The sequence below is a fragment of the Beduini massiliensis genome (genome assembly GCF_000829905.1).
Lineage (GTDB): Bacteria > Bacillota_I > Bacilli_A > Erysipelotrichales > Coprobacillaceae > Beduini > Beduini massiliensis.
In genome coordinates, this window is sequence record NZ_CDPP01000006.1 from 634,385 (window position 1) to 829,176 (window position 194,792).

A 194,792-nucleotide genomic window follows, 5' to 3' on the forward strand; every position below is an offset into this window, starting at 1 on the left:
TGTTCCGCTTGCTTCTTTTCCTGCTGTGGAAATCTGCAAAGAAACATCGGCGGCGGGAATAATCAGTTCTGCTAAAGTGACACCATAATTCTCAATAAAGATCACTTTCATATACTTCGATACGTCTTCGTCTTCATTGACCACTTTTGCGACACTGTTAATTAATTTGATGACTGTTTTCGCAAAGTAGTAGCCCGGTGCTGCCTTTCCGCCAAAGATAAAGGTTTGCGGATACATCTGATAATCAGGATTGTTTTTAATTTCATAGTACTGATAAATAATCCCTAAAACGCTTAATAACTGTCGCTTATAAGCATGGAAACGTTTTACTTGAATATTAAAGATAGAGTCAATATCGACCTGAATATGATTATTCTTTAAGATATAATCGGCAAGCCGCTGCTTTCTTTCTTTTTTTACCGCAATAAACTGCTCCTGCAATTTAGGATCTAACGAATAATCCAATAAACGACTTAACAGTAATGGCTGTTCAATCCAGCTGTCTCCTATCTGTTGTTTGATAAGATCAGATAATTGTGGATTGGCATACAGTAACCAGCGGCGGTGAGTAATCCCATTTGTTTTGTTGTTGAACTTTCCCGGGAAATAATCACTTAGTTCACGCATGACATCGTTCTTTAAGATTTGGGTATGCAGATAAGCAACTCCGTTGACACTAAAGCTTCCGACTACGGCTAAATGTGCCATGTCACAGTATCCGTCTTTTAAAATTCCTAAGCGATCTGCCTTTTCTTTATCCCCAGTTCTTTTAATGACTTCATCATGGAAACGATGGTGAATCTCATCAATAATCATATAGACTCTTGGAAGCAGGGCCTGCATGAGTGTAATCGGCCATCTCTCAAGGGCTTCTACTAATACTGTATGATTAGTATAAGCAAAGGTATGACTGACGATAAACCATGCTTGATCCCATTCATAATCATGTTCATCGATTAAGAGGCGCATCAATTCAGGAATACACAATACCGGATGCGTATCGTTTAATTGAATGACCGTCTTTTCATGAAAGTTATCTAAACTTGGATATAGGCTCAGATGATACTTGATAATCGCTTGTAATCCTGCCGCCACTAAAAAATATTGTTGTTTTAAGCGCAGTGTTTTTCCGGAGATTGTACTGTCATCGGGATAAAGGGTCTGACAAATATCTCTGACCTCTTGATTATACTGTCTGAAATCCTTGTTGCTTGGAATATTGTCACTTGGCTGTGCATGCCATAGACGCAGTGTGTTCGTTACTGTTGTATCCATCCCGACAATCGGGACATCATAAGGCACTGCACTGACACATTCGGCTCCTTTATGCTCATATTTCTGTGTTTCACTATTATATTGAACTGTTCCCCAAAATTTCACATCTACTGTATGTTTAGGTTTTCTGACTTCCCAGCCATTTCCCAGTTTTAGCCATTGATCCGGTACTTCAATCTGATAGCCATCTTCTATTTTCTGCTTAAACAATCCATATTCATAACGGATGGTATTCCCATTGCCCGGATAAGATAGGGAAGCCAAAGAATCCATGAAACAGGCCGCCAGTCTGCCTAATCCGCCATTGCCTAATCCGGCATCTGTTTCCAATTCTTCCAGTTCATGAATGTTAATGCCTAACTCGGACAATCCAATTTTAGCGACATCATAGATACCAAGATTCATCAAGTTATTTACCAGCATTCTGCCCATTAAAAATTCTAATGAAAAATAATACATCTGCTTTTTATTATATTTGATAATATCTGCTTTTGTCGTCGCCCAATTAACGGACGCATAGTCACGTACCATACTTTCCAATACCATAAACTGCTCCGTTACATGTGACTGACTTACACAGCGTCCATAAGTCGAGATAATTCTTTTAGAAAATTCCATAATGAATTCTTCTTTACTTGTAAACACGAAAAATCTCCCTTCCGTATCAGTTCGATACACTACATTTAAAGATCATGGAAGCAAAAGGGGCGATATTCACTTGCAGTGAATAATTTTCACTTATCTTTGCTCCATTAATAAAGTTTCCTCCTGAATAAATATCCTGATCCGTATTAATGAGTTCTATATATTTTCCATTAACCGGAACCGGCACCATATACCCATAATGCTTGTTTTCAGTAAAGTTTAAAACAAAAACTAAAATATCTTTTTCATAACGACGTGTAAAGGCAAAGACACTTTGTTTGTTGTCGTCCACAACCATCCATTGAAACCCTAACAGATCATAATCGAATTTAGACATTGCAATCTCATTCAAATACAGACGATGAAGATCCTGCATGAAGTGATGGAAAGCATCATGGATTGGATAAGTTAAGATATTCCAACCTAATGACTTCTTTTCATCCCACTCTTTAAATTCAGCCAGTTCATTGCCCATAAAATTCAATTTTTTGCCCGGATGTCCGAACATATAGATATAGAGTGTTTTTAATTGTGCCATCTTTTGGTGCATATTGCCCCAAATTTTATCAATGATGGTCTTTTTGGAATGAACCACTTCATCATGCGAGAATGGCAAAATAAAGCGTTCATTAAAGCTATACGCCATAGAAAATGTAATTAAGGCATGTTCATACTGGCGATAAACAGGATCTTTGGCCATATATTTTAATGTATCGTTCATCCAGCCTAAATCCCACTTATAATCAAAGTCTAACCCATTTTCAGTTGTTTTTTTCGTTACATTGGTAAAATCAGTGGAATCTTCTGCGATCAGTATAATTCCCGGATAGCGTGAATGCAGATGATAATTACAGCGTTTGACAAATTCCAATGCACCATCATTGATACCGTGATGTTTATTCCCTTGCCAGTAAATAAGATGACTGACGGCATCGTAGCGAATACCATCAACATGGAAATAGTCCAGCCAAAAAGAGGCTGAAGACATCATGAAACTTCGTACTTCCTCTTTTCCTAAGTCAAAATAGCTGGTTCCCCATTCACTGTAGCGGCGCTCCTCTTGAGGATACTCATAGACATAGCCCCCATCAAATTCACTTAATCCGTGCTGATCGTGAACAAAATGAACGGGTACAAAGTCAAAAATGACCCCAATATCATTTTGGTGACATTGATCGATCAATGCCATTAATTGCTTTGGATTGCCATAACGACTCGTCGCACTGAAATAACCGGTTGGCTGATAGCCCCAAGAACCGTCATAAGGATGCTCCATTAAAGGCATCAGTTCAATATGGGTATACCCCATTTTCTTAACATAAGGAATTAGCTGATCGGCTATCTCTTCATAAGTATAATAACTGCCATCTTCTTCCTCTGTAAAATCTTTCTTTAGCTTCCAAGATCCTAAATGCACTTCATAAATATTGACCGGACGGTCATATCCGTTAGTACGGTATTTCAGCCAGTAATTATCGTGCCAGTCATACCCGTTTAAATCAAATACTTTTGATGATGTTCCCGGTCTTAGTTCACTGTAAAAGGCATAAGGATCTGCTTTATCTATTATTTTTCCCTCTTTAGTTTCAATACGATATTTATAATTTTCTAATTCTTTAACCCCTTCAATATATTGATTAAAAATCCCCCCATCGCTGATCCTCTCCATTTTTGTCCCCTGCCAATGGTTAAAATCCCCTATGACTTCTACCGTTTTGGCATTTGGCGCATAAACACTAAAGACTGCGCCGTTATTAAGTATATGTGCGCCAAAGATTTTGTATGCTTCTATGCACTGTCCCTCATGAAATAACTGAACTAACCATTGATCTTTCATTATTCATTCCCCCTTATTAATTGAATAAAAGCTGTTTTCATCGTTTTGCTTGTTATATGAAATAAGATGTTCACTCGTTCTTTATGTAAGAAAACATTAATCTTGGAACCATCCTGTAAATAGAAAATCAGTGCATTTCTTTTGGTTCCCTCCAAATTTACTATAGCGGTCTTAGAATAACGCTGCTGATATAAGCAGTCATCATAATAAACGACTTCATATAAAGAAATATAAATGGGCGGATTATGACGGATTCTCTCCATCATTTCTACACTTCCGCATCTTGGCTTCAAGCTGTAATAACTTTCGTGCATAGTGTCACCTCTACCCTATTATACTTTCTGGCTAATTGATAACCTATATTTTTAAAGACCGAAATATTGACATAACCCGTCATTAGTATAGAAAAAAAGTATTGATTATTTTTAAATCAATACTCTTAATTCATATCCCCAATCTGTCCTTTAACGGTATGGATGAGGTCTTGGGGCGAAAGGATAACCTGTAATCCCCGTTTTCCGGCACTTACATACACTTCTTTTAAATCAAGGATATTTTCTTGAATATAAGTCGGAAATAGTTTTTTCATGCCAATGGGACTGCATCCTCCGCGAATATAGCCGGTAATACTTAGTAAATCTTTTTGATGAATCATCTCCACTTTTTTATGATGGGACAGTTTTGCCAGCTTTTTTAGATCAATTTCCTTATCCACCGGAATGCATGCTACTAAATACTCTTTTTTATCTCCTATCAAGACAAGTGTTTTATAGACTTCATTAGCTTTTAATCCCAGTTGCTCAATTAGATGTACCCCGGATAAATCCTCTTCATCTACTTTATATTCCTTGATCCTATAAGATATTTTTTGTTTATCCAGCATTCTTAATGCATTGGTTTTATTTGCCACACTTCTCCCTACTTTCTTTCCAATTAAGTATAGCCAATAATTTCAACGAAATCTATATAAAAAGAAGAGAAAATCTCTTCTTAAGCCTCTTTATCGATTAACCCAAAATGAACAAAAGCATTATATAATCCATCTTGATCGACATCATCTGTGACATAATCAGCCATTGCTTTAATCTCATCGCCGCCGCTTCCCATTGCTACACCGATCTTGCAGTATTCCAACATTGGGATATCAATTTTAGCATCACCAAAAGCGATTGTATCTTCAATACTCGCTCCTAAATACTGCAGTAAATGATCGATTGCGTTAGCTTTTGTGATATCTTTAACACCTAGATCTCCAAATAAAGCAACTTCTCCTTTTCCACCCCATGTTCCCGGTTTTAAATCCGGGAACTCTTTAATAGAGTCAAGATGATCCTGATAGCTTTCTAGGATAAAGCTGACTTTATTCAAATCATCACGATATAATTCTCCGCCATAAATCATCTCCGGGAAAACATCTTTAACCGTCAGCTTATCACTATTGTCTTTCCCTTTTCTGCGGCTGTATTCCTGAATCACCGGTTCTCCTCTTGTTTCAAAGTTTTCACTGGCGAATAAACCGTTATTGCTTTCTAAATAGAATTCTAAATTCCTGCTTTTTAACCAATCTACAATATGCTTCCCTTGTTCTTTGGTCATTACCTGATGCATCACAACATGATCATGATCTTCCACATAACTTCCGTTTCCGCCGATCATCCCATCCAGTCCAATATCCCATAAATAAGAATACACTTCTGCTTTGCTTCTTCCTGTACAAATATACACTTTATGTCCGTTTTGTCTCGCTAATTTAATGGCTTTATCTGCTGATGCAGGCAGGTTGTTTTCATAATCCAATAATGTTCCGTCAACATCAATAAAGATAATTTTACTCATGGTTCATGTTCCTCCTTTAACGTATATATTTATATTAACATAATTTCATTTTAAAAGTATGCCCTTACATTAAAGTGAGTCATTTATTTCATATATCACTTTATTTTTAATCAATAAAATGAATGATTTTTATCAAAAGAAAAGATACTGCGATTATTCAGTATCTTCGTCATATTTTATTTTCTTTGCATAAAAGAATCCTATTCCGCTTACCAATAAGAAGAAAGCATAGCTCATAATAGTGTTTTGGTCACCTGTATCTATTCCTTTAATAAGGATATCCACTTCGCCATCATTATTGCTATCAATATTTATTTCAGGCAGTTCATCCTCATTCACATCAATATTGAGATCCGCTATATTGTCCCCATTGGTATCAATATTAAGATCAGGAATACCATCTCCGTCTATATCGATATTAATGTCAGGTTTTCCATCTCCGTTCGTATCAATATTGATATTTGGATTCCATGTATCATAGATGATAGAGCCATTATTGACATCTATGCTCGGGTTCCAATTATCATCTACCCCATCTTTATCTAAATCAATAGCCGGACGATAATAGCTGCTGTCTCCAATACCGTCCCCATTGGTATCAATATTAGTATCCGGTTTCCATATTTTATCTTTGTTTCCACCTTCACTGCTTGGTTTCCAAATTCCTGTATTATCGGTATCAATATTTATATCAGGCAATCCATCTCCATCAGTATCGATGTTAATGTCCGGTTTGCCATCCCCATCTGTATCAATATTAAGATCCGGTACACCGTCGCCATCTACATCAATATTAGTATCTGGTTTTTTATCTCCATTCGTATCGATGTTGATATCGGGGTTTCCATCTCCGTTTGTATCAATGTTGATATCAGGTTTTCCATCTCCGTTCGCATCAATGTTGATATCAGGTTTTCCATCGCCATTCGTATCAATATTGATGTCTGGAATATTGTCACCATTGGTATCGATATTAGTATCCGGTTTACCGTCTTTGTTTGTATCTATATTAATATCCGGTATGCCATCCCCATCAATATCAATATTTATATTCGGATTCCCTGTTTCATAATCAATCGTATCTGTCGTAACATCTTTATTTGGTTTCCAATTATCATCTACTCCATCTTTATCTACATCAATAACCGGACGATAGTAATCACTATCTCCTTTACCGTCACCATTCGTATCGATGCTAGTGTCAGGTTTCCATACATGATCTTTATTTCCGCCCTCACTGCTTGGCTTCCAAATTCCTGTATTATCGGTATCTATATTAATATCCGGTTTTTTATCTCCGTTCGTATCAATATTAATATCGGGTTTCCCATCTCCATCTGTATCAATGTTAATATCCGGTATACCATCGCCATCTACATCAATGTTGATATCCGGAATATTATCTCCATCCGTATCAATGTTAGTATCGGGTTTGCCGTTGCCATTCGTATCAATGTTGACGTCTGGTTTGCCATCCCCATTCGTATCTATATTAATATTCGGATTACTTGTTTCATAATCGATCGTATCTGTTGCAACTTCTGTATTTGGTTTCCAATTATCATCTACTCCATCTTTATCTAAATCAATCGCCGGGCGATAGTAGTCACTGTTTCCCTTGCCATCGCCATTGGTATCGATACTGGTATCAGGTTTCCAAATCCCGTCTGCATTCCCACCTTCACTGCTTGGCTTCCAATTACCGGTATTATCCGTATCTAAATTAATTTCGGGTTTCCAATCATTGTTCAAGTCAATGTTAATGTCGGGTTTTCCATCGTGGTCAGTATCAATATTGATATCGGGAATACCATCACCATCCACATCAATATTTAATTTATCCAACTTCAAGTTGATTTCATCCTGTGTGCCATATGTATAATTTGGATCTTCTCCGATATATTCAAATGAGATATTTTGAATTTCTTTTTCCGTACAATAACTATCTGTCAATGGATTCCATTCAATAGAAGCTGTACTATAATTATAACTGCTGTCATTTTCTTTTGCCTGTGCAGTTAATTCTACAGGTTCTCCGTATTTTTTACCATTGATATAAAATTGAACTGATCCTTTAGGTGAAGCACACGCCAACCCTTCGCCATCTGCCGGTTTTACTTTAGCCTTTAAGGTGAGTACTTTATCCGGTCTAAATGTATCGGGTTCACTGCTTAATCCTTCAATAGATAAAATCGATTCTGTATCTGCAGGTGTAATTTCTGCATATTTAAAATAGGTACGATGTCCCCAATAAGAGTCTTTAAAGTTTTGCAACGCTGAATTAGCATACTGAGTAGACGTAATAATCAGCTGATATTTTCCGCCATCGGCATTGCTTCCATCGGTGATTTCAGCATTATCTTCAGGTGTTATGCCATCACTTTTTAATAGTTGAGAGCTAATCGTCATTTGTGAGGCATCATTAAGTACTCCGCCTGTTGGAATAGTAGTCGCTAAATTCAACCCAGCAACAATATTTTTTATTTCTTCATCATTTAATCCTAAGCCATTGTATCTTTTTGTAATTAATCCATTAGGCATATTTTCATTCCCAATGTCAAAGTTAATATATTGCTTCAAAAAGGTATTGCTTCCATTTCCTACATCTTTAGCGAAGAAAGTATCTGTATTTACGATTGTATTCGTTGTTTTATCAATAATATCAAGATCAATGCTTACTTCGGCTCCTTTATTTGTATCGGGAAGCCAAAAATATAAAACTCCATTGGCATCAGTATAAGATGGAACGCCGTAATTGTAATTGATTCCATTTATTTTCATTTCCATATCATCAACCAACGTTGTCCCGACTTTATCTGTTCCCCAGCTATTCAATGTGATTTTTGTCATAAAGACCTGGGTAGTTTTATCCATATCGCCATATGCGACTGTACCGCCCATACTTGAAAAACGGCTGGCACTTAATGATCCGCCTAAAACGAATACATCTGCCTGTGAACCACCTAAATCATATCGTCCGCTGACTGCCGTTGGTATAATTGTTCCGCCTGTCACGATAATTTTATATTGATCCGTTGTCGTAAAACCGACACAGCCATCGCCAAAAGCATCTCCATGAGCACCACCATTAGAATAGGTCAAGCCTCCATTAATCGTAATATTTCCACTCTTGGCTTTCCCCGTTCCGGCATCTACTACAGCCGGAGTTAGTGGTTGAGGAGCAGAAGCATAACCGGTTGCATATCCGCCACCGATTCCAGCCGCATGATAAGCCCCTTGTGCCGTAATTGTACCTCCGTTAATCACAATATTTCCACCGGCAGCATAATTTCCGCCACCGATTCCGGCACCGCCATTTTCAACTCCACCACCAGTTCCTATCCCGGTCGCCTTAATCACTCCACCATTAATCGTGATGTTTCCGCCATCTTCACCATCACCGCCGCCAATTCCGGCTGCATAATTACTCCCAGTAACATTAAGTGTCCCGGCATTTTTACTATCTAATAAAGTCAGACGATCTCCTTTATTTAATTTTGTACCATTAGATAGTGTCACATCATTTGGTATTCTCCCTAACTCAGGAATAATTGCATTGCCATTGATATCTTCATTTACAATGGCATCATCGATTATCAAAGATGTTGTTTTTCCACTTCTTAACCCCGGATAATAAGTAGAATTAGAAACTAATGTATTTATCGTATTATCCGCTAAGATGATTTGTGCAGATGCCCCTTTTCCATCACCATCGCTATCCGGTGTCAACGTAAATGGACTATTTGAATTGGTTTTTATATTTACACCTGCAAATACAAGATTTGCCTTTACTTTTTCCGGTACAAGGATTCGATCCGCTGCCGGTGTATTAATATCTTTATTTTTGATCGTTAAAGTTTCACTGCTAAGAATCGTTAAAATACCGCCTGCATAACTGTAATCTGTATCTTTGATTCCTCCACTTATAATAAAACTGCCCACATTTATGCCTTCTTCTGCTCTAATTGTAATTGAGTTGCCAAACAGCATTCCCCCACAAATCAATGGCAGAAGAAAGAGCCATCTCTTTTTCTTCATTTCATTTCCTCCATTTTTATTTTTTACTTTTAATACGGTATCGTCTTGATACCCCTCCCTTTCTTATTAAATTTAATGTTATCCTCAATAACACATCCGCACTTTTACAACATAATGACTATTATGTTGTATTCATAAAAAAAGCACCTTTAAAGGCACCTAAATGAAGGTTGTAATTCATAAAAAAAGATAATTTCAATAAAATCCTACTAATTAAGACCAGTTTATTCCTGCTCAAACCATTAGATAATCCCTTGAAAACAAGGGTATTTTGACCTATAATGTAAGAGTAAATGGATATATAGATTTATATGCTACTACATAATAGTCATTATGTGGTAGCATTTTTTAGTCTCTAAAACACAAAAAAGGAAGATATATTCTCCCTTTTTATTGTTCAAAATGCTTGGCAACTTCTGCTAAGCCTTCAATAATATTCAAGTGCTGAGGACATACTGCCTCACATTGACCACAACCAATGCATTCGCTTGCTTTACCAAATGTTTTGGTTAAATTTGAATAGTATTCTCCCTGCGGTGTCCAACCTTTTTCTTCTACTTCTTGCAGATCAGCATTATATAAAGAGAAATACTTAGGAATATTTATTTTCATTGGACAGCCCTCTGTACAATAAGAGCATCCTGTACAAGGGATAGCAATTGTGGAATTAATTTCAGCAACAGCACGTTCAATCAATTGCATTTCTTCTTCATTTAAAGGTTTAAAATCATTCATATACCCTGTATTATCTAAAACTTGTTCCATATTACTCATACCACTTAATACTAACCATACATTTTGATGACCGGCCGCAAAACGAATTGCCCAAGATGGAATAGAAGCCGCTGGAGCATAATTCTTAAACATCTTTTCTACTGATTCAGGTACTTTCGCAAGTGTTCCACCTTTTACGGGTTCCATGACAATAACGGGTTTATGGTGTTTTGTAGCTACTTCATAGCATTTTCTTGATTGAACCCCTGCGGAATCCCAATCTAAATAATTAATTTGCAGTTGTACAAATTCAAATTCAGGATGTTCAGTTAAAACTTTATCCAATAACTCAGGACCATCATGATAAGAAAAACCAATATGTTTCACTAGCCCTTTTTCTTTTTTATCTTGAATCCAATTAAAGCAATCTAGTGCATTATATGTTTCAATACTATGTGTATTAATATCATGCAGTAAATAATAATCAAAGAAAGTCACTCCGGTTTTTTCTAACTGTTCATTAAAAATACGGTCACGATCTTCTTTGTTTTGAAGAAATCCTGCATGCAGTTTTGTTGCTAGTGTATAACTGTCTCTTGGGTGACGATCGACTAACGCTTCTTTGGCTGCATTTTCACTTTTAAAACCACAGTACATCCAAGCCGTATCAAAATAAGTAAATCCTCTTTCTAAGAAAGTATCGACCATCTTCTTTGTTTGTTCCATATCAATAACCGATGGATCATTGGGATCTAATGAAGGCAATCTCATTAATCCAAATCCTAATTTTTTAATTTCCATTATTATTCCTCCTATCAGCCTTTATTATATCTCTTAAAGTTAACTTTAAGGCAAGAGGTTTTTTCGCAGGAAAAATATAAATATTCAGCGGTCGACTCAACCTATTGTAATGAGCTGGTCATACTGATTTAACGACTGATTCATTTTATCTAAATGATATTGACTTACATAGTCATCTTCTTTAGTATTCATTGAGATTAGTAATTGTTCACTTGCCTGCTTAAGCAAATGATATTTCGCACATAAGTCAAGCACTTCCTGTTTCTTTTTAGCACTCATTATTTCCTGTAAATACATATCTATATTAAATTCAATATCTTTTTGCAGTTGTTTCATTTGGTCTTCATCGATGACATTATTAAGTGCTATGTTTTGCTGTTGACGTAAAAATAAATTGAAATGCTCGATTTTAGCTTCTAATTTAGAGATATTATAATATGGCAATATCAAGAGATTTACAAATAATGTAATGCTTGCCCCTACAAAAGAGTCCAATGTACGATGCATCCCATAAAGAAAAGGTGATTTATCTCCCAGATGAACCATTATCGCACTAAAAACAATACCGCTGATCCCTATTGCCCCGGACATATTTAAGCGATTTAAAATAACGATCAGGCACATAATGCCAATACCACATAAAAGAGGATTCCCGGGTGAAACAGCGTGAAAAACATAACCTAAAGAAGCTCCCAAAAGTGTTCCAAAGACACGATTTTTTCCCATTTTAATCGATAATGACAATGTTTTATCCATTGAAATGATTGCCGTCATACAAACAAAAAAAGGATACTCCAATCCAAGTGTATTTGAAACAATGACCGATAGACACACTGCAATCCCCGTTTTTAGTGTTCTTAACCCAATATAACGTTTCATAGTTTTCCCCCTCAAAAATTACTTTTATAGCGTACCTCATTTTTGAGTTTGACGCAATAAAAAAAAGAAGCGCTGAGCGCTCCGTTTTATTATGCTTTACCGATACTTCCGAATAATTCCATTTTTTCTTTCACGCAAGTTTGGATAGCAGCAGCACCAGGTGCTAATAATTTACGAGGGTCAAATCCTTTACCTTCTAAATCTTTTCCTGCTTCGATATATTTACGTGTAGCTTCTTGGAAATATAATTGACATTCAGTATTTACATTGATTTTTGATACTCCTAAGGTAATTGCTTTAGCGATCATATCTGCTGGAATACCAGTTCCGCCATGTAATACTAATGGTAATGCTCCTGTTTCTTTTTGAATAGCATCTAGTGCTTCAAAGTCTAACCCTTCCCAGTTAGCTGGATATTTACCATGGATGTTTCCGATTCCGGCTGCTAAGAAATCAACACCTAAATCTGCAATCATTTTACATTCTTTAGGATCTGCTACTTCACCTTTACCTACAACACCATCTTCTTCTCCACCGATAGAACCAACTTCTGCTTCGATAGATACACCTTTTGAATGGCATAATTCTACTAATTCTTTTGTTTTTTCAATGTTTTCTTCGATTGGATAATGAGAACCGTCAAACATGATTGATGAGAATCCTGCATCTAAAGCTTTTTTAGCCCCTTCATAGCTACCATGATCTAAGTGTAAAGCTACTGGTACAGTGATATTTAATTCTTCGATCATTGCTTTCACCATAGCTGTTACAGTTTTGTAACCTGTCATATATTTTGCTGCACCTTCAGATACACCTAAAATAACAGGTGATTTTAATTCTTCTGCTGTCAATAAGATAGATTTTGTCCATTCTAAGTTATTGATATTGAATTGTCCAACTGCATATTTCCCTGCTTTTGCTTTAACAAGCATGTCTGTTGCTGAAACTAATCCCATATTCTAAACACTCCTTTTCTCTTTTTTAATTTCATACCCATTTTACTATGTTTTTTGTTTTTAATCCACTATTTATAAAAGAAATGTTAAATTTGTTCACAATTTTAAACATGTTTGAAAAATGATAGCGCTATGATTTCAGAAAACAAAAATCTGCCTATTTGGCAGATATTGTTTCAATCGCAGTTGATAATTGTTTTAAAGCTGCTTCTAAGACCGAACGAGGACATGCAACATTAAATCTTTCAAAACCTGCTCCTCCGGTTCCGAAGATATACCCTTCATCCAGCCATAACTTCGCTGTTTCCAACATAAATTTTTCCAGTGTTTCATGATCCAACCCTAAAGCAGTAAAGTCAACCCATACCAAATATAAGCCCTGTGGACGAATGACTTTGCACATCGGCATATGCTTTTCAAAATAATCGACCATGAAATCGATATTTGCTTCCAGATAAGCAACAAGTTCGTCGACCCATTGTGCACCTTTTCGATAAGCGGTTTCACAGGCAATCAACCCAAAAATATTTGGATTCGTAACTCCTGTATTCTCTTTTGTCGCTATGAATTTTTCTCTTAGTTGTGCATTTGCGATAATGATATTTGAAGTCTGTAAGCCAGCCAGGTTAAACGTTTTGCTTGGTGCTGTACAGATGATAGAAAAATCCTTATAACTTTCATCAACATTATAGAACGGAATATGTTCGTACCCTTTATAAATAAAATCTTGATGAATTTCATCTGCTACCACTAATACATGATGTTTTTTGCAGATGTCTCCGATTTTCTTTAACTCCTCTTTTGTCCAAACTTTACCGATTGGATTGTATGGATTACATAAAATAAACATCTTTACATTATGGTCGATAATCTTCTTTTCAAAGTCTTCGTAATCCACTGTATATTGTCCGTTTTCGTAAATCATCGGATTTTCAATAATCTTACGATCATTGTTTTTAATAGAAAAATCAAATGGATAATACACCGGCTTATTGATAATGATGGCATCCTCTTTTTGTGTATACGCCAATACGGCAATCTTTAATGCTGTTACAACACCGGGTGTCGTGACAATCCAGTCTTTTTCCACATTAAAATGATGTCTGTTTTTCATCCAGCCGCATACTGCCTCCAAATATGTAGTTCCTACAAAGGTATACCCAAAAATACCATGTTCAGCACGCTCTTTAATGGCTTCATTAATGTCCGGTAAGGTTTTAAAATCCATATCGGCTACCCACATTGGGATAATGTCCTCAGGATATCCCTTGGCTTTTGTCTGATCCCATTTTACGGAATCCGTTCCTTTTCTTTCAACAACTTCATCAAAGTTATACATGTTCTTTCCCCCTATATATGTTTATTTTTTATTGCTGACTCAAATTCCAGGACAGACATTGTTTCAAATTGCGGCTTAGAAAAATGGGATAATGTAATCCCCAATGCCATAGACAGATTAAGCGAATCAATCAGTCCTGTATGAGGAATAAAAACACTCTGTCCATAGTTTAAATAATATTCCGGCAGTCCGCTGCTTTCATTTCCGAAAACCAAGCTGTGATACTGATTGGTTATTTCTACCTGATGAATGTTTTTTGCCCCTTTCAGCATCAATGGATAGATGTCATGAGCAGAAAACAAATCTCGATATTCTTCAAAACTGTCAAAATACTGGATATTCATATTAAAGATTGCTCCCATTGAAGCACGGATGACTTTAGGATCAAACACATCCACACCCGGTCGAATAATAGCTAAATGACGATAGTTAAAACCAAGCATGGTTCGAATAATGGTTCCCATGTTCCCCATATCTCCAGGGTTCACCAATACGACATGATGTGCTTCTTCTAAAACCGTCTGGTATTTAGCAAAAACACCGATCGCATAGCAGTTTCCTTTTTTGCTTAGCTTATTAATCGTTTTATCACTTATTTCGATAGGAATATCTGCTTTATCACAAAGTTCCCTGATTACCGGAATACCACTGTTTTTATCGGCTTGGGAATGCAGAATAATTCGCTTGACTTGTTCAGGTTTGTTTTTTAATAGTTCGATGGTAGGAAAAACACCTAAAGTATACGAATAATCACTTTCTTTTTGATATGCTTTCATTAACAAACCTCCATCATGTTTTATGCTTTCATTATAACACACTCTTTATTTATTAATAAATAATTTTAAAAGGTTTACTGAAATAACAGGCTTTAAAATTATTCCTTTTATTTATGACAAATTATGACAAATAATGATATATTTAACTAGACAAAATGATGGTTTTATAATACCTTTAATGTATTGAAAGGAAGAATGATAATGTCTAGAAAAATATTAACACTTTTAATTGTCGGATGGATGCTTCTAACACAAATCCAACCGCTTTATGCCACAGATACACAACCGGAGCCTAATGTTACAGCTCCTGCTTATATTATTATGGATGCGAAAACCGGAACGGTTCTTTATGGGAAAAATGTAGACCAAAAAGTCTATCCGGCAAGTACCACTAAAATCATGACGATTTTATTAGCCTTAAAATACGGGGATATCCATCAGTCTTTTACTGTTTCGGATTTTGATGTCTTTTCTTTGGAAGATGGTGCAAGCAATATCGCTTTGGAACCCGGTGAAGTTATTCAAATGGAAGACGCGTTATATGCAGCTGCCATTCCTTCTGCAAACGATGCTTGCAACGGGATTGCCGAAGCAGTTGGCGGTACATATGAACAATTCATTGAAATGATGAATAAAGAAGCACAAGAGGCCGGAGCGAAGAATACCCATTTTGCTAACCCTCATGGCTTGCATGATGATAATCACTATACAACCCCCTATGATTTAGCCATGGTTATGCGTCAAGGGATTCAGGTTGAAGGATTTACGACATATCTATCTGCGGATGAATATGTAATCCCTGCAACAAATATTCGTGAGGAAAGAGAACTTTATACACATAATTCCTTGATCTACAATGAATCTCCTTATTATGTAGAAGGCATTCAGGCTTCTAAAACCGGATATACGGAAGAAGCGAATCTGACCTTGATCTCTTATGCGAAAAGAGGAGAGGTGGAACTGATTGTTGCCGCTTTTGGATTACCTGACAGCAAAACTAACTTTCAAGAATCACAAGCCTTATTTAATTATGGTTTTGAACATTATACCGCTCAATCCACATTGAATATCAATATTCCTGCTCCTGAAGCAATTTTACCAAGCAGTTATCATTTCTCTGCTAAGCATTTTTATGCCTGTGATATTCCCGAAAATGTAACCGCCTATAAAGATACGGTGCAGTATCCGATTACCGCAGAAATTATTCTTGATCCTATTAATAAGGATACACAAAAAGGAGAGGTAATCGGAAAACTCGAATATAAACAAGATGGAAAAGTATTATCCTCAAACAATGTTTATCTGAATACTAAAATATTTAAGTTTGATATCTTTGATTTTATATTAATTGTTTTAGGCATTATCTTGATTCTTCTTATTTTAGTGACAGCAGGATTATTTGCTTTACGATATTTTATACGAAGAAGAAGGAGAAAACAACGCACTAAAAAACGATACCACTACTAATAATTTCCTCCAAAATGGTGTATAATCACTTTAAGGAGGATTATCATGAAAAAATCAGTTATATTATCTTTAGTTCTGACCTTATTTCTGACATTGACTGGCTGTCAGAAAAAAAACGGAGAAGATCCGGAGGCTCAGAAAAAATTTGATGAGTTTGTCAATGCGGAGTTTGTAGACTATATCTCATCGAGCTATTTTAATCTGCATTACAGTGTCATTGACGCTGAAAAATACGGAGTTAATCGTGATGATGTTGAAGTGACATTAGGGGATGATTTCAGTGATGCAGCTATTCAAAAAGCATTGGATGAATTTGAAGAAACAAAAAAAGAATTCAAAGCATTTAACCGTTCTGCTTTAAATGCAGATCAGCAATTAACTTATGATATTATCAATTATCAGATGAATCTTTCAGAAGAAGGCATTAATGATAAATTTGATTATATTTCCAATGCATTCTCACCTATGCAAGGATTGCAGGCACAGTTTCCTACGATCTTCAGTGATTTTGTCTTCTATACAGAACGTGATATTCAAGATATGATTACTTTGATGAAGGATGTGTCTCGCTATGTAGATGATGCGTTAAGTTATACTAAAAAGCAAAAAGAACAAGGCTATATGATGTCGAACGCAAGTGCTGACAGTATCATCGAATACTGCAATAAGATTGTTGAAAACGGTGAAAACAGCTCTATACTTACAGCACTTAGTAAAAATATCAATGACTTTGAAGGAATTGACGAAAACACTAAAAACAATTATATCGCTCAAACAAAAGAGGCGTTTACTCAGTCATTCCTGCCTGCCTATCAAAATATTGTGGATACGATCACGGCATTGAAATCAGATGACAGCAATGCGTTGGGCTTAGCAAATGTTGAAAACGGGAAAGAATATTATGAATATTTGTTTAAAGCAAAAACAGCTTCAAATAAATCTGTTGCCGACGCTGAAAAAGCATTGAAATCTTTAGCTCAAAAAAGCATCGCCAGCGCTCAGAAAATTGCGCAAAAAAATCCGAGTGCCTATGATGATTATTATGAGGGGACAACAAAGACAAATTATACTGACTTTGATACGATGCTTAAAGATCTGAATACTTGGAGCAAAGAAAACTTCCCTACTATTAACGATGTTCCTTACAATATTCAGGCATTACCGGAAGAAACTGCCAATAACGGTATTGCCGCTTACTATATGACCTCTCCTATCGACAACACTCATCCCGATGTCATTCGTGTCAACATGACAAGCGGAAATGTGAATGATATCTCTACATTTAAAACGATTGCCCATGAAGGGTTCCCCGGTCATATGTATCAGATGAATTATGTTAAACAGCATTTAGATAATAACTACTTAAATACATGTGTGAATATGTTGGGCTATTCTGAAGGTTATGCTACTTATGTAGAGTTTGAAGCCTTGGAAAGTATCGGTATCAATGCTAATTTAAGAGAATTATACCGTGATTTAGAAGTATATCAGAATAGCTTGGTTGCCTTGATGGATATTGGGATTCACTATCATGGCTGGGATAAAGCTGAAACCGAGAAATTCTTGAGTGATAATGGATTAAGTGTGGGTTCTGTTGATGCCATCTATGATCAAATTCAAGGAGACCCCGGTGCATTCCTTTCTTACTATGTAGGGTACATGGAAATCAGAGAACTAAAAGATAAGGCAGAAAAAGACCTTGGAAGTAAATTTACCGAATTAGGTTTTAATACTGCATTATTGGAAAGCGGAACTGCTCCATTTAGCATTGTTCAGCAAAATATCGAAAAATATATTAAAGAAAACAAATAAGGATGCTCAGGCATCCTTTTATTGACGAAAAAATTTATTGTGAGTACGAATGTGTTCCTTCCATTTTGAACATGCATTAAAATGCATAATAAGATGACGACTGGCAGGCATTAATAGTAATCCGGCTACATCTTTATTTCCCCAGTAATCCAATAGCCACATTGAATCGTCTTGAGATGTTACCCCTCCCTCTTCTTTGATTTGTTGGATTCCTTCCAAAGAGACAGGGCGATGCATATCTTCCGCTTTTAGCTGACAAACAATTTGCTGTGTTTTTCTTCCAACCACATTGCGGTACTCAAGAAGTGCCGGGATATCCACTTGATGACTTAATTCCATTATTTCATCATCATTTAATGCATTGCCGGTATCTTTAATTTTAACCTTCATTTTTCGCTGCCACTCCTCATTGAAGATTTGCTTATCCTGTCCGACTAATACCCCCATTGTCAAATCTTCTATTCGAGCCGTATGCCACAGCACCCACGCTATTGTTTCATCTTGCTTTGTTGGCATGATTGCATATTCTTCGTTTTTAAGATCAGATAAGAGGTCATCCAATTCATTTTTTGGTGTCTGAGTCATCATTGCCAAATGCAATAATGTGTGCATATCCAGAAATAATTGTTTTGCCTCGTCAATATTTTTTGGATTATAAATCATCTTTGATAATTGTTTATGCATATTTCCCTGCTGTTGACCAAAGTATTTCATTATGTTCCCCTTTCTTTAACCGGCAGCCAGATCTCGCTTTTATAATTGGATGCGGTAATTTCCCCAATTGAATAATATTCTAAATTAACACCTAAATCTAATTCATAATGGGGATTTCCCGGAAGCCATTCTTTGTAAATCTTTGTATTTACAGCTTGTAACGCCCCCGGAAGCGAGCCGCTGCATCTAAATTTTGCCCAAACCGCAGAAGGAATCTCGAATACGTTTAACCCTTGGGGTACAGGCTTGCCATCGTAAATTCCACCAATCATATAGTAAAAGTTATCTTTATTCGCTCCTGTATTCATACAAATTCCAAATTCACCAATATGAAATTGATTGATTATTTCCTGTGGTATTTGTTTCGTATAATCTCCTCTCTTAAATTCTTCCCAAAAAGCCGGAATCTCCTGATACGAGGTTTCATAAGAGATGATTTTTTCTATCCCAATGACTTTAAAACAATTCATTTTTTCTATCACATAATCCATCTCATTCCCTCCACTAATTGATATGGAGATTTTGAGAGGTAAAAATGGTTTTATTTTTTTAGTATCTCCTTTTAACTGACTTGGAGCAACCCCATGAAAACGGCTGAATGCCTTCGTAAAGCTCTCAGGGGTATCGTAACCATATTTATAAGCTAAATCGATCACCTTTATATCACTGCTGACAAACTCTAAAGCGGCTAAATAAAGTCTGCGCCCTTTTATGTATTCATTAAGGGTATACCCGGTCATTAATTTAAACCCACGCTGAAAATGAAAAGAAGAAACATAAACATTTTCCGCTATATCATTGACATTAATATTATCTAAAAGATGTTCTTCAATATAATTGACTGCTCTTTTTAAAGTTTCTGTCCAATCCATCTTCTTTCCCTCCTAACAATACATTAATCATTTAAGATTATTCTGTCCTGTCAATACATGCTTCAATGTGTCCGTATTTTCTATCCCCATTATAGCATGTCCTTATTATTTTTTGCTTAAAGAAAAAGAAGTGACGTTCAGCACTTCCTTGCTAGCGTAAATTCATTGACATGTATGTAATGCGTTTGATTTCCTTGGTTAATTTCAATACGTCCATCCTCTAAAAGATTTCCGATCTCAACATTGCCATATCCCTCTAAATAAACAGTTTTATTTCTTAGATAAGCATGTTCATTGGCAATGTTTAGTAATTGCTCATATTTTCCTGTTTTAAACAGCTGGTAATTCTCATTGAAATAATGTAAATAGCTTTCTAAAGTCTCTTGAATGTCTAATGAACTCCCTAAAGATTGCAGACAGGTGGCCGTTGATGGCAGCCCCTCCTCTTTTACGTTGATTCCGGTTCCGATCACAATGCCTTGAAGCTCTTTTTCAAAGACAGCTTCAATCAAAATGCCAACTAGCTTTTTATCCCCTACATAGATGTCATTAGGCCATTTGATCTTTGCTTTTATCCCTTGAGACTGGCATAACTGCCATATACTTACCGCACATACTTGAGTCAGTTGTTGGATACAGTTAGCTTCAATGGCTTCTTTTATGATAATGCTCGCCATTACATGTGCCTGTTTAGGGGCCATCCACTGATGATCTCTTCGCCCTCGACCATGAGTTTGATAATCTGCCCAAATGACATCATAATGGTTAAAATCTGAAATATTCTTTTTCGCATAAGTATTAGTAGAATCAATGGATTCAAAATGGTGAATATGAAACATACTTATTGTTGAACGGCAAACGTTAATTCCGCTTTAACGGCTATTTTACCGTTTACTTTGGCGATGGCTTCACCGATTCCGATCGGCCCTTTTTTCTTAATCAGCGTACATTCTAATTCAAGAACATCTCCCGGGATGACCTGTTGTTTAAATTTACAGTTGTTGATGCCGGCAAATAAGGCAATCTTTCCTTTATTTTCTTCAACAGATAAGATAGCAACCGCTCCTACCTGTGCTAAAGCTTCAACAATTAATACTCCCGGCATTACATGTTGTTGTGGGAAGTGACCGCAAAACTGCATTTCGTTGACACTGACACATTTAATGCCTTTTGCATATTCTCCCGGCTGATAATCAGTGATTCTATCCACTAAAGCAAAGGGATAGCGATGCGGTAAAATTTCCTGAATTTGATTACTGTTTAATTCCATTTTTATTCTCCTTTATACTTCTTGAATACTAAAGTGGCATTATGTCCGCCAAATCCCAATGAGTTACTGATAGCATATTCGATATCTTCAGTTCTCCCTGTATTCGGTACGATATCCAAATCACATTCTTCATCAGGAACTTGATAGTTGATCGTGGCTGGTATAAATCCATCCTGCAAGGCTTTTGTCGTGATAATCGCTTCAATCGCTCCGGTTGCACCTAATAAGTGCCCTGTCATTGATTTGGTTGAAGAGACGGCCAGCTTATAAGCATGATCTTTAAATGTTGCTTTAATAGCGGCTGTTTCACCTTTATCATTCATAGCAGTAGATGTTCCATGGGCATTGATGTATTGAATCATGTCTGTTTGAATATTTGCATCGGCAATGGCTTCTTTCATGGCTCTGGCTCCGCCTTCTCCATCCGGTGAAGGAGCAGTGATATGATAAGCATCACAAGTTGAACCATAACCAATTACTTCACCATAGATTTTTGCTCCACGTTTTTTGGCGTGTTCTAATTCTTCTAAAATAACGATGCCGGCTCCTTCCCCCATAACAAAACCGTTACGTTCTTTATCAAAAGGAATTGAGGCACGCGTTAGATCTGTTGATTCGCTTAAAGCTTTCATTGAAGTAAATCCACCGATTCCTAATGGAGTCACTGCGGCTTCACTTCCTCCGGCTAACATGATTTCCTGATAGCCATCGCGAATATTTCTAAATGCATCCCCGATACAATTTGTACCACCGGCACAGGCAGTCACGACACAAGAACACATTCCTTTTGCCCCTACCTCAATCGCTACATTACCGGCAGCTAAATTGGTGATAACCATTGGAATATAGAAAGGTGAGACACGATCATATCCTTTTGCCAAGGCTTTGCTGTGTTCTCTTTCGATCGTCTGCAATCCACCGATTCCGCTGGAAATGATACAGCCAAAACGGGTAGCATCAATTTCATCAATATTAATTTGTGAATCGGCAAAAGCTTCTTTTGAAGCAATCATCGCTAATTGTGTAAAACGATCCATTTTCTTAGCTGACTTCTTATCGATGAAATCTTCTACTACTAAATTTTTTACTTCTCCGGCTAATTTCACACGTTGGTTCGTTGTGTCATAGCCTTTGATGAAATCAATTCCACATTTTCCTTCTTTTACTGCTTCCCACATATCAGGAGCAGTATTCCCGATTGGACTCACTGCCCCTATTCCAGTAATTACTACACGTCTTTTCATTCGTCTGCTCCTCCTACATTGCCATTCCGCCATCAACATGAATGACTTGGCCTGTAATATATTTTGATTCATCACTCGCTAAAAAGGCGACTGTATTGGCAACATCTTCCACAGTACCTAATGTTCCCAATGGAATATTCTTTGCTAAATCTGCTTTTACTTCATCACTTAATACAGCTGTCATATCGGTTTGAATAAATCCCGGTGCTACTGCATTGACATTGATGCCACGACTCGCTAATTCTCTTGCTAGTGACATGGTCATGCCAATCACTCCGGCTTTACTTGCCGAATAGTTGACTTGTCCGGCATTTCCCATAACGCCTACAACAGAAGCCATTGAAATAATTTTACCGTATTTTTGTTTCATCATGATACGTGTCACATGTTTCATGCAGTTCCATGTTCCTTTTAAATTAACATTAATAACGGCATCAAAATCTGCTTCTTTCATACGCATCATTAAATTATCTTTGGTAATTCCGGCATTGTTAACTAAAATATCGATTCTGCCAAATTTTTCCATCACTTCGGCAAACATCTTTTCAGTGTCTTCAAAAGAAGAAACATCGGCACTGACGATCATTGCTTTTACCCCTAATGCTTCAAGTTCTTTTTGCGTTTCTTCGGCAATGGCTTTATTGTTTCCAAAGTCAATGTAGTTCACAGCAATATTTGCTCCCAGCTGTGCCAATTTAAGGCATACTGCTTTACCGATTCCCTGGCTTCCTCCCGTGACTAAAGCAATTTTATTTGTTAAATCCATTATTCTTCTCCTTTTAATTCTTTTAAAGTTTTCTCTAATGATTCATGGTCTTCCACTTGATAGCATTTTATTGTTTTATCAATCTTTCTGATGAATCCGCTCAACACTTTTCCCGGTCCGATCTCAATAAAAGTATCTACGCCCTGTGACAACATGTAACGTATACTGTCTTCAAAATAAACAGAAGACTTGACTTGCTTCGTCAGCATTTGTGCAATAGTGCTGTTTTCTTCCAGTGGTCTTGCCGTTGAATTAAAGATAACCGGTAAACACATTTCTTGGAATGTCACTTCTTTAAATTTATTCGCTAAGGCAACACTGGCTTTTTCTAATAATGAGGTATGGAAGGGTCCGCTTGTATTTAACGGTAAAGCTCTTCTGGCTTTGTTTTCTAATGCAAGCTCGGATGCTTTATCGACCGCTTTTGCTTCTCCGCCAATAACTAATTGTCCCGGACAGTTATAGTTGGCAATTTGAACAACTCCGTAGGCACTTGCTTCTTCTACACATTTTTGTAAAGTGTCTCGGTCTAGTCCTAAGACTGCCACCATCTTGCTTTCGATTCCTTTTGCCGCTTCTTCCATTGCCTGTCCTCTAAAACGAACTAAATCAATGGCTGTTTTGGCATCCATCACACCGGCGCTGTATAAAGCTGAATATTCCCCTAAGCTTAGTCCGGCGGACATAGCTGGTTCTATCCCATTTTCCTTTAATAATTCTGTTGCCATAATAGCACAGGCCACCATACAGGGCTGTGTATATTGTGTCTGTGACAACACATCGATAGGTCCGTTAAAACATAAATCTTTCAGGTCAAAATCTATTTGGATCGCATCCATAATGTTTCTAGCTGTTTCGTAATGATCATAGAAAGATTTTCCCATTCCTACGACCTGACTTCCCTGTCCGGCATATATAAAACCAATTTTCATGATTATTCCTCACATTCCTTTAATAATTCACTGATTAATGTATCAACTGATTGAATAGTGTTTATGCGATAAGCATTACTTCCACAGAAAACCAAGCCATCATCCACATCCCCTTTAACGGCATGGATTAATGCCATAGAAATACAATAAGGCGTTGTCTTGGGATCACATGGTTTTAAACAGTTGAAACAATGGGTCAATGGAATTGTTTCTCCATCTGCCAAGCGATCGATCAATTTTGTACGCATCGCTCTTCCCGGCATACCCACAGGTGATTTTACGATGACAATATCTTCTTTTTTGCAATTGACAAACATTTGCTTATAGGCATCACTGGCATCACATTCTTTAGTGGCAATGAAACGAGTAGCCATTTGTACTCCGCTTGCTTTTAAATCTAGGAAATGACGAATGTCTTTTCCATCATAGACACCCCCGGCAACAAAGACCGGAATTTTTTTATTATATTTTTCTTCATAAGGCTTAACAGCGGATAAAACATCCCTTAGAATATCATCTAAGTTTTGTGTCTTTCCTTCTATCAATGCTTCTTTATCAAAACCAAGATGTCCCCCGGCTTCGCTTCCTTCAATCACAATAAAATCAGGAATCACATTAAATTTCTTATCCCATGTACGACAGATTAAGGTAGCGACACGACCACTCGATACGATAGGAGCTAAAGCAATGTCTGTTCCTTTTGTGTGCTTAGGTAAAGTAAGAGGTAATCCTGCTCCGGATATGATGGCATCCACGCCTGATTCTACCGACTGTTTGACCATTTCATCATAATCCGTAATAGCGACCATCACATTTACAGCGACCATGCCTTTACCATTGGCAATGGCTTTCGCTTTTTTTATTTCTTTATCTAAAGCGACTAAGTTTGCATGTGTTGTATCTTTCAAGAAGTTTTCTTCACGATAACCGGGATGCGCTGTTGATATAACACCCATTCCGCCATTTTTTGCCACATTTCCGGCAAGATTTCCTAATGATACACCTACACCCATTCCCCCTTGAATAATAGGGATTGTCAATTCTTTACTGCCAATTTTGATATAAGTCATAGTTACTCTCCTAGAAAATTGATTAACTTTTCTTTTTCCATGTCACATTCATGGAATAGATCTTCAATAATTGTTTTTACAGGTTTAATTTCTTTGACCATTCCGGCAACTTGTCCTGCCATTAATGATCCGCTCTGCGTGTCACCTTCCAACACTGCTTTTCTTAAAGAACCCAGTGTATAGGTTTCCAGTTCTTCCATAGAAGCCCCTTCTTTTTCACGCTTGATGTATTCTTTCGCCATTCTGTTTTTAATAATTCTGACAGGTGTACCACTGATTCTTCCGGTTACTGTCGTGTCAGTATCTTTTGCTTTTACAATTGCGTTTTTATAATTTTCGTGAACCGGACATTCTTCACTTGCCAGTAAACAAGTCCCTACCTGTACACCGGATGCTCCCAATGCATAAGCCGCTAACAGTTGTTTTCCTGAAGCGATTCCTCCGGCGGCAATAACCGGAATAGACACTGCTTCTACGACTTGCGGTACTAATGCCATGGTTGTCAGTTCTCCGATATGTCCTCCGGCTTCTGTTCCTTCTACGATGACAGCATCGGCTCCGCTTCTTTCCAAACGTTTCGCTAAGGCTACGGATGGAACTACCGGCATTACAAGGATTCCTGCTTCTTTCCATGCTTTCATATATTTCGATGGATTTCCGGCTCCTGTTGTCACCACTTTAATCCCTTCATCAATGACTAATTGTGCCATTTCATCGACATAAGGATTCATCATCATTAAATTAACCCCAAAAGGCTGATCTGTCAGTTGTTTACATTTTTCGATGTTTTCTTTTAGAATTTCTGTTGTCATTCCTCCGGCACCAATTAATCCTAACGCACCTGCATTAGAAACACTGGCTGCAAATTCACCGGTCGCAATATTTGCCATTCCTCCTTGGATAAGGGGATACTTAACCTTTAATAATTCATTGATTTTCATTGTTTTCTCCTTTTACCATTCAAATAGTGTTGCGCCCCAAGTGAGTCCTGAACCAAATCCAACACAAATAATTTTTTGATTTTCTTTTAATAATCCCTGTTCATTCATTTCTGACAATGCCATGGGGATACTGGCCGCTGAAGTGTTTCCGTATTCCTGTAAATTCATAAAGAACTTACCGGGATCTGCTTTTAATTTTTTATAGACATGTGAAATTATGCGATAATTTGCTTGATGACACACCACATAATCGATTTCATCAAGCGTCAACCCACTTTGACTAAGTAAGTTCTGGATAGATTTATTAATCGCATCAACGGCAAATTTAAAGACTTCACGCCCATCCATATAAAGATAACCTTCTGATATATTGTTGAAAGTTCTTCCTTTGCAGTAAAGGGCTTCTTCATTTCCGGTTGAATTATTATAGCTGTAGAATAGGTGTTCATCACTTCCTTCTACAACAGCTGCCCCGGCACCATCACCAAATAAGATACAGGTTCCGCGATCCTGCCAATCAATCAGCTTGGAAATAACTTCACTGCCGATAATAATGGCATATTCATCTTTTTGAAGCATTCCTTTTATAATGTTTAAGCTATAAACAAAACCACTGCACGCTGCATTAATGTCAAATGCCATGATTTCCTGATCATTTAAACCCAACTTCTTTTGAACTATACACGCTGTTGAGGGGGTATAATCATCAGGAGTAAAGGTTGCGACGAGAATATATTTGATCTTTGCGGTATCGATCTTTCCTTTTTCAATCGCATCTTTAGCGGCTAAATAGGCAAGTTCCGATGTATTTTGATCAACAGAAATATGACGATTAGCAATCCCGGTTCTGCTTTTGATCCATTCATCACTGGTGTCTACCACTTTTGCTAGGTCATCATTTGAGACTACTTTGCTGGGTGCATAATGTCCAGTCGATAAGATTTTGATTCCTTTCATACTATTTCTCCACTTCATATTTATATTTGATATCATTCACAAATCCACTTAATTTAGAAAGCAGATCAATCAAATGATCCTCTTTCATCAATTCCGGAGAATCACATACTTGAGATACCATTTCTTCTTGAAACGCATTATGCAAAGCAAAAATATCTTTTCCTTTGGTGGTTAAATACACATGTTTATAACGTCGGTCATAATGATCTTCTTTACGAATCACATAAAGTTTCTTTTCTAATTTCTTTACTGAAGTCGTAATTGTTCCATTCGTTAAACACAAGCGTTCTGCAATTGAACTCATCGTTGGATTTTCATCCTTTGCAATAGCGTTAATAATATTAATTTCGGACATTGATAAGTCTTTGACTCCGGCTCCTTTGAAGTACTGATGTTCAACGGAGATAGCGTCACTTAATAGATTTGACAATAATTCACTGATGATCTCTTTTTGTACGATCTTGCGATTATTCTTCAAATCCATTGCCGATCTCCCTAAACTTATGATAGCGTTCATCTAATATTTGTGTTTTTCTTTTCTTTGTCAATTCTTTTAGTTCTGATTCAAGATATTGCTTAATCTGTAAGAATACTAATTCTTTATTATTTTGAATTCCACCCACAGGTTCCTTGATAATGGCATCCACAATATGAAGATCATAGAGATCTTTGGCGGTAATTTTCATTAGTTCACTTGCTTCTTTCGCTTTTGAACTATCCTTATAAAGAATAGAAGCAAAGCCTTCCGGTGACAATACAGAATAGACTGCGTTTTCCAACATAACAATGCGATTCGCTACACTTAAAGCTAAAGCTCCGCCGCTGCCTCCTTCACCGATAACAATTGAAATGATGGGAACAGAAAGCATCGACATTTCCATAATTGATCTGGCAATCGCTTCACCTTGTCCATGCTTTTCCGCTTTAATTCCCGGATAAGCACCCGGTGTATCAATAAAGGTAATAATCGGACGATTAAATTTTTCAGCCTGTTTCATTAAACGCAAGGCTTTACGATAGCCTTCCGGACTAGCCATTCCAAAGTTGCACTGTACATTTTCTTCCACGCTTTTTCCTTTTACCGTTCCGATGACTGTCACAGGCATATCATTAAACATGGCAATTCCTCCATAAACAGAAGCATCATCACGATATAAGCGATCTCCATGTATCTCAATGAAGTCATCAAAGATATCTTGAATATATTCTTTGACATTAGGACGTCCGATATGACGTGCCAAATAAACACGATCATAGGCACTCATTGCCCCATAAGCTTCATCTAATATCTTTTGTTTGGATTTGAGCAATTCGCTCCTTGTTCCATCAATATCAATTCCCTGTTTTTTAAGATCTTCCAGCTTTAGAAGTTCTAATTCAATTTCTTTAATCTTTATCTCTGCTTGTTGTAATGACATTTATCTTCCTCCCAAGGTATGCATCTTTAACAGCTTCGCCAAAGTCTGACGCATCTCTTTTCTTTCTACGACCATATCGATAAATCCCTGTTTAAGCATAAATTCAGATCTTTGGAATCCTTCCGGAAGCTTTTGGTTAATCGTTTGTTCAATGACACGAGGACCGGCAAAGCCAATCAGTGCATTAGGTTCCGCAATAATAATATCCCCTAAAGAAGCAAAAGAAGCAGTTACCCCTCCTGTCGTTGGATGCGTAATATAAGAAATATACAGTAATCCTTCTTTTTGATGTTTTGCGATTGCTTGAGAAGTTTTAGCCATCTGCATTAAAGAAATAATACCTTCTTGCATTCTGGCACCTCCCGATGCACAAAAGATCACCAGCGGTAATTTCTTTTTCGTCGCATATTCTGTGGCACGGGTAATCTTTTCTCCCACTACATTTCCCATGCTTGCCATTAAAAAGCGACTGTCCATAACCGCAATGACAGCCGGCATCTTGTCAATTTTGCCTACTCCGGTAATGACCGCTTCATTTAATCCTGTTTTTACTTGCAAATCCTTGATCTTTTTTTCATAGTTTGGGAACCCAATCGGGTTTGTAAATTTCATTTTCCCATTTAACTCTCTGAAACTTCCTTTATCTACTAAAAATTTTAATCTTCTTTGAGCAGATATCTTTAAATGTTCGTGACAGTGCGGGCATACATAAAATTGTTCCTTTAACTCTTGTCTAAGCAATGTTTCTTGGCAATTTGTACACTTCACATAAATGCCTTCGGGAACATCTTTTTTTTCTGATTTAAAGTTTTTATTTCTAAAAGCTTTAAATATATTTAATTTCTCTTTTCGTTCTTTAAATAGTTCTTCCATTATCTCACCATTTCATCTAAGTTATTTTCAATAAAACTTGTGGTAAAGTTACCTTTTATATATTCAGGGTGATGTAAGATTAAATATTGTAATTCCTGTGTTGTTTCCACACCGTTAATTACAAGTTCTTCCAAGACTCTTCGCATTCTGCGGATTGCTTCTAAACGATTGTTTCCATGAACAATGACTTTTGCGACCATCGAATCATAGTGCGATGTCACACGATAGCCTTGATACAGAGCGGTATCGATACGTACACCTAACCCACCCGGAATATGCACACTATCTACAATTCCCGGACATGGTCTGAAATCATGCTTAAAATCTTCCGCATTGATACGGCATTCAATCGCATGTCCATTTAATTTAATTTCATTTTGTTTAAACGACAAAGGTTGGTTTGAAGCAATACGGATCTGTTCTCTGATTAAATCGATGCCGGTAATCATTTCCGTTACCGGATGTTCTACTTGAATACGTGTATTCATTTCAATAAAGTAGTAGTTTCCTTTATTGTCTAAAACAAATTCAATTGTTCCGGCATTGGCATAATTCGCTGCTTTTGCTGCTTTTACAGCATCTGCTCCCATCTTTTCTCTTAACAAAGGTGTCAGTGCTTTTGATGGTGCTTCCTCAATCATTTTCTGGTTTCTTCTTTGGATAGAGCAGTCTCTTTCTCCTAAGTGAACAACATTTCCGAAATTATCTGCTAATATTTGAAATTCGATATGCTTTGGATCAACGATCAGTTTTTCAATATACATTTCATCATCATTGAAACATGCTTTGGCTTCTGCTTTGGCAGTTTCAAAGGCTTGGATAATTTCTTCTTTTGTGAATGCCTTACGCATTCCGCGTCCTCCGCCTCCGGCAGCAGCTTTAATCAGAACCGGATAACCGATTTCATCTGCACAAGCGACTGCTTCATCCGCATTTTTAATGCTTCCTTTACTTCCAGGAACAACCGGAACACCAGCACTGATCATTAACTTTCTGGCTGCGGACTTATTCCCCATCATGTCAATAACATCACCGCTTGGACCGATAAATGTCATCCCGCACTCTTCTACTAATCGTGCAAAAGTCGCATTTTCAGATAAGAAACCAAAGCCCGGATGAACTGCATCACACCCTAATGCAGTAGCTGCCATTAAGATATTCTTCATATTTAGATAACTGTCCATTGCTTTAGGACCACCCACACATACTGCTTCATCTGATAATTGAACATGCAGAGAGGTTTCATCTGCTGTTGAATACACAGCGACTGTCTCAATTCCCAATTCATGGCAGGTACGTATGATACGAACTGCGATTTCTCCTCTATTTGCGATTAAAATTTTCTTAAACATATTTTCACCTATCCTTGGATGCTCATTAATACTTGATCAAATTCTACTAAGTCCTCATCTTTAACTAAAATACTTGTCACTGTCCCACTGATGGGGGCTTTAATTTCATTCATCACTTTCATTGCTTCAATAATGCAAAGTGTATCTCCGGCATTAACTTGACTGCCTACTTCTACAAATGCTTTTGCTTCCGGTGAGTTTTTAGAATAGAAGACACCAACTAACGGTGCTTTAACCAATTCTCCGCCAACACTTTCTTCTTGAACAGCAACTGCAGGTGTAGGTGCTGCTGCGGGTGTTGAAACCGGCATTGAAGGCATCGCCATGACAGGAGCCTGTGCTGCCACTCTATTTACCTCTTCTTTTTCCAATTTAATCTTTATATCATCAAATTCAACATCCATTTTATGAATATCAGAATCAGAAAACTTATCCATTAATTCCTTAATAATATCTAATTTCATCATAATCTCCTTTGTGTTTTGAACTTCAAACTATTATTTTAAAAAAAAGTTTACTCGAAAGAGTAAACATTATTTATTTGTTTCAATGTAATCTACGATATTTTTAACTGTTTGCATTTGTGTAGATACATCATCAGGGATCTCAATATCAAATTCTTCTTCGATCGCCATGATTAATTCTACAGCGTCTAATGAATCTGCTTCTAAATCATCCTTTAAATTTGCTTCTAATGTAACTGCATCTGCATCGCAGCTTAGTGAATCCACAATAATTTCTTTTACTTTATCAAATACCATAAGTTTATTCCTCCTCGTTAGTAACAAAAGCATTATAGATGATTTGAAGTTAAAAGTAAATAGTTTGAAGTTCAAAAAGTTATTTTTTTTAATTTTATTTTTCGTCAATTTATTTCATTTATCAAATTAATATTAAATTATACTGATTATCAGAGGATAATTTATTTTTATAAAAACACTTGAAAACAAATAAAAGCTTACAAAAAGAAAGGGGTATCACTTTATTTTCTTCTTATTTAACTTAAATTTACTCTATTTTCTTTTAAAAATATCAAAGAATCCATGTCTAATAAGCAATGAATTTGTTTGATGTTTAGAGATGGTTTATTTTTACATTTCTCTCTTTTTCGATTATAATAGAGACTATGGAAAGCAGGGTGGTTATGAAAAAAGTATTTCAAAAACAGTTAGAAGAACTTGGATTTATTCGCTGCAATCATTGCGGTCATTTTGCCCCTGGGTACATAGATACTTACAATACCCAAAAAATATTCCTGGGATTTCCACTCTCAAAAGTAACGAAAGGGTTTGTTTTGCGATGTGATAATTGTCATCATGAAGAATTGATAAATCGTGATCAGGTACAGGATTATATTAAGCAGACAAAAGATATCGTGCCTTATAAGCAGCAATTAAAAATCTGGAAGCAAATATATACAGCACATAAGTATTTATCTACTGATGATGATCTTTCTAAAGATCTGGGGCCGTTCTTTGAAGCCGTAAAAAAAGAAGCATGGGCAAATATTCCTTTTGAAATCAGTGAAAAGGATTTTAATTATATTTTTAATGCATATCTTACAAACCTAACAAAATCAAGCAAAAAAGAAAAGTAACTCGCAAGTTACTTTTTTCTTTTATCTTATTCTATTAGTTTAACTGTTTCTTTTCTTTATTATAGAGATATTCATCTACTTCTTCATCTGTAACGGATTCAATAAAATCCAAGAAACTATTGAAATCATCTTCCGGTGAGAGTCCTGTCTTATAATGGTACGCTCTTTCCAACTTTTTCATAGTATCAATCTGAAGTCCGCTCAGCACATCCGTCATACGGCTTACCGGATAGCCACGTGCTGCCCAAGTATTTAATGTTTCACCCATCTCATCACAAAGATCCATCAATTCAAAGAACTTGTCTGCATTCCTTTCATAATGAGGATAGTGATCATATATAAACTTTTTGATTAAATTTTTATCTAATAAAAGGTTTGTTACCGTTTGAATGATATTTAAAAACTGATCTTCATAGAAATACGTATTAATCTCTCTCATTCGTTTTAATAATCGCTGCAAAGAATCATTCTTATAGTTCAATTCATAGGCCGCATAGTCCATGATTTCATCATAATTAAACTCATACTTAGGTAATGTCAATACATCAATATAGACATCAAGAAAATCAGCTACTTCTTCTACATCATGATATGTAAAAAGTGTGATAGGGATATTATCATAGGTAATTTCCAAAATTGCAATGCGATGTCTGAAATAATCTGAAGTCTTTATAATATTCTCAATTTGTTCATTAGTATAACTGCTTAAATAACGGTGAATGCAGTCATAAAATTCTTCTTTCTCTAAAATGCCATAAGCATTGCATAACCCGATACAGACTTGCTGAAGCTCTAATATTTTCTTTCCTTCTGCCGTATTCATTTTCTCTACAGCCTTTTTTATGGCATCATAAAATTCATCATAAATATAAATTTCATCTGTAAAATAAGAAAAACTAATTAAAAGTTTGCTCGATAATTCGATGATGAGGGTCTTATTTTCATCGGTTAATACTTTTTCCTTATTCTCTACAATCTTTTTTAACAGACTGATTTCTTGTGCAGATAAGGCATAGAACAAATGATCATTGATATTATAATAGGCAACGATTGTTTCCAACATTCTTTTTCTCGTAATTTTTTCATAGGGAAGTGGTTTATCAATGGTTGTTAAATAATAATCATATAAGTTCTCTTTATCAAAACGATTTGCCCAGGTATATAAAGATTTCATTGGTCTCACCTCTTTCTTTTATTTTATCATAGCTCGTACTATAGGTGTAGTATTTTATATGTAATCATGTCTTGGGTTAAATTATATTAACCCAACTTATAGCTAAAAACACCAAAGCTAAGTTCTTTGGTGTTTCATTATTTATTAAATCTGTTTTTCTTTATTTTTAGAGAAACCAAAATACATTGCCCCAGCCATTGATAAGAGTGCCAAATAAGTCCAAACAGCTGACATTCTGTCTGAAGTATCTACCGCATCATTCTCTGTTACTGTAGGCGTAATGATGATATCTGCTGCACCATCACTGTCAATGTTAACATCGGGTTTGTCGTCTCCATCAGTATCGATGTTGATATCGGGTTTGCCATCTCCATCGGTATCAATGTTGATATTTGGTTTTCCATCCCCATTCGTATCGATGTTGATATCGGGTTTGCCATCTCCATCGGTATCGATGTTGATATCAGGTTTTCCATCTCCATCGGTATCGATGTTGATATTTGGTTTGCCATCTCCATCGGTATCAATGTTGATATTTGGTTTTCCATCTCCATTCGTATCGATGTTGATATCTGGTTTTCCATCCCCATCGGTATCGACGTTAATATCCGGTTTCCCATCTCCATCAGTATCGATGTTGATATCTGGTTTGCCATCTCCATTCGTATCGATGTTGATATCGGGTTTTCCGTCCCCATCAGTATCGATATTAATATCTGGTTTTCCATCTCCATCGGTATCGATGTTGATATTTGGTTTGCCATCCCCATTCGTATCAATGTTGATATCAGCCTTATTATCACCATCTATATCAATATTAACATCCGGTTTGCCATCTCCATTGGTATCGATATTGATATCTGGCTTTCCATCACCGTTCGTATCAATATTGATGTTTGGATTAGCCGTATCATAGCCCGGATGAATAATGCCATTTGGATAAACATCTTGATTTGGTTTCCAGTTATCATCAACACCATCTTTATCTAAATCGATAGCTGGTCGATAATAATCGGTATCTCCTATGCCATCTCCATTGGTATCAATATTTGTGTCAGGTTTCCAAATACCATCTTTATTTCCACCTTGTCCACTTGGTTTCCATACGCCCGTATTATCTGTATCAATGTTGATATCGGGTTTGCCATCTCCATTTATATCGATATTGATATCGGGTTTGCCATCTCCATCAGTATCAATGTTAATGTCCGGTATTCCATCACCATCTACATCAATATTTACATCCGGTTTTTTACCTAAAACAACTTTTACATCATGATTTGAAGAAATCTGATTAAAATCAATATTTCCTGTTCCTGTGCTGCTGATAAGATCCGGTCTGCTTACTCCATCCACTATAATATCTCGGATTTCATAGCCATTTTCCGTCACTTCCCAATTAACATTATGGTTTGCACCATTTGTAACCGTTGTACTGTTTGAAATAGTTCCCGGCCCGCCAATAATTTCTGTCGTAATATCGAAATTGTGGGTATTGTCAGGCGGCGTTAAATCTTTTATTTCATCATTATTAGGTAACTCAGTTCGTTTAACAATTACTTCAACGTCTTTATTTTCATTGAGATTTTCTAATGTAATGGAGTTTCCGTTATATGGAACAGATGCACCATTAACTTTAACATCCGTTACTTCATATTTATTTGTATCAATATCCCAAGTCACTGTTGCAGATCCTGCATGACCCAAATCTGGATTTACATGGAATTTCCCTGTTCCTTCGATAGATCCAATCCCGCCGGTAATACTTCCGGTAACGTTAATCATTTGGTCTTCTTGAGGAAGATCATTGATATCATTAGCAAAATAAACTTCAATAATATGATCCTGCTTGATCGATTCAACGCTAACACGTGCTTTTGAATCAGTGGCTTCATTTACTTTAATATCGGATTCGTCTGCGTACAGTGCTCTTGCTGATCGATAGAATGTAGTTGGATATTCTAACTTACCATCAACAACGACCTTGGCAATCTTTGTCCCGTCTCCCGGCTGTCCGATGATTTGTTCATAATTTTGTTCACGGTAAAGTGTCTTTGATTCAGAAATTGTACCATTTCCATATTTAATCGTTTTAACGTGATACACATCCGGTTTTAAATAAACTTCTACTTTTTGATCTTGATCAATGTTTTCTAATTTGACTTTTTGATCATCTTGACTGATTTGCTGCCCATTAACCACAACTTTATCGATCACATAAGCCGCATATTCATCAGAAGTTTTATCTGTTGTTGTTTGGTATACTGGATTCCATTCAACATCATAACTGCTTCCTTTTTCTACGACACTGCCACCGGTGATACTTCCCGGTCCGCCAATCAATTCTGTTACAACTTTTATTGAATCTTTATCATATATTGATGGGAGACTTTCTCCGTCTTTTGTAAAGTAAACATCTACAACATGGTTAGCGGATATATTTTTGAAATCTATATTTCCCTGTTTTACCTGTTCATCATCTAGTTTTACCCCATCAACAAATACTTGATAAATACGATATCCATTTTGTGCTTTCCATGTTACGATTTCATCACTGCTCATTTCCACTACTTTACTTGGACTTGTCACCGTATTTTCCGGATGAACTGTATCTCCGCCATATTGATTAACCGTCAGTGTGTAATATCCTACTGTGCTGTTTCCACCAAGGCTTGGCAAACGATCAACCGTAATAATTACTTCATGATTTGCCGAAATACCTTTGAAATCAATGTTTTTAGTATCTAAGGAATATTCTTTTCCATCTACCTGAATAGAAGTAATATAATATTCACTGTCAATCTGCCATTCAACTTTGTGATCTTTGCCTTTTAAAACAGTCATTGTCGGAGTAATCGTAGTATTTCCTGTGCCTCCTACTACCTTTGTTTTAACAGTATAATAATCACCTGTATCCGGCTTATTTCCACTTTCTGAACTAAAGATGACATTAACTTCATGATGTGAAGCAATATCATTAAACGTAATGCTGTTTACTGATAATAAATCATCTCTCACAATACCATCGACAATAATTCTTGAAGCAATCTGTCCGGCATTTGGTGTCCATGTTACAGTATGACTGCTGTATTCTTTTACACTGCTTGATGGTGTGATGACACCGTTAACTGCTTCGGTATTGATGTTGAAATAACGATCATAATAAAGTTTCAATACAAGCTTTCCATCGCCGGTAATTGTACCGGAAGTGACATTCATAGAAATTTCAGAATTATACCAATATCCACTGATACCTAAAATATCACTATCAGCTATTGAAACTTCCGAATCTGTTGTTCCGGTTTTGTTTTGGGTTAACTCATCTAATCTTTGATATCCGTTTTCCCCTTTAACAAAATATTGAATCTTATATTGTGTATCCGTATTGGCAACCCAATGGGCAGTCAAAGTATGATCTGTCTTGCTATATACAGCATCACCTTCTGCTTTTTTATTGTCTGCTTCATCATACCAACCATCAAATGTATACCCTGATCTGCTTGGTGTATTTAAAGCTCCATACACAGTTTGGCTTGAAGCATAAGATTTATCATTGATCTGACTTCCGCCAGCGGAATCAAAATGTACAATGTATTTACTTGTGTCTTTCTGCCATACAGCATAAACGGTATAGTCTTCTGCCGGCATTATGGCAGAACCTAAATCTGTACCTTCCGCATCCTTTGCCCATCCTTTAAAGATATAACCTTCTCTTGTAGGCAAAGAAGTTCCTTGATAATTATTTCCTGCTTCATCTTTTAACGTTTCATTTTTTATGTTGTTTCCATAATTTACTGTTTTTTCTTTTAACTTTCCTAATGCCCCGCCATTAGCATCAAATTTTAATTTATAGCTGTTGATACTCCAATTTGCCTGCAATGTCAAATTACTGTTTGCTTTTTGATCAGTAACTAAAGCATTAGATAATGTCCAGTGACTAAAACTATATCCTGTTTTTGTTGGAAGATTATCTCCTGATAACAAGTGGTCAATGACTAAGCTTCCTTTAGGCACTTCAATTTGAACTTGATCTCCATCTGTGAAACTTCCGCCATTAGCAGTAAACGTCAAGGTCACTTTTTCTGTAGTATAGACAGGATGTAGTATTAGATCCTTTGAGACTACGGTTTCCGGTCCAACTAAATTTCCAGATTCATCTGCCCATCCGGCAAAATGTTCATTTGGATCAGCAGACGGCACTTCTTCTGGAAGCACCCCTAGCTTATCACCACTCAATACGTAATAATCCTCTTTGATATTACTATCAAAAGATACTTTGTAAGTGGTAAAAGTCTTTGTTGTGCTGTTTCCACATTCATCCCATGAAGTAATGATTAAATCATCTGCACTTAATGGAACTTGTATTGTTGTGCTGTGTACTTCTTTATCTAATGTCACAATATTTCCATCATTAATTTGATACTTGAGTACACCGCTACCTTGGTTTTCAATCAACGTAACACCATCACTGTCAATTCCCCAACCTTGATCGGTTAATGAAATTTCCGCTTTTGATTCCTGTCCCAATGCATTCGCTGTGATAATGGGTCCGGCTGTATCTTTATATGCCGTAACAAAGGTCTGATATGTACTTGATTCTGCTCCTGTATTATCTTTCACGATCAATTCAAAAATGTATTTACCTTGTTTTGAATCTTTATTGAAAGTATAGGATTTCAAGGCATCCGGACTGCTTATAAAATCAGGTGTATCTAAAACGACATTGTTGTCAGGATCATAAACTTTAAGTTTCCATCCTGTTACTGTTTTCCCATCTGCCGCTTTTGATTTATCACGTATTTTTAATTTGACGACATTCCCATTTTCTTTTAAATGCTGTAGATGTACAGTCAGAACTTGATTTGCCTTTTCCGCATCTTCTACAATAATAAAATCTGAAATAGGCTTGTCTTTTTCCTGTAAGATTTCGACAGGTGTATATTTTTCTTTATCGTTATATTTTTTTGCGATAAACTCAGCAATTTGATTAACGTAATCTGCATCCGTCGCATATAAACCATTATCTGGTCCAATCCCTGAACTTGACTCAGTTGGCTTACTCAATACATTACCGTCATCGGTATTACTGATATAAAAAATTTCATTTTGGTTTAAACGTTTGATTCCTTCCAAGTATGCTTCTTCTTCCTTTGGTACACTTGGATCATTGTTTGTTCCGGTTAAGTTAATGAAATATTTGTACTCTGCTTTTTCGGAATACTGAGTATTCTTCAAAGCATCAAAAGCATTGGCTTCATAAGTCATTTCCAAGTCTGAATATACAAATGAAGTAAGTTCACTACATCCGTGAGACTTATAGGCAATCATCGGTCCAAATCCATTATATCCAGAATTTGGTATAGACACACTTCCTCCAAATAATGTCTGTAATTCGGCAAATGTTCCGTCACTCTTATAATTACGCTGTTGGACTGTTAATTTATTAGATTGCAGATCGACATCAATTCTTGATTTTTTAGTTGTCGCATCCAAACTAAATGTCGTTTTACTGACAGCACTTCCATAAAGCGATGTAATAGATCCTGTATTAATCGTGGAAGCATCAATGTTATTTATTTTTAAAATATAAATTTCACCCGCAGTTTGTGAGGTAAAACGATAGAAAAGTAAATAGCCATTTAGTTTACCATTTGAAATGCCACTATTAATAAAGAAACCGGTACCTTCAAGCGTATGATTTCCAACTCCTTTTGCGTCAATATCAAAACTAAAAGTTCTTCGAGCATCACTTGGTGCTGGATAAATCATATAATCAATTAATGCTTGGGTTCCATAGCCTGCAAAGATCATCTTTGCTTTACCAGCTGCATCTTTTGAAGAGGCAATATGCTGTATAAAATATCGACACGTTGTTGGTGTTGCAGTTGCAAATTCTTTTTCGATTGTCGTCGGATTAGTTCCACTCGCATAAGTATTGTCTGCTGCACGATATGGCTGTTTACTACTATCTAACCCTAGCTTATTGTATTCACTTTGATTTAGATAATGATCATAAACATACCATCCTGCGGTATCAGTCGTATCAATTTTCATTGCCGATGAAATGATACGGAATGTCCCCGGCTCTAACCCTTGTTCAATTAATTTCTCTTCTAAATCTGATTTAAAATCCTGAAAAGTCCCGGGATAATCGGCCGGTACGTTAACCATAATATCAATAATCGGATCAGGATTATTAATAGCTTCATTAGCTTTTATAGGATTGCTGATAATTAAACTGCAGACCATAGAAAAAGCTAATATAGTACCGACTACCATCTTTTTCAGTCGGTTAGATTTAAACATATTTTCTCACACCTTTCTATTTATTATTAATATAAATTTCCCACACTTTTTTTCTCTAATAAACCTCACCTCTATGCATTAAATTTAAGATTATGTTTATTATTGATTGACAGTCAAAAAGTACACTATTTGATATTCCTAATTTTTTAACTGTTCTGTGTTTGTTTAATACAAAAACATACTAATTTAGTGTGATTTTTACCAATAAATTAATAATTGACTTTACTTATGTGGTGTGATTAAATATAGTTGGTTATTGGATAGTTAATAAGTTCACAAAGTGTACTATGTGAACGAGACTTATTTATTTCCTAAATTATGTTGTATAATATTATTTATTAAAAGCCAATTATTTATGTGCTTCTTCTAAAGTGTTAGATGATCATCTGACAAGAGAGCTGCTCCATTTATAATTGGCTTTTTATTTGCTGTAAATGAAGGTAATAAAAAAATCCAGCGGAGTTCGCTAGATTAATATTTTGATAGTCTTTCAATCGCTGTTTCTTTTCCAATCAGCATGATAGAACTTGCAAGATCCGGTCCATGCATAATTCCGGTTGTGGCGATACGGATTGGCATATAAAGCATTTTTCCTTTAGCTTTTGCTTCTTTTTGAGTTGCTTTAATGCAGGCTTGAATGTTATCTTTTGTAAATTCGGTTAATTCTTCTAGTTTTTCTTTAAATACTTTTAATGTATTCGGAATCGTTTCATCTTTCATAAATTCTACTGCTTCTTCGTCAAGATGAAGTTCATCTTCAAAGAATAAGTCAACTAAATCACAGATTTCCTTACCGTATGATAACTGATCATGATAGACAGCGATCAAATTGGTAATCCATTCATCTGATTTATTTGAAAGATCATATTTTTCGGCTAAGAAAGGTTTACATAATTTCACGATTTCTTCTAATGGTCTTTCTTTAATATAACGGTTGTTGACCCAAATTAATTTTGACTTATCAAACATTGAAGGAGATTTAGATAAACGATGTTCGTCAAATACTTTGATCAATTCATCATGAGTAAAGATTTCCTGTTCTCCTTCAGGTGACCATCCTAATAATGCCATAAAGTTAAACATGGCATCTGGCAAGTACCCTTCTTCTTTGTACTGAGAAACAAACTGCATGATTGTTTCATCACGTTTAGATAATTTCTTTCTATTTTCATTTACAATCAATGTCATATGTCCAAAGATTGGAGCATCCCAGCCAAACATTTTATAAATCATCAGCTGTTTAGGTGTATTGGATAAATGTTCCTCACCTCTAAATACATGCGTAATATCCATTGAGTGATCATCAATAACGACAGCATAGTTATAAGTAGGGATGCCATTCGCTTTAACTAATACCCAATCCCCAATATCTTTAGATTCAAAAGAAACGTGTCCGCGAATCATATCTTCAAATTCATATACTTCATTATCCGGTACTTTCACACGAATCGTATAAGGCATTCCTGCCGCTTCTTTGCTGGCTACTTCTTCTGGTGTTAAGTCACAGCATTTACGATTATATTTAGGTGCTAATCCGGCCGCTGTTTGTAATTCATGTTCTGCTTCCAATTCTTCTGGTGTACAGAAACATTTATACGCATAGCCATGATCAAGCAGCCATTGTGTACGTTCTTTATAGATATCTAATCTTTCCATTTGGCGATAAGGTGCATATTTAGGGTTGGGATTTACCGGTGATTCGTCCGGGATAATGCCTAACCATTCTAAGTTTTCTAACTGACTTGCTTCTCCGCCCTCGATATTTCTTTCAATATCTGTATCTTCAATTCTGAATACAAAATCTCCGTTATGATGTTTAGCAAATAAATAATTAAACAATGCCGTTCTAGCACCGCCAATGTGTAAATGTCCGGTTGGACTAGGTGCATATCTTACTCTTACTTTTTCCATTTTACTGATCCTTTCCTAATAGAAGGCATACTGCCTGAGACATAATGCCCTCTTTTCTGCCTACAAATCCCATTTTCTCTCCACGGGTTGCTTTGACATTAATATTGCTGATATCTGTATGCAGAACACGTGCAATATTTTCCCGCATTGCATTGATGTGCGGTGCCATTTTAGGTGCTTCTGCTAATATGATGGAATCGATATTACCGATCTTATATCCTTCATGATCCATAAGCCGGAAAACATGTTCCAAGAGAATCATCGATGAAATGCCTTTATACTGAGGATCTGTATCCGGGAAATGCTTTCCGATATCGCCTAACCCCAATGCCCCGATTATGCTTTCGGCAATGGCATGCAGTAAAACATCGGCATCGCTATGTCCTTTCAGCCCTTTTTCATGGTCTATTTCCACTCCGCCTAGTATTAATTTGCGTCCTTCAACGAGTTGGTGGATATCAATGGATTGTCCTATTCTTATCATATTATCACCTGCCTGTTCCATTCTAACACAAAAGAATGTGCATTTAAACTAAAGAAACTGCTAAAAACAGCGATTATATGCATTATTTATCTTTTTTAAAGCGTGCACTGATCAGCTCTAAAACATCATAATGCAAGACGATTACATAAAAAAGTAAAATAACAGATATAATGCAGTTTCCCAATACAACACTTCTTAACTGAGGATGTACATCAAAGATCATGACTAATCCGGCACACAGTACAGTATGCCATAGATGCCAATAGATATAGCTTGTTCCAAATTCAAGGATATATTTGTAGATCAAATAATAAAACAAATATAAGATTCCCAATAATAGAATAGCATAATTCATGATCATCACCTCTGCCTAATATTTTAACATATTTTAAATGGTTTATGCTATAATGTTGTGGAGGTGAAAAAAATGCATAAACTCGCATGTCCAAAATGTAAAAAAACATTATTCCTAGAAGGAAATTCTTATAAATGCGAAGATCGTCATACCTATGATCTGGCAAAAACAAAATATATCAATTTACTGTTAAATCCGGATAAGGCTACCAATCATCCCGGTGACAGCAAAGAAAGCCTGATTGCCAGAAAAGCATTTCTAAATCAGGGGTATTATCATTGTATCTCGGATACGATCAATACATATATCGCAAAGCACAGCGTAGGTCCAACACAAATCCTTGATCTAGGCTGTGGCGAAGGGTATTATACTTGGCGTATGAAAGAAACGCTCAATAATCCTGAGTATACCTATTATGGCTTAGATATATCTAAAGAAGCAATAAATATGGCAACGAAGTATACTCGTGATATTTACTGGATCGTGGGCAATTCCAAAAATATTCCCGTTCAGGATCACAGTATGGATGTCATTTGTGCCTTATTCACGGTAGTAAACAAAGAAGAATTGGAACGTTGCCTGTCAAAAGACGGCTATATCCTCCATGTAACTGCCAACCCCAAGCATTTAGTAGAAATAAAAGAATTGATCTATGATGAAATCAAAATTAAATCAGATGAATACATCCGTCTGCCTTTTACAGTCAGAGAATCATGGGATCTTGTTGAAAAGGTACATATCAATAATCATGAAGATGCCTTGAATCTATTGAAAATGACCCCTCACTATTATCATATTAAAAAAGAAAGACGACACGTAGTAGATACTTTAGAATCGATGGATATTACCATTGATATCAAAATTACTGTCTATGAAGTATAAATTACAAAATGAATGGTTAACCTTTACAATAGATGATCAATTTAATAATAAAACGATTGATGATCTATTCAAGTATTTCCATCTGTCTAAAAAAAGTATTCACTTATTAAAACAAAATAAGGAATACTTTTTAAATCATCAATTTGTTTCTTCTGATACGTGTCTCCATAAAAAAGATCAGTTTAAAATACGTGCTTTTCATTACAGTGGGATTGACTTTATTCCTCAGCCAAAAGATATTCACATTATTTATGAAGATGAATTTCTTTTGATTATTGATAAAGAACCCGGCATGAATGTTCACCCAGATCAAAAAGAGGGGATCGATACATTATGCAACTATGTTGCTTATTACTATCAGCAGCAGCACCTAAATCTGCCGGTTCGCTACCTGCATCGCTTAGACTTCGATACAAGTGGTCTGATCATGTTTTGCAAGTGTGCTTTGCTTCAGCCTTTATTAGATGATGCTTTAGCACACAAATTGATCAAACGCTCTTATCTAGCATTAGTCAAAGGCAATATTTCAACTTCTAAACCTCAGACAATACAAACCTATATGGGGAAAGATCGTCATCATTCAAATAAAATGAGAGTCTCTGATCATGGACAAAAAGCAATTACACACTACCGGTTAATCAAAAACTATAAAAACAAAGCGTTAGTCGAATGTACGCTGGATACAGGAAGAACACATCAGATCCGTGTACATTTAGCTTCGATTGGTCATGCCATTATTGGAGATCCACTGTATGGAACCCCCTCCGATAAAATCAAACGGCAATTTTTGCACGCCTATCGACTTGAATTTACACATCCTGTCACAAATGAATGGATACAATTAGAATGTCCTTTACCTAAAGATATCTCTTTATAAAGGAGATTCTTTTTATTTGACAGTTTAAGGATGAAGGTGTACATTATAATTAGGAATGATTACTAATAAAGGAGGTATTTCATGAATAATTTAGCGATGTTTAAAATGAGTTATGGTCTTTATGTTCTTTCTGCCCGTGCTAATGATAAGGATAATGGGTGCATTATCAATACTGCTATGCAGATTACCGATACACCAAAACAAATTATTATTGCGGTAAATAAGCAGAATTTAACCCATGATATGATTATGCAGACTAAAATGTTTAATCTATCATTGTTAGATCAGCGTACTCCATTCAGTGTATTTCAAAACTTTGGCTTTCAAAGCGGCAGAACCGCGGAGAAATTTAAAAATACTGTGATGAAACGCAGTGAAAACGGTATTGCTTATTTAACCGATACTACAAATGCTTATCTTTCAGCAAAGGTAATTGCCACATTAGATGTCGGAACGCACACACTCTTTATTGCCGAAGTGACAGAAGCAGAAGTGTTATCAGATCAAGAATCAGTGACGTATACTTATTATCAAAGTCATATCAAACCGGCTCCTAAAAAGGAAACAAAAAAGGGATGGCGCTGCAAGATTTGCGGCTATGTCTATGAAGGAGAAGAATTGCCGGAAGATTATATTTGTCCGATCTGCAAGCATGGTGCTTCTGACTTTGAAAGAATTGAATAAAAGGTTTAAACAAATATAAATCCCACTAAAGCAGACAGATAAAATAATTAAATTTTATTAAGTCTGTGAAGGGGGTTTTTATTTTAATAATATTTCTTTCTTTTTTATTTATCTAAAGTATACTAATAATAAGTGAGGTGATCTAAGTGAAACGAATTATGATCATTGAAGATGATAAATTAATGCGTGAAGAATTAGCTAAATTGCTGCAAAGTCATGAATATGAAACGTATATCTGTGAAGATTTTGATACTGCTCATTTACAGGCTGCAGAAGTGAATCCCCATCTGATTCTATTAGATATCAATCTAATCGGCATAAATGGGTTTACGATCTGTAAACGTATTCGCCGTTTACTTAAAACCCCTATTATTTTTGTAACCAGCCGTAATACGGATGAGGATGAACTCACCAGCATTATCAGTGGGGGAGATGATTTTATTGTCAAACCCTATAATAAACTGATTTTATTAGAAAAAATTAAGCGTTTGATCACAACCTTTGATCCAACCCATTTTAAAGAAATCAAGATTGACCAAGTCACTTTGGATCTGCATCTATCCTTAATTAAGTATCAAGATCAGGAAGTGGAATTAAGCCGCAATGAATTTAAGATCATGTATTATCTTTTCTTAAATCCTCATAAAGACATCAGTAAAGATGAATTGATTGAATATTTATGGAATGATAAATTCTATGTAGATGAAAATATATTAAATGTTAATATGACCCGTATTCGTAAAAAACTAGAAAGCATTGGTTTATTTGATTTTATTAAAACCATTCATAAGAAGGGCTATCGCATATGACATTCAGATATTATTTAGAACAGCGTATACGGGTAATCTTTCTGAACATTGTATTGTTTATCTTTTTTGGCAGTTTTCTGTTCACCTTGTATGATAATTTTTCTCTTTTACTATTAATGGGAGGGGGATGGTTTATCATCTTATTTATCTACTTTATGATTGATTTTATCCAATTAAAGCAGCAATATAATAAAATCGAACGTTTGGTCGATGATCTTGATCAAAAATATCTTGTACATGAGATTATTGAGGAACCCCGTAAGTTGGAAGCAAAAGCCTATTATTACGCCCTGAAAAAAGGCTCAAAAGCAATGACGGATCAGGTCAGTGAAGCACGCCGTAACTCCAAAGAGTATCAGGAGTATATTGAAAGTTGGGTGCATGAAATCAAAACTCCCATTGCGGCTATTTCTCTGCTTTGCGACAATACTCAAAATAAAGAATTAAAACAGCAGGTCGATAAGATAGATCAGCTTGTCGAGCAGGTTTTATTCTACGCCCGCAGTGATAATACACAAAATGATTATCTGATCAGAGAAACTACTTTAGAAGAGATTGTTCACCAATCGTTAATTGACTTTAAAAATCTTATTTTAGGTCATCACATTTATCTTGAAATTCATGATTTGGATCAAATTGTGTATACTGATGAAAAATGGATTCACTTTATTTTAAATCAAATACTTTCTAATGCCATTAAATATATGAAAGAAGAACCACGTAAGTTAATCATCTATAGTGAAAAACATGAATATAATATCGATTTGATCATTAAAGATAGTGGAATAGGAATTGCTCCTCAGGAACTCCCACGTGTCTTTAATGCCGGCTATACCGGAGATGACCGTAAGAAAGAACACGCAACGGGAATGGGTTTATATATCAGTAAAAAACTTTGTGATCGTTTAAACCTCGCATTAACCATTGATTCCAAATTAGGAGAATTTACATGTGTTAAAATTACCTTTCCGATTGGAAAAGTTCATCAATTTAACCAAGAATCTTAAGAAGTTCTTACAAAAGTGTAAGGATTTTTTTTGTTTTTACTTGCTATAATAAGGATGTAAAAGAAAGAAGATGAAAATTATGAAAAAACATTATGTCCGTTCTATATTCTATATCCTATTTGGCATGCTGTTGTCTCTTATAATATTTATAATCGCATCACCGTTTATTCTGATGGATCGCTTATCTGCTTATTTCAAACATAATAAACTATCAATGATGCCAATAAGGAGTAAAATAAATGAATAATTTACTACAAGTTAAAAATGTAGAGAAGTACTATGGCAGTAAAAAGAATATTACTAAAGCCTTAGATGATGTCAGTTTTGATATTAATGAAAATGAATTTACCGGAATCATGGGTTCCAGCGGCAGCGGCAAAACAACCCTATTGAATTGTATTGCGACTATTGATACGGTCAGCAGCGGCTTTATCTATATGGATAATATCGATTTATCGGAGATAAAGGATAAAGACATTGCCCGTTTCAGACGTGAAAATATCGGTTTTATATTCCAAGACTTTAATTTGCTGGATACATTGACGATCAGTGAAAACATTGCCCTATCTTTGATTATTAATAATGTTGATACCAATAAAGCAGATACATTGGTTCAGGAATATGCCAAGAAATTGGGAATTGAAGAAATCTTAGATAAATTTCCCTATGAAGTATCCGGTGGGCAAAAACAACGTTGTGCCTGTGCACGGGCTTTGATTAATCATCCCAAATTAGTATTAGCGGATGAACCAACAGGAGCTTTAGATTCTCATTCGGCAGGACTTCTTTTAGAAGCTATGAAAACGATGAATGAAAAATTAGGGGCAACGATCCTAATGGTAACACATGATGCTTTCAGTGCCAGTTATTGCAAACGAATACTGTTTTTAAAAGATGGGAAGATTTTTAACGAACTTGTCAAAGGCGATAAAACCCGCCGGCAATTTTTTGAAGACATACTCGATGTTTTAGCTGCTCTAGGTGGAGAACATACGAATGTTAAGTAAACTTGCATTACGCAATGCAAAGCGATGTTTTAAAGATTATCTCATCTATCTTATTACCCTTATTATTGCTTTTGCTTTAATCTTTTCCTTTAATCTAATTGTTTTTACTCAAGATATTATAGAGCTAAGTTCAAATATGGATAATTTCTTAATGATGATTATCTTTATTAGTATTTTGATCGTCTTTATCATAGGGATTCTCATCAATTATATGAATAAGTTTATCTTTGAAAAGCGCAGCCGAGAATTAGGCACTTACCTTTTATTAGGAATAGAAAAGAAAAGTATTTCACGGATGTTTTTGATTGAACAGCTTATTTTAGGAATTATATCTTTATTGATTGCTTTAGTCATCGGTTTATTTCTAAGTCAAGTATTTGTAGCCATTATTATGAATATCTTTGAACTGCCTTATATTGTCAAATTTAATTTAACGTATGAAGCAATAGGATTAACCGTTATCTATTTTCTATCTATTTATATCGTCGTTTTATTTCGATCAAGCCGACGTATCAAGAAAATGAATATTCATGATTTAATCTATTTTGACAAAGTAAATGAAACTTCTTTATTTAAAAAGAAGATCTATCGAAATATCATCTTCATTATCGCTGTTATTCTGGGAATTTGGGGATTATGCTTATTCCATGGATTCTTCAAAACAAATGATGATACTTTCTACTTTCCGGATTTTCTGTTGTCTATTCTTTTATTGATTATCAGTATCTATGGTGTTTCAATGACATTGCCTCATTTTTTAATGTCTGTTATTCTAAAAAACAAACGATTAAAATATAAACATGATTATTTATTTATACTTCGTAATATTACGTCTAAGATCAATACGATTGGAGTAACGATTGGCACGATTACGTTATTAATTGCCTTAACTTTAGTCAGTGTCAACGTCAGTAATTTATTTACCCAAGCGATGTCTTTTCAAAACAATCTGCAATTACCGTACGACATTTTAGTTCATAATGCTTATGATAATACTGATTTTACCAAAGCACTGGAACTTATTCAGGATGAATATACCATCGAAGACCAAGCTGTCTATAAGATCTATACCGATCACTCGACTTCTTTTTATGATTTTACCGCGAAGGAACTGCAAAGCTATGATTCAGTAAATAACTATATGACTTTGAGTGATTACAATCATATCACTGAATTGTTAGGAATGGCACCGATTACTTTAAATGAAGATGAATATCTGATTAACTGTAATCGCTTAGCCCTGTCTACCCTTATTAAAAATAAGGATCAGTTTGCTCTTACTCATCCAAATGGAACCCCTATGCATATGAAAGATGTGATAAGTGACCATTTTACTACAGCATGGGGTGATTATACTCAAATTATCATTGTACCCGATTCATTTGTCACTGGAATGGAAGTGTTGAATACCAATTTAGCGGTCAATACCGAAGAAGAAACAACAGAAGATTTTTATTATGAAAGTGCCAGTGTAATCAATCAAAAGGTATATACAACGCAAAACGAAAATGGCGAATATTTATATTATGTGCAGAATACAATTCAAGTACGAGGCTATTATCTGACACAAAATCGATCTGCCATAACGATTATGGGATTCTCACTTCTGTATATTTCCTTTATTTTTACTGCTGTTACAGGCACGATCCTAGCTATCCAATGTCTAAGTGACTCCACTAAATATAAATTCCGCTACAACTTGCTAAGTCATTTGGGATTAAGCAAGGAATCCATTCATCACACTATTTTCAAGCAGTTGGCACTTACATTCTTATATCCGCTGATCTATCCGATTATTATATGTATATCTACAGGATTATCCCTCAATCAATTATTCTTTCAAGTCTTACCTAATGACTATGTTATTTGGGAGACAATGGGACTAGCGATACTTATGTTTGGTACGATCTATATTGTTTATTTCATCACTACCTACATTGAGTTTAAAAATAACCTCGGAATCAAATAATGTAACCGCTTTAATTAATAGTAGCAATTTTAGAAGAAACTTGTTATAATCTAATCGAGTTAGATACAATCATTTGACTTTGGAGGGCTGTATAGTGAAACGTCTAATAAAGGAAAATAAAGGTGAGTTCTTAATCTTTATAACCCTTATCGGTTTCTTATTGGTGAATAGTATCATTGATAAAATTACCGTCGTACAAGTTAGCGGCTTCTTATTAATCCTTATTGCCGGATTATTGAGAATTGTTGTATTTAATAATCTGTACAAACAGAATCAAAAAACCGTTAATGACTACATCCACATTGAAAAAAGCTAGCCGTTTGGCTAGCTTTATTACTAAAATAAAAAAGAACCTATAAAGGCGCTTTTTTTGTGTATTTGTTACGGGAAAACAAATACTATTATAGATATTTGGGACAAGCATAGTATAGCATATTCCCTAGCAAGTTTTTTTCATATTTTGTAAATTCAGTTTATTTATTTTTCATTACCATTTTTATTTCAAAACAGTTGATCTCATTGACGGTTCCTTTAAAATAATAATGGCATTCGTCATGATACATAAATAAGCTGACTTTTTCATTTGGTGCTATCTCATGCTTAAAAAAGATATCTACAGTATGTATAAACTGATCCTTAAAAACTGTATAATCCATTAAATCACATGCCCACTCTAAATAACGGGCATTATTCATATGTTGATTGGTATCAATATCACTATAACGTACCGTTCTTTCTTCTTTTAATTGATAAGGAATCACTTCTGTCATTTCTTGTGGAACAGCAATTTCTTCCTTTACTGAGGTAATCTTGGGAAAGTCAATACCTGCACGTTTAGGCATTGTGATTCTTCTCTTCTTTAAATCTAAGAGAGTCCAGATAGAAGAAGCTTTCATGATTGGCTGCTCTTCTTTAAGAAGCTGATAATAGCGTGGAAATATAACCTTAGAAGCAAATCCGGGATAAGTCAGTAACTGATAATCTCCCGCAGTAATGGGTTCCTCTATTTCTAAATGCATCTTTGAAAGTACCCATCCATATTGTTCGATTAAGCTTCCATTCCATACATTCAGCATGACGGCATGAGTCGTGGCAACATTGGATAAAACATCTAATAAATGGGATAATTTTAATTTTCCGGTATAATCTACATTCTGGTAATTAATTTCAAAATCTTTTTTATATTCTAACATTTTTTTAATCCTTTCCATAAAAGTTTGTATTTTAAATCACATTGGCATAAAATAACGAATAATTTACATAAAAGCACCTAATAATGGTAAAATTATATCATTTTTTTATAAAAAATATAGGATTTATTCAAAATATTTTGTATAATGAGTGATAGGTATTGAAAGGAAGGTTTTTATGGATAATTTAGGAAATATTGGAAATATACTTAACCAAGTCATTCCTTTTGTGATTATGGCCTTTTTGGTTTATTTCTCATTAGTTGTTTGGTCATGTATCATTGGAACTATAAAACAAAGACGCCAAGACAGCAGTTTAGAACCTTGTATGTCTAAAGCCGGGAATATCATTTACGGTATTGCATCTGTTCTTTATGTTGTACTGTGGGGATTCTCAATTTATTATTTTGTTATCCTACTGAATATTAATTCAGGGATTGTGACTGCCCTGGGAGCATTTAATGGGATTACCATTTATACTTTGGTATATGCTATGTTTATTCAGGATTTCATTCACGTTGGACGTAAAAAATTAATTATGGGAAATCGTTTATTTGAATATCGTCGAATGAAAAAAATTGCCTATCCAAAAAAACATAAAGCAAGTTTCATCTACGGACAAAAAGAATATATCTTCTCTACACGTTTCGTTGATGTTACAAAATTAAAAAAACATCTGACAAAAGTAAAATAGGTTATAACGATATCGTTATAACCTTTTTATTTAATCGCCTACTCCAAAATCCGTCGGATCATATAGAAAATCATAGCGTGGATCTTCTTTAAGATCACCATACTGCTTCATAAACCACTCCACCAATTGATCATCTCTTTTAATCGGTGTTGTATTATTGCGATAGACACTAATCGTGCCATGATTGAAATTAGCTTGAAGGATAGCCATATCCTTTTTGATCATCTCCTGTGTCTGACCTTCAATCCCCACCATTAGACAGGGAGAATCGAAATACTGCTTTAATTCCTCAATAGACGTAAAGGTCGCATTTTTATTTAAAACATGATTGCGGAAATATACATCAAAGGTTTCCACCCCAATTTTACAAATCACATGAATTCCAAAATAATCTTTCATATCCTTCACTTTTTGGTGATACAGCCAATGGCTCTCAAAAAATAAGGTATGTATTTTTTTATCTTCAATAATGGTTTTAATTCTTTCAAGCGTTTGTTTGGGCAGTTCAAAGATACTGGCAGAATCGATCACTTCTAAAACACCATATTTTCCAGTAACCTGATCCAATGCTTCGTTATTTATTTTGACCATTTCTTCAATGCAAGTAGAATTATCTTCAATATAATCACAAAAGCTGCATTTTGACCAAATACAGGGTCTTGCTTTAAGTAAGACAATCTCTCTTTTTATTTTATCGGTGATTTCACTGTAGCGTTCCATTTTATCCCCCACTTTTCTTTTAATTTTCCCTTTTCAATAACGAGTTTCGCTATAAAATATGCGATAGCTTTATCTGTGCAATCGGTCATCATTTGAACGATCAGGACACTGATGACTAAGTTTAATCCTGCTTTATTGAGTAATAACGCAAATATCCCACTGCTTGAAGAAGTAATCCCGCCAAATAATCCGGCAGTAATCAAGGCACTTGCTAATGAGGTTGGCAATCCAATCATGATGATTCCTAAGGGCATTCTTTTCCCTCTCAGCCAGTCAGCATGATACAAAATACCGGCAAAAAAACCGGTTAAAAGCTGTGTAGGTGCATAATAAAAGGAATACATATCAAATAAGACTCCGCTTGAAAGACTCCCTAAAACTCCTGTCAGCATAGCATATTTGGGACCTAATAAAAGGGCGACTAAAACTGTCCCAATAGAATCCATATAAAAGGGAATGGATAAACTCATAGCTGTATAAGCTCCAATTACATTCAGCATGATTCCTACAGTAATAACGATTTGTACTTTAAATGTTTTCATTCTTGTTCCTTTCTTTAAGGAAACAAAAAACATGCCTAAAGAAAGCATGTTTATGCATTAATCCTTAGTATTTTTATACTGGGTGGCTATCGAACCAGTGTTATTTAATTCTTTAAAAGAATAGCATATTTTCAACGATTTATCAACCTTTGTTGATAACCCCATCTAAAATACCGAAAATCGGAAAGACCATCCAGCCCGGATGCCATAACCCAAATCCAAATCCTAAGATGAAAAAGACAATAACTGAACTTTCGGCAATCGGATAACGCTTATGGTGCTTATGAGATACAGGCTGATCGCTATAATTGTCTGACTGAATGCTCTCACTGCGAGTAACCAAGCGATATGTGTCTAATTCCATTCCCGCAGTAATAAAAAGATAGACCGAAAAGCCAATTAGAATCATCATGATTCCAGCGCCTAGATTTTCATTGCTTAATAGTTCTTCACCGATAATAGTGAACGCTACACCGGCTAAAATAGAGAATACACCGAAAGCGATCTTTTTAGCGAAACGTGCTTTAATCTCTGAAAATTCTGCCATAAAATAACTATGATCACTGGCATTCATCACAAAGTCAGGCTTTGGTATCTGGGAAAAATTAATTCCAGCCAAAATAATCAAGCCAACTCCAATACCAATAAAAACCATCATCAGTGCCGCTGCCAGATTTTCCATAAATTGTAATGTAATCGGCAATACGACACTAGCGATAATAATCATTACCCCTATTCCGATTTTACTGGCAAAACGCTGCCGCAATTCTATATAGTCTTCAACTTCTGTAATATCCGTAAATTCCATTTCATCTCTTGGCGTCGGACGTATTTTTTCATCTTCAAAAATATCTTCGGCAGTGACGACAGGTTCCACTTCAATCACTTCCGGTACAGTATCATTAATATCCTCTTGTGTTTTTACTAGATAATCCAATGTGACATCAAATAAATTACTGATTTGAATCAATTTATCTAATTCCGGGTATCCATCTCCGGTTTCCCACTTACTTACTGCCTGTCGGGATACTCCTAACTGATCAGCCAGCTGTTCCTGAGAGAATCCCTTGCTTTTTCTTAAATTTTGTAGTTTAGTCCCAAAATTCATTCTACTCACCTCTCTTTTATTATACAGTCCTGCTGATAAATTACTATCAAGTTCCGTTTGCGTTTGCGCAACTTAAAGTTGCATCTATAAATTTCCTATTTATTGTATTCAAACTGATTCAATAAAAGTTGATAGTCTTCCTGTGTTTTTATATTTAATAAGGTTAAATCTGTATTGTAATAAGTATGAGTTAATGCTTCGCATAACTCTGTCATGGAATAGTGTCCGTCATTAATACGCTGTTTGATTGTTTCTATAGCGGATCTTTTAAATACCGCAACTAAAGGTTCAACTCTGCCACTGTTTCTTAATACAATACATTCTTTGTCTTTGATATTTTCCAACATCGCTTTATAGATGGATATAGGAAGCATTGGCTTATCGCATGGCATTACACAATAATAATCGCAGTCTGATAACTGCATGCATTGACAGATGCCTTCAATTGGGCCGATATTATCTCTTTGATCATGAGTAATATGATAGCCATTGATCGATTCATTTGCGGATATATAGATCTTGTCTGTAATTTCTTTTGCTTTATTCACTATAAAATCAATCATTCTTTGATTGTTGAGCATCAATTCATGTTTGGGATAATTCATACGGGTCGATTTCCCACCGGCTAATATAATAAATCCTGTTGTCATGTTATATTCCTCCTATGATAATATATTATCATGGTAATGAAAATAAACAAACGAAAAGTTGTTTTTATTTCTGCTTCATAGTAAAATAAAAGCACTTAGGGGGTTTTTTATGATCAAATTAATAGCAACAGATATGGATGGGACATTCTTGGATTCCAACAAAAACTTTGATATGGAATTTATCAGAACTTATCAGCATTTGTGTCAAAAAGGGATAAAATTTGTCATTGCGAGTGGAAACCAATATCAGCGTTTGTTTCAAAAATTCTTGCCTATGAGTTTAGATATGGTGTTTATCGCTGAAAACGGGAGCTATATTGCTGAAGGATCGAACGAATTGTATACAAACACAGTAAGTCCGATGGACACTGAAAAAATATGTCAGCTCTTTCAACAACATCCGGAAGTGTTTATTGTGCTTTGTGGGAAAAAGAAGGCATATATTAAAAACGCTAATAAAGATTATGAAGAAATGATTAAGCTTCATTACTGTTCTTTTCAGTTTGTAGATTCTTTTGATGCACTTTATGACGAAGATATTTTAAAGATAGCGGTTTATGATCCCAATGCCGATATTAAACTGTTTTTAGAGAAAATTAAAGATCAGCTGCCAGAGAGTGTAAAAGTTGTTACTTCCGGAAATATGTGGATGGATATTCAAAACAAAAGTATTAATAAAGGAATTGCAATGAAATATTTACAGGATCTCTATCAGATCACACCGGAAGAATGCATGGCTTTTGGTGACCAGATGAATGATTACGAGCTTCTTTTAAGTGTTAAATATGGCTTTGCAATGGAAAACGCTGTTGATTCTATTAAGGAAATTGCTTATGATATCTGCTTGGATAATGAGAATCAAGGGGTAATCAAAAAAATCAACGAATATTTAGGTATTTGATATGGAACTGCGATTATTAGAACCGAATACAATTAAAACTATTTTTCATCAGCATATCGTTAATGACTTTCCTGTCGCGGAAACTCGGCCTTTAAAAAATATGATGCAGCTTTATCATACACAGCATTATAAAGGCTATGGTTTATATGAGCAGGATCAACTATTAGGCTATGCGTTCTTTGCCGGTGATCAGAGTCAAGATGTTTTATTATTGGATTACTTTGCTGTTATTCAAAATAAACGTAGTTTTGGCTATGGCAGTCAGTTCCTTCAATTATTAAAAAAAGAAATGCATGGAAATTTGATCATTGCCGAAGTGGAAAGTATAGAAAGTACACCAAACATTGAAGAGAAACAACTTCGCCATAGACGTATTCAATTTTATTTAAGAAATCATTTTAAACAAAGTTCATTGAATTGTCGGTTATTTGGTGTGCATTATTCGCTTCTTTATTTATCTGATCAGCAAATCGATGATGATACTCTCTATGATTATATTAAAGTTTTGTATCATTCTATTTTTAATCCCTTGATTTATAAAATGTTTGTGAAATTAAAAAGAGGCGTTAAATAACGTCTCTTTTAACTTATCGTTTTGCTTTATCATAAGGTTCCCCTGCCGCTCTTGGACCAGTTGAATTCTTAGATGTAAATGTCAGCAGCAACAGTGTTGCGACATAAGGCAGTAATTTAAAGACAATATTCGGTACACCTAAACTCAGTAAGAAAGGTATCCCGGAATAAGCATTGGCGATGGTTTTTGTAAATCCAAAGAAGAATGCTGCCACTCCGATTTTCCATGGTGTCCATTGTCCAAAGATCAATACCGCTAACGCCAAGAACCCATAACCGCTGACGTTACTTGCATATTCGGTACTGATAGGAATAATATAAATCAATCCGCCTAACCCGGCTAATAATCCGGAAATAAAGACCCCAGCATATCTTATTTTATAAACATTAATCCCAGCCGCATCGACTGCCTGAGGATTTTCACCGCTGGCTCTTAATCTTAATCCGAATCTTGTTTTATATAAAATGAAAGATGCTAAGAATAAGATACCAATCCCTAAATAAGTGGTAATATAGGCTTGTTTAAACAAGAGATCCCCAATCACCGGAATTTTTGATAAGATAGGTACTTCTGTAATTCTGAATTGATTTTCAAAACGAATGTTTTGTGTAGTTTGCACCATCTTTGCGATAAAGATTCCTAAAGCCGGAGCAAACAAGTTTAATGCTGTCCCACTGATGGTCTGATCCGCCTTCATATTGATGGAGGCAAAGGCATGTAACAGGGAGAATAATCCACCGCTCAATGCTGCAATGATCAAGGCAATAATCAATAGGCTTTGTCCTGAAAGAACACCGTTTTGCTGCATAATATTAATAAAGAAAATACTGGTGAACGCACCAAAAATCATGATCCCTTCCAAAGCGATATTGACAACTCCGCTTCGTTCAGAGAACATTCCTCCAACAGCAACAACTAATAGAGGAATTGAAAATAATAAGGTTTGTCTAAATAAGAAATAGATAATATCCATTATTCTTTACCTCCTACTAGTTTTCTGCTTCTTCGCTTATTCATAATTTGTTTGATAACCAAAGCAAATGAACTGAAGTAAATGATGGAAGCAATAATAATATCAATAATTTCTACGGCAATATTGCATGACTGCATATAGTTTCCGCCGACATTAATATAGGAAATAAATAAGGATGAAGCAACAACACCTAACGGATTACTGAATCCTAATAAGGCGACTGGAATCCCATTGAATCCTTCCGGTGCCAATGTCTCGACGATTGCCAATGTTTTACCGGTTCCGGCTAAATACGTTAATGCTCCCCCAACACCGGCAAAGAAACCGGAAATTGCCATCGATAAGATGATACATTTCTTCTCGCTCATACCGGCATAACGGCTTGCATCTGGATTATATCCACAGGCTTTCAATTCAAATCCAAATGTTGTTTTATTTAAAATAATATAAGCTAAAATACATAACCCTACGGCAATAAAGAATCCAATATTGACACTTGCACCATTGAATAATTTATCTAAACCTAATCTTGGCAATGCTTTTTCTAAAGGAACAGAGTAAGATTCTGCTCCTGCCGCATTATATATAGTAGATTTTACTAATTCAATAACAGCCAACATCCCAATATAGTTCATCATAATACATGAAATAACGACATTGACATTTTTAAAAGCTTTTAAGATTCCGGGAATTACTGCCCAAATTGCTCCGGCAATCCCTGCACCTAATACTGCCACGATCCATAACATTGAATTAGGAATAAATGTACATTTCAATGAAATAAAGACGGCTGTAAATGCTCCGACAATAAATTGTCCCGGGGTCCCGATGTTAAAGAGTCCGCATTTGAATGCAAAAGCAACAGACAGCCCGGTCATCATGATCGGTGTGGAATTATAAAGAACAAGTCCTAAACTTTTAATTCCACGATAGAATCCACCTTGCAGTAAAATAGAAAATGCACGAACAGCTTGATTTGGATTTGCGATGAAGATAATTATCAAACCAAACAATAACCCTAAGCAGATGGCAAAAATGGAAGAAATAAATGAATTTAGAGCTTCTTTATTTTTCATATCCTGCACCTCGCTTTGATCCGGCCATATACAGCCCTAATTCTTGTTCCGTTGTCACTGCTGGATCAAGATCTGCAACGATCTCTCCTTCATACATAACCAAGATACGGTCGCTGACATTCATCACTTCATCCAGTTCCAGTGATACAAGCAGTACGGCTTTTCCCGCATTTCGCTGTTCCACTAATTGCTTATGTATATATTCGATTGCACCAACATCTAAACCACGTGTTGGCTGTACAGCAATCAATAAATCTGAATTACTGTCAATTTCTCTGGCAATAATTGCTTTTTGTTGATTTCCTCCGGACATTCCGCGGACGATGGATTTTTCCTGTTGTCCTGAACGAATATCGAATTTTTCAATTAAACGTTTGGCATCGTCATTCATTACATCAAATTTAATAAACCCTAAATGCTGATGTTTTTGATCAAAATAATTTTTAAGAATTAAGTTTTGTGCCAAAGTATAATCAAGAATCAGTCCATGTTTATGACGATCTTCAGGAATATGTGCCATTCCCGCTAAACTGCGTTCACGAATGCCCATATGAGTTACTTCTTTATTATTTAAAGTTATTTTACCCTGATGGATCGGCATCATTCCAGAAAGTGCATAGACTAACTCAGATTGCCCATTACCGTCAATTCCGGCAATACAGACAATTTCTCCGCCCTTCACATTGAAACTAACATCATGCACTAACTCTTTATGTGCATGTTTTGGTTTTACGGTTAAACCTTCTACATTTAAAATGACATCTTTTAAATGCTGTTCCCCTTTTTCAACAACAAAGTTAACTTTACGTCCTACCATCATTTCTGACATTTGTTCAGTGGTTACATCTTTTACATTAACCGTATCAATATATTTTCCTTTTCTTAATACCGTACAGCGATCTGCTACAGCTTTAATCTCATTTAATTTATGAGTAATAAAAATAATTGATTTTCCTTCTTTGATCAGATTTTTCATGATATGCATCAATTCTTCGATTTCCTGTGGTGTTAATACTGCCGTCGGTTCATCAAAGATCAATACTTCATTTTCACGATAAAGCATTTTTAAAATTTCAACACGCTGCTGCATCCCTACCGTAATATCACTGATCAATGCATCAGGATCAACATTCAAATGATATTGCTTTGATAATTCCAACAATTTATTTCTAGCTTTATCTTTCTTTAATAATCCCTTGCTTGTTTCTTCTACACCTAAGATAATATTTTCCAAAACGGTAAAATTATGTACTAATTTAAAATGCTGGTGAACCATTCCAATTGCATAACGATTTGCATCATTTGGATCACTTATTTTAACTGCTTTTCCATTAATTTTGATTTCACCCTGATCAGGTTGATATAAGCCGAAAAGAATACTCATTAAAGTAGATTTACCGGCTCCGTTTTCTCCCAGTAAAGCATGAATCTCTCCTTTTTTTAACTGTAAGGTGATATTGTCATTCGCTCGAATACCGGGGAAATCTTTGGTAATATTCAACATCTCAATCGCATATTCCATGTCATCACTTCCTTTACATTATTATTATACACGAAAAAACGAGCGATTTTATCTCAACTCGTTTTTTTCTTCATTATTTGCTTACATCTGTCACTGTTACAAATTCATTATTTAAAGTTGTTGGGTCTGTTCCAACTTCTTCATCATTAAGAATTTTCACTTCACCAGATTTTACTTTAGCAAAGATTGCTTCATAATCTTCTTTTGTAAATTGTTTAAATCTTGAGAAGTCATCTGGTAATCCAACATATCCACCTTCAGCAGTTAAAGTATCTACTTTACCACCTTCAAAAGTAGGAGTGTCAGCAAAGATTTTACCTAATTGGTCATATACAGTGTTGTAAACACCTTTCATAGCTGAAGTAATTACTGTTTCTGATGCATCTTTTTGGTCTGAGTCAACCCCGATAGATTTAGCATTTGCTTCTTGAGCAGCTGAGAATACTGAAAGACAGATAGATCCACCACAAGCAAAGATAACTTCTGTTCCATCTTGATACCAAGCTGAAGATAATGTTTTGATTTCAGGTGATTCATTAAATGATCCTGTGTAGTTATATTTAATTTCAACTTTTACATTCATTTCTTTAGCAGCATCACTAGCCCCTTGGATAAATCCATAACCGAAACGAATTACTGCTGGTAATTTCATACCACCCATAAATCCTAATTTTGTATATCCATCTTTAACCGCTGCATAACCAGCTAAGTAACCCGGTTCTTGTTCAGCATATAAAGCAGCATATACATTGCTTTCGATTTTATCACCTGTTGGTGTTGCATCGATCATAATAAATTTAACATCTGGATACTGTGATTGTTTTTCCTGCATTGCATCTGAGAATTTAAACCCAGGTGTAACGATAACTTTTGCTCCGTTATCCACTGCTTCATCAATAGAATCACTGTACCCTGCTGTATCGAAGTTTGCTGGTTTGTAATATTTTTTAGTGATCTTATTCTCATCAGCAAATTTTTCTACGGCTTCCCAAGCACTTTGGTTAAATGATTTGTCGTTGATATTTCCGGCATCTGTAATCAAGGCGATTTCATATCCGCTTTTTGAATCACCACCACTAGATCCACATCCCGTCAATACTAGCGATAAAGCAAGTAAAGACGCTAATAATTTTTTCATCAACTATTTCCTCCTTTTTATTTTATCCATCTAAATGTTAGCATTAATCTGTCGAAAATTAAAGTAATTTTAACGATAATTTAACACAAATTTTAAAAGTCATGATATTTTATAGACAATCTAAATTATTTCGGATTAAACGTAATTTTTTAATCATTATAAATTTCTTTTGGATATCGTAAAAACAAAAAAACGGATAATTTTCTTATCCATTTTAGTATTTATCCATTTAACCTATTTATTCAAAAAGAACATCTTAATATAGTCCCCTGCATTAATATTGACAATTTCATTAAAATAATCCTGCTGAGATTTATTTTTTCTTTCCAATATTGTTTGAATCTTGCCGTCATGGACATAAACTAAACGTTTTGAATAACTGGCAATCATCGGATCATGGGTCACAATCAGCAACGTTTTTCCCTCTTCATTTAATTGTTTAAAAATAGACATTAGTTCATGTGAATTTTTACTATCCAGATTGCCTGTCGGTTCATCGGCAACAATCAGTTTCGGTGAAGTAATCAAAGCTCGGCAAATGGAAAGACGTTGTCTCTCACCACCCGAACAATGTTCTGTACTGTGGGACAATAAATGAGAGATATTTAATTTTTCAGCCATTTCTTTTACTTTTTGATCAATAATTTTTTGATCCACTTTCGCTAAAATCAAAGGGGCTGCGATATTATCATAAACATTCATGCTGTCAATCAAATTATTTGACTGAAATACATATCCGAGGTTTTCATAACGATATTTTGAAATAACACGGCTGGTCATTGCCAAAACATTTTCTCCATTGATAAAAACTTTACCTGAAGTAGGCTTATCTAAGGTCGATAAACAGTTAATCAATGTTGTTTTTCCGGAACCGCTGGGACCCATAATACATACAAAATCTTCTTCATCAATCGCTAAATTAATGTGATCCAACGCAACGGTTTCATCTGACATTCCCTGATTATAAATCTTGGTTAAGTTTTCTGCTTCTAAAATATAATCTTTTGTAAATTCCATTATGATTCCCTCCCAATATACTCTTTTCTGAATGCTGTTAACGTTAATATAAAAGCAATGATGAAAACGATAATATAACTAAAGATCATAATCGCCATAATGATTATCGATAACCCACCAAACAGATAACTCTTGTAGATCTGTACTGTAATAGAAATCAAAGGTAAAACAGAGGCAATCAGAAAGTGATAGATGACTTCTCTGTTGATGATCTTTTTGATAAGGTCTTGATTATATCCCATCACAGACAGTGATTTAAATTCACTTTCCCTTGAATGGATATAAACGATATTTTTAAAATACAAGCACCCCGCTAAAATGATTTCCAAAACTATATAGCCGATCAAAGCGACCATTCGATAGAGGTTTTCCCCTAAAGAAAAACTGATGATAGAGACAACACTTGGCAACACCGCAACAATCATAATAAGCGGCACTAATGTATCTTTAAGCATTAATTGAAGATCATTCAATACTACGAATCGCACAGGGCTCTTATTCATATAGCCACCATGTGCTTTCCCAATAAAATAAGGAATGCCATAAGATACGATAATAGCTAAAGCAAAGCTGTTGATATAAGAATACATTGAAAAATTACCACTTGTAAAATCATTAATCAACATGAAAACTAAAGTCACTAAATAAGCTGTCACTCCAATTAAAGTAATAAATAATGGTTTCTTTCCTGTTGTATTTTTTTGTTTTGATTTTTGTTCCTTCACTGTATCATTGATGGATCTGGCAAGAATTTCCTGTCTTTTTTTAGGGTCCATTCCAATCATACCAAAAGAAGCAAAAGACATTTTAATAGTCGCTCCTCCGCCATATTGTATAATATCCATCATTTGTTTATTTTTCTTCTTATCCGTACTGTTGATTATTTCAATAATTTCATTACGATAAGTAAATCCAATATTAATAAGTATGATATATCCTATTTTTGTCAGGACGAAAATCATGGTTTCAATGATGCCTGTCAGATTATATTGAAAAATATTCAGGCCGATGTCAAATTGATGAGAAATAAAAGAATAAAGAATCGGTAAGATCACTGCCCCTAAAATAAAACCAAGCGGTATTACAATTAAGAATATAATCAAGTATTGAAATAATAAGTATTTACTTATATCTAATAAGTTTCTGCCACATAAATACAATAATCCTAATTCTTTTCGCTTATAATCTATATACTGTGAATTAACATAAAACGTGATAAAGAAACTAAAGGTAATAATCATTAAGGATAAGATGCTCATACTTATTCTTTGAGTTGCAGGCATTCCGGTAATCAGCTGATGATTTACTAATTCAAAGAAAATAAATTCAACAGTGGTTAAAATAAGCATGGTTGCCGCAAAAGAAAAATATTTCTTTTTTTCCTTTGACATGACCTTTAATGAAAAATTAAACATAGAACCGCCTCCCCGTGGTACCCCTTACTTAAATTGTATCACACTATTAATATTATTCAATGTAATTATTTTTATTATTTCTATTTCCATCTTTTATACTAATAGTACGATGAATGTGTTGGACGGCTATCTGTTCGTATATTTAAAATTAAATTCTATTAATAGTTCTCTGGATCATAATTTTAAGCTTCTAAAAAATTTCATATTATATCCAATATACTCTTATTCTTTTCATTGCTTAATATATGTTTCAATGAAAGCAATATGGCAATCGTATTAGTCCAGCCCCTTAAGAGATTGTACTCTTATTAAATAGAGAAATGTACACCAATGAAAGAACTATATTTTAATATTCTCTTTTTTTCTAAGACTATTTGTGAAAAACACTTATAAATTTAAAATAAAGTTAAAAATACGCAAATTTGGTGTACTTTACTCCCTCCATAATACAATATACTTAATATAAGCTATTTTTTCTCATAATCATGTTCAATTTTTTTAATCAATTTATTAATACATTCAAGATATATTATTGATTTTTCAATATTTCTTTGCGAATATAATGAATCGTTTCATCCAATCCTTTTTCCTTTAGACAAACAAAAAGAGATTCAATTAATTGCATTGTATTGGGATGCATCAAGTAATAACTATCTTTATTTTTCATAAAATAATCCAACGGATAACCATCATCGTAGTTTTCTTTTGCGTATACTTGACTTGCTACCACACGATCACAGAACATTTCAATGACATAAGGGATTTCCATTTCCACACCTTGAAACTTTCCATGAATGGAATCAATCCAATACTCAAAATGATGTTTATTTCTGCCTTTATGATGAAGCCAGCCTTTTGAGTAACCTATTACCTCTTTTTCTCGACTAATCGGCGAACGATATCCTTGGTAATAACGAACCCCGGGAATAAATTCAGTAAAAGAGTATTTGGATAAGTCATGCAGTAATCCCTGTTTATATAAGCCACAACGAAAACATAATGCCATGACTTTGCATTTATGTGTTGTAATTGTTTTAAAATGACCATAGAAATTTTTCCACATTGATATCTTCTCCTTTATGAAAAAGTGCTTACAGCAATCTGTAAACACTTATCGATTATTTGATTCTTGTTCCGTTTGGCAAGTCTTTGACTAATGTCACTAAATCCAATTCCTCAGATGTTGTGCCGGCTAAGATCATTCCCTGAGATTCTACTCCTCTTAACTTAGCTGGTTTCAAATTGCTGACAACAATTACTTTTTTTCCAACCATTTGTTCCGGAGTAAAGTATTGTGCTATCCCACTGACAATCTGACGAGTCTCTTTACCGATATTGATTTGTGAGACTAACAGGCGGTCTGCGCTCGGATGTTTTTCACAGGCTTCTACAGTTCCTACTGTTAACTCGATCTTATTGAAATCATCGATTGTGATTTGAGGAGCGTCCTCTTTCTTTTCTTCTTTTACTTCAACACTCTTTGGTGTTAAAGCTTCAATTTTCTTTTCAATTTCTTTAGGATCAATACGAGCAAACAACATTTCCGGATGATCCGTTACTTTTGTTCCACTTGCATACTGTCCAAATTGATTTAGAGAATCTAAAGAGGCTGTTTCTGTATTCAGCTGTGCTAAAATTTTGCCAGCAGTTGAAGGCAAGAAAGCCTTTAAGCATACAGCACTGAAACGAATACTTTCACATAAATTATATAATACTGTCGCTAAACGATCTTTCTGAGTTTCATCTTTAGCTAATGCCCAAGGCATTGTTTCATCAATATATTTATTCGTTCTTCTTAGTAATTTAAAGATTTCATCGATAGCATCTGCTACTCTTAATTCATCCATTTTAGCTACAACTTTTTCTTTTGTTTCTAAAGCAACTTGAATTAATTCCTGATCAACAGGTTCACTGATTCCTTTATTTTCAACGATGCCGTCAAAATATTTATTTGACATTGCGATCGTACGATTAACTAGATTTCCTAAGACATTGGCTAAATCAGAATTTACTCTTTCGATTAATAAATCCCAAGTAATGTTACCATCATTGTCAAATGGAATTTCATGAAGTACAAAATAACGTACGGCATCAACACCAAATAAATCGACGAGATCATCTGCATAGATGACATTTCCTTTTGATTTTGACATCTTTCCGCCACCTTGTAATAACCAAGGATGACCGAAAACTTGTTTAGGTAATGGTAAGTCCAGTGCCATTAACATAATTGGCCAATAGATGGTATGGAAACGAATGATATCTTTTCCAATGAGATGCAAATCTGCCGGCCAGAATTTTTTAAACAATTCACCATGATTTCCATCTGCATCATAACCTAAGCCTGTAATATAATTAGTTAAAGCATCAATCCATACATATACGACATGCTTTGGATTAAACGGTACCTGAATAGACCATTTAAAAGTTGTACGACTGACACAAAGATCCTGTAATCCCGGTAATAAGAAATTGTTCATCATTTCATTTTTTCTTGAGACAGGCTGAATAAATTCAGGATGTGTATTGATATGTTCGATTAAACGATCTGCATATTTTGATAATTTAAAGAAATATGCTTCTTCTTTTGCCGGTTTTACCGGTCTTCCACAGTCCGGACACATACCATCGATTAACTGACTTTCAGTAAAAAAGGCTTCGCAGTCTGTGCAATATAATCCTTCATATTCACTTAGATAAATATCCCCTTGTTCATATAACTTAGTAAAAATCTTTTGTACTTGTTTTTCATGGTATTCATCTGTTGTTCTCATAAAGCGATCATAAGACGTATCCATCAAATCCCAAATGCGTTTTATTTCCCCGGCAATACCATCAACAAATTGTTTAGGATCAATTCCTGCCGCTTCTGCTTTCAGTTCAATTTTTTGTCCATGTTCATCTGTTCCTGTTTGAAAACGAACGTTATAGCCTTCTTCTCTTTTAAATCGTGCAATCGCATCCGCTAAAATAATTTCATATGTATTACCAATATGCGGTTTTCCGGAAGTATAAGCAATCGCCGTTGTAATATAATAATCTTTATCTGTTTTTTGACACATCATCCATTCCTCCTTTAATAAATAAAAAAACGTCCTTAACAAAGGACGAAATCATCGCGGTACCACCTTTTTTTCGTATATCTCTATACGCTCTCAAATCCTTAACGCGGAAGACGTGATTTCTAATTATTCAAAATCAATGCTCCTGGGCCATCTTCATTCACACATCATTGCCGGGTTCCACCATTGCCGGCTCTCTATTAACTAGTGATCATTACTCTTCCATTCTCTGCATGTACTATTACAATAACAATTCATTTTAATTTTGTCAATAAATTCTTACTTTATTGATAATATACCCTATATTTCTAAATTTATGCTTGTATTTATTTACTTGCTTTTGATTGAATTAAGTTTAAAATAAAACCAAGGGGGAAATGAAAATGATTGACGGACACGTTCATATAGAAAAAAGTCCATATACGATAGACTATATTATGGAATATGTAAAGCAGGCACAGGCTAGAGGAGTCAATGAGATCAACCTTTTAGAGCATACCCATCGTTTTACTGAATGGAAACCTTTGTATGAGCCTGCAAGAGCAGCCCATCCTAAAATGAGAGAATGGCTGGATAATAAAAATACGATCTCTATTCAAGACTATTTCAAATTGATTGAGGAAGTTAAAGCGATGGAATTACCAGTTAAAATAAATTTTGGTTTAGAAGTCTGCTACTTCAAGGATAAAGAAGATTTTATAAAAGAACAGCTTTCTTTATTCCCATATGATTTTGTCATAGGAAGTATTCATTATGTCTATGATGTTGCCTATGATCTCGACAATATTTCCCAAGAAATATTATGGGACATAAAAGATATTAATGACATTTACCATACTTATTATAAAGATACCGAAAATTTGATTCATTCAGGCTTATTTACACAGTTAGCACATATGGACACTATAAAAAAATATAATCTCTATTCAAGTTATGATTTAACCGATACATATCATCATATTGCAAAGTTATTAAAACAACTCAATATGAAAACAGAATGTAATGTTGGGTGCTACTATCGTTATCATCATCATGATTTAGGATTGGGTGATGATTTATTAAAGATCTTAAAAGAACACCATGTAGAGATTGTTCCATGCAGTGATGCACATCAGCCAAGTGATGTCGGTATTTACTTTAATGAAGTACAAAAGCGTTTAAATAATGAAAGACCATGATCGCCATGGTCTTTTTTTCCTCCCCTCTAGAATAGTTATGAGTTTAGGATTTGCTTACATCATTATCATAATCAAATTGTTTCTATCTTTGTTCCAAATTGCTTAAAGAGCCTGTTTTTTTGTCTAAATAAAGTTGTTTAGATATTTTGAAACTTCGATGTATTTGCTGGAAAGTGAGTTCTGCGATATGCTCATACGTTATTTTGTTTATGTAATCTAAATTCAAGATAACTGACCGATTGATACGTATAAAACGATGATCTGTTATTTCTAAAATATCTGCTAACCGATAGTTAATCAGATGAACTTGACCATAGATTGTCTGCATCGTTAAGTATCGGTTTTTCATTTCAAAAAATAATATTTCGTTGTACCGATAAGATTCTATGCCATCCTCTGTTTTAAAATAGCAATCAAAGGTCTGCATGAGCATTGTTAAAGAGGATTTAAACATAGAGTTGAATGAATCTAACTGATCATAAGTTAAATAACATAATACATTATAGCCGATTGCCCTATAACAGCTTTGAAGATTCTGTGATATATAAATATAATAAGTATTTCGCCATTTTTCCTGAGTTTTAAATTGATCAGGAATAATTCCATATTCATCAATATCTACGATTAAATATAAATATTTCATCCGTTGATTTTTTATTTTATCTTTCTTCCATTCATGATGGATATAGAGATTACGATGTGTACATTTTCGTATTTCTTTTTTTATCGTTTCAACAAAATTGATTTTGCTGCATAAAATCATGATATTAATCATTCAATCTCTCCCAATATTTAATTTGGAGAAAAATGTGAAAATTCTTTATTACTCTAACATAGTTTGATCTTTAAATAAAGAAAAAAAGGCATCTGCCTTTTAATCGATATGATATGATTTATAAACTTCATTTTTAGAAAGGTTTCTTTCTTTAGCTACTTTCTTGATAGCTTCCTTCGAAGTCAGACCTTCATTCATATAAACTTCAATCTGCTCATTAATATCTAAATCAAATGTTTGTTCAATTATTTCTTTGCTTCCCTCTACGACAATCACCATTTCGCCTTTAAGACTGTCACATACTTCTAATATTTCAGTGATCTTTCCACGAATGATTTCCTCATGCCTTTTTGTTAATTCCCGGCATAGAGCGATTGGACGATCTCCAAAATATTCCAACATAAGGCTTAGCGTTTTATTAATACGATGAGGAGATTCATAAAAGACGATTGTTTCACGATAATCCTTTAATGCACTCAATTCTTTCTTTTTAGTTTTATCACTATGATTTAAAAAACCGTAAAATAAGAATGGCTGCGGACAAATACCGGAAACGACTAAGGCATTCAAACACGCATTAGCTCCGCTGATTGAAACAACATTGTACCCTTTTTCGATTACTTTCATGACTAATTCATAGCCGGGATCAGAGATTGCCGGATAGCCAGCATCACTTACAAGGGCAATATTGGCATCTTCCAGCAGTTCCAAAATCTTATAGGAAGAAGCTTCAATATTATGCTCATGATGTGAGATCAGCTTTTTTTTAATGTTGAAGTGATTCAGCAGTTTAATCGTATTACGTGTATCTTCAGCTGCAATATAGTCTACCTCATTTAAAATATGAACGGCACGATAAGTCATTTCATCTAAATTTCCAATCGGCGTCGCTACTAAATATAAAGTTGATTTTTCATTTTCAAAACTTTTTTGTCTAATCATCCAACTTTTCTCCAAATATTTTTCTTATTTCTTTAGTATACTCTCCATTTTCTTCATGGGCATAAATAGGCGGTAAGATTTTTAATCCTGTATTGCCTTTATAAATTGCTTCCACTAATACAGTATTACATTCTTTTCCAGCTTTCGGATAAACCAGCTGCATTCTTTTAGGTTCCAGATCATACTTTTTCATTAAACTGATTATTTCGATCAGTCGATCCGGGCGATGAACAATCGCAAATCGTCCTTTTTGATTCAAGATACGACTGGCATTTTGAATAATTTCTTCTAAAGTGATCATGATTTCATGACGAGCTATTTTTAAATATTCACTTTCATTTAGATTGCTTTTTTCTCCTAATTTAAAAAACGGAGGATTACAAACTACCAGATCTGCATTGACGTCTCCTCTGCAATAATCTTTGATATCTGAATGAATGATTGTCACCTGTTTTTTTAAGTCATTGAGTTCGATATTTTTTTCAGCAATCAAACAGGCTTCTTTTTGAATTTCCACAGCCGTAATCGGACAAGTTGTCCTTAAAGATAAAAACATGGGTATAGCGGCATTATTTGTCCCAAAATCAATGATATGGCGACAATTCTTATTGATCGTACAAAAATTGGCTAATAAAACAGTATCCAAAGAAAAATTAAACATATCTTTTCTTTGGATAATTTTAAACTGCTCATGAGCCAATAAATAATTTAATACTTCATTTTCTTCCATCATCTTATTGTTTTGGCTTTACCTGTTTAATTTCACTTAGATCAACAAACAGGATATTTCCGTTATCTTCAATTTTTATTTGCTTATTCAAAATATTAGTTCCCAATACTTTATATGTATGATCGTTATAAATAACGCGGCTGCCAATTTTAGGAAAATGCTTTTTCGCTTCACTATATGCCTCATCTTCATATTTTAAACAACACATCAAACGTCCGCAGGCTCCTGATATTTTTTCAATATTGATTGCCAGCATCTGATTTTTAGCCATATTGATGGATACTCCGTCAAATTCACCAAGGAAAGATGAGCAGCATAATGGTAATCCACATGTTCCTAATCCTCCTACAAGTTTAGCTTTATCGCGTGGACCAATCTGTCTTAGTTCAATACGACATCTAAAAATACTCGCTAATTCCTTTAATAATTCCCTAAAGTCTACACGTTCTTCAGAAGTATACATAAAAATAACCTTTGAAGCATCATGTGTATATTCACAATGAATCAGATTCATATCTAATTTATGCTTTTTTACTACTTTCTTGCAGACAGCCAAAGCATCTAAAGCATTGGCTTCATTTACTTTCTCTTTTTCAAGATCTTCCTTCGTTGCGATACGAATAATAGGTTTTAATTCCATATCCAAATTGAATTCAGATAATTCTTTCATATCCGTTACCACTTCTCCAAGTTCTAAGCCACGTGCTGTTTCAACAATGACAGCATCTAATTTTTTTAGTGGGACATTTGTAGAAAAATAATACACCTTTCCTACACTTTTAAATCGGACTCCAACTATTTTCTTTTCTTCCATAGGACCCTCCTTTAAATACTATAGACTAAACGATCAATGATCAAAGCAATATTGGCATTATAACCTAAATCATTTTTAATCGTTAATATATTCTCAATTTTTTCTATCAAGGCTTCATCTTCATCCTGACAGTTTAAGATAAAATCATGATCACAAAAGATTTGATCGATGTGATTATTTTTATTTAAGACGTCTTTAAATCCCAATACAATTAAATCTAAAAACAAGGCTATACTATCACGATCTTTAAACTTTTTCAAAAGATTTGTCTGAACATTCAACGCTAAATTCTCTTTTTTAAAGTAATAGTCTTCAATAAAGTTTAATGCTTCGATGATCAAATCATTAAAAGACTCACTTTTAGACAGTTCTAACATTTGTACAGATGAAGAACTAATATGGGTGAGTATATTGGCTTTTTCTTCTGATGTCCCTTGTTCCATAAGACTAGCTTTCATTAATCCCATGTTCAACGGTTTTAGTCTAAAGATTTGACAACGTGAAACAATAGTTGGCAATACACGATTAATATTTTCACAAGTAAAAACAGCATAAATACCTTCAACCGGTTCTTCTAATATCTTTAATAGACTGTTGATGGCTTCCGGAGTCGAATTTTCAATAGATTCAATCACATAAATCTTTCCGTGTCCTTCTACAGAAGTTTTCAATAGCTGACTTTGAATAGCTTCAATTGCTCCTTTTTTAATCGGTTCTTCCTTACCGTTATAATGAATCATATCAATATAGCTGTTGTCACTTACCTGCTGACAAATACGACATTGATCACAACATAATAATTCATCTTGACATAAGAGCGATTTCACTAGAAATTCAGCATACTGATAAGCATCATGCCCCTCAATCAAATAAGCATGATTGCGTTTATTTTGTTTAAATTCATTATAAATAGTTTGATAGAAGATGGGTTGTTCTAATTGTATTTGTTCAATAGTTTTCATTGTATATGATCCTCGATTAAATTCATAACATCCCTTTTCACTTCTTCAATGGATTGTGAAGCATCAATACAAATAATTCGCTCTTTAAAGCGTTCCACCACTTCCATATATCCATCATAAACTTTTTGATGAAAGGAAATATCTTCCAAGTCTAAGCGATCCAATGTTCTATTATCATCTTTTTTTGTTCTTTCTAATCCTAACTTTGGATCAATATCAAAAAAGACAGTAAAATCAGGCATGATTCCTTCAATAGCAAACAGATTCATTTCATAAACTTTATCAATACCAATGCCTCTTCCTACGCCTTGATAAACTAAAGAACTGTCAACAAAACGATCACAAATAACAATTTTATTTTCCTTTAAAGCCGGCAATACTTTTTCAATAAGATGTTGACGTCTTGCGGCGGCATATAATAAAGCTTCTGTTCGTTCATCCATGGCAGTATTTTTAGGATCTAATATAATTTTACGGATTTGTTCAGCAATTTCAATGCCTCCCGGTTCTCTCGTTAAAACAACATCAATTCCTTTATTCTTTAATGCTTCTGCGACTAAGGCGGCAATGGTTGTCTTTCCACTTCCATCCGGTCCTTCAAACGTTATAAATAATCCTGCCACAAATACACACCCTTTCCATTTTACTATATTATAGCGAATTTCTCATTCTTTTTAAAGGAAAGTTTTAATAATTATAGCGACAATAAACCCCGGTATTCCCAAAACGGTAATCATTGCAACATTAAAAATATTTAACGGTAAGCTAAAATTATATTTCATGGCAATAGAATTAAATAACATAATCAAAACGGTTGACAGAATAAAACGGATAATATATTTATTTACATTTTTTAGCATAAAAAACACCCCATATTCATTCATATGAGGCGTTTATTTTATTAAGACTAAATTTTTCGTCTTCCTTCAAATGATTTTAGTAAAGTCAGTTCATCTGCATAATCCAAATTGCTGCCAATCGGCAAACCATTGGCAATACGTGTTACATTAATATTCTTACTGCTTAGTAATTTTGATAAGTATAATGCTGTGGTTTCCCCATTACGGGTAGGATTTGTCGCAATGATGACTTCTTGTACATCTTCCAAGCGATTCAATAAACTTATGATATTAAGATCTTCGATCATGACCCCATCCATTATAGAAACAACACCATGCAATACATGATAAAGACCTTTATATTCTTTCATCTTTTCCATTGCATAGATATCCTTTGGAGTTTCTACAACACAAATCATGGAAGGATCACGCGTTTGATCTTTGCATATTTCACATAAATCATCTTCACAGATATTGCCGCACTGCTTACAATAATGTATGTTTTCTTTTACTGCCATAAGCGCTTTAGCAAAATGCTCTGTATCATTTTCTTTCATGGATAAAACATGGTAAGCTAATCTTTCAGCATTTTTATTTCCAATTCCCGGAAGCTGTTTAAAGCAGTCAATCAATTGCTGAAAACTTTCTGGATATTGAAGCATTAAAATAATCCTGACATATTGGCTCCGCCAGTCGCAGCGTCAATTGCTTTTTCTCTTTCATCACGTACTCTTTTAACAGTATCATTAATTGTAATCATCAAGAGATCTTCTAATACTTCCTTACCATCTTTATCTAACAGTTCTTCATCGATAGTTAAAGATGTAATTTTCAGATTCCCATCGATCACACCTTTGATTGCTCCATCCGCACTTTGAAATTCTACTTGTTTTTCATCATACTCTTTTTTTATTTTATCTAATTTTTTCTGCATCACTTGTGCTTGTTTCATTAATTGATTAAAATTCATTTTTTATTCTCCTTTTATTTCGACTAAATCACCAAACAGCTTAACGCCAAATGCTTCAGCTTCGGTTAATGTTTTCTCTTTTTCTTTTTTTTCAACAATATGAATATGACTCAACTGAATAGGTCTGGGTTGTGGCAATTGCTGATTTCGTTTTAATTCTATGAAACGATTTCGCATTCCCGGCCATTCTTCTTTTAACACAGCAATAAATTCAAGTTCCATACCTAAAATTTCTAATAAGAATTGTTTCAATTCTACATAATAATCACCGTTATTGATTTGATTAACCATAGGCTGGAATTCAAAGGCAATGACTAATCCATTACTGCTGGCAGCTACAGGCTGTCCGTCACATAGCATAGAAGCGAGTTTCGCTGTATTCAAATTAAACTTATAACGTTGAATTACACTCCACTTTTCTTGTATATCCATCAGCACTTTTTTATTCGCCTGTACTAATATATTTAAAATATCATTAAAATCAACTTCTATATTATTGTTATTACTGTCATTTGTAAATAAAAAGTCTTGTTCGGCTGGCTTTACAGGTTTTGCTTCTTCTTTTAGTAAAATAGGTTCTTCACTCATTAAAGAATCAATATCTTCTATTTTTTCAAATTTTGTTGGGGATTCATTATATAAAGGTTCTTCATAAATAGGTTCATCATTTTCTATTGATGATGCTTCATCTTCAATATTCAATTCTATCGATTCTATTACTTCTTCTGTTTTTTTGATAGTTGATTTTGTTATTAAATCTTCTTGATTTGCTTCAATAGCGATTTTCTTTTCTTCAGTTACTTTATTGGCAATCTTCAGCATCGCCAATTCAAAATATAATTTAGCATTAGAAGCAAATTTATACTGCTGATCGGCTTGAATTAATATATCAATATATGTAAAAGTTTCTTCTGCTGTGATGTAAGGGACAATTCCTTCAATTTCTTCCTGTTTTAAAACAAAAAGACAGTTTTTATCCTGAGTATTTTTATAAATAATAATATCTTTTAAAATATCAATTAAATCCGTCGTTAATCGCTTTACATCAATGCCTGTTTGAAACATCTCTTCAATACGATTTAATATAACCGGAATATCTTTATTCATCAATGATTTAAGAAAAGATAATTTTTGTGTAGCAGATACAATCCCATAAATTTCATTTATATCTTTTACTGTTAAGTGACTTGAATAAGCCAGACATTGCTCCAAAATACTCAATGCATCACGCATACCACCATCTGCTAAAGAAGCGATTAATTCTAATGCTTCTCTTTCACATTGAATATTTTCGCCTTCCAAGACAGTTTCCAATCGTTCTACGATTGAATGATCATTAATCTTACTGAAATCAAAACGTTGACAACGTGAAATAATTGTCGGTAAGATTTTATGCGGTTCGGTCGTTGCCAAGACAAACACAACATGTGCCGGCGGTTCTTCCAAAGTTTTTAATAAGGCATTGAATGCCCCGGTAGACATCATGTGAACTTCATCGATGATATATACTTTATACTTTCCTTCAATAGGTGCATATTTTACTTTTTCAATAAGATCACGAACTTCATCTACACCATTATTGCTGGCTGCATCGATTTCTACAATATCCGGATGCGTTCCGTTCATAATAGAAATACAGTTTTCACATTCATCACAAGGGATGTTTTCTTTATTGTCACAAGTACAATTAATTGCTTTTGCTAATATTTTTGCAACGGTTGTTTTCCCCGTTCCACGTGGTCCACAGAAAAGATAAGCATGAGCAATTTTATTTTGTTTCACTGCATTTTTCAATGTTTTAACAATATGCTGCTGCCCTGCTAGTTCTTCAAAATTTTGTGGTCTATAAGAACGATATAAAGCTTTATATGCCATAGACGCACCCCCTTGTTTGTATTATACAATATCTTTTAATTTTTATATATTATTTTCTTTTTTTCTTAAAATAATCAGTCATGATCATGGAGCATTCATTTTCTAATATACCACCATAAAATATGGGAGAATGATTAATTTCGGTTTTTCTATATTGTAATAAAATAGATTCAAGACTAATAAAACGATGATCTGCTGCTCCATAGACTACTTTTCGTAATCGTGCATTGATAATTGCCCCCGTGCACATCATGCAAGGTTCAAAAGTGACATACATATCACAATCTGATAAATAGGGTGAATTCAATACCTGACAGGCTTTCTGAATAGCTAAGATTTCCGCATGTGCTGTAGCATCATGATGACTTTCTTTTAAGTTATATGCCGATGCAATTACTTTTCCATTTTTAACGATAATTGCCCCTACCGGTACTTCATCTTTTTCGTATGCAATTTTAGCTTTTTCTAGAGCTTCGCTCATATAGACTTGATCTATATTCATAATTCTTTCCTCTTTATAATTTAAAAGCCACTACACATAGATAGGGATTCTTAATGCTGCTACCTTCCGGTCCTGACATGGTTCGAATATTTCTATTGTAATGGCATAAATTATTATATCATTCAATTTATCTTCCGTCAATATATATTACTGCATTTAATTATGTCCTTAAAATGTTTCACGTGAAACAAAAAGAAGCAGGAAACCCTACTTCTTAGTAATTTTTTCTTTACCACCCATATATGGCTGTAATGCTTTTGGTATATTAATACTTCCATCTTCATTTAAGTTATTTTCTAAGAATGCAATCAACATTCGAGGTGGTGCTACCACTGTATTATTTAATGTATGAGCAAAATACTTACCCTCTTTACCATTCACACGAATACCTAATCTTCTTGCTTGAGCATCTGTTAAATTTGAACAGCTGCCCACTTCAAAATATTTCTGTTGTCTTGGTGACCATGCTTCAACATCAATGCTTTTGCATTTTAAATCCGCTAAATCCCCTGAACAACATTCCAATGTTCTTACAGGGACATCAAGTGATCTGAAAAAATCGACTGTATTCTGATATAATTTTTCGAACCACATTTTACTTTCATCAGGATGACAAACAACAATCATTTCTTGTTTTTCAAATTGATGAATACGATAGATTCCTCTTTCTTCAATTCCATGTGCGCCTTTTTCTTTTCTAAAACAAGGAGAATATGAAGTATAAGTGTAAGGAAGTTTCTTTTCATCAAGTATGGTATCAATAAATTTACCAATCATAGAATGCTCACTGGTACCAATTAAATACAAATCTTCTCCTTCAATCTTATACATCATTTCATCCATTTCATTGAAACTCATAACACCGGTTACTACATTGCTTCTGATCATATAAGGTGGGATAACATAAGTAAATCCTCTATCAATCATAAAATCTCTTGCATAAGACAATATGGCAGAATGTAATCTTGCAACGTCTCCCATTAAATAGTAGAAACCGTTACCTGCTACTTTTCCTGCACTATCCATATCAATACCATTCAATGCTTCCATAATTTCTGTATGATATGGAACATCAAATGGTTTTAATGCCGGTTCACCAAATTTTTCTATTTCAACATTTTCACTGTCATCTTTACCAATTGGAACAGTATCATCAATAAAGTTCGGAATCTGCATCATCAATTCTTTTAATTTTTTGCTTAATTCATCTTCTTTGATTTCTAACTGTGAAAGTTCATCAGCCATTTCATTTACTTTTCTTTTATTTTCTTCGGCTTTGTATTTTTCACCATTTCTCATGAATTGCCCAATTTCTTTGCTTAAAGCATTTCTTTGGCTTCTGATTTCACTTGCCCTTGTTAAAGCGGCACGATAATCTACATCTAATTGCAATGCTTCATCTACGATATGCAGTTTGTGATCTTGAAATTTCTTTTTCATGTTTTCTTTCACACGTTCAGGTTCAGTTCTTAAAATAGCTATATCTATCATAAATTAAATCCTCCTATATAAAATAAAAAACACCTCATCAAGGGACGATTATATCGTGGTGCCACCCTATTTCGTAAGCAATGCTTACCTTTCATTAGATAACGGCTAATGCCGGAAATGATTACTTTATTCATCATCTCACTCCTAGGTTGATTTCTATAAAGTTCATTGCTGTTTCGCACCAACCAACAGCTCTCTTTAAACGATTGCTTTATATACTTATCCTAATCTTCGATTTATTTGTATTATACTATAATATTTTTTACAAAACAACCCCTCTTTATACTTTCATTTTCAATTTTATTTAAAGATATATTCTTTTGTTTGCCGATCGAATAGAGACCAAAGAACGGGTATAAACTGATTGTAATGATACATATCTTCCAATTCATTCAGATTAACTTGTGATGCCGCACCTGTTTCACCGTCCTGCAAGGCAATATCGTCTAAAGAAAAATTGTAATGTAAGATATAAGAATAATAAATTTTCTTGCCGATAAACTTTTTATTAAATAACTGTAATTGTGATAACTCTGTTTCTATTCCAGTTTCTTCTTGTAATTCTCTTTTTGCTGCTTCCAAATAACTTTCACCGGCGATGACAGCGCCTCCAGTACATTCCCAATATGACCCATAAAAATCCTTATTAGAATCTCTCTTAGTAATCAAAAGTTCTTTTCTATCATTTACTGTCCATACAGTAACCATTAATTGATATTCACCGTCAAGCATTTTAATATCACGTTCGCATATTTTTCCTGTTTTATTTTCATATTGATCATAAACATCTATATATTCCATTCTTTTCTCCTATTGTTTCACGTGAAACATTTTTATCATTCTCATAAATAATAATGAACTATAAAAATTCGATTTAAAGTTTATTATTTGAAAATATAATAGTAAAAGCTATCCCCTCTGTACAATCGGACTTTCTAAAATCTGGTGAAATTATTATTTTTTCTTTATCATTTCCGATTTTAATCCATAAAGTTATTTCTTCATCTACTACAATATTTGCTGTATCTAATATTTGAGTAGTAATAAACTGTTGAGCAATATTATCAAAACCGAGTGCTAACTCTGGTGAAGCATACTTTGTAAAACCATCATTATTTAATAGAGACACAATATACCCTTTTTCAGTCATTTGCATAGAAATTCGATTATCTGTTTTATAAATATTTTCCGATAATACTTCTTGATCCAACCATTCCTCATTTTGGTATATGGATACATTAATTGCAAAAGATTTTATTGTATCATCAACGAAGAAATCATAAAATTTTATATCTTCATCAATTAATTCTAAAATTTGTTTTGTTTCTTCTGAAAACTTACTTGATTTAATATTCATCATATCAGGATTTTTCTTTGATATTGAACATGCACTTAATACAAATATTAGCATTAAAACAATTAAACAACTACGTATATTTCGCATTCATTATGCTCTCCTTTATTCTATAAACTTGATTATTTATATAATATGTTTCACGTGAAACATTATTGTTGAAATAATTTAGTGTTTTTTACACGTTCCCACGATCTTAGTACAAATTGTTCATTGTTTATTAATTCCAATAATTCTTCTTTGGTCACCTTTTTGGCAGCTATAGTCTCTCCTTCTTGCAGACAAATTTCAGTGAGTTCAAAATTATATCGATGTAAATAAATATCATAAATTGATTGATCCATAATCACTCGACCAATTCTTTCCATATTTTCTTTTTGTGCTTTTAATCCGGTTTCTTCATATAACTCTCGAATTGCACCCTCCATGCTGGATTCACCTGCAATAACAGATCCGCCTGTACATTCCCAAAATAAACCAAATGGCTTATTTTGATCCCGTTGAGTAATTAAAATTTCATCTTTATCATTAACTGTCCATATTTCTACTACAAGATGATATCTGCCTACCGGTAAAATATCTCCTCTTATTCCAATCTCATTTAATTTTATTCCATTTTGATCATATAAATCCCATTTTTCCATTGTCTATCTCCCTATGTTTCACGTGAAACAATAATATGAATAAATTATATCATTAAATATAGTAATTAAAAATACCTTGTAGAAAATTTCTACAAGGTACTTCATCTTATTCTTCAATTTCTTCTGTTTCTTCAGGTTCAGCCTTTTCAACAACTTCTACAGTTGAAACTTTAGATCCATCAGCCACTTTAATTAAACGCACTCCCTGAGTATTACGTCCCGCTGTTTTAACTTGATCCATTGGTAAACGAATGATAATTCCTGCATCCGTAATAATCAAAAGGTCTTCGTCACCATTAACTGCTCTTAATGAAACAATATTACCGTTCTTTTCCGTAGCATTTAAAGTTTTAACACCCTTACCACCACGATTAGATTTACGATAGTCATCGATTGGAGACATTTTACCATAGCCCTTTTCTGTTACTACCATGATATATTGTCCTTCTTTATCTGTTGTCATACCGACAACATATCCACCATCTGTATTAATACCTTTTACTCCTGAAGCAGTACGTCCCATTGGTCGTACTCCCCCTTCATCAAAACGTACTAATTTACCATTAGAAGAAGCAATTAAGATTTCATCTTGTCCGCTTGTCATTTTAACAGCTACTAATTCATCCTCTTCTTTTAATGTAATGGCAATTTTACCAGATTGACGAATATTTTCAAATTCCTCTACACTGACACGTTTTACTAATCCTTTTTTAGTAGCAAAGAATAAATAACTTTCAGTGAAGTTCTCATCTTTGAAATGTTCTCTTGAAATACTGATCATCGATTTGATAGATTCATCTTTATCAAGATTTAATAAGTTTATAACCGGCAATCCTTTAGCTGTACGTCCGAATTCAGGAATCTGATAGCCTCTTAAACGATATACTTTACCGAAATTCGTAAAGAATAACAAGTCATCATGCGTTCCCATATTAATCATCTGATCCACTACATCATCATTATTGGTTGCCATTCCCTTGATACCACGTCCTCCTCTATTTTGAGTTTTATAGGTATCTACCGGCTGACGTTTAACGTAACCGTTTGTTGTTAATGAAATAATGATATCTTCTACCGGAATCAAATCTTCATCTTCTAAATCAAATGTTCCTTGAATAATTTCTGTTCTTCGAGGATCACTGTATTTATCTTTAATTTCTAATAATTCTGTTTCGATAATAGCAATAATTCTTTCAATATTGTTTAGGATATCTTGTAAATCTGCAATCACTTCTAATAAATGCTGATATTCATTCAAGATTTTTTCTCTTTCCAAACCAGCTAAACGTTGTAATTGCATTTCACGAATGGCTTTTGCCTGTTTATCCGATAAACCAAATTCACTCATTAAACGTCCTTGAATATCTTCAGTCGTTCTTGAACTACGAATTAAATTAATAATAGCGTCGATATTATCCAAAGCAATCTTTAATCCTTCTAAGATATGAGCTCTTTCCTGTGCTTTTCTCAATTCAAATTCTGTTCTGCGACGAATGACTTCTTCTTGATGTTCCAAATAATTTGTGATAATATCTTTGATTCCTAAAGTTTTAGGTTCATTGTTAACCAAAGCAATCATATTCACACCGAAAGTTGTCTGTAGTGCTGTCAATTTATATAACTGATTCAATAAAACTTCCGGCTGAACATCTTTTCTTAATTCGATAACGACACGGATTCCTTCACGATTGGATTCATCACGCAAATCGGTAATCCCTTCGATTCTTTTTTCTCTTACATGTTCGGCAATCTTTTCAATTAAACGGGCTTTATTTACTTGATATGGCAATTCATTTACAATAATGGATTTTTTACCATTACTGCTTTCTACAATATCAGTTTTAGCACGCATAATCACAAGACCGTTTCCGGTTTCATATGCTTTTTTAATAGCTGATTTTCCTAAAATATATGCTCCGGTTGGAAAATCCGGTCCATGTAAATAATCTTCCATCAATTCTGTAACCGTAATATCCGGATTTTTAGCTACCGCCAAAACAGCATCAATCGCTTCCCCTAAATTATGTGGGGGAATATTGGTTGCCATTCCAACCGCAATCCCAGTTGATCCATTGACAATTAGATTGGGAAATCTCGCCGGCAATACTTCCGGTTCTTGTTCTTCCCCATCATAGTTGGCGATAAAATTGATCGTATCTTTATTGATATCGCGAACCATTTCCATTGATAATTTTGACATTCTTGCTTCGGTATAACGTTGAGCGGCTGCACCATCTCCATCGATTGATCCGAAGTTTCCATGTCCATCGACTAGCATATAACGATATGAGAAATCCTGTGCCATTCTGACTAATGCATCATAAATAGAAGAGTCTCCATGCGGATGGTATTTCCCCATAACTTCCCCTACGATACGGGCAGATTTCTTATATGGTTTATCACAATAAGCACCTAATTCATTCATTCCGTATACAATACGTCTTTGTACTGGTTTTAACCCATCGCGAACATCGGGTAAAGCTCTAGCGACAATAACGGACATTGAGTATTCCAAGAATGAACGTTTCATTTCTTGTGTTAATTTAGTTTGCTTTATTCCTCTTTCTTCCATAATTGTTCCTTTCCTTATACATCAAGATTTGTTGCATACTTCGCATTTTCTTGAATGAATTCACGTCTAGGTTCCACTTTTTCACCCATAAGCATATCAAATATCAAATCTGCTTCCATTGCATCATCGACAGTGATCTGAAGCAATACACGGCGTTCAGGATCCATGGTTGTCTCCCAAAGCTGTTCGGCATCCATCTCTCCAAGACCTTTGTAACGCTGAATCGTATAACGAGCATTCGGTCCTAATTCTTCTTTCAAACGTTCAAGTTCATCATCACTATAACAGTAATGTTCCTCTTTTCCTTGTTTTAATAAATATAAAGGCGGCTGAGCTGCATATACAAATCCCTGTTCAACCAATGGACGCAAATAACGATAAAGGAATGTCAGCATCAAAATACGGATATGTCCTCCATCGACATCGGCATCGGTCATGATGACAATTTTATGATAGCGTAATTTTGAAACGTCGAATTCGTCTCCGATTCCGGTACCAAAAGCAGTGATCATTGAGCGAATTTCCGCATTAGTTAAAATTCTTTCCAATCTTGCTTTTTCTACGTTTAATATCTTTCCTCTTAATGGCAGGATTGCCTGCGTATTACGATCACGTCCTAATTTTGCAGATCCTCCCGCTGAATCCCCTTCGACAATAAATACTTCCGAAATGGTCGGATCTTTTGACGTACAGTCGGCTAACTTTCCAGGAAGCGAACTGACTTCCAATGCACTTTTACGACGGGTCATTTCACGGGCACGTTTGGCTGCCATTCTCGCTCTGGAAGCAAGCAACGCTTTTTCTACCACAATCTTAGCTGTATCAGGATTTTCCAGTAAAAATTTATCAAGTTCAGAAGAAATAATATTGCTGGCAATACGACGTACTTCTGCGTTTCCTAATTTTGTTTTTGTCTGTCCTTCATACTGAGGATCGGGATGCTTAACGGAAATGATAGAAGTTAATCCTTCACGCACATCATCCCCTGTTAAATTATCATCATCTTTTTTCATTAATCCTTTTGCTTTTGCATAGTTATTAATGCCACGTGTTAAGGCTAAACGGAATCCTTCTTCATGCGTTCCACCTTCAATAGTGTTAATATTGTTGCAGAAAGAATAAATATTTGGCTGATAGCCGTCATTATACTGCATTGCAACTTCTATCTGAATGCCATCTTGTTCATCTTCCATGTAAATAATATCATCATGAATCGGTGTTTTGTTTTTATTAATGAAAGCAACATATTCTTTAATCCCGCCTTCATAACAATAGACAGTTTTCTTTTCTTCATCTTGACGACGATCAATTAAAACAATTTTTAATCCTTTATTCAAGAAGGCTAATTGACGAATACGATCTCTCAAAGTTTCATAATCATAAGTCGTCGATTCCGTAAAAATAGTAGGATCTGCTTTAAAAATAACTTCTGATCCGGTCTTATCCGTATCACCGATCATTTTTAAATCTTCTACTGCTTTTCCTCCGTTGGCAAACTTCTGATAATAAAGTTTACCATCACGAGAATTATGAACGTATACTTCCAGCCATTCAGATAAGGCATTAACAACGCTTGCCCCTACCCCATGCAATCCACCGGATACCTTATATCCGCCGCCACCGAATTTACCTCCGGCATGTAAGACAGTAAAAATGGTTTCCACCGTTGATTTTCCGGTTTTCGCATGAACTCCGGTTGGCATTCCACGACCATTGTCCGTAATTTTAACAATATCATCTTTTTCCAAAATAACATTGATTTCCGTACAATACCCGGCTAATGCTTCATCGATGGCATTATCGACGATTTCCCAAACTAAATGGTGAAGCCCTCTTATAGAGGTGGATCCGATATACATTCCCGGACGTTTACGTACAGCTTCTAATCCTTCTAAGACTTGAATGTCCGATTCATCATAGCTATGTTCTACTTTTTCTTCGCTCATCTATTACTCCTCCTTCAATTTTCCTTCTTCTATTACAAACACACTGGCATTTTTTAATATTTTTTGATCAATATCCTCCAGTGAGGTAGTGGTGATGAAAGTCTGAATTTTCTGATCCAAAAGGTTCAACAGCATTCCTTTTCGAGAATCATCCAGTTCTGATAACACATCATCTAACAGTAAAACCGGATATTCTCCGATTTCATTGCGTATTAATTCCAGCAGAGCAATTTTAATCGCCAATACGATTGTTCGCTGCTGTCCCTGCGAGGCATAATCAAAAGCATCATGATCGTTTATAAATATTTTCATGTCATCTTTATGAATGCCATCCTGCGTCATTGTATAACGAATATCCCTTTCAATATTACGTTCATATCGTTTGAGTATCGATTCATACAATGTGTCAAAATCAAGAGACATAAACGATTTATATTTAAAACGAATATGCTCATGATTGTTTGCTATTTTTTGATAAACGACTTCTGAAAGAGCCGTTAATTGATTAATGAAATTCAATCTTTTCTTAATAATATCTACCTGCAAAGCAGCTAACTGTTCATTTAGAACTTCTAAATAAGGATCACTTTTACTATTTCTTTCCTTCATTAACTTCAGAAACTTATTTCTTTCTTTAAGCAAACGATTATATTTTGATAAATTAAATAAATAGATCGGTGATACCTTGCTTAATTCTAAATCAATAAAACGTCGTCGCTGACCGGGACCTCCTTTGACTAAAGACAGATCATCCGGTGTAAACACGACCACATTCAAATAGCCGACAAATTCGCTGGTTTTCATAATATCATTGCCATTGATTTTTGCTCGCTTATTTTGATCATTCAAAATGACTTCCAATTCCAACTGGCGATGATTGGATACAATGGTTCCCTGTATCTTCGCAAACGGCTGATCAAATTGAATCATCTGTTTTGTAATATGCGTACGAAATGAACGGCAAAGAGATAAAACATAAAAACTTTCTATAAGATTTGTTTTACCTTGAGCATTTTTTCCGATAAAAATATTGATATCATGATCAAAATTCAAATGGAAAGAGTCAAAATTACGAAAATGTGTTAATGAAATAGCATTAATTTTCATTATTCAACCATAAAAGACTGGTGGTTAAATTCAACTTTATCTCCAGAGCGCAATTTTCTGCCACGGCGACAGTCGGTTTCTCCATTGACTTTTACTAATCCATCTTGCACAACGACTTTTGCTTCCACGCCGCTGCTTACAAGAGAAGCTAATTTCAAAGCTTGACCTAAAGTAATGTATTCATCTCTTATTTTAATGGTTTTCATATTATCCCTCTTTTAATTTCATAATAAGCCAAAGGTATTATATCACATATGTAATAAAAAATCATCATTTTTTGCCGATATAAGGATTTTAAACAAAATTGATACTTAAGTATAAAAATGATGAAAAAGCACGTATAAATGAAAAAAAGTGCTTAATAAGCACTTGTTAACATAAAATAGGTATAAAAGTGAATCCAGATTAATATGTTCTTACTGGAAGCACTAATTGAATGATCGATAAATCAGATTTATTCTTTACTACAAATGGTTTCATTTGCCCGGTAAAGAAGATTGTAATCTTGTTTGAACCAATCGCTCTGATGGCATCTGTCAAATATTTGGCACTAAAAGAGATACTTAAAGGTTCTCCTTCATAGATTGCACTTGTTAAATGTTCCTCTACAGATCCGATTTCCTGTGATGATGATGAAATAGTAACATTTTCTTTATCCATAGTTAATTTAACGATATTGGCACTTTCACTTGTTAATAGTGAAGCTCTGTCAATAGCGGATAAAAGTTCACGGCTATCTGCATTTAATTCATAATCGTATGAAGTTGGAATTAAACGAGATGTATCTGGGAAAGTTCCGTCAATTAAACGTGTTTGAATAAAAACATTATCTAAGACGAATAAAATCTTACGATCGGTAATATAAATATCAATGACTTCATCTTTTTCAATAATTTTAGATATTTCATTTAAGCTTTTACCAGGAATAGTAATATTAAAAACTAAGTTATCTTCTACATCGATGTATTTTTTAGCTAAACGGTAACTATCTGTAGCAGTACATTCAATGGTATCTACAGATGATTTGAAGTTAACGCCGGTTAATGTCGGACGTGCTTCTTTATCACTGGTAGCAAAAATAGTTTGATCGATAACGTTTTTTAATAAAACAGAATTAATCTTGAAGTTTTCCCCAGTCTTGTTTAGATCGATTTTTGGGTAATCAATCGATTTAATTCCATTTAAGTTAAATTCACTGTTATCGCCGGTAATCTTTGTAAGAGAACCATCAATGATATCAAATGTAACAAATTCAGAATCAATCTTTCTGATAATTTCAGAGATGAAACGTGATGATAAGACAACAGCTCCTTCTTTAACGATTTCCAAGATATTTTCTTTTTCTTCAATAATGGTTTGAATGGTAATATCTGAATCACTACCGGTTAAGATTAATTTACCGTCAATGATTTCAAATTTAATACCGGTTAATACAGGTAACGGACTTTTACTCGAAACAGCTTTTGATACTTTAGATAAAGCATTAAGTAATTCGATTCTTTGTATTCTAAATTGCATCTTTTTTCTCCTCTTTTATATATTTATTTTATATATAAGTCTTTAAATAATAATAATAAGGACTGTGAATAATGTGAATAACTCAAATTATTATCATTTTATCGACCTAAATGATAAATTTTTAGTGTGAATAAAATGTTTATAAAGGTGTGTAAACTAAATTAATATTTTTTTAAGTTCTGAGATCGCAATTTGATAATTTTGATCTGTTTTTTTATTTTCTTCTACTTTATCGCAGGCTTTCATGACTGTTGAATGATCACGTCCGCCAAAAGCTTCTCCGATTGATACAAATGAGGCATCTAATAGATCACGGATCAAAAACATTGCCATATGTCTTGCTAAAGCGATATTGGCGGTTCTGGATTTAGAGATTAATTGTGTCGGTGTTAAGTTATAAAAGTTAGCGACGGTTTTAATAATGGTTTCAGTGGTTAACTGATCTTTTACTTGATGAACCTGAATATCATCTTTAAATGATTTCAAGGCAAATTTCATGTCAATATGATCTACTTTTTCTAAGATTGATTCAAAGATTAAGCGGTTGAGTGTCCCTTCTAATTCACGAACATCTTTCGCAAAATTGCTGGCCATATAGCTTAATACTTCTTCATCGATCATATTTGAATTAAAGCTTTGCAGCTCAATTTTCTTTTTTAAGATTGCCAGTGCGGTTTCAAATTCTGGTGTATCAATTCCAACACGCATTCCATAAGAGAAACGGCTGATCAAACGATTTTCCAAACCATCTAATTCTTGTGGCAAACGGTCGCTGGTAATCACGATCTGTTTATTATTGTTCGTCATATTATTAAAGATATGGAAAAATATTTCGTTTGATTTTTCTTTCCCAACTAGAAATTGAATATCATCAATCAATAAAAGATCCATTAGCCGATATTTCTCTTGAAAATAATCAATATTGCCAGTTTTAATGCTGTCTACATATTCATTAACAAAATCAACGGCAGATAAATATAAGATTTTATATTCCGGATGATATTTTTTGACCTGATTTCCAACAGAATTAATTAAATGTGTTTTTCCTAATCCGGAATTCCCGTATATAAATAAAGGATTATAAACACTTTTTCCGGGAGATTCACTGACTGCGACACAGGCAGAGTGGGCAATTTTATTTGAGCTTCCGACAACAAAAGAATCAAATGTGAAGTTTTCAATCAAACGATCTTCAAAAACAATTTCAGGTTTTTTCTCTTCTTCTTGTTCATTATTTATTAATTCGCGTTCATTAATAAATTGAATCGTGTAATTCCCTTCTACAATTCGATTTAATATCTCTTCAATCTCAGTTTTATAGTTTTTTGCCATCATAATATAAAGATCAGAACTGGTTGTAATCAATGCAATATTGTTTTGTAAAGAAATAAGCGATAGATCACGGAAAATGATAAAAGCTTTATCATCATTGAGGGTAATTTTAAAGCTTTCTAGGACTTGTTCCCAAATTTTATCTAAAGAATCCATTTTTTCACCTTCCTTTCTATATTTCTACATTTATAAGTATAATAAAATGTGAATAAAAAATAAAGCAGGAAATCTGTTCACATTACTTTTCCACATAGTTATTCACATTAAAAAGTATTGATTATATAGGTAAAATATAAGTTTTCCACAAATTTGCATTATTTTAACTGTGAATAACTTTTAATTCACATGTGAACAAATGTGAATAATGTGGAAAACTATCCCTGAATTTTAGTTATTCATAGAGTTATTCACAATGAAAAGTATTGAATTAACAATATTTTTTTGAGTTTTCCACAGTTGTGAATAACTATGTTATGAAAAATTGTGCCTTTGTGAATAAGTAAAAAGTAGCGAAAAATAGAAGATAATTTTTATTATTTAATTGACTTATGAAGCAATATCGTATAAAATGAATGGGCATATGTTATTGTGTATAAAAAGAATATTTTAAAAATCGGAGGTGTAATATATGAAAAGAACATATCAACCAAATAAAAGAAAACATCAAAAAACTCACGGTTTCAGAGCTAGAATGGCTACTGTTGGTGGTAAAAGAGTGCTTGCTCGTCGCCGTCAAAGAGGAAGAAAAGTATTATCAGCTTAATTAAAAAATCCACATTTATGTGGTTTTTTTTCTAAAAAATGAAAAAATTATATCGAGTTAAGCGCAACGAAGATTTCCAAGCAATTATTAAAAAAAAGAATAGTGTTGTTTCCAAACAATTTGTAGTATACTTTAAGAGTAACGAATTTGATCATAGTCGGATTGGTATTTCAGTGAGTAAAAAATTGGGAAATGCCGTGACTCGAAACAAGATCAAACGTCAAGTCAGAAGTATGGTAGATACTATTTTTGATATGAATGATGCAATGGATTACGTGATAATTGTTCGAAATCAATATTTATACAAGACATTTGACGAAAATAAGCAAGATTTGATGAAATTAAAAAAGAAAACATTATCGAATCGATAGGAGGAAACATGAACTCAAGAAACAAAAAAATACTTAAAGTTTTATCTTTAGTATTTATATTAGTAGTTCTGACCGGATGTACGCAAAACTTAGATGCTAATAATCAATTACTTCCTGGTCGTGCTATCACAACAGAGACGCCATGGACTATACAGGCAGGAATCTTCGATTTCTTATTTGTATTTCCAATCGCTAAATTTATCTTGTTTGTAGAACCTTTTATGGGGGTTGCATTAGGGGTTATCTTAGCGACAGTGATTATTAACTTAATTACTTTGCCGTTAATGATTAAATCTCAAATATCTGCTCAAAAAATGCAGTTGATCCAACCTAAACAAGAAGCAATTCAGAAAAAATATAAAGGACGAAGCGATAAGGCAAGTCAAATGAGAATGTCGGCAGAACTTCAGGCTTTATATAAAAAGAACAATATTAGTATGGGAGCTTCATTCCTGCCATTCTTATCGTTCCCTATCATGATTGCAATGTGGCAGGCAGTACAGCGTATTGAAATTTTATACAGTTACAACTTCTTAGGATTTAACCTTGGTGAAACACCGATGTCGCATATTTCTGAATGGCCATACATCGTGCTTGTTGTTATATTAGGGATTACTCAATATTTCTCAGTTGAAATCAATCAGATTTTAATGAGAAAACAAAAAGGATATCGTCCTAATGCAGCAATGAAATCAATGAAGTATATGAACATCTTCATGATTGTCATGATCGTGTACATGTCATTAGTGATGGCTTCAGCAATGTCAATCTATTGGATTACAACATCAGTAATCGCTATTTTAAGAGCATTATATATTCATTATAATCACACAACTAAAATAGAAGATGATACACCAAGAACTTATTTAGACAAAAAAAATAAAAAGTAGGTGTTCGTCATGATTAAAACATATACCGGAAAAACTTTAGAAGAAGCAATGAACAGTGCATGCAGTGATTTAAACTGCGTGCAGTCTGATCTTGTTTATGAAGTCACTTTTGAAAAAAAAGGTTTATTTTCAAAGAAAGTAGAAATTAAAGCTTACTGTTTAAATACAGTGAAAGAATTTGTTAGAAACTATTTGAATACGATCTTTACTGATATGGAATTATCATTAATCGAGATCGAAATGAGTTTTGAAAATGATCGTATTAAAGCAAATCTAAATACAGATCACAATCCTTTATTTATTGGTAAAGCGGGGGCTATTTTAAGAGCAATCAATGTGATTGTTAAAAATGCCGTTCAAAATACTTTCAAGAAACGTTATGAAGTAGATGTTGATATCAATCATTATAAAGCAGATCGATATGAGAAAGTTGAAAAAATGGCAAAACGTTTTGCCAGAAGTGTTCAAAAATCACATGTTGATATGAAATTAGATCCCCTGCCGGCAGATGAAAGAAAAGTGATGCATCAAGTCATTTCTCAAATGAACTATGTCAGAACTCAAAGTGTGGGCGAAGGAAGAGATCGTTGCTTAACGATCATCTATGATGAAAACAAGAAAGTAAAATAAGCTTAGCTGGAAATTCCAACTAAGCTTTTTTTTTACATTATTATCGTTTAATAGATTGGGCCATTTTGAAATACGTATGACGTTTACCTCTGATTGCAATCGATAATGTCATAATATTTTCCGGAATAGCAACACCTGACCAACCGGCATCTCCGATATGTTGGATATCCGCTCCGGCACGTTTATTGATAAGAGCGATTTCTCTGATTGTATCTACATCAGCACCTTCTTGGCTGGTACCGATTGCAGTTAAAGAAAGAGCTCCTTTTTCTTTGATTAAACGGCATGCATCTGCTACTTCTTTTTCACTTAATCCTTGAACTGTATCAATTGCAGGCATTAAGATAACATCGGCTCCGGCTTCAATAAATTCTTCAATGCTCTTTAAATCAACAACCGGTTCATTAACACCAGCCGCATGCATTTTTCCGGCAATGATCAATCCCGTAAAGTTTTCTTTAGCTACTTTAATAGCTTCAGCAATCGCTTTATTAGTAACACCAGTGCCTGGATTTCCAGTTAAACAGATAAAGTTACATCCTAATTTTTCAGCCGCAATAAATGTTTCTTTGACAGCTTGACGCCCCTTTGAGATTTCAATTCTTGATTCCATCATGTCTGCATTCACATCAACAGGTTCCAAGTTACATCCCACAACACGTCCCGTTAACTCTTTTAATAATTTTACCGGTTCATCTGTTTCAGGCAGTCCCCCAATTTTGGGATTTAATGCATCAAATCCATTTAATAAGATCATATCTGATCCAAAAGCAGCAGCTACTTCGGCATTTGTAATACCGCCTAATAATGGAGATGTTGCTACGACTGTTTCAGTGATAACCGTTCTTCCTTCACTTGCCATGATAGCTTGTTTTAATTCTTTCCCGTTCATGTTCAGCATTTCACTTGCTTGACAGCTAAGTAATCTTTTCATTTACTTCGTCCTCCTATAATAGTATCTTTGATTACAACTATTATTGTAGTTTCTAAACGAAGAATTTTCAACCTGTAATCTTACTAATTTAATTGAGAATAATATTTTTGCTTATTTTCTTCAGATTCCCCTATTAGAACGTCAGGATTCTTTTCCTTGATAATATCTAATACAGTATTGAATGAACGCAGAATTTTCTTACCGGTTCCTGATGAATTCATGATCTTGTAATTCTTACCATCTGTCGTATAAACAAGCATGGTTAATCCAAAAGTACGTGAAGTCAATAATTGCTGTTTAAAAATATAGACCCATAAAATATCATCATAGGCAATAATGCGTTTGATCCCTGCTTTGGTATAAATATAATGATCTGTACAACGGCAATCCGGACAATCATAAATTTCTTTATCAGAAGAAGTGTTGACAAAGCGATACTTAGCATCATGAGCTAACTTATTTTTTTGATAATGACGAACATACAAATATTTAATAAATACCATCAATAAAATAATTCCAAAAAATGCAAATAAATAGATCATAGTAATCTCTTCTTTCTCATTTATGATATTTTACTTTTTGCTTATATTGTCTGATATCTTCTTCGCTGTTGCCTATAATACAGTCAGGATTTTTTTCTTTGATAATCTCAAGGAAAATTTCAAAATCCCGATAATCTTCATTTGCCCCATACATCACTTTATATTCTGTTCCGTTTTTACTGAAAGCTTTTATCATTCGTCCGGCTTCTTTAGAAGCGATGAAATTATGGTGATAAGGACATACCCATAATAAATCTTCATAGCAAAGTACTGCTTTTTTTCCGGTTTTGATTATTAAATAATGCTTAGTGCAGCGACAATCCTTACAATCCAATAATAGAGTATCTTCCGGTGTATTGTAATATTGATAACGACTATCTGTTTTTATTAGATGTTTTTGTTTGTAGAATCGCCATAAATAATAAAGAACATACGCAGCCATCATACTTCCAAAAAAGATCAGTAGTCTATCCATTGAGATCATCCTTTCTGTTAATTAAGGATACTCTATCTTATGAATGTATTTTAATTTTGCTAGGGTAAAGGGGAAATATCCAACAATTGTGCCGCTTTGGCAAAATCTTCCTCTGTTGGACGATCGTGTTCGGCAATTTCACCTGCTTTTAATAATAAAGCCATTACTTCATTACTCCCCGTTTCTAAAGTTTTAAAGCAAGCTGCTGCCCAATAGAAAGAATCTTCATAAAATTTACTGTCAATAATCCTTTGCTGCTCCAATGTATAGTCATACGCAATGTATTTTTGAATAGGAATCCATTCATGATCATTCCACTCTAAAAGCAGATATTGAGCACGATTATCGCCAATCACACTCATTCCGACAGATCCGGGATTAATAATCATTCGGTCATCCTGTTTTAAAATAAATGGAGCATGTGTATGACCAACGACTAAAAGCTTTTCTTCAAATCTTTCAAACCATTTAGAAAGTTGAGGATCATCTTTAAATAACCCCTGATAACAATCTTCCGGTGAACCATGAGCAACTAAAATGGAATCAGCTCCCTCTAATTCGATTCTTTGACACAAAGGCATGGCTTTCATAAATTCAATGTCAATAGGTCTTAAATGTATACATGAATGATAGAGTGAACCATTCTTTGTTGAGGGTTTCCAATGGGCTTTTGGATTCAATAAATAGTCTTCACGATTTCCCTTTACAAAAACAGCAGAATAGTTCTTCTTTAATTCATAAATATAATCCAATGTAACTTCCGGTAAAGGATAATCGGTGACGTTGTCTCCTAAAAAAACCAATAAATCAATAGATTGGGATTGGATATCTTCTATACAGGCTTTAAGTGCTGTAATATTGGCATGGATATCACTTAATATTGCGATTTTATAATGTTTCATTCTCATTCCTCCTATTCATATTATACAATAGTTGAGAATTAAAAACTTTATAATCTCTTTCTATCTTTAGTATAACATCATATTAATAATATTCAATAAATTATTAATATTATTTATATGTAGAATTATATAAAAGGTTAAAATACTTTGTAAAAAAGGATGTTTCGGTTATAATCTAAAGCAAGGAGTGATACAAACATGTTAGAAGATACAATTGCCGCCATTGCGACGGGTAGAAATGAAGCCGCTATTTCGATTATTCGATTAAGTGGTCCCCATGTCTTTGATGTAATGAAAAGAATATTTAAAAAAGATCTGACTAAAGTTAAAAGCCATACAATTCATTATGGATATATCCGTGACAATGAAGAAATTATCGATGAGGTGCTGGTAAATGTATATCATGGTGAAAGAACGTTTACCGGAGAAAATATGGTGGAAATTAACTGTCATGGCGGGATTTTTATCACAAATCGTGTCTTGGAAACATGTGTTAAATATGGTGCTCGTTTGGCGAATCCGGGAGAATTTAGTGAACGTGCTTATTTGAATGGACGGATTGATCTTGCTCAGGCGGAATCGATTGCCGATTTGATTAGTGCAAAAACAAAGAATGCCAGTCAATTAGCGTTGAATGGCATTCAGGGAAAAATTTCTTTATTAATCAAGGATCTAAAAGAAGATTTGATTCAGATTATTACTCAGATTGAAGTCAATATTGATTATCCGGAATATGATTCAATAGAAGAATTGACTGCTGAATCCCTTTTGCCATTAAGTGCGGAGTTCATGAATAAAATTAATAAAATATTAGAGAATGCCCGCAGCGGTAAATTGATTCGTGAAGGGATTGCTACGGTGATCATCGGTAAACCAAATGTTGGAAAGTCCAGTTTATTAAATGCCTTGTTAGAGGAAGAAAAAGCAATTGTTACCGATATTGCCGGAACGACACGCGACATTGTAGAAGGAAGTATCAATCTTGGGGGTATTGTTTTGAATATGATCGATACTGCCGGAATTCGTGATACAGAAGATATCGTTGAGAAAATAGGTGTAGAAAAATCTAAGGCAATGCTTTCAAAAGCAGATCTTGTCTTACTCGTATTGGACGGATCACGGCCATTGGAAAAAGAAGATCAACAATTACTTAACCTGACACAATCGATGAATCGAATTCTTGTTGTGAATAAGAAAGATCAAGGGGTCCATATTGATATAGAGGGCATCCAAATCAGCGCTAAAAATTTAGAAATCGAAGCTTTGGAAGAAGAAATAAAAAAAGTCTTCCAACTGGGAAAACTCTCTTCACAAGAAGATATTTATATCTCAAATATCCGTCATATCACTTTATTGGAAAGTGCTAAACAAAGTGTTGAAAAAGCAATTGAAGCTATGAAGATGGGAATCCCTACAGATCTTATTGTGTTGGATCTTTATGATGCTTGGAAGGATTTAAAAGATATTTTAGGAGAAGAAGCAAAAGAAGATATGTTAGATGAACTGTTTAGTCGTTTCTGTATTGGGAAATAAGGAAGAAGGAATAGAATGAATAATAAAGAAATCAACAAAACCATTGCTGAACGTTATCAAAAATGGTCAAAAATAAATTTAAAAATCGGTTTAGTTGCTTTTGTTGTAAGTTTCATCATCATCGCATTAAATACAGGAGATTCAACATTAAGTTTTATTTCCTCTATTGGATTAGTGGTTTGTCTGTCTTGTTTAGTCGAGTATTTTGTATTAAAGGGAATGTGTGCTTATATGCTTAATCGCAAGGATAAGAAATAATATGAAGTTGTGATGTTTTATCACAACTTTTTTCTTTCAATATAACTAGGGTTTCAAGGAAATTCTGTTATTTCTGTATAAAAAAACAGCTTATAAAATAAACTGTTCATTTATAAATCATCGACTAAAGCACTTGATTTTGCATAAGCACTTGATTTTGCTTCAAAGAAATCTGTTTTTATAAGATTGGCATTGCTATACTGATTTACCCATTTTGCAGATTCCGGTTCTTCTTTGTTTTCTTCATATAAAATTCCAAAACCCAAAGCATTGCTTCTTAAATTACCTAGATATTGGATATAATCGGCAATCATGTGGTGAGTAAGACCGGGAATACGATCGCCGATCACATAATTACCCCAAGCAATTTCCTCTTCTACCCCTTGTTGAATCATTGCTCTGTATTCTTGAATATGTGCTTTCGTGAATAGTTCCGGTTCTTCGTTTTTCATTTCTAAAATCAATTGATGGAATAACCATAAATGTGTATTTTCATCACGATTAATATAACGTATTTCTTGAACCGAACCGGGCATTTTTCCATTACGGGCTAAGTTATAAAAAAACATAAAACCGGAATAAAAATAAATACCTTCTAAAATATAATTGGCAATCATTGTTTTAACTAGCTGATAAGTATCTTTTTTCTCTTGAAATTCATTATATAAATCTCCGATAAAGCGATTACGATTTAATAAATGTTCATCATTTTTCCATTGATATAAAATCTCCTGTCGTTCTTCCGGAAGACAAATACTATCCAGCATATAACTGTAGCTTTGGGAATGGACGGCTTCTTGAAAAGCATGAATGGTTAAACATAAATTTATTTCATTAGCGGTGATATACTCTCCGATAGAAGGTAAGTTTGCTGTTTGAATACTATCCAGAAAAATCAAGAAAGAAAGAATTTTATTATAAGCTGTTCTTTCTTCTTTACTTAATAGACGATAATCTTTGATATCCTGATTTAAGTTGATTTCTTCGGGAATCCAAAAGTTATTCATTGCCTGACGATACCAAGAGGAAACAAACGGATATTTAAGATGATTAAAGTCATTTAAATTGGTTGTATTCCCATTAACTAAACGTCTTTTTTCAACTTCGATGTCTCCCCACTCATTAAATAATTTTTTCTTTTTCAATAACATATTCTTCCTCCTATGCACTGCATGAATCGCATTCTTCCACTTCAAGGGATTGACTGCGAACATAATAAATTGTTTTCACTCCGTTTTCAAAAGCGGAAATATAAAGATTTAATAATTTTCTAAGAGTAAACTCGTTAGTGATATATAAGTTAACGGATTGTGACTGATCGATATGACGCTGACGAATCCCGGCTGAACGAATGACCCATTCTTGATCAATTAAATGGGCAGCCTTATAATACCAGAAGTTTTCCATCGTTAGATCAGGTGCAACACGAGCAATCATACTGCCTTTTTTTTCTTCTAAGAAAAAACGTTTCATCACCGGATCGACTGCTGCGGTGGTTCCGGAAATGATGGAAGTGGAACTGGTTGGTGCAATTGCCAACAAGTAGCCATTTCTTAAACCGTATTGATGTATTTGCTTTTGTAGCAGTTTCCATTTTTCTGTTGTATAATGACGTTTTAAAAAGTAGTTGCCATTATCCCAGTCTGACCCTTTAAATAAAGAATAAGCACCCTTCTCTTTCGCTAAGAGGAAACTGGCTTCGATTGTATAATAATTGATTTTTTCAAATAACTGATCACTGAAAGTTAAATGTGCTTCGGATTCAAACGCAATCTTTTGTTTCGCTAAAAGATGATGATAGCCACTAACTCCTAAACCAATTGCACGATATTTTTGATTAGTAATCGAAGCATTGGGAATTGGATAGAAATTCAAATCAATCACATTATCTAAAGCACGAATTGTAGTATGAATGGTCTTTTGCAGTTCATGATCATCTTGAATATTCAAATGACCTAAAGATAGTGAAGCAAGGTTACATACGACAAAATCTCCCGGTTTACTCTTTTCAACAATAATCTCTTCTCCATTAACAATCAGCGTTTCTTTTTCATAATATTGTGTTTCAGACATATTCTGTGCAATTTCGGTACAAAGATTTGAGCAGTAAATTATGCCTTGATGTCCGTTGGGATTAAAATGATTTACAATGTCCCGATTAAAAGTAAAGGGGGTTCCTGTTTCTACTGCTGATTTTAAAATGAGACGAACAAGATCTTTCAATAAAATTTCTCGTTTTGAAAGCTTGGGATCATGGATACAATCAAAATAGCGCTTTTCCCATTCTGAACCATAGTAGTCTTCTAAAGCATATCCTTTCTCCATTAGTATTTCATGTGGGCACATGAGATACCATGTTTGATTTAAGTCTTCTTTTGCCATTTTCCAAAATAAATCAGGGTAACATACCGCAGGAAAAATATCATGTGCTTTTAAACGGTCATCTCCATTATTCGTACGTATTTGTAAAAACTCGGGCAGATCTTTATGCCAAGCATCTAAATAGACCGCTGCCGCCCCTTGTCTGACTCCTAATTGATCAACGGCTACTGCTGTATCATTGACGAGTTTCAGCCAACGGATCACACCTCCGGCACAACCGGAAAAACCGCGAATGTCAGACCCAATCGCTCTGACTTTACCAAAATACATGCCCATACCGCCGCCATATTTCGATATTTGAGCAAAGTTATCGATGCTTTTATAAATCCCGGTCAAGGAATCCGGTACTGTATCTATAAAGCATGAAGACAACTGATGCAATGGTTTTCTGGCATTGGCTAAGGTAGGTGTCGCCATCGTTATTTTTAATTGACTTAACAAATCATAAAAATCCTTTATAAAAGGCAAGCGATCTTTTTCGTTCATTCCGATATGCATGGCAATGATCATAAACATCTCTTGAACATTCTCCAATACTCGATGCTGATGGTCGGCTATGAGATAACGTTTGATCAGGAGTTCTAAACCGCTGTAGGTCAATAAATGCGTTCTTTCCGGTTTTAAATACCCTTCTAAGAGCTTTATCTCTTCTTGAGTATAATGTGCTAATAAATATTCTCCATATAAGCCAAGCTGCGTAAGTTTTTGAATCTTGCTGTAGAGATCTTGAATCTGATACTGTCTTGTGTTCTCTTTGATTTGCTGATCCAATTTTAAAGCCAAGAGATTTGAAGCAATAAATTCCCATTTAGGGGCTTCTTGACCGATTAATTCCACAGCGGATTTTATCAGCATATCTAAGATTTGGTTTGGATCGGCTGTCTTGCTGACAAAACTTTCAAATTTATCATATAAATATTGAATAGAATAAATATCTTCATTATAGCGTAAGGTTATTTCTTTAATGACAGATAAACATGATTCAGATAAAGAATAGCTTTCAAACTGATGCATAATTTCTTGCTGCTGTGTCAAATAAACGTCCAATTGATCTAAACTGAATGTATTCTGACAATGTTTAAATAAGCTAGGCTCGATTGTTTTTTGTAAGTAATTTTCTAATAATGTAATCATATTCATAATGTCAAAGTCTCCCTTATTGTTGTTAGTTTATTTTAACTTTACCATGTTTGAAATATATAGACAAATGATATGAACTAATAATCGGTTCATATTTTATTCAAAGTGAAATTGTATTATAATGAATGAAATTGAAAAGAGGAATCTTCATGAAAAATATAAAATCAGCATTTATATTTATAACTATCATTACATTATTCACTTTTGTTTTTCTTCAATACAAATGGCAAACATTTAAAGTTATTCAAAAAACGGATGTTGAAGTAAAAACTTCGGATGATCGATTAGAAAATATTGCCGGGCTTTGGTTTGATCAGTATACAGAACAGTTTAAAGATTGGTTTACCCCTTTTTCTTATAAGATAAAAGAGGCACGTATTGAAAATATCGAACTTTTAGATTCAAAAAACGGTTATGTTCAAGTCGATTATGCGTATTTACCATTCTCTGCTAATGAACAGTTGATATTTCATCATGATGGCTTGATGCAAAGTGAGGATGGTTGGTATAAACAGCAGGTGGTATTAAAATTTGAAAAAACGACAAAGGGCTATCAAGCTGTGGAATCAATGCGTCCAGTTAATTATCAGATTCAAACAGATCCTAATATTATGACAGAAGGGAAAAAACCAACACAATATGCCATCGATCAAGATAATGATTATACGATTTTCGATCATAAATTATGGGTCACTTATGATCATGGGGAAAGTTTTTCTGAAGTACCGATAGAATATGAAAAAGTTACTTATGATCCGAATTATTCCTATGCTGAAACAATTCCTATTGGAAGTTATATTATCGAAGAAGATTATACAGCTTTCTTATATGTAGATCATGGAAGTTTAGAGCTTATTTATTCTTATGATCAAGGAAAAAATTGGGAAACGACAACGATTGCTTCAAATGAACATTATTATTTAAGAGCACGTTTCCTATCTAGGACAGATAATCAATTTTATGTTCTGTTCTCTACCGATAAAGCAATGTCAGCAGAAAGTCATAGTTTAATGAAAAGTACGGATGGCATTCATTTTGAATCCGTAGATTATCAAGACCCACAGCAGCGAGCAATGACCTATGCTTTCTTTAGTGAAGATAATATAGGTTATGTTGCTTATCGCAATAACAGCAGTCAAGGCAATCTATCGTTTTATCGAACAGAAGACGGTGGTCATACTTTTACTCCTTTAACATTTGAATTAAAAGAAGTAATGATTATGGGAGAGAGCTTTACCCCATACATTCAGGTAGATCGAATTTATAAAGAAGACGGGCTTATTCATCTTATTGTCGGGCAAGGTGAAAATGGCGATTATGGTTATAACAGTGCCCATTATACAAGCAGTGACGGAGTTCATTTTACATTCGCAGAAGAAGTGGATGACCGCCCTGCTTTAGCCGGTTAGGAGGTATAAAATGGAAACGATAAAAAGAATCATACTTACACTTTTAGCAGTCGTTTTTGGATTGTTATTTACTAGCTCGTTTACATTGGCATTTGTCTATCATGATAAACATTTAGGTATTCGTTTTGCCTGTATTGGCTTTATCATTCTTTGTTTATATTTTATTGTATGGTTTGGAAGTGATCTCTATCATTATTTTAAAAACAGAAAACAAATCTAAGATTTTATAGAAAATCGAAAGATATATAGGGAAACATATTGTTATTTTAAGGAATGTGTGCTATATTGAAAAAAATTGATAGAGGTGCATTGTGTTATTAAACTTATTAGTGGATGCAAACAGAATAAGTGTAGGAGCCATTGCCGAAGAAGCAGATGATTGCATGAATCTGATTTCTGGGATTATAGAGAATATCTGTAAGACTGTCATTATCCTATATTTGATAATGTTGTGCTATCATTGGTCAATATGGTCTATCATCTTGTCGCAATGAAACACATGCGACATTTTTAATTGGGAACAAAAAAGGAGGATTCCATGATGGAAAAAGCAATAAGTAAAATTACAGTATTAGAAGACATCATTCAAGTAAAATTAGGAAAAGTACATAAAAATTCTACGTTTATCGCCGATATCTTTAATATTATTGCTTCAAAAAACGTAGATATTGATATGATCAGCCAAATTATGCTGGAAGATGAAGTAAACTTACAAATCACCTGTGATCAGGATTCTCAAAAAGCATTAAACGAAGCATTAGAATTAATCAGAGATAAATATAAACAAATCGTAATTACTCAAGATCGCATGGTTTCTAAAGTTCTGGTTGAAGGTGAAGGAATGCGTAATACACCGGGGGTCGCGGCAGGGGTTTTTAATATCTTTGCACGTGAGAATGTTTATATCCAGCAAGTTTCCACATCACTGACAAGCATTGATTTTTTAGTGAATAAAAAGGACTTGAGTGTTATTGTAGAGGCTATTAAGAAAGAATACGAATTATAAGGAGAAATAGAGATGAAAGAATTATTTGCAGGCAGTGCCGTTGCCTTAGTAACACCATTTCATGAAGATGGATCGGTAGATTATGAAGCATTTCGTACTTTAGTAAACAAGATGATTGATAATAATGTACAGGCATTACTAGTTAACGGAACAACCGCAGAAGCTTCTACATTAACTGTAGATGAAGAACATGAATTACTGCGAATTACGGTAGAACTAGCAAACAAAAAAATACCGGTTATTGCCGGAACCGGAAGCAATGATACGATGCATGCATTAAGAGAATCTAAAATAGCTAAAGAAATGGGTGCAGATGCCTGTCTGATCGTGACACCTTATTATAATAAAACCAGTCAAAAAGGATTAATCCAGCATTTTACTTATTTAGCGGACAATATCGGACTGCCAATCATTTTATACAATATCCCCGGAAGAACAGGGCTCATGATCAACGTGGATACAGCATTGCAGTTAGCCAGACATCCTATGATTATTGGAATGAAAGATGCTACCGGAAATATGGCGTATACAATGGAACTTCTTTCAAAAACAAGAGATCTTGATTTTGATGTATGGTCAGGTGAAGACGGACTGATCTTACCTATGATTGCGGCTGGAGGAAAAGGGGTTATTTCAGTACTGAGCAATGTGTATCCAAAAGAATGTCAGCAGTTATGTGAATTGGCTTTAGCGGGTCATAATGCAGAAGCACAAAAACTAAGCTACGATCTCCATGATGTATGTTTAGGCTTATTCTCAGATGTCAATCCTATTTGTGTAAAGTCAGCATTGGCACATCAGGGAATTTGCAGTGATCATTTAAGAATGCCATTGATTCCAACTACAAAAGAAAATCAAGAAAAACTATTTAAAGCAATGGAAATTTTTGAAAGTAAGGGGTATTAAGATGAAAACGATCATTTATGGATTTGGCTTAATGGGGAAAAAGATTTACCACGCCGTAAAAAATAATGAAGCATTTGATCTGATAGGGGTTGTATCCTATGAATTTGACCAGCAGATTGATGAGCCGATGTATACTAAATTAGCAGAATGCACACAAAAAGCAGATATCATTATTGATTTTTCACATCCCAATAATTTAGATGATATCTTAACCTATGCATTAAAGAATAATACCAAGCTGGTTTTAGCGACAACCGGATTCACTAATGAGCAGTTAAATAAAATTGAAGAAGCATCTCATCAGATTCCTATTTTCCAATCTTATAACACATCATTTGGAATGCAGATGGTCACTAAAATATTGAGAGATGTTGCGAAAGAATTTTATGAAAACGGCTTTGATATCGAAATTGTGGAAAAACATCATAATAAAAAAATTGATGCTCCCAGTGGGACAGCAAAATTGCTTTATGAGGTAATGGATGAAGAAATCGAACATTTGCATCCGGTTTATGATCGAAGCAGTATTTCTAAACGCAGAGAAAAAAATGAAATAGGCATACAGGCATTAAGAGGGGGAACAATTTTTGGAGAACATGAGATTATGTTTGCCGGAAATGATGAAGTGGTTGAAATTAAGCATACCGCTTTATCAAAAGAAGTATTTGTACTTGGAGCCATTCATGCCGCTAAGTTATTAGAAACAAAAGAGAAAGGATTATATACGTTAAAAACGTTATATTAATAGGATAAATTATGGTAATGGATACGAAGACTCAAGAAATTATTCAAACAAAATATGCAACGATTCACGATAATACATTATATATTGATGGTGTTTCAAGCTTAGATCTAGTGAATAAATATGGGACACCGTTATATGTCATGTCAGAAGGACATATTCGTGAACAAATGAATCTTTTAAAAACTAAAATGATCGATAAATTTGATAATACATTGCCATTGTTTGCATCTAAATCATTTAGCTGTGTGGCAATCTATAAACTCGCCAAAGAATACGGAATCGGGATTGATTGTGTCTCTGCCGGAGAAATATCTATTGCTTTAAAAGCAGGATTTGATCCTAAAAAAATATATTTCCACGGAAATAATAAGTTGAAAAGTGAGATTGAATATGCAATTTCTAATGGAGTAGAAAATTTTGTCATTGATAATTTTCATGAAATTAGCTTGGTTGAAGAAATTGCCGGTCAGTTAGGAAAAACAATCAATGCTACAATTCGTGTTGTACCGGGAGTGGCAGCGGGCGGACATAAATATATTCAAACAGCTGCAGATGATACAAAATTTGGTTTTTCTTCTCATGATGGTACTTATTTAGAAGCTATCCAACAGATTATTTCTGCCAAACATATTCAATTTGAAGGAATTCATTGTCACATTGGTTCACAAGTATTTGATATTACAAAATATGAAGAAGCAATGCATAAGTTTGTGGATTTTGCTTATGAAATCTATGATCGTTTTGGCATTGTCATTAATAAATTGAATGCCGGCGGCGGTTATGGAATTGCTTATACAAAAGAAGATACACCTTTAGATTTTGAAGTTATTACTGAAAAAATCATGGGAATTATTACTAAAGGTTTTGAAGATAAAGGTTGGCAAAGACCAATGGTTTTGATTGAACCGGGACGTTTTGTAGTCGGAAATGCCGGAATTACATTATATGAAGTAGGATCTTCTAAAGAAATTCCGGGAATAAAAAAATATATCAGTGTCGATGGCGGTATGACAGATAACATTCGTTCAGCTTTATATCAAGCAAAGTATGAGGCTTTGCTTGCCAATAAAGCCGGTGAAGAGCCTACGGAGACGGTCTGTGTAGCAGGAAAAAACTGTGAATCAGGTGATATTCTTATTCAAAGCATTGACTTACCTTCTCCATCAGCTGGTGATATTTTAGCGGTTTTCTCTACCGGAGCTTATCATTATTCAATGAGCAATAATTATAATCAGCTGCCAAAACCGGCTGTTGTCTTTACTTATGAAGGGCAGGATCGTTTAGTTATCCGAAGACAGACCTTTGATGATCTGACTGCCTATGATGTAGACTAACTCCCAATCGGGAGTTTTATTTTAAGAGGAATCATGATTACATTTATAAAAGCAGCAACCCATGATGTTTATAAAGTTATTTCAATACAAACTCAATGCTTTATTGAGTTCTTAGATCGCTATCATGATGATACCATTAATCCTACGAATGAAAGTGCGGCTTCTGTCAAAAGATATATAGAAGATCCTAATTCAGTAATTTATTTTATTCAAAATGATGATGTGGATATTGGTATTATCAAACTGATAAAAATAAAAGAAGATGTCTATAAAATTGATGACTTCGGTATTCTTGTAGAATTTAGAAATCAGCATTTAGGAACACGTGCTATGCTTGAATTACAAAAGCAGTATGATTTTGTACAGACTTGGCTGCTTTCAACGATTTTAGAAGAAGAACGCAATATACATTTTTATGAGAAATTAGGATTTAAACGAGTTTCAGAAGCGAATCCTGTTCAAATAAATGAGCAAATGACAATCGTTGATTATCAATTAATTAAATAAAACAAGAGAAGACTATTCTTTTTAGAAATATATAGATAAAAGCTTAAGCAGAACAAATAAGGTCCTAAACACCTAGCGTTCTGCTTTTTTTGGTATCAAACTTTTATTGTTTAACTATTGAATGCGATTGTAATATTTAAGTGTTTATGCTACTTTTGAATTAGATAAAAAACTACTAGTGAACAATTTAATTGTAAACGCTCATAAGAAAATAGATATACAGCGGTATGAAGGTTAGATTTGGTTAATAAATAATATCGAATTTATAAGAGGTGAATGATGAAAAATAAGTTAATGGTCATTATATGGATAATAATAAGTATCTGTATGGGTTGTTTTGTGATAATGTTCAAGTATAATGACACCAATAAGTGGGATGAACTGTTTTTGGATAATACTATCACTCTGACTATAAGTGATAAAATTAAAATAGATGATGAGATGTTGTATGAAGTGATTAAACCGTTAGCACAAAAGTATTTGGCTAATCTTTATAAGAGCACAACGGTAACAGAAGGAGTAACTAAAAAATATGTAGGTGTTTATTTAACATATGATGAATACCACCCATACCAAGTTAAAGGAAATGATATCACTTTTATCTCAATGGGAAAAGAGGCTTATATATCCACATCTGTCAATAAAGATAATAGGCAAATCGGACAAATAAAAGATGTTTTTGATGATAATCCTGTTGTTGTGGGAACTATGGACTACTATTTGAGTATGTTTAATTTGAATAATAATTTCCAAGTTCGCTTTAAAGACATTAATAATGGAAAACTATTTTTTAATGAATTAGCGAATCAATTAGGAGTAAATGGGGAAGATATTACTTCAATATCTGTACATATTAATAGTACTAATACTTTAAATATAATGATGACAGGCATCATCATTATAAGTCTTTTTTGTTTTACAATTATTTTATTTTATAATACCTGTTCAAATTCAAAAAGAATAGGCGTGTTAAAGTTAATGGGATATGATAAATCTTATATTTTTCAGAAATTGTTAGAACCCATCTATAAGACAGTTCTAATTACGACATGGCTCGAATTAGGCCTAATGTTTTTAATAATTAAAAACACAAATATTATTTTTTGGATAGAAATGCTAAAGAATGTTTTTTTACTATATGTTGTATTCCTTGCTCTTTCTTTTATCAGTTATTTTATTGTATCCAGATTTACATTGTCAGAAGTGTTAAAAGGAAATTATGGAAAAACCTTAATCGAGAAGTTAAACAATTTTTTAAGGATTATCATTTTAATATGTTGTTTTGTATTTAGTGGAATTCTTTTCAGTAATATTAGCCGAGCACAAAATTTTAGAGAAGTAATTGCTTCTTGGATTGATTATCAAGATTTTGCTGTTCCTGTAAATTTAAATGTAATTAATCCGTTAGCTTTAACGAATTCGGATAATGTAGAAGTTTTAAAGAAAGCCCAAGAAACACTTTTTGATCAAGGTTGTTTCTATGTTTATAATACGCATTATCAGACACAAAATTTAAGGTTGAATGGGAAAAATATTTTAGATATCAGTGAAAGTGAAGACATCGAAGTTGAAGCATTGAATCCAAATATAGATTTTAATTTATCAACGATTAACATTAATTATCTTAATACGTTAGGATTAAAGGATATGCATGGCAATGATATTACCGTAGATAAGGTAAGGAATCAACGTGTAATTTTGCTGCCTAATTCAAAAATGGACGAAAATAATTATGAATATATTTTGAAGATTTATATGCTAGGTTATAATCAGATACCTGAAAATTATGAATTGAAATTTATTGTATATGATGATACACAAAACAATAAGTTCTTTTCGTTTAATATGGATATGAATGAAGATGGTAAATATAATATTTACTCTCCAATATTTAATATTATTACGGTAGAAAATATGCAGAACGTCGAAGTTGGAGATATTTTAGCAACAGATATAAACTCTCGATTGAAAATTCCTCTTAATAATCGCACCATAGAAGAAGTAAATAACGAATTAAAACGAATATTCAATCAATCTATAAGCATGACAGTGGGGAATTTATCACAGCCATTTATGGATCAAATTGAAAGAATTAATGCAACGTTGAAATTTAATACGCCTATTTTAATATTGGTACTTATTATTTATGTGATGATTACTGTACAATCAGTAAAGCTATATATTAAAAATAACTTAAAAACGATTGGTATAAAGAAATTAAATGGGTTCAGTTTGGTTCAGTCTATGAAATCTTATATTATAAAATATATTATTATTGATATTATGCTTTCATTTGCTTATTTAATAACGGTCTATAATTATTTAACCCCAACCATGATGGATCAATTCCATAATATAATGGGAAATCCGCTTGTTTATTTATTTTTTATTCCGATGATTGCCGCAGATATAGGATTTTTAGTCTTCAATATTAAAATTGTTGAAAAGCGTTCGTTAAATTCATTGATTAAGGGAGATTATTATGGAAATAATTAATATTAAAAATTTATCAAAAAAGTATAAGGAGCATATCATTTTCGATGCATTTAACTTAAAGATTAATGAGGGAGAAATGATTGCTATTACTGGAAAAAGTGGAAGTGGTAAAACAACTTTACTGAATATTATCGGGTTAATAGAAGAGTATGATGAAGGCAATTATTATTTTTATGATTACCTTAATATTAAGCCTAATTCAAAATTTGCAACCGAAATGATCCGCAATCATATTAATTATCTATTCCAGAATTTTGCGTTGATTGATGATGACACTATTTTAAATAATCTATTGATTGGTTTAGAATTTAAAAATTTAAGTAAAAGTGAAAAGTTATCTGAGATTCAAAATGCCTTGGAAAAAGTAGGTCTTGATAAAGACGTGAAAACTAAAATCAGTGCATTAAGTGGCGGGGAACAACAAAGAGTAGCCATTGCCAGAATAATACTTAAAGATGGGAATCTCATTTTAGCTGATGAACCAACGGGTTCTTTAGACGAAGAAAATAAAGAGGTCGTTATGTCACTGCTTAAAGAATTGAATAATGAAGGAAAAACAATTATCATTGTCACACATGATTCTTATGTAGCTGGAAAATGCGATCGGGTTATTCTTTTATAAAAAAGAAAACATTGCTTAAAATCAAAGCAATGTTTTTAAATTTCAGTACTATTTATCTTTATTAAAAAGACATTCTCCATTAGTTTCGATAATCTCTTTATAACGATAGTAAGAATTTTTAATTTTTCTTTCCATTGTTCCGCTTCCATCGTTGTGACGGTCAACATAGACAAAACCATAACGTTTTCTCATTTCTCCGGTTCCTGCTGAAACGATATCAATAGGTCCCCAATAGAGGTATCCCATGACTTCTACGCCATCTAAGATAGCTTCATGAATATAGTGTAAATGATCTTCCACATATTTCATTCTTTCAGGATCATCAATTTCACCATTTTGATCTGGGGCTTCATCTAAACCAATTCCATTTTCAACAATGAATAATGGAAGATGATAGCGATCATAAAGAACATTTAAGATGTAACGAATCCCTTTTGGATCAATTGGCCAACGCCAAGGTTCAGGGGAACACCCGGTTAAATATGGATTTTCTTTCCCAATCAAACCACCGGTATCTCCTAAAGAAACAGTTCCCTCAAAAGTAGATGAACGATAATAACTTAATGAGAAAAACTCAACTGTATTTTCTTTGATCAATTTCAATTCTTCATCACACATTTTTGGTTCACAGTTCTGTTCACGCCAAACACGTTTCACATATCCCGGAATAATCCCTAAGCAGAATGCATCTCCAAAGTAAAAGTTGGACATTCTTTGTGCATCGTAAGCTCCGAAAACATTATCCGGATCACAATTATATGGGTAAGTGGCTACACATGAACTTGTCAGCATGCACCCTACTTTTGCTTTTGGATCAATTTCTTTGCAGATTTTTACTGTCCAAGCATTTGCTACACAGATATTGTAGTAAGCCTGCCATTTTTCTTGTTCTGTAATGGACCCAATCGGATCATTCTTGTCTTTTGGATTTGTATTTAAGATAGCACTTGCTACAAAAGGCATATGTTTCATATTATTTACTTCATTAAATGTCAGCCAATATTTCACTTTTCCTTTATAGCGTTCAAAAACTGTTGTAACATAACGTTTCCAGAAATCAACTAATTGATGATTGCTCCATCCGCCATACTCAGTTAATAAATGCAAAGGCGTTTCATAATGACTTAATGTAATAACCGGTTCCATGCCTAATTCAATCATCGTATCAATCATGTCTTCATAAAATTTAAGACCTGCTTCATTTGGCTGTGTTTCATCACCATTAGGGAAAATACGTCCCCATGCAATAGAAGTACGGAATGCTTTAAATCCCATTCCTGCCATTAACTTTAAATCCTCTTTGTAACGATGATAAAAATCAATAGCTTCATGACTTAAATAAACCTTATCAGGATCTAATGCCATTTCCCACTTATTTGTTTCTTCATTCCATTTAATACTTGGATTTTTATTGGCAATCCCCACCATTACATCGGTAACATTGGGTTGTTTTCCGTCTTCTTTCCATGCCCCTTCACATTGGTTAGCGGCAACAGCGCCACCCCATAAAAAATCTTTCGGATAACTCATAATTTCTCCACCTTTCTATTTAGTGCTATTATACTATCGTTAAAATGAGGACTTTATTATTTTAAGCAAATGAAAATAGTTTCAGAATTTGAATAAAAAAGGGAGTCTCTATTGCTCCCTTTAGCTTTTCATATAAACAGAACCGTCATCCCGGCGTTTTAAGAAACCATATTCAATCATGTAACGGCGTATCGTTACATAATCATCAAAGATTTCTTTCAGAATATCATTTACCTCTGTCTCTGAATACTCTTTTCCACTTATGAATTGATCATAGATTGTTTTAAATACAATGATCTTATACTTTTCTTTTCTTGGCAGATTTTTAAGTTTTAATGGATCAAGGGAAATAAAGAAATCCTGATGCACTTTTTGTTCATCTTCTTTTGTAGCTACATAGCGTTCATCCATCATCGTTGCCTCCTCATGAATATCTAAAAATGTATCAATCGTGTTTTCACTTTCTAATAAATGGTACATCGCTAAAAATACTTTCGCTTGATTTGCCTTTTCTTTTAAAGAAAAGCGCTGATAGCGGACAGTAGCTTCACTGATTCCCATAAGCTTAGCAATATCTCGATCACTTTTATGCTGATAAAGATGCGTTATAATCTGTTTTTGATTGTCCGTTAAAGTATTTACTTTTTTAGGCGCATCCAGTAATGGAAACAGGCATCCATGATGTTCATGCTGCAGATGAATCGCCATTCTTTTTTTAGCGTCGTAAAAATGATGCTCATAGGGATAAATCTCCCCTTTTATTGTTTTAAAATCACAATGTATGCATTGATAGCTGTGCTGATTTTCAATATAGCCATTTTCTAATTGTTCTAAAGTTAGATCTTTTATATTCATACTGTCCTCCTTTATAAACAATATAACATAATGTTTAATAAATATCAAACAAATATAATATATGTTTATAAAATATTTTGTTAATTAGAATAATGTTTGATTTTCATGAGATATAAAACTTTTTTCCGTTAAATTATTTTATTCAAGTGAATCCTTATAAAACGATTCTATTGTAATACTATTTTTCTCATGGGCGTTTCGATATCTCTAGTTCATACGTCGTTAATTTAACAATAAAGTTTTTTGTTGATGCACACAAGTAGGATATGAATTTATGTTGAAGAAAAAGTCATTTTATTCATGTTTATAAATATAGAAAAAGGAACAATGATCTTGCACTTTCAAGACATATTATCATTAAAATAATTTGTCTATTTGAAACTGCAAGGACAATAGGTTCCCTTTTATAATGCTGAAACAGTAAATACTTTATTTTGTGAGAAAATTATACTGCATCCCTTCTCTTAGCGGTGCGCTGTCTCCACCTAGTTTTTCCAGTAATGTATAGGCGAATTCCAATGATGCCGCAGGTCCACGTCCGGTTACGATATGTCCGTCTACCTCTACTAATGTATCTTGATGACATCCATCAGGCAGTTGATCTTCAAATCCGGGTGCACAAGTAAATTTTTTATCTTGGATTATTCCGGATTTTTGTAAAGAGATAGGTCCGGCACAGATCGCACCGATCCATTTTCCTTCATCATTAAACTTTTTTAATATATCCATAACACGTTGATCATCTCTTAAATTTGTTGCACCGGGAAGACCACCTGGCAAAACAACTAAATCTGCATTCCCGCATTCTTCATTAAATAATGCATCCATTTTTACGGTAATCTGATGACTGCTGGTGACTTCGGTACTATCCATGCCAATCATTAGGCAAGGCATATTTGCTCTGCGAAATACATCAACGACAGTGAGTGCTTCTACTTCTTCGAATCCTTCTTTAAATAAAACAATTGCTTTTTTCATATCAAATACCTCCACTAAAATTATAATATGGTTTAAAATAATTTTAAAGAGATGTTATGATGAAAAAGGTGATAAATATGAATCAGTTAGAAAAAGTAGAACATACGCTCTCCCCTATTTATGATACTTCTTCCAAAATCTTAATTCTGGGAACAATGCCTTCACCTAAATCCAGGGAAGCAGGATTTTATTATTCCCATCCGCAGAATCGTTTCTGGAAGATTATGGCAGCGTTGTTTAACGAAGAACTGCCAATAACGAATCAACAAAAAGAAGAGATGATGAAAAAGCATCATATTGCATTGTGGGATGTATTGAAAAGCTGTGAAATCAAAGGGGCAGATGATAATTCAATTACTTCTGTTGAAGTGAACGCTATTGATTTGTTGTTGAAAGAAACCTCTATTCAAAAAATTTACACAACAGGGCTAAAGGCTACAACTTTATATAAAAAGCATTGTTTTAAAGATACAGGAATTGCATCGATTTATTTACCCTCGACGAGTCCGGCTAACTGCCGAAATTATAATTTAGAAAAATTAATTGAAGAATATCGTTGTATTTTAAAAGACTTATGATTGGCCATAAGTCTTTTTAAGTTCTTTCTTTTATTGTCACATGTACAATATCTCCGGGTTGTTTACCAATCGCTTTACGTATGTCTTTTCTTAATCCGATGATATGTCTGGGGGTTTTCATTCTTACTAAACTGCCCAAATAAAGATAACCGTCAAAGGTAGCTTCAACTTTAACCCGTCCTTTATTAAATTCTTTTTTTACGTCGTAAGGAAATTCTATATAAGCACCATCCATATCCGGAACTTTTAAGATCATGGCATCAAATAAATATAATGTATTGTTCATAGAGTCCTCCTTGCATACTATAAGATAAAAATAAAAAAATTTCAAAAGAAAGGACCTATTTAGAAAATTTTGTTTGATAAACTAGCCCGTAGTATATGTTGATAGATAATATATGCGATCGTGGAAATTATCGCAAGGATAATAAATGCTGTCTTTAATTGATTTTATAACTTTTTATAAGTTAACCTGTTTTCTTTAGATTTTTAAAGGTTAACTTAAATTTTCTATAACAGTCTAACCATTTTACAGGGGCTTCTCTTGTTTTTCTTTATTATATGCTGCTTGCAAAGGCGATTTCAAATTTAATACAGATGTCATGTTAAGAAGGTGTTAAAATAAAAAGATATCTTATGAGAAAGATTTTAAAATCCTACCAGATATGTTAAGATATTCACAACAAGGGGGAAATATCATGTTAGAAATAATCGATTTAACCAAAAGCTATAAAAAAACACTTGCGGTAGATCATGTCAGTTTTACAATCCCAACAGGGAGAGTGGGAATCTTGTTAGGACCCAATGGGGCTGGTAAATCTACTATTATTAAGAGTATAGCGGGCTTATTATTCTTTTCCGGTAAGATTAATATAGATAATATCAATTCAAGAGATATTGAAGCAAAAAAACGCTTTGCCTATATTCCGGAACTTCCATCAATGTATGATGCCTTAACGATTAAAGAACATTTTGAATTCATCAATAAAGCCTATAACGTGGATCATATGGATTATGCAATGGAATTGGCGACACGCTTTGAACTTGATGATAAGTTAGATAAATTAGGGGATGAGCTGTCTAAAGGGATGATGCAGAAAGTCAGTATCGTTTGTGCCTTGATGATTAAGCCAAAAGTCGTGTTATTTGATGAACCTATGATTGGATTAGATCCTAAAGCAATCAAAGAGTTGAAGGATTTGATATTGGAATTAAAAAATCAGGGAGCTACGATTATCATCAGTACCCATATGTTGGAAATGGTAAAAGACTTATGGGATGATATGGTCATTATTGATAAAGGAAAAATTATCGGGCAATATCGCAAAGAAGATATTGAAGATCAGGAAATTGAAGACATCTTCTTTAAAATGACAGGTGATCAGCAATGAATGCTTTAATCTATCTTACCAAAACAACATTTGTCAATAAATTAAAAAAGGCTTTACACAAGCCTTCTGCCCTACTATTGATATTGTTTTGGATTGCTTATGCTGCTTATATGATTTTTATCTTTAGCGGTATGGCAGTTAATTTTAAATTAGATTCAAAAGAAGGAATAGTCATTATTTTGACATATGTCGTTTTAATGTCTGTGCCAACCAATATATTAATGTATGTAAGAAAAAAAGGAATTATCTTTTTGATGAGTGATCTGCATTTTTTGTTTAATACCCCGATCAGTCCCAAGCTGATTTTGCTGTATCGCTTTATGAAATTGCTGATACCTTCGATCATTATGAATCTCGTTTTATCTATTGGGGCGTTCTTTATATTTAAAGCAACGACATTGCAAGCGATCCTGTTTTTTATTGTTGTCGTGTTGATAGAACCGTTATTTGAAACTGGCTTGATGATGAATGTCTATGCAAATGAACGCTTGACACAAAAACATGTGGACTGGATCAGAAAAGGAACTTGGGGATGTTTGGCAATCTTCGCAGCTTATGCGCTTTATGTGTTTATCTTTATTGATAATACATTTAATGCGTTGGCCATCTTCCCATTACAGGAACTTTTCTTGTTCATTCCGATATTTGGTTGGATTTTAGCCCCTTATCATCTTATTTTCTTAGGTGCTACACCGATAAATGTCATCTGTTCGATTTTGTTTGCAGTTGGAACCATACTGATGCTGATTAGTGCCATAAAGATGCCTTGTACCGGGAAATATTATGAAGAAGCTTCAAATTATGCTAAAGATTATAGTGAAAAGAGAAAGAAAGCTAAAAAAGGGGAAGTCAGCTTTGGTAAAAGAAAATACAAGAAGGCTTCTGTTGCCTATAAAGGGGCGTATGCAAAAGCAATCTTTTATCGTCAAATATTAGAATATAAAAAGAATCGCTTCTTTATCTTTGGCGGAACCACACTTCTTTCATTGGGAGCAGGACTTGTTTTATGCTATTTTAGTATTCAAGAGCGACCTCCTATAGAATTTGCTTTATTCATCTTACCTGGATTAAGTGCCTATTTCTCATTCTTAATGAGCGGGTATGCAACAAAATGGAGCAAGGAAATTGATAATGCTTATACATTCCTTATTCCCGATACAGCCTTTAGAAAAATGTGGTATGCAACATTAATTGAACATCTTCGAGCTTTGATTGACGGATTATTGATGGTCATTCCAGCTGGAATCGGAATGGGATTGTCTATTCCACAAATGATTCTATGTATTGTTGCCCATGTCAGCATTATGGCAATCAAACTTTATATTCAAGTCATCTGCCAAAATATCTTGGGAAAATCTCTGGGAAATACAGGATTAACTTTATTAAAGATGTTGATTCAAGGGTTAGTCTTAGTAATAGGTATTATGATTGCGGTGATGGCGGCTATTATGATTTCTAACGAAATGGCATTATTAGCGATTATTGTTTATAGTGTTGTGATTTGCTTATTATTGATGCTATGTTCAACTCGATTATTTGAGAGATATGAAAGTATAGACTAAAAGGAGCCGAGGCTCCTTTTTTAAATGAAAGTAAATGTAAATGGCTGACTTGATTTAATATAGTCGATTAAGAATATTTCTTCTTCTCGAATATGCCCGATAACATTTGTTTTCCCACTGTTTTTCATGTCTTTTAAAGCAATCTGCACTTCACCGCAATATTGACCATATAATTCATTATCGATAATAACGTCTCCACGTTTGATATCCACTGTATTAAATGGTTCTACTTTTCCTTTAGCTAAACGACTTTCTAATGTACGCAAAATATAATCGTTGCGGTCTCCACGGCGAGATAAATTCATTTTTAAGCGCTCTACTTGATGTACAGGCGCATGCTCTGCTAATTTTACTCTAAAATCAATCATCTCCAAGTTGACATTCTTTAACGCTTCTAATTCTTCATCACTGGCAAAACAGTTTCCGATCATTACATCACTGATTGTTCCCATCAAAACATAGTGCTTTAACTGAACATCAATGGGGAGGTCACGATGCATTTCCAAAGTTGGCAAACCTTCTGTGACCGGCCAAGGACCAAAGGCATTTTCTACATTGGATGAGATGAAAGCTTGACAGCGCAGATTATACTGATTCCAAAATGCGGTTCCCTGTTGAAAAAAATCTAAAGCGACACCAGTATAACGATGTGGATAGTAGTTATGGCAGCCCATCAGTTTATCACGATTACCGCCGGCCGCTAAAACGGCTCCAATATGATTATTCACATTTGCTCCGCTTAAACAGATTGCAATGCCCTCTTTATTACGTGTCAGATAAGCTTCTTCCATATCATTCATGCCTAAATCTAAACGTAAAACATCAACTTCTAATTCTTTAAAAAAACTTAGATCAAGGGGACCGTTAAATAAAGAAGCATTCACACCAAAATGTTTGAATACACTTGGATTGACATCGCAAATGATTTCATAACCTAATTCTTTGGCATAGCGTGTGATGGGGTGATAACGATCAATCACACTCTGTCTGTCTTCCCCGACTCCTAATAAAGCTAAAAACAACAAAGAACAGTTGCATTCAGCCGCCTTTTTTAAATAACGCTTATTTTCTTCCTCCGTAGAATATGCCGGATATAAAGAGATACCTATTTTCTTCATAACTTCCTCCTATAATTTGTGTCTTTATACGTTGAATATAGGATTGTCCAATAGTAAAGTCAAAAAATTTGCAAGAGATGAAAACTTTTGCCAAGATAATGCATAAGATAGGTGTAAGGAAAAATAAAAATGTTTAGAATAAAAAACAATAATTATCTAATTAATAAAAAATTAGGATATTATTTCCTAATAATATAATTTTAATGCGATTTATAGTAGACAATTTGAATAGGCTAGTATAAAATGACCATGACGAAGTGTATACAATGTGAATGAGGAGGATATAAAATGGAAATAAAAGATCTATTAAGAGAGCCATTAAAAGGGTTTACGGCTTATAAGCCCGGGGGAAAAAAGGTGAAAGTAAGAGAGGGAGTAGAAGAGATTATTCAGCTAAATGCGAATGAAAATCAATTAGGACCTTCTCCAAAAGCGATTGAAGCAATGAAAGAAGCAACAGAAATATCTCAGTTCTATCCCTTTACTTTTGGACAATTAGAAGAAGTTAGACAGATTTTTGCGGATTATCATGGCGTAAGTGCAGATAATATTATGATTACCGCAGGATCAGGGGGAATTATTTCGGCTTTCGGAGAGATATTTTTGAATCCGGGGGATGAAGTAGTAAGCTGTGAGCCGACATATGATTCCTATAAAGCGATGGTCAATCGTTATGGTGCAAAGTTTATTGCCGCTCCACTAAAAAACTACGGGTATGATTTAGAGGCAATGTTGGAATTAATAACGGAGAAAACAAAACTAGCCGTTATTGTAAATCCCAATAATCCAACCGGAACCTTGTTGACAAATCAAGAACTAGACGATTTCATGGATAAAGTTCCGGATCATGTGATTGTGGTTATTGATGAAGCTTATTTTGAATGGATCGGAGATAAAAACTATCAGTCAGCTATTAAATATGTAAAAGAGGGAAAGAAAATAGCGGTATTAAGAACCTTCTCTAAACTCTATGGAATGGCAGGGGTACGTATCGGTTATGGCATCATGCTTTCCGATATATGTAAGGAAATGCGCAATGTAGAATGGAACTATGGACCTAGTCGTATAGGGTTAGCCGGAGCTGTTGCGGCTATTCAAGATGAAGAATACATCGAACGTTCATTAGATAATAATACAAAAGGAAGAGCGTTTCTGACAAAAGTATTGGAAGAAGCAGGGTTTGACGTCGTAAAAAGTTATGCCAGTTTCATCTATTTTTATCCAAATGGTTTTACTTCGGATGAACTTGTGGATAAATTAGGAAGCTATGGAGTAATTATTCGAGCATTTAAAGAGTATACACGTGTAAGTGTCGGAATACCGAGACAAAATGCGATTTTTGCTGAAACATTAAAAAAAGTGTTAAAGAATGATTAATTTCATTCTTTTTTATTCGACAAGATATGTCAAAAAAACGGCAAGTTCTACGTAATAAAGCGCTTAAAAGTTTGTTATGGTGGAGGAATTTGTCGAACGCTGTAAATTTAAGTCAAAGAGTTTAGATTGCGGTTCTTTTTTGCACATGATAATATTTATTTGTCGAATAGGAGGGTTAACATGAAAGCACTGATAAGTAAATTCGAAAACACCTTATACAACAACGATAAACTTTCCGGTATTAATTTTATGGATGCCAATAAGATCAAAGAATTTCAAGATTTAGGACATATATTTGGATTATTTATACAAGAACAGAATCCGGCTATTGATCATTTGTTAGCAGAACATGGAATCACTGCTGATTTTATGATCAGACAGGATGGATCTATCTTATTTAAAGAAGGATACCAGTATTTTGATTATGAACCATTTGAAAAAGAAGAGATCGAGATGATCTTGTCTTCATTGAATGGGAGTTTTAAAGCGCTGTTAACCACACCAACAGCAGAAATGAACTATGAACATGATATGGAATTGGATGAGAATCAGATATATACCTGTATTCGTATTACGGACTGTGACCAAGATCAGATCCTTTCCCAATTAAATAAACATTTTCATGCGGTAATTAGTGTTAGTATCAGTGAAAATGCAATCTGTATCTTTTCCAAAAAGAGCAGTTTGGATAAATCGGTAGATGTGTTATGCGGTTTAAAAAATATTAGAATTAGTGATGTGAGTATGATTGCGGATTATTACAGTGATTTTGAACTGATTGAAGGGATTGACAACCTTTATGCATTAAAGGAAGACAATGAAAGCAGTAAAGAAATCTATATCGTTGATAGCTTAGGAGAATGCGTGGATGACATCTTGAGTGGTGCCTCGGATTCTCTTTTTTTGTCGATAAAAAGTGTTTAAATTTTAGAATATTTTAGTAATTTTCCTCATATATAAGTATAAACAAGATAAAGGAGGTTTGTTAAAAAGAACCGATTAAATCGGCGAAAAATGCAATTTAATGGCAGAGATTTGACAAAGAAATGAATATTTGTTATGATGTTGCCCGAGGTGAGGCTCATGTACTTTGATACCCATGTTCATTTGAACAGCAGCCCTTTATATGAGGACATTGATACGTATATCGAACATGCTTTAGCAAATGGAGTCAACGAGATGATGGTCGTTGGTTTCGATTTAGAGACAAGTCGTAAAGCGATTGAGATTGCCAATCAGTATGCTTTTATTTATGCAGCTGTAGGCATTGGTCCAAATGATTGTAAAGAGACAACAGATGAAGATTTGAATCAGATAGATGAGATGCTCGCTCAAGAAAAAGTAATTGCATTAGGAGAAGTAGGACTGGATTATTACTGGGATGAAGTTCCCAGAGCCAAACAGCAAGAAGTATTTAGTAAGCAGATCGAGCTAGCTAAAAAGCATAACGTACCTCTTGTTATTCACTCAAGGGATGCCTTGAATGATACCTACGAATTACTAAAGGCAGGTCAACATTATGGTATCATGCATTGTTATAGCGGTAGCTATGAGATGGCTCAAAGGTTTATCGACATTGGATTTTATATTTCTCTTGCCGGACCTGTGACCTTTAAAAATGCCAGGGTACCAAAAGAAGTAGCCCAAAATATAAATTTAGATAGATTGTTGATCGAGACGGACTGTCCTTATTTAACACCTCATCCATACCGAGGAAAGTTGAATGAGCCTGCAAATGTTATGTATATTGCCATGGAAATCGCAAAACTGCGAAACATGGAAATAGAAGACGTTGCTAGAATCACAACGTTTAATGCCAAAAGAGTGCTTGGTATTAAATAAGGAGGAAAATTGAGATGAAAAATTTTGTAAAGAAAATCGAGGAAACAGACTCGAGAATTAAGATGTTATTATTAGTGGCGATTGCTTATGTGGCAATTGCATTTGGTTTCAATCATGTTGAAGCCATGACAAAAATTGAGAACTATACACCCGCTATCAATATTTCGATCAAAGATGGCGCTAATGAACCGGTTGGACATTTAGTACAACAGGCAACATTACAAGATGTATTAAATGAATTAGAGATTACTTTAGGAAGCGATGACTTCTTAAACATGGATGCAACTACTTTATTGGAAGACAACCAAACAGTAGAAATCACACGTGTGACGTATACTGAAGAAAAAACAGAGGAAGAAGTTCCGTTTGACACTGAAATCAATGGTGATGACGTTGATGGAGCCAGTGTAGAAGTTTTACAGGTTGGTGAAAATGGACTGATCGAAAAAACGTATAAAGTTCGATTAGAAAATGGTGTAGAAGCCAGTCGTGAATTAATCAGTGAAACAACAGTTAAAGAAACGATAAACCAAGTGGAAAATTATACAGCACCGGCTCAGACGACTGTTATTGCTTCAGGAAGTTCGGTTTCAGGTGCCTTCACCGGACGTTTAACGACTTACGGCGGAGACTGTTATGGATGTTCGGGAATTACTGCTGCCGGAGTTACATTAAATGGTAATGGTGCAAACAATTCCGGAAGTGCCAAAGTTTTCTATAATGGCGGTTGGTATTATGTGTTAGCTGCTGACAGATCGATTCCATTTGGAACGATTATTGAAATTTCTAATCATAACCTTTCATTAGAACCCGTTATCTATGGGGTAGTGTTGGATCGCGGTGGCGATATAACCGGTACAAAAATCGATATCTTTAGTGGGTCAGAAAAAGGAACCCGATTCTTTAGCGGATCAACTTCTTATAATACCCAATTTAGAATTGTCGGTTAATGGATTATAAAAATAAGAACAGAAAAACTGAGTTTAGACGACTCAGCTTTTCTTGTTTTTAACCAATTTTATTTGTAATATAGAACAATTATGCTTATAATAGTAAAAGTTAGGAGGGATGAGTATGTACGATATTATCGTTGTCGGCGGTGGTCATGCCGGTGTAGAAGCCTCGTTGGCACCAGCCAGAATGGGATTGAAGACCCTTCTGATCACCTCTAATTTTAATAATGTAGCGAGTCTGCCATGCAACACATCGATTGGGGGACCCGCTAAGGGAATCATTGTTCGTGAAATCGATGCTTTAGGCGGACAGATGGGAAAAACTGCCGATCATACCTATCTGCAAATGAAAATGCTGAATACGGCAAAGGGACCGGGTGTCCAATCTTTAAGGGCGCAGGCAGATAAAGTAGATTATCCAAAATATATGCAGGAAATCATTTCATACCAAGAAAACTTAGATGTCAAAGAAGCAATGGTAGAAGATCTGATCGTTGAAAACGGTCAAGTCCAAGGCATTATTTTAGAAGATGGAACAAAAATAGAAGCCACCTGTGTGATTTTGACAACAGGAACATATTTGAAATCGGAAATATTAGTCGGTGCAAACAAGACACCAAGCGGACCTGATCAGCAAAGACAGTCACTGCATTTATCAGATCGTTTAGCGGATTATGGCTTCAAGATCCAGCGCTTAAAGACGGGAACACCTCCACGTGTACATAAGGATAGTGTTGACTATTCAAAAACAACTTTGCAGCCGGGAACAGATGCTAAACTATCATTTAGTTTTGAAACAACACATTATATGCCAATCGAGGAACAAACCCCTTGCTATTTAACTTATACCAATGAAACAACGCATAAGATCATACGTGATAACTTACACCGTTCAAGCATGTATTCGGGAATTGTAAAGGGAATCGGCCCCCGTTACTGCCCATCTATCGAAGATAAAGTGGTGCGTTTTAGTGATAAACCACAGCATCAGATCTTTTTAGAACCGGAATCTAAATCCATGGAAACAATCTATGTTCAGGGATTTTCAACCTCATTACCTCATGATGTTCAAGAAGAAATGATACGTACAATCCCGGGATTAGAAAACTGTAAGATATTGAAATATGCCTATGCAATCGAATATGATGCGATTGATCCTATTCAATTATGGCCAACCTTGGAAACAAAAGTAATTAAAAATTTATATACTGCCGGACAGATTAATGGAACCAGCGGTTATGAAGAAGCGGCAGCCCAAGGCTTAATTGCCGGAATCAATGCTGTCATGAAAATTAAGAATGAAAAACCGATTATATTAGGCAGAGATGAAGCATATATCGGGGTGATGATTGATGACCTTGTCACTAAAGGGACTGAAGAACCTTACCGAATGCTGACTTCACGTGCAGAATATCGTTTATTGCTTCGTCATGATAATGCCGATGTACGTTTGCGTGATCATGCTCATCGTGTCGGATTAATCAGTGAAACTGTGTATCAGCAGTATTTATTGAAACAAGAACATATTCATCATGAAATTGAACGTCTAAAAACCATTCGCTTCACACCAAAACATGAAGTGAATGACGTCATCGAACAGTTAGGCTCTAATCGATTAAATGAGGGAATCAGCGCTAAAGAACTGATTCAGCGTCCGGAAGTCACCTACCAAGTACTAATCCCCTATATTGACGCCCCACATTTGACAGATGAAGAAATGAATGACATTAATATTGAAATCAAATATGCTGGGTATATTGAAAAGGCAAAACGTCAAGTAGAAAAACAAAAGAAAATGGAAGAAAAAGGAATACCTGAAGATATTCATTATGATGACATCAAGAATCTGGCTTTGGAAGCAAAACAAAAACTCACCAAGATACGACCATTAACCGTAGGACAGGCAAGCCGTATTTCAGGAATAAATCCGGCAGATATTTCGGTATTACTTATTCACTTAAAACAAAATTATTCAAAGTAAAGGAAAGCCTATGAATATTGAAACATTTATTCAACATTTAAAAGAACATGATATTGAATTAACACAAACTCAGCTAAACCAATTTGAAAGTTATTTTGAATTATTGGTAGAGTGGAATGAAAAAATGAATTTAACCAATATTACTGAAAAAGAAGATGTTTATCTAAAACATTTCTATGATTCATTAACCCTTGCTTTCACTCATCCTTTAAATGATGAAAGTTTATGTGATATAGGTGCCGGAGCAGGTTTCCCCAGTATTCCTTTAAAAATCGTCTTTCCGAACTTAAAGATCACCATCGTAGATTCTTTAAATAAGCGCATTACCTTTTTAAATCATTTGGTAAAAGAACTAGGCTTAACAAATGTCCAGGCAATTGCCGCCAGAGCGGAGGAATATGCAGTCGATCATCGTGAAAAATTTGATATTGTCAGTGCCAGGGCAGTTGCCAGACTAAATATTTTGGATGAACTTTGTTTGCCTTTATGCAAAGTGGGGGGATATTTCATTACCTTAAAGGGAGCTCAGGGAGAGCAGGAATTAAAAGAATGTCAGCAGGCTATCAAAAAATTAGGGGGTAAAGTAGAAAAGATAGAGAAATTTACTTTACCTGATCATGAGGATCAGCGTGTCAATATTTATATTCATAAGATGTCCTCTACCCCAAAAGGGTATCCGCGAATGTTTGCTAAAATCAAGAAAAGTCCATTGAAATAGGAGAAAACTATGAGCGAGAAAAATTTAAAAATGATTAATATGGAATATATCGTTCCCAATGCCAATCAACCCAGAACCTATTTTGATAGCGAAGCAATCAGCGAACTAGCGCAATCCATCAGTGAAAACGGATTGATTCAGCCGATTGTTGTACGCCCTATCGAATTAGGACAGTATGAGATCGTTGCCGGAGAAAGACGTTATAGAGCGTGTCAAAAAGCAATGATGCAGACGATTCCCTGCATCGTAGAAGAATATGATGATGCAAAACTGGCACAAGTAGCGATCATTGAAAATATTCAAAGAGAAAACTTAACACCAATCGAGGAAGCCGTCGCTTATCAAAAGCTAATTGAAGCTTATGGTTATACGCAAAGCACTTTAGCCGGACAAGTAGGAAAGAAACAATCCACGATAGCTAATAAATTACGTTTGCTGAATCTGCCTAAGAAAGTGCAGGATGCTGTAAAGAATCGAGAAATTACCGAACGACATGCTCGTGCCTTATTGAGTTTGCCGGATGCCGCTTCACAAGTAAAAACCTTAAATAAAATTGTTAATCAAGGGTTGAACGTCAAGCAAACAGAAGACATGATCAATAAAAAACAGAAAGAAACGATAAAAAAAGCCCCTAAAAGAGGGATTTCACAACATATTAAATTGGCGATCAATACAGTAAAACAAGCAGTTGAGATGGTACATAAAACCGGTATTGATCTGGTAATGGATGAAAGTGATCAGGATGATTATTATGTAATGACCATTAAGATCAAAAAGAATAAATAGTTAGGAAACAGTTTTCTTAACTTTTTTATTTTGTAAAAATATGGATATGTAGGAAAGATGAATAAAGAAAACATGTCTTTTTTATTTCAGACATGTTTTTGTTAGTGCATAACATTCGCTATTATAAATCAATCCTTCGATCCTTATAATAGTATTGTTTATCATGATCGTTGATTTCTCTAAGCACACGGCATGGAACCCCTGCGGCAACGACATTGGCAGGAATATCTTTGGTCACGACACTGCCTGCTCCGATAACCGTATTTTCACCAATAGTGACTCCCGGCAATACAATACACCCTGCACCAAGCCATACATTTTTTTCGATATGGACTGGCATATTGTATTGATAACATTGCATTCTTAAATCCGGTAAGATCGGATGTGTTCCGGTAGCAATCGTTACATTAGGGCCAATCATGACATAATCGTCAATATATATTTCAACATCATCAACTAATGTGAGATTAAAATTGGCATAGACATTATTTCCTAAATGCAGGTGTTTGCCGCCCCAATTAGCATGCAGCGGAGGTTCAATATAACAGTTTTCTCCAATGCTTGCCAGCATATCTTTTAAAAGCGTTTGGCGTAATTCTTTTTGTAATGGACGTGTGGTATTAAAATCGTATTGCTTTTCTAAGCATAAGGCTTGTTCGTTCATAATCGATTCATCATTGGGAAGGTAGAGCTTTCCCGTCATCATTCTCCGCAACATTTCTTCTAAATCCATTTTTTATCCTCCCAGTCATCTATAACTGTTTTCATTTTAACACAGTATGCAGTAACAATGAATATTCATTGACATAACATTTTATAATAGGATATCAAAATTGCATATTAAATCAATATTGATGTATAACGCAGCAATTGAAATAGATCAATAAATATTGAACCTATAATATCTATGCTGTCATTGAATTCAAGGCAGAGTATGTAAATAAAATTTTAAAAATACGTTATTAATATGTTGTGTGAAAAAGTAAACAAGACTAAGGAATCTCTGTGGTTTATCGACTTGAAGCGGATTTTCTTTACCATTAAAACTTACATTTTTGAAAAATAATGATAATAGTCAAAGTGTTTTATGCTATAATGTCAAATAGTAGGAGATTTTGGAGGAATAACAATGCTAGGGTATTATAACTATACAGTCATTTTAACATATATCAGTCTTTGCGTCTCAGTCGTTGGGATTCATTTTGCAATGTCAGGAAAACCGGTTTTTGCGTTCATTTGTCTGATGACATCTGGTTTTTGCGATATGCTGGATGGACCGATTGCACGTACAAAAGCACGTAATGATGAAGAAAAAGAGTTTGGAATTCAGATAGATTCCCTGACTGATTTAGTTTGCTTTGGTGTTTTTCCGGCAGTCATCGCCTATTCTTTAGGAATGAAAAATAGTTTCTCTGTTTTGATTCTATTGCTTTATGTTCTTTGTGCAATGATACGTTTAGCGTATTTTAATGTACAGGAAAGTTCAAGACAGAAGCAGACAACAGATAAAAGAAAATATTATTCGGGAATGCCTGTCACGACATCGGCGATCATTTTTCCGTTAGTATTTGCTTTAAAAGACTATTTAGGAACCTATTTTATACAAATATACGGAGCTGTCGTGATTATGGTAGCGATGCTTTTCGTATTGGATATTCGAATCAGAAAAGCAGGCAAAAAAGGACTTAGCGTTATGGTCATTATTGCTTTGATTGAATTTGTTCTGCTGCTGAGGTTGATTTAGAATGAAGAATCACATCGTTAAAAGAAATGGAGAAGTTTTACCTGATGATCAGACGAGTTCCATGCGATTTCTTTACTCACATGCGTTTGGCAGACTATTGCTTCGTCCATTGATTCGACCAACTGTATCTAAAGTAGCGGGTGGTTTTTTAAATACTCGTTTTTCAACGTTTTTGATCCCTTCTTTTATCAAAAACAACAACATTGATATGAATGAGTATAAACTGACAAAGTATTCATGCTATAATGAGTTTTTCACAAGGGAGATCAAAGAAGAATGTCGGCCTATCGATCAAATGGCAGATCATTTAATTTCCCCTTGCGATAGTAAGGTGACTTATTATAGAATAGATGAGCATACTGGCTTTAAGATTAAAGATAGTCTTTATAGTGTTGAAGATTTATTGCAAAATAAAGAATTGGCACAGCAATATCAAAATGGAATTGCCTTAATCTTTCGTTTGAGTGTTGACGATTATCATCGTTACTGCTTTATTGATGAGGGTGAGTATTTATTTGATTATAGAATTAAAGGCAAATTACATACAGTAAATCCCATTGCCAGTTATCATTATAAAATTTATAAAACGAACAGTCGGCATGTCAATGTATTAAAGACTGCTCATTTTGATCAAATCATTGCGATGGAAGTAGGGGCAATGATGGTAGGAAAAATAAAAAACCAACCTCTTAAATCGTTTACAAGAGGAATGATTAAAGGATGGTTTGAATTTGGCGGCTCTACCGTCGTCTTATTATTTAAAGAAAACACCGTAGAAATAGACCAGGATATTATTGATTTTTCAACACAGGATATTGAAGTCAAAGTTAAAATGGGAGAAAAAATCGGCGTAGCAATCAGAAAGGAAGAAACATATGGGAAAGATCATATCCATCACTAACCAAAAAGGTGGCGTAGGTAAAACTACAACGAGTGTGAACTTAGCAGCAGGATTAGCCTATTTGAATAAAAAAGTATTGATGATCGATATTGACCCTCAGGCGAATGCAACTCAGGGAATCGGTGTTGATCGTATGCAGATAAAAGGAACATCTTATGATATTATCGTTGGCGATGAGGAAGTAAAAAACGTTGTCTTATGTACCTCTGTACCTCGTTTATCGATTGTTCCAGCCAGTGCTGATCTTGCGACGGCAGATTTGGAACTGTCAGAACTCAAGACAGGAAGAGAATTGCGTTTAAAAGAAAAACTGGCAAGAGTCAAAGATGATTATGATTTTATCATCATTGACTGTCCGCCTTCTTTAGGACTGCTTAACCGCAATGCTTTGGCAGCCAGTGATTCCGTATTAATTCCGGTACAATGTGAATATTATGCGTTGGAAGGATTGACTCAGTTACTTAGCACGATTAAATTTATTCAAGATTCTTTCAATCCTGATTTATCTATCGAAGGCGTATTATTAACAATGCTGGATCAGCGTACTAATTTAGGAATAGAAGTATCCCAAGAAGTAAGAAAATATTTTAGAGATAAAGTCTATAAAACCTTTATTCCTAGAAATATTAAATTATCAGAAGCACCATCGGAAGGAATGTGTATTTATGATTATGACCGTACTTCTGAAGGAGCAAAATCTTATGCAAATCTATCGAAGGAAGTGATCGTAAGAAATGGTGGCAAGTAAAAAGAAAACAACAACAACTAAAAAGCGTTTAGGAAAAGGTTTAGATGATATCTTTGGCGGAGACTTGACTTCTTTTATCGATGATATTGAAAAGAATACACCAAAGAATTCACAAATCACAGTCGCTTTGGATAAAATTCGTCCGAATCCTTATCAGCCAAGACGTTTATTTGATGAAGAAAAATTAAATGAATTGGCTTTATCGATTAAGCAACATGGAATTTTTACACCATTGATCTTAAAAGAATCGGTGCAAGGATATGAGATTGTTGCAGGAGAAAGGCGTTTTAGAGCAGCTAAGATTGCTGAATTAAATGAAGTACCGGCAATTATCGTAGAGTTTAATGATGACCAGATGATGGAAGTCGCTTTGTTAGAGAATATTCAAAGAGAGAATTTGAATGCAATCGAAGAAGCACAGGCTTATCGCATGATGATGGATAAGCTGTCTTTGACACAGGAACAATTAGCGACACGTTTAGGAAAGTCAAGAACGCACATTGCAAATACTTTAAGACTATTACAACTTCCTGCAGCATTGCAAACCTATGTGTTAGATGGCAGTCTGTCTATGGGGCATGTAAGACCTTTGATTACGTTAGAAGCTAAAAAAGCAGAAGAAATTGCAAATCGTGCGATCCAAGATCATTTATCTGTTCGTGATGTGGAAAATATTGTTCGTGGAATCGAATTAAGCAAAAACAATAAAAAGAAAGAAAAACCGGAAAAAAGCAAAGAGTTTATTTATGTAGAAGGACTTTTGCGCAAGAAATTCAGAACAAAGGCAAAGGTTGAAGATCAAACCATTACCTTAAAATATACAGATACCGATGATTTGAATCGTATTTTAGAATTAATGGGAGTGATTGAAGAATCATGAAAATAAATCCCCCTAAAATTCTGCCTAAGTTAGAACCGGTGGAATCCATTATAACGGTTATGGATGATGGGTTTATCAGTCATGGCTATTTTGAAAATACGATAATAGATGAAGAGGGGATCAGAGAATTTGATGGCTGCCGTTTTAAGAACGTGCAGTTTTTCCTAGCTAAAGATCATCGAATCAGTTTTGTCGACTGTCACTTTGACCATTGTGAAATAGCGAATCTGACATTAGCCAATATCTCCATATTGCGTTGTGCGTTTGTTGAATGTAAATGTACAGGTTTAGAAATTATTGAATCTTATATGAAAGATGTTCATTTTGAACGCTGTTTAATGACCTATATGAATTTTTCCAAAACAAAAACAGACCATCTGTTATTTGAAGAAAATGATCTGTCTTATGGCAGTTTTAATGATATGAAGATTAAAGGTATAGAATTTAAAAATAATGATTTAACACGCTGTGAATTCTTTTTTACTTCATTGAACGGAGTAGATTTAAGAACGAATACAATCGAAGGAATCGCGATAACGCTCAATGACTTAAAAGGAGCGATCGTCGATACTTTTCAAGCAATTTCTCTTTCGCGTTTATTAGGAATTATTGTGAAAGAGGATTAAATCCTTCAATGAATTCTTTGATTAGGGTAGATAAATCCTGATCATTTCGCCAAACAATAGCGACACTTGTATAAAGTTCCTGTTCTAAGATGGGAACTTTTTTAATTTCCTTTGAAATAGCGTACAGCGACAGTGCGGATTGTGGAACAATTGCAATGCCTTTATGCATATTTGCCCACAATAAAGAGGTGCGGCAGTCATCATTTTTACAGATAATATTAGGAACTAAGTGCTGATTTAAACAGGCGTCCTGAATGATACGTTCATAGCGACGGTAAATAATCAAAGGAAATGGCATCATCTCGCTTAGTGTTATTTGTTGAAAATCTTTTAAATATTCATTTCCGCCAATGGCTATCATCGGTTCTTGCAGCAAGTATTTAAAATTTAATCCGGTACTGTCAAAGGGAGTACGAATGATTGCCAAATCAATAAGATGGGATTTGATCTCATCAATCATTTCGTAAGTATTGCCTTCATGAATCTCAAAAGCTAAATCCGGGTATTTCGCTTTAAAAGCATCAAGGCAAGGATCGAGCATTATACCTCCATTTGAAGAAGTAATGCCGATATGAATTTTTTGATGATAATTAATATCCTGAACTTCTCTGGCAGTCTGTTCACAGAGTTCTAAAATCTGTAATGTTCGTTTATAAAAAAGGCGGCCTTCCAAAGTTAGCTCTACACGACGAGGTAATCGTTTCACTAATGTGACTCCCAACTCCTCCTCTAAGCTTTTTAGCTGCATAGATAATGGCGGCTGTGCCATATGCAATGCAAGGGCTGCTTTTGATATGGTTCCCTCTTCAACAATTGTTTTAAAATAAAGTAGCTGTCTGAATTCCATAATATTCTCCCATACTTATAAGATATAGAAACTATATATAATATATACTATTAATATAATAACATTTATATTATAATGATGGAAGTTTAAGAAGGATAGGGGGAAAATTATGTTTAGATTGCTTAAATATCTAAAAAAATATAAATGGCAAGCTTTCTTCGGACCGTTCTTTAAAATAGCTGAAGCAGCCTTGGAATTAGCTGTTCCATTAGTCATGGCAGATATTATTGATAACGGGATTCCAACGGGAGAGGCTTTAGTTGTATTACAAAAAGGGATGATGTTAGTGATTTTGTCTACTGTAGGATATGCCTGTTCACTAACATGTCAATATTTTGCTTCTGTCACCTCACAAGGAACAGGAACAGAAATTCGTAATGCTTTGTTTTCACATATTCAATCATTGTCTCATAAAGAAATAGATAGGATCGGAACGCCATCATTAATGACACGTATTACCAGTGATATTAATAATGTGGAACGTGCGATCGCTATGACAATTCGTATGGCTTCACGTGCCCCGTTCTTAGTTATTGGGGCTACGATCTTAGCTATTCGATTAAATTTTCAATTATCGGTTATCTTTATTATCGCTTCAATCTTTATTGCTTTAAGTATTTATTACATTATTACTAGGACAATGCCGGCATTTAAAAAGGTACAAAAAATGCTGGACCGGTTATCTTTGATTACCAGAGAAAATCTTGAAGGGGTACGTGTTATTCGTTCTGTATCCAGTCAAGACTATGAAAAAGCACGTTTCGAAGATGCAGCGGTAAAACAGCGAGACCTCGCTTTAAAAGCAGGTAAGCTCAATGCTTTATTGAATCCGATTACGATCTTGATTGTAAATATTGCGGTAATTCTTATTATTTATCAAGGGGGAATTAAGATTGATAATGGGATCATGAGTCAGGGAGAAATCATTGCTTTTATCAGCTATATGACAACGATCTTAAATGCTTTGATTGCTTTTTCAAATACGCTAGTCATTATTAATAAAGGAAATGCCAGTGCAAAACGTATCAATGAGGTTTTTGATATTCAAGCCAGCGTTGTAGAAAATCCAAGAGAGGGAATAAGGGCTGAAAGCGATTATCGCATTGAATTTGAAAATGTCGATTTTACTTATGACAGTTCAAAAGAGGCTTTCTTGCAGAATATAGATTTAAAAATCAAACCAAATCAAACCATTGGGATAATTGGTGTAACAGGTGCAGGGAAGTCAACCTTGATTCAAATGATTTCACGTTTCTATGATGTAACTAAGGGAAGTGTGAAAATCGATGGAATTGATGTAAAAGACTATGCCTTTGATGTATTAAGAAAAAAGGTCTCTGTCGTCCCTCAGCAAGTATCTCTATTTTCCGGTACGTTGAGAAAGAATATGCAATGGGGGAAAAATGATGCAACGGATGAAGAAATCTATCATGCTTTAGAAATTGCCCAAGCTAAGGACTTTGTTGATCAATTGCCACAAGGATTAGATACGATGATCTATCAAGGGGGAAAGAATTTATCTGGTGGACAACGTCAGCGTTTATCCATTGCTCGTGCCATGGTGGGCAGTCCGGAAATTTTAATCATGGATGACAGTGCTAGTGCATTGGATTTTGCGACAGATGCGGCTTTAAGAAAAGCAATTTATAAAAACATGAAAAATACGACTGTGATCATTGTTTCACAGCGTGTTAATACAGTAAGAAATGCAGATTTGATTGTAGTTTTAGACGAAGGTCAGATTGTGGGAAAAGGAACACACTTATCATTATTAAAAGATTGCGGGATTTATGAAGAAATCTGTAAGTCTCAGTTATCTAGTAAGGAGTTAGAAAATGCATATACAACCATTGAAACGACTGCTTAAATATGTAAAGCCATATCGAAAATATTTTGTCGGGGCACTTTTAGGTGCTATCGGCAGTGTGTTCTTTACTTTATTAACGCCAATCATTATTGGTCAGGCTGTCGATCAACTGATCGGAAAGGGCTTGGTAGATTTTGGGGCGCTGATTATCATATTGAGAAATTTAGCGATCGTGGTGGCGATGAGCGCAGTGCTGACCTATTTTATGCAGTTGTGTACAAATCAGCTTTCATATCGCACGGTGAAAGATCTTCGTGAAGAACTATTTAGTAAATTGGAAGTGATGCCGTTAAAGTATATTGATACGACGTCTCATGGAGAAATTATCAGTCGGATTATTGTGGATATCGATTTGATCAGTGACGGATTACTTCAAGGATTCTCTAATATGTTTACCGGAATCATGACGATTGTTGGGACACTGATCTTTATGATGTCGATTAATTTCAACATCGCAATGATCGTATTCTTTATGACCCCGATCTCACTAGTTGTTGCATCGTTAATTGCAAAGTTCTCATATAAGTTCCTGCGTGGACAATTGGCAGTGCGCGGAGAAATGGGAGGATTTGTTGAAGAATACATTGGTCAGTTAAAACTTGTGAAGGCATTTAGTTATGAATCTGTCAGTCAGCAAGAATTTGAAGAAATTAATGGCCGTTTACAAAAAATTGGAGTAAAAGCCCAAGTATTAAGTGCGATTACCGGACCCAGTACTCGCTTTGTTAATGGGCTTGTCTATGCGGCAGTTGGTATTTATGGGGCAATGAGTGTTGTTTATGGTCGTGTCAGCATCGGTCAGCTGTCAAGCTTTTTATCTTATGCTAATCAGTATACTAAACCATTTAACGATATCTCCAGTGTTATTACTGAACTGCAAAGTGCAGTAGCCGCCGCTCAGCGAATCTTTAGTATTCTTGATCAGCCGTCTCAGTCAGCAGATCATATACCGGCAGTGACATTGGATCATTGCGATGGAAAAGTGGATATTGATCACGTAGATTTTTCATATCAGCCAAGTCGTCCGCTGATTAGTGATTTGAATATCCATGTTCAGCCGGGACAACGTATTGCGATTGTTGGTCCGACCGGCTGCGGTAAAACGACGATTATTAATTTATTAATGCGTTTTTATGATATCAATAGCGGAAGTATTAAGATTGAAGATCAGGATATGATGCTTTTGTCACGGGATCATTTACGAGGATTGTATGGTATGGTGCTTCAAGATACTTGGGTATTTGGTGGAACGATCAAGGAAAATATTGCCTATGGTAAAAAAGATGCGACAGATGAAGAGATCATAGCGGCAGCAAAAAAAGCTTACGCTCACAGCTTTATTAAACGTTTGCCGCAAGGATATGACACGATTATCAGTGATGACGGCAACAGTATTTCCCAAGGACAAAAACAATTATTGTCAATTGCCAGAGTGATGTTGTTGAATCCCCCTATGCTAATATTAGATGAAGCGACCAGTTCGATTGATACCTTGACGGAAATTCGTGTTCAGCGTGCATTTGATGAAATGATGAAAGGCAAGACAAGCTTTATTGTGGCGCATCGTCTGTCCACTATCAAAAATGCCGATACCATTCTAGTTATGAACGCCGGAAAAATTATTGAGCAGGGGACACATAATGAACTTCTTAAAAAAGAAGGGTTTTATGCGAACTTGTATCAAAGTCAGTTTGCGAAAAATGAAGATTAACAGTTTTAGATCAAAATAAAAGGAAATCCATTGATAGGAATTTCCTTTTTTATTGTTTAATCTTAGATATAAAATCGTTAAAGCAATAATAGCTATTAATGATTTAAAAGTATATTAATTATCTTCATCGCCAAATTTTAAAACACTAGGATAATGATTTTTTCGATCTTCTACTGGAGGAAGCGTCATATAATCCCCAAAGTTTAACTTTAAATTTGGGTGTGGGTCATGCGCCATACTGATTGTTGTATCTTCAAAAGGCATCTCCTGAAGAGGGAAGATATCAGAAGTTTTAAAATATAGAATATTTGCCTCGTCACCAGAAAAATCTGTGACATAGTTATTTTCAATATGCTCATATTTTCTAACATTCTTAAGAAACTTTTTATAAAGCATTTTTTTTGAAATATGTAAAATTTTCATTATGTAGTGGATACATTTTACAATAATTGTGGCAAATACTTTAGCTATGTTGGGTAGATTATTTGGTAGTTTCACATCACTGTATTCTGACATAACACACATTCTTGCCCAAAACCAAGCCCAACGAATTTGATTTTTTCGTTTTTTAGGATCAGTCGCTAATACATCAAAAGGAAAAATATCCAGAAATATACCAGATGTATATGTTCTATTTGTATCAGTTGCTTCTATAAACACGGTTCCTTTTTTAGAAAGTTTTGCAAAGGTTAAGACATAGCCATCAGTATTTTCAATAGTCAACAAATCATATTTTTCTCCTAGTTCTTTTGGTGCAATTTTTAAAAAACGTTCATAATCTTCTCGCAACATGCAAACATCTATATCATCATCCCAAGGGATAAATCCTTGGTGACGTACTGCTCCAATTGCAGTTCCAGCAAAAGCAAAATAGGGAATATCATGTTTTGCACAAACTTCTTTAAAATCTTTTAATATTTCTAATATAATATTCTGCACCTTTTTTAAGGAAACGGGATCATATTCCTGCATTGTATAAGTTCCTCCATATTTTAAATTATACTCACTGATTATTCTAATAATATGAAGAATATAAGTCAATATAATTATTAGTAATATATATTAGTAAAAAACCTAATATTACAATTAGGCTTTTAAAAATTAACGATGATAAAGTTTCTTTGTTTGATATTTATCTTCGCAAGTTAAGTTCATATTTAATTTACGGAATGTTGTCATATCTACTTGTGATAGAATAACGGTGCTGTGTGCTTCACAATTCTTTAATTTATCTAGCTGCTGTAAAGCTAAATGAGACAAGGGATTAGTCGTTGCACTGATTGCCAAAGCGATAAGAATTTCGTCAGTATGTAAACGTGGATTATTATTCCCTAATGAATTAATTTTTAAACGCTGGATTGGTTCAATAATACTTGGTGAAATTAAAGGAATTTCATCATTGATATTTCCTAATTTTTTCAATGCGTTTAATAAGGCTGAAGAACTTGCACCTAACAAAGAAGACGTTTTACCTGTTACAATGGTTCCATCTGGCAATTCAATAGCGACTGCCGGTCCATCTGTTAATTCTGCTTTCTTTAATGCAGGAGAAACACAACGGCGCATATCGGTTGAAATATTGGTTGTGGACATAATGATTTCAATTTTACGAATTGCTTCTTCATCGGCATGCCCCTTTTTAAACTCTACTTTTGTATTATAATAACGACGAATGATTTCCTGATTGCTTGCAGCACAAGCGGCTTCATCATCACAAATGCAATATCCTACCATGTTAACCCCCATATCTGTCGGTGATTTGTAAGGACTCTCACCTAAAATCTTTTGAAACATAGCATTTAATACAGGAAAAATTTCAACGTCACGATTATAGTTGACAGTTGTTTCTCCGTAAGCTTCCAAATGGAATGGGTCAATCATGTTGACATCATTTAAGTCTGCTGTTGCTGCTTCGTAAGCTAAGTTAACAGGATGCTTTAATGGCAGATTCCAAATCGGGAAAGTTTCAAATTTTGCATAACCTGCTTCAATGCCACGTTTATGATCGTGATATAACTGTGACAGACAAGTAGCCATTTTTCCTGAACCGGGACCCGGTGCAGTTACGACAACCAATGGTTTTTCTGTTTCAATGTAATCATTTTTACCATAACCTTCATCAGAAACGATGAGTTCCACATTGTTTGGATAACCAACAATAGGGTAATGCAAAAAGACCTTAATGCCTAAGTGTTCCAAATGACTTTTAAAGGTATCTGCAGAGGGCTGATTAGAATACTGAGTAATCACCACACTACCGACATAGAGTCCGATATCTCTGAAAGCATCGATTAAACGCAGCACTTCAACATCATAGGTAATTCCCATATCACTGCGAATTTTATTTTTTTCAATATCACCGGCACATACGGCGATCACAACTTCTACTTTATCTTTCATTTCTAACAGCATCTTTAATTTGCTGTCCGGGGCAAAGCCTGGCAGTACACGAGCCGCATGATGGTCATCAAATAATTTACCGCCAAACTCTAAATATAGTTTATTTCCGAATTGTCCAATTCGTTCCAATATGTGTTTTGATTGCAGTTTCACATATTTATCATTATCAAAAGCAATTTTCTTCATTTCTTCACACTCCTTTTTTCAACATCATTCCTTATTATAGCAAAGTTCGACTCAATTTACTAAACATATTTTATACTTTTAAACAAATCATAAAGAAAAAGGAGCAAGCCTTGCTTTGCTCCCGATAAATTATAAGAGGGAAAGAATAATAGAGGGTAAAATCAGGATAATTCCCACAATAATATCACTGTAAAAAGCAATGACCTCACTCTTTGATGAAGGTATCGAAGTCGTTTGTTCAATATGATCATTACCAATTTTATTGACCATCTGATTAGCTTGACGACTAAAACTGAAACGATTAATCTGCATGCCATCCAAGTTCAAATAACTAAACCAAGCGATGGCGAAAAAGAGAATGCCACAGATAAATACGGGATACGTTAAAATATAAGTTAAAGATGAATGCTGTATCAAATACCAGACCAGACAAAGAATAAAAACAAAACCAAGGCGCAGTACAATCTTCTGAAATAATAGTTTTTTCATTATATATCCCTCCTTTAAGTCTATTTTATAATAGATTGCAACCTTTTTAAAGAACTTGCTGAAATAGATAATCAAAATAGCGAAAATTGTGAGATAATGTAAAAAAAGAAGCTTTTTTGTATCTTATAATTTTGATTTGTGCTATAATCGATTAGTCAATAAAGGTTGACTAATAGGAGGGAGTATATTGGATTATTCTACTTTAAAAAATGATCTGTTTCATATTCTTGTGCTTAATCAAAAAAGTTTAAAACCTTATGAAAATAAATCTATTTCAAAATTAACGATGCTTCAATTTCGTACGTTATGCGTATTAAATATAGAAGGGGATCTTAGCCTAAATGAATTGGCAAAGATTCAAAATATTACAAAACAACAACAATCTCTTATCATAAAAAGTTTAGTTAGTGTTGGTTATGTAAGTCGAATGATCGATGAAGCAGACCGACGTGTCATTCGTTTTAATATTACCGATGATGGAAAACAATTACTTGATGATCAATTATCTGGAATGGTGAATAAGATCGTCGAGAGATTTAAAAGCTTAGATGAAGATAAGCAGAAGGAGTTATATGCTGCTATTCATTCTATTTGTATGATCTTAAAAGAGATTGCTTAGGGGGTATTTATGAATTTCTTGGGAATCGATATTGGATCTACAACAATTAAGTTGTATTTAACCAATGAATCAGATGAATGTCTATATCGTACTTATCAGCGTCATTATTCAGATGTACAAGCCAATCTGAAAAGAATGATCAAGGAAATGATGGACGAATTAGGTGACATGCCAATCCAAGCAGCCATGACAGGATCAGGGGGATTAGCATTATCACAGGCTTTAAATATTGACTTCGTACAAGAAGTGATCGCTTGTACATCAACAGTCGAAAAATATATTCCGGAAACGGATGTGGTGATTGAATTAGGTGGTGAAGATGCCAAGATCACATATTTTGAAGGAACTTTGGAACAGCGTATGAATGGAAGCTGTGCAGGGGGAACAGGTGCCTTTATAGATCAAATGGCAAGTTTACTGCAAACCGATGCCGCAGGATTGAATGAACTGGCAAAACATCATGAAACCATTTATCCGATTGCCTCACGCTGTGGAGTATTTGCGAAAACAGATGTTCAGCCTCTTATCAATGAAGGGGCTGCAAAAGAAGATATTGCCGCATCTATCTTTCAGGCAGTGGTTAATCAAACTATCAGTGGATTGGCATGTGGAAAACCAATTCGCGGGATGGTAGCATTTTTAGGAGGCCCTTTGTATTTCTTATCAAGTTTAAGAGAACGTTTTATTGAAACATTGGGGCTAACCGACGAACATGTAATCTTTCCAAGTGACCCGCAATTATTTGTAGCTATGGGGGCATGCATTCATGCTCGTGAATCAAAATCCAATTTAATGCTCTCACAAATGTATGAACGTTTAAATACCATGAAACATCTTGAAATAGACCAAAATGATATATTACCGGTTCTATTTAAAGATGAAGATGAACTGACTGCATTCAGAAATGCGCATAATCAAAATCAGGTTGAACAGCGTTCTTTGGAGACTTACAGCGGAGATGCTTATTTAGGTATAGATGTGGGATCAACCACTTCAAAAATTGTCTTGATCAGTGATCAGGCAGAACTTTTATATACTTATTATGGAAGCAATAATGGCAGTCCTTTGGAACTGGTTAGAAAAATTATGATGGATATCTATGATCGTCTGCCTTCTGATGTAACGATTAGAAAAGCAGGGGTCACCGGGTATGGAGAATCTTTGATCAAAGCTGCTTTAAAAGTAGATTTGGGAGAAGTAGAAACAATCGCTCACTTTAAAGCTGCTCAGTATTTTATGCCCAATGTGGACTTTATTATTGACATCGGCGGTCAAGATATGAAAGCAATTAAGATCAAAGACGGTGCTATCGAAGAAATACTGTTAAATGAAGCTTGTTCATCAGGGTGCGGATCTTTTATTGAAACCTTTGCCAGTTCCTTAAAAATGTATGTTGAAGATTTCGCAAAAGAGGCTTTGCTGGCAAAACATCCGATTGATTTAGGAAGCCGCTGTACTGTATTTATGAATTCAAAAGTAAAGCAGGCACAAAAAGAAGGGGCCAGTATTGCAGATATTTCAGCTGGATTATCTTATTCAGTCATTAAAAATGCTTTATATAAGGTCATAAAATTAAGAAGTCCGGAAAATATGGGCAAGAATGTTATTGTTCAAGGAGGAACTTTCTATAATGAAGCTATTTTAAGAGCTTTTGAAAAAGAAACCGGAGTTATTCCTTTTCGGCCTACGATTTCAGGGTTAATGGGTGCTTTTGGAATTGCTTTGATGGCAAGAGATACCTGTCAGGATCAACGTGTAACGTCATTGCTTTCACCAAGAGAACTGGAACATCTTGCTTATGCGAAAACATTCAGACACTGCAGTAAGTGTACCAATAATTGTGCATTAACGATTACTACATTTAATGATGGACGTGAATTTGTTTCGGGAAATCGTTGTGAACGTGGCGCTAATTTGCCATTGAAAGTTCACGATATGCCAAATGGATTCGATTATAAATATCGTCGTGTTTTCGACTATCAGCCATTACTGCCAAGTGTAGCACCAAGAGGAACGATTGGTATTCCAAGAGTTTTAAATATGTATGATAATTATCCTTTCTGGCATACGTTTTTTACCTCTTTAGGATTCAGAGTGGTATTATCTCCACGTTCCTCAAAGAAAATCTATGAAATGGGGATGGAGACAATCCCTTCAGAATCGGTTTGTTATCCGGCAAAACTGGTTCATGGACATATCGAAAGTCTAATCAAACGTGGTGTCAATGCGATCTTTTATCCCAGTGTGATCTATGAAAGAAAAGAAGATCCTAACAGTAATAATCATTATAACTGTCCTATCGTTCAGTCTTATCCGGAAGTAGTAAAAAATAATGTAGAAGCCATTAAACAAGTAAAATATATTCAACCTTTTATAACGTTAAATAATAAGCAAAAAGTCTTTGATACAATGAAAGAAGCTTTAAAAGAATATCATATATCAGAAGATTACTTACATAAAGCCATTGAGCTTGCCTATAGCGAATTAGATCACTATAAGGATGATATTTATAAAGAAGGTCAGCTTATCTTAGATTATATGGAGAAGCATCATTGTCAGGGAATTGTCTTAGCCGGGCGTCCTTATCATATCGATCCTGAAATTAACCATGGCTTAGCAGATTTAATTACTGCCGAAGGATTAGCGGTGTTAACAGAAGAAATGGTATCTAGTCAGCATGCTGTTGAGAGACCATTAAGAGTGGTAGATCAATGGATGTATCACACACGTTTGTACAATGCGGCAGCATTTGTCACAACGCATAAAGATTTGGAACTGATTCAGTTAACTTCATTTGGCTGTGGCTTAGATGCAGTGACAGCGGATCAAGTACAAGAAATCCTAAAAGCTAAAAATAAAATATATACATTGATTAAGATTGATGAGGGAAGCAATTTAGGGGCCATCCGCATCCGTATTCGTTCTTTAAAAGCAACGATGGACGAACGTCGTCAGCAGCCGATTGACAAACCGGCAACAAGCTATGTGACAAAACCGGTATCATTTACTAAAGAAATGAAAGATAACTATACCATTCTTTGTCCGCAGATGTCTCCTATTCATTTTCAATTTATTGAACCGGCAGCAAGAAATGCAGGCTATAATTTGGTTGTTCTTCCGGAGGAAGGAAAGAAAGATATTGAAGAAGGTCTGCGTTATGTTAATAATGATGCCTGTTATCCAAGTATTTTAACGATTGGACAGATGATGAACGCCTTAAAGAGCGGACGCTATGATCCAAATAAAACAGCTTTAATTATGACACAAACAGGTGGCGGATGTCGTGCAACCAATTATATTGCCTTTATCCGTAAAGCATTAAAAGATGCCGGAATGTCCCAAGTGCCTGTCATTTCTTTAAATGTCAGTGGATTGGAAAGCAACCCGGGATTCAAGATTACTTATAAATTGGCTAAAGGAATAGCATTTGCCGCCGTTTACGGCGATTTATTGATGCGTGTGCTTTATCGTGTCAGACCTTATGAAGAGGAAAAAGGGTCAGCCAATGCCTTATATCAAAAATGGGTAACCAAAATAAAACAGAATATCGATGACCTCAGTTATCGTACATTCAAGAAAAATATCTACGCGATTGTCAAAGATTTTGATGAGTTGCCGTTATTGGATATAAAGAAACCTAGAGTAGGTTTAGTAGGAGAAATTTTAGTGAAGTTCTCTGAGGAAGCAAATAATCATATTGTGGATATTGTAGAAAACGAAGGAGCAGAAGCGGTCATGCCAGATTTGATAGACTTCTTCATGTATTGTTTCTATAGTAATAACTTTAATCATCAATATTTAGAAACCGATAAGAAATCAAAACGTAATTCAAATTTGGGAATAAAAGCCATTGAATTTATACGTAAAGATATGCGCAAGGCTTTAAGAGCTTCAAAACGTTTTGATGAACCGGGACATATCGATGATTTAGCCGCAAAAGCAAATAAAGTGGTTTCAGTCGGTAACCAGACCGGTGAAGGGTGGTTCCTGACGGCAGAAATGATTGAACTAATCGAAACCGGTGCACCGAATATTGTTTGTATGCAGCCGTTTGGATGTTTGCCTAACCATGTCACAGGCAAGGGCGTAATAAAAGCATTAAGAGCGACGTATCCAAACAGCAATATCGTAGCGATTGATTATGACCCCGGCGTTTCAGAGGTCAATCAGTTAAACCGTATTAAACTGATGCTGTCAACAGCGTTTAAATCACTGAAAAAGGAGGATTGATTCCTCCTTTTTTAATACCCTATTTTATTATAAAAACAAATTAGAATGAAATACAAACATATACAATAAAGATGGCAACAGATAAAATAAAATGAAAAAAGATTTGTTTTTATACAAATTATTTAGATTATCGTTCACAAGGTAAACTATTTGACCGTTTATATATTATATCTTCAAATCTAATTTAATCACTATATTTAGGAAAAGTCAATGCAATAATATTACAAAAAAAGGCTTAATTTTACAAAATTTAATATCAAATACTGCATAAAATTAGTAGGAATATACGCCATTCATATTGTTTACTTTTTGATTTAAAAAAAGTCTGTGTCATAAAAATCGGGAGGATTACAATATGAATGGGTTTAGTGTAAAGAAATTGTTAAGAAAGGCAAAACAAATTGTAAGCGTTTTATTAGTGTTTGCCCTAGTTTTTACTACGCTTGAAATGCGTACTTTTTTCGTTTCCGCAGAGGAAAGAACGAGTGATGCGTGTGGGAATCCGGCAGTTAAGGTTTATTTATCTAACTGGAGCGGTGGAAACCCGACAAGTCAATCGATGACGAGTTTATTAGGGAAAAAAGATGAATTTAGGGTAGATATTGTAATGGAAGGGGAGTTTGATAAAGGTAAAGCAGATAAATTAAATCTTAAAATAGATTTACCTTACTTCTATTACAATGATGATAATGAACTCATCATAACTTATGATATTAATAAAGTGCCGGAATCTCAGCGTGGAGAAAATCTGATGGGGATTCAAGCAAAAATTGTGGCAAATGGAGATTATGATTTGCCGGCAATATCAAATGGCAGTAAAGAATATGCGTATCGTGGTCCCTTTATCATTAATGGGGAACAAAGCTTAATTGCAGGATCCCCTCAAACATTAACAATAGCTGCAAGTTTTTATGGTAATGTTCCAGAAAATGCGGCTGCAAATATTCAAGTAGGTGGCGGTTATAAGATTTATCAAAATGAGAGTGATGAACGTTGCGAAGTAAATTATTCAGTTGCTCCCGGTGCAAGTGAAAACAGTATTTATACCTTGATTAATTCAAATCTTGCTTGGGAATCTTCAATCAATCAAGTTGAGAGACCGGTAGTATGGGATAAATATAATTATTTTACTTATAAAGTAACAATGAAAAATGTGTCTACCGATGAGGACAGCTATTTTTCAGATTTTGATTTCAACTTTATGGTTCCAAGTGTACAAGAAAAAGAGTTTGGTACACTGGATGAAGATATTATGGCATGGCACTATAATGAAAATGGAGATCCGATAAAAAATGAGGATTTTACTATTGCAGATCATAGCTATGTTGGGGTACCCAATCAAGGCGGTGTATTAGTTTATGATGTTACGGATAAAACTGCTGAAGAACTAGCTGAATGGGATTTATCAGAATATTCAAATGTAAAAGACTCCCCAATGTATTATCATTATTCAAATAATCGAACAATTAATATTCCCGTAACAGATAAAAAAATAATGATGGGAGAAGAGCGAACATACTATGTTGCAATTCCTTTCCCAAATAATATTCCTGATAGTTTGGGCGATATGTTTACGACCCAGTATATTCCAACCATCTATTTTAATAAAGGATTATCTTGGTCAAAAACTACAAGTATAGATACCTATTTTGGAAAGCCGGCACCGGGATTTACACATGAAAAATATGTATTAGACCAAAATGGACAGAAAACAGATCACATCGAAGTAGCAATTGGTGATACAGTCAACTATTATTTATCAGGATTCAAAAATACGGGTAATTTACCTGCATTCAACCCAGTAGTGATGGATACGTTACCTCAATCATTTGATTTGAAGAATCTTCTGATTGAAATGGATTTTTCTCAAGAAGATCCAACTTACATTCCAGTATTAGAAGAATGGTTCAAGAAAGATAATTTAGCAGAATTTGAATTTAAAAAAAGTGACGGAACTTTAGAGTATGTAAGTTTTGGACAATTTAGTGAAGATAGCGATACGGCTACATCTAAAGTTTGGTCACTCCATATGGATGGCAAAATCAAGAATTATTTGGATTCAAACCCGGGAACAGAATTTACCGGACAAATGCGATTTAATCTAGCTAAAAAAATAAGCGTTAATCAGACTTTTAATGGACGCATTGTGGTCAATGGTGAAGCACCTATTTTAGACAGTTATTTAAACACACTCGATACTAATTATGAAATGTGGATTTATGTGGTAAGAGATGGTGATTATACAGTTACCGAAAAAACTGTTCAGCAAGATACGGCACAAGTTGATGCCATTCCTGGAAATCCGGAAATTTATGTGGATGCCTATCATTATGATGGAACAAATTATATTTACAATAATCCATTAAATGCAGTAGCGAATCAAGCCGATACAGGATTTCGCTATCAATTAGGAAATAATTCGATTTCACAGATTATTCCGGCTATCTTCAAATCCGGAGATTTATTAGATGGAAATGGTTTAGGGTTAGTAGCAGATTCAATTAAATTTTCACCGGAGTTAGTTAAAAACAGTGTTATTGAAAAAGTTATTCTTACTAATACCAGGGGCAATAAGGTTGAAATATCGGGAAGTACATTAACTGTAGATGGCAGTGGGGCTATTATTATTGATAAGTCTCAGTGGAGTACAATAGGAAATTTGGGGCATGTAGAAATAAAATTTAAGTCATTTAAAAATAATATTACTTTAGCCGATAGTCTTATTATGATAAATGGTACATTAAATATGGTGGGGTCTTTAACAGTAAAGGGATCATTTGAAACACAATATAATGACATTAATGTGGATAAATATGTAGAACAGTCAGCTACAATTAATATTACACCGGGAGACCCGCTTATTGACGTGGATGCTTTCCATTATGATGAAACTAACGGATATAGTTTTGGGGATCCATTAGGAGCCGCAGTGAATAATGGTAATTCCGGCTATCGTTATCGTTTAGGAAACGCATCTGTTTCACAGATTGCTCCTGCTAGTTTTACTTCTGGTAATATGATCAGCGGTGGAAATGGGTTAATTGTTGATGCAGTCACACTATCTGCCAGATTACTTGATGTGAGTGACATTGATACCGTTATTATCAGAGATAGCAGCGGAAGTCCAGTAACCATTCCTTTTACCTCATTAACAACGAATGACAATGGGGATATTGTGATTAAAAAAGCGCAATGGAACACTTTAAGAAATTTCCAAAATATTGAGATAATTTTTAAATCTTTTAAAAACAATATTGCAATTCAAGATGATATTTATATATTGGTCAATGGAACACCAAATGTTTCAGGAGATTTAACGGTAACAGGAACATTTAAAACACAGTACGGTAATATCTTCGATAAAACAGCTACAGATACAGGAACTTTGAGTGTTCAGGCTATCAATCCAGTGTTAACGGGTAAGAGTTTTGATGCTAAAGGGAATTATTCGGGGATCAATACACCGACGACTTTACCCGCCAATATTTCAAGACTGACAGTAGCCAATAATGAAGATAATAATGGTTATGAATTTGAGGTTGGAAATGGCTCTAATTCCGATGTTGGAGCAGCAAACGTAACAATCGATTTAACAGGAAATGTTGGAGATAAGAATGTATGTTCACAGACATTCTTTGATTGGTTATTCGATCGACGTGATAGTAGCTGTTTACCAATGATTAAGGGATTTGATACATCCGATATTTATTTATCAAGTAATTATGAGCTAGTTGGAGAAATAGATAATATCCAGATTTTTGACTGGGATCAAGATCCAAAGAAAGATACTCCTAAATTGACTTTAGCTTTAGATGATATACAAAAAGCACCGGATGGACGCTTAGTGATTGATAAAACGACGATTGATAATGCCGGAATTGAACGCTTGTTGTTTATTCGTATTGAATTCAAAGATTTTTATGGGCAAAGCAATGCAGGTAATCCGGAGATGCTGAAAATTAATATTGTCGGAAATACAGATTGGTATGATGATTTGGATGCGCTTCTAACATTTAATCCGGAAAATTCAACTATGGCAGATCAAACAAAATCCGTTACAGCCGGATTGACGATCAAAAGACCAGGCTTAATGCTGCATACAGATATTTATTATTATGAAAATACTTTGGAAACTTCTGAACTTTCATCAGTCAATTCAGACGGTAATTTAATGCGCTTAGGCATTCCTTATGATCGTAATTTCAAATATCGTGTATCGATTGAAAATACTGAAATTTCACATTTGGATGATGTGGATTTATTGATCGAACTGCCTATTAATGGAAATACCGGAGATGAAGCAAATACAGGATTCCATACAACGAAAGTAATATTTAATAAAAAATTATTTGAACAGTTTACGGAATTTAAAACATTAACTTTATTTGATCGTAATGATTTAGATCATGGCATTGAATTTATCTATGATAAAACAACTGAGACATTTATTTCTTCTGAATACGGCGCAATAAGCTTTAACAGCGATGGTGAATTAGTATTTGATCAGTTGGCTTCCATCGGTATAAATGAATTAGGTCAAGTTGCCTTATCTGGGTTAGATGTAGTGCTTAAAAATGAAGATACAATAAATGCTTGGGTAGATTTCTATGGCTATTCTGATTCAAATTTTGGTACAGAAAATATCATTAAAGCATCTGCTGAAAACTATATCAACAGTATTCGTGATGATCAGCATAAAATTTCTTCTTCAGATACGGCGATATCTACTGTAAGTAAGATGTACTTTGATACAATATTAACAGCGGGTTATAAAGACAGTGAAATAGGAGATCGTTTTGATCAAACTTCTACACAAGTGGAAGATGTTCGTGGTGGTTATCGTTATCAATATAGTAATTATAATCCATCTGATTCAGTAAGTTTTAAAGATGACAGTGAATTAGATATCGGCTATAAGGCGATAGGTTCTTATATGCTGGACTTCAGGCAATACCTGAATGTCGGATATAATTATCCGATTGACTCAAATCCGCTTGATGGATATGGAGGATATCAAAGTCAAGAACATCAAGGTATGAATTATATTTATACCCAATCCTTTAATACTGCGGCAAATCTTGAAATGACAATGAATTTGCCAGCTGATAAGTTTGATACCTATTATGTGAAAGTGCATCCACGTGCGATTGACTACTTACAAAGTATTACGGTTACTAGAAGTGATGGAACGACAGTCACATTAGAAAGAAAAGATTGGATCAGTGAGGTTGGAAACGGTATTGAAACTGATCCGGATGGAAATCATTACTTCCGTATCAATTTAGTCAATGACAATACGAACTTATACGATACGGTAGCGACCGGAAGTGCAAATACAGACTATTATAAGTCACCGATCGATTATGAAGCAGTGAATCCGGTTACCAGTGTGGTCTTTAATTTGAATATCAACCAGACTGAATCAAGTGATGGCGTGAATGCAAATGATCCAGATTTTGGAAGTTGGTATGATCCAAATAATCAGAAAACAAAATACATGTTTGAAGTTACCGGGCGTTTTTATGAAACCGGAAAAGCAGAAGCAACCGCAGCGACACAGTTAACAGTCGGTGGCGATCGCAGTAAAGTAAGAGTAGATTCTGCTGATAAGAATGATCGTTCAGAGTGGTCATATAAAAATTACTATATATATAAGTATAATTATTATTATAATCAGTATGGTACAGCAGAATACGATGCCCGTCATTTAAAATCAACAGCATGGGTAAATGTCAGAAATGATACAAATAAAGTTTTAAAAGGTGTTCATGATAATCCTAATCTTGATGCGGATATAGATGTGGAATATGGGAAGAAAGATTACTTTTCAGTTAGTTTCTATCGTGAGTCACTGGCAAGAAATCATGACTATGTTTCAGGAAATTATGGCTGGACATACCAAGACTTAGATGATTTTGTAAATAAGATTTCATTTGCCGACGAAGTTATTTTAAAAGATACTCTTCCAAAGATCAGAACCGATGAACAAAATGGTTATTATGGGTTCTTAACCGAAGATATTTCTATACCGGAAGCCTTATATAAATATGTCGACCGTATCGAAATCATCAAACAGCATGTAGAAAAAGATCCAAATTCATCTTTAATTCCAGACAGCGGGGATGGAATGAAAGGATATAAGACGACATTAGATAATGCAAATCCAATCATTGTAACAAAAGATGATTTAGGCAGTGCGGACGAAAACGGTTATTATCAAATTAAATTCCAGTATAAGGAAAGAGATGAATATGCAGTTTCGAGTGGGAATAATGATATTGTATTAGAAAAAAATGACTATATTTATAATTATAAAATTATTCTTAAAAATATCCCGGGAAATGGAGATTATGCCAAAGAGTTATTAGGAAATGCTGATCTTAAAGAAGCAGACCTTCATGGTACAAGTTCAGATGTGGATATCAAAGTAGGCGGGTATGTTTATTTAATTAAGAGTATCAATCCGGTTAATGATGCCATTAATACGATCGGTTCAACTTTAAAGAATGATTATGATCAATCTGCATTAATACCACAGAATGAAGATACAGCATATCTAATGGGATTTAGAATTCCATTTAAAGCTGGATTTGCACTTGAGGGACTATCAAGTGGAATACAATATGATTATGAAAGTGGTGATGATCCAAGCCAAGGAATAATTGCCAATATCACACCGCATAAGACAAGCTTTGGGGTTAAGATATGGAATCAGACAGATGGCGGGGATACAAAGAATAAAGCAACACGAATTAAACAAGTGGATGCTTCTGTTACCCTTGATTCTCGCTATAATATGAAAGCAATTGATTTTCCAAAAGAATTTATAGAGGGAAGTTGGTTTAATATTGATTCCATTACATTAAATTATCCAACAAAATCAGGTAGTAAGAATACATTATTGGATTACGATGCAGATAATACCAATTCGTTAGATCTTGCGCTTTACCTAACAAAATCCGGTGATCCGGATGAACATTATGAATTTAATGTTGATCAATTTATTCGCGATCAAATCAATGAGTTTTCAACCTATAAAGTAGAAAATTCTGCTGAAACATATATAAAAGAACATATCAACAGTTTTACAGTGACAATGTCCGCAGTTAATCCGGATACAGAAGATGATGAAACATTACTTGCTTCATCTCAATATCTGACGGTTAATAAAGCAGCTGGCTATACATTTACTTATAATGGTGTATGGGTAGATCGAACGGAAACAGATGTGAAAAAAGATGAGTGGACAGGAACATCAAGACCGAATTTTGGTATGACTCCTAACACTTATCCAACATTGGGTGCATCGCATTCAATGAATGCGACGTTTACACCAGCAGATTTTAATGCCGAGAATTACCAAGGGAACTTAACCGGGACGACCCCATCTGCTTCATCTACAATAGCCAATTTAGTAGGAAAAATGAATGTGGCGATGGAACGTGGCAAAGTATTAAATATCAATGGTACGGATGTAAATACGTTTGCCTACGATCGTCACTTAGATGAGGCAAGCAATGTAAATGTGGAATCTCCGGTAGCTAATGGTAAACTGATCCCACATGATTATGTGGATTATATGCTGACCGTTGGAGCAGGGGGAGATTCGGCAATCCCACTTCAACATACGGATATGCGCTTTACAGCACCGGTTGGACAGCGTATTATTGGCTGGGAAATTTATTCCAATTCAACGGTTATTGCTGCAGATGATATTACGGCGACAGTAAAAGATGGCGGTAATGATTTAGAATTTAAGAAAGCTTCTTATTATATTAAAGACAGTAAGGATAATGATACAAACTATAAAGAAATCAATATTTCTATAGGAAATGAGACTAAGAGTGAACTAGATAATCAAATTCAAAAGGGACAAGAAATCAAGATTGTTGTTTATACGCAGACAACAAATGAATTGAAGGATAGTAATGGTAACCCTAATTATGAAGAAAAGGTTATCACCGCAAAATATGAGGTAGTAAGTAAGCCTAAACATACTTACAGCCAGTATTCGATTACCGGAAACAACAATAGCAATGCTTCTTGGGGAAGTACTGCTTATTCAAATGCAAATGATGTTGCTTATTATCGTAATCGTACCGATTTTTACAGAAGAAATGGAACACCGTATACAGGATCTGATTATACTTCAATCATTACAAGTAACGTAAAGTTTAAAGAAAAGATTGATGATTTATGGTTTGACTATGTTTACGATGATCCAACATCTCAGTATGACGGACAACCGATGACTTTAAAAGTAACTGGTAAAAAAGGAACAACTAAAGTCGATGTAACAAACAACACGAAGCATAATGCGAAAGAAATAACTTTAGAAGTATCGTTCTTATCCAAAGTAACGCGTAGTGACGGAACAATTGACTATTTCAAAGGATTTGAATTAAATAAAAAACCGGAGTTCAAATATCCCGTTACAATGACGTCAACAAAACCGATTAAAGTAGAATATTTATTTGAAATTAATGGCAAAGACGAGTGGATAGATGGGGATGAAGTTCAAGAAAAAAGTTCAGACTCCATACAGCCAATCGCAGATACCTATTATACTGTTGATGCAAAGAAAATTCGTTGGACATACTATGATGTCCCTGCTGTAGGCAGTGATGGAAAAGAAGTCACTTTTGCAACAACATCAGATCCATTTATATTTGTGGGAACGGGACGCTATAATGATATACGTCAAAATGATAGTTACCAAATAGCGGATCGATTTGAAATGGTGATGGCAGGAACAATTACGCCTATTCATGAACATAATATTTTGATAGATAACACTATTGGCAATGATGTCACTTCTATAAATGTAGTAGAAGAAGTAAAATTTCAAGGAGCTGGACAGATTGCAAAAGAGATTGCGCGTGAAAGACCTGTATTAACCTATCAAACTCAAATATTTAATACAGAAGATGAAGCAATGGTAATCTATGATCCGAATAATCAGGCAAAACAAAAAAAAAGCTATCGACCAAACGATACTATGTGGTATAAGTTGTCGGTCATCAATAATAAACTGAATGCTTCCAATGCTTCTTCAAGTTACCAAGGGGTATTATTAAATCCTGTATTCTATGATAAGATTCCAGAATATGTAACCGCAGATATAGATAACATCAAACTACGTTGGCGAGATAAAAATGGGAATATAAGATCAGATATACCAGATTTAAAAATAAAGGAATACGACATAAACTCTGTCCCTGATTATGGTGGAGATATGGTTGTTCCTAAAGGTTCACCAAAAGAAAGTGTTGGATCTAATATAACCGGAAAAGCTTTTGATGATATTAAACCAACAGAAGCAAACTCAACTAAAATTAATTATAAAGTTTATGAGTTCTCATTTGCGAATGATGTACGTTTAGAGGTTGGAGAATCTATTGAAATTTGGTATGAAGCCACAGCCAGAGAAGAAAATCTACCAATGGTATATACAAATGATGACGGAAATATCTATCCTGAATATTATCCTAAGATGGGAGAATATTATCAAACGGCATTTGGTAATGGCTCTTATAGTATTGCCGGTTGGCCATTAGTGTCAGGTGGAAGAACAGGCGCTCTGGGGGATGGGTATATTCGTTCGGTAGATAACAGTGGCATATTGATGGATATGAATTATTTAATTCATGATGCCGGAATTACAGGAACGGTGAATGCCAATGTAGATAAATGGGAATTTTTAAGAGGTGCAACAACCTATATTCCGGGAACAGCGACAAATGATACAAATGCGCTAGCTCTTTTTGGAAATAATAATACAGTAATGGATTACGACAGTGCTTCAGGAAGTATTTACCAAGCGGTTAAATATGTACCTACTGTCACAGGTAAAGATTTAGATGTTTTACCAACCGGAATACAGTATCAAGGAGCAAACAATGCGAATCGGGATCAATATGAATATGTAGTAAAACCAAGAACAGATGTTACTAAAACAGCTTGGGATAATAAAACTAAAGAACAGCAGACACCGATTGTTTGGTCAGAGGCAAGAACACATTTACAAGCTGCTTGGTTGGCAACGAGTTCGGAGATTATTCCAACAAGGGGTGCCCTGGAATCGGATATTAATTATGCAGACCATGCAAAAGAGTATCTGGGAAATCGCTTTAGTAAAATTAAAAAATGGGATAAATCAAATCCAAACTATGGTTTTTATCAAAGGATTAATTACGGAGATGCCGAAAGACAAACATTGTTCATGGATGACTGTATCTCGACTCTTGAATATAAAGAGACCTATACAGCACGTTTGTCTGCGTATAATTACGGAGATTGGCAGTTGGATGGGGTGGAATTCATTTATGTGCTTCCAAATGGAATGGCACCGCAATTAGATGAAAATGGCAAAATGACTATCAAGGCTAGCACCTTAACCGGAGGAGATTCATTAAATCCAATCTACAGTGCAATTGATAACGGCAAGATTTCCGTCGAAGTATTACAGGAACCCGGTGGAATAAACAGTGGATATTTAACACCAAGAAAGATTCAAGATCCGTTCTTAGTTGATGATCGTACGAATACAACGACCGATGTTTATAGCCATAACCCTGATTATTATACGGCTTCGGAAGCGGAATCATGGGTAATTAAAATCACAGTTAATCAAGAATTAAGTAAGTGGTTTAATCGAGAAAGTAACAAAGGCTATATTTTAAATGTTGATATTGATTGTTTTGTGGAAACTGTCAGTGATAATGAGTACTGGTATGACAAAGTTTTTGCAGCTCCTGTAAAGACTGCGAATAGTCAATACAGTCAGATTTTAGATATTACGGTTTGGCAAGGGTCTACAAAAGATAAAGTATATGATCCGGTAAATGGTCTGCTAAGTACTCAATATGGAGGCATGGACTATTTATGGGATGGTTACGATAATTCATCTGGTGATGCTGATGGTTTTGATGCCATGACTGCCTACAACAGTGGGTCTCCTAACATGCCATATATCAATGGATTTAATATTCAAAACAATGAAGTATTCATTAATAAAGATGTTAATGGAGAAATTGTCAGCGGTGATATGAAAGCCTATTACAGCAGTGGTAAAACCGATGTTTATGCAAGTACGGGAACACGAGCGAAAAAGAGAAAACCGCTTATTCGTACATGGACAACTATCGGGTCAGATCTTGATGGTAGAAACATTGAAGATTACTATTTAAACGCCGAGTTAGATAATAGTTTGATGAATATTCATGTAGAAAATAATTATTATTGGAATGATTTATCTACAAATTTTAATTCCCCTATGAATGGAGGCTATCCGGATTCATCTAGTACAATGCGCCATTTGCATAACTATTCTACGGATGGTGGAAATAAAGGAACTTTCTTCTATCCGGTAATCACAAATATCTTACCGGAAAATATTGTTCCAAAAGACATAAATGGGAAATTATACACAACAAATAACAGTGAAAATGCCACAAGGCAATTAAGTTGGAAGTTGTTTGATGGAAAAACCAATCTGCCAATTGATGCGGAACGGAACTTGTATTCATCCGTTGTGGAATATATTGAAATTGATAAAGAAGATGGCAGTGGGAAAGAAGGACGCTATAAAATTACGTTCTACCAAGATCAATCGGTCCGAGGAGATACTTTGGACGCTAAAATCGTTTCGGGAGATTCAAGAGTCTTTAGTTTCGATTTTACCAATGTTGATGTTCCGGATGACATGACACAAGACGGAGAAAAGAATTCAGAGTTATTGGCACAATATCAAACAAACAATACCTTTGTAACAAGTCAGCTTCCTGGATTCAAATTTATAACGGATGAAGATATTAAAAAAAACCTGTATTCAGTAGGCGCATTATGGAATCCGTATTATGCAGGTCGATATAATACCGGAGATACGAGAAAAGAAGCTGTTTACAATACTGTTTCGGTTCCTGGATCATCATTAACGACTTCAGGCGGAACTTTACCAAATAATAAGGTATCTAAATTGGGTACTCAGTATTCGATTATTGATGCAGTAGAAGATGGTGGAGTAAAACGTTATGATGAAACAGACACCTTTAATTTAGAGGATTATACTCATATTAGAACAGGATTGAATCTAAACGATGCACAAAAAGATTTTAATTTAAGCGGGGCATTGACACATAATGCGATTACCGGTGAAACAATCTTTGAAGAAGGGGTCACAACTTCTATGAGAATTCGTGTTAAATACGCACGTATGGAAACCGAGATTTATGTCAGTGATGATGTGGATGTATTGGGTATGCGTGATGATGAGACGAAAGATGGTATTGATCATTATCCGACCATCAATTTCGATGACCCAGACTATGTGAAAAATGATCTTGATCATAAACAGTTTGGAGATTATTTGTGGTATACCACAAAAGTAATGAATCAGCCGGAAAATGCGGAAGATTATGCTCATTCAGGAGATGTTCTTCACTCAAAGATATCAATCGCAATAAAATTACCTTCAAATGTTTCTTATGAAGAAGATTACTATTTGGAATTCGAGGATTCATTAGGACAAAAGGTAAGAATTACTAAAGAAGATATTGACAGTGGTAATCCTTTACGTACTAAGGGATGGCAGATTGAATTAATGAATCATGTAATCGATCCCGATACTTTAGAAGAAACGCTTGTCTTTGATGTTATTACGGCAGGAGAAGCTGAAAGTTATCAAGATTATTATGATGGCAAAAATTTACCGGGCTATTTTGCTTCAGGCAGTACATTTGATTTTAAAGTCAAGACAGTAATTGATCATTTAGAAGCACCGGACACACTTTTGGTTGGGGAAGATTATTGGGATGAAAACTATGCCGCAAAATCTTATGTAACCTTAAAAGATACAGGTGGAAATTATTTGAATATTCCGGGATTAATTGAGATTCCTCTTGATTTAGTTGGATTTAAACGTAAAGAGACAGATCAGGAAAAAGAGGCTTCTATCCCTGATGATGTTGATATAGATCATAACTATGATGGAGATTTGAAAGATATCTATGCAACAGATTTATCCGCAAGAGTAACTGTGTTGAAACCATCTTCAACAACACGTTTAGATACGTCTATTAAACGTACATTGATCAGTAACCCTGATGCGGGCATTGTGGTTGCAGAAGATCCGAGTATTAAAGGGGCTACTCTAATGAACATCTATATTGATCAGGTAGTCAATTTAAGTGCAGCAGTACCGGAATTTATCATTGATTATCGCGTGCCTTCAAGAGGAACTGAATTAGGAACACTTTATGAAGCACCGATGACGGCAAAATCAATACTTTCTATGATTAAAGAAATAAGAACCGGAGTATGGGAATTACCGGAACCAGATCAATATACCGGTAGTGCGTCTTTAGATGAATTGAAAGATAAACTAAGGGTTCATATCTATGTATTAACAAATGATAATCCACCAGAGACAGCTTATATTAATCCGGGAAATAGTGGGGATTATACAGCATCGCAATGGAAAGATTTAGGAAGTTATGGTCTGACAGAAAATGCTGTAATTGATTTAGAAGATAAAGATTACAGCAGTAATATCACACAGATCCGTTATGTGATCAAAGCAGAGGGAGATATAAAAGAAACCGTAAAATATCCAGTTCCTAAAGGCTTTAGATTATCTGTAGACGCCGATCCAAGTACAAATGGTAAGCAGGAAATGGATGAAATAGATCCAAACCGTGAAAACACTAAAGAATTACCTCAAAGCATTAAAGATAATGCTGCTTATGTACGATTAAGCTCGGCACATATGGATGGTTCAAGCAAAAGATTGCATTTAAATAACTTTGCAACCGGTTGGTCACGTTATGATGACAGCCAATACGGCGCTACGTCTACCGCAGCGCGAGCAGGATATTATGTCAACGCTGAATTACCGTATATGCAGGTTGACTTAAAGCCATATTACTTCCATCGTTATCAAAAAGAAGATAAAACTTATGGATTTGAATGGTCAGATACAGATATGCTTATCAAGCAGAATTTCAGTACAATGCTGAAATATAAAGCGAGCATTCATAATCTGACAGATGCTGAAATAGAAGCAGCCGGATTTAAAGATGAAACACAGGATAATCTTTCTAAGCCGCAGATTTCTACAGTGCTGCCATATTTAGAGGATATTTTAGATACCAATTATGAATACGTGGATGTACACTCTATAGAATATCAAGATTCCTTTGTTCATGATGATTACGCATCAACGGAAAGGTTGGAAAGAAAACAGTCACAATGGACATATTATGTGCTTGATGAAGCAGGAAACATTGTGACAAACTCTAAGATTAAGAGTGTTGATTTCGTAAGTTATTCAAAGAGTGCAGATTTAAGTGGTGTTGATCGAAAGATATTGACTTGGAGCTTTGATGGGTTCTTAGAGCCGGGACAAACGATCGTAGTCGATTATATGGTACCATTAGCGACAAAAGATTTTGGTATGACTTCATCTGACTTGATGAAATGTAGTATTTATGGATATAAGCAAGGTAGTTTAAAACCTTTCATTCCGAAAATTGAAAACAGCAATGAAACTTACGCATTTGAGATTGATAAACGTGATATCAATAATAATGGGATGACAACAAGTGAAGCTACTCTGGTTAAAGGAGTAGGAGGTATTTCATTTGAATCCAGAAAAGCAATGAATCGTTTGAAATTCTCATACTCAGAATATGATACAGCTGGATTTGAAACAACACGACCTTCATTAGTTCCGGAGGGAACAGATTATCAGTTTAAATCGATTATATTAAATCCGGATATTTATGGTACTCCGGGATATAAAGAGATGATTATTTATGATGTCTTGCCATATGCGGACGATCAAAATATAGTCAATGCTCAAAATAAGGATGATCCTAATTCATTAGGGGCTGATCGTGGTTCAAAATGGAATGGTTGGGTGATTCCTGATAGTGTAAAATTATTAAGAATGGAAACACCATCATCAGGTGGTATCATCACTAAAGAATTAACAGATGGTACAGAGTGTGAAATATGGGTAGGACCATTTGAAAAAATCGGAAGTCAAATTAATGTTAAACAGATCAGTGATCTGCCGGCATTTAAAGATACGTCGAATACAGAATTTTATAGTAAGATGTATACAGATCCAGTAATGCGAAGCCAATATTTTGTCCGTTTATCGGATTTAAAAGCGGTTGAAGCGACGGATCCTGAAGCTTACAGTATGCTTTCTAAAAATATTCAAGCAATATGGGCACAGGTTGCAGATGAAAAAGATCTTGGTTTAGATGGCGGTGTCAAATTTGAATTAAATTATTACTTGCATTCTCCATTAAATCTTCCACAATACAATGGCGCTGTTACAAGCGATATGGGGGATGATGCAATCCGTCAAAACGTAGCCGCTTATACAGGATGGAATACCTTTGCCGTTCAAGCAAGACAGGATGCAAACCCAACATCAGTTGTAGAATCTCCACGTGCAGGTGTCTATTTGAATGCACCGGTAGAAAAAGGCTACATCGGAAGCTATGTCTGGTATGATGCTAACTACAATGCGGCTATTGATGAAGGCGAATATGAACGTCGTGATGATGGACGTCTGATCTTCAAGAATAAAACAAAAGATTTGGATTATGACGGTATCTATGATGATCCGGGAATCAATGGCGTGCTAGTCGAACTTCTTTCAGAAAACGGTTATCCGGTAAATAAACTGGGTGAAGCTGTGGTAGAAGAAGAAGGAACAGGTAAATTCATTCTGATTGATGAAGCTACCGGGTTGAAAAAGAAAGACGTTAACGGAACTTATCTTTATACGATTAACGGACCTGCAACGTATACAACCGAAGCAGATGCTTATGGCAATAACGGATATTTCATTATCTCGAATGTAACACCGGGCAACTATAAGCTAAGATATACATTCCCTGAAAAAACATACAACACTCACGCTTTAACCACTCTTGAAATAGGGGATACAAAAGCGAAGATGGATGTTTATCGTGATGGGGATACCCTGCCGGATTTAGGAAACCCGGGAACCGGGGATGTAGAAAGTGATGCACAAACAGTCACCAATAAATTAGTGGTACAAACAGCAGACAGTATTAAGATAGAAGCTATCGGCAGTGATCCAAGCCAATATGCGGCCTATGATGAAAAAATGACATCATATAATGTCGGTGTTTCAAGAGCATATGTATATGGAGGAACAGCATGGGTGGATGAAACTCCTGATCTATCCGATACAAGCAATGTGATTAGTAATGGGTTAATCGATCCATCAGAAAAGCGTTTGGAAAATGTGGACATTACATTCTATGAATTAACGGACACAGGTTTAGTATTAGCTAAGAACGCAGACGGTCAGGATGCTGTTACAAAGAGTGATGTCAATGGATACTTTGAAATGAGCCTATATCCTGAACGCAGTTATTTAGCTGTGGCAAGCACTGTTAATACGGATGGTGTCTATAAACCATCTCCGATTACGATCAATACCGATCCAAAGGTACAAGATGATGATAACGATTTAACTTTATCAAGTGATAAAAAAACAAACCAGACTTTTGTCTTTACTACAGGAGTAGAATTTGATGCAAGCAGTAAACCAATACTGGATGCAAATGGAAATTATTATGGTGTCTATAATCATCTTGGTTTAGGATTTGTTGAAGCAGGACGAGGGTACATCGGTAAATATGTATGGAATGACATCACATATGATGGACTTCGAGGAAATTATATTGATGCTAATCATCAAGTGGTCAGTGAACCGGGAATGGAAAATATCAAATTAATATTAGAAAGATATTATTTTGATGACGCGGAAAATGCATGGAAACCTGTTCCGGAAGCAGTAACGGCATATGAACAACTGACCAATTCAGGAGGATCATATACATTCCAGAATATTAAGACAACCTATACATTAGATGGCAATGTTTATCTTGCCGGATATAAATTGAAAGTAGATATGAGTACATTGCCAGAGCATTATACAATTACTAAATTCAATATGAATAACGGGTTAGATGACAGTAAACTGCCGATCTCAACAACAGATGGATATTTAGATGTTACTCAAGATACGGATTCTGCAGGAATGATCATTATCGCAGAAAAGGCTGATAATGATACGCCAAATGAATATGTGAATACACATGAAGGAATTCGATATGACATTTCTAACGGAAAGATGATCTTAAACTTAGACTTGGGATTGACATCCATTGATACATCAACAATCATCGGAACCATTTGGGATGATAAGAATTATGATGGATTACAAAACCAATATAAAGATGAACATGATCAATTAATAAATGAACCGGGAATAAGTAATGTATCCCTCCATTTAGAACAATATTATTATCATAATGGACAATGGATACAAAAATCAGACTATATATCACCGACAGCCCTTACAGATGCAGATGGTCATTATGTGTTTGATGATGTAGAATCAAATATTATCGTTGACGGTGAGCGCTATGTGACTGGTTATAAAGTGAAAGTAAATCAACTGCCAGCCGATTATGCGGTAAGTAAATATCGAGTAGGCAGTGATGATACAGTCAATAGTGATTTAAAAGAAAACAATTTGTATTTGAATGCGGATGATGAATACATCATAGTCGCTAAAGAAGTAACGAATGTTGATTATGATCAAGATTACGTTATTCAAAATAATCTTGGAAAATATGATGTCAATAAAGTCACCCATCGAACCGACTATGATGGTGGATTAATCAAATTTGAAAAAGCAGATCTCAAAGGAACCATTTGGGAAGATAAAAACTATAATGGACTTTTAGATACGTATAAAGATGACAGCGGTAATGTCTTTGATGAACCGGGAATTGCCAATGTTGATCTGCAGCTGCAGCAATATTATCTGGATGGAACAGTATGGAAAAAAGTTCCGGAAGCTCAATGGAATCCACTAACGCATCAAGCAGCTACGGATACTGACGGTAACTATATCTTTGAGGATTTAGACACGTATGTTCATATCAACAATCAAAATTATTTAGCTGGGTATCAGGCAAATGTATTAAGAGTTCCTGATGCTGAAAAATATGCAGTTACCCTATACAAAGTTCCTGTAACAGGGGATGCAAGAAACAGTGATTTATCAAAAGATTATCAAATTCATGAAAGCACGGACTATTTAGTAATTGCAGATGAAGTTGCTGTGGGAAGTGTGGAAAATACACCATATATCATTAATGTAAATGGAAAACGCTATGACTTTATTACTGCAAAAGACAATATTAATAATGATGGTGGATTGGTCCAATATGAAAAATCTGCGATTAGAGGAAATGTGTTTGAAGATGAAGATTATGATGGTATCTATGACACTGAAGAAAATTACGCAAAAATAAAGGAAGCTGCAGACAATGGAACACCATTGGAAGTGACATTAAAAGGCTATTATCAGGATGAAAATGGCATCTGGCAAGTGAGATTGGATGAATATGGTAATGCCTATGAACGAAAAGTATTAGTTGATGATCATGGTGAATATGTATTCAGTCAAGTTGATACGCAGATTTATGCGTCTGGTAAACATTATCTTGCCGGATATCAGCTGTTTATAAACACTATTCCAGATGGCTATGGATCAACTCGTTATTTAATGAATAACGGAAAACAAGACAGTGCCTTATATAAAGACGGTAATCTGTTATCCATCACAAAGACAACATCGGATAAAGGGTATCTTGGATCAAGCTTTGAAGAATTAAATGGTTACATTATTCCGGCTTATCACAATGCAGAAACAGACAGTGTTAATGCGGCAACTGTAATTAATGGTTATGATATTGTAAGGTCCAGAGATATAGATCATTATAATATCGGATTTACCGATAAAGTCGGTGGACAAATCAAAGGAACATTATTTGATGATGAAAACTATAATGGGTTCTTTGATAAGAATGAAGCAGGTATTAATGGTATTGATGTTTATCTTGAACAATATTTCTTATTAGATGATGGAACATGGTCATTAAATAAAGAAGATTATGCTCAGACCCAAACACAAACAATAAACGGAAAAGACGGAATATTCTTGTTTGATGCAGTACCGACCCATATAACCTTAGCTGATGGCAGCGTACACTTAGCTTCATATAAAGTGAAAGTGGGAGATATCCCAGAAGAGTATGGCATCACTTACTTAAATATGCGCAGTCAAGATTCAACGGATTTATATGATGAAACAAGAGACAGTGATCTCATCGCAGATACACATTACCTGACTTTAGGGGATGGAAAGAAAGCCAGTGATGAATATATTTTGACAGCTTATCCATTGAAGGAAAATGATCCACGTAATGAAGATTACATCTATACTTATAATGGACAGGACTATGATATTTTGGATAATCAAACGATTAATGACTTTGATGGTGGATTGGTTCAGTTTAAATTAGGAAGTATAGAAGGAGATGTTTGGCTAGATAGCAGTGATAACTTGGAGACAAGCTATAACGGTATTAAAGATCCAAATGAAAAAGGCATTGCAGATCAAAGTGTTATCTTATCTCAATACTTATTGAAGAATGGTAAATGGGAATTAGTAGAAGATGGAGACCGCTCAACTTTAACAAATGAAAACGGGCATTATCTGTTTGCAGATTTACCGGTGTATAAGAAAGAGGATGATGGTACACGATATCTCTATGGCTATCAGTTGAAGTTGGAAACAATGATAGAAGAATACGCTGTGACAAAATATCGTCAAGGTGATGATCCGGTAAAAGACAGTGATTTAAACGTAGAAACATCAAGTATGACTAAAGCTGATGAATATATTATTTTAGCTCACGATGCAACTCATGACGACTATATGAATAAGCCATATACAATCAAAGTAGATAACGGATGGTTTAAATCTGCCAGCTACTATGACATTTTAGTGGGTGAGCATAATAAGGATTACAGTGCCGGATATGTGGAATATCAATTAGGAAGCATTGAGGGGATTGCATTTGAAGATGAAGATTATGACGGAATTTATAATAATGGCGATCAAGTTAAAGCGGAAGTACTGGTAAAATTAAAACGCTATTATTACAAAAGTGATGAAAGAAAATGGATTGAAGATAACCGCAGTCCAAGAGTCATTGCCGATGAAGAAAGACCGGAAAGCATTTATCGTCAGCTGCTCACTGATCAAAACGGACATTATATCTTTGATAATTTAGAGACCTATAAAGAAATGGATGGAAAACGCTATATTTATGGGTATAAATTATGGATAGATGATATTCCTCAGGGAATTGCCGCAACAAAATATCAGCAAAATAATGGTGAAAAGGACAGTGCTTTAAAAGCAGATACGAAGCAGTTAATAAAGAGTGATGTATCATTGCCGGAAATAAACGATGGATATTTGACAGTCGCTGAAAATGTCAGTCAGGAATCTTATCAGAATGCACATTATGTAATTGGAAAATATGATACGATTGCCGCTAAATCATTAACGGATTATAATGCCGGATTTACAACGATTGATACGGGAAGCATCGCCGGAATTGTATGGGAAGATGCTGATCAAGATGGTATTCGCCATGAAAGTGAAAAAGGAATGGCAGGTATCGAAGTAACTTTGGAAACTTACTATTACCAGAATGGAAAATGGCAGGAATTAAAGGATAAGATCGCATTGAAAGCGACAACAAGTGAAGAAGGTAAATATGAATTTAATCACTTGCCAACTTATGGCTATATAAATGAAGAACTTGTTTTATATGGGTATAAAGTAAAAATAGAGAATTATCCAAAAGATTATAAAGTAACCAGTTATCATGCCAATGATATGTATTTAGACAGTGACCTAAATGGCAATACCGGCTATTTATCAGAGTATGAAGAATTAATGGTCTTAGCTTCAAAAGCAGATCAGACGATTGATCCAATGTATACAATAAACGGCTATAACATTGTGAAAGGGTCTGATATCCGTGATTTAGATGCCGGATTCGCATTATTTGATCCAGAATATGAAACGGTAATTGAAAATGTAGATACTGGAGATCGAAATCAGATGATGGGGGCAGTAGGATTGCTCGCATTATCCGGAATAGCATTCCTGATGCTAGGCAGAAAGAAAAAAGAAAATGATGAGAAGGAGTAAGCGTATACTCCTTTTCTCTTCGTTATTAGGAGGGATAGAATGAAATACAAATGTATTATAGGGATTGTGATGGTTGTTGTGATGAGTATGGTTGTCTATATGACGGTTAAAACACCAAAGGAACCTGCTAATCTTATTTTCTCGGGGGAGCGTTCTAAAGTAAAGAAACAGGATGAGGAAAGAAAAAATACTTATGTTATTGGGGTTTCACAACTACCGTCTAATACTCATCCCTATTTACAACAAAGTGATTCCACACAAATAATCAATCAGTTAGTCTATCCCTCTTTAGTTCATATTAATAAAGGAAATTTTGAGTATCTTTTAGCTGACAGCATTCTTTTAAAAGAGCAGGGAACAAAAGCCCTTATAACAATCAAAAAAGACCTCAAATTCAGCGATGGAAGCTCGTTAACTGCAAAAGATGTCTTATATAGTTATTATTATCTAAACCATCCAGATGTAAATTATGAGGGGAAAAACACCTATTTATGTATTAAAGGAATGAAAGACTATCAGAGCGGTAAAGCACAGGACATCAGTGGCATAAAAGAATTAGATGAACAAACTTTAGAAATCCAATTTGCTGAACTTAATTCCAATATATTTTATTGTTTTGAACTTCCTATTCTAAAAGAGCAAAATGGTGCCTATCCATATTCCAATAACACACAAAGACATCTTGGGGCAGGAGAATATAAAATAGAAAGCCTGTCTTTATATGATCAAGTCACGTTGATTAAAAATGAATATAACACAACTAAAACAACATACCAAAAAATAAAATTAGTCACTGCGGATCTGCTTGCATTAAATGAGCAGGAAATAGATACGATGGTTATTTCTAAAAACAGTCTTGATGCCATAAAACAGTTGGGTGCCTATCGTATTTATGAATATTCAAGCAGACAAAGAGATTTTCTGATGTTTAATGTAAATAATGATTTGATGTCTGAAGCAGAAAACAGAAGAGTTATTGCTGATGCTTTAAATACAGAAGAAGTGGTGAATGCTGTTTATGAAGACGGAAGTGTATCTAAAGGAATTTTATCCGGCGATAAAGAAAAGCCGAATTATTTATCTTTAAAAAAGAAGAGTGAAAACGTATTAAATCAATCTGTTTTATTTCAACACACTTATGATGGCGAAGGTGTAGGGTTGTTTGAAACGCTTAAAAGTCAGCTGCAAGACAAGGTAGTTCTGGCTAATCGAATGGTGGGATTACAGACGTTATCTATTGATGATTCAGATATAGCGTTTTATCACTATTCAGGAATCATTGAAGATGTGTTGAATAGTTTTGATTTGGATGGTTACTTCTTGCAGTTGAATGATTGCGAATTAAAACAAAATGCAGACTTACTGGAAAAATATCTAACGCAGGAAACCTTATGTATCCCTCTTCATAATGAAAGCTACTATGTTATCGAATTAAATAAAAAAGCATCAGTTGATATATGGAATCTTATGGATGCTTATTAGAAAAAGAGGAGCAAATAGATTAAATTCAGCCGATGGTTAAACTACATAAAAAGGATAAAAAAAGACACCGGAGTTAAAAGATTCCGGTGTTTTAGATTGCTTGAACACTTTATTTTTTATTCTTGGCAAAAAAAGAACGATAGATAAAATAGACAATTAAAAGAATAATGATTCTATTTTGAATAATAATCGTGCTTGTATCCATCCAAGGGTATTCAAGATGATGAACAAATTTATCATAAAGCTGTGTTAAATAAATTATGATTCCCTCAATTCGTACTAATAAAAATAAACTAATGATGCCTGTTAGTAAATATAATCCTATCTTTTTAATTGTATGATTCATTTTAGTATACTACTCCTTTTAAATAATCGTATTCATACTATACCATAAAAAACAGATGGTGAATTGCAAAAATATTGAGCAGCATAAAAATCCTCTTTGAAATATTTTTATTCTGGTTGGCAATATAATAGATTTATGTTAAAGTCAAAATAGAAATATCAGGGGATAAAGGTATGAATTATTTAGAAAATATAAGTGAGCAAATGCAAATAGATGGCATGATCATCAATATTGAGTGTGATAGTAAAAACAGTGATCAAATCTTGGAATACGTACAAACATGGAAGCAGATTGGTGTTGTCACAAAGGATATTTATCTCTATGATCGCTTGAAAGTGAAAGAATATCTCAGGCTTTTTGGCCGACTTAATAAAATCGATAGGTATCAGGATATCGTTGATATCATGGATCTAAATGAACTTATGAATCTAAGATGTCATCAGCTGACCCATTCGCAGAAAAAAAGAGTGGCGATAGCCAGAGAATTACTGCGCGATCCTAAAATTATGTATATACAAGAACCGCTGAAGATCTTGATGAAGCCAGTTTTAATATTATATTACGTTGGATCAGTACATTAAAAGAACAGATGAAGCTGATTACCACTTCTTTATCTTTAAAATCAACCTTGCTTTTACCGGGCAATCCTTATACTTTATACCAAGGTCAAATGCAAAAGATTTATACCGATGATTATTTTGACTTGCTGCGTCAGGAACCATTGATTTATACAAAAATCAGTGCAAAAGTAGAAGATAAAGTATTTTTATTTGACCCGGAAGATATCAGTTATGTTGAAGCACAAAATTCAAAAACGATTATCTCTGTACGGGACAGTATGTTTCCATGTCAATACACATTAGATGAGTTAGAAGGAAAATTAAAACGATTTGGATTTTATCGCTGTCATCGTTCTTACTTAGTCAATATGCAAAAAGTCGAAGAAGTGAAGAAATGGACAAAGAACTCTTATTCGCTTAAATTGAAAAATATGGAAGACAAACATGTTCCTCTAGCTAAAGGGAGAATTGATGAATTAAGGGAGCTCTATGATTTTTAGGACTCCTTTCAGCTGTTTATAGGCTCCTTTCGACCTAAATAAGTGGTAAAATGATATAAAAGTGTGTAAGATGATTTAAACAGGGGGGATATTATGAAAAATGAGTTAATCATGAAAGATGTCAGTATATCTTTTGATGGAAAAAAAGCATTGGATCAACTAAGCTTTGAAGTTTATGAAAACGAAATATTTGGTTTTTTAGGTCCCAGTGGTGCCGGTAAAACAACGACAATCAAATTGCTGACAAAGCAGTTGAAAGCAGAAAGCGGCATGATTGAATTGTTTGGTGAAGATATTGACCATGTATCACAGGATACATTTGAAAAAATAGGCATATTAAGTGACAACAGCGGTGCGTATGAACGCTTTAGCTTATATGATAATATTAAATTCTTTGCAGATATTCGCAGAGTAAATCATGCACGAATTGATGAATTATTAAAACGTGTTGGGTTATACGAGGACCGTAATAAAAAGATGAAAAGTTTATCCAGAGGGATGACACAAAGAGCACTGATCGTTCAGGCTGTATTGCATAAACCAAAATTATTATTCTTGGATGAACCAACAGCAGCATTAGACCCTTCAACAACGAAAGAAATTCATCAAATGTTGTTGGAACTAAATAGAGAAGGAACAACAATTTTTCTGACAACACATCGAATGGAAGAAGCAGATCAGTTATGTGATCGTATTGCTTTCTTAAATAAAGGGCATGTGATTGAATCGGGAAGCCCGGAAGAATTAAAAGTGAAATACGCTAAAGATAAAATGGTGGCTGTATTTAAAGAGAATGGAAAAATAGAATTTGATAAATCATCAGAAGCATTGCTTCAATTAGCAGAGCTTTCAAAAAATGATGAGCTTATCACATTGCATTCGATTGAACCGACAATCGAAGATATTTTCTTAGAATTAACGAAGGAGGCAGCATAATGAAAATCGCCGGATATAAAATAAAAGCATTGTTTATTAAAGATATTAAAAACTTATTCCGTAGTCCTAATGTAGCTTTCATGTTGTTGCTGCCAATTGGATTTGCTTTCCTTTATACACATATTATGGAAATGCCGGATGAAGCGGGAATGTATGTCTTTAATTTATGTACGATCTTAAATATAGGGGTTGTACCTATTTCCATTGTGGCAATGAGCATTGCGGAAGAAAAAGAGAAAAATACACTTCGTACATTGATGCTTTCCAATGTATCAGCCGTTGAATTCATGACAGCAAAACTGGTATTAGGCATTGTTATGTTCTTAGGTGTGAATGTGTTAGTTTATTTCATTTGCGGAGTAGATATTGCATCGTTTCCTTGGATTATGCTGGTGATCTTTATTACGTCTTTATCGGCGTTGATGTTTGGGGCAGTGATTGGCTTAATTTCTAAAGATCAGATGGCAACAGGGTACTATTCAACTCCGGTGATGCTGTTGTTTATGGCACCTATATTTGGGATGATGTCAGAATCAATCAGTAAGATTACACAATTTATTCCCACTCAGTCGATGATGTGGCTGCAAGGTATCGAAAGTGCCAGTGATCTATTGACAGGAAAAGGATTGTTCTCAATTGCAGTGATTGCCGCATGGATGATTATTTCACTCATAGTGTTTAAATTTGTCTACAAAAAGAATAGTTTGGACAATTAATCGAATATCGTTATAATAAAGGTTAGGAGATGAAGCTATGCATTCGACTAACCTTTTTAAATCTATCTTTTATATCTTTATTGTCTCTATTTTTATTATCGGTCTTTATTTTTGTACCTCTTTAATAGTGAATGGTACGATTGAAAATTATAATAAAGCCGCATGGTATTATCATTACAATCAAGTGGAGATTGACCTTACTTCTAATATAGATGATTTAAAACAGCACTATGTTTCAATGATTGGCTATCAAGATGAACGTTTGTTTCAATTAGAGAATCAAGAAGTTTCTGTCTATCAGCTTATTCACTATCCTATAGAGTTAAAAAACGGTGAATTGCCAAAAACAGAGGATGAAATGATTATTTCTTGGGAAATAGCCGATTATTTAATTGAGCATTATCAATTAGAGAGTAATCAGGAACTTTTGGGCAGAGAGCTTTTTGATTATCGTATTTGTGGTATTGCGAGTGTTCAGATGCAAAATGATTGGGTAGTCTATATCAAAGAAATACCTGATTCTATGACCCAACGTTTATTATTTGCACCGTCTACGGATATGGAGGCTTTGCATACTCAGCAAGGATTTACCCTAAATCAGCATGATCAAGTGATCGGGTATATGCAAAAGATAATGAAAGCCTTAGATCTTTTTGCGGTTATTAGTTTATTTTGCTTAGGTGTTGATCTATTACTTAGTAAATTAAGTCATTTTAATATGAAGCAGACATTTATATTAAATGTTTTAGGTATCCTATTAAGTGTTGGCATTATCCGTGTAAGTGATGGTGTTTTAAATCAATGGTTAAGTGCAATTCCTTATTTACATATGCAAAGACAATGGGGGTATTTGATCGTTCCAATTATATTTATACTGATTCTTAATTTGGGGATTAAGAAAATAAAGTTTTTTAATTAACTTCGTTGACAAAAATTTGTTTACGTTCTATTATTTTAATAACAAAAAAATTCGCTTAATCAGGAAGAGTAGCTTGAAAGAGAGATTATAGAGAGTAAGTGGTGGGTGGAAACTTATATCCATGTTCTAGTGAATGGGCCTGATGAGAAGCAAAACGAAAGGAAACGAGTAGTGGCGCCGCAATTCCTGCGTTATTGGAAACAGACATGATGGTGTTTGAATAGGTGGCGGATCAGTTTTTGTCCTATTGGGCAGAAACTTTTTTTGTTAGAAAGAGGGAAAAATTATGAAAAAAATCATTTTAACAGGAGATCGACCAACCGGTCGCCTACATTTAGGACATTTTGTTGGTTCTTTAAGAAGACGTGTGGAATTACAGAATTCGGGAGAATTTGATGAAATTTATATTATGATTGCCGATTCACAGGCATTAACCGATAATGCTGATAATCCGGAAAAGATAAGAAGAAATATCTTAGAAGTAGCTTTAGACTATTTATCAGTTGGACTAGATCCAAAAATAACGACTATGTTTATTCAATCTCAGATTCCGGCATTATATGAATTGACTGCTTATTATTTGAATTTGGTAACAGTGGCAAGATTACAACGTAACCCAACCATAAAAGAAGAAATCAAACAAAGGGGATTTGAAACAAGTATTCCTGCCGGATTCTTAAATTATCCGGTTTCTCAGGCGGCAGATATTACGGCGTTTGAAGCGACTTGTGTTCCCGTTGGTGAAGATCAAATGCCGATGATCGAGCAAACGCGTGAAGTAGTGCGTAGTTTTAATCATCTTTACGGGGATGTGTTAGTGGAACCGGAGGGTTTATTATCAGATAATGAAGTGTGTTTGCGACTGCCGGGAATTGACGGAAAGGCAAAGATGTCCAAATCTTTAGGAAACGGTATTTATTTATCAGATACTCCTGAAGAAGTAAAGAAAAAAGTAATGAGTATGTACACGGATCCTAATCATTTAAAAGTAGAAGATCCGGGCAGTGTCGAGGGGAACACAGTCTTTATCTATTTAGATGCTTTCTGTAAAGATGAATACTTTGAAAAATATCTTCCTGAATACAAGAACTTAGATGAATTAAAAGCCCATTATCAGCGTGGCGGTTTAGGAGATGTGAAGATTAAGCGTTTCTTAAATAGTGTATTAGAGGAGATTTTGACACCGATTCGCGAAAGAAGAAAAGAACTGGAAAAAGATATTGATAGTGTGATGAAAGTTTTACAAGATGGTTGTGATAAGGCGAATGCTAAAGCGAATGCTACTTTAAAGAAGGCAAAAGATGCCATGAAGATTAATTATTTTGATGACCAGGAACATAATATTAAAGATTATTTTCAAGAATAATAAAAACCGGTGAGGATATTCACCGGTTTATTCGTATGTTCCTTTGATTAACAATTCTTTATTTTGAATGTGAAGAACACCTTTAATCATTACATCTTGTATTTCATTATTCTCATCCAACAAGAGAAGGTCAGCATCTTTATTAACTTCGATTATTCCCTTGTTGAGGTGTAATCCTTTAGCTACATTGACAGTGAAGAATGGCAAAGCTTCTTCTATCGTGAATCCGGCAGTCAGCATATAGTTGAACTCTTTAAATAAACAATCGACACTGGATACTCCTATTTTTGTCAGATGCCCGTCTTCATCATAATGCGACCAGCTGCCTTGTCCGTCGGAACTGATTGTGATGCGTGATAATGGGAGCTGACGCTTTTTCGCTTCTATAATAGCATGAGTGGGCTGATGATCGGGACTGGCTGTCATATCAATATATCCTCCCATCTTTAATAGTCGATACGCTTCTTCTAATAAGTGGGGATTTCTTGTCACATGGGTAGGACGAAACACTGTAATAGGAATATCCGTTTTTTCCAAGGCTTCAAATACGGGGGCTAACCCCTCTTTTTCATCCCCCATATGCAAAGTCAAAATACCGGGTTTTCCACTTAATAAGGCACTGACACGGACATCACTGGCTAAACGAATTAATTCTTGAGGAGTGACATGACTGGAACGATGATCTGACAGGGCGAGTTTGCAGCCAACGACTTCATCGATAAACAGCACATCTTTCTTGATGTCACCGGTAATGGTGATAGGTGGATACTGATAGGAGCCGCTGATGATCAGACAGTTGATTCCTTCTTCTTTTAGAGCCTTCGCTTTGGATAACAGATTTTCAACATCACGACTGATACCGTCCGTTCCTAAAAGACCTAACACAGTAGTAATTCCGGCAGCAGTTAATTTAGAAAGGGTAATTTCGGGTGCTTTTGTTTTGAAGCTTCCTTCACCACCCCCTCCGGTAATATGCACATGCTGATCAATGAAGCCGGGAATTAATTTTTTATGTGTTCCATCTAGGATAGGGAATAGAGTCGTTTCTATGTGATCTTGAATCATTTCAATTTTGTCACTGACTAAAACATCCTTTTTACCTAAGTAAGTAGGTGAATAGACTTCTATATTTTTAATTAAATACATAAAAATACCTCCGTTAGAGGTATTATAAAACAAATTATCCTAATTGAATACGCTTGGTTGCGATTTTATCTGTAAATGCAGCATCATGTTCTACAAAGATCATCGTTGGCTGATATTCTAAAATGAGATTTTCAATCTGAATACGCGATAAAACATCAATATAATTGAGTGGTTCATCCCAAATATATAAATGAGCCTGCTGACAAAGACTGCTCGCAATAAGCACTTTTTTCTTTTGTCCGGCACTGAATTCTTCCATGTTTTTTTCGAATTGAATTCTTGAAAAATCTAATTTCCTTAAAATTGCTTTAAATAAGCTTTCATCAATCCCGATATTTTGAGCATATTCTTTTAAATTTCCTTTTAAAAAAGCAGTATCTTGTGATACATAGGAAATCTTTAACTGATTTTTAATAAATATCGTACCGGAATGAGGAATCTCTTGTCCTAAAAGCAATTTAATAATACTTGATTTTCCGGAACCGTTTTTGCCGATCAAAGCCACTCGCTCACCGTCATAAACATTAAAGCTGAGATCTTGGATAATCGGACGATCATAGACAATGTTTAAATGATCGACATACAGCATCTGACTGCTGTGAAACTTTAATGGATGGATAGCAAGTGATTCTGCTTCTTCAATATTTTTAAGCAGTTTTTCTTTTTCGTTTAACTGATCGTTTCGTCTTTTTTCCAGTGTCTTTGACCGTTTCATCATTTTAGCGGATTTGTGTCCGATGAAACCACGATCGGGTCTTAATCCGGAGATGCGCTGTCCTTTTTTTGTGCTTTCAACATCATCTGACCATTGCGTTGTGCGTTTAGCGGCTTCATTTAGACGCTTAATATCTTTCTTTAAACGCTGATTCTCATTAAGTTCATACTGATCTTGGTAATCTTTATTTTGTTTCCAAGTGCTGTAATTTCCCTTTTGCACTTCAATATTCGCTTTGTTGATGGATAATACGTGATCGATACAGCCATCTAAAAAAGTACGATCATGGCTGATTAAGATAAATCCATTCTTTTTGTTTAAATACTCGCTGACAACCCTGCGTCCATTCATGTCTAAATGGTTTGTCGGTTCATCGATCAATAGAAAGTGATGCTCCTTTAAAAATAAGATGGCGAGCATAATTTTAGTCTGTTCACCTTTGGATAAAGTAAAAAACATCTGATACAATGTTTCATCAGGAATTTCCAGTAATGAAAATTCTTTGTAAATCTGCCATTGTTCAATATTTGGGAGCATTTCTTCAATAATGTTGATTGTTAAATCATCTTCAATCGAAAAAGGAAAATAATCAAATTCAATGTCGGCACTGATTGTTCCTTTATATTCATATTCCCCCATCAATAGTTTTAAAAAAGTTGTTTTTCCTCTCCCATTTCTGCCGATAAATCCAAGCTTCCAATTCGTATCAATCTGAAAGCTTACATTATGAAAAATATTTTCAAATGAAGAATCATAGGAAAATGTTAATTGGGATATATTTATTAATGCCATAAGTGTCCTCCTTATAATCAAAAAAGATTGCAAGAAATTACAGTCCTTTTTAAGCATAATAAAAAGAAGATATATAATTTCTTGCTCGGACACACAAAAACTCGTCATTATTTGACCTTGTGCATCCTATTTTTTAGCAAGAAATTTTATACATCTTCTCATCCCCTTTGTTACTTTAAATATAGGCTATTTTAAATAATTTATCAACCTATTTTAAAGGAATTTAAAATAAAAAGCGATATGATTGAAATCATACCGCGTATATTTTATAGTTTTTGGTCTTTTATTAAAGTCAGAACATCATTTAAACTGTTTGCAATATCATAAGTCATCTCTGCATATTCTTTTTCCGGATATTTCATATCAGGAATACAGATCACACGAATATCAGCACTGTAGGCTGCCTGAATACCGGCTTCGGAATCTTCTAATACTAATGCCTCATTTGGACTGACTCCGAGTTTTTCGCAAGACTTCAGGAATACTTCCGGATTTGGTTTTCCTTTTGACACTTCATCACCACAGATCGAATCATCAAAATAGGAAGCAATCTTTGCATTCTCTAAAATAACGTCGACACGATGACGATTAGAAGATGTTGCTACAATCGTTTTATAGTTGTTTTCTTTTAAATATTTCAACAGTTCGATTAAACCGGGTTTAATCGGTACCCCTTTTGTTTCAAATAAATCTGCCATATAAGCATGCACTTTTTGAATAACTTCTTCAATGGGAAAATCTTCTCCGAATTCTTTATGAAATTGCGCATAGATTCCGGCAATAGGTTTACCTAATAGGGTTTTATAAAATTCTTCTGTCATGGTGTGTCCCAATTTATTGCATTCGATCACATACCCGTCAAAAGTGACTCTTTCGCTGTCGATCATGAGACCATCCATATCAAAAATAACTGCTTTAAGCATAGTGTAATCCGCCTTTCATTTCGTTAGTTATAATGTAAACTAAATTAAACGATGTGTCAATTTAAACTAAATTTAAAATTTAATACTTAATGTTTTTTATAAATACATTACTAATATACGAACCTTTTGCATATATTTTAGGGGAACCATAAATTTAGTGCTAATAAAGAAAAAAGAAAAAATAATAAATAGGTGTTGACAAGTAAAATTAAAAATGTATAATGAGGGCATACAAATAAACCCAACGATAAAGAGAGTAGTTATCTGAAATGTTTCAGCGAGTTAATGTAGGTGAGAGATTAACACAGGAAAGATGGCGAAGCGCACTTTGGAGGGGGATATCTGAATTCATAGGATATTCGGTAAGCTTACCTTACAAGCGAGAGTGGATATGAGGTCAACTTATATCAACGAGAGTGGTACCGCGATATATTCGTCTCTTGATTTATTTCAAGAGGCGTTTTTTATTTATAAAAGGAGGAGAAGTTATGATTGGTACAATGACATTAGATTTTTCAACGATGGCGCCTTATTGGACATGGTTTGTAGAAGGTGCGATCACAACAGTATGGTTAACTGCTGTAACGGTTATTGCAGGGACTGTAATAGGATTCCTTGCAACGATTATGAAGCGATCACGAATTAAACCTATTAATTGGATAGCAAATATTTATACTTCAGTCATTCGAGGAACACCAATTTTACTTCAATTGTATATTGTTGCATTTGGTCTACCTTCATTAGGTATAAAGATTCCTGATATTATGGGAATTCCTAGATCATCTATGTATTTATCTTGTATCATTGCATTATCGTTAAACTCAGGGGCATATATTTGTGAAATCTTCAGAGCCGGATTAAATGCAGTAGATGCCGGTCAAGCTGAAGCGGCAAGATCACTAGGGTTAAACAGTAAGCAAACAATGCGTTTAATTATTTTGCCACAGGCAGTAAAAACCGTTTTACCATCTTTAGTTAATGAGTTTATTATGATGATTAAGGAGACCTCACTTGTTTCAACATTGGGATTAGGTGACGTGATGTATACACAGAAAATAATACAAGGATCAACGTATCGTATTTTTGAACCTTATATTATTATCGCAATTATTTATTTAGCACTAACAACAGTCTTAACATTTATTTCAGGCAAAATAGAAAGGAAGATGAATACAGATGCTTAAAACAGTCGATTTACACAAAACTTATGGTAAGTTAGAAGTTTTAAAAGGAATTACAACAGAGATTCATACAGGTGAAGTGGTTGCCATTATTGGTCCATCAGGATCTGGAAAGTCTACTTTCTTACGATGCCTTAACCTGCTAGAGGAGCCCACAAAAGGGGAAGTTATTTTTAAAGATCAGAATTTGACAACAAAAGTAGATAAAGATTTTGATTTGAATAAGGTAAGAGAACACATTGGTATGGTATTTCAGCATTTCAATTTATTTCCTCATAAAACGGTAATTGAAAATATTATGCTGGCACCCATTAAAGTTAAAGGGTTATCAAAAGAACAGGCACATGACAGAGCTTTGGAATTACTAAAAAAAGTGGGATTAGAAGATAAAAAAGATGTTTATCCAAATAAACTGTCCGGTGGACAAAAACAACGTGTGGCGATTGCCAGAGCATTAGCGATGCAACCCGATGTTATGTTGTTTGACGAACCGACAAGTGCCTTAGATCCAGAGATGGTAAAAGAAGTATTATTAGTTATTCAAGATTTAGCTAAATCAGGAATGACAACAGTCATTGTAACTCATGAAATGGGTTTCGCGAAAGAAATCGCATCACGTGTAATGTTCATTGATCAAGGAATTATCTTAGAAGAAGGAACTCCGGATGAGGTATTCAATCATCCAAAACACGAAAGAACAAAAGAATTTTTTGATAAAGTGATGTATTAAAAGAAAAGGGGATAAAAACTATGAAAAAATTAGTAAAATTATTAATGGTTGCTTGTATGACAGCAGCATTAGTTGGATGTAGTTCAGGTGGAGAAACTGATAGGTTAGAACAAATAAAAAAACAGGGGTATATCACATTAGGAACTTCTCCTGATTATGCACCAAATGAATTTTATATTGAAGAAAACGGGAAAAAGAAAGTAGTCGGATCCGATATTGACATGGCACAAGCAATCGCTGATAAAATCGGAGTAGAATTAAGAATTCAAGAATCAGACTTTAATACAGTAATTGCAAACGTTCAAGCAGGAAATGTAGATATGGGGATTTCCGGTTTTGCTTGGAAATCTGAAAGAGCTGAGGTAGTTGATTTTTCTGATAACTATTCAAGAGATACCGGAGAAACAAGCTGGCAAGGCTTAATGGTAAGAAAAGAAGACGCTGAAAAATTTAAAACAAAAGAAGATGTGAAAAACGCTAAAATAAAAATTGGAGCACAGACAGGTTCTATTCAATATGATATGGCTTTAGCAGTAGTAGCGAATAAAAGTGATATTGTAGCTGTTGCGGATACAACTTCTTGTGCAGGATTATTATCTACTGGGGATATTGATGCCTTTGTATGTACTTCAACTCAGGCTTATGCTTTGATGGAAACCTTTAACAACATTACAATTTTACCAGAAAAAGAATTTAATATGGATCCAGATGAGTTTTATGATAGAACAGGAGTAATCGTCGCTAAAGGAGATAGTTCAAAAGCTCTATTAGAAGTAATCAATGAAGTAATTGAAGAAGCAAAAGTTAAAGACGAGAATGGATTAGATAATTTAACTAAATGGTATGAAAATGCTGTTAAATTAATGCCTTTTGAAATTCCAGAAGACCAAATCAATCAATTAGAAACAGCTGAATAATAATAGAAAGCAACTTTTGTTGCTTTTTATAAAAGAAAAAAGGAGAAAAACAATGGACTGCAAACAAATTATTAAAGATTCAGTAGAATCAAAAGTAGAAGATTACATGAGTTTAGTAAAGAGTATGTATGAAAATCCGGAAATCGGAAATGAAGAATTTGAAACAATGGAACTACTTTCTTCATATTTAGAAAAGGCTGGATTTGAAACAACCAAAGGATATGTTGTTCCCACTGGTTTCTTAGGAAAGTATGAGACAGGAAAACCTGGACCTAAAATCGCATTTATGTGTGAATATGATGCTTTACCGGAAGTAGGGCATGGCTGTGGGCATAACCTGATTGCCGGAATTGGGATTGCGGCAGGGGAAGCCTTAAAAGCCGTTATCGATCAATTTGGCGGAACCGTATTAGTTGTTGGAACACCGGCTGAAGAAAACTTCGGTGGTAAAGTTTCGATGGCAGAGGCAGGGGTATTTGATGATGTCGATGCTGCACTGATGGTACATCCGGGAACATCAAGTGGATTAGGCGGACGTTCAAATGCAATCAATCCGGTGAAGTTTGAATTCTTCGGAAAAAATGCACATGGCTGTCATCCACAGGATGGGGCTTCTGCTTTAGATGCTGCTGTGATGACATATATTCAAATCAATTTATTGAGACAATTTGTTGAAAAGAATACGTTCATTCATGGAATTATCAGAGATGGCGGAGCTGCTGCCAATGTTATTCCGGCTTATACATCAATGGAATATTATTTCAGAGCACCGACAATGAAATATGCTTTGGAAGTAACAGACAAAGCAATCGAATGTGCAAAAGGGGCATGTCTTGCGACTGGCACAACCTTTAAGACTTCAATCTATGAGTGTCCTTATGAAGACACTTTGATTAACTATACATTAGCCGATATTTTGAATGATAAATATACGGAACTCGGTGTTCCCGATATTGAACCTGTTAATGAAGTAGGGGACGGATCAACAGATGTTGGTGCTGTAAGCTATAAATGTCCGACTATTCAAGGAAGAATTAAAATTGCCGATACGTGTGTAACTGGACATTCAAAGGAAATGGCTGCGGCAACTATTTCCCCAGAAGGTAAAAACGGGTTAATCAAAGCTGCCGAAGGGATCGCTTTAACCGCATTGGAATTGTTGGAAAAACCAGAATTGCTTCAAAAAGTGAAAGACGAATTTATTGCCGCAACAAAATAAATTAGGATCTTAGTTGATAAAAACAGATGAGTATTGTAGAATAAATTAGATTTCTCTAATGTGAAGAAGGTCACAAAACGTGATTTCATTAGAGAATCTTTTTATTTTAGAATAGTGTACTTCAAGAACGATAAACGAAACAAAAAGGAGAGAACAATGAAGATAGTCAAACGTTTATTAAAAGTATTTGCGGTATTGTTTATAGTTGGCTGTCTATGCATAGGATATGCCTTTTTGGTGGAGCCTAAACGATTAGTTGTTAATGAATATGAGTTAGAAAAGAATGATCAGCTTGCTTCCATTAAGATTGTGCAGCTGTCAGATACCCATGTGGGAAATCATTATGATATTAAACAATTAGATAAGTTGGTTGAGAAAACCAATCGATTAGATCCTGATCTTATTGTGTTTACAGGGGATTTATTTGATGTTTACTCCCAGTATCCTAAAAACAAAGAGGTGCAGGAAAGTCTCTCCCGTTTGCAAGCGACCTATGGAAAGATTGCGGTATGGGGCAATCGTGATTATGGCGGTGGTGCCGAGCGCATCTATCAGGATTTAATGGAGAATGCCGGCTTTATTGTACTAAGTAATGAAGTAATGTCGATTAAGGTAGATAATAAAATACTCTCTATTGGCGGAGTTGATGACTTTTTATTGGGCAATCCGCAAATGAAGCGAACCGCTGATCAATTAAATGGCGATTATAACGTATTATTGATGCATGAACCTGATGAAGCAGAAATGTTAGTGAATACATCAGCAGATCTGATATTAACCGGGCATAGTCATGGCGGACAGATTCGTCTGCCGATCATACCGGGAATACGCACTGAATTAGCGCATCGCTATGTGGATGGTTTCTATACTATTGATGAAGATACGTTGTTATTTGTAAATACCGGTATTGGCACAACCAAGATTCATGCACGTTTTATGGTGCCGCCGGAAATAGATGTGTTTGAAATTAAATTTTAGAACTCTAAGTGAAATATACTCAATATTTGGTTATCCAAATGAAGGGAACGGTAGCAAAAGAGTTCTTTTTTAATAGACTGGTTTTTTTAATAATGAAATGCTATGATAGAGGCAATGAGGTGTAGATATGGCAAAATTTTATGCAGTAAAAAACGGAAAAGTACCGGGAATTTATTCTACTTGGGAGGCATGTAAAAAGCAGGTGGCAGGATTCTCAGGAGCAGTATATAAAAGTTTCACATCCAAAGAAGAAGCAGAAGCGTTTATCAAAGATCAGCCTAAAACGATTGATCAGCCAGGCTTGATTGCTTATGTTGATGGCAGTTACAATATTAAAACGAAGGAATATGGGTATGGCTGTGTGCTTTTAGATGGACAGACCGTAGTGAAAGAATTATTGGGGAAAGGCGATCATCCGGAGTATGCGTCGATGCGTAATGTTGCCGGGGAAATATTTGGAAGTGAGGTCGCTATAAAGTATGCTATTGAACATGGGTATTCAGCGATCTATATTTATTATGATTATGAAGGGATACAAAAATGGGCAGATGGATTATGGAAAGCAAATAAGGTCGGAACGCAGCGATATCAGCAGATCATCAAAGAATTTAGAACAAAAATTGCAATCCAGTTTATTAAAGTTTTAGCACATAGCGGCGATCTTTATAATGAAAGAGCCGATTATTTAGCGAAAAAAGCAGCGGGGGTTAAATATGAAGATTAATGAAGTCATTATTGTTGAAGGGAAAACAGATACCCAAGTATTAAAATCGTTTTTAGATGTCGATACGATTGAAACCGGCGGATCTGGATTAAATCAAAAGACACTGGATTATATCAAAACAACAAGTCTGACACGTGATATTATCGTGATGACCGATCCTGACTTTCCAGGAAAACAAATACGTGACAAGATATCAAAGGTGATTCCACATTGCAAGCATGCTTTTGTGAATAAAAAAGATGCGATCAAACATCATAAGGTAGGAATTGCCGAAGCTACCCAAGATGCTATTTTGGAAGCACTGGAAAATGTCGTGACATTTAGTCCTGATAGTGAAAGCATTACTTGGTCAGAATTTATTCAATTAGATATTATCGGTAATAAAAAAAGACGAGAAGAAATATACGATCATTTTCATTTGGGCTATGGGAATGTTAAAACATTGTTTAAAAGACTGAACTTAGTTGGCATTACTGCTCAGCAGATTCAAGATTTTATAACTCAGGGAGGAAAAGACACTTGAGAGATATCGGAAAAGTAAATCATACATTGGAAATATTGGATCGCTTTGAACTTCAGGCAAAGAAATCTTTTGGTCAGAATTTTTTGGTGGATATCAATATTATCAGAAACATCGTAGAGTGTGCTCATATCCAAGAAAATACCTGTGTTGTAGAGATCGGACCGGGGATCGGCGGACTGACTGAATATATTGCCCGATCTGCCAAAAAGGTCATTGCTTATGATATTGATGAACGTCTCAAGGATGTATTGGCTTATAGTCTAAGTGAGTATCAAAATGTAGAGGTTCGTCTGCAAGATTTCTTAACTGTGGATCTTCAAGCATTGGCAGAGGAATTAAAAGAATATGATCATTTCATCATTATTTCTAATCTGCCTTACTATATTACCAGTGAACTTTTGACAAAAATCATGATCAGTTCCATAAAGATGGATTGTTTTGTTGGAATGATGCAAAAAGAAGTAGCATTAAAGCTAACTTCAAAAGAAAAAAGTCCCCTGCGTTTGATGATGGACTATGTGGGAGAAGTGAAGTATGAATTCACTGTCACAGCAAATGTCTTTATCCCTAAACCGAAAGTAGACTCTGCTGTGATTTCAGTCACTTTTAAGGAAATGAATAAAGAAAATCTTAATGATTTTTATCGCTTCCTGCTAGTCTGTTTTAAACAAAGAAGAAAAACGATCTATAATAATTTATCATTGACTGCACAAGATAAAGATAAGCTGAAAGAAGTATTAAAGACTTGTAATATTGATCCTAAATTACGTGCAGAACAATTATCTTTGGATCAATTTAAAGAATTGTATGACCTTATTTAATATTTTTCATATATTTATATAGGTGGTCATATGAAAATAGGAGATTTAGTAGTACGTATAAAATATAACCGCGACATCGTTTTTGAAATCTATGATATTCAAAAGGATGTCGTTTATTTAAAAGGGGTCGAGGTTCGACTGGTAGCAGACAGCACATTGGACGATTTGGAACCGGCACAAGAAAGCCATTTTGTGACCAAATTGGATGAATCGGCATTATTAAGAAATGATAAAGTAATCAGGGGAAAAGTACTCCATTTAGACGGAGATCCCAGATATTTAAAAATGTGTGAAGAAAAATATAAGGCATTGGGAGTTCGAGCAGTATGTATCTATTTAAAAGAAGGCGAAATGAAAGATCAGATTTATGAACTGCTGGAAAAGCATAAGCCGCAGATTTTGGTGATTACCGGTCATGATTCCATGTCCAGAGATGGAAATTGTGAAAATATTGACACCTACAGTCATACCCGTGATTATATTGAAGCCGTTAAACAAGCACGCCTGTATGAAAGCAATATTGATCAATTAGTGATTTTTGCCGGGGGCTGTCAGTCCAATTATGAATTGTTGATAGCGGCAGGAGCTAATTTTGCTTCTTCCCCACAAAGAAAGAATATTCATGCCTTAGACCCTGTTTATATTGCTTTTCAAGTAGCGAATGAAAGCGTGAAGAATTATGTCGATGTTGAAACTGTCATCAAAAATACTTATAATAAAGCTGCAGGGATCGGTGGAATCGATACGCGCGGGGTCGCCCGCAACATCTATCCAAGAAGGGAATGAATGGGATGAAAATAAGAGCACACGCTAAGATTAATCTTGGTTTAAATGTAGTGGGAAAAAGAGAAGACGGATATCATGAATTAGAAATGATCATGGCACCGATCTCTTTACATGATCTTCTTTATATCAATATTATTGATGAAGGAATAGAAATTTCCAGCAATAGTACGATTATGCCCGTAAATGAAAAAAACATTATGTATAAAGTCGCAAAAGCAATGATGGAGCGCTATGATATTAAAAAAGGAGTTCGTATTCATATCTACAAACATATTCCCATGCAGGCAGGATTAGCCGGAGGCAGTGCTGATGGAGCGGCTGTGATGCGTGCCATCAACCTCTTGTTTAAGTTAGGGCTGAGTTATGAAGAATTAGCTGAATTAGGCAAATCGATCGGAGCAGACATTCCTTTTTGTATTCATGAAAAAACAGCGTTTGTATCCGGTATAGGCGAAAAGCTGGAGTTTATAGATAACCCTATTCATAAACATATTGTTTTGATTAAGCCAAGAAAAGGGGTTTCTACGAAAAGATCATTTGGAATGTTGGATATTGCCAATGAGATTCATCCGGATTGTCGTGCGTTAAAAGATGCGATACAGGAAAATGACTATGATAAAATGCTGAAATGTATGGGAAATACATTAGAAGGGGTTTCTGTAAAGATTGTTCCGCAGATTGGAGAAATAAAAAGTGCTCTTTTAAAAATGGGCTTTGATACTGCTTTAATGTCGGGCAGCGGATCGTGCGTATTTGCAGTGACAGATGATGAAAAATTAGTGGATTTGGCTGTAGATCATTTCAGAAAACAAAAAATATTTGCACAGAAGGCTACTTTTTTATAAAAAAATAAGGGGTATTACGGTAATACTCTTTTATTTTTATAGGTTTTTTGGTAGAATAATGTCGGATAAAAGGGGTGGAGCAATGAATATTTATGCAATTGTATTAGCTGCCGGCAAAGGAACGAGAATGAAATCGAATTTGCCAAAGGTGGCACATGTTGTGCTATATAAACCGATGATCAAACATATCTGCGATGAGTTAAAGAAGATGGAAACATCCGAAACGATTGCCGTTATCGGTCATGGAAAAGAAGTAATTCGTAAGATCATGAAAGATGAAGTATCTTACGTTGAACAAAATGAACAGTTAGGAACCGGACATGCCGTTAAAATGACAGCACCGATCCTAGAGGACAAAGAGGGGATTACTTTAGTGATTAATGGGGATGCCCCATTATTAAGAAAAGAAACATTAGAAGCTTTGATACAAGTTCATCAGGAAAATAAGAATCAAGCAACGCTTTTAACGGCACATTGCGATACGTCGAAATCATTTGGTCGTATTTTGCGTAATGCACAGGGCGATGTTGACGCTATTATAGAAGTTAAAGATGCGTCATCTGAGCAATTGGCAATTACAGAAATGAATACCGGAATCTATTGTTTTGACAATCTATTATTATTTGAAGCTTTAAAACAGGTAACAAATGATAATGCACAAAAAGAATATTATATTACCGATGTCGTAAAAATCTTAAATCAAATGGGTAAAAAAGTAGGAAGCTGTGTGATCAGTGATTTTGATGAAGTAGGCGGAATCAATGATCGTGTAGAATTAGCGAAAGCACAGAAAAAATTACAGCTGCGTGTTAATCATGAACTGCTGTTGAACGGTGTTACAATCTTAGATCCGGAAAATACGTATATTGCCAGAGATGTTGAAATTGGGCAAGATACCATCATTGAACCGGGATGTATTATTAAAGGCAATAGTGTCATAGGACAAAACTGTCATATCGGACCTTACTGTGAATTTGACAATGTCATCATTAAGGATAATGTAGAAATTAAATTCTCAGTGTTAAGTGATTCCGTGATTGAATCTGGTGTGGACATCGGTCCTTATGCCCGTCTGAGAAAAGATTGCCATATCTTGGAAAATGTTCATATGGGCAACTTTGTAGAGATGAAGAATACTACTTTCGGTGTTGGCAGCAAATGCGCTCATCTTAGCTATATTGGGGATGCGGTCGTAGGAAAAGATGTTAATATCGGCTGTGGAACGATTACCAGCAATTATGATGGGAAAAATAAATTTAAGACAATCATTAAAGACAATGTCTTTGTCGGATGCAATTCAAACTTAGTGGCACCTGTTACTTTGGAATCCGGAGCATATGTTGCGGCAGGATCAACGATTACGGAAACGGTACCGGAAGATGCTTTTGCGATTGCAAGAGAAAGACAAGTGACAAAAGAAGAATATGCTAAAGTATTGAAAGAAAAAAGAGAAAGAAAATAAGGGGCAAAAAAATGAAAGAAACAACAACACTCATTGCATTATCAGCTAGTCAGAAATTAGCAGGGGATATCGCAAAAATTTTGGATGGAGAAGTTTGCGATACAAAAGTTCATCACTTTGCTGATGGGGAGATTTTAGTCGAAATAAATGAATCTGTACGTGGTAAACATGTTTATATTATTCAATCTACTTCATGTCCGGCAACTGAAAACTTAATGGAACTATTGATTTGTGTAGATGCATTAAAACGTTCTTCAGCTGCTGAAATTACTGCAGTTATTCCATATTTTGGTTATGCAAGACAAGATCGCAAGGCAAAAGCCAGACAACCGATCACAGCAAAATTAGTTGCAGACTTATTACAAACTGCCGGTGTTGACCGTGTTGTAACTGTTGATTTACATGCTGCTCAAATACAAGGCTTCTTCAATATTCCGGTAGATGATATGACAGCATTGCCATTATTAAGCAATTACTTCAAAGATCAGGAAATTGAAGATGTAACGGTTGTTTCACCAGATCACGGGGGAGCAAACAGAGCGAGAAAATTAGCAAACGCTTTAGATGTACCTTTGGCTATTATTGATAAACGCAGACCTAAACCAAACGTAGCGGAAGTAACGGGAATCATCGGAGATGTAGCAGGAAGAAACTGTATCATGGTGGATGATATGATCGATACTGGCGGAACGATTGCCGCAGGAGCTCAAGCGGTGATGGATAAAGGGGCAAAAGCTGTGTATATCGCTTGTACCCATGCCGTATTCTCAGGACCTGCCTGTGAAAGACTGCAAAACTCAGTAGCAAAGGAAATCATCGTAACAGATACAATCCAATTACCAGATGAAAAGAAATTTGATAAATTAAAACATGTATCTATCGCCGATCTTATCGCAAGCACGATTTACAACATTGAACATTCTAAGCCAGTGAGTGAAGTGTTTTCTAAATACGATTTTGAAGAATAATGAAAATTAGTGCCAAATAGGCACTTTTTTTATTTGTCAAAGAAAAACTCTGTCGATATTATGGGGACGATTACATATTTATAATAAAGTGGGACATGCTATGATGAAAGCGGGTGATCGTCATGAAAGGACAGCAATTAAAACAGCCATCAAACCTGCAGACATTAAGAATGACCATCAATTTATTGACGCCTGCCCTATGTGGAATTGTATTAGTAGAATTATGTCTTCAAATTATTTGGAACTATTTCATATCGAATAGTTATATGAATGATTTGTTGGCAACAGCTTTAGTCGGATGTTTGCTTTTTGCAACAATGGAAGGAATCTTGGGAAAGAATTCCTATGCTTCCACGATTACAAGCGGTATTTTTTATCTTTTCGGTGGTTTTTTATCATTATTTATAGATCAATTTGATATTGTTATATTAAGTATAACAATCAGTATGCAAGTATGGGCGCTTTTATTAATTATTATTGGGGTATTCTTTATTTATTGCGGGCAATATGGAAAATAGCTATCAATCTGATAGCTATTTTTAGTTAGGATTGCTTTCAAACCGGAAAATCGATACAATAAAAGATAAAGGATGTGATCTCATGCATTATCAATGTTTAATTGTTGATGACGAAAAACCATTGGCACAAAGTACAGAAGAATATTTTAATCTTTTTAATGTCACAAGCAAAGCCGTTTTTGATGCACCTGCCTGCATCGAGTTTTTTAAGTATCATACAACAGATCTGATTTTACTAGACATTAATTTAAAAGAGAGTTCGGGGTTTGAACTATGCCGCCAGTTAAGAAAAGAGATCAGTGTTCCTATTTTATTTATCAGTGCTCGAAACAGTGATGATGATATTTTATTGGCATTAAATATCGGTGGTGATGACTATATTCGTAAACCTTATTCGTTAAGTGTTTTGCTTGCTAAAGTAAAAGCAGTATTAAAACGATACAGCAGTGTCAAGGTCAGTGAAGATATTTTCCAGATTGATAATTTTATGATTGATTTCAACCGTGGTGAAGTAAGGGTTAATCAACAGCCCATTCAATTAAAAGCACAGGAGTATAAATTATTAGCCTATCTTGTTATGAATCGAGGAAAAGTATTGAAGAAAGAAGAGCTTTTTGAAAAAGTATGGCAGGATATGATTACGAGTGATGGGACATTAAATGTACATATCCATCACTTACGTGAAAAAATAGAAAAAGATCCAAATCATCCTCAATTAATTCAAACGATATGGGGAGTCGGCTATCGATTTAAGGCGTAAAATATGTGTCAGAAGTTTTAACAGCCTTATAACACTGAATTTTTTTGTATCACTGTAACGGGTTTTGGGTTAATCGTCGATTATACTATAGTTTATTTAGAATGCATAGGAGGATATAAGCATGACTTTTTTAGAGACAAAGCGGCTCCGATTAAGAAATATAGATGAAAAAGATATTGATGAAATGTTTGATTATCGAAATAATCAGATATGTGCAAAATATCAGCGGAAACAGGAGAAAAATTACGAGAAACTCGCAGAATGGGCAACGAGTAAAACCTGTGATACATTGAATGTAGAAACTTCTGCACTGATTGCGGTTGCGTTGAAAGAAACCGATAGTCTGATAGGCGAAATTACAGTAATGCCAAATGATGGAACCATTTCTTTTGGATATACATTTTCTTACAAAGTCCATCGTAAAGGATATGCTTTTGAAGCTTTGTCGACTTTGATTGACTATTTACATAGCCACTATCCGGAATGGGATTATGTTTGTTTTACTGATGTTGATAATATCCCAAGTAAAGCATTACTTAAAAAACTTGGATATACAGATTTAGGCTATCTGTACTCAAAGGATTCTCAAATTTTTGGAAAATGGCTTCGTCCGGATACAATTGAGGAAATTGCACAGGCAGTTCGCTAAATTATGATTTGCAGACTGTTTAAGAGATATACGAATTGTCTAAAAGAGGGTTTAGGTGATAGTGACTGTATTGAGTAATTTAGAAAATAATAAAAAGTTTAAAATACACGAAAACAAATGAAAAAGATATTCAGAAATACAATAGCAAGGGAAGCTGAATATCGATTTAAGGAGGAACTAAGATGAAATTGAAATTCATCCTCTTTTTATTTATTGGTCTTCTTTTAATAGAAGGGATAGTAGGGTGGAAGGTGATTGAAAAAATTAAGGATACTTCGCTTGATAATGTGATGGTTAATGATTTAAGTCAGCAGATCGGTCAGCAATGGGAAACCTTGATGCAAACACAATTGTGTACAGTATCCTCAAATATTGATTTAGACTTTACTTTATTGGATAATAACGGAAAAAAGATTTATACAACTTCACCGTCTGTTTCACAGTCTATAGAAGCGGCAATACAAAATCGTGATAGTATTATCGATATTGAATTGAACGATCAAAGAGTAGGAAAAATCTTGATTTATAATGACAGTAACTCTCGCATAGCCTCACACCTTGTTTTCCTCATGCAGATTCTAGGAGGCACTCTGATAATTGAAGGGATTATCTTAGGAGGATATACTTATTATTTGAATAAACGTATGATCCAGCCATTTAGGTCATTACAGCGTTTTGCGACGAGAGTAGCAGGTGGGGATTTAGACTTTCCTTTAGAGATGGATCGCCACAATAATTTTGGCGTTTTTACCGAAAGTTTTGATCTGATGCGAACGGAATTAAAAAAGGCACGACTCAATGAACAGAAAGCAAATCAAAGCAAGAAAGAATTAGTCGCTAAAATGAGTCATGATATTAAAACACCGATAGCTTCTATTAAAGCAATCTTAGAACTAATGCTGATAAAGGTAAAAGATCCAAAAGAGCGTGGACAACTGCTGATTATTGATCAAAAAGCCAATCAGATCGACGAACTTGTATCGGACTTGTTCCATGCGACTTTAGAAGAATTGCAGGAATTAACGATTTTTGTTAAAGAACATTCCAGTCAGGAATTAGCGACATTGCTTCAATCAGCAGACTATCAAAATAAGGCGGTCATTGATCCTGTTCCGGACTGCTTGCTTCTATTTGATGCTCTTCGTCTACAACAAGTATTTGATAATCTGTTTGGTAATGCTTATAAATATGCCAATACGTCAATGGAAGTACATTTTGAAATAGTTGAGGAAGAATTTCTTATATTTATCAAAGATTTTGGTGAGGGTGTGACCGCAGAAGAACAATCTCTTATTTTTAATAAATATTACAGAGCAAAAAATGCTGAAGAAAAAAGCGGAGCAGGATTGGGGCTATATATTTGTCGCTATATAATGATGCAGATGAATGGAACAATCGAATGTGAAAAAACTGAAGATGGTTTTATGATGCAGTTAGCTTTAAAATTGGCGTAATTAAGAAATAATTAAGGATTGGATAAAGACCGTTAAGAATATTGCATGGTAGGATGGATATACAAGGAGAGGAGATTTTAATATGGAGAAAATGATATCTACCCAAAAACTGTGTAAAACATTTTCCAGCGGTGGCGTATTACAGCATATTTTAAAGAATTTAGATTTAGAGATATATGAGGGGGATTTTACTGTCATCATGGGACCTTCCGGTGCAGGAAAATCTACTTTGCTTTATGCTTTATCTGGAATGGACAAACCATCTTTAGGTAAAATTTATTTTAGAGATGAAGAGATTTCCGATTATTCCGATGACCGCTTAGCTGTTTTTCGCCGTCACCATTGCGGCTTTGTTTTCCAGCAGATTTATTTACAGGATAATATGAGTGTCATGGACAACATTCTGTCTGCCGGGCTGTTAGTCAGCCGTAAGAAAAAAGAGGTTGTTCAACGTGCACAAGAATTGTTGTCACTGGTTGCAATGAAAGAAGAGCTTTATCATAAATTTCCTGCCCAACTTTCAGGGGGAGAAGCTCAGCGTGCGGGGATTGTCAGAGCCTTGATCAATCAGCCCGATATCTTATTTGCAGATGAGCCGACAGGACAATTAAATTCCTATGCCAGTAAAGCGGTTTTAGATGTTTTAACAGCACTGAACAAAGACGGACAAAGTATTGTGATGGTGACGCATGATGTTTTATCGGCACGTCGGGCAAATCGTATTTTATATTTGCAAGATGGTGCCATTTATGGAGAATGTGATCTTGGTGACTATGTCCCTAATGATGAAAAACGTCATGACCGATTGACTGCCTTTTTAAAGGAAATGGGGTGGTAATATGCACTCTGTCTGGCCACTAGTAAAAGCACAGTTTCATAAAAGCAAAAGCCAAGCTATTTCATTTTTTGTCATTGTGCTTTTAGGTGCTGTTCTTTTGAATATTGGGTTAGTTATTACCCATAATTATGATCGTAACTATGACCACCATGCTGATAGATTAAACAGTGCCGGTGCTATCTTAGCAATAAAATCGCAGGATGAAGAACTAATCAATGAAATGACGGCTGCGATGCAAGAAGATGAACGAAGCATAGCTATAGAAAAGCGTGATATCCTTTTTGCCACCGCAACACTTGCTTATGGGGAGGGGGAACAAACCCGCAATATGGTGTTTATGAATCAGCAAGATGAACCCGAAATCAGTCAGATCGATTATCTTGAACATTCAGCGGATACTTACGAACACCCTATTTATTTACCCTGGCTGTTCCATACCGGGGGGGATTATCAGTTAGGAGATTCCTTTGATATGGAAATTATTCTAATGAGCGGTGAAAAAAGAACGAGAGAATATCAGGTTGCCGGTTTTTTTGAGGAACCTATTTTAGGGACGGTCAATTCTACTATTTCAGGAGTGGTGCTGCCCGATAAAGAATATCAGGATTTGGCTCAATCGTTTGACTCAAAGATAGACGGAACGCTCTTTTGTGCCTTATTAAAAGAAAATAAGACTATGGGAGAAAATTTTGTCGGCACGTTTAATACATTCCTTGAAGATCATGATCCAACTGTATATCACGATTCGTCTTTTTATTTAATGGTGAAACAAGCACGTACCATGACTTCATCTATTGGATCGATGGTGATTATCGGCTTTTCCATGATTATCGTAGCGGTTGTTTTAGTCATGGTGAAATTCAGAATCGGGAATACTATTGAGGAAGAAATAAGGAACATGGGAGTTCAAAAAGCGATTGGTTACAGCAATTATCAAATTGTTTCATCGCTGATGATGCAGTTTTTGATTTTGACTTTATCAGGCTGTTTAATTGGCATTGGAATATCGTATTTGATTCTTCCCGCTATTTCAAATATGTTTGCTTTACAAACCGGGATTGTCTGGAACCAGGGATTTGATTTTTTTTCAGCCTTACTCAGTGTCTTGGGGATATCATTGATGGTGATTGTCACTGCTTATTTAAGCGCTAAAAAAATAAATAAGCTAACTCCCATCACTGCCATTCGTACAGGGATTACAACACACAGTTTTAAAAATAATTCTTTCCCATTAGATAAAACAAAAGGAAATTTGCCAATGCTCCTCGCAGCTAAAAACTTTATCCATCAAATTCGTTTAAATATAATGATTATGTTCGTTATTATGGGGGTCAGCTTTGCCGCTATGTTTGCGATGGTAATGTATTATAATATTTCTGTTGAATCCACAAAATTTGTGGAAATGGTATCAACAGAAGTTCCTGACGTTCAAATCAATGCGATTGATGCGTCAGGTGCAGACCATTTATTAGCTATCCTGCAAAATATTGACGGAGTCAGAAAAGCAGCTTATTATGATCAAGTCAGAGCTTCCATTGGAAATAAAGACAGTGAGGTTTTCTGCTATATTATGGATGACTTTAGTGCACTGGATAATCAGCAAGCGGTGTATAAAGGCAGGTTCCCAAAATATGAAAACGAAATTGCAATCAATGGATTACTCGCGAAAAATATGAGTAAAAGTATCGGGGATACTGTCACACTCAAAAAAGGGACAGCAGAGATTGAATACTTGATTACCGGATTTAGTCAAGGATCAAACTATATGGGACATGAAGCAATGCTGACAGGTAGTGCCTATCAGCAATTAGACAGCAGTTATCATTCTTTGTGTATTTATGTCTATTTAGACGAGGAGATAGATACAGCCGGGTTTATTCAGACATTAGATCCCTATGCCAAAGATATTGCCAAGACAACGAATGCTCAGCTGCAAATCGAAAGTATGTTAGGGGTTTATCAAAATATTGTATCGATTATCGCGTTTATTATCATGTTAATCACAGCGGCGATCGTAAGTATTGCTTTATATATGGTGGTAAAAACGGCGGTGATTCGTAAAAGACAGGAATTTGGAATACAAAAGGCAATCGGTTATACGACACGTCAATTAGTTTTAGAAACGGTCTATACCTTTTTACCGGTAATATTGATTGGCACAATTCTGGGATGTTTGTTGGGAAAAGTGGGATTAAATTCTATGTTAAGCATTTTATTCAGCAGTATTGGAATGATGAAAATCAATTTTGCTGTTCCGACTATTTGGATGTTGGGAGTTGGCATTGGCATCTTCCTATTTGGTTTATTTATCACAGTGGTTGTTTCCATGAGAATCAGAAAAATAAGTCCTTATACAATGCTGAAAGAATAAGCGGTATATGTTTGGGTTATTTGTATAAAAACATAATATTAGAAAATTAAAATTTTAATATCAAAGTGAATAATAAAAATGCCCCCTAGCGACTTACAATTAAATCGCGGTGAGGCAATAGTCTTAAAATCTGCTTTTGCAGATTTTTTAGATTTCAAAAGACTGGTTTTCATGATCAATCTTATGTATCTGTGAATAATTCTTTAAAGGTTCTTGTTTTAAATAATCTTGCATTAGTTCAATGGCATCGCCAAAATGCATGGGTAAAATATGTTTAATCTGGGCATGCTTTAAAATTTCTTGTATTCCCCACCAAGCATTTTCTTCTTGACGAGGATCAAGCGGAAGCATTGCCAGATCAATAGAAAGCTCGTCAAGCTTTATCATTTCTTTTTTAAAATTATAAGCTTGATTATCATTGAAGTTCTTAGGTTCTCCTTCCCAGTGCCACCAATTAAGATCCCCGGCATGATAAATGACTTTATCTTCAACGGTAACTAAAAAGGCAACACCGGCATCCGTTGAACGCAATGTTGTAATCGACAAATCATCAATTTTATAAGTTTCATTCTTTTTAACAATATGTTTAGAATCTGTTTCTTTTATACGAGTATCTTTTGAAAGAATAAAGGTTGCTTGAGGAAATAGTTCAAAAATATCTCGGTTAAAATGGTCTTGATGAAAATGGCTAACAAAGCAATAGACTTTTTTATCTGCGGGATAAGGCGGTAATTCTTTTTGATAATAATCAAAGACTAAAACATGATGTTCGAGTTCAATCATGAACCCACTGTGAAAAATATAGGTTGCTTTCATAATAAACCTCCTTAAATCATTATAAAACAGTATCGTCATTTCGTCTATAAATATGAAAAAGTATAGAATAGTGGGCTATAATTTAATAAATAATAAAAAAATAAGATTGATAGCACTTACAATGATAAAAAATGTTTGCAGAATCACGATTTGTGTTATAATGTGTAAGTTGTAAAAAAGATTAAGAAAGAGAGGTATTGTGATGAGTAACATTCGTAACATTGCAATTATTGCACACGTAGACCACGGAAAAACGACATTAGTTGATCAGCTATTAAGACAATCAGGAACCTTTAGAAATAATGAACAGGTGGCAGAAAGAGTAATGGATAGTAATGCCTTAGAAAGAGAAAGAGGAATTACAATCCTAGCTAAAAATACAGCGATCAATTATAAGGATTACCATATCAATATCATGGATACACCGGGCCATGCCGATTTTGGCGGTGAGGTAGAACGTATCATGAAAATGGTTGATGGGGTTTTGTTGGTGGTAGATGCATACGAAGGAACAATGCCTCAAACTCGTTTTGTATTAAAAAAAGCGTTGGAATCAAAGGTTAAACCCATCGTTGTAATTAATAAGGTAGACCGTCCGGTTGTCCGTATTAGTGAAGTACGCGATGAAATCTTAGAATTATTTATGGAACTGGGAGCAGAAGATGATCAGTTAGATTTCCCAACTGTTTATGTATCTGCTTTGCAGGGAACATCAAGTTTATCTGATGAATTATCAACACAGGAAGCGACAATGGATCATTTGTTTGATATGATTATTGATGAAATTCCGGCTCCCGATGTTGATGAAGAAGGACCTCTGCAATTCCAGCCTGCTTTATTAGACTATAATGACTACGTTGGACGTATTGGGGTTGGACGTATTAAACGTGGTAAGATTAAATTAAATGAAACCGTATCTTGTGTCAGAGCAGATGGTTCTATTACACAGTTTAGAGTTCAGAAATTATTTGGATTCCTTGGATTATCACGAATTGAAATTCAAGAAGCTTCAGCCGGAGATATCGTAGCAATCGCCGGATTAGCGGATATCGGCGTAGGTGAAACTGTATGTACAATGGGAAAAGAAGAAGCCTTACCATTGTTACGTGTAGATGAACCGACAATCCAAATGGTTTTCGGAACAAATACGTCTCCATTTGCCGGCAGAGAAGGAAAATTTGTAACTGCAAGCAAAATTGAAGAACGTTTATTTAAGGAAACAAATAAAGACGTATCATTAAAGATTGAAAGAATTCCTAATTCAGAAGAATGGATCGTCAGCGGACGTGGAGAATTGCATTTATCAATCTTAATTGAAACGATGCGTCGTGAAGGTTATGAACTGCAAGTATCTCGTCCAAAAGTTATTTTAAAAGAAATTGACGGTGAAGTTTGTGAACCATGGGAAGATGTACAAGTAGAAGCGCCTGATGACTGTATCGGTTCTGTTATCGAGTCTTTGGGATTTAGACGTGGGATTATGCAAAACATGACAAGCCATGATGGACAGACAAGAGTCACTTATCATATTCCTTCAAGAGGAATGATCGGATTCATGACAAACTTTTTAACCATGACAAAGGGATATGGAATTATCTCTCATACTTTTATGGAATATCGTCCGGTGGATGGTGAAGCTGTAGGAGAAAGACAATTAGGTGTATTGATTTCTATCGACTCCGGACAATCAACAGCTTATTCATTAGGCAGTGTGGAAGATCGAGGAGTCATGTTCATTGGACCGGGTGTTGAAGTTTATGAAGGAATGATCGTAGGAGAACATAGCCGTGATAATGATTTAGTAGTCAATATTACTAAAGGAAAAAATTTAACGAACACACGTTCTTCTTCTAAAGATTCAACAGTTGTTTTAAAGAAACCAAGACAATTCAACTTAGAATCATGTTTAGATTATATTAATGATGATGAACTGGTAGAAGTAACACCGGAAAACATTCGTTTACGTAAACGTCTTTTAACAGATCAAGAACGTCGTCGTGCGAATCGTGAGAAAGTATAAGGAGTATTAGGGGATAGACCTAATACTTTTTTCTTTATAGAACTAGGTAATTTCAGTATTTTGTTTGCTTTTAAAGAGGTAATGTTGTACATTTAAGTGGTGAGGTGTAGCCAATGGGATATTTAATAATACTAATTTGTATGATGATCGTAATCATGAACATACTAAAAATTATATTTGCAGAAATGGATGGAAGACGTGCTAACAAGCAATTCAATGTTGCTTATTTTTTACAGTTTACTCGACCGTTTGCCTATGGAAGAACAAGTTATATCATTTTTATTGCCTTGCTGATCTTCCTGTTTACAAATGATCTGCCTTTGTTTTCGATGGCATGGCTGTTAGAGTTTGTTACCCTACTGTGTGTCTCTGTCATAATTGATGTTGTATCACAGTTTACTTATTATAAGTATGCACAGCGTCGCTTTAAAGATGGTGTGGATAAAGCAATCGCTATTCGAAATAAAATTAATGAAGAAAAAACGATTGAAAATAAAGAAGATATTATCTATCCGGAACCGGGATTAGGCTTTGAAGAAGTGGTTGAATCTTATTTAACGCCGGAAGATCATTTGGGAATCGCCAGTATGGATGCTGGGGAATTTGCCGATTCAATCCGGGATTTACCCGATGTTACTTATGTGATCGATACAAGAAAAGTGGATGCAGAGCATCGTTTGGCGGATAAAGGGGTAAAGGTTACAACATTAACTCAGGAAAATCGTTTGCCGTTTAAAGATGGCAAGCTGGATACATATATTGTGGCTTATACCAATTTTGATAAAACGGATGTCCATCGTATTTTAAAAATGGATGGCATATTATTAGTTAAACAACGTGGTGGCGATAATTTGAAAGAGTTAAATCCTCTTTATATGCCAATCAATCCCAATACAAAATGGAATAAATATGCCTGTCAGGCAATTTTGGATCAAAATGGCTTTACTATTCTTGATGGTAAAGAGCAGTTAGCTAAGATTGGATTTAGGAGCTTATCAGCATTATTTACATATTTAAAAGAAGCAATGCCGGATAGAGTGATAAATTCGGATATGTATATCAATCAGTATGCCTATATTGACGAATGTATGAAACAAAGGGGATTCTTTGAACTGACGATCCATGAATTCTATTTAGTGTGTCGAAAAAAGTGAGAAATAATCAGATAAATTAAATAAAGTGAAAGCGCTAAAAAAAATTTGCTTTTCCTATAGAAATTCATTGAAAATGTGATATAATATATCCAGTCAAATTGTATTAAGGAGGAATTATATAATGGCTGAAAAATTAAGTTTTGTAGTATCTGATCCTGTTGGGTTACATGCAAGACCAGCAACTATCTTAGTAAATCAAGCAAGCAAATTCGCTAGCAATGTTAAATTGATTTATAATGAAAAAGAAGTTAACTTAAAATCAATCATGGGTGTTATGTCTTTAGGTGTTCCAACTAAAGCAACTGTAGAAATCGTTGCCGAAGGTGAAGACGAAAAAGAAGTTATCGCATCTATCGCTAAAGTTATCAAAGAACAAAAAGTAGCAGAATAGTTATGATTAGAAGCCCGGATGGGCTTTTTTAATTTATATATAGATAATTATTCAAAAAAATTCAAAAAATAATAAAAAAGACTTGTCAAGAGAGGAAGGACGTGGTAATATAAACAGGCAGTCCGATCAAGGGCCGCGGAGACCATTGAAAACTGAACAGAACACGTCAAACAATTTCGATCGAAAGAAAGAAAATTGAGAAGAAAAAAAGAAACAAAAGTCAGAAGACAAAAGAGTCAAAGAAAAACAGATTGATGATATAAAGTATCATGGAGAGTTTGATCCTGGCTCAGGATGAACGCTGGCGGCGTGCCTAATACATGCAAGTCGAACGCATCACCTTGGTGATGAGTGGCGAACGGGTGAGTAAGACATAAGCAACCTGGCTGTAC

165 protein-coding genes, 1 rRNA gene, 1 other RNA gene, 1 riboswitch and 3 other annotated features (1 of these 171 cut by a window edge) are annotated in these 194,792 nt (G+C 34.7%); of the genes, 79 read left to right on the forward strand and 88 right to left on the reverse strand.

The features are described from left to right. The 11 genes from BN1225_RS13095 to BN1225_RS13145 form a co-directional block, all read right to left on the reverse strand. A protein-coding gene (locus tag BN1225_RS13095) for a glycogen/starch/alpha-glucan phosphorylase (RefSeq protein ID WP_041140229.1) crosses the window boundary here: on the reverse strand, nucleotides 1–1,920 show its 5' portion. 462 nt of this gene lie to the left of the window's left edge; 1,920 of the gene's 2,382 nt are visible here — the first part of the coding sequence; it begins with the start codon at nucleotides 1,918–1,920; its stop codon lies off the left edge, out of view. A gap of 19 nt (nucleotides 1,921–1,939) precedes the next feature. Further along, nucleotides 1,940–3,757, reverse strand: coding sequence for a 1,4-alpha-glucan branching protein GlgB (gene glgB / locus BN1225_RS13100; RefSeq protein ID WP_041140230.1), 1,818 nt, complete (start codon nucleotides 3,755–3,757; stop codon nucleotides 1,940–1,942). Beyond that, entirely contained in the window at nucleotides 3,757–4,071 is a 315-nt protein-coding gene (locus BN1225_RS13105) for a hypothetical protein (RefSeq protein WP_041140231.1), read from the reverse strand. The genes glgB and BN1225_RS13105 overlap by 1 nt, the downstream gene beginning before the upstream one ends. Nucleotides 4,072–4,196: 125 nt before the next feature. After that, the gene (gene ybaK, locus BN1225_RS13110) at nucleotides 4,197–4,667 is read right to left on the reverse strand and encodes a Cys-tRNA(Pro) deacylase (RefSeq protein ID WP_041140232.1); all 471 of its coding nucleotides are present in this window, start codon (nucleotides 4,665–4,667) and stop codon (nucleotides 4,197–4,199) included. Between the two features lie 80 nt (nucleotides 4,668–4,747). Beyond that, nucleotides 4,748–5,593, reverse strand: coding sequence for a Cof-type HAD-IIB family hydrolase (locus BN1225_RS13115; RefSeq protein ID WP_041140233.1), 846 nt, complete (start codon nucleotides 5,591–5,593; stop codon nucleotides 4,748–4,750). Nucleotides 5,594–5,746: 153 nt separating this feature from the next. Further along, on the reverse strand, nucleotides 5,747–9,631 hold the full coding sequence (locus tag BN1225_RS13120; RefSeq protein WP_052466702.1) for a hypothetical protein: 3,885 nt from the start codon (nucleotides 9,629–9,631) through the stop codon (nucleotides 5,747–5,749). 390 nt (nucleotides 9,632–10,021) lie between these two features. Continuing rightward, entirely contained in the window at nucleotides 10,022–11,146 is a 1,125-nt protein-coding gene (locus BN1225_RS13125; protein WP_041140234.1) for an aldo/keto reductase, read from the reverse strand. Between the two features lie 96 nt (nucleotides 11,147–11,242). Beyond that, complete coding sequence (locus BN1225_RS14220) at nucleotides 11,243–12,025, reverse strand: FUSC family protein (protein WP_052466704.1); 783 nt, start codon at nucleotides 12,023–12,025, stop codon at nucleotides 11,243–11,245. An 89-nt stretch (nucleotides 12,026–12,114) separates the two neighbouring features. Further along, nucleotides 12,115–12,981 carry a class II fructose-1,6-bisphosphate aldolase gene (gene fba, locus BN1225_RS13135; RefSeq protein ID WP_041140235.1) on the reverse strand — a complete coding sequence of 289 codons (867 nt, stop codon included), beginning with the start codon at nucleotides 12,979–12,981 and terminating at the stop codon, nucleotides 12,115–12,117. A gap of 157 nt (nucleotides 12,982–13,138) precedes the next feature. Continuing rightward, the gene (locus tag BN1225_RS13140; protein ID WP_041140236.1) at nucleotides 13,139–14,320 is read right to left on the reverse strand and encodes a MalY/PatB family protein; all 1,182 of its coding nucleotides are present in this window, start codon (nucleotides 14,318–14,320) and stop codon (nucleotides 13,139–13,141) included. Between the two features lie 11 nt (nucleotides 14,321–14,331). After that, nucleotides 14,332–15,096 (reverse strand): TrmH family RNA methyltransferase, encoded by a 765-nt coding sequence (locus tag BN1225_RS13145; protein WP_197066568.1) that lies wholly within the window; start codon nucleotides 15,094–15,096, stop codon nucleotides 14,332–14,334. Between the two features lie 201 nt (nucleotides 15,097–15,297). On the opposite strand from BN1225_RS13145, the gene BN1225_RS13150 reads away from it, so the two are divergent. Continuing rightward, nucleotides 15,298–16,563: a D-alanyl-D-alanine carboxypeptidase family protein gene (locus tag BN1225_RS13150; RefSeq protein WP_041140237.1), complete on the forward strand. Its 1,266-nt coding sequence runs from the start codon at nucleotides 15,298–15,300 to the stop codon at nucleotides 16,561–16,563. A gap of 45 nt (nucleotides 16,564–16,608) precedes the next feature. Next, entirely contained in the window at nucleotides 16,609–18,375 is a 1,767-nt protein-coding gene (locus BN1225_RS13155; RefSeq protein WP_052466708.1) for a DUF885 domain-containing protein, read from the forward strand. Between the two features lie 18 nt (nucleotides 18,376–18,393). On the opposite strand, the gene BN1225_RS13160 is transcribed toward BN1225_RS13155, so the two are convergent. From BN1225_RS13160 to acpP, 16 genes are all read right to left on the reverse strand, one after another. Beyond that, on the reverse strand, nucleotides 18,394–19,089 hold the full coding sequence (locus BN1225_RS13160; protein WP_041140239.1) for a DinB family protein: 696 nt from the start codon (nucleotides 19,087–19,089) through the stop codon (nucleotides 18,394–18,396). Then, nucleotides 19,089–19,961 (reverse strand): AraC family transcriptional regulator, encoded by an 873-nt coding sequence (locus BN1225_RS13165; RefSeq protein ID WP_041140240.1) that lies wholly within the window; start codon nucleotides 19,959–19,961, stop codon nucleotides 19,089–19,091. The genes BN1225_RS13160 and BN1225_RS13165 overlap by 1 nt, the downstream gene beginning before the upstream one ends. Before the next feature lie 137 nt (nucleotides 19,962–20,098). After that, entirely contained in the window at nucleotides 20,099–20,800 is a 702-nt protein-coding gene (locus tag BN1225_RS14225) for a biotin--[acetyl-CoA-carboxylase] ligase (protein ID WP_052466710.1), read from the reverse strand. 2 nt (nucleotides 20,801–20,802) lie between these two features. After that, on the reverse strand, nucleotides 20,803–21,231 hold the full coding sequence (fabZ, locus tag BN1225_RS13175) for a 3-hydroxyacyl-ACP dehydratase FabZ (protein WP_041140241.1): 429 nt from the start codon (nucleotides 21,229–21,231) through the stop codon (nucleotides 20,803–20,805). A gap of 2 nt (nucleotides 21,232–21,233) precedes the next feature. Beyond that, entirely contained in the window at nucleotides 21,234–22,475 is a 1,242-nt protein-coding gene (gene fabF, locus BN1225_RS13180; protein WP_041140242.1) for a beta-ketoacyl-ACP synthase II, read from the reverse strand. A 13-nt stretch (nucleotides 22,476–22,488) separates the two neighbouring features. Then, nucleotides 22,489–23,241: a 3-oxoacyl-[acyl-carrier-protein] reductase gene (gene fabG, locus BN1225_RS13185; protein WP_041140243.1), complete on the reverse strand. Its 753-nt coding sequence runs from the start codon at nucleotides 23,239–23,241 to the stop codon at nucleotides 22,489–22,491. Beyond that, nucleotides 23,241–24,173, reverse strand: a complete 933-nt coding sequence (fabD, locus tag BN1225_RS13190; protein ID WP_041140244.1) for an ACP S-malonyltransferase — start codon at nucleotides 24,171–24,173, stop codon at nucleotides 23,241–23,243. Before fabD ends, fabG begins: the two co-directional genes overlap by 1 nt. A gap of 2 nt (nucleotides 24,174–24,175) precedes the next feature. After that, nucleotides 24,176–25,243: an NAD(P)H-dependent flavin oxidoreductase gene (locus tag BN1225_RS13195; RefSeq protein ID WP_041140245.1), complete on the reverse strand. Its 1,068-nt coding sequence runs from the start codon at nucleotides 25,241–25,243 to the stop codon at nucleotides 24,176–24,178. Nucleotides 25,244–25,245: 2 nt separating this feature from the next. Then, a complete protein-coding gene (locus BN1225_RS13200; RefSeq protein WP_041140246.1) occupies nucleotides 25,246–26,184 on the reverse strand; it encodes a DUF561 domain-containing protein in 939 nt (312 codons plus the stop codon). Nucleotides 26,185–26,196: 12 nt separating this feature from the next. After that, entirely contained in the window at nucleotides 26,197–27,141 is a 945-nt protein-coding gene (locus tag BN1225_RS13205; protein WP_041140247.1) for a beta-ketoacyl-ACP synthase III, read from the reverse strand. Between the two features lies 1 nt (nucleotide 27,142). Further along, nucleotides 27,143–27,625 (reverse strand): MarR family winged helix-turn-helix transcriptional regulator, encoded by a 483-nt coding sequence (locus tag BN1225_RS13210; protein WP_041140248.1) that lies wholly within the window; start codon nucleotides 27,623–27,625, stop codon nucleotides 27,143–27,145. Next, complete coding sequence (locus BN1225_RS13215; protein WP_041140249.1) at nucleotides 27,609–28,559, reverse strand: acetyl-CoA carboxylase carboxyltransferase subunit alpha; 951 nt, start codon at nucleotides 28,557–28,559, stop codon at nucleotides 27,609–27,611. The genes BN1225_RS13210 and BN1225_RS13215 overlap by 17 nt, the downstream gene beginning before the upstream one ends. Beyond that, the gene (gene accD, locus BN1225_RS13220) at nucleotides 28,560–29,432 is read right to left on the reverse strand and encodes an acetyl-CoA carboxylase, carboxyltransferase subunit beta (protein ID WP_041140250.1); all 873 of its coding nucleotides are present in this window, start codon (nucleotides 29,430–29,432) and stop codon (nucleotides 28,560–28,562) included. Continuing rightward, nucleotides 29,432–30,784: an acetyl-CoA carboxylase biotin carboxylase subunit gene (locus tag BN1225_RS13225; protein WP_041140251.1), complete on the reverse strand. Its 1,353-nt coding sequence runs from the start codon at nucleotides 30,782–30,784 to the stop codon at nucleotides 29,432–29,434. Before BN1225_RS13225 ends, accD begins: the two co-directional genes overlap by 1 nt. An 8-nt stretch (nucleotides 30,785–30,792) precedes the next feature. After that, nucleotides 30,793–31,248 carry an acetyl-CoA carboxylase biotin carboxyl carrier protein gene (accB, locus tag BN1225_RS13230; RefSeq protein ID WP_041140252.1) on the reverse strand — a complete coding sequence of 152 codons (456 nt, stop codon included), beginning with the start codon at nucleotides 31,246–31,248 and terminating at the stop codon, nucleotides 30,793–30,795. A 69-nt stretch (nucleotides 31,249–31,317) separates the two neighbouring features. After that, nucleotides 31,318–31,545 (reverse strand): acyl carrier protein, encoded by a 228-nt coding sequence (gene acpP / locus BN1225_RS13235; protein WP_041140253.1) that lies wholly within the window; start codon nucleotides 31,543–31,545, stop codon nucleotides 31,318–31,320. A 383-nt stretch (nucleotides 31,546–31,928) separates the two neighbouring features. Between acpP and BN1225_RS13240 the strand changes: the two genes are divergently transcribed. Next, nucleotides 31,929–32,381: a hypothetical protein gene (locus BN1225_RS13240; protein WP_041140254.1), complete on the forward strand. Its 453-nt coding sequence runs from the start codon at nucleotides 31,929–31,931 to the stop codon at nucleotides 32,379–32,381. A 34-nt stretch (nucleotides 32,382–32,415) separates the two neighbouring features. On the opposite strand, the gene BN1225_RS13245 is transcribed toward BN1225_RS13240, so the two are convergent. The 5 genes from BN1225_RS13245 to BN1225_RS13265 form a co-directional block, all read right to left on the reverse strand. Beyond that, nucleotides 32,416–33,555 (reverse strand): hypothetical protein, encoded by a 1,140-nt coding sequence (locus BN1225_RS13245; protein ID WP_041140255.1) that lies wholly within the window; start codon nucleotides 33,553–33,555, stop codon nucleotides 32,416–32,418. A gap of 144 nt (nucleotides 33,556–33,699) precedes the next feature. Further along, nucleotides 33,700–39,861, reverse strand: a complete 6,162-nt coding sequence (locus tag BN1225_RS15070) for an InlB B-repeat-containing protein (protein WP_041140256.1) — start codon at nucleotides 39,859–39,861, stop codon at nucleotides 33,700–33,702. Between the two features lie 471 nt (nucleotides 39,862–40,332). Continuing rightward, nucleotides 40,333–41,772 carry a glutamate--tRNA ligase gene (gltX, locus tag BN1225_RS13255; RefSeq protein WP_041140257.1) on the reverse strand — a complete coding sequence of 480 codons (1,440 nt, stop codon included), beginning with the start codon at nucleotides 41,770–41,772 and terminating at the stop codon, nucleotides 40,333–40,335. 1 nt (nucleotide 41,773) lies between these two features. Continuing rightward, nucleotides 41,774–42,256: a 2-C-methyl-D-erythritol 2,4-cyclodiphosphate synthase gene (ispF, locus tag BN1225_RS13260; RefSeq protein WP_041140258.1), complete on the reverse strand. Its 483-nt coding sequence runs from the start codon at nucleotides 42,254–42,256 to the stop codon at nucleotides 41,774–41,776. An 82-nt stretch (nucleotides 42,257–42,338) separates the two neighbouring features. Then, entirely contained in the window at nucleotides 42,339–42,611 is a 273-nt protein-coding gene (locus BN1225_RS13265) for a hypothetical protein (protein ID WP_041140259.1), read from the reverse strand. A gap of 72 nt (nucleotides 42,612–42,683) precedes the next feature. On the opposite strand from BN1225_RS13265, the gene BN1225_RS13270 reads away from it, so the two are divergent. From BN1225_RS13270 to BN1225_RS13305, 8 genes are all read left to right on the forward strand, one after another. Continuing rightward, nucleotides 42,684–43,493: a methyltransferase domain-containing protein gene (locus tag BN1225_RS13270; RefSeq protein ID WP_041140260.1), complete on the forward strand. Its 810-nt coding sequence runs from the start codon at nucleotides 42,684–42,686 to the stop codon at nucleotides 43,491–43,493. Then, the gene (locus BN1225_RS13275) at nucleotides 43,483–44,370 is read left to right on the forward strand and encodes an RluA family pseudouridine synthase (RefSeq protein ID WP_041140261.1); all 888 of its coding nucleotides are present in this window, start codon (nucleotides 43,483–43,485) and stop codon (nucleotides 44,368–44,370) included. Before BN1225_RS13270 ends, BN1225_RS13275 begins: the two co-directional genes overlap by 11 nt. 81 nt (nucleotides 44,371–44,451) lie before the next feature. Further along, a complete protein-coding gene (locus tag BN1225_RS13280; RefSeq protein ID WP_041140262.1) occupies nucleotides 44,452–45,054 on the forward strand; it encodes a flavin reductase in 603 nt (200 codons plus the stop codon). A 146-nt stretch (nucleotides 45,055–45,200) separates the two neighbouring features. After that, nucleotides 45,201–45,863: a response regulator transcription factor gene (locus tag BN1225_RS13285; RefSeq protein WP_317621647.1), complete on the forward strand. Its 663-nt coding sequence runs from the start codon at nucleotides 45,201–45,203 to the stop codon at nucleotides 45,861–45,863. 155 nt (nucleotides 45,864–46,018) lie between these two features. Further along, nucleotides 46,019–46,870: a sensor histidine kinase gene (locus BN1225_RS13290; protein WP_187117565.1), complete on the forward strand. Its 852-nt coding sequence runs from the start codon at nucleotides 46,019–46,021 to the stop codon at nucleotides 46,868–46,870. Between the two features lie 239 nt (nucleotides 46,871–47,109). After that, nucleotides 47,110–47,877 (forward strand): ABC transporter ATP-binding protein, encoded by a 768-nt coding sequence (locus BN1225_RS13295; RefSeq protein ID WP_041140264.1) that lies wholly within the window; start codon nucleotides 47,110–47,112, stop codon nucleotides 47,875–47,877. Continuing rightward, nucleotides 47,867–49,846 carry an FtsX-like permease family protein gene (locus tag BN1225_RS13300; RefSeq protein ID WP_041140265.1) on the forward strand — a complete coding sequence of 660 codons (1,980 nt, stop codon included), beginning with the start codon at nucleotides 47,867–47,869 and terminating at the stop codon, nucleotides 49,844–49,846. The genes BN1225_RS13295 and BN1225_RS13300 overlap by 11 nt, the downstream gene beginning before the upstream one ends. A gap of 94 nt (nucleotides 49,847–49,940) precedes the next feature. Beyond that, nucleotides 49,941–50,162 (forward strand): hypothetical protein, encoded by a 222-nt coding sequence (locus tag BN1225_RS13305; RefSeq protein ID WP_041140266.1) that lies wholly within the window; start codon nucleotides 49,941–49,943, stop codon nucleotides 50,160–50,162. 157 nt (nucleotides 50,163–50,319) lie between these two features. On the opposite strand, the gene BN1225_RS13310 is transcribed toward BN1225_RS13305, so the two are convergent. Next, nucleotides 50,320–51,039 (reverse strand): acyl-[acyl-carrier-protein] thioesterase, encoded by a 720-nt coding sequence (locus tag BN1225_RS13310; protein WP_052466712.1) that lies wholly within the window; start codon nucleotides 51,037–51,039, stop codon nucleotides 50,320–50,322. Between the two features lie 175 nt (nucleotides 51,040–51,214). Here BN1225_RS13310 and BN1225_RS13315 point away from each other — a divergent pair, with 175 nt between their 5' ends. Further along, nucleotides 51,215–51,730, forward strand: a complete 516-nt coding sequence (locus BN1225_RS13315) for a hypothetical protein (protein WP_041140267.1) — start codon at nucleotides 51,215–51,217, stop codon at nucleotides 51,728–51,730. Between the two features lie 30 nt (nucleotides 51,731–51,760). On the opposite strand, the gene BN1225_RS13320 is transcribed toward BN1225_RS13315, so the two are convergent. The 4 genes from BN1225_RS13320 to mobA all read right to left on the reverse strand — a co-directional run bounded on the left by BN1225_RS13320 (nucleotide 51,761) and on the right by mobA (nucleotide 54,750). After that, nucleotides 51,761–52,450, reverse strand: a complete 690-nt coding sequence (locus tag BN1225_RS13320; protein WP_041140268.1) for a radical SAM protein — start codon at nucleotides 52,448–52,450, stop codon at nucleotides 51,761–51,763. Continuing rightward, complete coding sequence (locus BN1225_RS13325) at nucleotides 52,417–52,992, reverse strand: membrane protein (protein ID WP_041140458.1); 576 nt, start codon at nucleotides 52,990–52,992, stop codon at nucleotides 52,417–52,419. Before BN1225_RS13325 ends, BN1225_RS13320 begins: the two co-directional genes overlap by 34 nt. Before the next feature lie 142 nt (nucleotides 52,993–53,134). Then, complete coding sequence (locus tag BN1225_RS14230; protein ID WP_052466714.1) at nucleotides 53,135–54,100, reverse strand: helix-turn-helix domain-containing protein; 966 nt, start codon at nucleotides 54,098–54,100, stop codon at nucleotides 53,135–53,137. A 95-nt stretch (nucleotides 54,101–54,195) separates the two neighbouring features. Beyond that, nucleotides 54,196–54,750, reverse strand: coding sequence for a molybdenum cofactor guanylyltransferase (gene mobA / locus BN1225_RS13335; RefSeq protein WP_041140269.1), 555 nt, complete (start codon nucleotides 54,748–54,750; stop codon nucleotides 54,196–54,198). Nucleotides 54,751–54,859: 109 nt separating this feature from the next. Between mobA and BN1225_RS13340 the strand changes: the two genes are divergently transcribed. Together BN1225_RS13340 and BN1225_RS13345 are read left to right on the forward strand one after the other, a co-directional pair. Beyond that, entirely contained in the window at nucleotides 54,860–55,651 is a 792-nt protein-coding gene (locus tag BN1225_RS13340) for an HAD family hydrolase (protein ID WP_041140270.1), read from the forward strand. 1 nt (nucleotide 55,652) lies between these two features. Further along, nucleotides 55,653–56,225 (forward strand): N-acetyltransferase, encoded by a 573-nt coding sequence (locus tag BN1225_RS13345; RefSeq protein ID WP_041140271.1) that lies wholly within the window; start codon nucleotides 55,653–55,655, stop codon nucleotides 56,223–56,225. Nucleotides 56,226–56,238: 13 nt separating this feature from the next. On the opposite strand, the gene BN1225_RS13350 is transcribed toward BN1225_RS13345, so the two are convergent. The 8 genes from BN1225_RS13350 to metG form a co-directional block, all read right to left on the reverse strand. Further along, complete coding sequence (locus BN1225_RS13350) at nucleotides 56,239–57,198, reverse strand: ABC transporter permease (RefSeq protein WP_041140272.1); 960 nt, start codon at nucleotides 57,196–57,198, stop codon at nucleotides 56,239–56,241. Then, on the reverse strand, nucleotides 57,198–58,274 hold the full coding sequence (locus tag BN1225_RS13355) for an ABC transporter permease (protein WP_041140273.1): 1,077 nt from the start codon (nucleotides 58,272–58,274) through the stop codon (nucleotides 57,198–57,200). The genes BN1225_RS13350 and BN1225_RS13355 overlap by 1 nt, the downstream gene beginning before the upstream one ends. After that, entirely contained in the window at nucleotides 58,264–59,796 is a 1,533-nt protein-coding gene (locus tag BN1225_RS13360; protein ID WP_041140274.1) for an ABC transporter ATP-binding protein, read from the reverse strand. Before BN1225_RS13360 ends, BN1225_RS13355 begins: the two co-directional genes overlap by 11 nt. Nucleotides 59,797–59,869: 73 nt before the next feature. Beyond that, the gene (locus tag BN1225_RS13365) at nucleotides 59,870–60,934 is read right to left on the reverse strand and encodes a BMP family lipoprotein (RefSeq protein WP_041140275.1); all 1,065 of its coding nucleotides are present in this window, start codon (nucleotides 60,932–60,934) and stop codon (nucleotides 59,870–59,872) included. A 234-nt stretch (nucleotides 60,935–61,168) separates the two neighbouring features. Further along, the gene (locus tag BN1225_RS13370; protein ID WP_041140276.1) at nucleotides 61,169–61,951 is read right to left on the reverse strand and encodes an ABC transporter ATP-binding protein; all 783 of its coding nucleotides are present in this window, start codon (nucleotides 61,949–61,951) and stop codon (nucleotides 61,169–61,171) included. After that, nucleotides 61,951–63,366: an FtsX-like permease family protein gene (locus BN1225_RS13375; protein ID WP_041140277.1), complete on the reverse strand. Its 1,416-nt coding sequence runs from the start codon at nucleotides 63,364–63,366 to the stop codon at nucleotides 61,951–61,953. The genes BN1225_RS13370 and BN1225_RS13375 overlap by 1 nt, the downstream gene beginning before the upstream one ends. 529 nt (nucleotides 63,367–63,895) lie before the next feature. Beyond that, nucleotides 63,896–64,429 (reverse strand): DUF5662 family protein, encoded by a 534-nt coding sequence (locus BN1225_RS13380; protein ID WP_041140278.1) that lies wholly within the window; start codon nucleotides 64,427–64,429, stop codon nucleotides 63,896–63,898. Between the two features lie 55 nt (nucleotides 64,430–64,484). After that, nucleotides 64,485–66,428: a methionine--tRNA ligase gene (gene metG, locus BN1225_RS13385; RefSeq protein ID WP_041140279.1), complete on the reverse strand. Its 1,944-nt coding sequence runs from the start codon at nucleotides 66,426–66,428 to the stop codon at nucleotides 64,485–64,487. 38 nt (nucleotides 66,429–66,466) lie between these two features. Then, nucleotides 66,467–66,667 (reverse strand) — a binding site (T-box leader). A gap of 144 nt (nucleotides 66,668–66,811) precedes the next feature. Here metG and BN1225_RS13390 point away from each other — a divergent pair. Next, on the forward strand, nucleotides 66,812–67,606 hold the full coding sequence (locus tag BN1225_RS13390; RefSeq protein WP_041140280.1) for a PHP domain-containing protein: 795 nt from the start codon (nucleotides 66,812–66,814) through the stop codon (nucleotides 67,604–67,606). An 82-nt stretch (nucleotides 67,607–67,688) separates the two neighbouring features. On the opposite strand, the gene BN1225_RS13395 is transcribed toward BN1225_RS13390, so the two are convergent. From BN1225_RS13395 to dnaA, 22 genes are all read right to left on the reverse strand, one after another. Beyond that, on the reverse strand, nucleotides 67,689–68,381 hold the full coding sequence (locus BN1225_RS13395; RefSeq protein ID WP_041140281.1) for a LytTR family DNA-binding domain-containing protein: 693 nt from the start codon (nucleotides 68,379–68,381) through the stop codon (nucleotides 67,689–67,691). A gap of 99 nt (nucleotides 68,382–68,480) precedes the next feature. After that, nucleotides 68,481–69,323 carry a 16S rRNA (cytidine(1402)-2'-O)-methyltransferase gene (rsmI, locus tag BN1225_RS13400; protein ID WP_041140282.1) on the reverse strand — a complete coding sequence of 281 codons (843 nt, stop codon included), beginning with the start codon at nucleotides 69,321–69,323 and terminating at the stop codon, nucleotides 68,481–68,483. Further along, nucleotides 69,316–70,056 carry a tRNA1(Val) (adenine(37)-N6)-methyltransferase gene (locus tag BN1225_RS13405; protein WP_197066569.1) on the reverse strand — a complete coding sequence of 247 codons (741 nt, stop codon included), beginning with the start codon at nucleotides 70,054–70,056 and terminating at the stop codon, nucleotides 69,316–69,318. Before BN1225_RS13405 ends, rsmI begins: the two co-directional genes overlap by 8 nt. A gap of 1 nt (nucleotide 70,057) precedes the next feature. Continuing rightward, nucleotides 70,058–70,867, reverse strand: a complete 810-nt coding sequence (locus tag BN1225_RS13410; protein WP_041140283.1) for a PSP1 domain-containing protein — start codon at nucleotides 70,865–70,867, stop codon at nucleotides 70,058–70,060. A gap of 11 nt (nucleotides 70,868–70,878) precedes the next feature. Continuing rightward, nucleotides 70,879–71,829: a hypothetical protein gene (locus BN1225_RS13415; protein WP_041140284.1), complete on the reverse strand. Its 951-nt coding sequence runs from the start codon at nucleotides 71,827–71,829 to the stop codon at nucleotides 70,879–70,881. Beyond that, nucleotides 71,826–72,452, reverse strand: coding sequence for a dTMP kinase (tmk, locus tag BN1225_RS13420; RefSeq protein ID WP_041140285.1), 627 nt, complete (start codon nucleotides 72,450–72,452; stop codon nucleotides 71,826–71,828). The genes BN1225_RS13415 and tmk overlap by 4 nt, the downstream gene beginning before the upstream one ends. 51 nt (nucleotides 72,453–72,503) lie before the next feature. After that, nucleotides 72,504–72,713: a pro-sigmaK processing inhibitor BofA family protein gene (locus BN1225_RS15180; protein WP_082029373.1), complete on the reverse strand. Its 210-nt coding sequence runs from the start codon at nucleotides 72,711–72,713 to the stop codon at nucleotides 72,504–72,506. 23 nt (nucleotides 72,714–72,736) lie between these two features. Then, complete coding sequence (gene recR, locus BN1225_RS13430; RefSeq protein ID WP_041140287.1) at nucleotides 72,737–73,330, reverse strand: recombination mediator RecR; 594 nt, start codon at nucleotides 73,328–73,330, stop codon at nucleotides 72,737–72,739. After that, entirely contained in the window at nucleotides 73,330–73,638 is a 309-nt protein-coding gene (locus tag BN1225_RS13435; RefSeq protein ID WP_041140288.1) for a YbaB/EbfC family nucleoid-associated protein, read from the reverse strand. The genes recR and BN1225_RS13435 overlap by 1 nt, the downstream gene beginning before the upstream one ends. 3 nt (nucleotides 73,639–73,641) lie before the next feature. Beyond that, the gene (gene dnaX / locus BN1225_RS13440) at nucleotides 73,642–75,513 is read right to left on the reverse strand and encodes a DNA polymerase III subunit gamma/tau (RefSeq protein WP_041140289.1); all 1,872 of its coding nucleotides are present in this window, start codon (nucleotides 75,511–75,513) and stop codon (nucleotides 73,642–73,644) included. Between the two features lie 49 nt (nucleotides 75,514–75,562). Further along, nucleotides 75,563–76,015, reverse strand: coding sequence for a nucleoside deaminase (locus tag BN1225_RS13445; RefSeq protein ID WP_074434835.1), 453 nt, complete (start codon nucleotides 76,013–76,015; stop codon nucleotides 75,563–75,565). Nucleotides 76,016–76,029: 14 nt separating this feature from the next. Continuing rightward, an RNA gene (gene ffs / locus BN1225_RS14455) (signal recognition particle sRNA small type) lies at nucleotides 76,030–76,127 on the reverse strand. A gap of 95 nt (nucleotides 76,128–76,222) precedes the next feature. Next, nucleotides 76,223–77,506, reverse strand: coding sequence for a serine--tRNA ligase (serS, locus tag BN1225_RS13450; RefSeq protein WP_041140290.1), 1,284 nt, complete (start codon nucleotides 77,504–77,506; stop codon nucleotides 76,223–76,225). Between the two features lie 37 nt (nucleotides 77,507–77,543). Beyond that, nucleotides 77,544–77,747, reverse strand: a binding site (T-box leader). A 59-nt stretch (nucleotides 77,748–77,806) separates the two neighbouring features. Beyond that, nucleotides 77,807–78,307, reverse strand: a complete 501-nt coding sequence (locus tag BN1225_RS13455) for an NUDIX hydrolase (protein ID WP_052466716.1) — start codon at nucleotides 78,305–78,307, stop codon at nucleotides 77,807–77,809. Between the two features lie 73 nt (nucleotides 78,308–78,380). Next, on the reverse strand, nucleotides 78,381–78,950 hold the full coding sequence (locus tag BN1225_RS13460; protein WP_041140291.1) for an LptM family lipoprotein: 570 nt from the start codon (nucleotides 78,948–78,950) through the stop codon (nucleotides 78,381–78,383). A 62-nt stretch (nucleotides 78,951–79,012) separates the two neighbouring features. Beyond that, nucleotides 79,013–79,504, reverse strand: a complete 492-nt coding sequence (locus tag BN1225_RS13465) for an NUDIX hydrolase (protein ID WP_041140292.1) — start codon at nucleotides 79,502–79,504, stop codon at nucleotides 79,013–79,015. A 106-nt stretch (nucleotides 79,505–79,610) separates the two neighbouring features. Then, on the reverse strand, nucleotides 79,611–82,076 hold the full coding sequence (gene gyrA / locus BN1225_RS13470) for a DNA gyrase subunit A (RefSeq protein WP_041140293.1): 2,466 nt from the start codon (nucleotides 82,074–82,076) through the stop codon (nucleotides 79,611–79,613). 14 nt (nucleotides 82,077–82,090) lie between these two features. Beyond that, entirely contained in the window at nucleotides 82,091–84,022 is a 1,932-nt protein-coding gene (gyrB, locus tag BN1225_RS14880; protein ID WP_041140294.1) for a DNA topoisomerase (ATP-hydrolyzing) subunit B, read from the reverse strand. A 3-nt stretch (nucleotides 84,023–84,025) separates the two neighbouring features. Further along, nucleotides 84,026–85,129, reverse strand: coding sequence for a DNA replication/repair protein RecF (gene recF, locus BN1225_RS14885; RefSeq protein WP_041140295.1), 1,104 nt, complete (start codon nucleotides 85,127–85,129; stop codon nucleotides 84,026–84,028). Next, nucleotides 85,129–85,335 carry an RNA-binding S4 domain-containing protein gene (locus BN1225_RS13485; RefSeq protein WP_041140296.1) on the reverse strand — a complete coding sequence of 69 codons (207 nt, stop codon included), beginning with the start codon at nucleotides 85,333–85,335 and terminating at the stop codon, nucleotides 85,129–85,131. The genes recF and BN1225_RS13485 overlap by 1 nt, the downstream gene beginning before the upstream one ends. A gap of 199 nt (nucleotides 85,336–85,534) precedes the next feature. Further along, the gene (gene dnaN, locus BN1225_RS13490; protein ID WP_041140297.1) at nucleotides 85,535–86,647 is read right to left on the reverse strand and encodes a DNA polymerase III subunit beta; all 1,113 of its coding nucleotides are present in this window, start codon (nucleotides 86,645–86,647) and stop codon (nucleotides 85,535–85,537) included. Nucleotides 86,648–86,803: 156 nt separating this feature from the next. Then, nucleotides 86,804–88,135, reverse strand: a complete 1,332-nt coding sequence (gene dnaA / locus BN1225_RS13495) for a chromosomal replication initiator protein DnaA (RefSeq protein WP_041140298.1) — start codon at nucleotides 88,133–88,135, stop codon at nucleotides 86,804–86,806. A 472-nt stretch (nucleotides 88,136–88,607) separates the two neighbouring features. Between dnaA and rpmH the strand changes: the two genes are divergently transcribed. Genes rpmH through BN1225_RS13515 form a run of 4 tightly spaced genes read left to right on the forward strand, consistent with a single transcriptional unit; the run spans nucleotide 88,608 to nucleotide 90,633 of the window. After that, nucleotides 88,608–88,742 carry a 50S ribosomal protein L34 gene (gene rpmH, locus BN1225_RS13500; protein WP_041140299.1) on the forward strand — a complete coding sequence of 45 codons (135 nt, stop codon included), beginning with the start codon at nucleotides 88,608–88,610 and terminating at the stop codon, nucleotides 88,740–88,742. Nucleotides 88,743–88,780: 38 nt separating this feature from the next. After that, nucleotides 88,781–89,113, forward strand: a complete 333-nt coding sequence (gene rnpA, locus BN1225_RS13505) for a ribonuclease P protein component (protein WP_041140300.1) — start codon at nucleotides 88,781–88,783, stop codon at nucleotides 89,111–89,113. 8 nt (nucleotides 89,114–89,121) lie between these two features. After that, entirely contained in the window at nucleotides 89,122–90,003 is an 882-nt protein-coding gene (locus BN1225_RS13510) for a YidC/Oxa1 family membrane protein insertase (protein ID WP_041140301.1), read from the forward strand. Between the two features lie 9 nt (nucleotides 90,004–90,012). Next, complete coding sequence (locus BN1225_RS13515; protein WP_052466718.1) at nucleotides 90,013–90,633, forward strand: Jag family protein; 621 nt, start codon at nucleotides 90,013–90,015, stop codon at nucleotides 90,631–90,633. Between the two features lie 40 nt (nucleotides 90,634–90,673). Here the strand turns inward: BN1225_RS13515 and BN1225_RS13520 are convergent, their stop codons facing one another. The 4 genes from BN1225_RS13520 to BN1225_RS13535 form a co-directional block, all read right to left on the reverse strand. Continuing rightward, nucleotides 90,674–91,567 carry a DUF7916 family protein gene (locus tag BN1225_RS13520; protein ID WP_041140302.1) on the reverse strand — a complete coding sequence of 298 codons (894 nt, stop codon included), beginning with the start codon at nucleotides 91,565–91,567 and terminating at the stop codon, nucleotides 90,674–90,676. A gap of 83 nt (nucleotides 91,568–91,650) precedes the next feature. Beyond that, complete coding sequence (locus tag BN1225_RS13525; protein ID WP_041140303.1) at nucleotides 91,651–92,109, reverse strand: hypothetical protein; 459 nt, start codon at nucleotides 92,107–92,109, stop codon at nucleotides 91,651–91,653. 16 nt (nucleotides 92,110–92,125) lie between these two features. Next, entirely contained in the window at nucleotides 92,126–92,584 is a 459-nt protein-coding gene (locus tag BN1225_RS13530; protein ID WP_041140304.1) for a hypothetical protein, read from the reverse strand. A 59-nt stretch (nucleotides 92,585–92,643) separates the two neighbouring features. After that, nucleotides 92,644–93,486 carry a metallophosphoesterase family protein gene (locus BN1225_RS13535; protein ID WP_041140305.1) on the reverse strand — a complete coding sequence of 281 codons (843 nt, stop codon included), beginning with the start codon at nucleotides 93,484–93,486 and terminating at the stop codon, nucleotides 92,644–92,646. Between the two features lie 198 nt (nucleotides 93,487–93,684). Between BN1225_RS13535 and mnmE the strand changes: the two genes are divergently transcribed. Together mnmE and BN1225_RS13545 are read left to right on the forward strand one after the other, a co-directional pair. Further along, on the forward strand, nucleotides 93,685–95,019 hold the full coding sequence (gene mnmE, locus BN1225_RS13540) for a tRNA uridine-5-carboxymethylaminomethyl(34) synthesis GTPase MnmE (protein ID WP_041140306.1): 1,335 nt from the start codon (nucleotides 93,685–93,687) through the stop codon (nucleotides 95,017–95,019). Between the two features lie 15 nt (nucleotides 95,020–95,034). Beyond that, the gene (locus BN1225_RS13545; RefSeq protein ID WP_041140307.1) at nucleotides 95,035–95,277 is read left to right on the forward strand and encodes a hypothetical protein; all 243 of its coding nucleotides are present in this window, start codon (nucleotides 95,035–95,037) and stop codon (nucleotides 95,275–95,277) included. Nucleotides 95,278–95,387: 110 nt separating this feature from the next. On the opposite strand, the gene BN1225_RS13550 is transcribed toward BN1225_RS13545, so the two are convergent. Beyond that, nucleotides 95,388–96,428 carry a ribonucleotide-diphosphate reductase subunit beta gene (locus BN1225_RS13550; RefSeq protein ID WP_041140308.1) on the reverse strand — a complete coding sequence of 347 codons (1,041 nt, stop codon included), beginning with the start codon at nucleotides 96,426–96,428 and terminating at the stop codon, nucleotides 95,388–95,390. 10 nt (nucleotides 96,429–96,438) lie between these two features. After that, nucleotides 96,439–98,799, reverse strand: a complete 2,361-nt coding sequence (locus BN1225_RS13555; protein ID WP_082029375.1) for a ribonucleoside-diphosphate reductase subunit alpha — start codon at nucleotides 98,797–98,799, stop codon at nucleotides 96,439–96,441. Nucleotides 98,800–98,948: 149 nt separating this feature from the next. Between BN1225_RS13555 and BN1225_RS13560 the strand changes: the two genes are divergently transcribed. From BN1225_RS13560 to BN1225_RS13600, 9 genes are all read left to right on the forward strand, one after another. Beyond that, complete coding sequence (locus BN1225_RS13560) at nucleotides 98,949–100,208, forward strand: WD40/YVTN/BNR-like repeat-containing protein (protein WP_041140309.1); 1,260 nt, start codon at nucleotides 98,949–98,951, stop codon at nucleotides 100,206–100,208. A gap of 10 nt (nucleotides 100,209–100,218) precedes the next feature. Then, nucleotides 100,219–100,428 (forward strand): hypothetical protein, encoded by a 210-nt coding sequence (locus BN1225_RS13565; RefSeq protein WP_041140310.1) that lies wholly within the window; start codon nucleotides 100,219–100,221, stop codon nucleotides 100,426–100,428. A gap of 71 nt (nucleotides 100,429–100,499) precedes the next feature. Further along, a riboswitch (Lysine riboswitch) is annotated at nucleotides 100,500–100,673 on the forward strand. A 76-nt stretch (nucleotides 100,674–100,749) separates the two neighbouring features. Beyond that, nucleotides 100,750–101,214 carry an ACT domain-containing protein gene (locus BN1225_RS13570; RefSeq protein ID WP_187117566.1) on the forward strand — a complete coding sequence of 155 codons (465 nt, stop codon included), beginning with the start codon at nucleotides 100,750–100,752 and terminating at the stop codon, nucleotides 101,212–101,214. A gap of 12 nt (nucleotides 101,215–101,226) precedes the next feature. Beyond that, nucleotides 101,227–102,120, forward strand: a complete 894-nt coding sequence (gene dapA / locus BN1225_RS13575; RefSeq protein ID WP_041140312.1) for a 4-hydroxy-tetrahydrodipicolinate synthase — start codon at nucleotides 101,227–101,229, stop codon at nucleotides 102,118–102,120. A 1-nt stretch (nucleotide 102,121) separates the two neighbouring features. Beyond that, entirely contained in the window at nucleotides 102,122–102,865 is a 744-nt protein-coding gene (dapB, locus tag BN1225_RS13580; RefSeq protein ID WP_041140313.1) for a 4-hydroxy-tetrahydrodipicolinate reductase, read from the forward strand. Between the two features lie 17 nt (nucleotides 102,866–102,882). Further along, nucleotides 102,883–104,199, forward strand: coding sequence for a diaminopimelate decarboxylase (gene lysA, locus BN1225_RS13585; protein WP_041140465.1), 1,317 nt, complete (start codon nucleotides 102,883–102,885; stop codon nucleotides 104,197–104,199). A gap of 33 nt (nucleotides 104,200–104,232) precedes the next feature. Further along, the gene (locus BN1225_RS13590; RefSeq protein WP_041140314.1) at nucleotides 104,233–104,706 is read left to right on the forward strand and encodes a GNAT family N-acetyltransferase; all 474 of its coding nucleotides are present in this window, start codon (nucleotides 104,233–104,235) and stop codon (nucleotides 104,704–104,706) included. Between the two features lie 279 nt (nucleotides 104,707–104,985). Further along, entirely contained in the window at nucleotides 104,986–107,202 is a 2,217-nt protein-coding gene (locus BN1225_RS13595) for a hypothetical protein (protein ID WP_041140315.1), read from the forward strand. Next, nucleotides 107,189–107,824 carry an ABC transporter ATP-binding protein gene (locus tag BN1225_RS13600; protein ID WP_147585222.1) on the forward strand — a complete coding sequence of 212 codons (636 nt, stop codon included), beginning with the start codon at nucleotides 107,189–107,191 and terminating at the stop codon, nucleotides 107,822–107,824. Before BN1225_RS13595 ends, BN1225_RS13600 begins: the two co-directional genes overlap by 14 nt. Before the next feature lie 48 nt (nucleotides 107,825–107,872). Here BN1225_RS13600 and BN1225_RS13605 read toward each other — a convergent pair whose 3' ends face one another. The 3 genes from BN1225_RS13605 to BN1225_RS13615 all read right to left on the reverse strand — a co-directional run bounded on the left by BN1225_RS13605 (nucleotide 107,873) and on the right by BN1225_RS13615 (nucleotide 111,187). After that, entirely contained in the window at nucleotides 107,873–109,354 is a 1,482-nt protein-coding gene (locus BN1225_RS13605; protein WP_041140316.1) for a glycoside hydrolase family 1 protein, read from the reverse strand. 120 nt (nucleotides 109,355–109,474) lie between these two features. Further along, on the reverse strand, nucleotides 109,475–110,209 hold the full coding sequence (locus BN1225_RS13610; protein WP_041140317.1) for a DUF2087 domain-containing protein: 735 nt from the start codon (nucleotides 110,207–110,209) through the stop codon (nucleotides 109,475–109,477). Nucleotides 110,210–110,638: 429 nt separating this feature from the next. Continuing rightward, nucleotides 110,639–111,187, reverse strand: coding sequence for a DJ-1 family glyoxalase III (locus tag BN1225_RS13615; RefSeq protein ID WP_041140318.1), 549 nt, complete (start codon nucleotides 111,185–111,187; stop codon nucleotides 110,639–110,641). A 77-nt stretch (nucleotides 111,188–111,264) separates the two neighbouring features. On the opposite strand from BN1225_RS13615, the gene BN1225_RS13620 reads away from it, so the two are divergent. Next, complete coding sequence (locus tag BN1225_RS13620) at nucleotides 111,265–111,765, forward strand: DNA-deoxyinosine glycosylase (RefSeq protein ID WP_041140319.1); 501 nt, start codon at nucleotides 111,265–111,267, stop codon at nucleotides 111,763–111,765. Between the two features lie 16 nt (nucleotides 111,766–111,781). On the opposite strand, the gene BN1225_RS13625 is transcribed toward BN1225_RS13620, so the two are convergent. After that, complete coding sequence (locus tag BN1225_RS13625) at nucleotides 111,782–112,051, reverse strand: DUF1905 domain-containing protein (RefSeq protein ID WP_041140320.1); 270 nt, start codon at nucleotides 112,049–112,051, stop codon at nucleotides 111,782–111,784. A 412-nt stretch (nucleotides 112,052–112,463) separates the two neighbouring features. Here BN1225_RS13625 and BN1225_RS13630 point away from each other — a divergent pair, with 412 nt between their 5' ends. Further along, nucleotides 112,464–113,156: an ABC transporter ATP-binding protein gene (locus tag BN1225_RS13630; RefSeq protein WP_041140321.1), complete on the forward strand. Its 693-nt coding sequence runs from the start codon at nucleotides 112,464–112,466 to the stop codon at nucleotides 113,154–113,156. Further along, nucleotides 113,153–114,718, forward strand: a complete 1,566-nt coding sequence (locus BN1225_RS13635) for a putative ABC exporter domain-containing protein (protein WP_041140322.1) — start codon at nucleotides 113,153–113,155, stop codon at nucleotides 114,716–114,718. The genes BN1225_RS13630 and BN1225_RS13635 overlap by 4 nt, the downstream gene beginning before the upstream one ends. Before the next feature lie 20 nt (nucleotides 114,719–114,738). On the opposite strand, the gene BN1225_RS13640 is transcribed toward BN1225_RS13635, so the two are convergent. After that, entirely contained in the window at nucleotides 114,739–115,836 is a 1,098-nt protein-coding gene (locus BN1225_RS13640) for a DUF871 domain-containing protein (protein ID WP_041140323.1), read from the reverse strand. A gap of 288 nt (nucleotides 115,837–116,124) precedes the next feature. On the opposite strand from BN1225_RS13640, the gene BN1225_RS13645 reads away from it, so the two are divergent. The 7 genes from BN1225_RS13645 (at nucleotide 116,125) to noc (ending at nucleotide 123,493) form a co-directional block, all read left to right on the forward strand. Further along, nucleotides 116,125–117,213, forward strand: coding sequence for a pyridoxal phosphate-dependent aminotransferase (locus BN1225_RS13645; RefSeq protein ID WP_052466720.1), 1,089 nt, complete (start codon nucleotides 116,125–116,127; stop codon nucleotides 117,211–117,213). A 180-nt stretch (nucleotides 117,214–117,393) separates the two neighbouring features. Then, on the forward strand, nucleotides 117,394–118,137 hold the full coding sequence (locus BN1225_RS13650; protein ID WP_041140324.1) for an HAD hydrolase family protein: 744 nt from the start codon (nucleotides 117,394–117,396) through the stop codon (nucleotides 118,135–118,137). A gap of 159 nt (nucleotides 118,138–118,296) precedes the next feature. Continuing rightward, nucleotides 118,297–119,055 (forward strand): TatD family hydrolase, encoded by a 759-nt coding sequence (locus BN1225_RS13655; protein ID WP_041140325.1) that lies wholly within the window; start codon nucleotides 118,297–118,299, stop codon nucleotides 119,053–119,055. Nucleotides 119,056–119,069: 14 nt separating this feature from the next. Then, the gene (locus BN1225_RS13660) at nucleotides 119,070–120,005 is read left to right on the forward strand and encodes a G5 domain-containing protein (RefSeq protein WP_041140326.1); all 936 of its coding nucleotides are present in this window, start codon (nucleotides 119,070–119,072) and stop codon (nucleotides 120,003–120,005) included. Nucleotides 120,006–120,129: 124 nt separating this feature from the next. Next, nucleotides 120,130–121,989 (forward strand): tRNA uridine-5-carboxymethylaminomethyl(34) synthesis enzyme MnmG, encoded by a 1,860-nt coding sequence (mnmG, locus tag BN1225_RS13665; RefSeq protein ID WP_041140327.1) that lies wholly within the window; start codon nucleotides 120,130–120,132, stop codon nucleotides 121,987–121,989. A gap of 10 nt (nucleotides 121,990–121,999) precedes the next feature. Continuing rightward, the gene (rsmG, locus tag BN1225_RS13670) at nucleotides 122,000–122,707 is read left to right on the forward strand and encodes a 16S rRNA (guanine(527)-N(7))-methyltransferase RsmG (protein ID WP_041140328.1); all 708 of its coding nucleotides are present in this window, start codon (nucleotides 122,000–122,002) and stop codon (nucleotides 122,705–122,707) included. Nucleotides 122,708–122,716: 9 nt separating this feature from the next. Then, nucleotides 122,717–123,493, forward strand: a complete 777-nt coding sequence (gene noc, locus BN1225_RS13675; RefSeq protein ID WP_041140329.1) for a nucleoid occlusion protein — start codon at nucleotides 122,717–122,719, stop codon at nucleotides 123,491–123,493. A 121-nt stretch (nucleotides 123,494–123,614) separates the two neighbouring features. Here noc and BN1225_RS13680 read toward each other — a convergent pair whose 3' ends face one another. Then, nucleotides 123,615–124,226 carry a sugar O-acetyltransferase gene (locus tag BN1225_RS13680; protein WP_041140330.1) on the reverse strand — a complete coding sequence of 204 codons (612 nt, stop codon included), beginning with the start codon at nucleotides 124,224–124,226 and terminating at the stop codon, nucleotides 123,615–123,617. 396 nt (nucleotides 124,227–124,622) lie between these two features. On the opposite strand from BN1225_RS13680, the gene BN1225_RS13685 reads away from it, so the two are divergent. From BN1225_RS13685 to BN1225_RS13705, 5 genes are read left to right on the forward strand one after another with little or no spacing between them, the layout of a single operon-like run. Further along, on the forward strand, nucleotides 124,623–125,237 hold the full coding sequence (locus BN1225_RS13685; protein ID WP_041140331.1) for a CDP-alcohol phosphatidyltransferase family protein: 615 nt from the start codon (nucleotides 124,623–124,625) through the stop codon (nucleotides 125,235–125,237). 1 nt (nucleotide 125,238) lies between these two features. After that, nucleotides 125,239–126,138, forward strand: coding sequence for a phosphatidylserine decarboxylase (locus tag BN1225_RS13690; RefSeq protein ID WP_052466722.1), 900 nt, complete (start codon nucleotides 125,239–125,241; stop codon nucleotides 126,136–126,138). Next, entirely contained in the window at nucleotides 126,113–126,886 is a 774-nt protein-coding gene (locus tag BN1225_RS13695) for a ParA family protein (RefSeq protein ID WP_041140332.1), read from the forward strand. The genes BN1225_RS13690 and BN1225_RS13695 overlap by 26 nt, the downstream gene beginning before the upstream one ends. After that, nucleotides 126,873–127,766 (forward strand): ParB/RepB/Spo0J family partition protein, encoded by an 894-nt coding sequence (locus BN1225_RS13700; RefSeq protein ID WP_041140333.1) that lies wholly within the window; start codon nucleotides 126,873–126,875, stop codon nucleotides 127,764–127,766. Before BN1225_RS13695 ends, BN1225_RS13700 begins: the two co-directional genes overlap by 14 nt. After that, complete coding sequence (locus BN1225_RS13705) at nucleotides 127,763–128,392, forward strand: pentapeptide repeat-containing protein (protein WP_041140334.1); 630 nt, start codon at nucleotides 127,763–127,765, stop codon at nucleotides 128,390–128,392. The genes BN1225_RS13700 and BN1225_RS13705 overlap by 4 nt, the downstream gene beginning before the upstream one ends. Here BN1225_RS13705 and BN1225_RS13710 read toward each other — a convergent pair. Continuing rightward, the gene (locus tag BN1225_RS13710; RefSeq protein ID WP_041140335.1) at nucleotides 128,373–129,239 is read right to left on the reverse strand and encodes a LysR family transcriptional regulator; all 867 of its coding nucleotides are present in this window, start codon (nucleotides 129,237–129,239) and stop codon (nucleotides 128,373–128,375) included. The two genes, BN1225_RS13705 and BN1225_RS13710, sit on opposite strands and share 20 nt — an antisense overlap. Nucleotides 129,240–129,348: 109 nt before the next feature. On the opposite strand from BN1225_RS13710, the gene BN1225_RS13715 reads away from it, so the two are divergent. Continuing rightward, nucleotides 129,349–131,106 carry an ABC transporter ATP-binding protein gene (locus BN1225_RS13715; protein ID WP_041140336.1) on the forward strand — a complete coding sequence of 586 codons (1,758 nt, stop codon included), beginning with the start codon at nucleotides 129,349–129,351 and terminating at the stop codon, nucleotides 131,104–131,106. Next, entirely contained in the window at nucleotides 131,075–132,817 is a 1,743-nt protein-coding gene (locus tag BN1225_RS13720) for an ABC transporter ATP-binding protein (protein ID WP_041140337.1), read from the forward strand. The genes BN1225_RS13715 and BN1225_RS13720 overlap by 32 nt, the downstream gene beginning before the upstream one ends. A 114-nt stretch (nucleotides 132,818–132,931) precedes the next feature. On the opposite strand, the gene BN1225_RS13725 is transcribed toward BN1225_RS13720, so the two are convergent. From BN1225_RS13725 to BN1225_RS13735, 3 genes are all read right to left on the reverse strand, one after another. Further along, nucleotides 132,932–133,789 (reverse strand): LicD family protein, encoded by an 858-nt coding sequence (locus tag BN1225_RS13725; protein ID WP_041140338.1) that lies wholly within the window; start codon nucleotides 133,787–133,789, stop codon nucleotides 132,932–132,934. Between the two features lie 129 nt (nucleotides 133,790–133,918). Then, nucleotides 133,919–135,403, reverse strand: a complete 1,485-nt coding sequence (locus tag BN1225_RS13730; protein ID WP_041140339.1) for a DUF1846 domain-containing protein — start codon at nucleotides 135,401–135,403, stop codon at nucleotides 133,919–133,921. Nucleotides 135,404–135,532: 129 nt separating this feature from the next. Continuing rightward, nucleotides 135,533–135,892 (reverse strand): hypothetical protein, encoded by a 360-nt coding sequence (locus BN1225_RS13735; protein WP_041140340.1) that lies wholly within the window; start codon nucleotides 135,890–135,892, stop codon nucleotides 135,533–135,535. A gap of 187 nt (nucleotides 135,893–136,079) precedes the next feature. Here BN1225_RS13735 and BN1225_RS13740 point away from each other — a divergent pair, with 187 nt between their 5' ends. The 4 genes from BN1225_RS13740 to BN1225_RS13755 all read left to right on the forward strand — a co-directional run bounded on the left by BN1225_RS13740 (nucleotide 136,080) and on the right by BN1225_RS13755 (nucleotide 163,356). Further along, entirely contained in the window at nucleotides 136,080–136,511 is a 432-nt protein-coding gene (locus BN1225_RS13740; protein WP_041140341.1) for a MarR family winged helix-turn-helix transcriptional regulator, read from the forward strand. Between the two features lie 9 nt (nucleotides 136,512–136,520). After that, nucleotides 136,521–140,741, forward strand: a complete 4,221-nt coding sequence (locus BN1225_RS13745) for a 2-hydroxyacyl-CoA dehydratase (RefSeq protein ID WP_041140342.1) — start codon at nucleotides 136,521–136,523, stop codon at nucleotides 140,739–140,741. A 355-nt stretch (nucleotides 140,742–141,096) separates the two neighbouring features. After that, nucleotides 141,097–161,874, forward strand: a complete 20,778-nt coding sequence (locus BN1225_RS13750; protein WP_041140343.1) for an SdrD B-like domain-containing protein — start codon at nucleotides 141,097–141,099, stop codon at nucleotides 161,872–161,874. 39 nt (nucleotides 161,875–161,913) lie between these two features. Continuing rightward, nucleotides 161,914–163,356, forward strand: a complete 1,443-nt coding sequence (locus BN1225_RS13755) for an ABC transporter substrate-binding protein (RefSeq protein ID WP_041140344.1) — start codon at nucleotides 161,914–161,916, stop codon at nucleotides 163,354–163,356. Between the two features lie 109 nt (nucleotides 163,357–163,465). Here the strand turns inward: BN1225_RS13755 and BN1225_RS13760 are convergent, their stop codons facing one another. After that, entirely contained in the window at nucleotides 163,466–163,702 is a 237-nt protein-coding gene (locus BN1225_RS13760; protein ID WP_041140345.1) for a hypothetical protein, read from the reverse strand. Between the two features lie 173 nt (nucleotides 163,703–163,875). Here BN1225_RS13760 and BN1225_RS13765 point away from each other — a divergent pair, with 173 nt between their 5' ends. From BN1225_RS13765 to trpS, 6 genes are all read left to right on the forward strand, one after another. After that, entirely contained in the window at nucleotides 163,876–164,283 is a 408-nt protein-coding gene (locus BN1225_RS13765) for an ATP-binding cassette domain-containing protein (RefSeq protein WP_041140346.1), read from the forward strand. 8 nt (nucleotides 164,284–164,291) lie between these two features. After that, a complete protein-coding gene (locus tag BN1225_RS13770; protein WP_041140347.1) occupies nucleotides 164,292–164,762 on the forward strand; it encodes a LytTR family DNA-binding domain-containing protein in 471 nt (156 codons plus the stop codon). Between the two features lie 93 nt (nucleotides 164,763–164,855). Beyond that, entirely contained in the window at nucleotides 164,856–165,698 is an 843-nt protein-coding gene (locus BN1225_RS13775; RefSeq protein ID WP_041140348.1) for an ABC transporter ATP-binding protein, read from the forward strand. Next, nucleotides 165,698–166,414 (forward strand): ABC transporter permease, encoded by a 717-nt coding sequence (locus BN1225_RS13780; protein ID WP_041140349.1) that lies wholly within the window; start codon nucleotides 165,698–165,700, stop codon nucleotides 166,412–166,414. The genes BN1225_RS13775 and BN1225_RS13780 overlap by 1 nt, the downstream gene beginning before the upstream one ends. Nucleotides 166,415–166,451: 37 nt before the next feature. Further along, complete coding sequence (locus BN1225_RS13785; protein ID WP_041140350.1) at nucleotides 166,452–167,333, forward strand: hypothetical protein; 882 nt, start codon at nucleotides 166,452–166,454, stop codon at nucleotides 167,331–167,333. A 286-nt stretch (nucleotides 167,334–167,619) separates the two neighbouring features. Next, nucleotides 167,620–168,699, forward strand: coding sequence for a tryptophan--tRNA ligase (trpS, locus tag BN1225_RS13790; RefSeq protein WP_041140351.1), 1,080 nt, complete (start codon nucleotides 167,620–167,622; stop codon nucleotides 168,697–168,699). Between the two features lie 27 nt (nucleotides 168,700–168,726). Here the strand turns inward: trpS and iadA are convergent, their stop codons facing one another. From iadA to BN1225_RS13805, 3 genes are all read right to left on the reverse strand, one after another. Next, nucleotides 168,727–169,845, reverse strand: coding sequence for a beta-aspartyl-peptidase (gene iadA, locus BN1225_RS13795; protein ID WP_041140352.1), 1,119 nt, complete (start codon nucleotides 169,843–169,845; stop codon nucleotides 168,727–168,729). A 34-nt stretch (nucleotides 169,846–169,879) separates the two neighbouring features. Continuing rightward, nucleotides 169,880–171,352 (reverse strand): ribosomal protection-like ABC-F family protein, encoded by a 1,473-nt coding sequence (gene abc-f, locus BN1225_RS13800; protein WP_041140353.1) that lies wholly within the window; start codon nucleotides 171,350–171,352, stop codon nucleotides 169,880–169,882. A 266-nt stretch (nucleotides 171,353–171,618) separates the two neighbouring features. Next, complete coding sequence (locus BN1225_RS13805; RefSeq protein ID WP_041140354.1) at nucleotides 171,619–172,275, reverse strand: HAD family hydrolase; 657 nt, start codon at nucleotides 172,273–172,275, stop codon at nucleotides 171,619–171,621. A gap of 235 nt (nucleotides 172,276–172,510) precedes the next feature. Then, nucleotides 172,511–172,719, forward strand: a binding site (T-box leader). A gap of 44 nt (nucleotides 172,720–172,763) precedes the next feature. Between BN1225_RS13805 and BN1225_RS13810 the strand changes: the two genes are divergently transcribed. The 18 genes from BN1225_RS13810 (at nucleotide 172,764) to BN1225_RS13895 (ending at nucleotide 190,019) form a co-directional block, all read left to right on the forward strand. Then, nucleotides 172,764–173,459, forward strand: coding sequence for an amino acid ABC transporter permease (locus tag BN1225_RS13810; protein WP_041140355.1), 696 nt, complete (start codon nucleotides 172,764–172,766; stop codon nucleotides 173,457–173,459). Then, a complete protein-coding gene (locus BN1225_RS13815) occupies nucleotides 173,452–174,186 on the forward strand; it encodes an amino acid ABC transporter ATP-binding protein (protein ID WP_041140356.1) in 735 nt (244 codons plus the stop codon). Before BN1225_RS13810 ends, BN1225_RS13815 begins: the two co-directional genes overlap by 8 nt. A gap of 20 nt (nucleotides 174,187–174,206) precedes the next feature. After that, a complete protein-coding gene (locus BN1225_RS13820) occupies nucleotides 174,207–175,103 on the forward strand; it encodes a transporter substrate-binding domain-containing protein (RefSeq protein ID WP_052466724.1) in 897 nt (298 codons plus the stop codon). Between the two features lie 52 nt (nucleotides 175,104–175,155). Further along, nucleotides 175,156–176,322, forward strand: coding sequence for a M20 family metallopeptidase (locus BN1225_RS13825; RefSeq protein WP_041140357.1), 1,167 nt, complete (start codon nucleotides 175,156–175,158; stop codon nucleotides 176,320–176,322). Between the two features lie 156 nt (nucleotides 176,323–176,478). Then, entirely contained in the window at nucleotides 176,479–177,300 is an 822-nt protein-coding gene (locus BN1225_RS13830; protein ID WP_041140358.1) for a metallophosphoesterase, read from the forward strand. A gap of 127 nt (nucleotides 177,301–177,427) precedes the next feature. Further along, nucleotides 177,428–178,024 (forward strand): ribonuclease H1 domain-containing protein, encoded by a 597-nt coding sequence (locus tag BN1225_RS13835; RefSeq protein WP_041140359.1) that lies wholly within the window; start codon nucleotides 177,428–177,430, stop codon nucleotides 178,022–178,024. After that, nucleotides 178,014–178,547 (forward strand): ribonuclease M5, encoded by a 534-nt coding sequence (rnmV, locus tag BN1225_RS13840; RefSeq protein WP_041140360.1) that lies wholly within the window; start codon nucleotides 178,014–178,016, stop codon nucleotides 178,545–178,547. Before BN1225_RS13835 ends, rnmV begins: the two co-directional genes overlap by 11 nt. Continuing rightward, nucleotides 178,544–179,368 (forward strand): 16S rRNA (adenine(1518)-N(6)/adenine(1519)-N(6))-dimethyltransferase RsmA, encoded by an 825-nt coding sequence (gene rsmA / locus BN1225_RS13845; protein ID WP_041140361.1) that lies wholly within the window; start codon nucleotides 178,544–178,546, stop codon nucleotides 179,366–179,368. Before rnmV ends, rsmA begins: the two co-directional genes overlap by 4 nt. 30 nt (nucleotides 179,369–179,398) lie before the next feature. Then, nucleotides 179,399–180,154, forward strand: a complete 756-nt coding sequence (locus tag BN1225_RS13850) for a sporulation peptidase YabG (protein ID WP_041140362.1) — start codon at nucleotides 179,399–179,401, stop codon at nucleotides 180,152–180,154. 5 nt (nucleotides 180,155–180,159) lie between these two features. Further along, entirely contained in the window at nucleotides 180,160–180,999 is an 840-nt protein-coding gene (gene ispE, locus BN1225_RS13855) for a 4-(cytidine 5'-diphospho)-2-C-methyl-D-erythritol kinase (RefSeq protein ID WP_041140470.1), read from the forward strand. An 82-nt stretch (nucleotides 181,000–181,081) separates the two neighbouring features. Beyond that, nucleotides 181,082–182,461: a bifunctional UDP-N-acetylglucosamine diphosphorylase/glucosamine-1-phosphate N-acetyltransferase GlmU gene (glmU, locus tag BN1225_RS13860; RefSeq protein WP_041140363.1), complete on the forward strand. Its 1,380-nt coding sequence runs from the start codon at nucleotides 181,082–181,084 to the stop codon at nucleotides 182,459–182,461. Nucleotides 182,462–182,472: 11 nt separating this feature from the next. Continuing rightward, nucleotides 182,473–183,429, forward strand: a complete 957-nt coding sequence (locus BN1225_RS13865) for a ribose-phosphate diphosphokinase (protein WP_041140364.1) — start codon at nucleotides 182,473–182,475, stop codon at nucleotides 183,427–183,429. A 122-nt stretch (nucleotides 183,430–183,551) separates the two neighbouring features. Further along, nucleotides 183,552–183,947, forward strand: a complete 396-nt coding sequence (locus tag BN1225_RS13870; RefSeq protein ID WP_041140365.1) for a hypothetical protein — start codon at nucleotides 183,552–183,554, stop codon at nucleotides 183,945–183,947. An 82-nt stretch (nucleotides 183,948–184,029) separates the two neighbouring features. Then, on the forward strand, nucleotides 184,030–184,707 hold the full coding sequence (locus tag BN1225_RS13875; protein ID WP_041140366.1) for a response regulator transcription factor: 678 nt from the start codon (nucleotides 184,030–184,032) through the stop codon (nucleotides 184,705–184,707). Between the two features lie 121 nt (nucleotides 184,708–184,828). Further along, on the forward strand, nucleotides 184,829–185,356 hold the full coding sequence (locus BN1225_RS13880) for a GNAT family N-acetyltransferase (RefSeq protein ID WP_074434829.1): 528 nt from the start codon (nucleotides 184,829–184,831) through the stop codon (nucleotides 185,354–185,356). A 182-nt stretch (nucleotides 185,357–185,538) separates the two neighbouring features. After that, a complete protein-coding gene (locus BN1225_RS13885) occupies nucleotides 185,539–186,810 on the forward strand; it encodes a sensor histidine kinase (protein ID WP_041140367.1) in 1,272 nt (423 codons plus the stop codon). Between the two features lie 82 nt (nucleotides 186,811–186,892). Then, nucleotides 186,893–187,648 (forward strand): ABC transporter ATP-binding protein, encoded by a 756-nt coding sequence (locus BN1225_RS13890; RefSeq protein ID WP_041140368.1) that lies wholly within the window; start codon nucleotides 186,893–186,895, stop codon nucleotides 187,646–187,648. A gap of 1 nt (nucleotide 187,649) precedes the next feature. After that, the gene (locus tag BN1225_RS13895; protein ID WP_041140369.1) at nucleotides 187,650–190,019 is read left to right on the forward strand and encodes an ABC transporter permease; all 2,370 of its coding nucleotides are present in this window, start codon (nucleotides 187,650–187,652) and stop codon (nucleotides 190,017–190,019) included. Between the two features lie 147 nt (nucleotides 190,020–190,166). Here BN1225_RS13895 and BN1225_RS13900 read toward each other — a convergent pair whose 3' ends face one another. Continuing rightward, on the reverse strand, nucleotides 190,167–190,835 hold the full coding sequence (locus BN1225_RS13900) for an MBL fold metallo-hydrolase (protein WP_041140370.1): 669 nt from the start codon (nucleotides 190,833–190,835) through the stop codon (nucleotides 190,167–190,169). A gap of 202 nt (nucleotides 190,836–191,037) precedes the next feature. Between BN1225_RS13900 and typA the strand changes: the two genes are divergently transcribed. The 4 genes from typA to BN1225_RS14610 all read left to right on the forward strand — a co-directional run. Continuing rightward, nucleotides 191,038–192,855, forward strand: a complete 1,818-nt coding sequence (typA, locus tag BN1225_RS13905; protein ID WP_041140371.1) for a translational GTPase TypA — start codon at nucleotides 191,038–191,040, stop codon at nucleotides 192,853–192,855. Between the two features lie 140 nt (nucleotides 192,856–192,995). Beyond that, a complete protein-coding gene (locus BN1225_RS13910) occupies nucleotides 192,996–194,009 on the forward strand; it encodes a hypothetical protein (RefSeq protein WP_041140372.1) in 1,014 nt (337 codons plus the stop codon). A gap of 121 nt (nucleotides 194,010–194,130) precedes the next feature. Beyond that, on the forward strand, nucleotides 194,131–194,400 hold the full coding sequence (locus BN1225_RS13915; RefSeq protein ID WP_041140373.1) for a phosphocarrier protein HPr: 270 nt from the start codon (nucleotides 194,131–194,133) through the stop codon (nucleotides 194,398–194,400). 266 nt (nucleotides 194,401–194,666) lie between these two features. Continuing rightward, a 16S ribosomal RNA gene (locus BN1225_RS14610) occupies nucleotides 194,667–194,792 on the forward strand; the annotation flags it as partial.

Excerpts from the sequence above, each read along its gene's own strand:
- glgB (WP_041140230.1), bottom strand. The coding sequence starts at position 3,757 with ATGAAAGATCAATGGTTAGTTCAGTTATTTCATGAGGGACAGTGCATA.
- BN1225_RS13105 (WP_041140231.1), bottom strand. The coding sequence starts at position 4,071 with ATGCACGAAAGTTATTACAGCTTGAAGCCAAGATGCGGAAGTGTAGAA.
- BN1225_RS13115 (WP_041140233.1), bottom strand. The coding sequence starts at position 5,593 with ATGAGTAAAATTATCTTTATTGATGTTGACGGAACATTATTGGATTAT.
- BN1225_RS13120 (WP_052466702.1), bottom strand. The coding sequence starts at position 9,631 with ATGAAGAAAAAGAGATGGCTCTTTCTTCTGCCATTGATTTGTGGGGGA.
- BN1225_RS13125 (WP_041140234.1), bottom strand. The coding sequence starts at position 11,146 with ATGGAAATTAAAAAATTAGGATTTGGATTAATGAGATTGCCTTCATTA.
- BN1225_RS14220 (WP_052466704.1), bottom strand. The coding sequence starts at position 12,025 with ATGAAACGTTATATTGGGTTAAGAACACTAAAAACGGGGATTGCAGTG.
- fba (WP_041140235.1), bottom strand. The coding sequence starts at position 12,981 with ATGGGATTAGTTTCAGCAACAGACATGCTTGTTAAAGCAAAAGCAGGG.
- BN1225_RS13140 (WP_041140236.1), bottom strand. The coding sequence starts at position 14,320 with ATGTATAACTTTGATGAAGTTGTTGAAAGAAAAGGAACGGATTCCGTA.
- BN1225_RS13145 (WP_197066568.1), bottom strand. The coding sequence starts at position 15,096 with ATGAAAGCATATCAAAAAGAAAGTGATTATTCGTATACTTTAGGTGTT.
- BN1225_RS13150 (WP_041140237.1), top strand. The coding sequence starts at position 15,298 with ATGTCTAGAAAAATATTAACACTTTTAATTGTCGGATGGATGCTTCTA.
- BN1225_RS13155 (WP_052466708.1), top strand. The coding sequence starts at position 16,609 with ATGAAAAAATCAGTTATATTATCTTTAGTTCTGACCTTATTTCTGACA.
- BN1225_RS13160 (WP_041140239.1), bottom strand. The coding sequence starts at position 19,089 with ATGAAATACTTTGGTCAACAGCAGGGAAATATGCATAAACAATTATCA.
- BN1225_RS13165 (WP_041140240.1), bottom strand. The coding sequence starts at position 19,961 with ATGGATTGGACAGAAACTTTAAAAAGAGCAGTCAATTATATTGAAGAA.
- BN1225_RS14225 (WP_052466710.1), bottom strand. The coding sequence starts at position 20,800 with ATGTTTCATATTCACCATTTTGAATCCATTGATTCTACTAATACTTAT.
- fabZ (WP_041140241.1), bottom strand. The coding sequence starts at position 21,231 with ATGGAATTAAACAGTAATCAAATTCAGGAAATTTTACCGCATCGCTAT.
- fabF (WP_041140242.1), bottom strand. The coding sequence starts at position 22,475 with ATGAAAAGACGTGTAGTAATTACTGGAATAGGGGCAGTGAGTCCAATC.
- fabG (WP_041140243.1), bottom strand. The coding sequence starts at position 23,241 with ATGGATTTAACAAATAAAATTGCTTTAGTCACGGGAGGAAGCCAGGGA.
- fabD (WP_041140244.1), bottom strand. The coding sequence starts at position 24,173 with ATGAAAATTGGTTTTATATATGCCGGACAGGGAAGTCAGGTCGTAGGA.
- BN1225_RS13195 (WP_041140245.1), bottom strand. The coding sequence starts at position 25,243 with ATGACTTATATCAAAATTGGCAGTAAAGAATTGACAATCCCTATTATT.
- BN1225_RS13200 (WP_041140246.1), bottom strand. The coding sequence starts at position 26,184 with ATGAAAATCAATGAATTATTAAAGGTTAAGTATCCCCTTATCCAAGGA.
- BN1225_RS13205 (WP_041140247.1), bottom strand. The coding sequence starts at position 27,141 with ATGAAAGGAATCAAAATCTTATCGACTGGACATTATGCACCCAGCAAA.
- BN1225_RS13210 (WP_041140248.1), bottom strand. The coding sequence starts at position 27,625 with ATGGATTTGAAGAATAATCGCAAGATCGTACAAAAAGAGATCATCAGT.
- BN1225_RS13215 (WP_041140249.1), bottom strand. The coding sequence starts at position 28,559 with ATGTCATTACAACAAGCAGAGATAAAGATTAAAGAAATTGAATTAGAA.
- accD (WP_041140250.1), bottom strand. The coding sequence starts at position 29,432 with ATGGAAGAACTATTTAAAGAACGAAAAGAGAAATTAAATATATTTAAA.
- BN1225_RS13225 (WP_041140251.1), bottom strand. The coding sequence starts at position 30,784 with ATGTTTAAGAAAATTTTAATCGCAAATAGAGGAGAAATCGCAGTTCGT.
- accB (WP_041140252.1), bottom strand. The coding sequence starts at position 31,248 with ATGAAATTAGATATTATTAAGGAATTAATGGATAAGTTTTCTGATTCT.
- acpP (WP_041140253.1), bottom strand. The coding sequence starts at position 31,545 with ATGGTATTTGATAAAGTAAAAGAAATTATTGTGGATTCACTAAGCTGC.
- BN1225_RS13240 (WP_041140254.1), top strand. The coding sequence starts at position 31,929 with ATGAAAAAAGTATTTCAAAAACAGTTAGAAGAACTTGGATTTATTCGC.
- BN1225_RS13245 (WP_041140255.1), bottom strand. The coding sequence starts at position 33,555 with ATGAAATCTTTATATACCTGGGCAAATCGTTTTGATAAAGAGAACTTA.
- BN1225_RS15070 (WP_041140256.1), bottom strand. The coding sequence starts at position 39,861 with ATGTTTAAATCTAACCGACTGAAAAAGATGGTAGTCGGTACTATATTA.
- gltX (WP_041140257.1), bottom strand. The coding sequence starts at position 41,772 with ATGGAAAAAGTAAGAGTAAGATATGCACCTAGTCCAACCGGACATTTA.
- ispF (WP_041140258.1), bottom strand. The coding sequence starts at position 42,256 with ATGATAAGAATAGGACAATCCATTGATATCCACCAACTCGTTGAAGGA.
- BN1225_RS13265 (WP_041140259.1), bottom strand. The coding sequence starts at position 42,611 with ATGAATTATGCTATTCTATTATTGGGAATCTTATATTTGTTTTATTAT.
- BN1225_RS13270 (WP_041140260.1), top strand. The coding sequence starts at position 42,684 with ATGCATAAACTCGCATGTCCAAAATGTAAAAAAACATTATTCCTAGAA.
- BN1225_RS13275 (WP_041140261.1), top strand. The coding sequence starts at position 43,483 with ATGAAGTATAAATTACAAAATGAATGGTTAACCTTTACAATAGATGAT.
- BN1225_RS13280 (WP_041140262.1), top strand. The coding sequence starts at position 44,452 with ATGAATAATTTAGCGATGTTTAAAATGAGTTATGGTCTTTATGTTCTT.
- BN1225_RS13290 (WP_187117565.1), top strand. The coding sequence starts at position 46,019 with ATGATTGATTTTATCCAATTAAAGCAGCAATATAATAAAATCGAACGT.
- BN1225_RS13295 (WP_041140264.1), top strand. The coding sequence starts at position 47,110 with ATGAATAATTTACTACAAGTTAAAAATGTAGAGAAGTACTATGGCAGT.
- BN1225_RS13300 (WP_041140265.1), top strand. The coding sequence starts at position 47,867 with ATGTTAAGTAAACTTGCATTACGCAATGCAAAGCGATGTTTTAAAGAT.
- BN1225_RS13310 (WP_052466712.1), bottom strand. The coding sequence starts at position 51,039 with ATGTTAGAATATAAAAAAGATTTTGAAATTAATTACCAGAATGTAGAT.
- BN1225_RS13315 (WP_041140267.1), top strand. The coding sequence starts at position 51,215 with ATGGATAATTTAGGAAATATTGGAAATATACTTAACCAAGTCATTCCT.
- BN1225_RS13320 (WP_041140268.1), bottom strand. The coding sequence starts at position 52,450 with ATGGAACGCTACAGTGAAATCACCGATAAAATAAAAAGAGAGATTGTC.
- BN1225_RS13325 (WP_041140458.1), bottom strand. The coding sequence starts at position 52,992 with ATGAAAACATTTAAAGTACAAATCGTTATTACTGTAGGAATCATGCTG.
- BN1225_RS14230 (WP_052466714.1), bottom strand. The coding sequence starts at position 54,100 with ATGAATTTTGGGACTAAACTACAAAATTTAAGAAAAAGCAAGGGATTC.
- mobA (WP_041140269.1), bottom strand. The coding sequence starts at position 54,750 with ATGACAACAGGATTTATTATATTAGCCGGTGGGAAATCGACCCGTATG.
- BN1225_RS13340 (WP_041140270.1), top strand. The coding sequence starts at position 54,860 with ATGATCAAATTAATAGCAACAGATATGGATGGGACATTCTTGGATTCC.
- BN1225_RS13345 (WP_041140271.1), top strand. The coding sequence starts at position 55,653 with ATGGAACTGCGATTATTAGAACCGAATACAATTAAAACTATTTTTCAT.
- BN1225_RS13350 (WP_041140272.1), bottom strand. The coding sequence starts at position 57,198 with ATGGATATTATCTATTTCTTATTTAGACAAACCTTATTATTTTCAATT.
- BN1225_RS13355 (WP_041140273.1), bottom strand. The coding sequence starts at position 58,274 with ATGAAAAATAAAGAAGCTCTAAATTCATTTATTTCTTCCATTTTTGCC.
- BN1225_RS13360 (WP_041140274.1), bottom strand. The coding sequence starts at position 59,796 with ATGGAATATGCGATTGAGATGTTGAATATTACCAAAGATTTCCCCGGT.
- BN1225_RS13365 (WP_041140275.1), bottom strand. The coding sequence starts at position 60,934 with ATGAAAAAATTATTAGCGTCTTTACTTGCTTTATCGCTAGTATTGACG.
- BN1225_RS13370 (WP_041140276.1), bottom strand. The coding sequence starts at position 61,951 with ATGGAATTTACAAAAGATTATATTTTAGAAGCAGAAAACTTAACCAAG.
- BN1225_RS13375 (WP_041140277.1), bottom strand. The coding sequence starts at position 63,366 with ATGTTTAATTTTTCATTAAAGGTCATGTCAAAGGAAAAAAAGAAATAT.
- BN1225_RS13380 (WP_041140278.1), bottom strand. The coding sequence starts at position 64,429 with ATGTGGAAAAATTTCTATGGTCATTTTAAAACAATTACAACACATAAA.
- metG (WP_041140279.1), bottom strand. The coding sequence starts at position 66,428 with ATGTGTCAAAAAACAGATAAAGATTATTATATTACAACGGCGATTGCT.
- BN1225_RS13390 (WP_041140280.1), top strand. The coding sequence starts at position 66,812 with ATGATTGACGGACACGTTCATATAGAAAAAAGTCCATATACGATAGAC.
- BN1225_RS13395 (WP_041140281.1), bottom strand. The coding sequence starts at position 68,381 with ATGATTAATATCATGATTTTATGCAGCAAAATCAATTTTGTTGAAACG.
- rsmI (WP_041140282.1), bottom strand. The coding sequence starts at position 69,323 with ATGATTAGACAAAAAAGTTTTGAAAATGAAAAATCAACTTTATATTTA.
- BN1225_RS13405 (WP_197066569.1), bottom strand. The coding sequence starts at position 70,056 with ATGATGGAAGAAAATGAAGTATTAAATTATTTATTGGCTCATGAGCAG.
- BN1225_RS13410 (WP_041140283.1), bottom strand. The coding sequence starts at position 70,867 with ATGGAAGAAAAGAAAATAGTTGGAGTCCGATTTAAAAGTGTAGGAAAG.
- BN1225_RS13415 (WP_041140284.1), bottom strand. The coding sequence starts at position 71,829 with ATGAAAACTATTGAACAAATACAATTAGAACAACCCATCTTCTATCAA.
- BN1225_RS15180 (WP_082029373.1), bottom strand. The coding sequence starts at position 72,713 with ATGAATGAATATGGGGTGTTTTTTATGCTAAAAAATGTAAATAAATAT.
- recR (WP_041140287.1), bottom strand. The coding sequence starts at position 73,330 with ATGCTTCAATATCCAGAAAGTTTTCAGCAATTGATTGACTGCTTTAAA.
- BN1225_RS13435 (WP_041140288.1), bottom strand. The coding sequence starts at position 73,638 with ATGAATTTTAATCAATTAATGAAACAAGCACAAGTGATGCAGAAAAAA.
- dnaX (WP_041140289.1), bottom strand. The coding sequence starts at position 75,513 with ATGGCATATAAAGCTTTATATCGTTCTTATAGACCACAAAATTTTGAA.
- BN1225_RS13445 (WP_074434835.1), bottom strand. The coding sequence starts at position 76,015 with ATGAATATAGATCAAGTCTATATGAGCGAAGCTCTAGAAAAAGCTAAA.
- serS (WP_041140290.1), bottom strand. The coding sequence starts at position 77,506 with ATGATAGATATAGCTATTTTAAGAACTGAACCTGAACGTGTGAAAGAA.
- BN1225_RS13455 (WP_052466716.1), bottom strand. The coding sequence starts at position 78,307 with ATGGAATATATAGATGTTTATGATCAATATGAAAATAAAACAGGAAAA.
- BN1225_RS13460 (WP_041140291.1), bottom strand. The coding sequence starts at position 78,950 with ATGCGAAATATACGTAGTTGTTTAATTGTTTTAATGCTAATATTTGTA.
- BN1225_RS13465 (WP_041140292.1), bottom strand. The coding sequence starts at position 79,504 with ATGGAAAAATGGGATTTATATGATCAAAATGGAATAAAATTAAATGAG.
- gyrA (WP_041140293.1), bottom strand. The coding sequence starts at position 82,076 with ATGGAAGAAAGAGGAATAAAGCAAACTAAATTAACACAAGAAATGAAA.
- gyrB (WP_041140294.1), bottom strand. The coding sequence starts at position 84,022 with ATGAGCGAAGAAAAAGTAGAACATAGCTATGATGAATCGGACATTCAA.
- recF (WP_041140295.1), bottom strand. The coding sequence starts at position 85,129 with ATGAAAATTAATGCTATTTCATTAACACATTTTCGTAATTTTGACTCT.
- BN1225_RS13485 (WP_041140296.1), bottom strand. The coding sequence starts at position 85,335 with ATGAAAACCATTAAAATAAGAGATGAATACATTACTTTAGGTCAAGCT.
- dnaN (WP_041140297.1), bottom strand. The coding sequence starts at position 86,647 with ATGCAATTTAGAATACAAAGAATCGAATTACTTAATGCTTTATCTAAA.
- dnaA (WP_041140298.1), bottom strand. The coding sequence starts at position 88,135 with ATGGATTCTTTAGATAAAATTTGGGAACAAGTCCTAGAAAGCTTTAAA.
- rpmH (WP_041140299.1), top strand. The coding sequence starts at position 88,608 with ATGAAAAGAACATATCAACCAAATAAAAGAAAACATCAAAAAACTCAC.
- rnpA (WP_041140300.1), top strand. The coding sequence starts at position 88,781 with ATGAAAAAATTATATCGAGTTAAGCGCAACGAAGATTTCCAAGCAATT.
- BN1225_RS13510 (WP_041140301.1), top strand. The coding sequence starts at position 89,122 with ATGAACTCAAGAAACAAAAAAATACTTAAAGTTTTATCTTTAGTATTT.
- BN1225_RS13515 (WP_052466718.1), top strand. The coding sequence starts at position 90,013 with ATGATTAAAACATATACCGGAAAAACTTTAGAAGAAGCAATGAACAGT.
- BN1225_RS13520 (WP_041140302.1), bottom strand. The coding sequence starts at position 91,567 with ATGAAAAGATTACTTAGCTGTCAAGCAAGTGAAATGCTGAACATGAAC.
- BN1225_RS13525 (WP_041140303.1), bottom strand. The coding sequence starts at position 92,109 with ATGATCTATTTATTTGCATTTTTTGGAATTATTTTATTGATGGTATTT.
- BN1225_RS13530 (WP_041140304.1), bottom strand. The coding sequence starts at position 92,584 with ATGGATAGACTACTGATCTTTTTTGGAAGTATGATGGCTGCGTATGTT.
- BN1225_RS13535 (WP_041140305.1), bottom strand. The coding sequence starts at position 93,486 with ATGAAACATTATAAAATCGCAATATTAAGTGATATCCATGCCAATATT.
- mnmE (WP_041140306.1), top strand. The coding sequence starts at position 93,685 with ATGTTAGAAGATACAATTGCCGCCATTGCGACGGGTAGAAATGAAGCC.
- BN1225_RS13545 (WP_041140307.1), top strand. The coding sequence starts at position 95,035 with ATGAATAATAAAGAAATCAACAAAACCATTGCTGAACGTTATCAAAAA.
- BN1225_RS13550 (WP_041140308.1), bottom strand. The coding sequence starts at position 96,428 with ATGTTATTGAAAAAGAAAAAATTATTTAATGAGTGGGGAGACATCGAA.
- BN1225_RS13555 (WP_082029375.1), bottom strand. The coding sequence starts at position 98,799 with ATGAATATGATTACATTATTAGAAAATTACTTACAAAAAACAATCGAG.
- BN1225_RS13560 (WP_041140309.1), top strand. The coding sequence starts at position 98,949 with ATGAAAAATATAAAATCAGCATTTATATTTATAACTATCATTACATTA.
- BN1225_RS13565 (WP_041140310.1), top strand. The coding sequence starts at position 100,219 with ATGGAAACGATAAAAAGAATCATACTTACACTTTTAGCAGTCGTTTTT.
- BN1225_RS13570 (WP_187117566.1), top strand. The coding sequence starts at position 100,750 with ATGGAAAAAGCAATAAGTAAAATTACAGTATTAGAAGACATCATTCAA.
- dapA (WP_041140312.1), top strand. The coding sequence starts at position 101,227 with ATGAAAGAATTATTTGCAGGCAGTGCCGTTGCCTTAGTAACACCATTT.
- dapB (WP_041140313.1), top strand. The coding sequence starts at position 102,122 with ATGAAAACGATCATTTATGGATTTGGCTTAATGGGGAAAAAGATTTAC.
- lysA (WP_041140465.1), top strand. The coding sequence starts at position 102,883 with ATGGATACGAAGACTCAAGAAATTATTCAAACAAAATATGCAACGATT.
- BN1225_RS13590 (WP_041140314.1), top strand. The coding sequence starts at position 104,233 with ATGATTACATTTATAAAAGCAGCAACCCATGATGTTTATAAAGTTATT.
- BN1225_RS13595 (WP_041140315.1), top strand. The coding sequence starts at position 104,986 with ATGAAAAATAAGTTAATGGTCATTATATGGATAATAATAAGTATCTGT.
- BN1225_RS13600 (WP_147585222.1), top strand. The coding sequence starts at position 107,189 with ATGGAAATAATTAATATTAAAAATTTATCAAAAAAGTATAAGGAGCAT.
- BN1225_RS13605 (WP_041140316.1), bottom strand. The coding sequence starts at position 109,354 with ATGAGTTATCCGAAAGATTTTTTATGGGGTGGCGCTGTTGCCGCTAAC.
- BN1225_RS13610 (WP_041140317.1), bottom strand. The coding sequence starts at position 110,209 with ATGAATATAAAAGATCTAACTTTAGAACAATTAGAAAATGGCTATATT.
- BN1225_RS13615 (WP_041140318.1), bottom strand. The coding sequence starts at position 111,187 with ATGAAAAAAGCAATTGTTTTATTTAAAGAAGGATTCGAAGAAGTAGAA.
- BN1225_RS13620 (WP_041140319.1), top strand. The coding sequence starts at position 111,265 with ATGAATCAGTTAGAAAAAGTAGAACATACGCTCTCCCCTATTTATGAT.
- BN1225_RS13625 (WP_041140320.1), bottom strand. The coding sequence starts at position 112,051 with ATGAACAATACATTATATTTATTTGATGCCATGATCTTAAAAGTTCCG.
- BN1225_RS13630 (WP_041140321.1), top strand. The coding sequence starts at position 112,464 with ATGTTAGAAATAATCGATTTAACCAAAAGCTATAAAAAAACACTTGCG.
- BN1225_RS13635 (WP_041140322.1), top strand. The coding sequence starts at position 113,153 with ATGAATGCTTTAATCTATCTTACCAAAACAACATTTGTCAATAAATTA.
- BN1225_RS13640 (WP_041140323.1), bottom strand. The coding sequence starts at position 115,836 with ATGAAGAAAATAGGTATCTCTTTATATCCGGCATATTCTACGGAGGAA.
- BN1225_RS13645 (WP_052466720.1), top strand. The coding sequence starts at position 116,125 with ATGGAAATAAAAGATCTATTAAGAGAGCCATTAAAAGGGTTTACGGCT.
- BN1225_RS13650 (WP_041140324.1), top strand. The coding sequence starts at position 117,394 with ATGAAAGCACTGATAAGTAAATTCGAAAACACCTTATACAACAACGAT.
- BN1225_RS13655 (WP_041140325.1), top strand. The coding sequence starts at position 118,297 with ATGTACTTTGATACCCATGTTCATTTGAACAGCAGCCCTTTATATGAG.
- BN1225_RS13660 (WP_041140326.1), top strand. The coding sequence starts at position 119,070 with ATGAAAAATTTTGTAAAGAAAATCGAGGAAACAGACTCGAGAATTAAG.
- mnmG (WP_041140327.1), top strand. The coding sequence starts at position 120,130 with ATGTACGATATTATCGTTGTCGGCGGTGGTCATGCCGGTGTAGAAGCC.
- rsmG (WP_041140328.1), top strand. The coding sequence starts at position 122,000 with ATGAATATTGAAACATTTATTCAACATTTAAAAGAACATGATATTGAA.
- noc (WP_041140329.1), top strand. The coding sequence starts at position 122,717 with ATGAGCGAGAAAAATTTAAAAATGATTAATATGGAATATATCGTTCCC.
- BN1225_RS13680 (WP_041140330.1), bottom strand. The coding sequence starts at position 124,226 with ATGGATTTAGAAGAAATGTTGCGGAGAATGATGACGGGAAAGCTCTAC.
- BN1225_RS13685 (WP_041140331.1), top strand. The coding sequence starts at position 124,623 with ATGCTAGGGTATTATAACTATACAGTCATTTTAACATATATCAGTCTT.
- BN1225_RS13690 (WP_052466722.1), top strand. The coding sequence starts at position 125,239 with ATGAAGAATCACATCGTTAAAAGAAATGGAGAAGTTTTACCTGATGAT.
- BN1225_RS13695 (WP_041140332.1), top strand. The coding sequence starts at position 126,113 with ATGGGAAAGATCATATCCATCACTAACCAAAAAGGTGGCGTAGGTAAA.
- BN1225_RS13700 (WP_041140333.1), top strand. The coding sequence starts at position 126,873 with ATGGTGGCAAGTAAAAAGAAAACAACAACAACTAAAAAGCGTTTAGGA.
- BN1225_RS13705 (WP_041140334.1), top strand. The coding sequence starts at position 127,763 with ATGAAAATAAATCCCCCTAAAATTCTGCCTAAGTTAGAACCGGTGGAA.
- BN1225_RS13710 (WP_041140335.1), bottom strand. The coding sequence starts at position 129,239 with ATGGAATTCAGACAGCTACTTTATTTTAAAACAATTGTTGAAGAGGGA.
- BN1225_RS13715 (WP_041140336.1), top strand. The coding sequence starts at position 129,349 with ATGTTTAGATTGCTTAAATATCTAAAAAAATATAAATGGCAAGCTTTC.
- BN1225_RS13720 (WP_041140337.1), top strand. The coding sequence starts at position 131,075 with ATGCATATACAACCATTGAAACGACTGCTTAAATATGTAAAGCCATAT.
- BN1225_RS13725 (WP_041140338.1), bottom strand. The coding sequence starts at position 133,789 with ATGCAGGAATATGATCCCGTTTCCTTAAAAAAGGTGCAGAATATTATA.
- BN1225_RS13730 (WP_041140339.1), bottom strand. The coding sequence starts at position 135,403 with ATGAAGAAAATTGCTTTTGATAATGATAAATATGTGAAACTGCAATCA.
- BN1225_RS13735 (WP_041140340.1), bottom strand. The coding sequence starts at position 135,892 with ATGAAAAAACTATTATTTCAGAAGATTGTACTGCGCCTTGGTTTTGTT.
- BN1225_RS13745 (WP_041140342.1), top strand. The coding sequence starts at position 136,521 with ATGAATTTCTTGGGAATCGATATTGGATCTACAACAATTAAGTTGTAT.
- BN1225_RS13750 (WP_041140343.1), top strand. The coding sequence starts at position 141,097 with ATGAATGGGTTTAGTGTAAAGAAATTGTTAAGAAAGGCAAAACAAATT.
- BN1225_RS13755 (WP_041140344.1), top strand. The coding sequence starts at position 161,914 with ATGAAATACAAATGTATTATAGGGATTGTGATGGTTGTTGTGATGAGT.
- BN1225_RS13760 (WP_041140345.1), bottom strand. The coding sequence starts at position 163,702 with ATGAATCATACAATTAAAAAGATAGGATTATATTTACTAACAGGCATC.
- BN1225_RS13765 (WP_041140346.1), top strand. The coding sequence starts at position 163,876 with ATGAATTATTTAGAAAATATAAGTGAGCAAATGCAAATAGATGGCATG.
- BN1225_RS13770 (WP_041140347.1), top strand. The coding sequence starts at position 164,292 with ATGAAGCTGATTACCACTTCTTTATCTTTAAAATCAACCTTGCTTTTA.
- BN1225_RS13775 (WP_041140348.1), top strand. The coding sequence starts at position 164,856 with ATGAAAAATGAGTTAATCATGAAAGATGTCAGTATATCTTTTGATGGA.
- BN1225_RS13780 (WP_041140349.1), top strand. The coding sequence starts at position 165,698 with ATGAAAATCGCCGGATATAAAATAAAAGCATTGTTTATTAAAGATATT.
- BN1225_RS13785 (WP_041140350.1), top strand. The coding sequence starts at position 166,452 with ATGCATTCGACTAACCTTTTTAAATCTATCTTTTATATCTTTATTGTC.
- trpS (WP_041140351.1), top strand. The coding sequence starts at position 167,620 with ATGAAAAAAATCATTTTAACAGGAGATCGACCAACCGGTCGCCTACAT.
- iadA (WP_041140352.1), bottom strand. The coding sequence starts at position 169,845 with ATGTATTTAATTAAAAATATAGAAGTCTATTCACCTACTTACTTAGGT.
- abc-f (WP_041140353.1), bottom strand. The coding sequence starts at position 171,352 with ATGGCATTAATAAATATATCCCAATTAACATTTTCCTATGATTCTTCA.
- BN1225_RS13805 (WP_041140354.1), bottom strand. The coding sequence starts at position 172,275 with ATGCTTAAAGCAGTTATTTTTGATATGGATGGTCTCATGATCGACAGC.
- BN1225_RS13810 (WP_041140355.1), top strand. The coding sequence starts at position 172,764 with ATGATTGGTACAATGACATTAGATTTTTCAACGATGGCGCCTTATTGG.
- BN1225_RS13815 (WP_041140356.1), top strand. The coding sequence starts at position 173,452 with ATGCTTAAAACAGTCGATTTACACAAAACTTATGGTAAGTTAGAAGTT.
- BN1225_RS13820 (WP_052466724.1), top strand. The coding sequence starts at position 174,207 with ATGAAAAAATTAGTAAAATTATTAATGGTTGCTTGTATGACAGCAGCA.
- BN1225_RS13825 (WP_041140357.1), top strand. The coding sequence starts at position 175,156 with ATGGACTGCAAACAAATTATTAAAGATTCAGTAGAATCAAAAGTAGAA.
- BN1225_RS13830 (WP_041140358.1), top strand. The coding sequence starts at position 176,479 with ATGAAGATAGTCAAACGTTTATTAAAAGTATTTGCGGTATTGTTTATA.
- BN1225_RS13835 (WP_041140359.1), top strand. The coding sequence starts at position 177,428 with ATGGCAAAATTTTATGCAGTAAAAAACGGAAAAGTACCGGGAATTTAT.
- rnmV (WP_041140360.1), top strand. The coding sequence starts at position 178,014 with ATGAAGATTAATGAAGTCATTATTGTTGAAGGGAAAACAGATACCCAA.
- BN1225_RS13850 (WP_041140362.1), top strand. The coding sequence starts at position 179,399 with ATGAAAATAGGAGATTTAGTAGTACGTATAAAATATAACCGCGACATC.
- ispE (WP_041140470.1), top strand. The coding sequence starts at position 180,160 with ATGAAAATAAGAGCACACGCTAAGATTAATCTTGGTTTAAATGTAGTG.
- glmU (WP_041140363.1), top strand. The coding sequence starts at position 181,082 with ATGAATATTTATGCAATTGTATTAGCTGCCGGCAAAGGAACGAGAATG.
- BN1225_RS13865 (WP_041140364.1), top strand. The coding sequence starts at position 182,473 with ATGAAAGAAACAACAACACTCATTGCATTATCAGCTAGTCAGAAATTA.
- BN1225_RS13870 (WP_041140365.1), top strand. The coding sequence starts at position 183,552 with ATGAAAGGACAGCAATTAAAACAGCCATCAAACCTGCAGACATTAAGA.
- BN1225_RS13875 (WP_041140366.1), top strand. The coding sequence starts at position 184,030 with ATGCATTATCAATGTTTAATTGTTGATGACGAAAAACCATTGGCACAA.
- BN1225_RS13880 (WP_074434829.1), top strand. The coding sequence starts at position 184,829 with ATGACTTTTTTAGAGACAAAGCGGCTCCGATTAAGAAATATAGATGAA.
- BN1225_RS13885 (WP_041140367.1), top strand. The coding sequence starts at position 185,539 with ATGAAATTGAAATTCATCCTCTTTTTATTTATTGGTCTTCTTTTAATA.
- BN1225_RS13890 (WP_041140368.1), top strand. The coding sequence starts at position 186,893 with ATGGAGAAAATGATATCTACCCAAAAACTGTGTAAAACATTTTCCAGC.
- BN1225_RS13895 (WP_041140369.1), top strand. The coding sequence starts at position 187,650 with ATGCACTCTGTCTGGCCACTAGTAAAAGCACAGTTTCATAAAAGCAAA.
- BN1225_RS13900 (WP_041140370.1), bottom strand. The coding sequence starts at position 190,835 with ATGAAAGCAACCTATATTTTTCACAGTGGGTTCATGATTGAACTCGAA.
- typA (WP_041140371.1), top strand. The coding sequence starts at position 191,038 with ATGAGTAACATTCGTAACATTGCAATTATTGCACACGTAGACCACGGA.
- BN1225_RS13910 (WP_041140372.1), top strand. The coding sequence starts at position 192,996 with ATGATGATCGTAATCATGAACATACTAAAAATTATATTTGCAGAAATG.
- BN1225_RS13915 (WP_041140373.1), top strand. The coding sequence starts at position 194,131 with ATGGCTGAAAAATTAAGTTTTGTAGTATCTGATCCTGTTGGGTTACAT.